The 230,686-nt window shown below is 54.3% G+C and carries 210 protein-coding genes, 3 tRNA genes, 2 pseudogenes and 1 other annotated feature (1 of these 216 cut by a window edge); of the genes and pseudogenes, 84 read left to right on the top strand and 131 right to left on the bottom strand.

Annotation, left to right across the window (positions count from 1 at the left end; all coding sequences use genetic code 11):
• From ACOOFE_RS23630 to ACOOFE_RS23640, 3 genes are all read right to left on the bottom strand, one after another.
• Positions 1–252, bottom strand: partial view of an oligosaccharide flippase family protein gene (locus ACOOFE_RS23630; RefSeq protein WP_420412311.1) — the start only. 1,110 nt of this gene lie to the left of the window's left edge; 252 of the gene's 1,362 nt are visible here — the first part of the coding sequence; it begins with the start codon at positions 250–252; the stop codon falls past the left edge of the window.
• Between the two features lie 14 nt (positions 253–266).
• Positions 267–1,526 carry a GNAT family N-acetyltransferase gene (locus tag ACOOFE_RS23635; RefSeq protein ID WP_420412312.1) on the bottom strand — a complete coding sequence of 420 codons (1,260 nt, stop codon included), beginning with the start codon at positions 1,524–1,526 and terminating at the stop codon, positions 267–269.
• Positions 1,527–1,908: 382 nt separating this feature from the next.
• Positions 1,909–4,335 (bottom strand): hypothetical protein, encoded by a 2,427-nt coding sequence (locus ACOOFE_RS23640; RefSeq protein ID WP_420412313.1) that lies wholly within the window; start codon positions 4,333–4,335, stop codon positions 1,909–1,911.
• Between the two features lie 577 nt (positions 4,336–4,912).
• Between ACOOFE_RS23640 and ACOOFE_RS23645 the strand changes: the two genes are divergently transcribed.
• The gene (locus ACOOFE_RS23645) at positions 4,913–6,205 is read left to right on the top strand and encodes an Hsp70 family protein (RefSeq protein ID WP_420412314.1); all 1,293 of its coding nucleotides are present in this window, start codon (positions 4,913–4,915) and stop codon (positions 6,203–6,205) included.
• A gap of 192 nt (positions 6,206–6,397) precedes the next feature.
• On the opposite strand, the gene ACOOFE_RS23650 is transcribed toward ACOOFE_RS23645, so the two are convergent.
• Positions 6,398–7,804, bottom strand: a complete 1,407-nt coding sequence (locus ACOOFE_RS23650) for a PepSY-associated TM helix domain-containing protein (RefSeq protein WP_420412315.1) — start codon at positions 7,802–7,804, stop codon at positions 6,398–6,400.
• A 76-nt stretch (positions 7,805–7,880) separates the two neighbouring features.
• On the bottom strand, positions 7,881–8,180 hold the full coding sequence (locus tag ACOOFE_RS23655; RefSeq protein WP_420412316.1) for a hypothetical protein: 300 nt from the start codon (positions 8,178–8,180) through the stop codon (positions 7,881–7,883).
• Between the two features lie 478 nt (positions 8,181–8,658).
• Here ACOOFE_RS23655 and ACOOFE_RS23660 point away from each other — a divergent pair, with 478 nt between their 5' ends.
• Genes ACOOFE_RS23660 through cobM form a run of 7 tightly spaced genes read left to right on the top strand, consistent with a single transcriptional unit; the run spans position 8,659 to position 14,328 of the window.
• Positions 8,659–8,901 carry a DUF6732 family protein gene (locus ACOOFE_RS23660; protein ID WP_420412317.1) on the top strand — a complete coding sequence of 81 codons (243 nt, stop codon included), beginning with the start codon at positions 8,659–8,661 and terminating at the stop codon, positions 8,899–8,901.
• 21 nt (positions 8,902–8,922) lie between these two features.
• Entirely contained in the window at positions 8,923–9,579 is a 657-nt protein-coding gene (locus ACOOFE_RS23665; RefSeq protein WP_420412318.1) for a precorrin-8X methylmutase, read from the top strand.
• A gap of 1 nt (position 9,580) precedes the next feature.
• Positions 9,581–9,826 (top strand): hypothetical protein, encoded by a 246-nt coding sequence (locus tag ACOOFE_RS23670; RefSeq protein ID WP_420412319.1) that lies wholly within the window; start codon positions 9,581–9,583, stop codon positions 9,824–9,826.
• Positions 9,823–11,022, top strand: a complete 1,200-nt coding sequence (gene cbiE / locus ACOOFE_RS23675) for a precorrin-6y C5,15-methyltransferase (decarboxylating) subunit CbiE (protein WP_420412320.1) — start codon at positions 9,823–9,825, stop codon at positions 11,020–11,022. The genes ACOOFE_RS23670 and cbiE overlap by 4 nt, the downstream gene beginning before the upstream one ends.
• Positions 11,019–11,744: a precorrin-2 C(20)-methyltransferase gene (gene cobI, locus ACOOFE_RS23680; protein ID WP_420412321.1), complete on the top strand. Its 726-nt coding sequence runs from the start codon at positions 11,019–11,021 to the stop codon at positions 11,742–11,744. Before cbiE ends, cobI begins: the two co-directional genes overlap by 4 nt.
• Positions 11,714–13,558 (top strand): precorrin-3B C(17)-methyltransferase, encoded by a 1,845-nt coding sequence (cobJ, locus tag ACOOFE_RS23685; RefSeq protein ID WP_420412322.1) that lies wholly within the window; start codon positions 11,714–11,716, stop codon positions 13,556–13,558. The genes cobI and cobJ overlap by 31 nt, the downstream gene beginning before the upstream one ends.
• Positions 13,555–14,328, top strand: a complete 774-nt coding sequence (cobM, locus tag ACOOFE_RS23690; protein ID WP_420412323.1) for a precorrin-4 C(11)-methyltransferase — start codon at positions 13,555–13,557, stop codon at positions 14,326–14,328. Before cobJ ends, cobM begins: the two co-directional genes overlap by 4 nt.
• 50 nt (positions 14,329–14,378) lie before the next feature.
• Here the strand turns inward: cobM and ACOOFE_RS23695 are convergent, their stop codons facing one another.
• Positions 14,379–15,707, bottom strand: a complete 1,329-nt coding sequence (locus ACOOFE_RS23695; RefSeq protein ID WP_420412324.1) for a cobyrinate a,c-diamide synthase — start codon at positions 15,705–15,707, stop codon at positions 14,379–14,381.
• 7 nt (positions 15,708–15,714) lie between these two features.
• The gene (gene cobA / locus ACOOFE_RS23700) at positions 15,715–16,581 is read right to left on the bottom strand and encodes a uroporphyrinogen-III C-methyltransferase (RefSeq protein WP_420412325.1); all 867 of its coding nucleotides are present in this window, start codon (positions 16,579–16,581) and stop codon (positions 15,715–15,717) included.
• A 120-nt stretch (positions 16,582–16,701) separates the two neighbouring features.
• On the opposite strand from cobA, the gene ACOOFE_RS23705 reads away from it, so the two are divergent.
• From ACOOFE_RS23705 to ACOOFE_RS23715, 3 genes are all read left to right on the top strand, one after another.
• Positions 16,702–17,796, top strand: coding sequence for a cobalt-precorrin-5B (C(1))-methyltransferase (locus ACOOFE_RS23705; RefSeq protein WP_420412326.1), 1,095 nt, complete (start codon positions 16,702–16,704; stop codon positions 17,794–17,796).
• Entirely contained in the window at positions 17,786–18,541 is a 756-nt protein-coding gene (locus ACOOFE_RS23710; protein WP_420412327.1) for a cobalt-precorrin-6A reductase, read from the top strand. The genes ACOOFE_RS23705 and ACOOFE_RS23710 overlap by 11 nt, the downstream gene beginning before the upstream one ends.
• Positions 18,542–19,036: 495 nt before the next feature.
• Positions 19,037–20,113, top strand: coding sequence for a glycoside hydrolase family 5 protein (locus tag ACOOFE_RS23715; RefSeq protein ID WP_420412328.1), 1,077 nt, complete (start codon positions 19,037–19,039; stop codon positions 20,111–20,113).
• A gap of 134 nt (positions 20,114–20,247) precedes the next feature.
• Here the strand turns inward: ACOOFE_RS23715 and ACOOFE_RS23720 are convergent, their stop codons facing one another.
• The 4 genes from ACOOFE_RS23720 to ACOOFE_RS23735 are packed head-to-tail and all read right to left on the bottom strand — an operon-like array spanning position 20,248 to position 23,581.
• Positions 20,248–21,072, bottom strand: a complete 825-nt coding sequence (locus tag ACOOFE_RS23720) for a class I SAM-dependent methyltransferase (RefSeq protein ID WP_420412329.1) — start codon at positions 21,070–21,072, stop codon at positions 20,248–20,250.
• Entirely contained in the window at positions 21,069–22,127 is a 1,059-nt protein-coding gene (locus ACOOFE_RS23725; protein ID WP_420412330.1) for a glycosyltransferase family 4 protein, read from the bottom strand. Before ACOOFE_RS23725 ends, ACOOFE_RS23720 begins: the two co-directional genes overlap by 4 nt.
• Before the next feature lies 1 nt (position 22,128).
• Positions 22,129–22,527, bottom strand: coding sequence for a 6-pyruvoyl trahydropterin synthase family protein (locus ACOOFE_RS23730; RefSeq protein WP_420412331.1), 399 nt, complete (start codon positions 22,525–22,527; stop codon positions 22,129–22,131).
• A gap of 19 nt (positions 22,528–22,546) precedes the next feature.
• Complete coding sequence (locus ACOOFE_RS23735; protein WP_420412332.1) at positions 22,547–23,581, bottom strand: zinc-dependent alcohol dehydrogenase; 1,035 nt, start codon at positions 23,579–23,581, stop codon at positions 22,547–22,549.
• A gap of 97 nt (positions 23,582–23,678) precedes the next feature.
• On the opposite strand from ACOOFE_RS23735, the gene mdoH reads away from it, so the two are divergent.
• Positions 23,679–25,511, top strand: a complete 1,833-nt coding sequence (mdoH, locus tag ACOOFE_RS23740) for a glucans biosynthesis glucosyltransferase MdoH (RefSeq protein WP_420412333.1) — start codon at positions 23,679–23,681, stop codon at positions 25,509–25,511.
• A gap of 337 nt (positions 25,512–25,848) precedes the next feature.
• On the opposite strand, the gene ptsN is transcribed toward mdoH, so the two are convergent.
• The 9 genes from ptsN to ACOOFE_RS23785 all read right to left on the bottom strand — a co-directional run bounded on the left by ptsN (position 25,849) and on the right by ACOOFE_RS23785 (position 32,751).
• The gene (gene ptsN, locus ACOOFE_RS23745; protein ID WP_420412334.1) at positions 25,849–26,316 is read right to left on the bottom strand and encodes a PTS IIA-like nitrogen regulatory protein PtsN; all 468 of its coding nucleotides are present in this window, start codon (positions 26,314–26,316) and stop codon (positions 25,849–25,851) included.
• Positions 26,317–26,383: 67 nt separating this feature from the next.
• A complete protein-coding gene (gene hpf / locus ACOOFE_RS23750) occupies positions 26,384–26,971 on the bottom strand; it encodes a ribosome hibernation-promoting factor, HPF/YfiA family (protein ID WP_141183725.1) in 588 nt (195 codons plus the stop codon).
• A 300-nt stretch (positions 26,972–27,271) separates the two neighbouring features.
• Positions 27,272–28,834 (bottom strand): RNA polymerase factor sigma-54, encoded by a 1,563-nt coding sequence (rpoN, locus tag ACOOFE_RS23755; protein ID WP_420412335.1) that lies wholly within the window; start codon positions 28,832–28,834, stop codon positions 27,272–27,274.
• 82 nt (positions 28,835–28,916) lie between these two features.
• Positions 28,917–29,699, bottom strand: a complete 783-nt coding sequence (gene lptB, locus ACOOFE_RS23760; RefSeq protein ID WP_141183727.1) for an LPS export ABC transporter ATP-binding protein — start codon at positions 29,697–29,699, stop codon at positions 28,917–28,919.
• 96 nt (positions 29,700–29,795) lie between these two features.
• Entirely contained in the window at positions 29,796–30,386 is a 591-nt protein-coding gene (locus ACOOFE_RS23765) for an LptA/OstA family protein (RefSeq protein ID WP_420412336.1), read from the bottom strand.
• Positions 30,383–31,030 carry an LPS export ABC transporter periplasmic protein LptC gene (gene lptC, locus ACOOFE_RS23770; protein ID WP_420415631.1) on the bottom strand — a complete coding sequence of 216 codons (648 nt, stop codon included), beginning with the start codon at positions 31,028–31,030 and terminating at the stop codon, positions 30,383–30,385. The genes ACOOFE_RS23765 and lptC overlap by 4 nt, the downstream gene beginning before the upstream one ends.
• Positions 31,031–31,095: 65 nt before the next feature.
• A complete protein-coding gene (locus ACOOFE_RS23775; protein ID WP_420412337.1) occupies positions 31,096–31,716 on the bottom strand; it encodes a ribonuclease D in 621 nt (206 codons plus the stop codon).
• A 170-nt stretch (positions 31,717–31,886) separates the two neighbouring features.
• Positions 31,887–32,348 (bottom strand): c-type cytochrome, encoded by a 462-nt coding sequence (locus ACOOFE_RS23780; protein WP_420412338.1) that lies wholly within the window; start codon positions 32,346–32,348, stop codon positions 31,887–31,889.
• A gap of 316 nt (positions 32,349–32,664) precedes the next feature.
• A tRNA-Leu gene (locus tag ACOOFE_RS23785) sits at positions 32,665–32,751 on the bottom strand.
• 178 nt (positions 32,752–32,929) lie between these two features.
• Between ACOOFE_RS23785 and ACOOFE_RS23790 the strand changes: the two genes are divergently transcribed.
• A complete protein-coding gene (locus ACOOFE_RS23790; RefSeq protein ID WP_420415632.1) occupies positions 32,930–33,904 on the top strand; it encodes a complex I NDUFA9 subunit family protein in 975 nt (324 codons plus the stop codon).
• A 104-nt stretch (positions 33,905–34,008) separates the two neighbouring features.
• On the opposite strand, the gene ACOOFE_RS23795 is transcribed toward ACOOFE_RS23790, so the two are convergent.
• Complete coding sequence (locus tag ACOOFE_RS23795) at positions 34,009–34,245, bottom strand: DUF1127 domain-containing protein (protein WP_420412339.1); 237 nt, start codon at positions 34,243–34,245, stop codon at positions 34,009–34,011.
• Positions 34,246–34,393: 148 nt separating this feature from the next.
• Here ACOOFE_RS23795 and ACOOFE_RS23800 point away from each other — a divergent pair, with 148 nt between their 5' ends.
• Positions 34,394–35,422: a helix-turn-helix transcriptional regulator gene (locus tag ACOOFE_RS23800; RefSeq protein WP_420412340.1), complete on the top strand. Its 1,029-nt coding sequence runs from the start codon at positions 34,394–34,396 to the stop codon at positions 35,420–35,422.
• Here ACOOFE_RS23800 and ACOOFE_RS23805 read toward each other — a convergent pair.
• Positions 35,414–36,220 carry an undecaprenyl-diphosphate phosphatase gene (locus ACOOFE_RS23805; protein ID WP_420412341.1) on the bottom strand — a complete coding sequence of 269 codons (807 nt, stop codon included), beginning with the start codon at positions 36,218–36,220 and terminating at the stop codon, positions 35,414–35,416. The two genes, ACOOFE_RS23800 and ACOOFE_RS23805, sit on opposite strands and share 9 nt — an antisense overlap.
• Before the next feature lie 192 nt (positions 36,221–36,412).
• On the opposite strand from ACOOFE_RS23805, the gene ACOOFE_RS23810 reads away from it, so the two are divergent.
• From ACOOFE_RS23810 to ACOOFE_RS23820, 3 genes are all read left to right on the top strand, one after another.
• On the top strand, positions 36,413–37,105 hold the full coding sequence (locus tag ACOOFE_RS23810; protein ID WP_420412342.1) for a glutathione S-transferase family protein: 693 nt from the start codon (positions 36,413–36,415) through the stop codon (positions 37,103–37,105).
• Positions 37,106–37,123: 18 nt separating this feature from the next.
• Complete coding sequence (gene queG / locus ACOOFE_RS23815) at positions 37,124–38,284, top strand: tRNA epoxyqueuosine(34) reductase QueG (protein WP_420412343.1); 1,161 nt, start codon at positions 37,124–37,126, stop codon at positions 38,282–38,284.
• Positions 38,285–38,391: 107 nt separating this feature from the next.
• Positions 38,392–40,569, top strand: a complete 2,178-nt coding sequence (locus ACOOFE_RS23820) for a hypothetical protein (protein WP_420412344.1) — start codon at positions 38,392–38,394, stop codon at positions 40,567–40,569.
• Between the two features lie 66 nt (positions 40,570–40,635).
• Here the strand turns inward: ACOOFE_RS23820 and fdhF are convergent, their stop codons facing one another.
• From fdhF to ACOOFE_RS23915, 19 genes are all read right to left on the bottom strand, one after another.
• Positions 40,636–43,407 carry a formate dehydrogenase subunit alpha gene (fdhF, locus tag ACOOFE_RS23825; protein WP_420412345.1) on the bottom strand — a complete coding sequence of 924 codons (2,772 nt, stop codon included), beginning with the start codon at positions 43,405–43,407 and terminating at the stop codon, positions 40,636–40,638.
• On the bottom strand, positions 43,400–43,879 hold the full coding sequence (locus ACOOFE_RS23830; RefSeq protein WP_420412346.1) for a GNAT family N-acetyltransferase: 480 nt from the start codon (positions 43,877–43,879) through the stop codon (positions 43,400–43,402). The genes fdhF and ACOOFE_RS23830 overlap by 8 nt, the downstream gene beginning before the upstream one ends.
• A gap of 4 nt (positions 43,880–43,883) precedes the next feature.
• Positions 43,884–45,554, bottom strand: coding sequence for an NAD(P)H-dependent oxidoreductase subunit E (locus tag ACOOFE_RS23835; RefSeq protein ID WP_420412347.1), 1,671 nt, complete (start codon positions 45,552–45,554; stop codon positions 43,884–43,886).
• A 407-nt stretch (positions 45,555–45,961) separates the two neighbouring features.
• A complete protein-coding gene (locus ACOOFE_RS23840; protein WP_420412348.1) occupies positions 45,962–46,492 on the bottom strand; it encodes an RNA pyrophosphohydrolase in 531 nt (176 codons plus the stop codon).
• A gap of 27 nt (positions 46,493–46,519) precedes the next feature.
• Entirely contained in the window at positions 46,520–47,674 is a 1,155-nt protein-coding gene (locus ACOOFE_RS23845; protein ID WP_209010864.1) for a divergent polysaccharide deacetylase family protein, read from the bottom strand.
• 102 nt (positions 47,675–47,776) lie between these two features.
• On the bottom strand, positions 47,777–49,105 hold the full coding sequence (locus tag ACOOFE_RS23850) for a S41 family peptidase (protein ID WP_141183738.1): 1,329 nt from the start codon (positions 49,103–49,105) through the stop codon (positions 47,777–47,779).
• On the bottom strand, positions 49,102–50,469 hold the full coding sequence (locus tag ACOOFE_RS23855; protein ID WP_420412349.1) for a murein hydrolase activator EnvC family protein: 1,368 nt from the start codon (positions 50,467–50,469) through the stop codon (positions 49,102–49,104). The genes ACOOFE_RS23850 and ACOOFE_RS23855 overlap by 4 nt, the downstream gene beginning before the upstream one ends.
• Positions 50,470–50,697: 228 nt before the next feature.
• Positions 50,698–51,180: a 23S rRNA (pseudouridine(1915)-N(3))-methyltransferase RlmH gene (gene rlmH / locus ACOOFE_RS23860; RefSeq protein WP_420412350.1), complete on the bottom strand. Its 483-nt coding sequence runs from the start codon at positions 51,178–51,180 to the stop codon at positions 50,698–50,700.
• An 82-nt stretch (positions 51,181–51,262) separates the two neighbouring features.
• A complete protein-coding gene (gene rsfS / locus ACOOFE_RS23865) occupies positions 51,263–51,646 on the bottom strand; it encodes a ribosome silencing factor (RefSeq protein ID WP_141183740.1) in 384 nt (127 codons plus the stop codon).
• A 232-nt stretch (positions 51,647–51,878) separates the two neighbouring features.
• Complete coding sequence (locus tag ACOOFE_RS23870) at positions 51,879–52,514, bottom strand: nicotinate-nucleotide adenylyltransferase (protein ID WP_420412351.1); 636 nt, start codon at positions 52,512–52,514, stop codon at positions 51,879–51,881.
• Positions 52,511–53,791 (bottom strand): glutamate-5-semialdehyde dehydrogenase, encoded by a 1,281-nt coding sequence (locus tag ACOOFE_RS23875; protein ID WP_420412352.1) that lies wholly within the window; start codon positions 53,789–53,791, stop codon positions 52,511–52,513. Before ACOOFE_RS23875 ends, ACOOFE_RS23870 begins: the two co-directional genes overlap by 4 nt.
• 52 nt (positions 53,792–53,843) lie before the next feature.
• Positions 53,844–54,983, bottom strand: a complete 1,140-nt coding sequence (gene proB / locus ACOOFE_RS23880; protein WP_420412353.1) for a glutamate 5-kinase — start codon at positions 54,981–54,983, stop codon at positions 53,844–53,846.
• Complete coding sequence (gene obgE, locus ACOOFE_RS23885; protein ID WP_420412354.1) at positions 54,983–56,029, bottom strand: GTPase ObgE; 1,047 nt, start codon at positions 56,027–56,029, stop codon at positions 54,983–54,985. Before obgE ends, proB begins: the two co-directional genes overlap by 1 nt.
• A 46-nt stretch (positions 56,030–56,075) precedes the next feature.
• Complete coding sequence (locus ACOOFE_RS23890; protein ID WP_420412355.1) at positions 56,076–56,621, bottom strand: GNAT family N-acetyltransferase; 546 nt, start codon at positions 56,619–56,621, stop codon at positions 56,076–56,078.
• Positions 56,618–57,160, bottom strand: coding sequence for a GNAT family N-acetyltransferase (locus ACOOFE_RS23895; protein ID WP_420412356.1), 543 nt, complete (start codon positions 57,158–57,160; stop codon positions 56,618–56,620). Before ACOOFE_RS23895 ends, ACOOFE_RS23890 begins: the two co-directional genes overlap by 4 nt.
• Positions 57,157–57,726: a GNAT family N-acetyltransferase gene (locus tag ACOOFE_RS23900; protein ID WP_420412357.1), complete on the bottom strand. Its 570-nt coding sequence runs from the start codon at positions 57,724–57,726 to the stop codon at positions 57,157–57,159. Before ACOOFE_RS23900 ends, ACOOFE_RS23895 begins: the two co-directional genes overlap by 4 nt.
• The gene (locus ACOOFE_RS23905; RefSeq protein ID WP_420412358.1) at positions 57,723–58,328 is read right to left on the bottom strand and encodes a GNAT family N-acetyltransferase; all 606 of its coding nucleotides are present in this window, start codon (positions 58,326–58,328) and stop codon (positions 57,723–57,725) included. The genes ACOOFE_RS23900 and ACOOFE_RS23905 overlap by 4 nt, the downstream gene beginning before the upstream one ends.
• Before the next feature lie 141 nt (positions 58,329–58,469).
• Positions 58,470–58,739 carry a 50S ribosomal protein L27 gene (gene rpmA / locus ACOOFE_RS23910; protein WP_008192734.1) on the bottom strand — a complete coding sequence of 90 codons (270 nt, stop codon included), beginning with the start codon at positions 58,737–58,739 and terminating at the stop codon, positions 58,470–58,472.
• A gap of 54 nt (positions 58,740–58,793) precedes the next feature.
• A complete protein-coding gene (locus ACOOFE_RS23915; protein ID WP_420412359.1) occupies positions 58,794–59,393 on the bottom strand; it encodes a 50S ribosomal protein L21 in 600 nt (199 codons plus the stop codon).
• 437 nt (positions 59,394–59,830) lie between these two features.
• On the opposite strand from ACOOFE_RS23915, the gene ACOOFE_RS23920 reads away from it, so the two are divergent.
• Positions 59,831–59,920: transfer RNA gene (locus ACOOFE_RS23920), tRNA-Ser, on the top strand.
• Between the two features lie 5 nt (positions 59,921–59,925).
• Here ACOOFE_RS23920 and ACOOFE_RS23925 read toward each other — a convergent pair.
• A complete protein-coding gene (locus tag ACOOFE_RS23925; protein WP_420412360.1) occupies positions 59,926–60,774 on the bottom strand; it encodes an alpha/beta hydrolase in 849 nt (282 codons plus the stop codon).
• A gap of 83 nt (positions 60,775–60,857) precedes the next feature.
• Between ACOOFE_RS23925 and ACOOFE_RS23930 the strand changes: the two genes are divergently transcribed.
• Positions 60,858–61,460 (top strand): TetR/AcrR family transcriptional regulator, encoded by a 603-nt coding sequence (locus tag ACOOFE_RS23930; RefSeq protein ID WP_420412361.1) that lies wholly within the window; start codon positions 60,858–60,860, stop codon positions 61,458–61,460.
• A gap of 138 nt (positions 61,461–61,598) precedes the next feature.
• A complete protein-coding gene (locus tag ACOOFE_RS23935) occupies positions 61,599–62,678 on the top strand; it encodes a LysM peptidoglycan-binding domain-containing protein (protein ID WP_420412362.1) in 1,080 nt (359 codons plus the stop codon).
• 50 nt (positions 62,679–62,728) lie between these two features.
• Here the strand turns inward: ACOOFE_RS23935 and ACOOFE_RS23940 are convergent, their stop codons facing one another.
• The 9 genes from ACOOFE_RS23940 to ACOOFE_RS23980 all read right to left on the bottom strand — a co-directional run bounded on the left by ACOOFE_RS23940 (position 62,729) and on the right by ACOOFE_RS23980 (position 72,601).
• A complete protein-coding gene (locus tag ACOOFE_RS23940) occupies positions 62,729–63,790 on the bottom strand; it encodes a bifunctional transcriptional activator/DNA repair enzyme AdaA (RefSeq protein WP_420412363.1) in 1,062 nt (353 codons plus the stop codon).
• Positions 63,791–63,889: 99 nt separating this feature from the next.
• Positions 63,890–64,645, bottom strand: a complete 756-nt coding sequence (locus ACOOFE_RS23945; protein ID WP_420412364.1) for a substrate-binding periplasmic protein — start codon at positions 64,643–64,645, stop codon at positions 63,890–63,892.
• Between the two features lie 177 nt (positions 64,646–64,822).
• Positions 64,823–65,578 (bottom strand): substrate-binding periplasmic protein, encoded by a 756-nt coding sequence (locus ACOOFE_RS23950; RefSeq protein WP_420412365.1) that lies wholly within the window; start codon positions 65,576–65,578, stop codon positions 64,823–64,825.
• Positions 65,579–65,990: 412 nt separating this feature from the next.
• A complete protein-coding gene (gene panB, locus ACOOFE_RS23955; RefSeq protein ID WP_420412366.1) occupies positions 65,991–66,800 on the bottom strand; it encodes a 3-methyl-2-oxobutanoate hydroxymethyltransferase in 810 nt (269 codons plus the stop codon).
• A 38-nt stretch (positions 66,801–66,838) separates the two neighbouring features.
• Entirely contained in the window at positions 66,839–67,690 is an 852-nt protein-coding gene (gene panC / locus ACOOFE_RS23960) for a pantoate--beta-alanine ligase (protein WP_420412367.1), read from the bottom strand.
• A 113-nt stretch (positions 67,691–67,803) separates the two neighbouring features.
• Complete coding sequence (locus tag ACOOFE_RS23965; RefSeq protein ID WP_420412368.1) at positions 67,804–69,420, bottom strand: thiamine pyrophosphate-binding protein; 1,617 nt, start codon at positions 69,418–69,420, stop codon at positions 67,804–67,806.
• Complete coding sequence (locus tag ACOOFE_RS23970; RefSeq protein WP_420412369.1) at positions 69,417–70,697, bottom strand: CaiB/BaiF CoA transferase family protein; 1,281 nt, start codon at positions 70,695–70,697, stop codon at positions 69,417–69,419. Before ACOOFE_RS23970 ends, ACOOFE_RS23965 begins: the two co-directional genes overlap by 4 nt.
• Before the next feature lie 118 nt (positions 70,698–70,815).
• Entirely contained in the window at positions 70,816–71,652 is an 837-nt protein-coding gene (locus ACOOFE_RS23975; RefSeq protein ID WP_420412370.1) for an alpha/beta hydrolase family esterase, read from the bottom strand.
• 163 nt (positions 71,653–71,815) lie between these two features.
• The gene (locus ACOOFE_RS23980) at positions 71,816–72,601 is read right to left on the bottom strand and encodes an ion transporter (protein ID WP_141183760.1); all 786 of its coding nucleotides are present in this window, start codon (positions 72,599–72,601) and stop codon (positions 71,816–71,818) included.
• Positions 72,602–72,817: 216 nt separating this feature from the next.
• Between ACOOFE_RS23980 and ACOOFE_RS23985 the strand changes: the two genes are divergently transcribed.
• Positions 72,818–73,579: an SDR family oxidoreductase gene (locus tag ACOOFE_RS23985; protein WP_420412371.1), complete on the top strand. Its 762-nt coding sequence runs from the start codon at positions 72,818–72,820 to the stop codon at positions 73,577–73,579.
• 295 nt (positions 73,580–73,874) lie between these two features.
• Here ACOOFE_RS23985 and ACOOFE_RS23990 read toward each other — a convergent pair whose 3' ends face one another.
• Together ACOOFE_RS23990 and ACOOFE_RS23995 are read right to left on the bottom strand one after the other, a co-directional pair.
• Complete coding sequence (locus ACOOFE_RS23990) at positions 73,875–74,258, bottom strand: DUF302 domain-containing protein (protein ID WP_420412372.1); 384 nt, start codon at positions 74,256–74,258, stop codon at positions 73,875–73,877.
• Positions 74,259–74,453: 195 nt separating this feature from the next.
• Entirely contained in the window at positions 74,454–75,605 is a 1,152-nt protein-coding gene (locus ACOOFE_RS23995) for a YeeE/YedE family protein (protein ID WP_420412373.1), read from the bottom strand.
• Positions 75,606–75,846: 241 nt separating this feature from the next.
• Between ACOOFE_RS23995 and ACOOFE_RS24000 the strand changes: the two genes are divergently transcribed.
• Positions 75,847–77,232 carry a tetratricopeptide repeat protein gene (locus ACOOFE_RS24000; RefSeq protein WP_420412374.1) on the top strand — a complete coding sequence of 462 codons (1,386 nt, stop codon included), beginning with the start codon at positions 75,847–75,849 and terminating at the stop codon, positions 77,230–77,232.
• 53 nt (positions 77,233–77,285) lie between these two features.
• On the top strand, positions 77,286–78,560 hold the full coding sequence (locus tag ACOOFE_RS24005) for an OpgC family protein (RefSeq protein WP_420412375.1): 1,275 nt from the start codon (positions 77,286–77,288) through the stop codon (positions 78,558–78,560).
• A gap of 75 nt (positions 78,561–78,635) precedes the next feature.
• On the opposite strand, the gene ACOOFE_RS24010 is transcribed toward ACOOFE_RS24005, so the two are convergent.
• From ACOOFE_RS24010 to ACOOFE_RS24025, 4 genes are all read right to left on the bottom strand, one after another.
• Positions 78,636–78,920 (bottom strand): DUF1150 family protein, encoded by a 285-nt coding sequence (locus ACOOFE_RS24010; RefSeq protein WP_141183766.1) that lies wholly within the window; start codon positions 78,918–78,920, stop codon positions 78,636–78,638.
• A 33-nt stretch (positions 78,921–78,953) separates the two neighbouring features.
• The gene (locus ACOOFE_RS24015) at positions 78,954–79,382 is read right to left on the bottom strand and encodes an Hsp20 family protein (protein ID WP_141183767.1); all 429 of its coding nucleotides are present in this window, start codon (positions 79,380–79,382) and stop codon (positions 78,954–78,956) included.
• A gap of 207 nt (positions 79,383–79,589) precedes the next feature.
• Positions 79,590–79,991: a YybH family protein gene (locus ACOOFE_RS24020; protein WP_420412376.1), complete on the bottom strand. Its 402-nt coding sequence runs from the start codon at positions 79,989–79,991 to the stop codon at positions 79,590–79,592.
• Positions 79,992–80,185: 194 nt separating this feature from the next.
• The gene (locus ACOOFE_RS24025; protein WP_420412377.1) at positions 80,186–81,004 is read right to left on the bottom strand and encodes an RNA polymerase sigma factor; all 819 of its coding nucleotides are present in this window, start codon (positions 81,002–81,004) and stop codon (positions 80,186–80,188) included.
• Positions 81,005–81,169: 165 nt separating this feature from the next.
• Here ACOOFE_RS24025 and ACOOFE_RS24030 point away from each other — a divergent pair, with 165 nt between their 5' ends.
• The 4 genes from ACOOFE_RS24030 (at position 81,170) to ACOOFE_RS24045 (ending at position 84,224) form a co-directional block, all read left to right on the top strand.
• Positions 81,170–81,529, top strand: a complete 360-nt coding sequence (locus ACOOFE_RS24030) for an MmcQ/YjbR family DNA-binding protein (RefSeq protein ID WP_420412378.1) — start codon at positions 81,170–81,172, stop codon at positions 81,527–81,529.
• Positions 81,519–82,703 carry an MFS transporter gene (locus ACOOFE_RS24035; protein WP_420412379.1) on the top strand — a complete coding sequence of 395 codons (1,185 nt, stop codon included), beginning with the start codon at positions 81,519–81,521 and terminating at the stop codon, positions 82,701–82,703. The genes ACOOFE_RS24030 and ACOOFE_RS24035 overlap by 11 nt, the downstream gene beginning before the upstream one ends.
• 91 nt (positions 82,704–82,794) lie before the next feature.
• Positions 82,795–83,478 (top strand): class I SAM-dependent methyltransferase, encoded by a 684-nt coding sequence (locus tag ACOOFE_RS24040; RefSeq protein ID WP_420412380.1) that lies wholly within the window; start codon positions 82,795–82,797, stop codon positions 83,476–83,478.
• Positions 83,479–83,585: 107 nt separating this feature from the next.
• Positions 83,586–84,224: a glycoside hydrolase family 25 protein gene (locus tag ACOOFE_RS24045; RefSeq protein ID WP_420412381.1), complete on the top strand. Its 639-nt coding sequence runs from the start codon at positions 83,586–83,588 to the stop codon at positions 84,222–84,224.
• A 106-nt stretch (positions 84,225–84,330) separates the two neighbouring features.
• Here ACOOFE_RS24045 and ACOOFE_RS24050 read toward each other — a convergent pair whose 3' ends face one another.
• The 3 genes from ACOOFE_RS24050 to ACOOFE_RS24060 all read right to left on the bottom strand — a co-directional run bounded on the left by ACOOFE_RS24050 (position 84,331) and on the right by ACOOFE_RS24060 (position 87,832).
• Complete coding sequence (locus ACOOFE_RS24050) at positions 84,331–86,076, bottom strand: methyl-accepting chemotaxis protein (protein WP_420412382.1); 1,746 nt, start codon at positions 86,074–86,076, stop codon at positions 84,331–84,333.
• Positions 86,077–86,200: 124 nt separating this feature from the next.
• Complete coding sequence (locus tag ACOOFE_RS24055; RefSeq protein WP_420412383.1) at positions 86,201–87,199, bottom strand: DNA alkylation repair protein; 999 nt, start codon at positions 87,197–87,199, stop codon at positions 86,201–86,203.
• A gap of 309 nt (positions 87,200–87,508) precedes the next feature.
• The gene (locus ACOOFE_RS24060) at positions 87,509–87,832 is read right to left on the bottom strand and encodes a hypothetical protein (protein ID WP_141183774.1); all 324 of its coding nucleotides are present in this window, start codon (positions 87,830–87,832) and stop codon (positions 87,509–87,511) included.
• A 71-nt stretch (positions 87,833–87,903) separates the two neighbouring features.
• Between ACOOFE_RS24060 and ACOOFE_RS24065 the strand changes: the two genes are divergently transcribed.
• A complete protein-coding gene (locus tag ACOOFE_RS24065; protein ID WP_420412384.1) occupies positions 87,904–88,641 on the top strand; it encodes a helix-turn-helix transcriptional regulator in 738 nt (245 codons plus the stop codon).
• 422 nt (positions 88,642–89,063) lie between these two features.
• A complete protein-coding gene (locus ACOOFE_RS24070) occupies positions 89,064–89,825 on the top strand; it encodes a hypothetical protein (protein WP_420412385.1) in 762 nt (253 codons plus the stop codon).
• A 190-nt stretch (positions 89,826–90,015) separates the two neighbouring features.
• Here ACOOFE_RS24070 and ACOOFE_RS24075 read toward each other — a convergent pair whose 3' ends face one another.
• From ACOOFE_RS24075 to ACOOFE_RS24100, 6 genes are all read right to left on the bottom strand, one after another.
• On the bottom strand, positions 90,016–91,092 hold the full coding sequence (locus ACOOFE_RS24075; protein WP_420412386.1) for a sn-glycerol-3-phosphate import ATP-binding protein UgpC: 1,077 nt from the start codon (positions 91,090–91,092) through the stop codon (positions 90,016–90,018).
• An 8-nt stretch (positions 91,093–91,100) separates the two neighbouring features.
• Positions 91,101–91,943: a sn-glycerol-3-phosphate ABC transporter permease UgpE gene (ugpE, locus tag ACOOFE_RS24080; RefSeq protein ID WP_141183777.1), complete on the bottom strand. Its 843-nt coding sequence runs from the start codon at positions 91,941–91,943 to the stop codon at positions 91,101–91,103.
• A gap of 10 nt (positions 91,944–91,953) precedes the next feature.
• On the bottom strand, positions 91,954–92,835 hold the full coding sequence (locus ACOOFE_RS24085; protein ID WP_141183778.1) for an ABC transporter permease subunit: 882 nt from the start codon (positions 92,833–92,835) through the stop codon (positions 91,954–91,956).
• 95 nt (positions 92,836–92,930) lie between these two features.
• A complete protein-coding gene (locus ACOOFE_RS24090) occupies positions 92,931–94,241 on the bottom strand; it encodes an extracellular solute-binding protein (protein ID WP_420412387.1) in 1,311 nt (436 codons plus the stop codon).
• The gene (locus ACOOFE_RS24095; protein WP_256370142.1) at positions 94,228–94,356 is read right to left on the bottom strand and encodes a hypothetical protein; all 129 of its coding nucleotides are present in this window, start codon (positions 94,354–94,356) and stop codon (positions 94,228–94,230) included. The genes ACOOFE_RS24090 and ACOOFE_RS24095 overlap by 14 nt, the downstream gene beginning before the upstream one ends.
• Before the next feature lie 388 nt (positions 94,357–94,744).
• The gene (locus ACOOFE_RS24100; RefSeq protein ID WP_420412388.1) at positions 94,745–95,221 is read right to left on the bottom strand and encodes a YqaA family protein; all 477 of its coding nucleotides are present in this window, start codon (positions 95,219–95,221) and stop codon (positions 94,745–94,747) included.
• Between the two features lie 96 nt (positions 95,222–95,317).
• Here ACOOFE_RS24100 and ACOOFE_RS24105 point away from each other — a divergent pair, with 96 nt between their 5' ends.
• The 4 genes from ACOOFE_RS24105 (at position 95,318) to ACOOFE_RS24120 (ending at position 99,022) form a co-directional block, all read left to right on the top strand.
• Positions 95,318–96,283, top strand: a complete 966-nt coding sequence (locus ACOOFE_RS24105; protein ID WP_420412389.1) for an RICIN domain-containing protein — start codon at positions 95,318–95,320, stop codon at positions 96,281–96,283.
• A 578-nt stretch (positions 96,284–96,861) separates the two neighbouring features.
• On the top strand, positions 96,862–97,290 hold the full coding sequence (locus ACOOFE_RS24110) for a hypothetical protein (protein ID WP_420412390.1): 429 nt from the start codon (positions 96,862–96,864) through the stop codon (positions 97,288–97,290).
• Positions 97,287–98,699, top strand: a complete 1,413-nt coding sequence (locus ACOOFE_RS24115) for a relaxase/mobilization nuclease domain-containing protein (protein ID WP_420412391.1) — start codon at positions 97,287–97,289, stop codon at positions 98,697–98,699. Before ACOOFE_RS24110 ends, ACOOFE_RS24115 begins: the two co-directional genes overlap by 4 nt.
• 143 nt (positions 98,700–98,842) lie before the next feature.
• Entirely contained in the window at positions 98,843–99,022 is a 180-nt protein-coding gene (locus ACOOFE_RS24120) for a hypothetical protein (protein WP_420412392.1), read from the top strand.
• A 73-nt stretch (positions 99,023–99,095) separates the two neighbouring features.
• Here the strand turns inward: ACOOFE_RS24120 and ACOOFE_RS24125 are convergent, their stop codons facing one another.
• Entirely contained in the window at positions 99,096–99,299 is a 204-nt protein-coding gene (locus ACOOFE_RS24125) for a hypothetical protein (RefSeq protein WP_420412393.1), read from the bottom strand.
• Between the two features lie 38 nt (positions 99,300–99,337).
• Positions 99,338–99,844 carry an antirestriction protein ArdA gene (locus ACOOFE_RS24130; RefSeq protein WP_420412394.1) on the bottom strand — a complete coding sequence of 169 codons (507 nt, stop codon included), beginning with the start codon at positions 99,842–99,844 and terminating at the stop codon, positions 99,338–99,340.
• A 459-nt stretch (positions 99,845–100,303) separates the two neighbouring features.
• Between ACOOFE_RS24130 and ACOOFE_RS24135 the strand changes: the two genes are divergently transcribed.
• Positions 100,304–100,963 (top strand): hypothetical protein, encoded by a 660-nt coding sequence (locus ACOOFE_RS24135; RefSeq protein ID WP_420412395.1) that lies wholly within the window; start codon positions 100,304–100,306, stop codon positions 100,961–100,963.
• Here ACOOFE_RS24135 and ACOOFE_RS24140 read toward each other — a convergent pair.
• From ACOOFE_RS24140 to ACOOFE_RS24150, 3 genes are all read right to left on the bottom strand, one after another.
• Positions 100,960–102,114, bottom strand: a complete 1,155-nt coding sequence (locus tag ACOOFE_RS24140) for a hypothetical protein (RefSeq protein WP_420412396.1) — start codon at positions 102,112–102,114, stop codon at positions 100,960–100,962. The genes ACOOFE_RS24135 and ACOOFE_RS24140 overlap by 4 nt on opposite strands.
• A 409-nt stretch (positions 102,115–102,523) precedes the next feature.
• A complete protein-coding gene (locus ACOOFE_RS24145) occupies positions 102,524–104,989 on the bottom strand; it encodes an AAA family ATPase (protein ID WP_420412397.1) in 2,466 nt (821 codons plus the stop codon).
• A 292-nt stretch (positions 104,990–105,281) separates the two neighbouring features.
• Complete coding sequence (locus tag ACOOFE_RS24150; protein WP_420412398.1) at positions 105,282–107,561, bottom strand: restriction endonuclease; 2,280 nt, start codon at positions 107,559–107,561, stop codon at positions 105,282–105,284.
• A gap of 1,151 nt (positions 107,562–108,712) precedes the next feature.
• On the opposite strand from ACOOFE_RS24150, the gene ACOOFE_RS24155 reads away from it, so the two are divergent.
• From ACOOFE_RS24155 to ACOOFE_RS24175, 5 genes are read left to right on the top strand one after another with little or no spacing between them, the layout of a single operon-like run.
• Positions 108,713–110,239 (top strand): hypothetical protein, encoded by a 1,527-nt coding sequence (locus tag ACOOFE_RS24155; protein WP_420412399.1) that lies wholly within the window; start codon positions 108,713–108,715, stop codon positions 110,237–110,239.
• Positions 110,190–111,296: a hypothetical protein gene (locus ACOOFE_RS24160; RefSeq protein ID WP_420412400.1), complete on the top strand. Its 1,107-nt coding sequence runs from the start codon at positions 110,190–110,192 to the stop codon at positions 111,294–111,296. The genes ACOOFE_RS24155 and ACOOFE_RS24160 overlap by 50 nt, the downstream gene beginning before the upstream one ends.
• A 12-nt stretch (positions 111,297–111,308) precedes the next feature.
• Positions 111,309–112,271: a glucokinase gene (locus ACOOFE_RS24165; protein ID WP_420412401.1), complete on the top strand. Its 963-nt coding sequence runs from the start codon at positions 111,309–111,311 to the stop codon at positions 112,269–112,271.
• A 24-nt stretch (positions 112,272–112,295) separates the two neighbouring features.
• Positions 112,296–113,759 (top strand): PEP-utilizing enzyme, encoded by a 1,464-nt coding sequence (locus ACOOFE_RS24170; protein ID WP_420412402.1) that lies wholly within the window; start codon positions 112,296–112,298, stop codon positions 113,757–113,759.
• Positions 113,741–114,610, top strand: a complete 870-nt coding sequence (locus tag ACOOFE_RS24175; protein ID WP_420412403.1) for a hypothetical protein — start codon at positions 113,741–113,743, stop codon at positions 114,608–114,610. Before ACOOFE_RS24170 ends, ACOOFE_RS24175 begins: the two co-directional genes overlap by 19 nt.
• A gap of 93 nt (positions 114,611–114,703) precedes the next feature.
• Here the strand turns inward: ACOOFE_RS24175 and ACOOFE_RS24180 are convergent, their stop codons facing one another.
• The 5 genes from ACOOFE_RS24180 to ACOOFE_RS24200 all read right to left on the bottom strand — a co-directional run bounded on the left by ACOOFE_RS24180 (position 114,704) and on the right by ACOOFE_RS24200 (position 119,337).
• A complete protein-coding gene (locus tag ACOOFE_RS24180) occupies positions 114,704–115,945 on the bottom strand; it encodes a hypothetical protein (RefSeq protein ID WP_420412404.1) in 1,242 nt (413 codons plus the stop codon).
• Between the two features lie 76 nt (positions 115,946–116,021).
• Complete coding sequence (locus ACOOFE_RS24185; RefSeq protein WP_420412405.1) at positions 116,022–117,155, bottom strand: hypothetical protein; 1,134 nt, start codon at positions 117,153–117,155, stop codon at positions 116,022–116,024.
• Positions 117,152–117,451, bottom strand: a complete 300-nt coding sequence (locus tag ACOOFE_RS24190) for a Rieske (2Fe-2S) protein (RefSeq protein WP_420412406.1) — start codon at positions 117,449–117,451, stop codon at positions 117,152–117,154. The genes ACOOFE_RS24185 and ACOOFE_RS24190 overlap by 4 nt, the downstream gene beginning before the upstream one ends.
• Positions 117,448–118,671, bottom strand: coding sequence for an iron-containing redox enzyme family protein (locus ACOOFE_RS24195; protein WP_420412407.1), 1,224 nt, complete (start codon positions 118,669–118,671; stop codon positions 117,448–117,450). The genes ACOOFE_RS24190 and ACOOFE_RS24195 overlap by 4 nt, the downstream gene beginning before the upstream one ends.
• Complete coding sequence (locus ACOOFE_RS24200) at positions 118,672–119,337, bottom strand: RibD family protein (RefSeq protein WP_420412408.1); 666 nt, start codon at positions 119,335–119,337, stop codon at positions 118,672–118,674. It lies immediately after the preceding gene.
• A gap of 720 nt (positions 119,338–120,057) precedes the next feature.
• Here ACOOFE_RS24200 and ACOOFE_RS24205 point away from each other — a divergent pair.
• The 10 genes and pseudogenes from ACOOFE_RS24205 to ACOOFE_RS24250 all read left to right on the top strand — a co-directional run bounded on the left by ACOOFE_RS24205 (position 120,058) and on the right by ACOOFE_RS24250 (position 128,519).
• Positions 120,058–121,286, top strand: a pseudogene (locus tag ACOOFE_RS24205) (IS3 family transposase).
• Positions 120,339–120,455, top strand: a sequence feature (AL1L pseudoknot). Its footprint overlaps the pseudogene before it by 117 nt.
• Before the next feature lie 940 nt (positions 121,287–122,226).
• Entirely contained in the window at positions 122,227–124,014 is a 1,788-nt protein-coding gene (locus tag ACOOFE_RS24210) for a type IV secretory system conjugative DNA transfer family protein (protein WP_420412409.1), read from the top strand.
• Between the two features lie 18 nt (positions 124,015–124,032).
• Positions 124,033–125,025 (top strand): AAA family ATPase, encoded by a 993-nt coding sequence (locus ACOOFE_RS24215; RefSeq protein WP_420412410.1) that lies wholly within the window; start codon positions 124,033–124,035, stop codon positions 125,023–125,025.
• 15 nt (positions 125,026–125,040) lie between these two features.
• Entirely contained in the window at positions 125,041–125,664 is a 624-nt protein-coding gene (locus ACOOFE_RS24220; RefSeq protein WP_420412411.1) for a hypothetical protein, read from the top strand.
• Between the two features lie 11 nt (positions 125,665–125,675).
• Complete coding sequence (locus tag ACOOFE_RS24225; protein WP_420412412.1) at positions 125,676–126,203, top strand: hypothetical protein; 528 nt, start codon at positions 125,676–125,678, stop codon at positions 126,201–126,203.
• Positions 126,200–126,535, top strand: coding sequence for a hypothetical protein (locus ACOOFE_RS24230; RefSeq protein WP_420412413.1), 336 nt, complete (start codon positions 126,200–126,202; stop codon positions 126,533–126,535). Before ACOOFE_RS24225 ends, ACOOFE_RS24230 begins: the two co-directional genes overlap by 4 nt.
• A 286-nt stretch (positions 126,536–126,821) precedes the next feature.
• Positions 126,822–127,127: a hypothetical protein gene (locus ACOOFE_RS24235; protein WP_420412414.1), complete on the top strand. Its 306-nt coding sequence runs from the start codon at positions 126,822–126,824 to the stop codon at positions 127,125–127,127.
• 54 nt (positions 127,128–127,181) lie between these two features.
• Positions 127,182–128,045, top strand: coding sequence for a recombinase family protein (locus ACOOFE_RS24240; protein WP_420412415.1), 864 nt, complete (start codon positions 127,182–127,184; stop codon positions 128,043–128,045).
• A gap of 36 nt (positions 128,046–128,081) precedes the next feature.
• Positions 128,082–128,159: pseudogene (locus tag ACOOFE_RS24245) on the top strand (hypothetical protein); the annotation flags it as partial.
• A gap of 123 nt (positions 128,160–128,282) precedes the next feature.
• Positions 128,283–128,519, top strand: a complete 237-nt coding sequence (locus ACOOFE_RS24250; protein ID WP_420415660.1) for a hypothetical protein — start codon at positions 128,283–128,285, stop codon at positions 128,517–128,519.
• Between the two features lie 199 nt (positions 128,520–128,718).
• Here the strand turns inward: ACOOFE_RS24250 and ACOOFE_RS24255 are convergent.
• A tRNA-Ala gene (locus ACOOFE_RS24255) sits at positions 128,719–128,794 on the bottom strand.
• Between the two features lie 148 nt (positions 128,795–128,942).
• Complete coding sequence (locus ACOOFE_RS24260; RefSeq protein ID WP_141183781.1) at positions 128,943–129,329, bottom strand: TIGR02300 family protein; 387 nt, start codon at positions 129,327–129,329, stop codon at positions 128,943–128,945.
• Between the two features lie 537 nt (positions 129,330–129,866).
• Between ACOOFE_RS24260 and aroA the strand changes: the two genes are divergently transcribed.
• From aroA to rpsA, 3 genes are all read left to right on the top strand, one after another.
• Positions 129,867–131,222, top strand: a complete 1,356-nt coding sequence (gene aroA / locus ACOOFE_RS24265) for a 3-phosphoshikimate 1-carboxyvinyltransferase (protein ID WP_420412416.1) — start codon at positions 129,867–129,869, stop codon at positions 131,220–131,222.
• Positions 131,219–131,839 carry a (d)CMP kinase gene (gene cmk / locus ACOOFE_RS24270; RefSeq protein WP_420412417.1) on the top strand — a complete coding sequence of 207 codons (621 nt, stop codon included), beginning with the start codon at positions 131,219–131,221 and terminating at the stop codon, positions 131,837–131,839. The genes aroA and cmk overlap by 4 nt, the downstream gene beginning before the upstream one ends.
• Positions 131,840–132,110: 271 nt before the next feature.
• Positions 132,111–133,808 (top strand): 30S ribosomal protein S1, encoded by a 1,698-nt coding sequence (gene rpsA / locus ACOOFE_RS24275; RefSeq protein WP_141183784.1) that lies wholly within the window; start codon positions 132,111–132,113, stop codon positions 133,806–133,808.
• 106 nt (positions 133,809–133,914) lie between these two features.
• Here the strand turns inward: rpsA and ACOOFE_RS24280 are convergent, their stop codons facing one another.
• Positions 133,915–135,930 (bottom strand): bifunctional metallophosphatase/5'-nucleotidase, encoded by a 2,016-nt coding sequence (locus ACOOFE_RS24280; RefSeq protein WP_420412418.1) that lies wholly within the window; start codon positions 135,928–135,930, stop codon positions 133,915–133,917.
• A gap of 74 nt (positions 135,931–136,004) precedes the next feature.
• Here ACOOFE_RS24280 and ACOOFE_RS24285 point away from each other — a divergent pair, with 74 nt between their 5' ends.
• The 5 genes from ACOOFE_RS24285 (at position 136,005) to ACOOFE_RS24305 (ending at position 139,390) form a co-directional block, all read left to right on the top strand.
• The gene (locus tag ACOOFE_RS24285; RefSeq protein WP_420412419.1) at positions 136,005–136,604 is read left to right on the top strand and encodes an FKBP-type peptidyl-prolyl cis-trans isomerase; all 600 of its coding nucleotides are present in this window, start codon (positions 136,005–136,007) and stop codon (positions 136,602–136,604) included.
• Between the two features lie 127 nt (positions 136,605–136,731).
• Positions 136,732–137,718 carry a signal peptide peptidase SppA gene (gene sppA / locus ACOOFE_RS24290; RefSeq protein ID WP_420412420.1) on the top strand — a complete coding sequence of 329 codons (987 nt, stop codon included), beginning with the start codon at positions 136,732–136,734 and terminating at the stop codon, positions 137,716–137,718.
• Positions 137,719–137,734: 16 nt separating this feature from the next.
• Complete coding sequence (locus ACOOFE_RS24295) at positions 137,735–138,034, top strand: integration host factor subunit beta (RefSeq protein WP_008191762.1); 300 nt, start codon at positions 137,735–137,737, stop codon at positions 138,032–138,034.
• A gap of 64 nt (positions 138,035–138,098) precedes the next feature.
• Entirely contained in the window at positions 138,099–138,464 is a 366-nt protein-coding gene (locus tag ACOOFE_RS24300) for a lipopolysaccharide assembly protein LapA domain-containing protein (protein WP_420412421.1), read from the top strand.
• Between the two features lie 17 nt (positions 138,465–138,481).
• Positions 138,482–139,390, top strand: coding sequence for an ornithine cyclodeaminase (locus ACOOFE_RS24305; protein ID WP_420412422.1), 909 nt, complete (start codon positions 138,482–138,484; stop codon positions 139,388–139,390).
• Between the two features lie 287 nt (positions 139,391–139,677).
• On the opposite strand, the gene ACOOFE_RS24310 is transcribed toward ACOOFE_RS24305, so the two are convergent.
• The 17 genes from ACOOFE_RS24310 to ACOOFE_RS24390 all read right to left on the bottom strand — a co-directional run bounded on the left by ACOOFE_RS24310 (position 139,678) and on the right by ACOOFE_RS24390 (position 160,761).
• Positions 139,678–139,878, bottom strand: a complete 201-nt coding sequence (locus ACOOFE_RS24310) for a hypothetical protein (protein WP_420412423.1) — start codon at positions 139,876–139,878, stop codon at positions 139,678–139,680.
• Positions 139,875–140,015, bottom strand: a complete 141-nt coding sequence (locus ACOOFE_RS24315) for a hypothetical protein (RefSeq protein WP_420412424.1) — start codon at positions 140,013–140,015, stop codon at positions 139,875–139,877. The genes ACOOFE_RS24310 and ACOOFE_RS24315 overlap by 4 nt, the downstream gene beginning before the upstream one ends.
• 123 nt (positions 140,016–140,138) lie before the next feature.
• Positions 140,139–140,747, bottom strand: a complete 609-nt coding sequence (locus ACOOFE_RS24320) for a trimeric intracellular cation channel family protein (protein ID WP_420412425.1) — start codon at positions 140,745–140,747, stop codon at positions 140,139–140,141.
• A 79-nt stretch (positions 140,748–140,826) separates the two neighbouring features.
• Complete coding sequence (grpE, locus tag ACOOFE_RS24325) at positions 140,827–141,462, bottom strand: nucleotide exchange factor GrpE (protein ID WP_420412426.1); 636 nt, start codon at positions 141,460–141,462, stop codon at positions 140,827–140,829.
• A gap of 151 nt (positions 141,463–141,613) precedes the next feature.
• Positions 141,614–141,934 carry a thioredoxin gene (gene trxA, locus ACOOFE_RS24330; RefSeq protein WP_008194002.1) on the bottom strand — a complete coding sequence of 107 codons (321 nt, stop codon included), beginning with the start codon at positions 141,932–141,934 and terminating at the stop codon, positions 141,614–141,616.
• Positions 141,935–142,019: 85 nt separating this feature from the next.
• Positions 142,020–145,535, bottom strand: coding sequence for a double-strand break repair helicase AddA (gene addA, locus ACOOFE_RS24335; RefSeq protein WP_420412427.1), 3,516 nt, complete (start codon positions 145,533–145,535; stop codon positions 142,020–142,022).
• Positions 145,532–148,672: a double-strand break repair protein AddB gene (gene addB / locus ACOOFE_RS24340; protein WP_420412428.1), complete on the bottom strand. Its 3,141-nt coding sequence runs from the start codon at positions 148,670–148,672 to the stop codon at positions 145,532–145,534. Before addB ends, addA begins: the two co-directional genes overlap by 4 nt.
• 2 nt (positions 148,673–148,674) lie before the next feature.
• Entirely contained in the window at positions 148,675–149,409 is a 735-nt protein-coding gene (locus tag ACOOFE_RS24345; RefSeq protein WP_420412429.1) for a nucleotidyltransferase family protein, read from the bottom strand.
• 46 nt (positions 149,410–149,455) lie between these two features.
• On the bottom strand, positions 149,456–150,979 hold the full coding sequence (tsaE, locus tag ACOOFE_RS24350) for a tRNA (adenosine(37)-N6)-threonylcarbamoyltransferase complex ATPase subunit type 1 TsaE (protein WP_420412430.1): 1,524 nt from the start codon (positions 150,977–150,979) through the stop codon (positions 149,456–149,458).
• Positions 150,980–150,991: 12 nt separating this feature from the next.
• Positions 150,992–153,502: an ATP-binding protein gene (locus ACOOFE_RS24355; protein WP_420412431.1), complete on the bottom strand. Its 2,511-nt coding sequence runs from the start codon at positions 153,500–153,502 to the stop codon at positions 150,992–150,994.
• Positions 153,503–153,748: 246 nt separating this feature from the next.
• The gene (ahcY, locus tag ACOOFE_RS24360; protein WP_420412432.1) at positions 153,749–155,137 is read right to left on the bottom strand and encodes an adenosylhomocysteinase; all 1,389 of its coding nucleotides are present in this window, start codon (positions 155,135–155,137) and stop codon (positions 153,749–153,751) included.
• A 368-nt stretch (positions 155,138–155,505) separates the two neighbouring features.
• Entirely contained in the window at positions 155,506–156,819 is a 1,314-nt protein-coding gene (locus ACOOFE_RS24365) for a class I SAM-dependent methyltransferase (RefSeq protein WP_420412433.1), read from the bottom strand.
• A 110-nt stretch (positions 156,820–156,929) separates the two neighbouring features.
• Positions 156,930–157,199 (bottom strand): HPr family phosphocarrier protein, encoded by a 270-nt coding sequence (locus ACOOFE_RS24370; RefSeq protein WP_141183798.1) that lies wholly within the window; start codon positions 157,197–157,199, stop codon positions 156,930–156,932.
• 22 nt (positions 157,200–157,221) lie between these two features.
• Positions 157,222–157,626, bottom strand: coding sequence for a PTS sugar transporter subunit IIA (locus ACOOFE_RS24375; protein ID WP_141183799.1), 405 nt, complete (start codon positions 157,624–157,626; stop codon positions 157,222–157,224).
• A 119-nt stretch (positions 157,627–157,745) separates the two neighbouring features.
• Positions 157,746–158,213, bottom strand: coding sequence for an HPr kinase/phosphorylase (locus ACOOFE_RS24380; protein WP_420412434.1), 468 nt, complete (start codon positions 158,211–158,213; stop codon positions 157,746–157,748).
• Positions 158,210–160,033 (bottom strand): stimulus-sensing domain-containing protein, encoded by a 1,824-nt coding sequence (locus ACOOFE_RS24385; protein ID WP_420412435.1) that lies wholly within the window; start codon positions 160,031–160,033, stop codon positions 158,210–158,212. Before ACOOFE_RS24385 ends, ACOOFE_RS24380 begins: the two co-directional genes overlap by 4 nt.
• Before the next feature lie 29 nt (positions 160,034–160,062).
• The gene (locus ACOOFE_RS24390) at positions 160,063–160,761 is read right to left on the bottom strand and encodes a response regulator transcription factor (protein WP_141183802.1); all 699 of its coding nucleotides are present in this window, start codon (positions 160,759–160,761) and stop codon (positions 160,063–160,065) included.
• Positions 160,762–161,438: 677 nt separating this feature from the next.
• Between ACOOFE_RS24390 and ACOOFE_RS24395 the strand changes: the two genes are divergently transcribed.
• From ACOOFE_RS24395 to ACOOFE_RS24425, 7 genes are all read left to right on the top strand, one after another.
• On the top strand, positions 161,439–163,049 hold the full coding sequence (locus ACOOFE_RS24395) for a phosphoenolpyruvate carboxykinase (protein ID WP_420412436.1): 1,611 nt from the start codon (positions 161,439–161,441) through the stop codon (positions 163,047–163,049).
• 127 nt (positions 163,050–163,176) lie between these two features.
• Positions 163,177–163,512: an XdhC family protein gene (locus ACOOFE_RS24400; RefSeq protein ID WP_420412437.1), complete on the top strand. Its 336-nt coding sequence runs from the start codon at positions 163,177–163,179 to the stop codon at positions 163,510–163,512.
• Between the two features lie 13 nt (positions 163,513–163,525).
• Positions 163,526–164,155 carry a LysE family translocator gene (locus ACOOFE_RS24405; protein ID WP_420412438.1) on the top strand — a complete coding sequence of 210 codons (630 nt, stop codon included), beginning with the start codon at positions 163,526–163,528 and terminating at the stop codon, positions 164,153–164,155.
• Positions 164,156–164,158: 3 nt separating this feature from the next.
• On the top strand, positions 164,159–164,854 hold the full coding sequence (locus tag ACOOFE_RS24410; protein WP_420412439.1) for an XdhC family protein: 696 nt from the start codon (positions 164,159–164,161) through the stop codon (positions 164,852–164,854).
• A complete protein-coding gene (locus ACOOFE_RS24415) occupies positions 164,851–166,470 on the top strand; it encodes an NTP transferase domain-containing protein (protein ID WP_420412440.1) in 1,620 nt (539 codons plus the stop codon). The genes ACOOFE_RS24410 and ACOOFE_RS24415 overlap by 4 nt, the downstream gene beginning before the upstream one ends.
• Before the next feature lie 288 nt (positions 166,471–166,758).
• Positions 166,759–166,965, top strand: coding sequence for a hypothetical protein (locus tag ACOOFE_RS24420; RefSeq protein WP_420412441.1), 207 nt, complete (start codon positions 166,759–166,761; stop codon positions 166,963–166,965).
• 313 nt (positions 166,966–167,278) lie between these two features.
• On the top strand, positions 167,279–170,680 hold the full coding sequence (locus ACOOFE_RS24425; RefSeq protein ID WP_420412442.1) for a PAS-domain containing protein: 3,402 nt from the start codon (positions 167,279–167,281) through the stop codon (positions 170,678–170,680).
• 96 nt (positions 170,681–170,776) lie between these two features.
• Here the strand turns inward: ACOOFE_RS24425 and ACOOFE_RS24430 are convergent, their stop codons facing one another.
• The 8 genes from ACOOFE_RS24430 to ACOOFE_RS24465 form a co-directional block, all read right to left on the bottom strand.
• The gene (locus ACOOFE_RS24430; protein ID WP_420412443.1) at positions 170,777–171,388 is read right to left on the bottom strand and encodes a DMP19 family protein; all 612 of its coding nucleotides are present in this window, start codon (positions 171,386–171,388) and stop codon (positions 170,777–170,779) included.
• Positions 171,389–171,502: 114 nt separating this feature from the next.
• Positions 171,503–171,910, bottom strand: coding sequence for a F0F1 ATP synthase subunit epsilon (locus tag ACOOFE_RS24435; protein WP_420412444.1), 408 nt, complete (start codon positions 171,908–171,910; stop codon positions 171,503–171,505).
• 103 nt (positions 171,911–172,013) lie between these two features.
• On the bottom strand, positions 172,014–173,438 hold the full coding sequence (atpD, locus tag ACOOFE_RS24440) for a F0F1 ATP synthase subunit beta (RefSeq protein WP_141183811.1): 1,425 nt from the start codon (positions 173,436–173,438) through the stop codon (positions 172,014–172,016).
• Between the two features lie 25 nt (positions 173,439–173,463).
• Positions 173,464–174,348 (bottom strand): F0F1 ATP synthase subunit gamma, encoded by an 885-nt coding sequence (locus tag ACOOFE_RS24445; RefSeq protein WP_141183812.1) that lies wholly within the window; start codon positions 174,346–174,348, stop codon positions 173,464–173,466.
• A 33-nt stretch (positions 174,349–174,381) separates the two neighbouring features.
• Complete coding sequence (atpA, locus tag ACOOFE_RS24450) at positions 174,382–175,911, bottom strand: F0F1 ATP synthase subunit alpha (RefSeq protein WP_141183813.1); 1,530 nt, start codon at positions 175,909–175,911, stop codon at positions 174,382–174,384.
• Positions 175,911–176,471, bottom strand: coding sequence for a F0F1 ATP synthase subunit delta (locus tag ACOOFE_RS24455; protein ID WP_420412445.1), 561 nt, complete (start codon positions 176,469–176,471; stop codon positions 175,911–175,913). The genes atpA and ACOOFE_RS24455 overlap by 1 nt, the downstream gene beginning before the upstream one ends.
• A gap of 336 nt (positions 176,472–176,807) precedes the next feature.
• Complete coding sequence (locus ACOOFE_RS24460; RefSeq protein ID WP_420412446.1) at positions 176,808–177,167, bottom strand: DUF1428 domain-containing protein; 360 nt, start codon at positions 177,165–177,167, stop codon at positions 176,808–176,810.
• A gap of 103 nt (positions 177,168–177,270) precedes the next feature.
• The gene (locus tag ACOOFE_RS24465; RefSeq protein ID WP_420412447.1) at positions 177,271–179,466 is read right to left on the bottom strand and encodes a primosomal protein N'; all 2,196 of its coding nucleotides are present in this window, start codon (positions 179,464–179,466) and stop codon (positions 177,271–177,273) included.
• A 286-nt stretch (positions 179,467–179,752) separates the two neighbouring features.
• Here ACOOFE_RS24465 and fsa point away from each other — a divergent pair, with 286 nt between their 5' ends.
• Positions 179,753–180,406, top strand: a complete 654-nt coding sequence (gene fsa / locus ACOOFE_RS24470; protein WP_141183816.1) for a fructose-6-phosphate aldolase — start codon at positions 179,753–179,755, stop codon at positions 180,404–180,406.
• Positions 180,407–180,494: 88 nt separating this feature from the next.
• On the opposite strand, the gene ACOOFE_RS24475 is transcribed toward fsa, so the two are convergent.
• On the bottom strand, positions 180,495–181,064 hold the full coding sequence (locus ACOOFE_RS24475) for an NADPH-dependent FMN reductase (protein WP_420412448.1): 570 nt from the start codon (positions 181,062–181,064) through the stop codon (positions 180,495–180,497).
• 119 nt (positions 181,065–181,183) lie between these two features.
• Between ACOOFE_RS24475 and ACOOFE_RS24480 the strand changes: the two genes are divergently transcribed.
• Both ACOOFE_RS24480 and ACOOFE_RS24485 read left to right on the top strand, forming a co-directional pair.
• Positions 181,184–182,065, top strand: a complete 882-nt coding sequence (locus ACOOFE_RS24480) for a LysR family transcriptional regulator (RefSeq protein ID WP_420412449.1) — start codon at positions 181,184–181,186, stop codon at positions 182,063–182,065.
• A 63-nt stretch (positions 182,066–182,128) separates the two neighbouring features.
• On the top strand, positions 182,129–183,082 hold the full coding sequence (locus ACOOFE_RS24485) for a tyrosine recombinase XerC (protein WP_420412450.1): 954 nt from the start codon (positions 182,129–182,131) through the stop codon (positions 183,080–183,082).
• Between the two features lies 1 nt (position 183,083).
• Here ACOOFE_RS24485 and ACOOFE_RS24490 read toward each other — a convergent pair whose 3' ends face one another.
• On the bottom strand, positions 183,084–183,596 hold the full coding sequence (locus tag ACOOFE_RS24490) for a GNAT family N-acetyltransferase (protein WP_420412451.1): 513 nt from the start codon (positions 183,594–183,596) through the stop codon (positions 183,084–183,086).
• Positions 183,597–183,747: 151 nt separating this feature from the next.
• On the opposite strand from ACOOFE_RS24490, the gene ACOOFE_RS24495 reads away from it, so the two are divergent.
• Positions 183,748–184,179, top strand: a complete 432-nt coding sequence (locus ACOOFE_RS24495; protein WP_420412452.1) for a serine/threonine protein kinase — start codon at positions 183,748–183,750, stop codon at positions 184,177–184,179.
• A 112-nt stretch (positions 184,180–184,291) separates the two neighbouring features.
• Positions 184,292–184,519, top strand: coding sequence for a hypothetical protein (locus ACOOFE_RS24500; RefSeq protein ID WP_420412453.1), 228 nt, complete (start codon positions 184,292–184,294; stop codon positions 184,517–184,519).
• 64 nt (positions 184,520–184,583) lie between these two features.
• Here the strand turns inward: ACOOFE_RS24500 and ACOOFE_RS24505 are convergent, their stop codons facing one another.
• A complete protein-coding gene (locus ACOOFE_RS24505) occupies positions 184,584–185,237 on the bottom strand; it encodes a cation transporter (protein ID WP_420415633.1) in 654 nt (217 codons plus the stop codon).
• Positions 185,238–185,313: 76 nt separating this feature from the next.
• Between ACOOFE_RS24505 and ACOOFE_RS24510 the strand changes: the two genes are divergently transcribed.
• On the top strand, positions 185,314–185,733 hold the full coding sequence (locus ACOOFE_RS24510; protein WP_141183822.1) for a MerR family transcriptional regulator: 420 nt from the start codon (positions 185,314–185,316) through the stop codon (positions 185,731–185,733).
• A 136-nt stretch (positions 185,734–185,869) separates the two neighbouring features.
• Here the strand turns inward: ACOOFE_RS24510 and ACOOFE_RS24515 are convergent, their stop codons facing one another.
• Positions 185,870–186,640, bottom strand: a complete 771-nt coding sequence (locus tag ACOOFE_RS24515; protein ID WP_420412454.1) for a nuclear transport factor 2 family protein — start codon at positions 186,638–186,640, stop codon at positions 185,870–185,872.
• A 178-nt stretch (positions 186,641–186,818) separates the two neighbouring features.
• On the opposite strand from ACOOFE_RS24515, the gene ACOOFE_RS24520 reads away from it, so the two are divergent.
• Positions 186,819–187,196 carry a winged helix-turn-helix transcriptional regulator gene (locus tag ACOOFE_RS24520; protein ID WP_420412455.1) on the top strand — a complete coding sequence of 126 codons (378 nt, stop codon included), beginning with the start codon at positions 186,819–186,821 and terminating at the stop codon, positions 187,194–187,196.
• A 175-nt stretch (positions 187,197–187,371) separates the two neighbouring features.
• Here ACOOFE_RS24520 and lpdA read toward each other — a convergent pair whose 3' ends face one another.
• The 9 genes from lpdA to zapE all read right to left on the bottom strand — a co-directional run bounded on the left by lpdA (position 187,372) and on the right by zapE (position 199,523).
• Positions 187,372–188,775, bottom strand: coding sequence for a dihydrolipoyl dehydrogenase (gene lpdA, locus ACOOFE_RS24525; RefSeq protein ID WP_420412456.1), 1,404 nt, complete (start codon positions 188,773–188,775; stop codon positions 187,372–187,374).
• A 50-nt stretch (positions 188,776–188,825) separates the two neighbouring features.
• Positions 188,826–189,584 (bottom strand): SDR family oxidoreductase, encoded by a 759-nt coding sequence (locus ACOOFE_RS24530; protein ID WP_420412457.1) that lies wholly within the window; start codon positions 189,582–189,584, stop codon positions 188,826–188,828.
• Positions 189,585–189,587: 3 nt separating this feature from the next.
• Positions 189,588–190,202: a LysE family translocator gene (locus ACOOFE_RS24535; RefSeq protein ID WP_420412458.1), complete on the bottom strand. Its 615-nt coding sequence runs from the start codon at positions 190,200–190,202 to the stop codon at positions 189,588–189,590.
• A 40-nt stretch (positions 190,203–190,242) separates the two neighbouring features.
• A complete protein-coding gene (gene odhB / locus ACOOFE_RS24540) occupies positions 190,243–191,757 on the bottom strand; it encodes a 2-oxoglutarate dehydrogenase complex dihydrolipoyllysine-residue succinyltransferase (RefSeq protein ID WP_420412459.1) in 1,515 nt (504 codons plus the stop codon).
• Between the two features lie 64 nt (positions 191,758–191,821).
• Positions 191,822–194,809 carry a 2-oxoglutarate dehydrogenase E1 component gene (locus tag ACOOFE_RS24545; RefSeq protein ID WP_420412460.1) on the bottom strand — a complete coding sequence of 996 codons (2,988 nt, stop codon included), beginning with the start codon at positions 194,807–194,809 and terminating at the stop codon, positions 191,822–191,824.
• A gap of 219 nt (positions 194,810–195,028) precedes the next feature.
• Entirely contained in the window at positions 195,029–195,937 is a 909-nt protein-coding gene (sucD, locus tag ACOOFE_RS24550; protein ID WP_420412461.1) for a succinate--CoA ligase subunit alpha, read from the bottom strand.
• Positions 195,938–197,137: an ADP-forming succinate--CoA ligase subunit beta gene (sucC, locus tag ACOOFE_RS24555; RefSeq protein ID WP_420412462.1), complete on the bottom strand. Its 1,200-nt coding sequence runs from the start codon at positions 197,135–197,137 to the stop codon at positions 195,938–195,940. It lies immediately after the preceding gene.
• Between the two features lie 68 nt (positions 197,138–197,205).
• Positions 197,206–198,168 carry a malate dehydrogenase gene (mdh, locus tag ACOOFE_RS24560; RefSeq protein WP_420412463.1) on the bottom strand — a complete coding sequence of 321 codons (963 nt, stop codon included), beginning with the start codon at positions 198,166–198,168 and terminating at the stop codon, positions 197,206–197,208.
• Positions 198,169–198,341: 173 nt separating this feature from the next.
• A complete protein-coding gene (gene zapE, locus ACOOFE_RS24565; protein ID WP_420412464.1) occupies positions 198,342–199,523 on the bottom strand; it encodes a cell division protein ZapE in 1,182 nt (393 codons plus the stop codon).
• A gap of 349 nt (positions 199,524–199,872) precedes the next feature.
• Here zapE and ACOOFE_RS24570 point away from each other — a divergent pair, with 349 nt between their 5' ends.
• Positions 199,873–200,868 (top strand): ABC transporter substrate-binding protein, encoded by a 996-nt coding sequence (locus ACOOFE_RS24570; RefSeq protein ID WP_420412465.1) that lies wholly within the window; start codon positions 199,873–199,875, stop codon positions 200,866–200,868.
• The gene (locus ACOOFE_RS24575) at positions 200,865–202,892 is read left to right on the top strand and encodes a putative bifunctional diguanylate cyclase/phosphodiesterase (RefSeq protein WP_420412466.1); all 2,028 of its coding nucleotides are present in this window, start codon (positions 200,865–200,867) and stop codon (positions 202,890–202,892) included. Before ACOOFE_RS24570 ends, ACOOFE_RS24575 begins: the two co-directional genes overlap by 4 nt.
• A gap of 196 nt (positions 202,893–203,088) precedes the next feature.
• Here ACOOFE_RS24575 and ACOOFE_RS24580 read toward each other — a convergent pair whose 3' ends face one another.
• The 4 genes from ACOOFE_RS24580 to ACOOFE_RS24595 form a co-directional block, all read right to left on the bottom strand.
• Positions 203,089–203,874 (bottom strand): DUF7662 domain-containing protein, encoded by a 786-nt coding sequence (locus ACOOFE_RS24580; protein WP_420412467.1) that lies wholly within the window; start codon positions 203,872–203,874, stop codon positions 203,089–203,091.
• 73 nt (positions 203,875–203,947) lie between these two features.
• On the bottom strand, positions 203,948–204,481 hold the full coding sequence (locus ACOOFE_RS24585) for a protease inhibitor Inh/omp19 family protein (RefSeq protein ID WP_420412468.1): 534 nt from the start codon (positions 204,479–204,481) through the stop codon (positions 203,948–203,950).
• Between the two features lie 278 nt (positions 204,482–204,759).
• On the bottom strand, positions 204,760–205,200 hold the full coding sequence (locus tag ACOOFE_RS24590; protein ID WP_420412469.1) for a low molecular weight phosphatase family protein: 441 nt from the start codon (positions 205,198–205,200) through the stop codon (positions 204,760–204,762).
• 149 nt (positions 205,201–205,349) lie between these two features.
• Positions 205,350–205,712, bottom strand: coding sequence for a carboxymuconolactone decarboxylase family protein (locus ACOOFE_RS24595; protein ID WP_420412470.1), 363 nt, complete (start codon positions 205,710–205,712; stop codon positions 205,350–205,352).
• Between the two features lie 125 nt (positions 205,713–205,837).
• Here ACOOFE_RS24595 and ACOOFE_RS24600 point away from each other — a divergent pair, with 125 nt between their 5' ends.
• The 3 genes from ACOOFE_RS24600 to recQ all read left to right on the top strand — a co-directional run bounded on the left by ACOOFE_RS24600 (position 205,838) and on the right by recQ (position 209,212).
• Positions 205,838–206,215 (top strand): MAPEG family protein, encoded by a 378-nt coding sequence (locus ACOOFE_RS24600; protein ID WP_420412471.1) that lies wholly within the window; start codon positions 205,838–205,840, stop codon positions 206,213–206,215.
• A 115-nt stretch (positions 206,216–206,330) separates the two neighbouring features.
• Positions 206,331–207,224: a GNAT family N-acetyltransferase gene (locus ACOOFE_RS24605; RefSeq protein WP_420412472.1), complete on the top strand. Its 894-nt coding sequence runs from the start codon at positions 206,331–206,333 to the stop codon at positions 207,222–207,224.
• A gap of 98 nt (positions 207,225–207,322) precedes the next feature.
• Positions 207,323–209,212, top strand: a complete 1,890-nt coding sequence (recQ, locus tag ACOOFE_RS24610; protein WP_420412473.1) for a DNA helicase RecQ — start codon at positions 207,323–207,325, stop codon at positions 209,210–209,212.
• A gap of 23 nt (positions 209,213–209,235) precedes the next feature.
• On the opposite strand, the gene msrA is transcribed toward recQ, so the two are convergent.
• On the bottom strand, positions 209,236–209,880 hold the full coding sequence (msrA, locus tag ACOOFE_RS24615) for a peptide-methionine (S)-S-oxide reductase MsrA (protein ID WP_420412474.1): 645 nt from the start codon (positions 209,878–209,880) through the stop codon (positions 209,236–209,238).
• Between the two features lie 221 nt (positions 209,881–210,101).
• Positions 210,102–211,508 (bottom strand): cell envelope integrity protein CreD, encoded by a 1,407-nt coding sequence (gene creD / locus ACOOFE_RS24620; RefSeq protein ID WP_420412475.1) that lies wholly within the window; start codon positions 211,506–211,508, stop codon positions 210,102–210,104.
• A gap of 534 nt (positions 211,509–212,042) precedes the next feature.
• On the opposite strand from creD, the gene ACOOFE_RS24625 reads away from it, so the two are divergent.
• The 4 genes from ACOOFE_RS24625 to ACOOFE_RS24640 all read left to right on the top strand — a co-directional run bounded on the left by ACOOFE_RS24625 (position 212,043) and on the right by ACOOFE_RS24640 (position 217,072).
• Positions 212,043–213,236, top strand: a complete 1,194-nt coding sequence (locus tag ACOOFE_RS24625; protein ID WP_420412476.1) for an S-adenosylhomocysteine hydrolase — start codon at positions 212,043–212,045, stop codon at positions 213,234–213,236.
• Entirely contained in the window at positions 213,233–214,018 is a 786-nt protein-coding gene (locus ACOOFE_RS24630) for a class I SAM-dependent methyltransferase (RefSeq protein ID WP_420412477.1), read from the top strand. The genes ACOOFE_RS24625 and ACOOFE_RS24630 overlap by 4 nt, the downstream gene beginning before the upstream one ends.
• A 176-nt stretch (positions 214,019–214,194) precedes the next feature.
• Entirely contained in the window at positions 214,195–215,583 is a 1,389-nt protein-coding gene (locus tag ACOOFE_RS24635; protein WP_141183847.1) for a glutamate decarboxylase, read from the top strand.
• 4 nt (positions 215,584–215,587) lie between these two features.
• Positions 215,588–217,072 carry an APC family permease gene (locus tag ACOOFE_RS24640; RefSeq protein ID WP_420412478.1) on the top strand — a complete coding sequence of 495 codons (1,485 nt, stop codon included), beginning with the start codon at positions 215,588–215,590 and terminating at the stop codon, positions 217,070–217,072.
• Positions 217,073–217,250: 178 nt separating this feature from the next.
• Here the strand turns inward: ACOOFE_RS24640 and ACOOFE_RS24645 are convergent, their stop codons facing one another.
• The 6 genes from ACOOFE_RS24645 to ACOOFE_RS24670 all read right to left on the bottom strand — a co-directional run bounded on the left by ACOOFE_RS24645 (position 217,251) and on the right by ACOOFE_RS24670 (position 226,749).
• Positions 217,251–218,564, bottom strand: a complete 1,314-nt coding sequence (locus tag ACOOFE_RS24645; protein WP_420412479.1) for a tetratricopeptide repeat protein — start codon at positions 218,562–218,564, stop codon at positions 217,251–217,253.
• Positions 218,565–218,731: 167 nt separating this feature from the next.
• The gene (locus ACOOFE_RS24650) at positions 218,732–220,486 is read right to left on the bottom strand and encodes a mechanosensitive ion channel family protein (protein ID WP_420412480.1); all 1,755 of its coding nucleotides are present in this window, start codon (positions 220,484–220,486) and stop codon (positions 218,732–218,734) included.
• Positions 220,487–220,565: 79 nt separating this feature from the next.
• Positions 220,566–221,543: a DUF808 domain-containing protein gene (locus ACOOFE_RS24655; RefSeq protein ID WP_420412481.1), complete on the bottom strand. Its 978-nt coding sequence runs from the start codon at positions 221,541–221,543 to the stop codon at positions 220,566–220,568.
• A gap of 136 nt (positions 221,544–221,679) precedes the next feature.
• Entirely contained in the window at positions 221,680–224,811 is a 3,132-nt protein-coding gene (locus tag ACOOFE_RS24660; protein WP_420412482.1) for an efflux RND transporter permease subunit, read from the bottom strand.
• A gap of 2 nt (positions 224,812–224,813) precedes the next feature.
• Positions 224,814–225,944 (bottom strand): efflux RND transporter periplasmic adaptor subunit, encoded by a 1,131-nt coding sequence (locus tag ACOOFE_RS24665; RefSeq protein ID WP_420412483.1) that lies wholly within the window; start codon positions 225,942–225,944, stop codon positions 224,814–224,816.
• 247 nt (positions 225,945–226,191) lie between these two features.
• Complete coding sequence (locus ACOOFE_RS24670) at positions 226,192–226,749, bottom strand: hypothetical protein (RefSeq protein ID WP_420412484.1); 558 nt, start codon at positions 226,747–226,749, stop codon at positions 226,192–226,194.
• Positions 226,750–226,954: 205 nt separating this feature from the next.
• Here ACOOFE_RS24670 and ACOOFE_RS24675 point away from each other — a divergent pair, with 205 nt between their 5' ends.
• The 3 genes from ACOOFE_RS24675 to ACOOFE_RS24685 all read left to right on the top strand — a co-directional run bounded on the left by ACOOFE_RS24675 (position 226,955) and on the right by ACOOFE_RS24685 (position 228,315).
• The gene (locus tag ACOOFE_RS24675; protein WP_420412485.1) at positions 226,955–227,683 is read left to right on the top strand and encodes a DUF1028 domain-containing protein; all 729 of its coding nucleotides are present in this window, start codon (positions 226,955–226,957) and stop codon (positions 227,681–227,683) included.
• A 44-nt stretch (positions 227,684–227,727) separates the two neighbouring features.
• Complete coding sequence (locus ACOOFE_RS24680; RefSeq protein WP_420412486.1) at positions 227,728–227,871, top strand: hypothetical protein; 144 nt, start codon at positions 227,728–227,730, stop codon at positions 227,869–227,871.
• Between the two features lie 258 nt (positions 227,872–228,129).
• Entirely contained in the window at positions 228,130–228,315 is a 186-nt protein-coding gene (locus ACOOFE_RS24685) for a hypothetical protein (protein WP_420412487.1), read from the top strand.
• Between the two features lie 301 nt (positions 228,316–228,616).
• On the opposite strand, the gene ACOOFE_RS24690 is transcribed toward ACOOFE_RS24685, so the two are convergent.
• Entirely contained in the window at positions 228,617–229,441 is an 825-nt protein-coding gene (locus tag ACOOFE_RS24690) for a sulfurtransferase (RefSeq protein WP_420412488.1), read from the bottom strand.
• Between the two features lie 172 nt (positions 229,442–229,613).
• A complete protein-coding gene (locus ACOOFE_RS24695) occupies positions 229,614–230,111 on the bottom strand; it encodes a MarR family winged helix-turn-helix transcriptional regulator (protein ID WP_420412489.1) in 498 nt (165 codons plus the stop codon).
• Between the two features lie 102 nt (positions 230,112–230,213).
• Between ACOOFE_RS24695 and ACOOFE_RS24700 the strand changes: the two genes are divergently transcribed.
• The gene (locus ACOOFE_RS24700; protein ID WP_420412490.1) at positions 230,214–230,639 is read left to right on the top strand and encodes a PACE efflux transporter; all 426 of its coding nucleotides are present in this window, start codon (positions 230,214–230,216) and stop codon (positions 230,637–230,639) included.
• Positions 230,640–230,686 lie beyond the last annotated feature (47 nt).

Raw genomic sequence — 230,686 nt, forward strand, 5'->3', positions numbered from 1 at the left:
CAGACCAAAGCTGGTGACCAGCCCGCCGACCATGATCCAGACCCAAAAATAGGAGTAAAGACCATACTGCTCAGCGCCAAGAAGCTGGGCGAGCAGGATTTGGCTGCCAAAACCAAGCGCTGCGGCGGCGATTTTCACGGCAAGCGCTGTCAGTGCGGCATAATGCAGCTCAACGGATGCTCCGATCAATCCGAACCGCTGTGAAATTAGGTTCTTCAGCTTTCGAAGACGCTTATCTCCGCTCGTCCGCAATTAAGTTACCTTTTTTAGCGTATGCGGCCAATGAGCCCGTTACAGCTGTCCCGGAGGGTTTTCGCTACGCGCCGCGAGTTGATAATACGATCTATCCTCTTAACTCCTGACCGCTGGCTGGCGGTAACATAAACCGCTTCGATTGTCTTACGCTCAAGCCAATACTTGTTCAGCAAGTGATTTCCGTCAGTGCACGAATCCAGCAGCTGATAGTCCCCAGTTTCCAGAAGATTTTCCAGCAACCAGGTGTATGCAAGAATGCCCGGGCTGCATTGCGCCAGAGAAACATCAATTCCAGACCTCACGCCGAACACATGACCTTGCGAAACCAGATTGAACAAGCCGGCTATGATGCGCCCATCCAGCCGGATTACCGTTAAGAGTGCCGCGCTCGGCAAGATCTCCGGATTGAAAGCGTTGAGGGCAAAATCGCGCGAATCTTTCTGGCTGTTGAAAGCAGTTCCCATTTGCCCTTTCCAGCCAGACGCCTCAAGTTTGAGCAACTCCTCCAAAGCATCCGAGAATTCCGGATCTGATTGAGAAATGTTTTCAAACGTTACCGTGCCCTTTTCGGCCAGCTTGCGATGCGCCGCTCTTAAGTTTCTCGAGCGCTTTTTCGACCATTTCTTAGTGTAGTCAGCGTAAGAAGAAACAGGTTTTGCGACAGCACGCTCGTGGCTGTTTTCAACGTTTCGAATGATACCTTTGCCCGAAACGAGATTCTGAAGGGCAAGCCCACTCTGGGTGTCTGCCCCCAATTCACGGCAATGTAGTACATCTGGGAGATTGGGATGGCGTGCCAGAAATTCCAAGAAGCACGACCACACGGTTTCTACAGTTTCGATCGTTTCACCTGAAATTAGCGGCACGGTGTTCCCAGTCACGCAGTCCCGCCATAACTCGCAAACCGGATGAAGATACCCGTACCGGATCCCCTTCACCGAAATTGGAAATAGACCTACCAGCTTCTTGGGTCCGTCGCCTTGCCATACGAGCACAAGCTGGCAAGAGGTTTCGGGACAAAGATGTTTGGCGCTGGCCAGCAAATAAGCCGGACTATAATAGGGGGTGGGATCAACGGCCCGCTCTGCCAATCGCAGCCAATCTCCCATGAAGTGGTTGGCTTCCGACAACGGAACCAGCTCAGCATCAAATTTTTCCGGCTTGTTAAGATGGCGCTCTTCGTTTGTTAATTTTTGGTTTGAATACTCTTTTTCGCCTGCAGGATTGGTAGGTTCAAAACTTCGACGCTTCTGAGTTGCCAACTCACCCATGCGAAATACCCTAAATAAAAACAGTTCTGCCCGATTTGACGTGTCCTTACACGACCGTAGATGTTGTACATCCACTTCTGGAAAAAAGTCTTAATCTGGCAATTTTACGCATGACAGAAATGCTATGGGATGGAGCGGATGACTCCATTCCCGCGCTCGCGTCAGGTTTTCGGAAACAAGCGGCAATTTCGCTTTCCGAAGGTCTCTACTTAGGCACCAATAATCGGCTTTGAGTGTAGCTGGCTGTGTACCGGCATTGTGCTTCTTCCCGCATGCACGCCACAACTGTACGAAAATGCCAGAACTCCCTTTTTGGCTGTCGTCTAGCGGAATTGGGGCGCACGCAGAAAACAATGCCTGGCGTGCGCTCCGAATACAGCCGTTAGAAGGAATCGAACATCAACGAATTCGCCGCGAAATTCGCATAGTCCCCAGCAGACATCTCTATGGAGCCAATGATGTTGACCGTATCAGTGGAATCCAGAAGGTTATTCACGCCAAGATCATCGACATAACCGATGACCGCGCTCCCTGTTTCCAGATCCGTATCAAAATAGGAAACCAATACACTGGTGTCCGCACTCAAAGCTGCCCCATTGTTCACATTGACCGTACCGGTACCAATCGCCTCACTGAAGCTCGTCGCGCTCGTATCTGTGAAATTGATAATCTGGTGCTCTGCAGCGTCAGCGACGGCCCCCGCATCAGCTGCAACCTCCAGCACTGAGACCAATCCGCGATCGACCGCCGCACCGATATCACTGTTCGCCCCATCTCCATGAATGGTTGAGAACGACAGGGAAGCGGTGTCATCGGCATCCACATCGTCAATCGAGAACAGTATTGAATCGCCCGAACTCGCATCGACACCGACAGTAAAGCCACTTATCGCGTCACCGCCAAAGAACAACGTGCCATTTTCGACTTCGAATATACGGAGCACATCGTCGCCACTGCCAAGTGCCGCGGTGTCTGCGCCAGCTCCCAAGGATATGTCATCTCCGAAGTCTGAACCTGTCAGGTTAAGAGTGCCATCAGTTTCATGAATTCCGACGAACATCAGGCCATCGGTAAGAGCAGATGCATCAATGCTGGTGGCAGCTCCTGAAGCTGTTGTCTCATCTGCAATCACAAAGGTTTGGGCACCACCCGCCAACTCGATTGTTTCGAAGTTTCGGACAGCATCAAGATCGTCAAAGCCCTTAAGTGCGTCCGCCATAATGAGCGTGTCCGTGCCATCACCGCCGTCGATCAAACCGTCGTCGGACCTGACGGCGCAGGCGTTGTCCGCATCAAGCTTCAGCGAGTCGTTTCCGGAAGACAAAAGGACACCTCCGGCACCGCCGTTACCCAGATTTGACAGATCCACGTCGTATCTTGAGAAGTCGATGTCCCCGGCGGCCGTCAGGACGAGCGTTTTAGCTGCCCCAGTGTCTTCGAAGTTGGTCTCGTAGATGCTGTTCCACCGGTCTGCGGTACCGTTGACCCAGGTGTCTTGCGGTCCACTTCCATCAAAGACTCCAAGAAACCTGACACCATCAAAGAGATCAACCGTTGTTGTATGAGTATCATCTTCATAAATGTCTAGGTATTCGACCCCGCTGACATTGGTGAAGACATAGTGGGTATCTGCCGTGATATCAGCATCGATGATCAAGGCATCCTCGTTCCCATCACCGCCCAAAATGGTGGCGTTTTCTGCAGCCTCAGCAGTCACGACGATCAAGTCGTCTCCGCCGCCTGCGTCGATGTAAGCATCGCTTGTTTGAAGTTCATCAATCAAGTCGTCGCTGGCACCGAGCGTTACCGACAGGCCAGTGTGATTTGACAGTGTAATTTCCGAATAAAAACTTCCGCTTGTGTTCCCAACAAGCAAAGTCTGGCCATCGGCTTTCGTAACTGCTTCCAAGGCGCCAGAAGCGCCCTGGACTTCTATGTTTTCACCGTTGTGTTTATCCTCGATGTCGACTTCACCAATCGCATCTTCAAAAATAATGTTTTCGACGGACGTCAGATCCATATCAAGCTGGTCGGACACGTCGGATGCGTCGTTCGTCCGGACATCGTCAATTGCGAAAGTATTGAAGCCAGTAATGATGAGTGTATCGTCACCATCTCCGGCGTCGATGACACTCAAGTCTGCGTTGTCGAACGTACTGTAGATAGTGTCACCCAAGTCGGTTGCTGAATTGGTCGCGTTAACAGCAACGCCGCCAACCAAAACCTGTGAGGCTCCAGCTTCCAGCAGAATAGTGTTTCCGGTTGGGCTGGCACCGCCTCCGCCACCACCGCCTCCGCCGGCCCCGGCGTCACCATCATCGCCATCCCCGATGCCGAGTGGCGTATCGGAGTTTCCGCCAGACAAATCTGTACCCGATAGAGTCTGTGCACCTGGACGGTTCTCAAACTGGCCGTGCATAATCCAGTGCTGATATGCGGTCATCTGCCCGGCATCTACAGCGGCCTGCACATCGGGATTGGCGGCAAGATAGGTTGCCGAATCAAAGACATCGTCGCCTTCGCCAATTGCCGGGTGACCGAGTAAAGCGTCGATGGTCGGATTAGGCACACGACCTTCTGCTGCACCATACGTCAAAAAATGATGAAACGGGTTCACGCCGGCAGCGGCAACATCCGGGTTTTCCGAAAGGTAAAAGGAGGTATCAAAGTGTTCGTTTGGATCGCGGCCTTCCGACCATCCAAACAGATTGTAATGTTCTTCTGCCGAGGCAACTGTTCCGGCGGCAACCGCTTCTGCAACATCTGGGTTGTTGGCCAGATAAAAGGTTTCATTGAACGCAAATGACATAATTTCCCTAACAAGGATACAGCTGCTGTGACGGGCAAACCACCATCACGAATTAAGAGAACCGCACTGTTTTTGCGGCGCAATAGACCCGCCAGATATACCTAACGAATTATTAAGATCAACTATTTTTAGATTAAATCAATGTATTGATCAAATTCTTCACCCGTCATTCAAATATTAACCAAAATATTGCCACAATTAACCTTAATTTCAGGAAATATAAATTCATAACAATGAAATTAAACTCAGACTGAAGACTGATTCCACACAATTTCCACTTGATACATCAAATTCTCCCGACTTTTGCACCTCACCACTCCGATGTTTCAGAAGTCCAGTTGGCATCTGCGCATTAATCCAGCGCTTGTTAAATACAAGAACACTTCAATACTTCCGTTACAGAGAAGCCATGAGGCCAATCATCACTGAGATACCGGTATTGCCCCATCTCCAATCCCTTGCTTTTTCTCCAAAACAGGCGTAATCGCCTCGGCTCCTTTCAATGAACCAGACATCGTTTGACTGACCCTGCCATGCGGTGCCGGACGTTGAGCTGTTGCGGAACAAAGGCACCGGCATGAAACACACCATCGGGCTCGACTTTGGAACTTCCAACACCGTTGCGATGGCCGCAACTGGCGCAAGCTCTGCCACGGCTGTCGACTTCTGCCGTGACGAAGACACTGTGGCGTCCCTGCCCTCTGTTCTCAGCTTTTTGGACAAGGGCGCCGCCAAAGCACCGCACCCCGAAGTCGGTCCCTGGGCTATCCGTCAGTTCTTAGAAAGCTTTGGTGATGTCCGCTTTATCCAGTCCCTGAAAACCTTCGCTGCAAGTTCAGCGTTTAAAGGGACCGGATTTTTTGGTGTTCCTTTCGATTTTGAAAGCCTGATGGCAACATTTCTTGCGTCCGCTTTTGAACGCGCCAATCCGCAAATCGATCCCGCCGCAACCAAGCTTGTAGTCGGCCGTCCGGTTGAGTTCGCGGGCCACAACCCCGATGAAGCACTCGCAATGGCCCGTTACCGGACCGCCTTCCGCAAGCTTGGCTATGAAGACGTTTTGTTCGTCATGGAGCCAGTCGGGGCTGCGTTTTCTTATGCTCAATCGCTTAAACAGGACACCACCATTCTGGTGGCAGATCTTGGCGGTGGCACCACCGATTATTCCCTCATGCGGTTTGAAACGGCTGCCGGCCACATGCAGGCACACCCGCTTGGGCGCGGCGGAATTGGCATTGCTGGAGACACGTTCGACTACCGGATCATCGATCAGGTCGTACTGCCGAAACTCGGCAAAGGGTCACAATACAAAAGCATGGGTAAAACCCTCGATATTCCGCCAAACCTTTTTTCAAATTTTGCCCGCTGGCACATGCTGTCGATCTTCAAGACGTCAGACGATTTCAAGGAAATGAAAAAGCTGCTGCGCTGGTGCTTGGAGCCGGAGAAGATCGAGCTCTTCATTGAACTGGTCGAAGAAGACCAGGGGTATCCGCTTTACAAATCCGTTTCCGAGACCAAGGCCCGCCTGTCATCCGAAGACGCGGCCGAATTGGTGTTTGCCCCCCTCGGAGCTAATTTCAAGGCCATAGTTGCCCGCACGGATTTTGAGGACTGGATCGCCTCGGATCTAGCAAAGATGAACCGGGCGCTTGATGACACACTTGAACGCGCCAATCTGGCGGAAACGGAAATCGACCGCGTGTTCATGACGGGCGGAACATCCTTTGTACCAGCCGTCCGCAAGATGTTTGCTGACCGGTTCGGGCAAGACCGGATTTCAGGCGGCAACGAATTAACATCCGTTGCCAACGGTCTCGCTTTGATCGGTGCCCGTGAGGATGCGGCAGAATGGGCGATCGCAGCTTAGATTTCAGCCATACTCTAAAAGGCCGATCTTCGCCATCAGGTCCGGCTACGGTTTCCTGACGCGCATCGTTGGGCTCAACCGGCATCAGACTTACTGGCAAGCCTGTCAAATTTATCGTTGCCCATCTGATGCGAACTGTCCTTGAGAGAGCGCACTCGGCCTCGCAAGAGGCGAGGCCGAGTGCGCTGATCATCAACCGATTGCTTTACGCAAGACCGGGATACGTTTGACCAGCAGATAGTCAAGCGCCAGAACGCTAAGCAATGTGATGCCGACCAGCGGAAATGCCAACGACAAGAACAGCATGAGGATCATGGCTCCACGCCAATGCGGAAGATCCTCCGGCGTTTTCGGTGCAACAATCCGCAAGGCTGCACCTTTGGGTCTGCGGATCCACCACATCACGACGCCACTGATGCACAGGAAAATCACCGACAAGCAGGCAATCGTGTTGAGGATCAGGTTCCACAGTCCAACCAATCCCATATGAAGCGGGATACCGACTGCCATAGCCTTCGCTGCCAGCGAATAATCGGCGAACCCCACCGAAGCCAAAATCTTGCCGGTAAATTGATCCACATGAACCGTTCGATCTGAGAACGGATCTTCGGCGTCGGAACTCATCGTATCCTGGTTGATGGTCCAAACACCTGCCGTGCCTTTGGGATAGGCAATCCGGTAACGGGCATTGAACCCGATGGCTGCTGCTAGGTTCGAAATGCTATCAATGTTGACGGGCGCCTCGTCCACCGTTCCGGTCACACCTTGATTTGAACCAGAGGCCGGCATAGGCGTTTGTTCCAATGCCCAAGGGACATCCGAGGCAGCGTCGTGGTTCATGGATGCGTGGGTGTCATCTGACAGCGGAACATTGTTCCACTTTTCGGCCGGAAACGTGTTCCAGGCTTGCATCAGCTTGCTGCCCCAGATCCCGGTCCAGGCCATCCCTGTGATCAGGAACAACAGTAATATGGCAGACAACCAGATCCCGATGCTGGAGTGAAGCGACCGCCAGAGTGCCCGGCCCTTCTGACGCACATCAGGAAACAGCACTTTGGAAACGCCACCACCACGCGGCCACCAGAGATAAATCCCGGTTACGATCAGAACAATCGACAGGCCAGCTGCAATTTCGAGCAAACGGTCACCCGTGACGCCCAACAACAAATCGCTGTGAATGCTGTCGGCAAAGTCGTACCAGCCTTGCCGGCGCACCCAAGTTTCAACGACGTCTCCGGTGTACGGATTGACTGCTACCATGGTCTGGCCGGTTTCGCCTTGAAGCCTGAAAACCGAAACGCTTTCAGCGCCCCGGCCCTTCAGCCACTCAATAACCTGGCTGCCTGGTATTTGAGCGGCGGCGGCCGACGCCTGGTCCGATACGCTCAGCACCTCGGCGTTTGCTGGGACCGGTACAGTTATCTTTTCTCCGTCGCGGCCATCGAACAGGCCGATATACATCATCATCATGCCGGTAACCGCCAAGATGATCAGGAACGGCACCACAAAGATGCCGGCGTAGAAATGCCAGCGCCAAGCTGCCAAATAGAAATGCGATTGGGATGGCGTGCTGTCCGCCGCCTGTGTGTTTTGTGTCATGAGTGTTCTCGCAAAGGCCGCAGCACAAACCTGTGGTTTGTCGGCCAGTTATTAAGTTCAAAAGGATGGATTGGACTTATGCGAGAAAAGGCGGAGCACGGGCCCCAAGACGGCTTGTGATTTTGCGCCGGATCTGCTGGGCCGTGCTGACCGGCCAGGGGAGAATTGCAGGAACACCGAACTCTCTACCGCTTGCAATATCCGGCGCAACGATATCAGAACCGAAAAAGCTGAAAACACAGTGGTTACTTGTAGACGTGTCTTCGTTTTGATCTGTGGGAACCTCTTGACCGGTCTCATCAAAAACAACGGTCCGAAGTCCGTCCGTGGTACAGATCGTAACGGTAAACCAGCCATCACCGGTCGAAGCCGGCATGACACCTTTTGGTAGAGCCGAGACAAGCAGAAACGGCAGAAGAAGGAACGCTCCTATCCTCTGCCGTAGCTGCTTTTTTGTCCGTCCGATAAATTGCACCGGCCTGAGCCCCTCAACTCTCTACGTACAACCCCCTATATGGTTTGGTCCGCAGTGTAAATTGTTGCTTGGTCGAAGAGTGTTCGCTCTAGAAATCATTGTGGACGGCTGCATGACGCCAGTGGCTCAATTCTTGTCGGATTGATGCTTGATCCGGCAAAGGTGCTCCCCTAAGGTGCCGCCACCTGACGGCGTCCTGACAGGGACTGAAAGCGATTCTGGATGCGGCTGACCCAGTCCGGGGGCCAAGGCCGGAGCTGTTAAAGGCAAGTGACCCGAGCGCGGTTGACAGACCGCGCCGAAGAGATCTGTCTTTCTTTCTCCCTTTCGCAACTTGCCGTATTTGTTCGCCGAAACGGCATTAAGATAAGGGAAGACCATGACCACCAGGATCGTCCTGTCCGGACTGCTCACCATATCCGCACCTACCGCTGCTTTTGCGCATGCAGGCCATATCGGTGAACTTGCGGGTCATGCCCATTGGGTCGGTATTGCAGCTCTTGCTGGCGCCGCCGCGATTGCCGGTGTAGCAGCATGGGCAGGCCGTAAAACCGATCAAGCCGACGGCGAGGAAGAAGCCGCAGATCAGGATCACGGCGAAACAGCTGAAGAAGCTGTCTGACAGAATAACTGAGTAGTTTTCGTGCCGACCACCGAGAAGCCACACTATGCCTATGAGACGGAGCCTGCGGAGATTTACCGCCAGTCCTTCTCCATAGTGCGGCAAGAAGCTGATTTGTCTCATCTGCCGGAGATGCTGCATCCAGTGGCTATCCGCCTGATTCATTCCTGCGGCATGACCGACCTGCCACAGGACCTGGTCTGGTCCGAAGATGTCTTGAGTGCAGCTCAATCCGCCTTCGCAAAAGGGGCGCCGGTTTTCTGCGATGTTGAGATGGTGGCGCACGGCATCATCAAAAACCGGCTGCCTGAAGCCTCCAAGGTTGTTTGCACCTTGAACGATCCATCTGTTCCGGATCTGGCAGCAAACTTCAGCACCACCAGGTCAGCCGCCGCGGTTGAGTTGTGGCGCGATCAGCTGGAAGGCGCCATCGTCGCGATTGGCAATGCGCCAACAGCGCTGTTTCATCTTCTGGAGATGGTTGCTGCAGGAGGACCAAAACCGGCTGTAGTCTTGGGGTTTCCGGTGGGTTTTGTGGGCGCAGCGGAATCCAAGGATGCGCTTGCTGAAAATCCATTCGGCATTCCGTTTTTGGCAATCAAGGGCCGCCGCGGCGGATCAGCCATGGCTGCTGCTGCTGTCAATGCGCTGGCCGCCGGGCTGCCGGAGGAGGCCTGAGATGAAACGCTTGGTTTCGAAAAGGGGGCTGAAATCCGTCCCGGCTGAAAAGCCACTGCGCTCACGCGGCTTTCTATCTCAACCAGGTGGCCAACAACCCGGAGCAGACAACGGCACAGAATGCACGGAAGCCGGCAAACCCAACAAGTCCCGCGGACAACGGCAACCGATTGTGACCGGGACCGGAACACCCGAAACCTTGGCCACCAAAGCATCAATCCGGCGATACAAGCTGGAGGACAAATGACTACCTCCTGGCTGACTTTGATCGGGCTTGGCGAGGATGGATCATTTTCGACAGCCGCCCACACCACACTTGAGACTGCGGACATCATCTATGGTAGCGCGCGGCATTTTGAGCTCGTGCCGGCGCTTTCAGGCGAAAAACGCTTGTGGCCGTCGCCGTTTTCCAAGGTATTTGATGATCTGGCGGAACTGAAAGGCCGGTCCGTCGCCGTACTCGCAACCGGCGATCCGCAGTGGTATGGCATCGGTTCAAGCTTGGCGCGGTATTTTCCTTCAGAAGAAATGGCGGTCTTTCCAGCCCCGTCCGCGTTTCAGCTTGCGGCCGCGCGGCTTGGCTGGGCAGTTCAGGAGACGGAGTGCCTCTCCATCCATGGCCGCCCTGTCGACCTGCTGCGTGCACAGCTTTATCCAGGCGCCCGGTTTCTGGTTCTAACCAGCAACGGCAAAGCACCAACCCAAGTCGCCAAAATCCTCACCGAAGAAGGCTATTCCAAAAGCAGACTGACGGTTCTTGAGCATCTTGGCGGCAACAAAGAACGCACCGCATCCGGAACTGCAGCCGCTTGGACGGGCGACGTTGCTGATTTTCACACGCTTGCTGTTGAAGTGATCGCCGATCCGGGTACCAAGGTCCGTTCCCGTGTCCCTGGTCTTGCCGACGACTTTTTCCGTCATGACGGCAAAATGACAAAACAAGAAGTCCGTGCGGTCACGTTGGCCGCCCTCAAGCCCTATCCCGGTGCCCTTCTTTGGGATGTTGGGGCAGGTTGCGGCTCGGTTGCCATTGAATGGTTGCGCGCGGCAAACCGGACACAGGCGATTGCGCTGGAACCCCATGCCGACCGCCGCCAGATGGCCGCGGAAAATGCGGTAGCCCTCGGCGTCCCGCATCTGGACCTTCGCGATGCAAATGCGCCGGATGGGTTGCGGCAACTTCCAGAACCCGATGCGATTTTTATCGGCGGTGGCCTGACAGCCGATGGCATGATCGAAACGTGCCTTGAAGCTTTAAGGACTGGTGGCACGCTGGTTGCCAATGCTGTGACCCTGGAAAGCGAAGCAGTTCTTTTGGATGCTTACCGGCAGCACGGCGGCGATCTAAAACGTCTGTCCGTCCAGCGCGCGAGCGCGGTTGGCGGCCTCACCGGCTGGCGTCCGGCCATGCCGGTGACTCAATGGAGTATTACAAAAACATGAGCGGCAAGCTCTTTGGCATTGGACTTGGCCCGGGCGATCCGGAGCTGATGACCATGAAGGCGCACCGGTTGATCTCCTCAGCCAAGGTGATCGCCTATCCGGCTCCCGACACAGGCGAGAGTTTTGCCCGGTCGATCGCAGCAGCGGCAATCCCTGAAGGAACTCGGGAAATCCCGATTGTTGTGCCTATGCGCGTGGATCGGTTCCCGGCACAAGAAATCTATGATCGGGCCGCAAAAGAAATTGGCGCAGTCCTTGAGGCCGGCGACGATGTCGTCGTGTTGTGTGAAGGCGACCCGTTTTTCTTCGGCTCCTTCATGTATCTGTTCGAGCGCCTGTCGGGCCGTTTTGACTGCGAAGTGGTGCCCGGCGTTACCTCCATGACAACTTGCGCAGCTCAATTGATGCGGCCGCTAACATCGCGCAACGATGTGCTGACAGTCATTCCGGGCCCGCTACCCGATGTCGATATCCGTGCCAAAATCAACGAAGCGCAGGCGATCGCCATCATGAAAGTTGGCCGGCACTTGGCGCGTTTGAAGGCACTCCTTGACGACATGGGTCTTTTGGAACGAGCCGGGTACGTCGAACGGGCCAGCCTGCCGGAACAAAAGGTTCACCGCCTGATTGACCTCAATGCGGAAACCGCCCCCTATTTCTCTATGATCCTCATTTACAAGGGAGACGAAGCGTGGACGCTTCCCCCATCCTTCTCGTCCTGAACCAGGCTGGTCTCGACACCGCCGAGGACATCGCCAAACGGTTTTCGACCGCACGCATCCACGGACTAGCCGGTCGTGTGCCGACAGCCGATACTCAGTTCAATGAAACCATTGAACACCTTCAGATGCTGTTTAAGGCAGGCCATCCGATCATTGGATTTTGTGCCAGCGGCATTTTGATCCGGGCGCTGGCGCCGGTCTTGTCGGACAAGCGCAACGAGCCGCCTGTGGTCGCTGTGTCCGAAGACGGGTCCAGCATTGTCCCGCTTCTCGGCGGCCATCGCGGCGCTAACGAATTGGCCCGTCTACTCGCAAAAGGCCTTGGCGGGCATGCCGCGATTACAACGGCTGGAGACACCGCACTCGGTATAGCGCTGGATGCTCCGCCAAAAGGCTGGAAACTCGCAAATCCGGACGATGCAAAACCGGTGATGGCCGAACTCCTCTCCGGTGCGGCCGTTCAAATTCTTGGTCAGGCAGACTGGCTGAAACAGGACAAGCTGACGATTTCGGAAGATGCGGATCTCACTTTGCTCGCGACCGATGAGCCGGTAGATGGCTCACCAACACGGCTGGTATATCACCCGCAGCGCTATGTCGTTGGGGTCGGCTGTGCCCGCGGCTGCGCTCCCCAGGAACTGATCGATCTCGTTGATACACATCTGGCGATCCACAGCATTGCCAAGGGCGCAATTGCCTGCGTTGCGACCATTGACTTAAAGGCCGACGAAGCGGCCATGAATGCTCTCGCTGCCCATCTCGGAGCGCCGCTCCGGCTTTTCTCGGCAGAACAGCTGGAACTGGAAACACCGCGGCTGAAAAACCCGTCGGAAGTTGTCTATTCGGAAGTCCGTTGCCACGGAGTTGCTGAAGGCGCCTCCCTTGCTGCCGTTGGCCCTGACGGCCGCCTGGCGGTCGAAAAACAAAAGACCGCCAATGCCACCTGCGCCATCACCCGCGCGCTCGAGCCAATCGACGCGCAAACCGTCGGCCGGCCGCGTGGTCATCTGTCAGTTATTGGCATTGGCCCTGGCAAAGACGACTGGCGAACACCTCAGGCAACCAAGCTTCTGGCTGAGGCAACGGATGTAGTCGGCTATTCGCTCTATCTGGATATAGTGTCCGCCCACATCACCGGCAAAACACACCATAACTTTCCACTTGGTGCGGAAGAAGATCGCGTGCGCTTTGCACTGGAAGAAGCCGGCAAAGGCAAGAACGTTGCGCTGATTTCATCCGGAGATGCCGGCATCTACGCCATGGGTGCGCTTGTCTATGAATTGCTGGATCGAGACACTGATAATGGCGGGGTATCTGATGCGGCCAAACGCGTCAGCGTCACCAACGCGCCGGGAATATCGGCTTTGCAAGCCTGTTCAGCTCAGATCGGAGCGCCGCTTGGCCATGATTTCTGTGCGATTTCCCTTTCTGATCTCCTGACACCGTGGGACTCCATTGAAAAACGGCTGAACGCAGCGGCGGAAGGCGATTTTGTCATCGCCTTTTATAATCCCGTCTCGAAGCGCCGCCGGACGCAGTTGACGGCGGCCAAGGAAATTCTTCTAAAGCACCGTCCGGCCGACACGCCGGTGGTGCTCGGTGTCAATCTTGGCCGCCCGGAAGAGACCTTGCGCGTGCTCACATTGTCAGAGCTTGAGGTTGATGATGTCGACATGCTGACCACCGTTATGGTCGGCTCGTCCAATTCCAAAGCGGTAACACGCGGCGACGGCAAACCTTTTGTCTACACACCGCGCGGCTACGCCAAACGCATCGACGCCCCCAAAGGCCAAAAAACGGAAAACAGCAAATGACCGTACACTTCATTGGCGCCGGTCCCGGCGATCCGGATCTGATCACCGTTCGCGGTTTGAAGCTGATCCAATCCTGTCCGGTCTGCCTTTATGCCGGCTCCCTGGTGCCGGAGCAGATCGTTGCGGCCGCTCCGGAAGACGCGCGAGTGATCGACACCGCCCCGATGACCCTTGATGAGATCATCGCGGAAATCGAGACCGCTCATGCAAACGGCCAAGACGTCGCCCGCGTTCACTCCGGAGATCCGTCGATCTATGGTGCCACCGCCGAACAAATGCGCCGCCTGGATGCGCTCGGTATTGACTATGACATCACGCCCGGTGTTCCGGCGTTTGCTGCCGCAGCTGCTGCTCTAAAAACCGAACTGACAGTTCCGGAAGTTGCACAGACCATCATTGTCACCCGCACGGCCATGCAGTCCTCGGCCATGCCAAACAATGAGGACCTCGATACGCTCGGCAAAAGTGGAGCAACGTTGGCCATTCACTTGTCGATCCGGAACTTGCGTGAAGTCGAACGGCAATTGACTCCACACTACGGTGCTGACTGCCCAGTTATCGTGGCTTACCGTGTCGGCTGGCCGGATGAATCCTTCATTCACGGTACGCTCTCAACCATCGCGGAAAAGGTCCGGGCTTCCAAAATCACCCGCACCGCACTGATCTTTGTTGGTCACGCCTTGAAACCAGGCGAGGACTTCCGCGAGAGCGCCCTTTATGACGCAGATCATGTCCATGTTTTAAGGCCGAAGAAAAAAGCGAAGGGTTAAACCTGAGCGCTTCGAATACAGGCAAGATTGCAGCTGGGAGCCTATTGTTTTCAGCTGCGATCTATCTGGGTCGCCGGGTCGAGGGCAATGATATGCGCGAAAGACCCCATGACATTCCCGGTGCGCAACCCCATGTCGGCTAGGTCCTGGCCTTCAGCATCCTTGGCTGCAAAGAGCCGGTCGGCATCACCTTCGCAGACTATGCTGGCGTAGTGAAATTCATGTGCCGACAACGGCGAATCCCAAGGAACGCCAGCGAACGACTGCAAACAACGGTACCCTAAATGCCGTTTGCGCGTCTGAAAGCTTGTCTCAAGCGGCAACAAGCCCAGCATCTCGTGGCATTGGCCGTTTGCATCGATCAAGCCGTCGCCAAGCACCATATAGCCGCCACATTCCCCATAGATCAGAGCGTTTTTGTCAGCGGCAAACCGTAATCCGGACTTAAACACCTGAGCATTTGCCAACCGGTCCGCATGTAGCTCAGGATACCCACCCGGCAGATAGACGGCGTCAACGCCGGGATCAGGCCCCTCATCTGCCAACGGCGAAAAGAAGGAGATCTCCGCGCCCCTCCGGCGCCAGTGGTCCAGCAAATGCACATAAGAAAACGCAAAGGCAACATCCTTTGCAACGGCGATCCGCTGGCCAAGAGGAGTTGGAAGTTGAACGTTTGATGACTTCTGAGCGGGGACAATGTCCCCGGCCAGACCCATCACTGCAGTCAGATCCACATTCTTGGAACAGATGTCTGCGGCCGTCTCAAGAAACGCTTCCAACCCGGCATGTTCAACCGCCTGGACAAGACCGAGATGGCGTTCGGGCAATACCAGTTCTTCCGTTCGCGGCAATGCCCCAAGGATCTCGATATCGAGACCAGCCAAGGCTTTGCGCAACATCTGTTCGTGCCGCGCACTGCCCACCCGGTTCAAAATGACACCCCTGACCGAGATATCGGACCGGAAGGTTTGAAACCCGCGAACAAGCGCTGCCACCGACTGGGCCTGTTTTGCGCAATCGACCACCAGAATGACAGGCACATTCAGACAATTTGCAAGATCGGCCGCCGATCCCACACTGTTCGCTGCGCCGTCAAAAAGCCCCATCGCTCCTTCGGCAATCAACAAGTCATGACCGCTGGCATGTCCTTTTGCCAAAGCTTGAAGCGATCGGACCTCCATCGCCCAAGCGTCCAGATTGATGCTGGGACGGCCGCTTGCTGCTTCATGGAATTTGGGATCGATATAGTCCGGTCCGGATTTTGCCGAGACCACAGATTGTCCGGCGTTCTTCAAAGCCCGTAGCAGCGCGAGCGTCACTGTCGTTTTACCAGCGCCGGATGACGGTGCCGCGATCAACAGGCCTTTTGTGTTTGGCAAAGGCTGTTCAACCGGCATCGGACTGACGGGACTTGGAGCGCAGTCCGAGCGGATCGGATTGAAGAACCTTGCCAGACATGGCTCCGAGCCAATCGAGACCGGACCTGAGCCGCACCACCTCACCAACACAAACGATAGCCGGGGGGTTTAGTCCTGCTTCGGCGACATCCTGAGCGCATCTGCCCAGCGTTGTTTCAAGAACGTCTTGGGTATCCAAAGATCCGTTGCACACGATACCCACAGGCTCATCCACAGACCGTCCTCCGGCAATCAGTTTGCCGGCAATCGTTTCCAGGTGTTTCATCGCCATATACATGACGATGACTTGCGATCCCTTGGCAATTCCGTCCCAGTTGATTGCATCCGGAGCAAGGCCCAGCTGATCGTGGCCGGTCAGGAAGGTGACCGCCTGATTGCAATCTCTGTGCGTGGCTGGAATACCGGCATAGGCAAGGCCGCCGATCCCCGCCGTTATGCCCGGTATAATCCGGAACGGAACCCCCGCTTCAACCAAACCAAGCGCTTCTTCACCGCCCCGGCCAAACACAAAGGGATCGCCACCTTTCAGGCGCAGAACCCGTTTTCCGGCCCGAGCGTACTCAATGAGTTTGAGGGTAATGTCGCGTTGATTGGGGCTCGGTTTTCCGCCGCGTTTGCCCGCATAATCGAGCACAGCGTCTTGTTTCGCCCATTCGAGGATGCTCTTGTCTACAAGTGCATCATAAACAACCACATCAGCCTGGCGCAGCCCGTTGACCGCATGCAGCGTCAAAAGGCCTGGATCGCCCGGCCCCGCGCCGGCAAGCCAGACCCATCCGGCTTCGAATTTGGGCAAAGACTGAGCGGACAAGGTCATTTGGGGATCATCGTGCATTACTTCTGTTTATCGTTTTGCCCTGCGAGCGCCAAGCCTTTCCCGGTATAAAGCTATGCGAAAGCGACATTTCATTTCTTGCGCTACGCACCTTGTGCAAAGTTCAGGTATAGAACATCCATGAACGAACCTGAGGGAAAAGAACTGCGGCGGGGCTGGACCACAGGCGCCTGTGCTACCGCGGCCGCAAAAGCGGCCTATCAAGCACTTCTGACGGGACGTTTTCCGGAGATCGTCGAGATCACTTTGCCTCGGAGCGGTACTGCCGATTTTGTTCTGACCCACCATGGTCTTTTGCAAGGTGAAGCCTTTGCCACGGTAACAAAGGATGCCGGTGACGATCCCGATGTTACTCACGGCGCGGAGATCACATCGACAGTGCGCCTCATGCCGAAGGGCGCCGGGATCTCTTTCAAGGCCGGACAAGGGGTCGGCACAGTAACCCGCCCCGGTCTGCCGATTCCCCCTGGCGAACCGGCCATCAACCCGGTCCCCCGTCAGATGCTGCAAACCGCGATCAACGAGATCAGCAGTACCTTTGATGGTTCTGGCGACGTCGAAATCAAAGTGTCGATCAAGGGCGGCGAACAGCTTGCACTAAAGACCATGAACCCGCGTCTTGGCATCGTCGGTGGACTGTCCGTTCTCGGAACAACTGGCATCGTACGGCCCTTCTCTTGCGCCGCCTGGATTGCATCGATCCACCGCGGCATTGATGTTGCCCGGGCAACCGGTCTGGACCATGTGGTCGGGGCAACGGGCGCAATGTCCGAAAAAGCTGTTCAAGGCCGCTATCAGCTTGAGGACGGTGCCTATCTGGACATGGGTGATTTTGCCGGTGGACTGTTGAAGTATCTCAGAAGCCATCCGGTTCCAAAGCTGACAATGGCGGGCGGCTTTGCCAAATTCACCAAGCTCGCCCAAGGGGCCCTGGATTTGCACTCCGCCCGCAGTTCGGTCGACTTTGAATTTCTTCAAGGCCTTTTGGCCGAGGCGGGAGCGACTTCCAGCCTGATTGAGCGTACGGACAAAGCAAACACGGCCAAGGAAGTTCTGGATTTTTCAGCAGACAGCGGCATTGACCTGAGCCCTTATCTGGCGCGGCGGGCCAAACAGGCCATCAAGACCATCTTGCGGGACGCCCCCATCTCAGTCGAAGTCTTTATTGTCGACCGGCAGGGCAACGTTCTCGGAGAGTGCGGTTTTGACGACTGACAATCCGCACATCCTCCTGCTTGCCGGAACTCATGAAGCCCGGCTTTTGGCCAAGCAATTGCCGGAACGCTTTCCCGGTGTACGCCTGACCGCTTCTTTTGCAGGTGTTGTCAAAGACTTGCCTGAGCTTGGCATCACAACGCGGGTGGGTGGATTTGGCGGCACCGAAGGGCTGGCGGCCTTTGTTAGAGCTGAAAATGTTTCGGCAATTGTGGATGCCACCCATCCCTTTGCGGCGCAAATGAGCCGGAATGCCTCCGACGTAGCAAACCAGCTTGGCGTGCCCTTGATCCGGCTTGAGCGGCCGGCTTGGTTCGCCGGTCCCGGTGACCAATGGCAAGCCGTTTCAACAATTGAGGAAGCGGCGATAGCACTTCCTGCCGGTGCCCGGGCCTTTCTTGCTGTCGGGCGCAAGGAAGTGTCGGCGTTCTATCATCGCACCGACATTTATGGTTTGGCGCGCATGATTGAACCGCCCGAAAACCCTCTGCCGGATGGCTGGTCCTTACTTTTATCGCGCCCACCACAGGACGCTGACGAGGAGGTTGTGCTCTTCGAACATCATAACATCAGTCATGTGGTGACGAAAAACAGCGGCGGGACACGCGCCTTTGCTAAGATAAAAGCCGCCCGGCGCCTTCAGCTGCCGGTCATCATCATTGAACGGCCCAAGTTACCCAACGCGGAAACGGTAGCAGGTGTTCCGGAGACGCTGGATAGATTGGCGAACTTCGTCGACAACTGATTTCTCAACTACCAAATTTTGGTCGAAGAATTTGATAGAGAAATCTTGGCCCGCCAAGGACATAACGGCCAATAAGGCGCCGCGGTTCCCTCAGTTACCGATAGAGCCATAAAGCTCAGATATCCGCTTTTCATTCAGCGCAGACACCGGTGCTGAGCAAACTAGGCTACTTAAGTTTGCTTGAGCGGATCGTGTATTACTTTACGGATTCTTGCGCCGGATTTAGCTCTGCAAAGTATCCTGGCTTCCGTCTTATCTAGTCTTAAAAGGTAAAGTCATTTTGGTCATATTGCCATGTCACATGAAAGAATTTGCTATCAAAAATTCAGACTTCATACTCGAGTTCCACGCCATCTCATATTAACCTAACTCCTGATTAGGGCTCAGGATTACTCCCTGCGGCAGTTTTCCTCTTGCGCAAGTCCGCTAGTCCTTCTTTTATGATTGTAGCTTCTAATAGGCTCTACTTGTTCAAGTGTCTTTACAGGCCATTGTATGATCAATCGTTTTGCGAACTATCCAAAGACAATTCAAAACATCATCTTTGCAGCATTGTTCTTGGTAATGCCTCTGTTTCTTTCTGATGCTTCGGCTAAAGAGCGTATTTGCCTTAGAGGCGTCAACATCGCAGGCGCCGAATTCGGCGGTTATGAAGGCGAATACGGCAAGGCGTATATCTATCCCTCAGATGCCACGTTGGCATGGGCGGCCTCAAAAAAGATGACGGCTATTCGGCTTCCCTTTCGTTGGGAGCGGCTCCAGCCCGAGCTTTTTGGCCCATTTGATCAAGCGGAATTGTCCCGATTACATGATACCGTCTCACGCGCCACAGAATTAGGATTATCTGTTGTCCTAGACCCGCACAATTTTGCCGAATACCGGGGTGTCAAACTGGGCAGGGGTGACTTCACCACCGGTGCGTTCGCTGATTTCTGGCAGAAACTCGCACCTGAGTTTTCGGACGACACCCATGTCATTTATCTCTTGATGAACGAGCCAGAAGGTGTCACGGCCGCCACCTGGTTTGAAGCGGCTCAGGCGGCGATAAATGCTATAAGGCGTACAGGTGCAGACAATCTAATCCTAGTGCCGGGAACAATCTGGACCGGGGCATCTCACTGGTTCGAGGGTCAACCGGGCGGCTCAAATGCTGAACTGTTCAAAGACATTTCAGATCCGATGGACAATTTCGCCTTCGAAATCCATCAGTATCTCGACGCCGATTTTTCCGGAACAAACGCGACTTGTCCGCGCACCGGTGACGCCATTTCTGCTTTAAAAGCCGTGACCGATTGGATGCGCCTTCATGGATTTCAGGGATATCTTGGTGAATTTGGCGGTACAAGTTTGCCAGATTGCCTAGAAGGGATTTCGGAAGTGGCCGCATTCATCAACGAAGAGGACGATATCTGGCTTGGTTGGGCGGCTTGGGCCGCCGGTGACTGGTGGGGCAATTATCCCTTGTCGCTTCAACCCAACAATGGCGTCGATAAACCACAGATGGACGTGCTTGAAGCCCATATTCCAACAACGAATGGCACGGCACCCGTGTGCGGGACTCCCGCCAACTAAGGTTTGACCCTGCCGGCATCACGGTGCTCAGGCTGATTACCCAAATTCACGGTCGCAGAGGTATCGAAACTCGGTCACCACGATCCCGCGAATAAATACGCATAGCCAGAAACAGGCTATCTGCACGTCTTCCTCTAGAGGTCGTTTTTGTTGTTGCCTTGCAACTTTGGCAGTGCGACAAAGTCCAAATGCCCGACCATCATGGACAGTCTTTTTTCGGCAATTTGCTGGCTCCGGAACTCCAGCCATCTATCCACCTTTGCTGGATCGAGGCCTTGTTTGCAGCCAACACGAGCCCAGCCGGACAGAAACTCTTTCAAGAAATTAGCGGCACCGGGCTCAATCTGCCAATCGGAAGCACCGTCTTGCACAAAATACCCCTTCGCGGTGAAGAGGTCGATTGCGCGCCGAGCTGCCTGCGGGCCGAGCGCCGGACCAAATCCCTTGTCGGTTTGCTGGTCTATGTTCAAGGCTTCCCGCAGTGACACATCCAAGGGGTCAGCTGGTTCAAACGTTGCCCGGCCATCGTAAGTGAGACTGGCTAGAAAGGGCTTTCCAGCGCTGGTCACAGCATCGACCAAACGTTGCAAAAAGTCCTCAGAAGCCAAATCCAAAAAAGCTGATGTGGTTACGGCATCGACTTCGGAAAGCGGAAGGCGATCCAACCCTTCGGCCAAATCTGCCTCCACAGTTGCGAGATTGGCAGGCGTTTTATCATACCTGCGCGAGGCAGCAATGGTCAGAAGTTCAGCGTCATAATCTGCCAAGGTCCAGCTGATGGCCGGAGTATCCGGTCGTGATAAGGCGGCAACCGTGGATCCGGCACCGCTTGCCAAATCGAGGACCTTCAATTCACGATCCGGAAGAGCAGCAAAGAATGCGTCTTCGACCTGTTTGTTGCGAGAGGCAAGATCCAAAGGTTCCCGCAGAGCCAGCCACTCAGCTGAAAACCCACTCATGACCGCACCTTTTCAACGACAGTTTCAAATACGGTCACCGCATCCCCCCAAGTTGGCAAGGACTGGGCCGCAACCTGCGCCTCTTGAGCCAGTTTCTGCCGCGCCCCTGGATCTGTGAGCAGCCGCTCTAAGGCGGCCTTAAGCGCCGGCACATCCTCAACACCACAATAGAGCGCACCGCCGTCGGAAAGTGTGTCTACGACGGCCCCCGCACCACTTCCGATCACAGGCAGGCCATGTGCAATTGCCTCGGTGTACGCCATTCCGTAGCCCTCATAACGGCTGGCGAGCACGAACACATCTGCCGCCTGATAAAAGTCAGACAACCGATCGTAGGGAACAGCTCCATGGAAGGTTAGACGGTCAGCCAGCCGCAGATCATCTGCCTGTGCATTGAGCGCTCGGACACACTCCGGATCAGCTTCGAGGCCACCGATGATATCGAGATGCCAATCATGCTCTTTAAGGCCAGCTAAGGCGGAAAACAGAAGATCGTAGCCCTTACGCTGTGTCACCGTGCCAATGGACAGCAACCGCACCGTTTTAGACGGCGCGCGATCTTTTGCCTTTGGCCGCTCGGTTCCAGGAAGCGCCACGCTGATTTTCTCGGACGGAACGTCAAACAGGTCTTTCAGCTGATCGGCAGTGGCCGGGCTCGTAACGATTATATGCCGGGCTTGGCTCAAGGCAGAGGCTTCACTGGCGTGCAGGTTTTGCACCTCGTCCTCCGACAGGCCATTTTCCTTACACAACGGATGGTGGACCAACGCCAAGATGGTCAATTTTTCTGCGAGCCGTTGCGCAACATCACCCAATACACCAAAGGCAAGTCCGTCGATGATCACCACACTTCTGGTGGGCAACGACGCTAAAGAGCCCTCGGCATACTGGAGCGTTTTTTCGTTCGGGAAAGGAAACCCAGAACCAAGTGAAATGGGATGAACATCCCAGCCATTTGAATTGAGGCCCGCAAGGATTTGGCGGTCATACCCATAACCGCCGGTCAAAGTGTTGAGATCACCAGGATAAGCAAAATAGAACACCGGCAGGACCATTCTAAACCTTGGCCTCGTACCAGGCCCGGGCAACATGGGATTCTGAAATCGTGATGCGGATCGATGTCAGCTCATCGCCTTTACGGCCAAGCCGGCCCTGCCGGGCCGCTTCCGCCAAATGATCATGCACATGTTTGGTCAAAAACTCTGTGGTCGTGTTGATCCCTTTGAATTGAGGCAGATCGTCCAGGTTTTTGTAGTTCAGCGGTTCCAGAACTTCCTTTAGCGCCTCATGAGCCCGGCCAATGTCGATCACCACTCCGTTTTCATCCAGAGCTTCGGCGAGGAATGCCGCATCAACCACAAATGTCGCGCCATGAAGTGCCTGGGCCGGGCCAAACAAGTCTCCCTTGAACGAGTGAGCAATCATCACATGATCGCGAACTTCAACTGCAAACATTCCTGTAATCCTGAATTTATTAAGTCTGGCCAGACGAGGCTGGCGCCTCAGCCGGTTGGTCATAAACGATGAGCGCCGCCAAGACATCTGACGCCTTGTTCAACACTTCGGGAAGTCTTACTGGGGTGTCCTCGAACGGAACCCGGTGGCTGATCAACTGATCTAGCCGGGGATCTTCGAGAAGAGACAAAGCTGTTTGCAACCGCCGACGATACGTCCACCGTGCTTGCCGTTCGGGTGGAATGGTTCCCACTTGACTGGAGATCAGTCTGATCCGGCGGCTGTGAAAGTCTGCCCCGAGCGGCACTTCAACCGCCTGATCGCCATACCAACTCATTTCTACGACGCTGGCGCCATTGCCCGCACAGGACAGCGCAGTGGTTAGACCAGCAGCCGTCGCACTGGTGTGAAACACAATATCTTGATCAAGAGGGACATTGTCTGGATGGCAAAACTGCAATCCCAATTCGCCAGCAATCTGCGCGCGTGCAGGATTTACATCGACCAGTGTCACAGTTGATCCAGGAAGCTGTCCGCATACGTAAGCGGTCAAAAGCCCGACAACGCCGCCGCCAACCACGCAGATGTGATCCCCAGGTGATGGTTTTCCATCCCATAAAGCATTGAGTGCCGTTTCCATATTGGCCGCGAGCACGGCCTTATGAGGCGGAACCGACGCGGGTACGGGAACACAAGCATCGGATGGGAGAGTGAAAAGATTTTGATGCGGATAAAGCGAAAAAACGGTCTGACCAATAAGATCGGCATCGCCGCCGATCACCTCGCCGACGCTGGCGTAACCGTACTTGACGGGGAATGGAAAGTCGCCCTCCTGAAAAGGTGCGCGCATGCGCTGCCATTCGCTTTCCGGAACAGCGCCACGGAAAATAAGCCCTTCAGTACCCCGGCTGACGCAGCTGTAAAACGTTTTGACGAGAACATGGCCCGGCTGCAAATCCGGGATACGTACATCCTTCAAAGCAACAGTTTCAGAGCCCATGTACCAGAGCGCTCGGGCTGCGCATCCGTTTGTAGCCGTCGCGCTACTCACCATTCACCAAGGTCTCCGAATTCTGTCACGTTTTTGCCACGACCCCATCATACCGCTAAGGCCACTATTGCTATGTTTGCGAGGATTGGAAGCCCCAAATATGCTGCAAGCCATTGATAAAATCACTTCATTTCAGGGTAACAAGACATTGACCGTCCGCCGGATCATCTTTTCATTGTTGTTAGCGACAAGCTTCCTTGCTTTGGCCGCGCTGATGTTTGTGACCTTATCGCCGGGTGGTAATTCGGCACTTGATCTGTTCATTTTCGCCTGCTTTTTGATCACACTGCCCTGGACCATCATCGGTTTTTGGAACGCTGTGATCGGGCTCATCATCATGCGGATGGCGAAAGACCCGATAGCTACGGTCTGCCCGATTGCCAAGGCGGACCCAGAAGCTCCGGTCACCACTTCCACAGCCCTGCTGTCCTGTATCCGAGATGAAGACGTCGACGCTTTGGAGACCAATCTCAACGCCATGGCCAGCAATCTTGTTCGGGCCCGGGAAAACCAGAACTTCACGCTCTACGTGCTGAGTGACACATCTCAGGAAGACATTGCACGCCAAGAAAAACACATGGTGGCACGGCTCTCAGACCGGCTCGCCGGTCACATGGACGTTGTCTACCGGCGGAGAGCCGTGAACACTGGCTTCAAAGCCGGTAATATAGAAGACTTCTGCAAGACTTGGGGCAGCCAGCACGATTATGCCATTGTTTTGGATGCAGACAGTTATATGTCCGTTGACGCGCTCACCGGCCTGGTCCGGCGAATGGATGCCAATCCCCAGGTCGGAATCCTGCAAAGCCTCGTAGTCGGTCTTCCAACAGACAGTGCTTTCGCCCGTATCTTTCAGTTTGGTATGCGCCTCGGGATGCGCTCTTACACGATTGGCAGCGCATGGTGGCAAGGGGATTGCGGACCTTATTGGGGGCACAATGCGATCCTGCGCCTAAAGCCTTTCACTGAACATTGCCGGCTGCCGCAACTGCCTGGCAAAGGTCCGCTGAGCGGCCCAATCCTGTCACACGATCAGGTAGAAGCGGTGTTGATGCGCCGGGCGGGATATGAAGTCCGTGTGCTGCCGTTGGAGACAGGCAGCTATGAGGCCAACCCACCCCATCTCCTGGAGTTCATCCGCCGGGATCTACGCTGGTGCCAGGGCAATCTGCAATACCGCCGCTTGCTGGGCCTGAAGGGTTTGAAGCCAGTTAGCCGGGCACAACTGGTGTTGGCGATCTTGATGTTCTTGGGCTCACCTGCCTGGATCGGTTTCATGGTTGGCGCTGCGACACTAGGCATGACCACGGATTATGCACCCTATCGTGCTGATACAGGCGCCGCGTTGTTTTTCAGCGTTCTTACAATGGTTTTTGCACCAAAGCTGGCCACGGTAGCAGATATTCTTGCGCGAGCGGATTTGCGCAAAGCCTTCGGCGGTTCCTTTAGGATCCTGCTCAGTGTCGCGACCGAAATTCTGTACTCAGCCATGCTCGCACCAATAATGGCGGTAGCCCACACCATCTTCATGGGCGGGTTAGCAGTCGGCAAGTCGATTGGCTGGGGAGCCCAAGCAAGAGACGTTGCAAGGTTGCCGGTTGTTCTGGTTCTCCAGAAACTTTGGCCTCAAACACTCTTTGGATTGGCCGGTTTGTTTTGGCTTGCCCATCAGCCTTTAGATCTTGTTTGGCCCGTAATCCCGGTGGCTATCGGTCCGCTGCTGGCAACTGTCCTTGCGGTAGCAACATCCACCGCGACACTGGGGAGCTTGGCTATCCGCTCGACCCTTTGGCGCATTCCGGAAGAAACGGCCCCGCCCGCAGAGTTGCTTGATCTCCACTTGCCTTCTCTTCGAAAAGGCACGATCGCGCCCACTCAGCCGCAAGAGATATCTGCTGGTCAATCAGAACCGGAACCGGCGGAAGCGGGCTGAGGGTCAAAACGCCCTACACCCTCGTCCATATTGCGAGGGTGGTTGTTTTAGAGCCTGTCGCACCTAATTGGATCCATTTGATGCTGAAAAACGGCTCCTTCGGCTAGGCGCGTTCGCGAAACGCGATCTGGTTGATCGGGTGAGCGGCGCAACGCTGCCGATGGGCCGTTTTTCAGCACCCTTCCGTATAAAAAGGCAAAGAATAAGGGCCGGACATATTTGCTCACTTGCGTCGTTGTTTTGCGCTTATGGTGATCACACCATTGCACGCAAACCGCCTAGCCAGAGATCAAATGAAGCCAATTAGGTGCGGCAAGCTCTATTCTACAAAGAGAAGCTAAGCCGCGTTAGAGGATGCAATCGGCTGGATGAGAAGGTCGTAGATGCCGTCGGCATCCGGTGCCGACCGGATTCCTTCTGTTACGACTGAATCGCGCAGCTGGCGTGCAATGCGGGCCAGCGCCTTCAAATGGTCCGCTCCAGCGCCTTCAGGCGCGAGCAGGAGAAAAACAAGATCGACTGGTTCTTCGTCGAGTGCATCAAAGTCGACAGGCCTGTCCAACTTGGCAAAAACACCGACCAAACGTTCCAAACGCGTCAGCTTACCATGCGGAATCGCGATGCCATGACCGACGCCAGTCGACCCTAGGCGCTCCCGCTGCAGCAGCGTATCGAAGATTTCCCGCTCTGAAAGACCAGTCAGTTCCGCGGCTTTGGCCGCCAGTTCTTGAATCGCCTGCTTTTTGCTTTTGGCTTTCAATCTGGCGATAACCGCGTCTTTGCTCAGAAGATCACTAAGATCCATTCCTTCGCCTATTCGTTTTGGGCGCCGGCTTCCCGCTTTCAGGAAGCCGGACCCTTGCGCATGAGTGTTATTCGGCGGCTGCGTTTACCACCAGTGCCGGGTCTATCCACCCTATATTGCCATCTGCGCGGCGGTAGACAACGTTAACACCACCATTTGCCGCATTCTTAAACATGACAACGGGCGCTTCCGTCAAATCAAGTTCCATCACTGCCATACCGACAGTCATGGTTTTCACCTTCGCAGACGTTTCTGCAATGACGAGCGGATTGAAATCCGCCGGTACTTCCTCGTCCTCGTCCGGAGACGCCAGAACAGAGTAAGCCGCTTCGACCGCCTCGCGGCCATTGCCATTGTGGCTATGATGATCCTTCAGTTTGCGTTTGTAACGCCGCAGGCGTTTTTCGATCTTGTCAGCAGCCAGATCAAAACTGTTGCGCGGATCTTGGTCCTGCGCGGACACCTGCAATACGATTCCTGTATTCAGATGCACGGTACACTCGGATTTAAAACCCGTGCCCTCCCTGCTGAGCGTTACGTGGCCAGTGAAACCGCCCGTAAAATACTTCGAAAGGGCGTCTTCGATTCGGTCGGTGATATGGACACGCAGTGCGTCGCCTACATCAACATTTTTACCCGAAATCCGCAAAGCCATGGGGACCTCTTCTTCTTCTCTTGACCGACAGGTCACCGGCGTTTCTGCCGGTGGGGAAACGAGAAACGTTTCACGCCTACACAATGGACCAGTCAGCGCTAAAGTGCCATCCCCTCATTGTCACAAGGGCGGTCCTATAATTGGCGCCTGCATGAGAGTCAATTGTCTCATCAAAAGGGAAACAATCCGATAAATCGGATCGAGCAATCGAACTGAAATTTCAAAAAACGCGCGGAAACTCTACATTTCTTCCGGGTTTCGTTACGAATTCACAAGCAAGCCTCGACAGTTATGCGACGCTTACAGCTTTGCGTTCTTCTCCCGACGCCGCTGAACAGATGAGCCGATTTTCATAGCTTCTCTGTATTTTGCGACCGTTCGCCGCGCAATATCCACTCCCTCTCCCTTCAAAACCTTAACGATGGTGTCATCGGATAAAATGGCTTTGGGGTCTTCGGCGTCAATCATTTGCTTGATTTTGTGGCGCACGGACTCAGCAGAATGTGCGTCTCCACCAACTGTTGCGGCAATTGCAGAGGAGAAGAAATACTTCAGCTCAAATATACCTCTGGGAGTCGCCATATATTTGTTCGACGTCACCCGGCTGACAGTCGATTCGTGCATTTCAATGGCTTCCGCGATGATTTTGAGATTGAGCGGACGCAGATGTTCGATTCCGTGGGTCAGAAATCCGTCCTGCTGGCGGACTATCTCTGTAGAGACTTTCAGTATCGTTTTGGCGCGCTGGTCCAGGCTCTTGGCCAGCCAGTTCGCTGTTTGAAGCGATTCAGTTAAATACTCTTTTTCAGTTTCATCGCGAGCGGTTTTCACCACTCTGGCATAGTAAGTCTGGTTCACCAGCACTTTCGGCAATGTATCTGAGTTGAGCTCGACGTTCCACGTTCCATCGCTGGCAGGCCGAACGAACACATCGGGCACCATCGGCTGAACAAGGGCGCCACCAAACACCGATCCTGGCTTTGGATCGAGCGCCCGGATCTCCTGGACCATTTCCACGAGATCTTCATCATCCACACCGCACAGTTTTTTCAATGCGGCAAGATCCCGTTTGGCAAGCAACTCGATATTCGCGATCAAGGCTTCCATCGCCGGATCGTAGCGGTTCTTCTCAATGAGCTGCAGTTTCAAGCATTCCGCGAGGTTCCGGGCAAATACCCCAGCCGGTTCAAATGTCTGCAAGACAGCTAGCACGCTTTCAACTCGAACCAAATCAACGCCCAACTGCTCAGCTGCCTCGGCAAGATCCAGATACAGATATCCATTTTCATCGAGTGAATTGATCAGATGGCCCGCGATCAGCTTGTCGGCTTCACTGGCAAAGGCCAGATTCATCTGCTCTTCCAGCGAAGTTACGAGAGACTCCTCATCCGCAACAAAGGCTTCCAGATTATAGTCTTCCGAAGCCGCGCTAGAGCTTGCGTTCTTGTAGCTGTCACCGCCTTTCAATTGTGCAGGATCCGGTGATGCTGGAACGCCGGGTTCGTCCGGAAACACATTGCCGAGATCAGTGTCCATCCGCGAGGCAATAGCTTCTGCACCCGTTTCCAGATCGCTCTGCATCCAGTCGCCCGTTCCCGGCTCACCGTCAGCTGTGGCCATGACCTCCTGCGCATCTGCCCGATCACCTGCCGGAGCTTCTGCTTGTGTATTGACATCGGACGGCGAGTTTTCTGCCGGGTCGGCTTCGCCTTTTTCTAGGAGCGGATTGCGCTCAAGTTCGGCCTCCACATAAGACACCAGATCGAGATTGGACATTTGCAGCAGCTTGATCGCCTGCATCAACTGCGGCGTCATGATCAGCGACTGGCTTTGTCGCATCTCCAATTTGGTTGAAATAGCCATTAATGTCCCAGGCGCTCGTCAGATTCTCTTGGTCTGTTTCTTGCTTGTTACCACAAGATACAAACTTGCACGCGCCTTGTCATCAAAGGGTAAACTGCTCACCAAGATAAAGCCGCCGGACGTCCGGGTTGGCCACGATATCTTGTGGCAGCCCTTCGGTCAGCACTTCGCCGGCTGCAATAATATAGGCCCGGTCAATCAACCCAAGGGTTTCTCGGACATTGTGGTCCGTGATCAGAACGCCGATCCCCCGCTTGGTCAGATGGCGCACCAGCTGCTGAATATCGCCAACTGCAATCGGATCAATGCCGGCAAACGGCTCGTCGAGCAGCATAAACGATGGCCTGCTCGCTAGAGCCCGCGCGATCTCTACACGCCGCCGCTCACCACCAGACAACGCAATACTTGGCGACTTACGCAGATGGGTCAGTCCGAATTCGGCAAGCAGAGAATCCAGATCCTCTCGACGCCTTTTCCGGTTCGGTTCGATAACCTCAAGGACCGCGCGGATGTTTTCTTCCACCGTCAGCCCGCGAAAAATGGAGGCTTCCTGGGGCAGGTAACCGATGCCGAGTCGGGCGCGCCGATACATCGGCATGCGCGTGATATCAAACCCTTCCAGATAGATCTTGCCCTGATCAGGCCGGATCAGACCGGTGATCATATAGAAAGTCGTGGTCTTGCCGGCCCCGTTCGGTCCTAGCAAACCAACGGCTTCACCCGGCCGGACCATCAAACCTACATGTTTGACAACCTGACGCCGCCCATAAGTCTTGCCGATCCCTTCGACAACAAGCGCATTCGACAAATCTTCGGCAGGTTGCTCATAGCCTGAGTAACCTTGCTGAAATTCCTGATTGTCCATTGGAGGCCGATTCACTGATGCGCTGTCCGTCAAGTCTGTCGTCGAAACACAGATAATGTATTGATTGTTTGTTTCCTAGCAGAACTTCTGCATAGGCTATTGCTGCGCACTTGGAACGGAATTCGGCAAAATCCGAACCTTCACCCGGCCAGACCCGCCGCCCTGGTTTGCGGTGGCCGGTGCAGGAGCTGCCTTCAGGTTTGCTTGTCCAGTCTTCAGGTTGACCGTCAAACGGTTGCCAACAACCACATTGGCGCCTTGGCTCAAAACAACTTCCCGGCCAGTCATCACCATGACTTCACGCTTCATATCGAAATTCGCGGCATCGCCGGTCGCGGTTTGATCTTTTGAAGAGATATGAACACCGCCAGCTGCTTCCAGCCGGGAAATTTCCTGCTGGGCGGTGGCCGGCTGTGAGCCACTGTTGCCGCCGCCATCGTAAAACACTTTCAGGCGCGCGGTCTCAAGCCGGGTATCGCCCTGGACAACAACAACGTTGCCGATAAAAGTCGCAACCTTGGTTTTGTCTTCCACTTGCAATTCGTTGGATTCGATCTCGATAGGCTCTCCGTTGCTGGAGCCAAATCCGGCAAAAGAGTCGGAAAATGTCTGAGCCAGAGCAGGCGCGCCAACCAACAACAGCGCCGAAAACACGATCAGGCTGCCTTTTAAGACCGGTTTCATCATTGCTTATTGTCCTCGGTCTCCGGATATAGAGTGATTTTTACGCCCTCTTTGAACACTACGATCCCTCTATCCTTGTCGTAATCAATCTTGCCAGCGGCCAACCGGCCTTTGTCAGATGTGATCGTAATGGGTTGATCTGAAGACATGGCCCCCGTCTTCAAATCCACTTCAACCTTGTCGACTTCAACACTATAACCTTGGCTCCATTCCAGCTGCACCCCCTCATAAAGGCGCAAGGATTCAGCAGCATTATTATAAATGCCCTTCAGTGACAGTATCTTGGCGCCTTCATCAGGCCCAAGAACTATATCGGCCTGTATTTGTTCCAAATCTATTATTCGGGGATCAGTCAGCCGTTGCACCGCCTTGCGTGCCGTCACCTGATAGGAGCGGTCACCATCATGGCCGGAAAGCTTTGGATGATCCATTACGATCCCGTCGCTGGTCAGAACAAGGTTAGCGGCACCAAAAGAGCCGAGCACATTAAAAAGAACCACCGCCCCGATCATCCCGACCAGGATTAATAGACCGATCGCCGGAAACAAAAACCGCAACGTCCGCACGAGCACGCTGTGCCGGCGTGCCGAGCGTTGCACACGGCTTTCCATGTCACGAGGAATCAACCCTCCGAACTCTTGGCTCACAGTGCTCAAAAGCAGCTCCGAAAATCCATTTCCTAAGGCCGCCAACCAACGGATGGGTCCCGCGATCAGGAATGGGCAAAAATATCAGTCTCTTCCCAACCCTTCAGGTCGAGTTCGGCACGTGTCGGCAAAAAGTCAAAACACGCATCGGCAATATGTGTCCGCTCCTCACGCGCCAACATCATATCCAGTTTTTGTTTCAGCGCATGCAAATGCAAAACATCTGAAGCTGCATAGGCCAATTGCGCATCTGAAAGCGTTTCTGCGGCCCAATCTGAGCTCTGTTGCTGTTTCGACAATTCGACCCCGAGCAACTCACGGGTGATATCCTTCAATCCGTGCCGGTCGGTGTAGGTCCGCACCAGCTTGGAAGCGATCTTGGTACACCAGACTGGTGCGACTTGGATGTCCAGATAGTGACGCAATATGGCAACGTCAAACCGTGCGAAATGAAAAATTTTCGGTTTCGACGGATCTGTCATGAGCGCAGCCAGATTTGGCGCTTCCTTTTGCCCTTTGGCGATTTTCACAACATCAGCCGACCCATCGCCGGGTGACAATTGAACCACACATAGCCGGTCGCGATGCGGATTAAGGCCAAGGGTTTCTGAATCCACCGCGACCGCGGATGCAGATTTATAGGCACTCAAATCCGGCAAATCGCCTTTGTGGTAGCGGATTGTCATGTTGCCTTGTCCTTCCGGTTTTCTTGCTCAGGGCCGATGCAAAATTCAATGAACGTATTCGCCGAACGGAGTGTCAGGTAGAGCATGACACCGCCTGGCGCAAGGGTTCCTGCCGCGCGTTGGCGGCTTGAAAACAATGCGCACTGAACCCTTAAGAGCGGCTCAACAGTCTATTTTTCGATCCGGAAAGCTTCGTGGCACGCCTTGCAGGTCTGTGCAAGTTTGCCGAAGACCGCCGCGACAGCCCCTTTTTCCGCACCTTCTCCAGCTTTTATTGCCAATTCGCTAGCCGCCGCCTTCATATCGTTAGAAAAGCCAGCAAACTTATCCCAATCCTGCCAGATTTCCGGCCGTGCTTCCGTTGGTGGCATCAAGCTGCCCTCCGGAAACAAGCGCGTAATTTTATCACCGGAATTCTCGGCAATCGCTTGTGCGGCTCGGCTCAACTCAACAGCATCATAGGGTTTCTGGCCACGCAGCATCTGACCGGCGAGTTTCATATTGCCGCCGATAGCTTCCATAGCGTCCATCCGCTCTTTGACGATACCGGTTGCACTGCTATGGGCAAACACGATCGCACTTGCCAGACAAACCGCGAGAGCGGCACCACCCAAAAGTTTTACAAGCCGCATGACGGCAGTCCTCTCAACTGGATAGACGGACGGCGTGTTGCAGAAAGCATCTTAGATGCAACGATCTCAGCGCGACCGCCATTTCCCCCAAGCATCTGGCCCACAATTAATAAGATGTCCATAGGTGCGTAATCCTGCCGCATACCTGTGACAGGACTTTCAAAGATTTGCCTTGCCGGAAAGGGACCAGGAATGGGCTGCATATATGCGGCAATCGTGCACGGGAACGTTATCTCGACAGATACGAAAAAAGCCCCGGAAACCGGAGCTTTTTCGAAGTGTTTCGGATCGAACTGGATGATCTGAAACGTATGTTTGGTGCCCAGGAGAGGACTCGAACCTCCACGCCCATAAGGGCACTAGCACCTGAAGCTAGCGCGTCTACCAGTTCCGCCACCTGGGCTGTGAGGGAGGCTTCTAAGGGGCTGCCCTGTCCTTGTCAATCACTGGCCGATACTTTTTTTGTTCATTCCCGCCCAGCCCTTCACACACTGCGCGCAAAGGTCTAAGAGACGGGGGGAAAATTCCGGCATAATGTTTGCGGGAAACAGCTTTTGGACGCGACAAAAGGCATTTTCAAGATGTCCACACCCCTCAACGGTAAACTCGTCACAGTATTTGGCGGCTCTGGATTTTTGGGCCGGCACATCGTTCAGGCTCTGGCACGGCGCGGTTACCGTGTGCGCGCGGCCGTCCGCCGCCCGGATCTGGCCAGCCATCTTCAACCGCTTGGTGCTCCAGGTCAGATTATGGCCATCCAGGCCAACCTGCGTTACCGCTGGTCTGTCGACCGGGCGCTGCAGGGATCAGATGCGGTCGTCAATGCCGTCGGCATTCTGGCACCAACCGGCAAGCAAAGCTTCGATGCCGTTCAGGCGTTCGGTCCACGCGCCATTGCCGAAGCTGCGCGGGCGGCCGGTATCAACGCGATCACGCATATTTCCGCTATTGGAGCGGACGCGGAAAGCTCTTCAGCCTACGCCCAGACAAAAGCTGCCGGCGAAGCCGGAGTGCTTGAGACGTTGCCGGAGAGTGTCATTCTGCGGCCGTCCATCGTCTTCGGGCCAGAAGACGATTTCTTCAATCAGTTTGCCGGGATGGCCCGGTTTTCGCCTGTGCTGCCACTGATCGGCGGCGGAGCCACCAAATTCCAGCCGGTTTATGTCGGAGATGTTGCCGAAGCGGTCGCCCGCGCTGTCGATGTCGATTTGAAAGCGGGCGCTGTCTATGAACTCGGTGGCCCAGAAGTTAAAAGCTTCAAAGAGTGCCTGGCGGAAATGCTGGACGTTACCCGGCGCTCCCGTGTGCTTTTGCCGATCCCGTTCGAGATTTCCTCTGCCATGGGCAAGGTGATGCAACTCCTGCCGGGTGCACCGCTGACAGCCGATCAGGTGGAACTTTTAAAGACCGACAATGTGGTTTCCGAAACTGCAACTGCCGACAACCGGACACTCGCCGGCATAGGCATCACCCCGGCCACCACCGCAGCGATCCTGCCGTCCTACCTCGACCGGTTCCGTGAACACGGCCAATATGACGCGCATAGAGCCGTCTAGTCTGGACACGTCAGTCACGTGATGATGTTAAAAGGCGGGCAAGGCCCGCCTTTTTCGTTTTCCTGGCCATATCGGTTGGCCGCCAACTGGTTTCGCACAGCCAGTTACACATTCCAGTACCCTGCTCCCAATCGGTCATGATGCAGTTTCCGGTAGCCATCATGTGTCCGCACCAAACCAATGTCCTGGAGCTCCTGCGCGTTCAAATTGGCCAGAGCCCGTTCGGTAGCCCGACGGCGCCGATAAAGCTGGACGCCTGCGGCCAGAGCACGAAAGGCAATGAAGACAAGACTGCGATTGTTGGCACGGCGGCGGAATACAGTATCGATCTCAAGGCTCATCTCACTTCTCCTGAACTTCCTTCACCCCGGTTTCTCCGGGGATGTGGACACCATGACAGGGCAATCCTGACAGCTGTGAGTCATGTTTGATCTCGTTCTGTTCTCGAGCTAAGATTTTTTTCGCCACAACCTAAAAGAGCTTTGTTCCATGAATCCGATTGAGCGTGCGCTCGGCATCTTGCTGCTTCTGACCGGCGGTAAACTCGTCCCTGCGACTGTCCTTGCGGACCGGTTTCAAGTCTCCTTGCGAACCGTTTATCGGGACATCGACCGGCTGATTGCGCTCGGCGTTCCCATCGATGCCGAACGGGGGGCCGAAGGCGGCTACCGGCTGGCACAGGGCTACCTGCAGCCCCCAGTCGCGCTCACTCGCAACGAGACTGCAGCACTTTTGACTGCTATGGCCCTAGTGCGCTCCAGCCGCACCGTCCCGCTCGCCGATGACCTCGGCTCTGCGGAGAAAAAGCTCTTGGCAACCCTGCCAAAGACCGTCCATGGCTTGTTGAAAGACGCAGACCGGATTGTTGGTATCGAACCGATCCCACCAGACATTTTTCACTCCGGAACAAAAGCCGAGCCAAACGATGCCTGGCAAAATGCTCTCGACGGTTTCATGACCGGAATTCTGGAAACACGCCGCGTCCGGTTTGAGCATTTCAATCCGTCCCGGAATGCCCGCAAGGGACATGATGTGGAACCGCTCGGCGTCATGTTCGACCGGGATCTTTGGTATCTTGCCGGCCGCTGCGTCGACACCGATACACTCAAAGTCTACCGCGCTGACCGGGTCCACGACCTTGAAATCAGTGGTTTCCGCTTCCGGCCGCCAAAAGAGTTTTCCATTCAGTCCTTGCTTGGCGGCACCTGGTTATCAGAGGCCATGCGCCGCTGGGAGCGCGAAGAAGACATTGCGAAAATCAGGATCACAGCAGCACAAGCAAAAAAACTCAGCGCGGACTGGTACTACCGCCACGCGGTGTTCACCTCTATGGCGGACGGAGATGTTCTGATCAGCATCCCGAGCACCAACCGCGCCCGGATCCTACCTCTGGTCCGCTGGTTGGGCCCCGGAGCAGAGCTTTTGGAACCGGCTCATTTGAGGCAAGAGCTGGCGGAGGAACTTTCATCGCTCACAGCCTGCTACGCCCCGGCACAAACTTTTGATCGATCAGCCTAGGAAATAAAGGCCCGCAAAGCCCGCCAGGCCGACAATGATCCGCCACCAGGCAAAGGCGGCAAAGCCATGGCGGGAGACAAAGTCCAGGAGGCCTTTGACCACAAAGACACCGGCTATGAAAGAGGCAACAAATCCGATGCCGATCAGCATTACATCATCCATAGAGATGACATTGCGGTTTTTGAAAAGATCATAGGTGAAGGCACCGGCCATAGTGGGCATTGCCAGGAAGAACGAGAATTCAGCCGCTGACCGTTTGTCTGTCCCCATCAAAAGAGACCCGGCGATGGTGGCCCCGGACCGCGAGACACCGGGCACCATGGCAAGACATTGGCAAAACCCGATCTTGAGGCACAGCGACAGTGGGTAATCCATGACATTGGTATAGACCGGCTTTAGCGGCAGCCGGTCGATCCAAAGCAAGATAATGCCGCCAAGCAACAAGGTGGTGCAAACCAAAGCTGGTGTTTCGAACAAGACACCTTTGATGAAACCATGGGCCATCACACCGATCACAGCCGCTGGCAGAAAAGCAATCAAGATCCCCAAAACAAACCGCCGGCTGGCCGGATCGCTTGGCAGCGCAGTCGCCAATGTCCAAAGCCGGGCGGAATACACCGAGAGAATCGCCAGGATAGCCCCCAGCTGAATCAGCACTTCAAAAGTTTTTCCAGTGCTTTCAAATCCAAGAAAGTGGCCGATGAGCAGCAAATGCCCGGTCGAGGATACCGGGATGAACTCGGTCAACCCCTCAACCACTCCCAAAATGAGAGCATTTACAATCGTTTGGCCATCCATTGTGTATCAGGTCTCCAAAAGCCTTGATGGAATGCGGGAAGGTCCGCTAAGTCTCGCGACGAATTTCGACCGCCTATTTGCCGGACCCAAAGACCTCCGTCAAACCCTTGATAACCATATCTGAGGCAAACTGCCCTGCCATGACGGCTTTCCGGCATAGTCTTGCCACAGTTCAGGCTCTTAAACGCTTTCATGCTGACCCTTTATCATCACCCGTTTTCTCCCTCCTCCCGGTTCGTTCGACTGATCTTGAGCGAATATGGCGCTGCGTTTGAAGAACAACATGTCAATCCTTGGGAACGTCCTCAGGATTTGTTGATGCGCAATGCCGCGGGCACGATCCCGGTCATCGTGGAAAACGAAGGGCCGGCCATCTGTGGCCCTGGCCCAATCATGGAATATCTCGATGAAACCCGCGGTTATGCTGTGGGAGAACGGCGTTTGATGCCCGATCATCCCGATGCGCGTGCAGAGACCCGCCGGCTCGTGGAGTGGGCACTTGGCAAATTCGATGTTGAAGTCATTGGCCATTTGGTGCGCGAGCGGATCTACAAGCAAATCATGCCGAAATCGGCTGGCGGCGGTGAGCCGGATTCAGCAGCCCTGCGGGTCGCGAGGGCCAACATCAATCATCACCTGAAGTATTTCGGCTATCTGGTTGCTTCACGCCGCTGGATTGCGGGCGACCGGCTTTCCTTCGCCGATTTTGCATTGGCAGCTGGCCTGTCCTGCGCCGATTATCTCGGCGAAGTGAAGTGGAACACGGAAGAGGATATCAAAAACTGGTATGCGCGGGTAAAATCCCGGCCCAGTATGAGACCGCTCTTGGGCGAAAAGGTTCTGGGCATGCCACCTGCCCCGGCCTACGCGGATCTCGATTTTTGATGTGTGTTGGAAACCCCGTTGGACGCCAAGACCGAAAAACTTCTGACGACCTTTACAGCCAAGGCGACCGCGCTCGGATTTGATAGCCTAAAGATCGCGCCGGCCGACAGCATTCCGGAAGCGAAAGCCCGGCTGCAGAAATTTCTCGCTCAAGATTACCACGGTACCATGGCCTGGATGGCTGAGACTGCCGAACGCAGGTCTTCACCGCAAGCGCTCTGGCCAGAGGTGGCGTCGGTCATCATGCTGGCAATGAACTACGGTCCGGACAATGCACCGGAAAACCACCCGCTCGCGCACCTTAATGACAAAGGAACTGGCGGGATTTCGGTGTATGCCCGCCACCGGGACTATCACGACATCATCAAGGGCCGGCTAAAAGAACTGGCCAGTTTTCTGATTTCCCGGGCGGGCGGCGATGTGAAGGTGTTTGTCGACACGGCTCCAGTGATGGAAAAGCCCCTTGGCCAGGCCGCAGGCCTTGGCTGGCAGGGTAAACACACCAATTTGGTCTCCCGCGAACTCGGGTCCTGGTTTTTTCTTGGATCTATTTTCACGACGCTTGACCTGCCAGCGAGCGGTGCGGAGGCGGACCATTGCGGCTCCTGCAGATCCTGCCTCGACGCCTGTCCGACTGACGCCTTTCCCGCGCCGTATCAGCTCGATGCGCGCCGCTGTATTTCCTATCTGACGATCGAGCATCCGGGACCTATTCCAATGGAATTCCGGAAAGCTATAGGCAACCGGATCTACGGCTGTGACGATTGCCTAGCTGCGTGTCCCTGGAACAAGTTTGCACAGGCGGCCAATGAAGCAAAACTGATCGCCCGAGACGATCTAATATCTCCGCGATTGGCCGATCTCCTAACTCTTGATGATCCCACCTTCCGGAAGCTTTTTTCCGGGTCTCCGGTCAAGCGGATTGGCCGGAACCGGTTTTTGCGCAACGTCTTGATTGCTGCAGGGAATTCTGACGATACCAGCCTACAAGACATGATCACGACACATTTGGAAGATCCAGATGACACGGTCCGCAGCACTGCTGTTTGGGCGCTAAGTCAGCTGGTGGAACCGGATGAATTCAACAAACAGTGCCAACAAGCACTTCAATCAGAAACCAGCGATCTGGTCCGCCGCGAATGGCAGGCCGGTATCCAAAAAAGTGATCTCCAGCTTTAGGCCACCTCATCGTGAGATTGGTCTATAGTCATGACAAGGCCGAAAGCTTCTTCCCATAGACAGTCCCCACCGGCTGGCTTTCCTTCTGTTCCTCAGGAGCCTCAAAAATGTATTTATTTAATGTCCGCTCAAATTGCTCGAACTCCTATAGAACTCCATTGCGCAGTGCCGGATTGCTAACGGTCAGTGCTGCGATCGCGCTTTATGCCGGCAATGCAGCTGCACAATCAAAAGGGCTGGACGCTTTCAACGCCTATGTCAGCGGCTTAAAAAACCTTGGTCTTACAGTTGAAAACGGCGCCATCGATTATGACGGCACAACGGACACGTTGGCGATCTCAGATACCACGCTCGGGTTTCGCGGCACGATAGCCGACATCCCCGCTGACAAAGCTGATATGAGTGGTAACGACACCACTCCGAAGTTGGATCCGCCGAAAAAAACAGACCTGACCTATGAAATGTCTTTTTCGTCGGGGACAATGACCATTGTCGGTTTATCGGAAGACAACAACGTCTTTGCCGCCGAAAGCTGGACATACTCCGATGACAGCAGCCTATCGATTTCTGCAAAGGTCAAAGGTGAAGGCCGGTTCAAAGTAGACGGCCGCCTGGCCGGAACAATGGCAGAAAATTACAGGTTCACGATGCCCGAGCTTCCGGCTGAAGATGCGAAGCGCCCGGCAAGCCGCTGGCTGCCCTTTATGAAAACCACCCTGTTGGCGTCTTACGATGAGGTCCGCGTCGATTCCACTGCGCTCACCCTTGAAGCTTATGCCGAAGAGGGCGATCGTGAACTTCTTGTTGCTTCCGGGACGATGCAGCTGGACGGCTACAAAATGGCTGGTGCGGACAATGGCCGAATTGAACTTTATTCACTCGACAAGCTGTCCCAGACACTACAGACGCTGGATGCGGCCTCCGGCCAGATGCTTGTGCAAACGACCACGCAAGGCAAAACCGTTTATGAGGGCGTGGACGCCAATCCGTTGATCGCGCTGTTTGATCCATCGGTTCCGGAAAAAGATGAAAAACTGACAGTCATTCGCCAAGGGTCCGCGGTTGATTATGTCAGCAGTCAGGAACTTGGTGACGGTATTGCACTGAAGATCACTGTAGACCGCAATTCACTCAGTGATTTCACCATCCAAAAGCGTGAAAGTGATATTCTGGGTCTCCTTGATGGTGTCTTCACCGGCGAAACGCCGGAACCGCAGAAACTGATCACCAGCCTTTTCCAGATCTATCGGTCATTTGGGATTGCCGATGCCCGTGTCTCCGGTATTGGGCTTGAGGTCACCAACCCTGAAGAGGACATGACAGTGAACGCCACGATCAAGGAAGTGGCTGTTACCGATTTCAATTCCAATGGCATTGGTGAAATGATGGTCGTCGGCCTTAGCGCTCCTGACCTTCCCGAAGGCGCCGCTGTATCCCTTGATTGGGCTGCCATTGGAGGCATTGAGTTTGCTGACTTCGATCCGATGGAAGCCATGATTTCCACTTTGATCGAAAATCCGGACTACGGCGACGACAACCCCTTAGAAGTCGTTCGCGCTTTCATGCCTCATTCGTTCGGATATGAGCTTGCAGGACTTAAAGTGGTTGTTCCAGATTACGGACTGTCTCATATCGGGCGCGCCGAAATGAAGGTTTCCACCACGGTTCCGCCGATCCCGACCAGCTATTATGCCAAAAATGAGGGTATCCAGGTTCCGGTCGCTACTCTTGACGACGAGGACATGGAAAAGTTCTTGGAGGCCCTTGGGATCACAGAAATTGTTTGGTCTGATGAGACCCGGCTTTACTGGGATGAAGCCACCAAGGAACTCAATTTGGAGCGTTTGACCTTCGAAATGGAAGGTGTTGGAAGGGCGGAGGCGTCGGTCCGTTTTGCCAATGTACCAAAAGCGTTGTTTGAAGACCCGGAAGGACAAGGCCAAATGGCGCTGGTTGTGGCCCAGTTTGTTGAGGCCAAGATCAGTTTCACCGATGATGGTGTTACTGAAAACGGGTTAGCCCATATTGCTGGACAAGAAAACATCCCGGTCAACGTTTTCCGTGAAGCGCTGGCAGAACAGGCAGCAGAAGCAACAGCGCCAATTCAGAATGCAGCGTTTACGGATATGGTCCGCACGGCCGTCTCTGATTTCTTGAAAAACCCTGGAGAAATCTCGCTCACTCTGACCCCGTCAGCGCCGGTTCCAGTGGCGCAAATCGTGGGCAGCCTGGCAGCTCCACAAACACTTCCGGATCTGTTGAACGTGAAGGTCAAAGCGAACTGAACAAGTGACCAGAGTCTAATAACAAAAAAGGCGGCCACTGGCCGCCTTTTCAGTCTTTGCTCCAGCCTATTCGGCCGCTTGCTGATGTTCTGCCGCGGATATCCGTGCGGCGCAGAACTTGAACTCTGGGATCTTGCCAAAGGGATCCAGCTGCGGATTTGTCAAGAAATTCGCTGGGGCTTCAAAGAAGCAGAACGGAATGAACAGCATGCCCGCCGAAACATCCCGATCAGCCCGGAGCGTGAGTGTGATCGCGCCACGGCGCGTTTCAACCGTCACCTGCTGGCCGATTTCCAGCCCCTGAAGCTTGATGTCACGCGGGTTCATCGAAACAACGGGTTCCGGCTCTATGGCATCCAGGACGGCCGCCCGGCGGGTCATTGCTCCAGTGTGCCAATGTTCCAGCATCCGGCCCGTGGTCAAAACCAGCGGGAAGTCCTCATCCGGAGTTTCATCCGGCGGCACAAGATCCGTCGGGACGATTTTGCCGCGGCCATCGGAAGTCGGGAACGATTGACCAAACAAGATTTCGTTACCTGGCGTGTCCGGACTGTCCGCCGGGTAGGTTACTGTGCCTTCCCGCTCCAGACGCTCCCACGAGATGTTCTGGATCGATGCCATATGGGACCGCATTTCTTCGTAGATTGCCGGAACACCATCGTAGGACCAGTTCAAGCCGAGGCGGTTGGCAATCTCGATGATCAGCTCCCAGTCCGCCCGAACCTCACCTGGCATAGGCACACATGGCTGACCAATCTGAACCTGGCGGTTAGTATTTGTGTAGGTGCCGAGCTTTTCCGCATGAGCGGACGCCGGCAGGATCACATCCGCATGCCAGGCGGTTTCAGTCAGGAAAATATCCTGGACAACCAGATGCTTCAGGCTGGCCAGTGCCTTGCGGGCGTGGTTCTGATCCGGGTCTGACATTGCCGGGTTTTCACCCTGAATGTACATCGCCTCGATGCCGCCGGCCAGAATGTCGTCCATGATCTCAACGACCGTCAGCCCTCGCACTGGATCGAGCGTCCGTCCCCAGGCATCTTCATATTCCGCGCGGATATCGGCGTTCTCAACCGAGCGGTAATCCGGAAACACCATCGGGATCAGGCCGGCATCAGATGCGCCCTGCACGTTGTTTTGACCGCGCAGCGGGTGCAGGCCGGTTCCCGGACGGCCAATCTGACCGGTGGTCAGCGCCATAGCAATCAGACAGCGGACATTGTCCGTGCCGTGCACATGCTGGGAAACACCCATGCCCCAGTAAATGATCGAACGCGGGCTTGTGGCGTAAATCCGGGCCACCTCGCGCAGAGTGCCGGCCTCAATGCCGCAGACCGGCTCCATGGCTTCCGGAGTGAAGTCCTGGATTTTCTCCTTTAGCGCTTCAAAACCATCAACATGAGCCGCGATATACTGCTCGTCATAGAGCTTTTCAGTCACAATCACATTGAGGATGGCGTTGAGCATGGCAACGTCCGTCCCCGGCTTGAAAACCAGGCTGTAATCGGCATGACGCATCAGGCCTTGACCACGCGGATCCATGACAATCAGCTTGGTGCCGTTTTTCGCTGCCTGCTTGATGTAGGTCGCGGCCACCGGATGGTTCTGTTCCGGCCGCGCACCGATCACAATCATGCAATCGGCGTCTTCTGCGGCATTAAATGGTGCTGTCGTTGCCCCAGAACCAATGCCTTCCATCAGCGCAGCCACAGACGAAGCATGGCAAAGCCGCGTGCAGTGATCGACGTTATTGGTTTGGAACCCCTGCCGGATCAGCTTCTGGAAAAGATAAGCCTCTTCGTTTGAGCCCTTGGCAGAGCCAAAACCCGCAATGCCTGCACCACCTTTGGCGTCGAAAGACGTTTTCAGACCATTTGCCGCCCGATCGAGCGCCTCTTCCCAAGTCGCCTCCCGGAAGACGTCCAGGTAGTTGTCGAGGGTCATGGAGATATCGCCGCGTTTGGGCGCATCATCCCGGCGGATGAGTGGTTTGGTCAGCCGCTCCGGACTGGACACATAGTCAAAACCGAAACGGCCCTTCACACAGAGGCGGTTTTCATTTGCCGGGCCATCGCGGCCTTCAACACTGACGATCTTGCCGTCTTTGACCGAGACAGAAGTCAAACAACCGACCCCGCAGAACGGGCAAACGCTGTCGATGGTTTCTTCCGGATAGACTTCTCTGGTCGTCGCGGTAGCGTCCAACAGGCTCTTTTCCATCAGCGCCCCGGTCGGGCAGGCAGAAACGCATTCCCCGCAGGCCACGCAGGTGGAGATCCCCATCGGATCTGCCAGATCGAAGACAGGCGCAACATGCGAACCGCGGTCGGCCATGCCGATGACATCGTTGACCTGGACTTCCCGGCAGGCCCGTTCACACAGATTACAAGCGATACAGGCGTCGAGATTGACCGCGATTGCCGGATGGGAGATGTCCTGCGCTGGCTTTTCACAAGGCGCAAAGCGGCTGGATGTGACACCAACCGCATCAGACCACTTCCAGAAATCACTTTCCGGATCAGGGTGTTGATCGCGGCTCGGCTGATCGGACGCCAGCAATTCGAAGACCATCTCGCGCGCTTTGGACGCCCGCTCAGTGGCGGTTTGAACCACCATGCCTTCCGCGGGTGTCCGGATACAGGAGGCGGCCAAAGTACGCTCGCCCTCAACATCGACCATACAGGCGCGGCAATTGCCGTCAGAACGATAACCCGTTGCATCCTTGTGGCACAGATGCGGAATGGCAACGCCTACGCGTTTGGCCACTTGCCAGATGGTCTCACCATCTTCAGCTGTTACGGTTTTGCCGTCGAGAGAGAAGGTAATCTGCTCAGTCATTCAGGGTCTCTCCTGCCAGCGCATCAAGGGTGTCTTCGCCCCACCTCAAATACCGCTTTTGTGTATCCACCGCACCAAGGCGCTCATAAAGCCGGGCCGCATCCGGGTTGTTCGCATCCACCGTCAAATCCAGTCTCGGTGCACCACGTTTTCTGGCCTCTTTTGCGCAGGCCCTCAACAAGGCTTCGCCAACCCCGCGCCCACGTGCGGCTTCTGTGACGAAAATGTCTTTGATGAAATAGGCCGGATTGGTCTGGCCAGCCGGAAACAACGGCGACATAGTCGCGTGCCCCAAGAGGGCGTCCCCGTCTTCGGCAATCAGAAACACCAGATCCGCATACTCCTGAAATCGTCTGTTCAGGCGCTCGGACACCACCAAGGGGTCAATATCTCCGCCGTAGTGGTGTTCCATCTGGGTAATCAAGCCAGCAAAACGGTCCAAGTCATCGGCAACGACAGGACGAATGATCATTCTGCTAAAACTCCTCGGAAAAGAATTTTAGCACGGAGGCCACTGGGTTGCTCGCCGCTTGTCCCAGACCGCAAATTGAGGCGGACCGCATGACCGCATCCAGGTCGGCGATCTTGTTCTTGTCCCAATCGCCATTCGCCAGAAGCTGTTCCATCTTGTCCGTGCCCGACCGGCATGGCGTGCACTGACCGCAGCTTTCGTGCTTGAAGAAACGCATCAGATTGAGCGCGGCATCGCGCATATCGTCTTGATCGGAAAAAACAACGATCGCGTGGCTCCCAATGAAACAACCGTGTTTGTCGAGCGTACCGAAATCGAGCGGCTCATCAGCGAGGGACGCAGGCAGTATACCGCCAGACGCCCCGCCAGGCAGATAGCCCTTGAAGCTGTGCCCCTCTTCCATGCCGCCGCAGAATTCGTTGAGCAGCTCATTCATGGTGATCCCGGCAGGTGCCAGTTTTACACCCGGTTCCTTGACCCGTCCGGACACCGAAAACGACCGAAAGCCCTTGTGGCCCCGGCGGCCTTGTTCGGCGAACCATTCAGGCCCTTTTTCAACAATGTCTCGGATCCAAAAGAGGGTCTCAACATTGTGATTGAGGGTTGGACGGCCAAAGAGCCCAACCTGGGCAATGAACGGCGGGCGATGGCGCGGCAGGCCACGTTTGCCTTCGATCGATTCGATCATCGCGCTTTCTTCACCGCAGATATAGGCACCAGCGCCACGGCGCAATTCGATATCGATTGAGGTGATGATTCCTGCAGCCCGTAAAGCGGCGATTTCGGTCTTCAGGATTTCAAGAACCGCTGGATATTCATCACGCATATAAAGATAAACGCGATCAGCTGAAATCGCATGGGCCGCAACCAGCGCTCCTTCCAAGAGCCGGTGCGGGTCACTTTCCAGATGATAGCGGTCTTTGAACGTACCCGGCTCGCCCTCATCGCCATTGATGGTCAGATATTTCGGGCCTGGCAAATCATTGACGATTTTCCACTTGGTACCGGTCGGAAAGCCCGCGCCACCCAGGCCGCGCAAACCGGCTGCGAGCGCCATGTCCGCTATATCTGCCGCAGCCAACTCACCGGATCGTATGCGCTCAAGCACATTGTAGCCACCGGCAGACTTGTAAGCATCGAGTTTTGTGTATTCCGGAATGACAGGGTCAACAGAGCCTTCAAACAACGTCGCGCGAACGGACATTTCACTGGCGTTGTCGACAGCCCGTTTGCCAACCTGAACAGCCGGTGCACTGGCACAGCGGCCGATGCACGGCACTTTCTGGATGCGAACGTTTTTGGGGTCAACGCCACTTTCCAACGCTGCAGCCAGTTCATCAGCCCCCTTCAGGGAACAAGCAATGCTGTCGCATACCCGCACGGTCACAGGCGCTGGTTTGGTCTCATCCTCACGAACGATATCGAAATGATGATAGAAGCTCGCGACTTCGTAGATCTCGGCTTGAGACAGACGCATTTCTGCTGCGAGTGCCCGCATGTGCCGGGCCTCCAGACAGCCATAGGCGTCTTGAAATTTATGCAAATGCTCGATCAACAGATCGCGGCGGCGCGGCTCATCCCCCAACAGGTTCCGAACCTCGGCCAAAGCCGCATCTTCTAATTGACGCCCTTTTGGCTGGGACGGCTTGCGTGAAAGCCCCTTGCCGAAAGACATTGGCGTTTACTCCCGGAATGATTTCGTTGGCCGGATGTTATTCGCCGGGACCAGGCCTTTCTGTTTGAAAAACGACAATTGCCGCTCTAAAGCTGACGCTTTAGGGTCTGTTGAGTATCAGGATTTGGAGCATGGTATGAGCGAAAATCGTTCGGATTGAGAAGCAATGCCGCCGGAAAGGCTGCGCCTTTTCAAGGCTTTGCGCCATGGAGCCGGGCGATTTTCGCCATATCCCTTTCAGGACGCAGTGTATTCGGCCACTGAAAGCGTCAGTGGGCCCTTGAGGAGGTTACTCCACAGCGGTCCCTCTTCCTTTTCAGCGGCCGAATACACGTCGCGCCATGCCCGAAACCTGATACTCAACAGACCCTAAGACAAGCTGTTCACATTGCAGATATTTTTTCAGGTCAGATCGTCAAGTGCGCAAAAGCTGCGACGACCTTTTCATAAACTGGCCGTTTGAATGGCACGATAAGATCAGGAACACGGGAGACATCTTCCCAACGCCAGTCATCAAACTCAGCCGAATGGCCATCTGGCGGCGTCAAAATATTGATTTCGTCATCAGACCCATCGAACCGGTAGGCCAGCCACCTTTGGGCTTGTCCACGGTGTTTTCCTTTGCGCGTGTTGCGCAGGATTTCATCCGGATAATCATAGGCAAACCACTCTGGCGCCTCTTCCAAAAGTGTCACCGAATGGATTGATGTTTCTTCATAAAGTTCGCGGCGTGCTGCTTTTTCTGGCGTTTCGCCGGCATCAATGCCGCCTTGCGGCATCTGCCACTTGTAATCGTAACCGTTTTTGTTCGCTTCTTGAGACCGGCTGCCGACCCAGATTTTGCCCTGGCGGTTAATCAGCATAATGCCGACACACGGCCGGTACGGCAGGCCATCCACAGCTTCAGGATACCCTGGTCCAAAATCCAATTTTGTCACGAAAAACCTCGTTCGAAATACCGGATGCTATTTGTTTTCCCGGTCAATCGTTGCACTGACTGGGACAAGCTGCAGGCCACGCTGCTCCAGATCCTGAACCCATTCTTCCAGTTGACGTACTGTGACCGGTAGTGCTGAACCGGCAGCAACCGCAAATCCGCGCGCCCGGGCCACACTCTCCAGCTGAAGCAGCTTTGCATCGATATTGCTCTCACGCGGGACTTCATCAAGCACCACATCAACCCCGCTGAAGGGCATGCGAACGTCAGCGGACACTTCGCCTGCGATGCTGCGCGATGTCGTCCCATTGTCAACGAACATCAACCCGCGGGATTTCAATTTTTCGAGCAGAAACTGCATGGATGGTTTTATCGATGTATACCGTGCGCCCATCTCACCAATGACACCGACATAGTTGGTGACCCGTGTCAGCAAAAACGCCAGTCTGTCGAGAAGTTCTGCCGGCTTTAAACTGACAAGCAGCGTATGTGGCCCTGGATCATTGTCCGGGAAATCAAAGGGTTCCAACGGGATTTGCAACAACAGTTCATGGCCTTTCATCCGGGCCTGCTGCATCCAAAGATCAAGGTCCGAACCATAGGGCGCCAATGCAAATGTCACATCGGGCGGCAAACGGTCGATCGCGTTTTGTGTTCCAGCTTCGCTCAAGCCGAGCCCCGTGATAACGACCGCAATTTTTGGAATGGACGTAAATTCCGTCGCGATTGGCCGCGAATAAGCATCAAGCGGGCGCACACCGGCGTCACTGATCATTGGCAAGAAGCCGTAATCGGACCGTTCACTCACTCTGGTGTCTGGATTGATCGCCAGTCCCGTGATTGGCGCGTCATATTTCAGCCCATCCGGACGGATGATCATTTCATAGCGCGGTCCAAGGAAATCTCCGCCGTTCTGTGGGCGTAAATTCGGGCCAAGTTCCCCTCCGACTGTTGGCCGGATCTCAACAACTTCAATATCTTGCGAGGTGATCCCTTCAACAACTTCGTCCAGAGGCAGAACCGCGACCGGTTCGCCGCCCAGAGGATCGTCAACCACTAGAATCCAAATAAGCGCCGTTGTGAAAACGACACTTATCAAACCCGCACCAATCAAACCAAACGGTAGCCTGACCAGCCGCCGTTTTCCCATTCCTAAGGGAGCTGTGAGATCTTCGCTCGCCATACCGTCCGGAGCCTTTTGGCCGGCGGGTTGCCGGCTCGATCGTTGTTATTTGATACGCAGAACGAATGGAAAAGCGCGCCGTAACCGGCGCGCCTTGAAATTTTAGTTCGGAACCGCTGCCGTGTCCGCAATCGGCGGGAACGCGCTGTTGACCTGAACGCCACGGAGGAGATCCAACGCAAGGTTCAACTGAGTGTCGTCTTTCGGATCCGGCGGGACATAAGCCTGGCTGCCGGATTTTTCTTCGCCGTCAGCTTCCAAGTGGCCACGCAGGCCCGCTTCGCCCTTTGTGTTGACCCGGCCGACGAGTTCTTCAGGCAGTTCCTGCAGCGCTTCAATGTCCGGCACGATGCCCTTAGCCTGAATGGACGTTCCAGCGGGTGTGTAATACCGCGCGGTTGTCAGACGGATCGCGCCATTGGCCCCAAGGGGGATAATCGTCTGGACAGACCCTTTACCGAAGGACCGCGTCCCAAGGATGGTGGCCCGGCGGTGATCCTGCAGAGCACCTGCAACAATTTCAGAAGCAGACGCAGACCCGCCATTGACCAGAACAATCACAGGCTTGCCACCGGTCAAGTCACCAGCGCGGGCATTGTAACGCTGAGTTTCTTCAGCTTCACGGCCACGGGTCGAAACAATCTCACCGCGATCCAAGAACGCATCGGATACCGCGATGGCCTGATCCAGCAATCCACCTGGGTTGTTGCGCAGGTCGATGACAAAGCCCTTCAGCTTGTCCTTACCGATCTTCTCTGCAGTTGTTTCCAAGCCCTTTTTCAGGCCATCGAAGGTCTGTTCGTTGAACTGGGTTACGCGGACATACCCAATATCATCCTCTTCGCGCCAGCGTACCGAACGGATCCGGATAATGTCGCGCGTGATCGTGATTTCAAGCGGTTCAACGCGGCCATCACGGCGGATGCTGACCACGATATCGGTGTTAACCGGACCACGCATTTTTTCCACGGCTTCGTTCAAGGTAAGGCCCTGAACCTGTTCGCCATCGATATGTGTGATCAGATCACCCGCCAGAACACCTGCTTTGGCTGCAGGCGTATCGTCAATCGGCGACACCACCTTCACCAGACCATCTTCCATGGTCACCTCGATGCCGAGACCGCCGAACTCGCCACGGGTTTGAACTTGCATGTCGCGGAAGCTCTTTGGCGACATATAGCTGGAATGCGGATCAAGGGAGGTCAGCATCCCGTTTATGGCGCTCTCAATCAACTGAGCATCATCAGGAACTTCCACATAATCCGACCGTACCCGTTCAAAGACATCTCCAAACAGATTCAATTGCCGGTACGTATCCGTTGCAGCGGCATTGGCCTCCGCCGAAACATGGAACGGCATTTGGGACAAGGTGGTCACAGCTGCTGCCCCCATCAGGGCACCTGCCAGCAGCAAGGAAGCTTTCCGTATCATCCGCGAGCCTTTTCTTCTTCTGTGCGCGCCCACCACGGGGTGGGATCGACCGCACGGCCGTCCTTCCGAAATTCAACATATAATATCGGCTGGGTCGAGCCCAAACCGAATGTGGAGGCGCTAGCCCATTGCGTTGCCCCCATAACGCCAACCGGTTCCCCGGCCAAAACAAATTGCCCCAGCTCTGCATCTATCCGGTCCATGCCGGCCAGGAGAACATGGTATCCGTCTCCGGTGTTCAGGATCAAGAGCTGACCATAAGACCGAAACGGCCCTGAATAAACCACCCAGCCATCCGCTGGCGAGGTCACATTCGACCCCGGACGTGTTGCAATCGACTGGCCTTCCGTTACGCCGCCGAATTCGTCTTCCTGCCCAAAATCCTTGAGCACCGTTCCCGAGACAGGTTGCGGCAATCGGCCGAGGGCGTCTTGAAACGCAATTGCCGGAGCCAAACGGCCTGGATCGGAGAACGGATCAAATTCACGCGATCTTGTCCGGCCAGTTTTCAAGGCCGCCTGTCTGGATTTTTCCGCCGCCTCGCGTGCGCTGTCGATTTCAGCTTCCAAATCTGCAATCAGTTCCTTGAGTGAACCTGCCCTGGCGGCTAATTCTTCAGCCCGGCGTTTCTCATCTGCAAGGACTCGAACTGTTTTAGTATGTTCCAGCCTTTTGGCGCTCAGGAGAAGTTCAAGCCGCGACTTTTCCTCAGCCAATCGCATTGCATCGCCGCGAAGACGGCGTTCTTCCTTAGCAATGACAGCCTTAAGCCGTTGTAATTCTTCAAGATCGGCCGCAAGCGCCTCGGTTTCTACCCTCAGTTCCGGCATCACCGCATTTAACAGAATCGCGCTGCGAACTGCCGACAATGCATCGCTTGGCCGGACAGCGAGCGCTGGCGGCGGCCGACGGCCGATTCTTTGAAGTGCCGCGAGCACTTCAGCGAGGACATCCCGGCGCGCAATCAAGGACAGGCGGACCGCATCTTCATTTTCACCGAGGCTGCGCAGGCGCCGTTCGGTGTCGGTCAACTCCGTTTCCAGCCCGCGGATGGTATCGGCCGTATTGATAATTTTGGCGTTCAGCGTATCCCGATCCCGGTCCAAAGTTTGGATTTCCCGGGCAATTGCGGCCTGCCTGTCGGCTGAAACGGTAATGTCGGACGTGAGGGCTGCAAGTTCCTTTTCCCGCAGATCTCTTTTGGCGATGGCCGCTTCAATTTCAGGTGAATTGGCCTTAACTTCGACCGTTTCCGGATCTGTTTGCTCCGTTGCAACTGCAGTCGACGGGCCTAAAGCTGCGCACATCACGATACCGCCAAGGAACAACTTGGCTCTGCCAAGCTCCTTCAGCGCGAATAGCACACCCCTGCCCGGATCTGTTATCAACGTGCCTCTAACTCCCATTCGGCCTACAATTTGCGATACCGTCATCGTGTTAACGAACCGTTTACCCTGGTATCCAATTCGTTAATGCAGCAATATTTGTCCACCAATTGCAGCCGTTTTTTCTCTACGCTGGGAATGCGGCGATATGCTGGCAAACTTTTGTGTTTGGGAAAACCGTGAGATTCATCCGTTGATAATGCGGTGTCATACTCGATGATATGGATGCCCAGACTGAATAGTGATCGCCCTATAGATCTGTTCGGCCAGCAGTATCCGGGCAATTTGGTGCGGCCAGGTCATCGCGCCCAGAGCGAGCTTTAGATCTGCGCGCGCAAGCATCTCCTGCCCGTGCCCATCGGCTCCACCGATCGCAAAAACGATGTCTGGGATGCCATCATCCTTCCAGGTTTCCAGACGCCCTGAGAACGCTGGACTGGTTAGGTTCTTCCCGTTTTCATCTAATACCACAAGCTTGGCACCTGACGGCACCGCCTGAAGGATCGCCTTTGCCTCTTCGGCTTTGCGGTCTTCTGCCCGCTGGTCACGGCTTTCTGGCAATTCGGTGATCGTAACATCAGTGACGCCGAGCGCGCGTCCAGCCTTACGCGCTCTGTCCAGATAACGGTCGAAAAGATCTTTATCTGCACCCGCTTTCATGCGGCCAATGCAGATGAGTGAGAAGCGCATAAAATCCCCGCCGGATAAATTCCGGTGTTACGGCTGCGTCGACAATGTCACGAGATTCTTGGTTTAGAACCTCGATCCGGGATTAGCCGATGAATTGCGGAGCTTCATCCGTTTCCGGGGCCCACATCTTTTCCAGATTGTAAAAGCCACGAACTTCAGGACGGAAGATGTGAATGATCACATCGCCTGCATCAATCAGTACCCAGTCGCAAGTGGTCTGGCCTTCCACAGTTGGATTGCCGTGCCCTGCAGATTTCAGATCGCGCTGCACATGGTCCGCAATCGCCCCAACATGACGATGGGAGCGTCCGGACACAATCACCATGTGATCTGCCAGGGAACTTTTTCCTGCGATGTCGAGAGTAACGAGGTCCTCGGCTTTGGAATCTTCTAAGCTCGCAAGAACCGTATCGAGGAGGCCTGCCGCAAGGTCTGCGCCTACGGAAGCCTTCAGAGGAGTGGACATATCTGTCCGCCCACTTTCAATGGACATAGTCAGGTGGAGTGCCTTTCACTTTGGTTTCTGTCCTGCGTCCAACGTCGTCACGAACTTGATGGTTCGGCTTTGTACGTCACCCGTTTTGGCGCCAGGACCGGTTCATCGGTACACGATCGCTTCCTCCGGCGATCAATTAACATAATACCGCGTCCCACTGGGCAATTTCAAGACAACAGAGTTTTCACAAGGATGTTTAGCGTTAACGGCTCGAACGTTGCCGCAAATCTGTTGACGAAGATTGGTCGAGCGCCGTGTGCAAAAATGTCCAAACCGGCGGTTCCATTTCTGGCAACAATGCGGCGTCTTCTTCCGGAAGGCGATGCTTTTCAAAGGCTTTTGCCATTGGCGAGGACATGACAGATAAAGATGCGCCGGGCCTGTCGACCACGGCAACTGGCACTGCCCCCAATATCCCCCGCCAATCCTGCCAGCGGTGGAAATCGGCCAAATTGTCAGCACCCATGACCCAAACGAATCGCACAGCCGGGTTCCGGGAGCGCAGCGCCTGAAGCGTTTTGGCCGTATAGGGCGTGCCGAGCACTTTTTCGTGCGCGGTCACCTTCATCCGCGGATGGTTGGCCAGTGACTGTGTCTGTTGCAACCGGTTTTCCAGCGGCGCAAGATCTGAGTGGCTCTTGAGCGGATTGCCAGGAGTGACGAACCACCAGACCTGATCCAGGCCCAACCGTTTCAAAACCGTGTCCGCCACCATCTTGTGACCGGAATGCGGTGGATTGAACGACCCACCGAAAATCCCGATACGATTGCCCGCTTCACAATGTGGCAGTTTCAGCCAGTCCCGACTTCGGGCCTGGCTGGAGGAAGACTTGCTCATGGACGAATTTGGCCCGTCCCATGCACTTTGTATTTGAAGCTGGTGAGCTGTTCGACTCCAACCGGCCCGCGGGCATGCATCCGCCCGGTGGCAATGCCGATTTCTGCGCCCATGCCGAATTCGCCACCATCGGCGAACTGAGTCGAGGCGTTGTGCAATACAATCGCGGAATCAACTTCTGCCTGGAACCGGTCAGCGGCAGCCTGATCTTCAGTGATGATGCAATCGGTGTGATTGGACCCGTATTTAGCGATATGCGCAATCGCTGCATCAAGATCCGGCACGATCATCGCGGAGAGAATCTTGTCCAGATACTCCGTCGACCAATCCTCTTCGCTCGCTTCCAATACGCCTGAGCCAATCTTCTGAACTTCGGCATCGCCGCGGATTTCGCAGTCGCCTTCGTTGAGGGCATTCAGGATGGCCGGCAGATGGCTTTCAACAATATCTTCGTGCACAAGCAGCGTTTCCAGTGCACCACAGATACCCGTCCGGCGGAGCTTGGAATTCTTCACGATTGCGACGGCCTTTTCCAAGTCTGCGGCTTTATCGACAAAGATATGCACCAGACCTTCGAGGTGCGCAAAGACAGGCACACGCGCTTCGGTCTGAACGCGCTCGACAAGACTGCGGCCACCACGCGGAACGATCACATCCAGATTGCCATTCAGCCCGCGCAGCATTTCACCGACGGCTGCTCGATCAGTCACCGGCACGATCTGGATCGCATCTTCCGGCAGGCCTGCCTCCGCAAGGCCCTTTTGCAGCGCTGCGTGGATCACCTTGTTGGAGTGGATGGTGTCGGAACCGCCACGCAAAACAACCGCATTGCCTGCCTTGAGGCACAACGCTCCGGCATCGGCGGTCACATTCGGCCGGCTCTCGTAGATCACCCCGATTACGCCAAGCGGTGTGCGAACCCGTTCGATCTTGAGGCCGTTCGGGCGGTCCCAAGCTGCCATCACGCTGCCGACGGGATCTTCGAGCGCAACAATGTCTTCCAGTGCCTTGGCTATCGCTTCGATGCGCTCTTCATTCAAGGTGCCACGATCCAAGAACGCAGCGGTCTGGCCATTGGCCTTCATCGCCTCAACGTCTTTGGCGTTGCCTTCAAGGATAGCTGGGATCGCTGCCCGAACAGCCTTTGCCATTGAAAGCAAAGCCGTGTTCTTGGCTTCGGTTGGGGCATTGGCAAGCACCCGGCCAGCAGCCCGCGCGCGTGTGCCGATCTCCGCCATCAAAGCTTCCGTCGACAATGCCTCAACCTTATCCAACATTCCTTCAACTCCTGTTTGGCGATTTTCTCATTCACCGCCTTATGTGGTGTTTTTAACTTGTTCCGTTCAAAAAGCCATCTTCCAGGACCAGATCGTCCCGGTGGATCATTTCCGCGCGCCCCGGATAACCGACGATGGCCTCAATTTCCCGGCTGTTGCGCCCGGCAATCAATTGCGCTTCTTCCATGTCATAGGCAATCAATCCACGACCGATCACGGCGCCTTCAGGTCCCAGAACCTTCACCGCATCCCCGCGGCTAAAGGCACCTTTTACAGTCGTCACACCGGCAGGGAGAAGGCTCTTGCCGGATTTCAGTGCTTTCACTGCACCAGCATCCAGACCGATCTGACCGCGCGGCTCCAATGTGCCACCGATCCAGGCCTTTCGGGCACTGGCCGGTGTCGCAAGTGCCGGGAACCAAGTGGCCCGCGCGCCCTCATCCAGGCGTTTGAGCGGATTAAGCTCCTTGCCGGACGTAATCACCATAGAGGTGCCAGCAGCGGTCGCAATCTTGCCGGCGTCGATCTTTGTTTTCATGCCGCCGCGCGACAGTTCTGAGCCGGCACTGCCGGCCATCGCTTCGATTTCGCCCGTAATTCTGGGAACTTCCGGCAGGAAGACCGCGGACGGGTCCTGCTGCGGCGGCGCTGTGTAAAGGCCATCAATATCGGATAAGAGCACCAGGCAATCAGCACTCGCCATGGTCGCCACGCGGGCTGCCAGACGGTCATTGTCGCCGTACCGGATTTCGGAGGTCGCAACGGAATCGTTTTCGTTGATGATCGGCACCGCGCCAAGCTTCAACAACGTGCCGATCGTGGCGCGGGCATTGAGATACCGCCGCCGCTCTTCTGTATCGCCAAGGGTCAACAGAATCTGTCCAGCCTTGCGTCCATGGGCGTCCAGCGCATCCGCATAGGCTTTGGCAAGCGCAATTTGACCAGCAGCCGCTGCTGCCTGGCTCTCTTCCAGTTTCAGCGGTCCCTTGGGCAATCCCAAAACGCCACGACCGAGCGCAATCGAGCCGGAGGACACCAGCAGAACTTCCGCCCCAGCCTCAAGAAGACCGACGACATCTGAAATCAGCGCTTCCAGCCAGTCGCGTTTCAGCGCACCGTCCTCGACAAGCAGCGCCGAGCCGATTTTGACCACAATCCGGCTGTGGGTCTTCAGGGTCCGCAGATCCGACATTACGGATGCCATCCCTCCTGCTCAGGCGCAGGCACCTGATTGGCAGCTTCTTCTTTGTCCCGGTCGATCGCGCGCACGATCATGCGCAGCGCCCGGTCGACATTCAGACCACTCGCCGAAGATAAAATGAGGGGCTTTTGGCCGCAAGCGGCTTCCAGACTGGCTGCTTGATCCGCAATCAGCTCTTCGTTCAAGGCATCACATTTGGACAAGGCGACGATCTCAGGCTTGTCGGTCAGGCCCGCGCCATAGGCTTCCAGCTCACCGCGCACCACCTTGTAAGCTTCGCCGGGATCTTCCTCACCCGAGCCATCTACTAGATGAAGAAGAACACGGGTGCGCTCAACATGACCTAAGAAGCGGTCGCCGAGACCGGTGCCCTCATGGGCACCTTCGATCAAGCCGGGAATATCAGCCATGGCAAAGCTGTTGCCGTCGATCTGGACAATGCCGAGGTTCGGGTGCAGCGTCGTGAAAGGATAGTCGGCAATTTTCGGTTTGGCCGCAGATACGGTCGACAAGAAGGTCGACTTGCCGGCATTGGGCAATCCCACAAGCCCGGCATCAGCAATCAGTTTCAAACGCAGCCAGATCCATTTTTCCTCACCTTCAAGTCCTGGGTTGGCCCGGCGCGGCGCCTGGTTGACCGAAGATTTAAAGTGGGCATTGCCGAAACCACCGTTACCGCCGCGTAGCAGATGCACTTTCTGACCAATCTCTGTCAGGTCGGCGATAATGGTTTCGTTGTCCTCTTCGAGGATCTGGGTTCCCACCGGGACTTTCAAAACGGTATCGTCACCATGCGCGCCCGTCCGGTTCTTACCCATGCCGTGAATACCAGTGCCAGCTTTGAAATGCTGCTTGTAGCGGTAGTCGATGAGCGTATTGAGACCATCGACACATTCCACCACGACGTCACCGCCTTTGCCACCGTCGCCGCCATCGGGGCCACCATACTCAATATACTTCTCTCTTCGGAAAGAGACGCAGCCCGCACCGCCATTGCCGGAACGCACATAGACCTTGGCCTGATCGAGGAATTTCATTGTTTTTCTCTTTTCGTCCTGGTTCAGGCCTTGATCTTATTGCCAATCAATGGCCGGTCATAAACTCGCTACGGTGCAATTCGGCGCGTACGGCAGGAACACTACCCCCGCGGGACACGCTGTTACAGCCCACCTCGCCGACGACACGGAAACCGATATTTTCCAATACTTTCAGGGAAGCCGGATTCTCTTCCATGGCTTCTCCGGCCAGGACCATGTGAGCGGTGTTTTCAAACAACCAGCAGGTTGCTGCATGAACCGCTTCGCTCATGTATCCCTTGCCCCAGAAAGGCTTGCCTAGCCAATAGCCGAATTCCGGGGTCGCCCGCAACTTTTTGAAGGAGACGCAGCCAATCATTTGACCGTCATGGTCAATATGGAAGGCCAACTCATCCGCGTTTTCAGGTTTCTGCCAATTTTCGGCGACCTTCGTGAGATACGCCCTGCCGGACTCAAGCTCATACGGATATGGCACCCGCGAGAGCATCTTGGCGACGTCGTAGTCGCCCAAGAGCTCCGCGCAGGTGTCCAAATCCTTCATTTGCGGAGACCTAAGCACCAGCCGCTGCGTCCGGATTTCCGCCGGCATCATGCCACCTGCCTCCGGGCTTCGAACTCGTTGCGCGTTAGAAAAACGCGGCTTGCTGGCAATTCCACACCACGCGACGGGATATGCAGAAGTCGGAGTTCGTTTTGGCCAAAGCCGGCTTTTTCCAAAATCTTCTGGGAGCCCGTGTTTTCATCCAGTGCGCCCGACACGACAAGTTCCTCATCGGTCGTACTGAAAAACCACTCCAACACAGCTTTCACCGCTTCGCCCATATAACCGTTGCCCCAGTAGGGCTCTCCCAGCCAATATCCAAGCGAAGCTGTTTTTCCCGGCTTGCCAAGCGAGATCGAACCGATCAATCCGGAACCATCGTCAATCGCAAAGGCACGTTCGCCGCCCTCAACAAAGGAAAAGGTCTGCCGGATCCAGTCTTCCGCATCCTTTGCCGAATAAGGATGCGGAACAACTCCAAGCATTTTGGCAACTTCGAAATTACCAGCCAATTCGACAATCCGCGCTACATCGCTCATTGCCAAAGGCCGAAGAACCAGCCGTTGCGCCTGGATCTCCGTCGGCATCATGCCACCTGCCTCCGGGCTTCGAACTCGTTGCGCTCCAAACGCACAACGACATTCGACACTTTCCGGTCCAATGCCTTGGCGTGGCGTTCGGTGAGCGCATACGGCTTGAAGCCGGCTTTGCGCAACAACGCCCGCGACCGTGTATTTTCTTCATATGCGCGCGCGGCCAAGGCATTTGCTCCATAGACCTCGAATGCCCAGGCCAACACCGCTTCCACGGCCTCGCTCGCATAACCATGGCCCTGGAACGCCCGGCCAATCCAATATCCCAAGGTCGGATCGTCCGGCAATTCGGTCAGATCGCCCGGCGCTTCTACCGCCACGATGCCGATGAACACACCACCCAGTGTGATGGCGAAAATGGCTTCGGTTTCCTGCGGATCCGTTCCAATAACCGATCCAAGAAATTCCTCGGCACTGCCGTCTTCGTACGGCCAGGAAAAGGATGTGAGCCAGCGCGCCACGTTGAAATCCTTGCCGGCCAGTTCTTCAATCGCAGAAGCATCGGACAGCTGGACCGGCCGCAGGATCAAACGGCGGGTTTTTAACTCCGGCAACGTGATCATCGGCCCTGCCCCCAACCTTTCAAAGACTTCCAGATAGTCCGCTCAAGCGTATAGCGCTCAATCGGCACCGACCCGCCTGCACCAACAGAGCGGATCATGGACTGGTCGCGGTATTGGAACCCGGACTTCACCAGCACCCGGCGCGATGCCGGATTGGTCACGCGGCAGGAGCCCTGCAGCTCTTCGATGTCGGTGTACATGAAGGCATGATCGACCAGCGCATGCACCGCTTCGGTGGCAAATCCCTGGCCCCAGAACGGCTCGCCCAGCCAGTAGCCGATATGGACCGGACCACCCGGCTCAACATTGGCATAGCGGGTCAAACCGATCAGCCGGCCAGTGCTTTTCAGCCGGATGGCAAAACCCTCTGAGCGATGCAAATTGAGATTCGCCTTGGTGATCAGCGCGCGGCCGTCCTCCGCCGTAAAAGGATGCGGCATAGTGGACAGATTCGCTGCCACTTGTTTGTTGTTCGCCAGGAACACAAGATCCGCCAAATCGTCCATGCGCGGTTTGTCGAGCCGCACATGAACCGCTTCCTGCGGCAACGGGGCCGCGGCCAAACTGCTTTCGTCTAACAGTCCATCACTTTCAACAACCATAACTTCCTCCAGCCAAAACAAATCAAGGGAAAGATGGCGGCCCATCTTCCCCTTGGATCTTTGACTGGTCTTGGTTGCTGACCTGTCTCGAATTGCCGGGGTCTTGATGGGACGCCGGCGCTTCGAAACTTCACGTCGGCTTTACTCCGCAGCTTCCGCCACTGGGACCACATTGATGAAAGTTCGTTTGTTGGCTTTCGCCTGAAACTCAACTTTGCCTTCAACGGTCGCAAAAATTGTGTGGTCTTTACCCATGCCCACACCGGTGCCCGGGTGCCATGTGGTGCCACGTTGACGTGCGATGATGTTGCCTGGAATCACGGCTTCACCACCATATTTTTTGATGCCAAGACGGCGGCCAGCTGAGTCGCGGCCGTTGCGGGATGAACCGCCTGCCTTTTTATGTGCCATCGTTAGAACTCCTCGTTCTTCGAATTCTTACTCGTCAGGTTTCGAAACAGCGGCTTAGTTGCCAGCCAGTTCTTTCGCCTGCTCAACCCAGTTACCGCGCTCGAACTTGCCCTTCAGGCCAGTTTCTTCTTCAACGCGGGCGATGTCGTCAGCGCCCATTGCTGCGATCTGAGCGAACGTGGTGATGCCAGCTTCGTTCAGTTTTTTCACAGCAGCCGGACCGGCGCCATCCAGTTTCTTCAGGTCGTCCGCGCCTGCATCAGCCGCCGGTGCGTCGTCCTTTTTCTCTTCAGCCTTCGGCGCTGCCTTTTTCGGCGCAGCCTTCTTGGCCGGTTTTGCACCACCAGTCAGGATGTCGGTCACCTTAACAAGGGTGAAGGCCTGACGGTGGCCGTTGCGGCGGCGGGAATTCTGACGCCGGCGCTTTTTGAAAATGATAACCTTGCGGTTACGGCCCTGATCGACCACTTCCGCAACAACGCTGGCACCTTCAACGGTCGGCGCACCAACGGTGGTGTCTGTGTCGTTGCCAACCATCAGCACTTCGTCAAAGGTGACGGTGCTGCCAGCTTCGGCATCGAGTTTTTCGACCTTCAGGAGGTCGTCAGCGGCAACTTTATACTGTTTGCCACCAGTTTTGATCACTGCGAACATGTCTCGCACGTCCTTCTTTTCATTTTTGAACATGCCCCGGCAGTAAAGCTGGGACTGTCTTTTAAGGTCGAACTGAGGCGCCTGTCCTGTCAGGTTTTTACCTGGAGGGACAAGGTCTTTTGTGCTGGGTTTGCTTGGATAGCGAACAGCCCGGCAGGCCTTGAACGACAAATCAGCCCGGAAAGCGGACCTTTTCGAGCGAGGCGGAATATACTGAGCTTGGCCTTGGAGTCAACGTTTAATCGCGCAAAAGACGGGCTTTACCCGCCTGCTGGCACAAAACCGCTACGCCAAACGGCCGTGACAACTGGCGTTGTCCCAGATGGGTATCATTCATCTGGGATAAATCAAGCGCCGGACAAACTGGGCCTTGCGAAGGCACAACTGCTTCAGTATGTTCCGCGCCACTTGAACACCCGTTTGTTGTCAAGTCCTGCGGAGAGGTGCCGGAGTGGCTGAACGGGGCGGTCTCGAAAACCGTTGAGCGCGCAAGCGTTCCGGGGGTTCGAATCCCCCTCTCTCCGCCATTTTTCTACCCAACCCTCACGGTTACCGTTTCACGAAATTCAGCTACGGCCTCCAGAACCTCGGGTGCTTTCAGAATGCGGTTGTGGCCGTAACCGCTGGTTTTGAAGATATTCGTGCCTGGCCACAATCTGCCGATCTCATCGGCGTCTGTATGCCGGACCCGCGGGTCTTCCGTATCGTAGATCGCCAGAATTTCTTTGCCTTCTTCCCATGCAAAACTCTCTCCTTTGACCAAAGACGCCCAGCTCATTTGAAACTGGTCGCTGAGCACCGCTTTGACATAGTCCAGGGATTGTTCCGGCGCTCCCTTCCCGCGCATGGTTGCGAGCGGGACATAGGGAAATAGGGGAGCGCTGATCACGGCATATTTCCGCGCGCGAATACCAAAGAGTGCCCGGGCGCGCATGAAGGCCAAGGCTCCGGCCGAATGCCCGATAAGGGCGTGAACCGGTTCGCCGAGATGGGCAATGATATCCCGCGTATCGGTCATGAATGTTGAAAAGCCGATCTTCTCAGTTTCAGACGCACCATGTCCACCTGCGTCAAAGAACACGCACCGGAACCCTTTTTCCGCAAGCGTTCTGGCGAGCGCAGCCATTTGCACGCCCCGCCCGGAATATCCATGAACCAGAATGACGACTGGCCCCGAACCGACCGACCAGGCCAATCTGCTGTTATTTGCCTCAAAACGAAAGGTCTCCAACCCCTCCAGCAGCGCTGCATCCTGTGGCCGCAATGGCAAAACCTTTGCCTTGCCCAGCGCGCCGATCAGCCCTGCTGCCAGCTCCAGGGCCGGATTGGACTGTGTGTCACCGGGCGATCCGATTTCGAGCCGTTTCATTTCGATGTTCATGGCATCCTCCTTTCAAGTGTTGCCTGAATAGGAGATTTGTTTTTAATTAGACCAGTCAATATAGTTTTGAAATCTGGTGACACATGGCGAGGGTTCAAAAACACCGCAAACCAATTATCGACACCGCTGTTACATTGTTCCGGCGGCAGGGTTATGCCAGCACAGGTCTCAATGACATTGTCGACCGGTCAGGTGCGCCGAAAGGATCGCTCTATCACTATTTTCCAGAGGGAAAGGTGTCTATTGCGATCGCCGCTGTTGAAGAAGCAGGGAGACGGGTTGCAGAAACGCTTGAAGATCTTGCCCGAAAAACCGGGACAACCGGCGACCTTTTGAAAGCCCATGCCCGCCTATTGGCCAGCTGGATGAAACAGTCCGGCTTCCGGGACGGCTGCCCGATCACCACTGTTTTGCTGGAGCTGGCACCAAATGAGCGCTTGATTTCCCAGGCCGGCCGCAAAGCTTATTCAGCGCGTATTGGGATCTTGAGGGAGAAGTTGATCGCTGACGGCTATACCCACGACCGCGCGCAGCGCTTGGCACAACTTTGCACTTCGGCGTTGCAAGGTGCCTTGATCCAGGCGCGGATCGAACGGAGCGGCGAACCAATCGAAACAGCGGCCCTTGAGCTGGCCGAAATGCTTGAGAGCGCCAAGCCGAAAACCTCCCCTACGGCACATCGATAATTTTTGTAAGAATTTGAGAGTCCACGGCATTTCTATTCAAAAAATTTAGGCCTTGGGAAAAGCCGCGTATTTATGCCAATCTCTCAAAATACTTAATTTCACTTTGCTCGACGCCAACAACAATTTTGCGGGGAAAGCATGTTTATATTCGCCGGTGTGGATGGCACGGGGCCGGACGACGATACCCAGTATAAAAATGACTTCAAGAACAGTTTCGTCAATCAGATGGGCCGGATCGGGCACTGGCAGGGATATTCTTACTACACGCGGGGCCCCACGATGGCTGGAACCGAAACCGGTGGGCTCGCGATCAATACCTTTGCCGTGACAATGGCCAATTACACCCGCCGCAAGGCGATGTCGCCGAACAAGGTTCCGGCCGTGTTTCTGGCAGGATACAGCCGCGGAGGCGCTGCCATCTTGAAAACCGCGAACATGCTGAACAAGGCCAACGTCCCGGTTGAATGCCTCGTCCTGTTCGATGCTGTCGACCGCACAACAACCATTGGCGATGACGACACCTATGTTCCGCCAAATGTCCGCACCTGCCTCCATGCGCGGCGAGACCCGTCAGCCCGGTCACGGACAAATTTCGGCTATTGCCACGCCACCCCGAAAAGCCCTGCGACCCAATACACTGAGAAGTATTTCTTCTGTACGCACGGCGGTGTTGGCGGGACACCCTGGACGGAAGAAAAATACACCACACTGGGCTATATCGACGAGTATACAGACGCACAGTCCCGGGCCGGACAAGTGTTGAGCCACCTGGTCCCCGGTCTCGGTGGGGTTGTTGTCGGGCAAACGCTCCCCACACAAGTCACCCTGGCCCAGGAACAGATCGGAACCGCCATGACCCTTGGCTGGTTTTGGCCCAGGCTTGTTCAAGCGATCGCAAAGGTGATGCATCGGAATTCAGACCATAGCCCAGCCCCTGCCGGACCTGGTTCATCCGATCCCCACACAGGCCCCGCCAACGGCAACCAGCCCGCCATGATCCGGCGCCACACGGTTGTTTCCGGCGAAAGCCTTTCGATGATTTCCTATCAGTACTACGAGGACTTCCTGCTGTTTCCGCTCATCTACGATGCCAACGCGGATCAAATCGGATCAAACTGGAACATCATTCAGCCGGGTATGACGTTCAAGATTCCAGACAAGAAATCGTTTTCAACCGCTCAACTGAACGCAGCACGGCAAAGGGCTCGCGGCGGTTAAGATCGTTTTGGACACACGAAAACAACCGTTGGACTGGAAGTGTAAGAAATTCAGACGGCCCCGGCCCGGTATCCCCGCTCAAGTTCGATCAGTTTTTGTTTGCGCCACAGGCCGCCGCCGTAGCCGGTCAAAGACCCATCGGCGCCCATGACCCTGTGGCAAGGGATGACAACCGCAATCTGATTGGCGCCGTTGGCGCGGGCTACCGCGCGCACGGCTTCTGGCCGTCCGAGCGCTTTTGCAACATCTGAATAGCTGCGGATGCTGCCGGCCGGAATTTTGATAAGCTCGCGCCAAACGTCACGTGTGAAGGGTGTGCCATGTAGCGCCAAGGGTGTCTCGAAGGCGCCCCGGTTGCCATCAAAAAATCCGGTCAATTCTTCCTGGATTTGATCCGTGATTTCTGTCCGGCCAAAGCCGAGGCTCCCACTGGCATTGCGTTGTAGTTTTTTGACTTCTGTTGGCAACGCTTTGCGGTCCAGGAATTCCAGAAGGTGCAACTGGGACTGATCGGCGATGGCGATCATCGGTCCGAGTGGACTCGACACCCAATCCGCCTTGAGCAGAGGATTGGACGAAAAGGCCCCCGGCGCCTGTCCCAGGATCTTGGCAAAAGCGTCGCGAAATGCGCTTGGAGATTCAAAGCCGGCAGAGATCTGCGCTTCAATCACCTTGCCCCCCTCTGCCAGGGCCGAGAAACCTTCCTGCAGCCGGCGCTGGCGGGCCATTTCCAAAAATGTCATCCCGAAGTGGCGTTTGAACGTCCGGCGCACAGTGGAGGGATCAAAACCCATCCGGCGGAGATCCGGCTCGCCCCAGCGATAACCGGGACGTCTCTCCAGTTCAGCAACCAAGGTCCTGATCACAGGATCTGCACTCGCTTCCGGAGCTGTCGGCTTGCAGCGTTTGCACGGCCGGAATCCAGCGTCAAAACACTCCGATACAGTCTCATAGAAGGTACAGTTCTCGCGTTTGGGCTTGCGCGCCGGACAGGTCAACCGACAGAAGATCCCGGTGGAGGCAACGCCGACAAACGCCCGCCCGTCGTAAGCCGGGTCGCGGTTCAAGAGCGCATCATAGAGCGTGTCGAAATTTGGTCGGATCATAAGCATGCAACAAACATACGCCCGAACCTCGGCAGGTGCAGCCGAAATTCGGGCATGGAATTTTGCAGGTACCCTGCCGCGCCAAAGCGACAACCGCCAGCTGCTCTAGCCGGCGAAGTAGGTGTCGATAATTTTTTGATATTCACCAGATGCAATCATTTCTTGGAGAACACCATCCAGTTGATCCCGAAGACCTGCCAGATTGTTCTTTTTAGAAAAGGCAATGTAGGACGGTATAGATGATATCTCCGGCTGTAGTTCAACCACCTTGTCGAGACCTTTGTGGTTCTTCAGGTGATGCATGGCGCCGTATTTGTTCATAATGATCGCATCAATCCGGCCACCCATCAATTTCTTGATGTTGTTTTCGCTCTGCGGCGCATAGTCAACGGACTTCAATGTACCAACCTTAATTGCCTCATCGACCATTGTGCCGTAACTGATTCCATCAACCAGCCCGATTTTGTGGTCAGCAATACTATCCATGGATCCGTCAAAACCAACATCACTGCCTTTCTGAACCCAGACAGAGAGCACTTGCGGCATCAAAACGGTTTCCGAATAATCAAGAAACTTCACCCGTTCATCGTTCTTGTAAGCTGTAAAAATGGCGTCAGCATCGCCTTCCTTGACCATATGCAACGCACGTTTCCAAGGTAGAACCTCGATCGTTATGTCTTTCCCTAGTTTTCCGAAGGCCGCTTGAAGGATCCGGACAACAATCCCGTCAGCAGAGGAGCCGTCCTTGTATTCATAGGGCGGGTATTCCAATGTCACCAATTTCACGGCTTCTGACTTTGCACTGGTAACGGATAAGGCCAGCACGCTCGCTAATATGACAGTTTTCAGGATTTTAATCATGATCAGCTCCATTAAAAAGAGACAAGCCAACCTATCCTTAATTGGTTTCTTCAAAATAAACTCATTACAATAAACTTCAAAAATACTTACGTTAATACAAATACCAATAGTATTTAGAACATTAATTCATGATTTATCGTTATTTTTTGACCCACACCTCGAATAAAAAACTTATTTTCATTGCCCAAAGTAGGAATCGTAGATTGTTTCGAACTCCCCACCTTTCAACATTGATTGCAATACCGTATCCAGCTGATCTCTGAGGGCAGTCAGCTTGCGTTTTTTTGAGAAGGCAATGTAGCTCGGTACCGAAGAAACTACTGGCTGCAGTTCCCTAACATCCTTCAGGGATCGAAACTTCTTCAGATGATACATGGCACCGTAACGGTTCATCATGATCACCGCCGTCCGCCCGGCAAGTAATTTCATAATATTGTGCTGACTATCTGGCGCATATTCCAAGTGTTTAAGCAATCCGGAGTGAATCACTTCATCGGCAGCGGCGCCGTAACTCACGCCGTCCACGAGACCGATCGAAACATCGCTTAAACTTGCCAGATCACCATTGTAGGGCACTTCAACGTTCGTGAGCGCCCATAAAGATACGACCTGCGGCATGACGATGGTTTTGGAGTAGTCCAGGAAACTCAAACGTTCTTGGGTTTTATAGACCGTGAAAATACCGTCAGCTGCCCCTGTTCGCGCCATCAACAAGGCCCGTTTCCAAGGCAAGACTTCGATTTCGATTTCGTGGCCAAGCTTGGCAAACGCCCGGCGCAACACCCGGACAACAATGCCGTCGACCTGATCTCCTTTTTGATATTCATAAGGCGGATAGTTGAGAGTAACCAGTTTGTAGGTTTCCGCGTGTGTACCCGTGCATAACAGCCAACCGATCCCGGCCCACACGGCCAATTGCTGTATCACCTTCATGTCCAACACCCTCAACGGCACCAAAACTCAGAAGATCAAACTGGCATTTCTCAAAATCTCAGGCCGACAGGATCTCGTCCGCATCACGGCCACAAATATTTTGTCTCGTTTAAACCACGCACTCAGTGAATAAACTCTGCACTTCAGCGTCGAATCTCAACACTTAAACAAACATCGCAATAACAAAATAGAATTCACTCAAATGGTACTTGGCACTTCTGCCTATACAAGAAATACAATAACGATTATTTCTCTATCGCACCCGTCACGACTTAACTCTTAAGCTGAATGTTCGTTCGGGGTATTTTCCATCTCATCTGGAGCTCTGAACGCGGATCGAAATCTAGGTTTCAACACGTTGAGCAGCGAAATGGCCTCAGCGGAGAGCGAAACATTCAAAACGTCAACCGGATCACCGGTAAACCTGATCCTCTGTCGGAAAACTCCGGTCCTTGACCTCATCTGCATAAGATTTCACCGCCGCTTCGATCTGGCCACCGAGGTTTCCATAGACCTTGACGAATTTCGGCGGCGTGGGATTGAGACCGAGCATGTCTTCCAGAACCAGGATCTGGCCATCACATTCTGCCGAGGCGCCAATGCCGATGGTCGGAATGGCAATCTGTTTGGTGATCCTGGCTGCTAGCGGCTCGACCATGCCTTCCAGCACCAGCGCAAAGGCCCCAGCTTCGGCAACGGCTTTGGCGTCTTCTTCGTGAATGGACCAGGTTTCCTCTTCACGCCCTTGCGTCTTGAAACCACCCATCACATTCACCGATTGCGGGGTGAGGCCAATATGCGCCATCACAGGAATGCCGCGCTCGGTCAGGAAGCGGATGGTCTCCGCCATGCGCGCCCCGCCTTCCAGTTTGACCGCACCGCATTGGGTTTCTTTCATCACCCGGGCGGCATTGCGGAACGCTTCCGACGGGCTTTCTTCGTAGGTGCCGAAGGGCATATCGACCACCACAAGCGCGCGCTGGGTTCCGCGCACCACGGCCTTGCCGTGCATGATCATGAGATCAAGCGAAACGCCGACGGTGGATTCCATGCCGTGCATCACCATGCCGAGACTGTCGCCGACCAGAATGAAGTCTGCGTATTTGTCGACAATGGCCGCCGTGTGGGCATGGTAGGACGTCAGCGAGACGATCGGTTCAGCGCCCTTGCGCTTGGCAATTTGCGGCGCGGTGATGCGGCGGACGGGTTTTTGAGCGCTCATATCAGGCCCTTTCAATTTAGATTGTTGGTGGCCAATGCTCAGGCAGCGGGTGACACAACCCGCTGATCGATCAGCAGAACCGTTCCAAACCGGACGGCAAGAAGGATGACAGCTGGCCGGTCAAGTGGACCGCCCAATTCGGCAAGCGTTTCCGCATCGCGAATGTCGACACTTTCCACTTTTCCGGACGACGCTTCACTAAGAATGCCGCGTACAGCAGCTTCCAAGTCATTGATCTGTGGCGCGCCTTTGGCGAGCTGTTCGGCTTCGTTCAAGGATTGGCTCAGTGTGAGCGCCTCTTTGCGCTGTTCAGAACTGAGGCGGACATTGCGCGAGGACATGGCGAGGCCATCGGCTTCGCGCACTGTCGAGTGGCCTATAATTTTCAGTGGCGCATCCAGATCGCGCACCATCTGTTTAATCAGCACCAACTGCTGGTAATCCTTCTCGCCGAAGACAGCGATATCCGGTGTGACGATGTTGAAGAGCTTGGTGACAACCGTCGAAACACCTTGGAAGTGGCCGGGCCGAAGAGCGCCCTGCAGGATTGCCGAGAGGCCCGGCACCTCGACATAGGTATCTCCGCCGGCGCCATACATTTCTTCCACGCTCGGCATGAAGACAGCATCAACCGCCTCTTGCTCTAAGAGCGCCTGATCGCGCGCTTCATCACGCGGGTATGTGTCGAGATCCTCGTTCGGGCCAAATTGGGTGGGATTGACAAAGATGGTGGTCACCACGCGGTCGGCTTCTGCCTTGGCCTTGCGAACCAACGACAGGTGCCCTTCGTGCAGATATCCCATCGTGGGCACGACGGCGACGGTTTCCCCTTCGCGCCGCCAACCGCGCACGATCAACCGCATATCCGCCTTGGTCCGGCAGATCTCCATCAGCTCTCCTCCCAATCCCCTCCCGGGATTTTTCGTTTTCGCAGGTGCAGCATAGCTACCTGAAATTGGAAGGTCCAGTATTCGTTAGTTGTCTAATATCTTTGGCCAAATGGTCAAAAGGCGCCGTCGTAAGATCGTTGCGCAATGCGGCAGGCAAGCAAGGTAAACCCATCCCGGACAAGGGCATCGGCGGCTTCTTTTTTCAACTCCCCGGCGTTGTCTACCCAAACTCCGTGCCCCCCATAAGCTCGGGCGACTGCAGGGAAATCAGTCTCGCCGAAATCAACGCCGACATTCGGACGCTGGCTGTTGCGTTGTTTGAGTTCGATCAGCGCCAGGCTGGTATCCACCAGAACACAAATGATCACCGGGATCTTCAGATCCCGCAACGTGGAGAGTTCACCGAGGCACATTTCAAGCCCAGCATCGCCAACAAAAGCGATCACTGGCGCAGTCTGATCGACAAGCCTGTGCCCCATGGCCAGCGGTACAGCGCAGCCCATCGTGCAGAGCGCGGAGGACTGCAGCATTTGCCTTGGGCCTGAGCAGCGCCAGATCTGGCTGACGAGAATCCGGTGCGCACCACTGTCCGCCGTTGCAACGGTGTCTGCCGGCATGACGTCACGCAGCACATGGAAGACCGTGCCTGGTCCCCAGCCTGCGGGTTCCGGTGCGAAGGCTTTGCTAAGGTTCTTCCGGACAGCCTCCGGTTCGCCGTCCGGCCAGGAAGGGCTTGCCGCATCGCGGGCCTTAGACAAAGCGTCTAACGCTGGGCCAACGATGCTTCGCAAGGTGACCGCAGCTTCATGCATGCCATGGGTCCGAAGCACCGGCGTCACGTCAATCACCGGTGCATCGGCCGGCCATGGATTGCGCCAATTGATACGCATCTCAATCGGATCGTACCCGAGCGACAGGATGCAATCACTTTGATTGATCAGCGGCAGTAGGTGGCCATCAGCTTTTGGCGACAACCCAGCTCCCCCCAGCGCCAGCGGATCATTTTCATCCAGAAGGCCTTTGCCCTTGTAGCTGGTCACCAGCGGGATCCGGAATTTCCGGCAAAACTCTGTGATGGCCTGCGAAGCCTCTTCATTGACTGCATCCACTCCGGCAATCGCGATGGGCCGCTCGGCCTTTTTGAAAAGCTCAAGTGCAGTGTTCAGGTCCGGGCCGGCTAGCGGTGCAGAGGCTCCCGGTTTCGACCGGAAGGATGGTGACCAGGTTTCAGCCGTCTCCGTTTCTGCAACCTTGATCGGCACATCGATGTGCACCGGACCGGGCTGACCGTCGAGGGTGATCGCCAGAGCTTTTTCCATCATCACGTCAAGCGCGCTGAGGCGGGCGGAAAAGCTGGCCTTAACGATCGGGCGCAGCAATTGTTGATGATCAAAGACCTGATGGGTATAGCTTTCCGCTTCCCCGTGATCGACACAGCCGGTCAAGAAAATTAGGGGAACCCGGTCCTGCCAGGCATTGGCGACCACATTGATGGCGTTGGCCGCTCCCGGGCCCAGCGTTGCCAGCAGAACGCCCGGTGCACCATCCGCATGCCAGCCGCCTTCGGCCATGAAGCCGCCGGCATTTTCGTGTTTGACCAGCACGAATTTCAGTCCGGCCTGATCGAGAGCCTGCATGAGCGCCAACACTTCGCCGCCCGGGATCCCGAAGGCATGACGGCAGCCAGCACCATGAAGCTTCTGGGCAATGATATCCGCGCCGGTGGTCATGCTTTTTCTTGTCCTATTTTAGAAACACAGTGCCCAAGATCCAGAACGCCCTTCTCGGCCAGTCCTGCGATTTCATCATCGTTCAATTCCAGATGCCGCTTCAAAACATCGGCCGTATTGGCCCCAAGTGTTGGTGGAGCGGAACGGTAGGCAACTGGTGTCTTATCCATCTTGATCGGCGAGCCGATCAGATCAACAGACCCGCTGACCGGGTGCGGCAAATTGATTTTCATATCCCGAGCCAAGATCTGAGGGTCGGTGAAGACTTGTCCCAAATCGTTGACCGGACCACAGGGCACACCGGCGTCTTCCAAGGTTTTAATCCAGTCCGCAGCGTCCCGTTCAATCGTAATCCGGCGGATTCTGGGGATGAGTGTTTTCCGGTTGCGGACCCGGTCGGCATTCGTCGAAAACAGCGGATCTTCCGCTAACTCCGGAGCGCCTGCAATCATGCAAAACTTCTGAAACTGAGTGTCGTTACCAACCGCCAGAATGAAGGGTCCGTCAGCCGCAGGAAAGGTCTCGTAGGGCACGATGGTCGGGTGCTCATTGCCGAGCCGACCGGGCACGTCTCCGGACACCAGATGGGCAACACCTTGGTTGATCAGCCAGGACACTTGGGCATCGAGCAGGGAGATGTCGATGTGCTGCCCTTCTCCCGAATTGCGCCGGTGATTAACGGCCGCCAGGATCGACACACAGGCGTACATGCCGCACATGACATCGGCAATGCCGACACCGCATTTGGTCTGGGTGCCGCCGTCTTCATCGTCAAAGCCGGTTAGCGACATGATCCCACCCATGCCCTGAATAAGAAAGTCATACCCTGCACGATGAGCATACGGACCTGTCTGGCCAAATCCAGAAATCGAGCAATAGATCAGCTTCGGATTGAGAGTTTTGAGCGTTTCGTAATCAAGCCCGCGCCGGCTCAAGTCTCCCACCTTGAAGTTTTCGACCAGAATGTCGGCCTTGGCTGCAAGATCCCGGACCAATTGCTGCCCGTCTTCGCTCGCCAAATCGATCGCGACAGAGACCTTGTTGCGGTTGGAGGAAAGGTAATAGGCGCTTTCGGCGGTGTCGTTGCCTTCTGCGTCTTTTAAGAATGGAGGTCCCCAGCCTCGGGTGTCATCGCCGCGGCCCGGGCGCTCGATCTTGATCACCTCCGCGCCAAGATCACCCAAGATCTGAGTACAGGTCGGACCTGCCAGAATACGGGAAAGATCAAGTACTAGAAGGCCGGATAAGGCCCCCGGAGAAGTAGCGGTTTGCTGCACGGATCATCCTGTCGCTGATGGTTCGGGAAAAGGACATGAGAGCCGGGTGTCCGTCAACAGTAGTGGCCGCTACATGAGATCGCATTGGCTCACTTTCGTGTCAGCCTTCGGTGATCCGTCAGCCTGTCCAACCTTTTATGTCCGATAACAGTGTCCAGGCGCGGCTGATCCATTCTGCGCGGACACTATGACCGCCGTCGTGCAAACAAAGTTCCAATAGCCCTTGTTCGGGCTGCCAGCGTTCACATGACAACTCACCGTCTGTCAGTGTCTCAGGAGCCGTCTCAGTCAGCCCCGTCTGGCGGCGCCAGATCTCGAAACTCTCAAAAACGTCACCTTGTTTCCATTGCCCGCCACCGAGCCAGCGGCCTTTAAGCGGAACGACCGTGTCACTGGTTCCATGAACGTGGAACAGATAGGGCGGTTCCGTTGGACAGTTTTGTGGCAGCGGTTCCCAAAACGCTCCGGCAATTGGTGCATATCCAGAAAACCGGTCCGATTGTTCGCAGGCCAGGTACCAGGTCATGAATCCACCGGATGAAAACCCTGTCAAAAGGGTGCGGTCCTGATCAACGCCGAAGCGCTTCGCCAAATCCTCAAGCACGCTGTCGAAGAAAACAGGCTCATCCCGCAAGTTCCGGGGTGCGGTGGGGAAAGACCAGGTCCCGTTGACGCCTTGAACCGCAACAAAGGCCACACCCAACTCATCCGCCATGCGCTGAAAGCTTTTGTTCTTCAGCGCATTGATTGCTTTCCCCCGGTGGCCATGAAGATAGAGGACCGCGCCAAGCGGTTGAGACGGATCGTGGCCCGCAGGCAGATGGATGTAATAGGTGCCGCCGGATACTGTGCAGGGCATTTCTTCGCCACATGGCGCTGACTCTGCGTTTGCTGCCATTCCCCCGATCGCCACTGTGGCTACAAGTCCCAGTGCCCAAAGCTGTTTCGGTTTCACACGCCCCTCCCCGATCGCGGTCCAGAAAACCCTTCGCGCTTTTCCAATCTGACAGCCGGCCTTTTGATTGCCAGATGCACTGGAGAGGTTGTCCCAAACCCGGGAAAAATCCAGATGGAGTGAGATCACAAGCCCGCGATCATTGGTTCAAGCACCGCCTTCGTCAGTCCCACGCACCATGGGTTGGGATATTGAGGGTCCGTCCGCAGTGCTTGCAATGAATCGCATCCGGATCATGCCGGTTCAGCCCGCAATCCGGACAGGGCAGATTGACTTTTGCCGGCCTGAATATCGTTTGCACCAACCGTAGGAACAACGCGACCCCAAAAATCATGATCAGGACCGTCAACAACCGTCCGGTCGTATCGGTCATGGTGATGTCGCCGAAGCCAGTTGTCGTCAGCGTGGTCACAGTGAAATAGAGTGCATCCAGGTAATTGTTGATGTTTTCATTGCTGTCATGTTCAACCACAAAAACGATCGCAGTCACGACAAAAATGAAAACAAACAGGTTGACCGCAGAATGAAGAATTTCCTCATTCCGCCGGAACCATTTTGATGTGTCCCTGAGCTCCTTAAGCAGATGATAGGAGCGCAGCAGGCGGAGCATGCGGATCACACGCAAGAATGCGAAGTTCTCCAAAAACGCCGGAATGATGAGCGATATGACGACCACCACATCTGCAAGGGACGTGAAGCTGACAACATATCTCCACCGCGTTCCTGAGGCGATCAGCCGGGCAACATAATCCAGAGCCAAAACAACAGCGATCGCATAATCAAGTTCGTGGTGGTGCCGGTCCGGATCGATGATTGCCGAGACTATGAAATAGCCGATCGTGATCAGATCAAACGCAAGAAGGAGATAACGAAAGGTCCGGGCGCTGGCTGAATGACCGAAGTACAATTGCCGCAAACGCGTTTGCAGATCCGTTTTTTCTGCCGCCATTCATGAAGCCCCGTTGCGTGATCTTTCGCTTCTCCAACCGACAAGAGCGGCACCAAAAAGTCAATCACAAGGCTGCGGCCCACCCTCGCCATGCACAATTCGTGACCGATTTGCACGACAACCGTGAAGTTAGGCTGTTTATTCCAGATGCTGTCCGCATTAGGTTCATCACAAACATGGACCGGCCCTCGCGGGCCAAGACGAAGAGGATCTTGAATGTTTGACCTGAAAGGCCGCGTTGCCCTAGTGACCGGAGCCAGCCGGGGCATCGGTGAAGCTGGTGCGAGAAGCCTTGCCAAATACGGCGCAAAAGTCGTTCTGGCGGCGCGCTCCAGCGGCAACATCACCAAAATCGCGGAAGACATTCGAGCCGAGGGCGGCGAGGCAATCGCGATCACTTGCGATGTGGCCAACTACGAAGCTGTCGCCAAGGCGGTGCAAACTGCGATCGATACATTTGGCGGGATCGATATCCTGGTAAACAACGCCGGTGTCATCGAGCCGATCAGCCGGATCGAAGAGTCTGATCCCGAAGCTTGGGGACAGGTCATCGATATCAATGTGAAGGGTGTTTATCACGGCATCCGGGCGGTTGCCCCGCATATGCTTGAAAAAGGTGCCGGTACTATCGTCAACATCAGCTCGGGCGCAGCCGTTAGCGCCTTGGAAGGCTGGAGCCAATATTGCTCTTCAAAAGCTGCTGCATTGTCCCTGACCCGTTGCAGTGACAAGGAATTCGGCGACAAGGGCATCCGGGTTGTGGGCCTCAGCCCGGGAACAGTGGCCACAAAAATGCAAGTCGACATCAAGGCCTCCGGCATCAATCCGGTCAGCCAGCTTGATCCCTCGGTCCATATTCCAGCCGAATGGGTCGGCGAGACAATTTGCTGGCTGTGTACGGATGCCGGCGACACCTATCGGGGCATTGATTGTTCTTTGCGCGATGAGGACGTGCGCAAATCAGTGGGTCTCATCTGATCCAACATACGAAAAGAGGGCCGCTGAGCGGCCCTCTCATGAGATCGTTTGACCTTTGGTCCGGATCAAATCCCAGTGAAACCGTTCAATACCAGAGGCTGCTCCAGCACCGTTCCATTTCACCCAGACACTGGGCCAAATTCCGATACTCACTAGACATGGGCACCTCCTTTCTCACGTTGAAGACACTACTGAGTGTTGGTGAGAATCAGCTGCAAAACAAGCTCAAAAGCTGGTCTTACCTGCCTTCTAAACAGGCAATTTCTTTAGCTGTTACTTGGAGAGCATGTCGCGCCTAATTAGCAACAGCCTTGGCCGCGATGGTCTGAAACACACCATCGAGTTCTTGTGCCAACTCGGACAGCGCCTCTCCGCCTTCCGCCATATACGGTGCAAACACGAAACTTGGTGTTTTCCAGGACAAGGTCGCCGTTTGATCCGGGTTTTCAGTGACATAGAACCGGATCGGAGCCTCGATCCCAGCGGCAACGGATGCCTCTAACATGCGGATCGCATAGTCGTTCCGGTAGACGCCGATGATCCGATTGCCTGGGATGCTAAGTCCCCGCCCCTTGGCGCCGGCAGACGCACTGGCCTGCGTCACCACCAGCATACCTTCTGCCTTTACCGCCGTTTTCACGCGATCAACCAGATCCGGATAAGCGTACGTGGTCGGCATGACCTGCAATCCTTCGCGCGGTGCCAGACTGTCTGCAAATGCAGATCCCACGCTAAGGAAGCAAGCGAATAGAGAAAGTAAAGCCCAGCGCATCAGGCGCACCTCCAACAAAAAAATAGTTTTTCGGAGGAGCACCGTAGCTTGAGCGATCTCACAACCACGTCACAATCAGGTGTTTGCCGCTGCGGTGTTTCGTTAATCCATGCCGAGTTTCAACCGGAGCCGAACGCCAGCAAGTGATCCGAGAAAGCCGAAGAGCAACCACAGCCAGCCGTGTAACGACCCAGATACAAGGCCGCCAAGATAAGCGCCGATGTTGCAGCCATAGGCGAGCCGCGCGCCGTACCCCATCAAAAGGCCGCCTGCAATCGCGGTCAGAACATCCCGTTGGGTCAGTTTCCAGATTGGGGCATATTTTCCGGCCAGAGCCGCAGCGGCCATGGCACCGAAGATGATGCCGAAGTTCATGACAGAGGTCGTATCGCGCAGGACTGTGTTTTCAAGTGCGCCTTGCTGCCAGCTCCAATAGGGCCAGGTTTCGACCGGGATCCCGAAAAACTGAAACGTCTTAGCGCCCCAAAGCGCAAAGGCTGACGTAATGCCCCACGGGCGGCCGACGACGACAAAAGTTGCGATCCCAACCACGGCCAGCATGACGGCGCCGAACATCGGCGACCATGGACCTTGCAACACAGATTCTGTTTTGCGGGCCGGCGCAAGATCACCGTGAGCGCGGCGCTCGATCCAAACCGTTGCCAGCGCAATGGTACCGAGCACAGCAGCTGTCAGCAAAAAGGCGCCATGGGGACCAAATTCCTTGATCAGCGACACTGGCTGCATCTTTGGCAAACGCCCCCAAAGATGCACATGTGCGGTTGCCAATACTGATCCCAGAATGAAGGCAGCCAGTGTGATCATCATGCGGGTCGAGCCGCCGCCCGCAGTAAACAAAGTACCCGATCCACAGCCGCCGCCAAGCTGCATGCCTGCACCGAACATGAAGGCGCCAAGGGCGGCAGCCACACCAAATGGAAAAACAAAACCGCCAGCCGGCCAGCCAAGACTGGCTCCCCAGGCAATTAGGGGAAATGAAACGGCACTGGTTAGGAGTATCAGGACAAATTGCGCGCGCAGACCTCCGCCGCGTTTTTCCGTGACAATCCGGCGCCACGCCGCCGTGAAGCCAAAGCTTGCATGGTAGAGCGCAATGCCGGCAATCCCACCAATCAGAACAGCCATGCCCTGGCGCGGCCCAACGGCTGCATAGGCGCCGATCGCGATTAGCCCAAGAATGCCGAGCGCGATTGCCGCAATTGCTGTCTGCGGGCTTTTGAGCGGCACAGCCATTGTTCTTAATCCATCCCCATTGTCACTATTCCGGAATCGATAGCGTTCCTTCAGTAGCGATCCTCTGCGCGCAGTCAAAGGAATTTCCAATCAACACGACGCCAACACCAATTTGTGTTTTGCAGTTCATGCGGTAGCTGCGGATTTTGGACTGAATATAGATCCTCCGTTGAGGCTGGCTGCCACCTCGTTCTTACTCCTGGAAGCAGCGCCACCAACCGGACAGCCACAAAGGCTCACCATGCGTCTTAGCGATCAATTCGGATACGATATCACACTCACAAGCCCCGCTGCCGCTGATGACTGGAACAAGACCGTCACAGCGTTTTTGGCGCATGGCAAAACAACGCCCGAACATCTGGAGCGCTGTTTGTCAGATTCGCCGAACTTCGCATTGGGGCATGCGGCGCGCGGTTTGTTTTGTCTTCTGCTGGGCCGCAGGGAATTGGTGACGATCGCACAAGAGTGCCTGTCCATTGCCCGGACATCTGCCGAGAACACACCCGTTACAGAGCGGGAAAGAGCGATTATCGAAGCTTTAGCCGCCTGGTTAAATGGATTTCCAAGCCGCTCGGCCGACCTTCTGGATTCCGCCCTTCAAAAAACCCCCCGCGATGCGTTCCTATTGAAGCTGGTTCACGCAATCCGATTCGTTTTGGGGGATGCAGCCGGAATGCGCACCTCCATCGATGGGGTCTTCGAAGACTATGACGAACATCATCCCGCCTATGGGTATGTGCTTGGGTGCCGCGCCTTTTCGCTTGAGGAGACCAGTGACTACCGGCTTGCCGAAGCTGCCGGACGCAAAGGCCTTGAGTTTGCTCGCGATGATGCCTGGGGGCTTCATGCGGTTGCCCATGTGCATGACATGACGGGCCGCACCGAAGAAGGTGCAGGTTGGTTGGAAAATCACCCGGACGGCTGGGCCCATTGCAACAATTTTGGCTATCACGTCTGGTGGCATCTGGCACTGATGTATCTGGATCAAGGCCAGGCCGACAAAGCCCTGATGCTTTATGACCGGGACATTCGAAAAGACAAGACCGACGACTACCGGGACATTTCCAACGCGGCATCCCTCTTGGTGCGCCTCGAACTGGAAGGCGTCGATATCGGCAGCCGGTGGGACGAACTGGCTCTCCTTTCGGACAAACGCGCCGAAGATGGCTGTAATGTCTTTGCCGACCTTCACTATCTCCTGGCGCTTTTGAATGGCGGCCGGAGGATGGGAGCGGACCGTCTGCTAACCGGCCTCAAAAAACGCGCAGAACTGGAAACCGATATCGGCCATATCTCCGCAGAAGCTGGCCTACCGACCGGATTGGGTCTGGAGCAGTACCGCAAAGGCAATTATGCATCCGCATTCACTCTGTTGACGTCTGCGCGCAGCAATTTGACGATGATCGGCGGATCGCATGCGCAACGCGATGTGTTTGAGCGCATTACCATTGATGCAGCCCTTAGAGCCGGACTGTCGATTGAAGCGGAAACCCTGATCAAGGACCGCTCCCGCAAACGCGGCGCGCTTGACCGTTTCGCGGAACAAAGGCTCGAGACTTGCGAAAAAATGCGCCGTGCGGAACAAGTCATGCAGGACGAACGCTTGAGAGCTGCGGGTTCTGTTTAGAAACCGCCGCTGAATAATCCCGATTTATCGACTACACTTGCCATGTGACGAACGTGAACCACCAGCCTCATATCAAACGCCCTCGTGACCCGCGGCTCGATTTTTTCCGCGGGATCGGCATGTTCATCATCTATATCGCCCATGTTCCTTCGAACTGGTGGACCCTTTGGATCCCGGCCCGTTTCGGCTTTTCCGATGCAACCGAGATCTTTGTATTCTGCTCCGGGATGGCCTCAGCGCTTGCCTTCGGCAAGATCTTTGACCTGCACGGCTGGGGCATGGGTGCCGCCCGTATTCTTCACCGGATGTGGCAGGTCTACTGGGCCCATATCGGACAATTTCTGGTGATCGCTGTTGGTCTCGTTATGGTCCATGAAAGCGGTTATCTGAAAAGCTGCTGCGATCTGACCCAGGACTACGTTGTGTCGTTGAACTTGTGGCACCTCTTCAACAAGACGACCGTTGCCCTTCCTGGCATCATGACCCTGACTTGGGTGCCGAATTATTTCGACATCCTGCCGATGTATATCGTCATTCTGGCGCTGATTCCGGCGATCATGCTGGCAGCCCGCGTGTCTGTCATCGCAGCTTTTGTTCTGTCGATTGCTCTATGGTTGGCCTCGCAATTTGATCTGCTCAGCTTGCCTGCCGAACCTTGGTCGGATCGGGAGTGGTTCTTCAACCCCTTCGCCTGGCAATTGCTGTTTTTCACAGGATTTGCCTTTATGCGCGGCTGGATCCCGGCACCGCCGGTGAATGCAAAGCTGATCGCTGCCTGCGCAGTCATTGTGTTGGCAACCGTTCCTTTCGCTTACTTCCGGGTTTACGGCGAAAACTACCTCGATTGGGCCTGGGCCCGGGACATTCGAACAAGCATAAAGCCGCTGTGGATCAAGACCGAATTCGGTATCCTGCGCTACATCCACTTCCTGGCACTTGCCTATCTTGCTTGGGCTGCGGCCGGTGAACACGGCAAATACCTGCTTGGCCATGGCAAAGTGTGGGGCGGATTTGTCCGGGTCGTTCAGAAGGTTGGCCAGCAGTCACTCGCTGTTTTCATGGCCAGTCTGGTGATCGCTCAAGCGGCTGCCATCTTGCGCGACATGGTCTGGGGCCGCGGCGAATGGATGCCGCAAATCTTGTCCAACCTGCTTGGGTTTGCGGCCTTGATTGCGGTCGCTTACCTGGTGTCCTGGATCAAGAGCGACCCCTGGCGCAAACCACCTGGCAAAGCAACGCTGCAGCCGGAGTTCACACGCCGGCCCAATCCACCGGCCGCAACCGGAGACGTTTCCGGCACCAAGGAAAAAGACAAAGCTCTGACCTAGGTCTTCCAAAACAAGAAAAACCCGGGAGCAAAGTCCCGGGTTTTTCTTGATCAGGACGTGACGTCCACAGATCCCTCAGTTCAGAGAGACCATCTCCAATTCTTGTTCAAATGCATTGGCCACGGCGGCAGCCCGGCTGTCAGCAAGAAGGATCGGTGTGCCATCGGCATTCAGGAGAGCATAAAGGGTCATGTCGTCCTGAAGCGGTGGAACATCTGGAAACATTTCCCGAAGCTCCCAAGCCTTCACCGGTTTGATGTAGGCAACATCTCCAGTGCCGAGTTCACTCAGTTCATCGACTGTCATGACTTCGGCAAGCTCATTGGCGTTTGCCCAGACGGGCGAATTCGTGTTGTGCATCAGTGATTCTCCATTTTGTTTTTGCAGCGAAGGTCATTCACCGCTGGAGATTTCTATTTTTCGAATGACACGTTCCGGTTCGGGACGTGCCAGGTCGATGGACAACAGCCCATCCTTCAAATCCGCACCGAGGATTTCGATCCCCTCGGCGAGGACAAATGCCCGCTGAAATTGGCGGGCAGCAATTCCGCGGTGGAGATACTGGCGGCTCTTGTCGTCCACCTGCCGGCCCCGGATTACGAGCTGGCTTTCTTCCACCGACACATCAAGCTGGTCCCTGGTAAACCCAGCCACAGCCAATGTGATCCGGATAACATCGCCCTGACTGTCGGTTTTCGGCAACCGTTCAATGTTATAGGGCGGGTAGCCATCGTTGGCTGCCTTGGAAACTCGATCGAGCACTCGCTCGATATCATCAAACCCGAGCATAAACGGGCTGGAAAACGCTGACATGCGCGACATCCTCAAAGTCCTTGTCGAAGCGACCTTGCTTCCAGGCCCTTTTTTAAGGCACCCGGACAGGAGCTGCGTGCTCCCGTTCTTATTAAATATGGAGACTTGTTAAAATTGATTCAAGGACGCCCGAAAATTCTTGGATTTTTGCGGCGTTTTCCAACGATAGTCCACAGAATGGCCGCACTGTGAACAATTCGTGCGGCCAACCGGTGATTATTGAGCAGTCTCAGCAAGAAGACGGTTACCATATGGATTGTCGATCACCATTTTCCAGGTCCCATCGGACTGCCTCCTCAAAACCGCGACCGACAGACCGTCAGCCGACATATCTGTCCCATCCGCGCCCTTGGCGGTCATGCGCCACGGCGCAATATGGACGGCCAAATCCCCCTCAACAATGACGTCGTGACCCTGATATGTGAACTCCGGCGCCATCTCAGAAAACTGCTGAAAGGCCTGACGGGCGATGGCTGCATCGGAAACCGGGCTGCCCGGTTCAAACGCAATTGATTGGCTTGCTTCATACGTTTTCATGACCGCATCAATATCCCCGGCTTGAAAAGAACTCGTCATATGCTTGATCACACTGAGAACAGTTTGCTGGTCTTTGGTCATTGTTTGAGCCTCTGCTGATTGAGCGGGAATTGAGATATTTGAAATGAGAACGGCGGCCACGACAGATCCGGCGCGCCAGAATTTTGGAATTCTCACAAGTTCACTCCTGTGGTTTCGGCAGACACAGCGGCGCCAGTCCCGCTTGCTGCCAAGCTGGTTAAATGAGAAAAATGTCTGGCGGTTCTGAAGCCGGTCTAAATGTTCGGCGACAGGATTTCGGTCAGCTGATGCCGAATATCGTCAGGACAGCGGTAATCCGGCACGGCGCTGAACAACTCATAACTCTTCAGCGCATCCACCACGGAACCTATCCTGCGTTTGACAGCCTGAAAGCTGTCTGCACCCTCGCCCGAGTTTGGATAATCGTTCAGCTTAATGCGTCCACTCGCCATAGCTGCCGGCAAACGGCGGGGACACGAACACGGCGCTGATTGATTCACCAAGCCGCAGTTTTGGGCCGTAAACTCATGGACCGCGCTTCTTGCCCGCGAGAGGCGTTTTCGGAATGCAGCCGGTGTGATTTCCAGAATGGTTGCTGCTTCTGAGTGATCCAGTTCGAAAACATCACCGAGCACGTAAGCTAAACGCAGATCCAGTGTCAGACACAACAACATGGCCATGGTGCAGGAGGTTCGCAGTTCGTTCAGCAACAGATCCTGATCCGGCGCTTTTGGTGGATCGGCCACAAGCCCGTTTTCCAGGTCCGCTGCAAACATCTCAAAAGTCAATCCAGGGTCGCGGGCTCGCAGTTTTCTGGCATTGATCAAATATCGTACGGCGATTTGGTATACCCAGGTGGAAAAGGCGCTTTCGCCGCGAAAGGTAGAAAGTTTCGTCAAGACGAGAATCAGGATTTCCTGGGTTGCTTCGCGGACATCTTCCACGTCGACCAAGATGCGCCGCGCCAGCGCATGAACCTGATCCTGAACCCCTGCAAGCACGCTTTCCAGCGCTTGCCGGTCTCCGCCTTGCGCCGCGTCCACTGTCTCTTGCGCAATCCTAATGGCTGCCATGTGCCGGTCTCCCTTAATGGTCACTATAAGGTTAGAGGGCCCGGCTGCCGAATGTGTGACCGCAAATGAGAACTTTTTTCTTGCATCCCCATTTGCGCAGCTTCACGGTGTGGCTTAACTGTTGATGCGCTTATCCTTTTTCAAATCCAAAGACCAATCAAGACTATGACCCGGGACGAATTCGACGCCTATTGTAAAAGCCTGCCGGCCACGACCAATGTCGTTCAATGGGGCAATGCGTCCGTCTGGAAGGTTGGCGGCAAGATCTTTGCCATCTGCTCCGGTTGGGGGGAAGGCTCACACGAGAAATTCAGCTTCAAGTGCTCCGACTTGTCCTATTCCCTTTTGATCCAACAGGACGGTGTCATTCCGGCTCCCTATTTGGCTCGGGCCAAATGGGTTCAACGGGAAGCCGATACCAGCATGTCGGACGATGACCTGAAAGCCTATATCGAAGCCGCACATAAAATCATCGCTGCCAAATTGACCAAAAAACTTCGGAAAGATCTCGGCCTTGCAGATTGATGCCGCCGCCAAATGGCGCTCACTTGGGTTTTTGATGATTGCCGAGATCGCAGGCATGAGCCTGTGGTTCATGTCGGCAGCGATCTTGCCGGATCTGACGCGGGAAATTCAGATTTCAGAGTTTCGTCAAGCTGCGCTGTCGAGCGCCGTGCAAATCGGATTTGTTGCAGGCGCACTCGCCTCGGCCTTGCTTGGATTGGCAGACCGGATCGATCCACGCCGGCTGTTCGCGTTTAGCGCCATTTCCGCTGCACTCTTTAATGCGAGCCTTTTGGTTGTCGAACCGGGAGGAGCTTTCTCCATTTTTGCCCGCTTCGCCACCGGCGCACTACTGGCCGGGGTTTATCCGGTTGGCATGAAAATCGTTGTTGGCTGGGGCCAGAAAGATCGCGGGTTTCTGGTTGGAACACTTGTCGGCGCGCTGACGTTTGGCTCCGCAGCCCCCCATCTGTTGGCGCTGTTGGGCGGAACCGATTGGCGCTGGAGCCTCACCGTCGCGTCTCTTGCTTCAGGGCTCGGCGGGCTCCTGTGCCTGGCAACGAAGTTGGGTCCGTTCCACGGCACAGCCCCCAAGATGGACATCACCGCCATCTTCACCGCCTGGACAAACAAGAAAATCCGCTACGCCTACGTCGGCTATCTTGGGCATATGTGGGAACTCTATGCCATGTGGGCCTGGATCGGGGTTGCTTTGACCGTTTCGTTTACCGCTCATATGCCGGACTCCGATGCCATTCCATTAGCCCGTATTATAGCGTTTCTCGCGATTGCAGCTGGAGGTGTCGCCTGCATCGGTGCCGGACTTCTGGCTGACCGGATCGGCAAGGCCAACATCGCAATTCTGGCGATGGTGATCAGTGGAACTGCCGCGCTCTTGAGTGCGCTGACTTTTGGCGGGCCGGTTTGGCTGACGGTGCTCTGCGTTCTGGTCTGGGGGGCGGCGATCTTGCCGGATTCCGCGCAGTTTTCTGCCCTGGTCGCCGATTATGCGTCCCCAGAACAAGCGGGCAGCCTGATGACCTTTCAGACCGCCCTCGGATTTGCGCTCACCTTCCTGACGGTACAGGTCACGCCCATGCTTGCCGGTCTGATCGGCTGGCCGGGTGTCTTTGTTCTGATGGCCATTGGACCAGCTGCCGGTATCGCCGGCATGCTGCGTTTGAAACAACTTTAGTTTGACACATTCCAGACTCGGTTTACGTCCATAACTCCGCACGCAAAAGCTTCAAGTCAAAAAAACCACCACCAAATGGCAGGAGTGCTTCATGTCACAAATTGCTGAAGAGCATTTTGGCGAAAGGGAAGCGGAGTCGTACGACCGCAAACGCTCCAAACTGAGCGTGATGAAAGACGCGATCTATTTTGTCATGAACGCCGCGCAAGACGTACTGCCAGCCAGTTCTAATATTCTATGCGTTGGCGCTGGCACCGGAACAGAAATCATCAAAATGGCGGCGGCACATCCAAATTGGCGATTTGAAGTTGTTGAACCAGCTTCCGCGATGATGTCACAATGCAAACAGAATATTGATAAGGCAGGTTTTTCTGAGCGCTGTACCTTTCACGAAGGTTACGTTTCCTCTCTACCGGAAGACGCTGTTTTTGATGGTGCGACCAGCATTCTTGTGTCTCATTTCCTGATGGACCGCCAGGAGCGCACCCAATTCTTCCGGGACATTTATCTGCGCCTTGTGCCCGGCGGCCATCTTTTCTCAGTGGACATTGTATCGGATATGTCCGCTCCCGGTTTTGAAACACTTTCTGAGATGTGGTTTTCAGAAACGAAAAAAGCGGGACTGCCCTCCGACCCGGCAGCATTCGGCCGAGATGTTTCGGTACTTCCTGCAGAAGCTGTCAGCGAGCTATTGTCGGAGGCCGGTTTTGACAGACCAACCGTGGTTCTCCAGCTACTTCTGCTGCACGCCTTTGTCTCTCACAAACCGAGTTAACCCGTACCCGGCTGCGACAAGCTTACCGCTGAACCATAACGCCAAATTGTCACGCCCGAACATCCTACGCGTCTTTTTGTTGGCAACACCAAATCAAGGTGAGATCGATGACGGCAATGGGTGACAAGGGGATCGACGTTTCCCACTATCAGGGTGTCGTCAACTGGAACAAGGTTGCAGCGGACGGAACCGCGTTTGCGATGATTAAGGCAAGCGAGGGCGAAAGTTACACCGACCCCATGTTCACAGCGAATTGGGCGGGCTGCAAAAACAACGGCATCTCTTGCGGCGCCTATCATTACTTCCTGCCAACAGATTGTTTTCTCAAACAGTCTGACTTACTCATCAAGCAGTTACAGGCCGTTAGCTTCGATCCTGAAACAGATCTGCCGCCAGCGATCGACTGCGAAGACATGGAACGTGCCTCTGCCTCGGTCTACGTTTATGCGCTCAAAGAACTGCTGGAAACTCTGCAGCGGCAAATCAAGTGCACACCGATGATCTATGTGTCCCCGGCCTTCTGGCAGGGTCTCGGCAATCCCGACTTCACCGAGTATCCTCTTTGGATTGCCAACTACACCTCCGCAAGCGAACCGGAAATTCCCGACCCTTGGAAAGGCTATGCCATCTGGCAGTTTTCAGAAGGTGGCCAGGTCGATGGCATCACAGGCGACGTTGATCTTGACCGGAACAATCCGAGTGTTGACGCCCAAAGCGTCCAAGAGCCGAAACTGAACTGGTTTTAAGAACCGCTTCCCAAGCTAAGAAAAGAGTCTGTGCGGACCACATTGCCGAATGGTAATCGCCAGTCTGTCCGGCATCCCGGCTTCCTGTTCTGATCGTTCGACCGGGTCAAGCTTGCCGAACTTGTTGAATGAAGACTTCCACTTCTTCATTCAGTTGCTCGGCTTGTCCAGCAAGGATCGAGGCAGATGCCATCAAGTTGCCCGATATTTCTCCAACTTGCTGATTGGCATCGGTTACGGAGGCGATGTTTTCGTTCACTTTGCGCGTGCCGTCAGCGGCAGAATGCACACTGCTTGCAATTTCACGCGTCGCGTCTCCTTGTTCAGCCATTACACTGGATATCGCGCTTGAGATTTCATTCACGGTTCTGATCACTTGGCTCAGGTTTTCCAAAGACCCCGATGCCTCTTTCGTGGCCAATTGAATGTCCTCAATCTGCTGAACAATTTCCTCTGCAGCTCGCGTGGTTTGGCCGGCAAGTTCCTTGACCTCACTCGCCACGACAGCAAAGCCTCGACCAGCCTCACCAGCTCGAGCCGATTCGATCGTCGCGTTCAGAGCCAGGAGGTTGGTCTGTTCCGCAATCCCAGAAATCATACCGATGACTTCGCCAATCTTATTCGCGGTATCGGCCAGGACCCCCATTTGCGAGTTTGAGTTCTCCACTTCAGCCACAGCTTTTTCGGACGCCTCTGTCGCATTTGCAACCTGCTGCGTAATTTCATCGATTGTTTTCGACATCTCCTCCGTTGCCGCGGCGACAGTCTGCACATTGTTCAGCGCGTCATCAGAAGCTTCTGAAACGAAAGCCGCTTTTTGAGAGGATTGTTCTGACATTGCCGACATGGAGCGGGCAGTTTCATCTTGCTCCTGAGACGACGACACAAAGGATCTCACGACATCGCGAACCTTACCGGTAAAGGCGCTGATCACTTCGTCCATTTTGCGGCGCTCGGTTTCCTGTTGCGCGTGTTTCGCATCCTTCTCTGCTTCCAGGTCTTTGGCTTGCTGCAAACCATCTCTGAACACGGTCAAGGCACTCGCCATTTGTCCGATCTCGTCAGAGCGCCCGCTTCCGGGGATGTCGGCGGTCAAATCCCCGTCGGCCATTTTCTTCATGCTTTGGGTGATATCGGAGATCGGCAGAGACATTTTTCTGGCGCTGAACAACACGACAGCCAGGATCAAACCACCACCGACTACAAGCCCAACAATGATGCTCATTGTGACCGATTGCGCTTCAGCGAGAGCTTCACCGATATCCGTATCAACCTCTAAGATTCCCCGGACATCGCCGAGTTTCCAATCATTCTTCGGCGTGTCAGGGTGGGCATTGTGGCACCCAACACATCCTTTGGCGCTCATTGTGTCAGCGATTGCAACCCGCATAACCGTTGCGCCATTGCGGACCTCTTCCCGGGCGAATGTCGAATCTGGATTTTTGACCAGATAATCCCAGGCTTCTTTTTGAAATTCGTCGAGCTTCCGGCTCTTCCTATTTGGAAACGGATAGGCGCTGTAAAGAGCAATACTAGTGCTGTTGTTTTCAAGCAGCTTGCTCAGATCGTGAATCATGGTCGCCGGAAGTGGAATTGTATCATCCGAAGCCTTGTGATTGATCGATGGCTTTAAGGCTCCGCTGGCTTTGGCTTTCCGGATGATATTGCTGGTATAATATCCGCGGATTGTCTTGAACTGGTTGGCGGCCTGCACGCCGTTCCGCGTTGCACTTTGGCGCGCATTTTCGATGACAGCGCTTGGTATCAACCACCAAGCAATTGCCAATCCAGCAAGAACGATTATTGGAATAGGGATTACCAGCTTCCAAACCAATGAATTTGACGTTGACATCTCATAGCCCCCTGGGCGAAAATTTCCTCAACGTCATTATTTAAGATAAATCTGAAATTTATTATAACGAACTACTTAGTTACTAAACTCATTAGCAATTATATCAATTAAAACTATTTACAATTTACTTCACCACCATCTGCAATTCAAACTCGCAATACCCAAAATCTTGTCCGTTAATGCGCAGACTGATCGCTTGGGTGCCACCGTAATAGACCCGAGTGGTGATGGGCTTGATGGCATGGGCTCTCTCAAGAGTGAGCGACTCACCAGCCTTAAGGTTCGTTTTTGTCCATTTGAACACTTTAGGAGCAAGAGTGCCGTTGGCCTTTTTGAAATGCACCACATAGTCGATCACCAAGTCCTGTGGTTTCTTGCTCGTTGACTTAAGATCAACCGAGAAAGAAACAGTCTCCCCGTATTGGACATTGCGATTGTCTATGGTTGGACCATCCAACTCAATTTCCGGCGCCCCCAAACCAAACGCATCCAACGTCGCCCTATGCCCCTGTTTGATCAGCGACCGGCAGGCGTGACGCACAAGTTTTTGGCGGTTTTTATCACCGTTTTCGAGCCATCTGGCTGCAATGTCGGCAACAAGATCCGGGTGATCTTTGGCAATGTCATTCAAATGATTGGCAACAGACCGGCGAACATACTCTTCCGGATCATCTTTCAGAGCCTCCAGTAATGGAAGCGCCGGTGCCGGGTCTTCGACGAGACGCTGCAACCGCATGCCCCAAGGAAGACGGGGACGGGTGCCTTCCGACACCAAACGGCGCACATGGACATTTGGATCAGAAGTCCAAGGTGCCATGATGTTAAGCGCTCGCTCCTGATCAGCTGCAAGAAACGGCCGGACGTCAAACTCGGCCGTCGCGCGTTTTGTCATGTCCTTGAGGAGGTCAAATGATTTTTCAAAATCGTCCATACCACAATCTGACACAATCATCGAAAGCGGCATCACACCCCATCCGCAGATGCCTTTGTCATCACTCGACCAATCAAACGATTCTCCGGTGTCGGGATGGAGAACGGCGCGCAGAATTGCGAAACGGGCATCTAAGTCCTCAGGCAAATGGCGAGCGGTCACATCGGCAATCAGGCGTGCTCTTTGCTTCAATTCAAGCGGCTCCAATTCCGCGAGAATTTCAGCTTCATAAGCTTCTTTCGAGAAATCCGTAATCTGCCGGTTTAGATGAAAAGCAAAACACCGGACCAGCTCAGGGGAAAATTTGTTTTTAAACGGTTCCAATACCAACACCTTACTTTCAACAATAACTTGTCAGAATTGCCAGAGAATATGCAAACTTGGCAATGGCTTACGGCAAGCATCCTGACACCATTTGTCAGGAGATTTCAGATATCCGGGGCACGGCCCTACCTCTTATTCGAGGCAGGGCCAGATGTGAGGATTGAGTTGACCGGCAAGTTAACGCTTGTAAGTCGCAAGTGACTGATACAGCGGCATTTCTGCCTCCATATCAACACCGGTCAGATCCATAAGCGAGAAAAACTCCAGACAATCTGGAGAGGTCCGTTCTGCCTCCATGACAGCCTGTGCGTCTTCCGCACTTTTGAACTGGACAATATCGAGGTATTCACCTTCGGACTTACGAATGAGCTCACGGCGCAAGACACCTGGCTGATGGCTGACAAAGTTCTTCTCAAACAAATCTGAAGCCTTGAGCAAGTCTTCTTCGGTTTTCCCAGGTGCCAGTTTAATCGGCGCTAGAACAGTGATCGGCGCAGACATTTTTTTCTCCATGTATTGAGTGATGCTGGCACCATATGGATAAATACGCCATTTTGTGTCCTATTTAACAAATGACCAAAACATCGACCATTGAACGCATGAAGCGGCTGGATTGGATAAGTGCGCGGCTCAAGGCCGACGACGCCTTGACCGTATCAAGTCTGTCCGAAGAACTCGGTATCAGCAGCCGGACATTATCCCGGGATATTCAGCTTCTTCGCGACCAGGGCCTTCCTATTGAAGCCGACCGGGGCCGTGGCGGCGGAATCAGACTGCATCGAACCTGGGGCGTGGGACGAGTCAAGTTCAGCTATTCAGAAGCGATCGACCTGCTGGTGAGCCTGGCGATTGCTGAACAAATGAAATCTCCGTTTTTTATGGCCGAACTCGCCCCCATTCGGCGCAAGCTACTTGCCTCCTTATCGCCTCGCTTAAAGAACGAAATTTCCGATCTGAAATCGAGAATACTGATAGGCGAAACCGCATCCCACTTTGTCTTGTCCGGGTTTAACCCGCCACGGCAGCCGGTGATTGATACGCTGCACCAAGCGTTCGTTTCACGGCAAACTCTGGAGATTTCTTATGAAGCGATATCTGGTGACAGAACAGCGCGGGAGATAGAACCCCACTACCTGCTGCTGCATAGCCCGGTTTGGTACGTGCTCGCGTTCGATCGACTGCGGGACGATATTCGCACTTTTCGGTGTGACCGCATCGCGAACGCAAACATCACCGACGACACATTCAAGTTGCTTGCCAATGAGCGTTTCGATCAAGCGCTTCAGGACCTTGATATTATCGCGCCGTGAAAAGGTTATTCTGGTTTTTAGGGTTGGACATGCTGAACAGAAGCTACTGTGTTTTAAATCCAATTCACTCGGCTCATAAACTGGCCGTCCAAGCCAGTTTTCGTTGAAGTGTAGCGGCTTTGTTTTTTTGCTAGTGACCCTGACAACCGTCTTCAGCAGAGTTTCCTGATTTGACGCAGGCGTTCACACAAGCACGGACATACAGATTGCACCCATAATTTTGAGTTAGGTATATTTATCAATAAATCTGTAGATACAACGACCTCTTGAAACAAATATATTTCGAGCAATTGCTTATTTACACAATAACAACCTCCACGCCCCTTTAATATATTTAGAACTACGGTAGCTACATTCGAAATTGCGCTACAGTCCGTTTCATAAACCGAGATTTAGGGACAGGCTTCGCCTTACGAGAAGATATGCGATCACATGCCCCCAGTTTGGGCTTTAAGGCCCTCCAGTATTTCTTCATGGCGCTTCAGTGCCTCGGACTGGTGTTGCTGATCTCTGGAACCTCAGCGGCCGAGCCCATAAAAATCTACACCACGGAACTGGATGGGCACCACCAGCCGGACCTGCGTGGCAAATACGATCAGATTGTTTTGTCAGCGGCCTCCGGCAAGAAGCTCAATGTCGATTTCCAGTTTCTACCTCCCGCGCGTGCGATCCTTCAGTTCTCGCGCTGCGAAGACTGTTGCGTTAGCCCCTGCAACAGCGCCCCTGATATTACGCACTGCCCTGGAGCGACTTTATCTGATGTCTGGGATCGAGTGGAGCTGCATGCTTTTAATGTCACCCCAGGGGAACTCGATGTGTCGATTGAAAACTTCAAGAACCTCCGGGTGGGGGCCATCCAGGGCATGCCTTTGGGAGCACAGGTTGAAAAGAACCTGACAGAAATCCGACGCCTTGAGACCCCACGCGCCGCTGCCAATATGCTCAATCTTGGCAGACTCGATGTGTTTCTGGGCTGGATTCCGGAAACCCTTGTCTATTTTAGGGCCAACAACATTCCGGTGCCGAAGTACAACGCAAAGGCCCCCGTCAAGAGTGTGCCGATCGGCATTGCCTGCAAGGGACCAAAGTCCTTGCAGCTGATTGACGCCGTCAATGCATATTTGCGGCAGGCTCCAATCACATCGGACGTAAAACCTACCGCCAAACCAAATTCTGACGGTTGAATGATTTGGTCAATATGTTCGTGATCATAAGGGCTTAAATCAGGTTGGGCGGATCGCGGCCAACCCGGCCTAGTGGCTTTCTTTCTAAAGCTATTTTGGAACAAAAAAACCACCCCGGCTCGCCGGGGTGGTTGAAGCGAAACAGGCAGCCCCTCGTTACTGCCACCTGCCTCGAAAGTTCAAATCAGCATCAGTCGATGCGTTTGCCCGTATCAGCATCAAAGAAATGCACATCTTGCGGCAGCGCTTTGAGGTACATTTTTTCGCCCGGCTCATGATGAGCATGACTGGAAACCCGGATGACAATCTCAGGGCCGCCTTCTTCAAAGCTGGCATAGACATAGCTTTCCGCACCAACTGGCTCGAGGACGGTGACGGTCACCTCGAGCGCTAGCCCGTCACCGGAGGCTGGGCTATCGACCACTTCCAGGTGCTCCGGGCGGATCCCAACTTTATATGCATCCTTGCCTTTGGTGTTGGCCCCAGACAGGCCTTTGCCCTTGGCAAGGGCCAAACCGTCCCCAGTCGACTTCAGATCCAGAAGGTTCATTGCCGGTGACCCGATGAAACTAGCCACAAACGTGGACGCCGGCTTGTCATAAACATCGATCGGCGCGCCAATCTGTTCGATGCTGCCGCCGTTCAAAACCACCAGGCGATCTGCCAGGGTCATGGCTTCCAGCTGATCGTGGGTCACATAAACGCTGGTGGTGCCAAGTGACTGCTGCAGACGCTTGATTTCAACGCGCATCTGAACCCGAAGCTTGGCATCCAGATTGGATAGCGGTTCATCGAACAGGAAGGCCGCAGGCTCTCGGACAATCGCCCGGCCCATGGCCACGCGCTGGCGCTGACCGCCGGAAAGTGCCCGTGGTTTGCGGTCGAGATATTCACCGATCTCCAGAATGCGGGCCGCTTCCTTCACCCGGCGGTCGATCTCGGCCTTGTCCATGCCCCGGTTTTTCAGGCCATAGGCAAGGTTGTTGTAAACCGACATATGCGGGTAAAGCGCGTAGTTCTGGAACACCATCGCGATATCACGGTCTGCCGGGTCGACCTTGTTGACCAGCCGGTCGCCAATTTTGATTTCCCCAGTGGTGATATCTTCAAGGCCCGCAATCATGCGCAGCAAAGTGGATTTGCCGCAGCCGGACGGACCAACCAGGACAATGAACTCCCCTTCGTCAATATCGATGGAAACGCCCTTAACTGCTTCCACCGCACCGCCGTATACCTTGCGGACAGTGTCGAGAGTAATTGTTGACATTTAAAACCTCACTTATCGCTCTCGACGAGCCCTTTGACGAACCAGCTTTGGAAGACCACAACGATCAGGACCGGCGGTACGATGGCCAGAATGGCGAGCGCCATAGCCTCATTCAGTGCCGGGATCTGCGCCCCCACCCAGACCTGCATGATCTGCTTGATCCCGCGGACCAAGGTAAACAGGGATTCTTCGGTGGTGATCAGGGTCGGCCAGAGATACTGGTTCCAGCCATAGACGAACATGATGATGAAGATAGCCGCGATCATGGTTTGCGACAGCGGCACGAGGATATCTTTGAAGAATTTCCAGGGGCCGGCTCCATCGATCCGCGCAGCTTCCAGAAGTTCATCTGGAACTGACATGAAGAACTGGCGGAAGAAGAAAGTTCCTGTTGCAGATGCAATCAGGGGAACGATCAGGCCGGAATAGGTGTTCACCATCCCGAGCGACTGGACGATCTCATATGACGGCAGGATGCGGACTTCCAGCGGCAGCAACAGCGTTGCAAAGATCACCCAGAAACACAGGGTTGCCATGGGAAAACGGAAGTAAACGATCGCATAAGCCGCCAGCATAGAGATGATGATCTTGCCGATCGCAAATCCGAACCCGAGGATCATCGAGTTCTTCAGCATGACAAAGCCATCAACTTCCTTGGTGAAGCCACCAGCCCGGAAGAGCACAGTTTCATAGTTTTCCAGGAACTTGCTGCCCGGAACAAACTGGATGCCTTCTTTATAGATCGTAATGGCATCATGCGTGCTGGTCAGGAAGGCCAACGCGACCGGTGTGACCATGAAGAACACACCCAAGAGCAAGACAACGTGGTCCAGAATTTGAAGTTTTCTCATCTCACGCTCCTTATGTGTAATGCACGCGCCGCTCGATCAGCCGGAACTGAACAACGGTTAGGATGAACACCAGAGCCATCAAGATGACCGACTGTGCAGACGACCCACCAAGGTCATTGCCACGGAACCCATCAAGGAAGACCTTGTAGACGAGTGTCACCGGGTTGTTGCCCGGCTCCTGCTTCACAAGAACATCGACGATACCGAACGTGTCGAAGAACGCGTAAGTGATGTTGATGATCAGCAAGAAAAAGCCTGTCGGGGCCAGGAGCGGGAACGTCACAGTCCAGAACCGGCGGAAACCTGAGCGGCAGTCAATGCTGGCCGCTTCCTGGACCGATTTGGAAATTCCCTGAAGGCCAGACAGAAAGAAGATGAAGTTGACCGGGATTTGCTTCCAGACCGCCGTGGTGGTCATGGCAAAGGCCGTGTCGAAGTAACTCACGCCGATCTGCAGGTTCCAGCCGAACAAGGCAAAGAAATCAACGATCGGGCCAACGTGCTGATCGAACAGCATAACGCCGATCAGGCCGGCAACCGGAGGTGCGACCGCATAAACCCACATAAGCAGTGTTTTATAGGACGACGATCCGCGCAAAACCTTGTCCGCCTTGACCGCCAAAAGAAGGGCAATGCCAAGGGACAGGAAGGTCACGAAGAAGGTAAAGACAGCCGTGAAGCGGGCGACGCGGCCATAGTCTGTGGAGGTCACTGTGTCGACGAAGTTGTCCATCCCGACAAATGTCGAACCGAACCCGAACGGGTCCTCGAGATAGAAAGACGACTGAACGGCTTCAGCTGCCGGCCACAAGAAGAAGATCGTCACGATGGCAAGCTGCGGCAAAAGCAGCATGTAGGGCACCCACCGGGACTGGAATTGAACTTTTTTCATCACGTCACCGCAACGGGGAAAGCGGGCCACAAACGGACCCGCCTTCTAGTCAAAGATATGGAAGCGCACCATGGCGCTCCCAAATGGTCAACTTATTAGTTGCCGGTGGTCTTGGAGAACCGCTCCAGAAGCTTGTTGCCATCGGCTTCGATGGTTTTGAAAGCGTCTTCAACAGAGGTCTCGCCGGACAGGATCTTACCGTATTCGCGGTTCATGATGTCGCGGATCTGGACGTAGAAGCCCATGCGGTAACCCTTGGTCCACTCGCCGCCCGGCAGCGTCAGCTGCTTGATGCCGATTTCGGCAGCCGGAGCGCGGTCATAGTGGCCGTCTTTCTTAGCCAGCTCATAAGCAGCATTTGTGATCGGCACATAACCGGTCTCTTTGTGCCACATGTACTGGACTTCCGGAGAGGTCAGGTACTCAAAGAAAGAAGCAACACACTTGTTTTCGCCATCCGGCTTACCAGCCATGGAGAACAGAGCCGCACCGCCGATGAAGGTGCCCGTGCCGGCGCCGTCAACAGCATCCCAGTAAGGTAGGTATGTTGCAGAGAATGGGAACTCAACGGTCTTGGAGATGCCACCGAAGGAACCCGAAGAACCGAGCCACATGGCGACCTTGCCTTCGTTGAACGGGGTCTGGTTGTCGCCCCAGCCGGTGCCATAATAACCGAACAGGCCATCGTCCAGCCAGCCTTTGACGGCGGTGAAGTGGTTCTTGATCGGCTCACCGAAAATCAGTTTGGTGTCCTTCGCACCGTCGTAACCGTTGTTGTTGGTTGCGAACTGCTGGTTATGACGGGACTTGAAGTTCTCTGTGAAGATCCACGGCAGGTGAGACTGAGCGAGTGGCACATAACCAGCTTCTTTCAGCTTCGGCGCGATGGTCTGGAATTCTTCCCAGGTCTTCGGAGCATCAACACCTGCTTTTTTCAGCGCGTCTTCATTGTAGTAGAGAATCGGCGTGGACGAGTTGAACGGCATGCCGATCATCTTGCCTTCGCTGTCCGCATAGAAGTTACGAACACCTTCGATGTAATCATTGATGTCGAAAGCGACGCCAGCGTTTTCAAGAATTTCTTGTGCTGGGATCGTTGCGCCTTTTGCGCCGATGATTGTTGCGGCACCCGCATCAAACACCTGCAGGATGTTCGGCTGTTCGCCAGCGCGGAAAGCTGCGATACCAGCGGTCAATGTTTCTTCATAGGTGCCTTTGTAGACCGGCGTGATCTGACAAGCATCTTGAGATTCATTGTAACCGTTTGCGATGTCGACAACGACTTCACCAAGACGGCCACCCATTGCGTGCCACCAGGAAATGTCGGTCGCCGCGTAGGACGCGGAAGATGTACCCAAAAGGGCCGCTGCAGCTACAAAGCTGGCGACGGTCTTACGGTAAGCCATAGTGTTTGCTCCCATCTAGAAGGGCGGTTGCCCCGATCAGCAGTTGGTTCATCATGACGCTGACGGCTTCTTCAACGCCTGAAACGATAACGCCTGCGTTTCGTATTGTTTTCATATGAACGTTATATGACGCTCATATGAACATTAAACGACGCCTTTCCCGCGGCTGCAAGAGAGAAGTTTTCAAAAATGACTTTTGTTTAGCTAACTGAGTATCTGGTTGCATTTTTTCAGATCTCTACTTTTAGGAATACGAACTCAGTAACCAGATACACTTGTCTTTGCCGTAGCGTAGAAAACTGAGCAATTCAGTCTTGAAAATAAGGAGTTACCAGACCCGTGCAGCGCGGCAGCTAAAGCCAGAAAACCAAAAAGTCGGCCGCAAACAGTCTGCCAATCCACAAGACCATCACCAAACCTCGAAGCACAAAAGTATCTTCTGCGCTCCAGCTTACAAAAACTGCGAAGACATCTGCCACCGGCCTGGCATCACAATGACATGATCACACCATTTGTAGCGCCAGAAGCGCCACCACGATATATCGGACTGTCTTTGCCAGCCCGACCAGCATCAAGAACCGCCACCACGGTTCTTTAAAGACACCGGCCACAAGCGTTACCGGATCGCCGATCAGCGGCATCCAGCTTGCCAGCAAACTCCAGTAACCGTAACGCTCGTACCAGCCCTGAGCCGTTTGATACCATTTGGAAACCTGCCCTGAATTGCCGGCCGGACGGGCAAAGCGGATGGCGCCCAGCCCAATAGCCCAGTTCACCACTGAACCAAGCGTATTCCCGAGGCTGGCAACAGCGATCAGTACGAAGATGTCTTGCGGGTTGGCAGCCACCAGATAAGCAAGGCCCAATTCCGATTGGGCCGGCAGCAACGTCGCAGCAAGAAAGGCGGCAGTGAACAAAGCGATCATGGCGCGCTGCGATATCACAAGGCGCTGGCCGCTGTCATTCTGAAACAGCCGCATTTAAGAGACCCTGGCCCGCTTCATCAACACCTGCAATGCGTTGGACAGGGTGCCGGAATTGGCGTTTACTCGGATGTCATTGATGAAGAGGCCATCATGAAACGCTTTCTGCTCCCGTTCTTCTGCTTGACTGTTTGCATTTCTGGTATGGGCACCGCCAATGCTGCTCAGCAGCTTATCTCCGCAGCCAACGGCAGTTGTCTAGCCAATCCTAAAGGCAGCATGGAACCAGCGACACGTCTTGTTGTTGTGCCATGTAATGGGAATCCCAATCAGCTTTGGGAGTTTTATCCCGATGGCCGGATCGTGAATGCCAAGTCCGGCCTCTGCCTGAGCGTTCCTGCAAAGAAGTTGAAGCAGAGGGCAGGTGTTTATCAGGCAGATTGCAACAACAAAAAACACCGGCTGTGGCAACCAGAGTATGTTGGCGATGCCGTCGTCAAAGTGCGCTCAGGAGGTGGTTTATGCCTGGACATCCAGAACAAAGGCAAAAAAGCTCGGTCCAAAGCCGTCCAAGCCACATGCGCCGAGAGCGCCAGCCAAGTCTGGCAGGTCGCCAACGCACCGGCATCGAAGGCGGCTGCCTCGGCACCTTCGGCAGCATTTGATCCCGAAGACCCTGTCAGAGAAATCATCTCCATAGCCGCAAGCAATTTTTCCGTTCCGTTCCCAGGCGTAATGCTCGATTATTTTGCCGAAGGGCGGTTGGAACGTATCTACAGCAAGGACCTGATCGGTTTTTATAAGCGGGCCATCAAAACCGAGGCGGCTCAGCAAATGGGCGGACGCGCGCCTGATTTTGATATTTTCACGGGCACCCAAGATGCCTGCCCTTTGGAAAACATCTCACTCAAAACGGAAAAGCCGTTTGAGTCGTCCTGGGATATCTCCGTCACCTATCAATATCAGGCGTGTTGGGGGAACCCCGTCTTGTCCAAGACCGACTTCATTATCATTGAAGAAGGCGGACAGCCGGTGATTGACGACATTTTCACATATGATGAAGCGGAAGCCGTCAGCTCACTCAAGGTCGCACTGGATCAGTATGTGCTTGGGCGGTGATCTAGTTTCGATAATGACAAACACAGCACTGTATCAATATTAATAATCAATCATCGACAAAAAGTACGCCATTGCCAGAAACGGGATTGCAGCTTCACCAATTCTTTTTAGTTCAAATGAGGCCTTTTTCTCTGTCTTAACAACCAGATAGGTTGAGTAAAAAATCAAAACATAAAAGCCAAAAAACAATATCCATTCAGCAACTTCAGTAACCATATACCCAGAAAAACTCACTTCAAAATAGGCATAAAAGCAAAAAATAATTATAGAAACCAAATATAGAGAATAATTACTCCCAAATATCAAAAAGTTTCCCAAAAATGACACTATTACATTCAAGGCAAAACCCAAAAATATAATAACCCATTTTTTTATTCTGAAGCCAGTCACTGCAAATATTACCGCAAAAAAAGAATACAAGATTTTTGAGGCTTAACGGAAATAGCCAGATTCAATATGATATCGAAGGAAGAAAATGGTGGACCTAAGGGGAGAAGAATTGAACCGCTTCTTCCAGGTTTTGGAAGAATGGGAATCCCATCTCGCACAACATGATCTTAATGATCTGAGGTGCGGTGATGAGAAGTATAGATAACGATTACAATAAGATATCCAAAAACAAGAAGACAAAGAAGGACCCACCGTTCTCCCTGCGGCTGACGTTTGAAGAGCGCGCAAGGCTTGAAGAGCTGGCAGGCGATGAACCACTCGGTTCATATATCAAGCGAAAAGTGTTCGACGGAAAAGGTACGGGAACGAAAAGGGCGCGTTCACGCACTAGAAGGCCTATCAAAGACGAGAAAAAGCTGGCCTACGTCCTCGGTATGCTTGGTCAGTCCCGTCTTGCAAACAATCTCAATCAGCTCGCAAAAGCCTCTCACATGGGCACTCTACCCGTGTTGCCTGACACCGAACGGGATATCCGCCGTGCCTGCGCGGATATTGCGTTCATGCGGCGCGAATTGATGCGCGCTCTCGGTTATAGAACAGATACGGAGCCGTCATGATTTTAAAGGGCTCCCAGCGCGGTGGCGCAAAACAGCTTGGTCTTCATCTTCTCAAAACCCAGGAAAATGAACATGTCGAAGTTCACGACATCCGAGGCTTCATGTCTGAAGACATCGTCGGCGCGCTTCGTGAAGCCGAGGCGATTTCCAAAGGCACCAAATGTCGTCAGTACCTGTTCTCTGTGTCATTGAACCCACCTGAAAGTGAAACGGTACGGATTGAGACCTTTGAAAAGGCACTTGAGGCGATAGAAGAAATGCACGGGCTCGTTGACCAGCCACGAGTAATCGTCTTCCATGAAAAAGAAGGACGGCGGCATTGTCACGCAGTCTGGAGTCGGGTTGATGCCGAAACCATGACGGCAAAGCCTCTTCCCTTTTTCAAAAACAAGCTACAGGAAGTCTCAAAACAGCTCTATCTCGAGAACGGCTGGCAAATGCCACGCGGCTTGGTTGACAAGCAGAACCGTGATCCTCGGAATTTTACCCTCGCTGAATGGCAACAGGCAAAAAGGGTCGGGCGGCATGCTGGCGAGATAAAAGGGTTGATCCAGGAAGCCTGGGCAATCTCCGACACGCGCCAGACCTTCTCGCACGCGCTGGAGGAGCGGGGTTTTTACCTTGCCCGTGGCAATCGTCGCGGTCACGTCGCCGTAACCTTCGAAGGTGAAGTGATTGCGATTCCCCGTGCCGTCGGCAAGAAAACAAAAGACGTCAAAGAGCGTCTCGGCAAATCTGAGGAATTGTGTAGCGTTGAGGAAACCCGACAACGGATCGCCCAAGAAATCCTGCCACGCGTGAAATCACACCTTGATGAGGCTCGGGGCAAAGCCAGGGTGGAAACTGGCGCTCTGAATGCTCGGCGTTCTTTGATGCTCAATAAGCACGTTGAAGAACGGGCAAGGCTTGATGCGGGTCAGAAACAACGGTTCGAGGATGAGGCACGCCAACGAGCGGATCGCTTGCGCAAAGGCGTTTTAGGACTGTGGGACAAACTGACGGGCAAACACGCCAAGATCCAAAAGCAAAATGAAATAGAAACTATGTGGGCACTCCAACGCGATCGGGAACAACGGCACGCGATCCTTGCGTCCCAGATGCAGGAGAGGCGAGACTTGCAAGCCGAAATCAAGGTCACTCGCAGCAAGCATGCACAGGCTCTGCTCGATCTTCATTCTGACACTGCCAATTACCGTTTGATGAAACGCGGTGAAGAGCCAAGGCCGAAAGCAAAATCCTCCTTCGATCGTTTGGACGACTTGCGCGAAAAAGCCAAGCAGCCAAAGACTCGGCAGACAGCAATCAGACACTCCGAATTTGAACGACAACCCAGATCTCCAGGTGAGCGGCTTAAACGAGCGCGTGAGCGCAAGCAGCGGCAAGATCGCGGACCTGAGCTTGAACCATAGCGCCAATCTGGATTGCTTTTTCCTCTCTCCAGTTTTCAGTAATTCCCTCCAAACCATCAGGCCTTCTCTGAGCTGACGATGATGTGGACGCGGGCCGAAAGGCCCTGAACGGTTCGGGGTCTCCTTGAAAACAGGAGGAAACGATGAAACTCATCACCCGTTTTGAAGCTGCGTCTCGCAGCACACGCGAACTTCATGCATTGCATAGCGAGGCTGTTGTCGCCTTTGCGCATGCAGCACGCGGATCGGAAGCTCGCCGCAATGCTTTGAGCTCGCTTCACAATATCGAAGCTGAATTAGCCATGCGCCCGCACGGGTTTTAAGTTCGTAAAGCGGCCGATTTTTCAGTCGGCCGTTTTTCTTGGGCATGCAGGACTGATCTTGAAAACGCTCGGATTATTCCTCATCGCGATACTCGCGCAACTCGGCTGCGCAGATGCGGTTAGAACCGCATTTGTTGCAGGTATAATGGTCTCGTTGATAGTCGTAATCGAACATCTCAAGGTGACCGCGCGGGTCATCAATCCCTGTTTCTTCCCACATGCCGCATTTCATACATTCAACGGATAGGGCTTCGTAAATTCTCACATAATCGACCATGTCTTTTCCTTTCTTGTTGTTGGTTGGTCAGGTCGCAATCACGCGCAATGAAAAATGAAATGCACACCCGCTATGGTGGCTTCGGAATAATCGACCGACAGATCGCGGGCGATAGCGTCATAATCGATGTAAAATTGCAGGCTTTCGGGGATGTCGCCGTAAAGCCCTTCCTCAACAAATTGCTCTGCCAGCTCCCGCATGGATGATAGCTCATAAAGCGTTAGATCGATGCTGCTCGGATCATCTGCAACTTGTTCATGGGAATACCCGCACTCGCCGACTGCGATAATGTAGCGGTGTTTCTCGTCTTCATCCCAATCTTCAACGGCGTCGAAATAGGCTCTGAAATTCGCTTGATTGATGCCCCAGGCTCGCGCCAATGCGCAGTCAATGTCTTCCCCGTCGATGAATTGGATTTCGTATTCCTCGACGATCTGACCGCAATCATTTTCGTTGTATTTTGCTTTCGCCTCATAGTCCTCGGCACTCTCAAAACAAAAGTCGCAGGCTGAGATATCGTAGGGTTGTGCATGAAGAAGGATCATAGCTGCCTCACTGGTTAGGGTTGGAGCAGCGCGAGAAACCTTTCACCCCGCGCTTGAACCCTTGCCCAGCGGCGAGCGTCCGAATTGAACTAAGAAGAAAAGCCGCCGATCCGTATGCGGGCGGCGACACATAAAAGGACGGGAGTACCGTCAACAAAGCGCCCCAAAGTCCTGTCGCTTGCGACGCCAAAGGCGGTTCCGACAACACGGGAGATGCGGCTCAGCCGTATCGAAGGGAGCGGGCAGTCGGGATCAGGGCTATTGGATCAGGCGGGATGAGACGGTTTAAGCTGAAAACAGGGTTCCAAGAGCGTGTGCAACACGCCCAACAAAGACGGTGCAAAACACCGACCTACCCAAAATCGCGCAAGGGATGAAAGCCGACAGGCCGAGACACCAGGCTCGGTTCACGACAGCCCGGTCCTGTAAGGGATGCGCCATAACAGTTGAATGCAATGAATGAATCCTGATCTACTGAAACTCGGTTTACGAAAGGAAGAAGCACTCAAGATGCCAAACAGCTCCAACGAAAAACCAACAGTCGGTATTTTGGCTTATGGTTCATTGATTTCCGATCCGCGCGCTGAGATTGAGAAACACCGCACCGACACTATCAGAGATGTGATAACGCCTTTCCATATTGAGTTCGCGCGCCAAAGCAGAGGGCGCGGCGGAGCACCGACGCTGGTCCCCGTTACAAACGGCGGCGTTCACGTCACAGGCCAGGTATTCGTGATGGATTTGCCCGAAGCAGAAGCAGCCGACGTGCTCTACCGCAGAGAAATCGATGATGTCGGAGGGCACAAAACCTACAAGCGCCCGGCGACGGTCACAAAAAACAGTGTGCTTGTTGAACGCTTAACTAATTTCGCCGGACTGAACGTTGTTCTCTACACAAAGATAGCGGCCACCATTGAGCCTCTCACGACGGAGAAGCTGGCTGAGCTAGCCATCGCGAGCGTGTCCAAAGCCGATCCCACACGCGATGGCATTAGTTACCTGATGGCAGCAAAAGAGAACGGCATTGTGACATCCCTCTCACCAGCTTACGTAGCGGAAATTCTCCGAAAGATCGGATGCGAGACACTTGAAAAAGCGCTCGCCGAGCTCAAAGACTAGTCGCCATCGCGCCCGCGATAAACAACACCATGCTTAGTATAGGCATCCAACAACAGTTGCACATACTCTCGCGAACTGCCGGTGACATGCCCCAGCGCCGGCCAGGCGAACGGAAAGGTCATGCAGGTTACTGCCAGTTCCAGTTCCACGCCAAGCTTGTCTGCGACTGCAATAGCCTCCTCGGGCTCCTTATCTTCAGGCCATAGGTCTTCATCCAGGGTTATCCAGGCGTCGTTCTCGTCATCGACGTTTATCTCTGCCAACAGCGCACCAAACCTTTCTCCGGGATTAGTCGCATCTTCGAGCAACGCTGTTCGTAACAGCAAAGAAATGCTTTCCTCATCCAGCTTTAGCGTTGGCCGAGAATCTACGACTTCGACCTTGGGCTCCGGCCGCTGCTTTACAGCCGAACAATCAACGAGGTGCGGTTCTTCACTACTGCCTTCCAGCCACCACGGTGAAGCGAAGATGTCTGTCGGCGAAGCGCCGCATCCCGGACAGTGCCAAAGATTGCCGGCAACTTGGGCCCCGGTGATTTCGCCATCACAATGAAGGCAAAACCAAACCTTAGATCGATCGCCTGTCAGGGGGTGCTCCACGGTTCCTTCAGCATCGGGCATGGTTGATCGTCTTGGCCAATCAGATGCGATGCCGGCCCGAACTTTTGCGACCTCTTCATCTGCAATCGCCAGCGCAGCGTCTATGAACTCGCGGCCATTGGCCGGATTATCTTTGCTGTGCGTTGCCTCGATTTCGACAATGGGCTGCGAAAGATCAGCTTCTCCCATCAGAATGCTCCATCCGGTGCCTTCCAACCGAATGTCGCCTAGTGACTCAAAGACATGGTATTCGTGATCTCCGATCTTGCCATGCCTGATCGGCTCATCGGCGGGACGAGTCATCATTTTTTCAATGAACATTTCCTCCTGATCTAGGCTTGGATGAGACCGCCGGACAAAGGCCTTAGCGGTAGCAAGGTCGTCGTTACTAGGTGTCCAACCGTTTTTGGCCTTGGTCGCCAAAGACGTCCAGCTCGGGAATTCCAATTGGGCAGCAACGGCGTTGAGCGCTTCGTATTTGGGGAGTCGGCAGGCGTGCGCGTAACGCTTTGCCAGCAGTTTAAGTTGTTTGATTTGAGTATCTTTTGTCATGATCCACTCCGAAATGGGATCCGACTAGGTGCCCGCTACTAACCAGATCCCGAAATTGGACTGGAGTTTTAAAGTATCGATAAAAGTGCTGCGTAGCTTCGCGTGGCGGACACACAGGCATGCACCAAAGGCCAATTCGACCGTGCCGGATTCATCAAAGCCCGTCAAGTTGTACTCAAAGATGCCGGGGATCGTGGCCGTTGCATCGAGTTCGCCAAGCTGAAATGGGAATGGGTTTTAGCTTTGCTGAAGCCCTGCCCTTTGGCAAGAGTGGAAATGGACGGCAAATAAGGTAAATCAATACCGATTAATTTATTGAAAAGACTAGGAGAAAGTTCTTTCCAAATGAGCCAGTAAGAAAATTTAGCGATTTTTTTATATTCATATTTCTGAAGCTTCGCTAAAAGAGCTAGCTTCCTACCTTTTTCTTTATCAAGTCATAGCGGAGATCGCCGCAGACGCAGTTCAACGATTGAGGTGCTGGGCCTGCATAAGTTAATCGCAGTAAGCTCCCACATGTCTTACACCTGACTTGAGCAAGGACTTCGTCAAACGCATCCACAATTGTCTTAAACTCCTTCGGCTCGAAATTTTCCCAGGCATTGAAATGGACCGCTGGATTGACGCCCCACGCTTCGACATTGCATTGCGCGTGCGCCTTCTCGAATTCAGAAAGCGTCTGCCCAATTGCCTCTTCCAATTCGGCTTTCCCCCAACTGTTTGCTGCAGCTTTTGCCTCCTTCAGCCTTTTTCGAATAGCAGACAAGGCAGGAGGGAGCGTGTCGTTCAAGGTGAACTGACCATCTGCCCGAAAGGGAACCGATGCTCTGAGATTATCGCACAACAGATAGCCGACATGCTCAAGATAGTGACGCAGCCTGCCTGCTGCAGTTTGCACATCCCCTTGTTCCAAAGCTTCACGCACACGCGCCATCATGTCAGCGTCATTGTAAATTAAAGGGCCAGTATCGACGGTCCATCCGCCGAAGGTTACTGCGTTTACGATCAAATTCTCAGACCGCATGAAATTGAGCCAAACGCGGTCATGCGTCGTCATAACAAACTGCGTGTTTGGGAATTCCTTTTGTAGCAGATGACAAACCTGCCGACGGTGGCCTGTATCCACCGACATCAACACATCATCAAGGACGCAAAAACGAAAATCGTCACCCAAAATCTGCCGCATAAGTGCGAGATATAGGCACAAACCCATTCCGTCTTGGTGACCCTCGGAATGGAATGCCCCGGGGGGGAACTTTCCTCTACCGTAAAAGTCGACATCAAGGTTGAGCTTGGCAGGCCCGGGCGTCAACGCACCTTCGAAATTCTCTTCGTCGCCTTTGTTGAGCTGTTTGTAGTAAGAGGCGAAATTGTTTTGCACAGACTCGTAAATACCATTCAGCTCTTTCAAGCTGACTTCATCGAATGTCGCTTTTGCAGCTCCGGCAATGTCGGCGTGGCTTGCGGCATTCCGAGCATCTGTGACGGCTTGAACCCAAAGTTCATAGCGTTCTTGGGCCAGAATAAGTAATTCTTCAGCTTTGTCTGCTTCGGATATGTCAGGCAGTTTTTCGATTGCCTGAACCAAGGTCTCACACGCAGAAATCGCTTCCTCGGAATCCTCTATCCAGCAGTTCTGCAGCACCTCGATTGCAGATATCATTTCCTCATCGGAATTCGTCGCTGTTCCCAGAGTTGTGTTTATCTGTTCTAGACGCTCCACCTCATTGCGAAGCGCATTCTGTATGTCTGTACATTTGAGCTGGCCGGCACGGTCTGCGGCAACGCTCAAAGCTGCGATTTGACTCTGTATTTGCTGGCGGACGATCAGGACTGCTTGCGAAATATTTTTGATTGCTTCGTTTGCGGCTTCAGCCGACTTTAGTTTTGCCTCTAGATGATCGCGCAGCTCTTGTTGGTCCCAATGTTTATCGCACAAGGGGCAACCGTCATCATCAATTAGGGGTAAACCAGTCCTTACCAGAACATCTTGACGAACCGCGCGCCATGCTTCTGCATCCGATTGCAGGTCTTTAAGGGATGTCGCCGCATTGGTGCGAGCCTCTAAGAGAGCACCCAGTTCAGAACGCATCGCGTCGAGCAAGAGCTGCGATTCCTTCAAAGCTAGATCTTTGGGAATAGCGTGCGTTTTAGCCGAGCCTTCCTTCATCCCTTCCTTGAAATTGGTATCACCTTTCAACTCCGCGATTTCTTTCAATTCGAGCGTTTTACGGTGCTTATTCACGGCTGCGAGGATCGTTTTGGCTTTCGTATTTTCAATGCCAAGTCCGCTAGCAAAATGATTGCGGGCATTCTGGGCCTTCGTAGCCGTTGCGTCTTTTTCAGAGTTTGCGCGATTACTAACTGTCGTCAGGGATTTTCGAATTGCATCGAGGCGATCAAGGCGCAGAAGGGTCTTCACGTCTTCATCGCGTTTACCAGCAGGTGTTATGATGTATTTGACAATGTCGCGCCGGGAGAGGGCAAATTCCGGATGCCGCTCAAGTTCCTGAACGGCGGCGCGGGTTTCATCGTTTGCAGGTTCGATTTTCGGTTGGCGCGGCTTTGCAACGCTTCTTTGGATGGTCAGCTTTTGTCCGCTTGCCGTCAGTATACCTTTGATTGTAACGCAGGCTTTGTCCGAGTTCGCACCGGCATCTACGTGGGGACCGTGCTTGCCAACAGTCAGCTCATCGGATCCAGCCCCGGTGAGGCGACTGATGGATCCGGTTAGTGCAAATTCAATGGCATCGACAACGCCGCTCTTACCGGTCCCGTTTGGACCGAATATGCCAAAACGCTTGCCCGCAGGCATAAGCTCTAGCTGTTTGATGCCTCGAAATTGTTCGATATTGATACTTTCGATCTGAATCATAGCTCAGTTTCCTCTTGGGGCGGAGGAAACAACGCGTCGTCAATTCGTTTGGCAGTAGGCGCCGCATCGTCAAGCATGACTGCCATAAGGCGGTCTCTTAGCTCCTCGCTTCCGACGTCTTTTTGAGCAAGCGCATCGGTATACGCGCTTATTACCTGCTCTACGACGGGAGATTGCGACTTTGCTTTTGCCATCTGTGTCTCTGGGTTGTTTTATTTGTATTTACGATTGCGTATGCAGCTAATAATTGCAAATATAACGATACGAACAAATTTTGATGATCGAGCAACGTTTAAGTTCGTAGTAAATTTGAGAACAGGCTTATCAAATCGTCGTCATCAAACTTTTCGTTGCCTTGCCGCCTCGATGGTGAAAATCCGGTGCTGCGTTCCTCGTGATCGGACTCCTCAATTTCCGATATTCGGTCAAACACCACTGATTTCGCCTCTTCAGGATCGCGACCGGTGAGTTTTGCGAGTGAATCCAGATAGTCTAGATGCTCGGTAAGACTGTCTTCGGTATCCAGATGGGATATGGCTTCTCCAGTGTTTGAAAATTCATACTCTATGGCATTTCCAAGGGCGTGTCCGGCAGGCGTAAAAGGCGTAAGAAATGTATCGGACATATACTCCTGAACACTCTCAGTAACGCTGACAAGCTCATCGGGCGGAAGTCCGTCTTCAATCACGTTTGTCAAACGTGCTTCAATAGCTTCCAAAAGCGTCTGTTTTTGTGAAACGTCGTCATCGACAAAATTACTCACCCACCAGTGAAGTTGTGGAAGGTCTCGCCCATCCCGCCACGAATTCAAACGCAATTTACTGGTGGCGAGCATAGATAAAGCCTTTTCGATATACTGCTCTTCACCGCAAGCTTCCCACCATTGAAGCAGCATTTCCGCCCGATCTGCTAGCGAAAGGTCGTCAGCCGAATAGCTTGCATATCCGTACCGCATGGATTTTTTCATTGATGGCGTGGCATCAATCATCTGGGAATATGAGCCAAACGCGCTGGCGAATTTCTTTTGGATTTCAGGGTGAGACTTAAAAACTTCGCAGACGTGCCGCCATAGGTGTTTTGCCCAATCTGCTCTCCTGGCGGTTGCGGGCAAAAGCTCCAGAAATTCTTTCTCGATAAGGTACGACTTCAGGAAATCCCGGACGGAGGGATTAACAAAGCTAACAGTTTGGCCGGAAATAGAGACAAAACCGGATTCCAAAGATTTTAATGCGTCTTCAAAATCCCCTGGCTTTGTCGGCTGTCCATAGTGACCGCAAACAATCCGATGCAGTTTCGAAAAATTTTCACTCAATTCATCGACTTCTTGTCCATATTCCGAGCCAAAGAACAGTGCGACCAGAAGGTTTTGCGACTTCATATCCAATGCGCGATATGGCTTACTCCAAACAAGTTCGGGATTTTCAAGGGCATGATAGATGTAGCCAGGATAATCCGAAGGCTTCATTACATCGATGCTGTCACTCGACACGGACGCGATAATTCGGGGATTGTAGTTTTTATGGTCCACGATCTTTTTCAGCCAATCGCCAACCAACAAAGCCTCAAAATGCTCCTGTTTTAGTTCGGATGCCGATAAGTGATTGAACAAGATTTGCGATCTGATTTTTCTGGTGTAAGCGCCGACATCTAGAATATATTTGGCGAGCTGTAATTTCTTGTCGTCAACGTGATCTGATAATCTTCTGGCTTCTTCGAAAATATGCGCCCTCGTGGTGAGGACGAACCGTGAATTCTTCGAACGTCGAATTCTGTTTACGAATGTCGCAAGTGCGGTATCGCGTTGAAGAAGCGATTGGCGGTCTAATTCAATCCGCCCCAAAAAATCATCGAAGAAGAATACCGTTGGTTTTCCGTCATCGACCTTGGCAAATCCTTCTTCTAGCGAAGTAATGGCATAGAATTTCCACCCTTCTTCAAGATATTGATAGGATATCATTTTTGCTAGGGTCGTTTTGCCGACACCAGGAGGCCCTGAAACGATCAGGATTTTCTGGTCTTCGAGTCGTTTTGTGGCTTCTTCGAAGCTCGGATTTCGGACATACACACGAAGGTCGTCCAGAATCTCTTCTTTCGTTGCCTGCGTGAAAGCCTCAAGACCGGAATTGAGAATGCGCTCCAAGACAGCAGTGCTGGATAGCCAGAGCTTGATGTGGGATTTTTCGATTTCCGGATATCGTGTGAGGGCTCCTTCAATATCTTCTCGCCCCCAGATATCCTCCGGCTGCTGGAGAATGCCGCTGGCGATCTCCGCAAGAGTATTGCTCTTTTTTTGCGTCAGCGACTGTGATGTAAAAAACAGATAACGTTTCGGCTTGAGATCGGAGACCTTCAGAACTTCCTTTTTGAGAGACGATTTCAGCGCCGTAAAAGTCGAGCCAATGTAATGCTTGCATTGCAGGATGGTCGCGTCCGCACCCCTTGAATGACGACCGTCTATTCCACCGTCCGGCCCTGGACCGAACGCTGAAAATCTTTTGCCGGTGTCCGCTTTGGCGATGTCGCGGCAAAGTTCCTCGAAATCGATGTGCGATAAGTTCTCAAGTCTCGACATGGCTTTTGCGTTAATGATTCCAGGAACATATTAAGGATGCGTCACGTTCGTTCCAAGTAATTTCGTACTATCAGGAATTGTGAGGTTGTTCCATTCCTCCAATTACAGCGGTTCGGCACATGTGCAGAGTCACATTTCAAAGCCCTGCGAGTGGTTTCAAGGGGCGCGATAGCCCTTTGATCGGGTTCAGCGTCGATACGCTGACGGCATCCAATCTGCGCAAGGTTGGTCTGGGTTCCAAGGGGCACGAAGGCTCTTGGTCGATGGGATGGTTCCAAGGAAGGGAGGCGCGAAAGCTCCCTTCTTGGTCAGGATTGCACAAGGGCAGGAACGCCCTTTGCTCTCGATGAAATCGTCTCCATGAAATGGTCTGGGGTCATGGGGGCAGGAACGCCGCCCAAGTCGATGGGTGCAGGGAGAGTGAAATCTCCCGCGAGTGGCTCAATCCGGCAATACGGGTTGGATGGCTCTGAAACGGGCTCAATGCCCTGAAAGAGCCAAGGCTAGAGGGTCCACGGGAGAGCGTAGCGTCTCCCTGGCAAGATCAGCGGGGGTACTACCCCGCACATCTTGCGGGTGAGAGAATTCAAAATTAGCAGATGCTAGAAATAGGAGTTTTAAATAGCGTGTCCGCTTGCACGTTCACTTCAGACGTTTTCCGGTTCACGCAACAACTCTGCAAACAAGCTCTGTGGTTGTTGCTTCTCAACACTCCACCCAGCCTTGGCGAACGCGATGAACTATTCCCTGTGTTCCGCGAGGTACGGGAACCTAGTTCTTGGCATGAAAAACACTCTCAATCACTAACCAAAAAGTGCCCATCAAATCGGGGCCCTTTAGTTTTTGACTTGTTCCAAGAAACTTGAATTTGCCAATAGTGGTTGGCTTGAGATCTCTTCTCGTCACTTGAAACGTTACGGTAGCTTTGGGACTAGCACCATCGATTGGCTAGATTTCCGAGTGCTCATTCGTTGAGGCGAAGCAACACAATTATTCAAGTTTGCTACCGTTGGAACAAACAAAGCAAGGAAGTGAAACTGCTAGGTTCAATAGTTGACGTAACAGTTTCCTTGCACCACACTACTATCGCGTGTTTTGAGCGGTAGCAATCTACCAGAAGGACTAATTGAGCACGGAAAGCTGGAGGTATCATGTCAGACAACCCCAAATCGAATGAAACTGAAATCACCCGCGCGGCGAATGAAGACCTATCAAGGGAAGCGGAGATTGTGACAGGGAACGTCAATGCAGCCCTGGCTCAAATCAACGAGGACCTGGGGAAAGAGGGGGCGGTCGGTGCGTTGGCCCGCGGCAAAATCTTCGAACTCACAAAGCATAGCGAGTGGGCAGCCAGATCTTACGAACTTGCTTACAGCCTCGATTCTACGAACCTTGAACCGTTGGCGCGCTTGATTGTCGCTCTCATTCACTGCGGAAAATTTCAAGATGCTCTCAACCACTCATACCAGCTTACCGCAAAGGACCCGGCTTTTGCGGTCGTTTCATTGTGCCAGGGAGAACTGTACAGTTCGCATACACTTCTTGCGGAGTCACTGCTGTTAAACGATATGATCGATGAAGCTCGGGCTTCGTTTAACGAAGCACTGAAAATAAATCCTGAGGATTCCCTATCTGCTGGCAGAATGGCCCAGATTAGCCTCTCGGATGGGGAGATTGAGTCCGCCATCGAACTCGCAGCCAAAACTGGTGATTCTCCTCGGTTTAAGCAGTTGCGAGCAATGGCAACATTGGCTTCGCGAAACAGCTCAACCGTACCGTTCCTAAAGATTGAGACGATCCAAGAACTTGCTGGAACTGCTTCATCCGCCGTTGGTAGGCCCTTGTCGGTGGATGGCTCTCGCGTGAGAGCCACGGTGAATACTGAAACGGATTGGGGTGCATCATCAACTCCCGCTTCAAGTCATGCTTTGCCGCGAGACGTCGCCGAGCACTGGGACGCTATTGCAATGGAGGAGCATTCATCAATCGCCTCGTTTGCACGGCTACTCCTCGAATTCATGCACTTCGGTGTACCAGCCAGCCTGGTGGACGAAACAATTGCCGCAATGGCCGACGAAACCGACCATGCTCGCGATGCGTTAAAGATTTCCAGCCGCCTAAAAGGAGAAAACACAGGAGCGGGCACTCTTGATGTTTCCAATGTGTTGACGCGAAAGCCAGCTCTGCGGACGTCTGTTAGGGAAGCGCTCTTTGAAGGCTGCATTAGCGAAACGATTGGGGCTCTCGCCGCTCGAAAGGCAGCGGAAACATGCAAAGACCCGGAAATAAAGAAGACGATGCAAAAGATTTCAAGCGACGAATTGCGGCATGCGGAAGTAGCTTGGCATTTTATTGAGTGGGGCCTCGAGCTCGAGCCGACGCTAGTCGATGAGTTGACTCGGTTTTTGGAACTTTCGCTGGACGAATTAACGGAAGCGAGCATGTCGAACTGGCCGGCCAGCGCTAAAGAACCAACGCCTGACTATGGCGCGCTTAATCGTGAACAAATGGCAGAAGTGTCACGCGAAACCTTTTCTGAGTTCTTTTTACCGCGAATAAAGAAAATAATCTCCGCTGTTGAGCAAAAGAAACAACACTCACCAAATCTCGCATTAGAGCCGAAAAACAATGCCGCTGAACTTATCTCAATTTCTCCTCAAACGACACTTATCGATTGATGCGATAACGGAGGGGCTTTGTGCTGCTTTGGGCTTTGAATATGGTGATATCCTGATTGCTGTTGGATCGCTCGCAGAAGAACTGGGAAACGAGCGATCCGACTTCGACATCATGCTCGTCACCTCACGCACGAACTTCACATTTACCTATCCAAACGTCATCGTGGCCACAATCGCGGACATCACAGTTGATATCGCTGTTGTTCAAAATAGTTGGGCAACGCAGACGATAAACAAAATAAAGAGCTTTGGAGATAACTACACTGACCCTCGAAACGCAGGTGAATTCTCAAGGCAAGAAATACAGTTCCTTCACCGCGTGTGTAACTGTATGGTACTTGCCGGGCACGATTCCGCGAGCCAGTTGAGGGCTCAAATCGCCTTCTCCCATCTAATTAGACAGCGGTTCTCAAACGCGTTTCACGAACTCAAGTGCTTGGTGGTTGATCTCGTCGGGTTCGAAGAGGAACGGGATTGGCAGAGTTGCATAATGGTCGCTCAGTTAATCTTAGATTACTCCATTGAATGCTTACTTGCATCATTTCAGTTAACTAATCCAAGCGCTAAGTGGCGAGCGAGACTGCTGGGAAAGATCCCGCAAAACTGGGAAGATCGTTTACCTGGAGCGTTCTCAAAAAGGAGCGCTATCACAGTCTATTATGACCTACTGCGTTCACCCACAACCATCGATACAGAGAGTGCACAAATTTATTGTAATAAGATCTGCTCGTTTATGCGGAAAGTTTTAGCTTTAGGCAGTTGGCGCACTTCAAACGATAAAAATGATACTGATCTTCGTTGGTATCGTGGCGAAACAGGTGCATTAGAAACGTTTCCTGTTCTTGATAGTTCGATTTTCTTTTATTATCAGGAAGAAACCTTCATCGGCTTCAATCTAAGACACAAAGAGCCGTATCTCCACAAGCTCTCTCCCAAGGACGTCGGCTTATTGTGCTACTATGACGGTGGGACGCACGCCGTCCGTTCAACACCCGCTGTAGCTGAAATGGCCAAGAAATTGGGGATTTTGCAGCCATTGCGAGACGGTCCATCATGAGAGTGAGGTGACATGGATAACGTAGTGGAGGCATTGCTTATTGAAATTGGGGGAACAAACATACGAGCCAAGCTGCAAGGCAAAGACCTAAAGTCTGAGATGGTTATAGCGAAGACCAATTCTTTCAAATCCCTTTGGCAAGTGATTAACAGATTCAAAAACTTGTTTCGTCTACCAAATAGTCTCAGTAGCGAAATCAATATCAAAGTGGCTGCAGCCGGCTGCCTTCATAATGGGCGTTTCCTTTCTGACGACATTAAGTGGTTGAATCGAAGCCACGAGGAGTTAGCGGACGAAACTCAGAAACTTGGTTTTCGCTTGCTATTCATAATGAACGATATGATTGCTACTTCTAATGGATGGTTAGCTAGGGAAGTAGCTCGAGTTGGTTGTTCAGAAGTATCATGTCCAATAGGTATCGTAGGCATTGGTACCGGATTTGGTGTCTCATCAATTCATCGCATTTCAGAAACCCAGTTTCTTATCCTAAGCTCAGAGTTGGGTTTTCTCCCAGTCAGTCCTAGCAAAACGACTCGCATACGAGACGTAGTTTCTGGACGCGCAATAAATGCGGCATCAGTACTCACTAAATCGAGCATAAATGAGCAAACATGCATTGATGGCAGCATTACAACCGTCGACGACTATTGGCAGGAAAGAAACACTGATCCCGATTTTTTGGATCATTTTCGTTGGTCGGTACTCGCACCTATACTCAGCCAAAATCTCCAGAAAATAGTAATTGTGGGCGGTGCTGCGTCGATTCTTCGATCTCAAGGAATAATTTCGCCTGAGGACTTAAAGCAGAACTTCTCAAACCGCAACATTGGCAGCATACAACCCATGATTAATGACGTAGACGTTTCCTTTGACAGCTCAGAGGACCTTGCTCTGTTTGGTATGACAGAGAGCATTGGCAGAGTTTCACAGGACTTCTTAGCTACTAAAAATCACTCGCTAGTAGTTGGCTACTGATACGAGATGGGTAGCGCAGCAGTAATGACTGTAAATGCCGGCGGTTCGTCGGTTAAAGTCCATCTCTTCGGTCGTGGAAAGCTTCCCGAAGCGAGTGCCTCAATTGCACAGATGGACATTTTGAGTCGAAGAGTAACTATTCGATCTGGAAGCGAAACAATCCGCGAGGAAACGGTTTATGGCACAGAAAGCTGGTCCTGCCACGATCTCGTTTCCGCAGTATGTTCCATCGTCAATTCTCGCCCGGATATTAGGCCAGAAGTTATCGCGCACCGGGTGAAGTTTGCGAGAGAAAGGTCTCCGGTATGCGAATTCGATCGGAGAATCTACAACTCAGTTCTCTTAAATTCAAATTTGGCTCGATTGCACAACCCGATCACGCTGGAATTGTACAACATTACGGAGAGGGCTTTTCCAGATGCGACGCAGCTCGCAATCTTGGACAGCGGTATATTCTTTAATGATGGATTGAGCGATAGTTGCCCCCTCCTACCCCAACGAATAAGAAATAGGTATGAACTGCGTTCAACTGGTCATCATGGACTGGCATTGGAAGACGTAATCAACTCACTCGACCCACCGGTCGGGCTAAAATCTATATGCGTCCATATTGGTTCTGGCGCAAGCGTTTCTGGGTTCGTTGGGAAAGAACCGCAATTCAGCAGTATGGTCCACGCTTCTATCGACGGACCAATAATGAACAGTCGATCCGGATCATACTCAGCTGGCGCCGTGCTTAAAATGATGTCGAAGGGCGCCTCATTACGCACTGTCTCCGATCTTTTACATTCCCATTCAGGTATTTTCGCGCTTGCGAACCAAGAACTAGAAGACAGAACCATGGTGAAAGATACAATAGCGGACATCTATGATTCGCCATTTAATGTATATATAGCTTCCTTTATTCGTGAGATTGTATCAGCATATTCAGAATTAAGCGGTTGTGACGTTATAGTTTTTTCTGGAGGTGTAGCGCGTTCGGGACCAAAAATCGTAAGGATGATTGTAGACTTTCTGAAACACATGGGACTTCGGGTTCCAAACACCGATCCAATTCTTCTTCCCTGCAGACTCGACACCAGAAGTGGATGCGTTATCGCAGTTTGTAAGGAGGCGGAAGAGCGAGTGATAGCTGCCAAAGCCAGAAGCTTCGTTTTTCAAGAGGAAGCAGATTGGTATGAGTGTGATCTAGTTGTGCCCGGGCTGGCACGCGGTCCACTACTAAACTTGAAGACTACTGACAAAAAGCAGGTTAATGCGATTATCCTCACGGAAAAGTTGACTACTGCGGCAGCTCTTTCTGCCCAGCGTTTTGGAGGATTGATTGCCTTAACGGGTGACGCTCTTGGACATGGCGCAGCGATTTGCCGAGAGATTGGCCTACCAACGGTAATTTGCAGTAATGAAAGCGTGTTAGAACACTTAGGAAAAGAAGTGTTTCTTGATGCGACAGAAGGGAGAATAAGACTGTGCTCTCAAAACGAGTAAAAGAGCAAATTCTTTATTGCAACCGTCCGCAATACACTCTTTCAGTTTTGCAATCTGACCTCACCCGGCGATCATTCGACAACGCAGGCGAACAAATTCTTGGGCGGAAAGCGTTTATTCACACAGATGAAACCGGTCTCGTATGGCTACCCAAAGATCTTCTCGCCCCACAGCTGGTCGATTTCTTCATTAAGAATCCATCAAAGTTCTACAGTGCTGTCGAGTCCAGGATGATTGAGTATTGCCGGACGAGTGAATTGGTGCGAGCGGCCGAAATTTCTCGCAATACAAGTGTCACAGCACAAATGAAAGCGCTAAGAGGTCTTGCATACGCATATATTGGTTTGCTCAAGTATGTGATTATTGGAAATCTACTGATCGAAGAAGTGATCGGTCGCTTTCAGCAACTATTAGCGGAGTTCGTTCCGAACGAGCTGGCGGTTCAACACCTTGACTCCCTGTTACGCTGTGACGCGGTAGCAAGAGCTATAGATTTGCAATTTTTTGAAGACATTCGAGGAACAAAGCGTATAGAGGATGTTACCTCTGCTCCAGTTCATATTTTTGGCGATACTCGTATTGTTCACTCTGTTCCTACCGACGACAACGTCAACAGCTTTCTATTGCAAGCTAAAGGCTGTATTTCACGCTACGCACCACTTCGATTTATCGTCCCTGTTGTCTACCAGATGGCAGAGGAATGGAGATACGCGGATTATTCTTTAAGAACGCATTTACGCTATTATCTCGATTCGCTTCAGGCTCAACTTGGAATTCAAAAAAACCTCTACGCCATGACGTTTAGTGAATTAGAGGCGGAGTTCATTACGTATGAATGCAGAGCCAACTAGTGGCGCGAGATGTGGCCAACCACCAGTTTTTCGGAGTGCTCTGAGCCGGAAGTTTCATCGGAGCGGGTCAGCTCCTTTTAGACAAAACTAGTCTTACCAGTTTTCAGCTCGCAAAACGTGAGGTTCAAGCCAACGATCATTTGTGCTGTTCAAATAATAGTCGAGGTCGATATGGTGCGCCTGTAACATGTTGTGTAAAAACATCGTAGGTACCGTAACAGGAAATCTACCATATTTTGAATGCATATATGTTGCAATTCCTTTGACCACTTCAGTCTGTGCTTCACTTAGACCGAAGCCGGACGTAGTGATATTATCGTAGTCTTTTCGGAGATGTCCTTCACGCTGAAGGTGAGCTTCAATGAACGCTTTCTTGTTATTTAAAAGGCTGTCAAACGCACAATCCATTTCCTCGTAGTATGGAGGGCAGTATCCTTCGAGTATGCCATCTAATCCAACAATGTTTGGAGTCGAGTTTCCGGAATGTTTCATCGAACGAAACCCGAGCCCATTCTTTCGACCACGCCGACTTCCGCAAAGCACTCCGGCACTGTCAAAACCGGAGAACATCCAACCGCCAAGCCCCATTGCTTGTAAAACCAACATACCATTGTGGCAGGCGATTGCCATCTCTGAAGCCGCAAGCGTTAGTGCGTTCCTCTCAATCGCGCTAACTGGCATTGCGCGCTGTAGATCCAACTTAACCTCGAGGTCGTGTATGTTTGGCAGCCGCTGCTGTGCAATATCGTCGACGACTGTCCCTCCATTCACAACGAGGAGGGCGATCATTTCTAAAACAATTTGCGACATGTCACAAACTGGAAGTATCAACAAGCTACCTTCCACGTTTGCATATTTCAAATTGTGCGCTGAAATATACTCGGGCGCTATTCGGAGACGATTGCTCGTTAACTTGGTTGTAAATCCAGCGAGATCAATATTTGGCCCATTTACTTCTTCCACAGTATCTGGAAGTGGAGCTTCAACTGACCTCGATAGCACGTGTACCCCGGTGTCGTCGGTGAAGAAGAATGTGGTCGGATACCACCCACCTGCTGAAGGGTAGGTACGACCCATTAAATCTGAAGGTATGTGCTCAGCTTTTAAAGGATAGTCGGGATTCATTTCAACGAAATGAATCCACGAGGTCGATCCAGCAACGCAAGACAAAACGATTTTTGTCTCAAACGCGGTCAAGGCATCGTCGTTCGTTCCTCTTTGATCACCAGACCGTCCTGAGTTGGCCTGAATTCCCCGCGAAACTCTACGAGACCTTCGCCCTGATAAAGCGAGCATCAAAGGGTAACTTAAAAAACTCGAGAACCCTTTCTTCAACACTTAGCTCCTCTTTTTGTACAGATCGTTTATGCATTCACTAAGGCAATTTCGCAGACCTCTTTGATCGCCAAAACTAAACAATGAAAGGGTCTGCTCGCGACTTCGCTAGAAACTCAGTCCGCGACGCGTCGTCAATTCGATCAATCGGTAAAGCAACTCGTTCATCAATCTCAATACCACTATCTAAAACTGACTTTGTCTTACTCGGACTCATTGAATACCACTTTCTAATTTCTTTAACCCCGAGCCAATGAAGGACGTCTATTGCTAAACTGTGTTCTCTGCAATCCGAACAATCTGAAATAGCGCCCGTCCATTCAAAATATCGATCTTCGCTGTCTTTGAGACCAGATGACATGCGTAAGTTGTATACTAAGTACTTTATTACTTCACCGAGAGCCCGCCCCTCGTTTCTGAAATACGCAATGATTCCAATGCCGCCGGACTGAGAAAATTTTATACACTCCTCGACAGAAAACAGAAGATAAGGACGACAAGAACAAAAATCGGACCCAAATACGTCCGAAGAAGTGCACTCATCATGAATACGACAAGCAACTCCGCGATCTATTTTCGATTTAGATTCAATATTTCCGAAAATATATAGACTAATATTACCAACTGGCGGAAGAAAAACATTAACTTCCGGATTATCTTTGAGCGCGGGGGAAAATAATGAAAGTTCTTCTCTGAGCTCCTGCACTTCGAGGCCCAACCGGGCTGCCACTCCAGGTAAGTACCAAACCTGCTCAATCGCTATTTTAGTCACCTTCGCATGACCCGTTTTGCTAAGTATCAATTCGTCTGCACTGAGTAAACCTCGCTCTATCGCTATGCGAACTTCTGGAAACCAAACTACGCCCCGAGTAATAGCAATTGTTGGTCTATGGTAATGGTCTGACGGATAGGTTCTTCCAAATTTGTCTATTGACAAATGGCCCCAGGGATCGAAAGACACGATAGTGTTATTGCGGCACCATTGCGGAAACGGACCAATTTGAACTCGAGGTTCCGTCCCTTGGAAATCTGGACGAAAGCCTAGTTTCTTTGTTTGGCCCCGACGAGCAATTGTCTGAAAAACCGCATGAGGCCCGCCGTATTGCCCAATTGCGTTGTAATCCGTATTAGGGAACAGTATTATCGGTCCCCTTTCAACTGCTGTGGGCGCGTTCCAATTAAGTTCACCCGGGGTTCGACCCTGCCTCAATTTTCAACCTCATTCGATTGATCCTCAGCTTTGTTATCGCAGATAGGCTGCGGAATTAGACGAAGCGTCGTCGGACGGGCGATTAATTGTTCAACATGAAAAATCTTATGATGCATAGGGCATTCAATCCTATCACCGGTTAAATACAACCCGTGCTTAAGCGACCCCGAACGATGGGGGCAAGCATTTTCAACCAAAAATAAATCTCCGTTATAGCACAAAATCACGTATTCAATATCTCCTTGGACTATCCGCGGTAATGAGTTTCCTAACCAATTCGACGAGAGGGTATTCACTGTCTCGTTTCCCGTCCTAAAGTGCCCGGAGGAAACTGACAAAAGTCCGACGGATCTCGGAGAGCTCCAATTCCACCAACTTGCAAACTACAAGCGTTACAAGACTGAATAGTCTGTGCCATCATGCTTGGCGTAAAACAATTTTCACTTGCAGAAATACTTTCATCCAATCCGTAGCTCACTGCTCCACTATCCGCTAATATATTAAAAACCTTACTCACATTGAGCAACTGATTACCAAACTCTTTAAACGTCTGTTGAGTGGCTGATATTCCCGCCATAATGTCTATCTCTGCCTGCCTTCCAAATTTTTCAGCCAGTGGGATTGCCACCTCATCCAAAACCATCGACGAATGATGAATATCGATGTGCGCATGTTCTGCGAAGTAAGTCGAATCAACTTCTGGATGGTGTCTCTTCAAATACAAATAATTCTGTTTCGTAGACTTCTGATAGGAACTTTCTGCATAAATTAAGAAGCCAAGCTGAAGAAAAAAGTTTCGCGGGTTCTGGAATAAGTGGTGAATAAAATTATGCAATTTAAAGGTGTTAATATCGAATAAATACCAATAATGATTGTAATTCGTACTCAAGTGGAATCCCTCGAGCGTTGAACGGAAGAGCGAGCTGTGTTTCTTTTCAAAGGAGCCGTACCCGAATTCGTCGATTAACACGCGAAAAAGAACTGATTGGGCTGGGCCATAGTCGCCCACAACTCCCAAGGCCGAAGCCGATGCTTCAGCAAGCAGATCGCTTGATGATTGGAGCAGAAAATTACGATAGTAATCCTTGCGTCTTTCATTATTTTCAAGAAATGTAATGAATTCATTCTCTGCGTTCATATCGAGTTCCGAACTCACATCCGACAAGAACTCCAAAAAACTCAACCGCTCAACGAGCTCGTAAGCAGTTCCGATTTCAGGTGTTATCAGTTTCTTCTCTATTGATGACTGCAAGTTAGAAAAGCCGCATCGTTCCCTCAGATCGTGATAGGCGTTAAATTCTTCCATACTTGTTTCCTGCACCTTTGGAAGTAAGACGTAGCGTCCTTGGTAACATCGAAAAAGTACTTGATGCAGAACAAGGTGATAAAGCTCTATATTGTCGGATTGCTCTGACGGAATTGAATCAATTCGTAAGTCATATTCAGGCAAAACGGTTTGACCGGAGTGTCGAGAAATCAGTTTACTGATCGTGTCAATTTCTTTTTTGAACTTCATTTAGGATGACCGCTCATAAACAGTAATAGGCACGCCAGAAACCTGGTAGAGTTCGGTAAGGGTCCACTTAGATACTCCGCAGTCCTCCGAATATACATTCGGGCCAAAATACGTTGGTGCATCAGTGTTTCCGCAGACAACTGGAATATGTTTTATTATTACCCTTCTCAATAGTTTAGAAGAGAATACTGTGTTCAAAACTCTGGATCCTCCCTCAACAAGAATCTTGAAAACATCGAATCTCCGTAATTGCTCAGCTAACTCGCCAAAATTGACTGTATCGCCTCCGGCAACAAGGACTGTAACCGCCGGGTTCGATTGAAGAACTTCGATCTGGTTCGCTGATGCTTTCCGAGAAGTTGCAACTATTGTCGGAAGTCCGTCGGTCAGGACATTGCACTGTCTCGGCAAATTGCCGTCAGAAGATAGGATTACTCTAACTGGGCTCTTGCCCTCAAAGTGACGGGTGGTCAGAAGCGGGTTATCAGACCTTATCGTTCCAGCGCCAACCAAGATTGCATCATGTTCCGCTCTCACTTTGTGGAACCAAGACTTTAGATCCGATCCATAGAATTCGAAGAGCTGTTTGCTGTTGAACCCTGGACCGAGCGATATACGTCCATCAATGGTCAACTCGGTCAGTGTTGTCACTTCTGTTGAACGCATTTCTTTTTTCAATCGAACTCGACGCATTAAACTAGGCTTCTCAGCTATTGAGCGGCCTGCTGCGGCGTCGAGCTCCCTCGCTTCCCAGCAATGTAAAGTTGAACCTTCTGCGCACTAATTCAGAACGTGTGTCAGGGACTTGTCAAGCATTTCTTATGTGGTTGGGTCAGGCTGAGGCTTTGACAAACTTCAACTGTAGCGCAAGTGCGAACGATTTTTTCGCATACTAGAGGCATCTGTCACTTTGGTTTCGGCGGGTGACCAATCGTAAATAGCTTTGCGAGTTTGCTAAGGCTTCGTGCAGTCGCTGCAATCAGGAAGTAATCGTTTGCTCAATTTGGCCCTCGTATCTGAATTTATTCGATTGGGCAGACAGGTAGGTACTAAAAGGCTTTTTGAGCTTTCAGCATCACAGTCGTCGAATACCTATCCGCATCGAATAGGCAACAGATCGAAAGTATGAATCACTATTGTTTGCAGGTTGAAAGATAATCCTATCCGTGAACAAAAAGAAGCCCATCATGATTGCAGCAACCTTTAGCTTTCCGGATATGATAATGGCTGTTCTTAGGATCCAGCCCGTTCTGGAACGGATCGATGCTGAAGCATAGTAACCCTATGTGGTCTTAGCACTGGTTGTGATCGGGTCGGGGTTGATAGTCTACGCTGAACCGCCGCGGGTTTGCCGGAGGCTCCAACTTCTGAGAAAGTGGAGCCGATATGAACAAGACAACAAACAAGTTTTCAGCTGAAATCCGTGAACGTGCCATCCGCATGGTGATCGACCATGAAGGCGAATATCCGTCCCGGTGGGCCGCAGTATCTTCTATCGCAGCCAAGATCGGCTGCGCACCAGCGACGTTGCATGAGTGGGTCAAGAAAGCAGAGGTCGACAGCGGCAAACGAGCCGGCCTGCCGAGCGATGTGACCGAGAAGATGAAGGCCTTGGAGCGGGAGAACCGTGAGCTTCGTTAGGCTAACGAGATCCTGCGCAAGGCGTCTGCATATTTTGCGCAGGCGGAGCTCAACCGCCCACTGAAGCGATGATTCCTTTCATCGATGAGCTTCGTCCGGTGTTCGGGGTCGAGCCGATTTGCAGAGTTTTGCCTATTGCCCCGTCGACTTTTTACGAGAGTATTGCCAAACGGGTGGGCATGGATCGCCTGTCGGTCCGCGCTCGCCGCGATATCGCCCTGAAGATCGAGATACGTCGTGTGTTCGAGGAGAACTTCCGGGTCTATGGCATGTGCAAGATCTGGCGGCAATTGCAGCGAGAGGGTTTTGATGTTGCTCGTTGCACCGTGTCCCGGCTCATGAGGTCCATAGGGCTTCAGGGGTTCATCCGTGGCAAGCCGGTGAAGACGACGTTTCCGGACAAGTCGGCACCCAGTCCAATCGACCGTGTGAACCGCCAGTTCAGGGCACCAGCGCCGAACACGCTCTGGGTTTCGGATTTCACCTATGTCGCCACCTGGCAGGGTTTCGTCTATGTCGCCTTCGTGATCGACGCGTTTGTGCGGCGCATTGTCGGATGGCGCGTCAGCCGGACGGCGCATGCGGCCGTTGTCCTCGACGCCCCGGAACAGGCGCTTCATGATCGGCGGCCCGCTCGGGGTGGCGGCCTGGTGCATCACTCCGACAGGGGTGTTCAATACGTGTCGATCAGGTATTCGGAGCGACTGGCCGAGGCGGGAATTGAACCCTCAGTCGGGAGTGTCGGAGACAGCTACGACAATGCTCTCGCAGAAACGATCAACGGTCTTTACAAGATCGAGGTCATTCATCGGCGTGGGCCGTGGCGCAGCTTCGAAGCCATTGAGTTTGCTACCCTGGAATGGGTCGACTGGTTCAACCACCGCCGTCTTCTGGAGCCAATAGGAAACATCCCTCCGGCTGAAGCAGAGGGACAATACTACGCCACGCTGGATCAAACGGCCGTGGCTGCATAACTTAAACCAAATGGCCTCCGGCAAACCTGCTGCGGTTCAACGCAGCTTTTTGGTCATATTGCGGGAGTTGAATATGGGTGTTTTGAGAGCTTTACGAAACGATAGATAAGGGAAACGCTTACTGTCGAATTTTGTTTCGGAGGCAAAGTTCAAATTATGACTATTTTCAACCATTGCCTGAGGCGGATCCTTAAATATTTTAAGTATAACACTATGAAATACATTTTATATTTTGTAAATATCAATATCGTAAATTTAAATAGAATATCAATTATAGGAATAAAAGCATAAAAGTAAAACAATTCATACCTAGATCTTACTTCGGTGTTTGACGGTGGCCTAGATCGCGCTGCAATGGCGCGAGCCATGTGGGCTGCGATGAAAGAAAAGAAACTCTAATTCAGAAAAGTAGCGACGGCCGCGGGGGTCGATCAAAGCGACATTCAACGGATCACAAATCAAAAAGCAAATTTAGATAGCCCATTGAAAATATTGTGTAAACTTGGCTGTAAAGCACACCTTGAAGTTAACCTTTAAGGGCTGTCACAAAAAATATGTTTGACAAACGTGAGACTTTTCTCTCACGCTTATAGTTAATGGGATCATCCAACTAGCTCTCCCAAGAGCAAGATTCCAATACTTGGCATTCGTCATAGAAAGCTAAGTAAAAGCCATAAGGACAGGTATGCTGTCCATTCTTGGAGGTGAAAGACCTCTGCACCGCACGCGCGGTGCGATGCGCTGAATGGCGGCGCGGGCAAAAATCAACAGAGCCGGGGCATGAGCCAGGGTTCACCGAGTGTTTGAACGACCAACGTTCAAACACCCGGAGGCTAAAGCTGTTTTCAATTTGGTTTCCCGATGTTGGGAAGAACACGGTCAGGGAAGAAGGAATTTCAGCGGAAGGGTCAAGGAGCGAAAAGGAAAGGGAGCAACAGAAATGATCCTGTTGGTTGTCTCGGAAGTTTGTCAGTTCGCGGTGACACTCATCGTCTTCAACTTCGTTGCGAGGACGCTCACCTTCTCGACCCTAAAATTCTTCGGGGCGTATGACCCTCGGTGGGATCTCAAATGGCCCCGTTTCCCGTGGCGCTGGGTCTGGCTCAATGTCTGGATCAGGTTCGGGGAATGGATCGAGGAGAATTTCAAAAGCGGCAAAGCCACGGGTGGACTGACGGGGTCTGTCACGCAAATAGCGCTTACGTTTGAACCAAACCAAAGCCTCATCGGGCAAGCGCGGCTTCCTCTCGGTATCAGGCACTACAGTCTGGTAGGTGAGAAGTCCGAGCGCCACAAAGTCTTTGTTGCAAGCGCTCGTTCTGGGAAAAGCCTTCAGCTGCAAACCGAACTTGCTTTGATGCCTGACGATGCCAGGGCACTGGTCATCGACCCAAAAGGCGACCACACGCGCGACATCCTTTTTAAAGCTGAAGAAAACGGTCACGAGCTCTGTGTGCTCGATCCCCTTCGGATTACGGAACGCAGGAACAAGATCTGCCTGTTGATGCAGATCCAGCTCGTCAATAAACGTCTGGGCGAGGATCGCACAACGATGATGTGCGATCGGATCGCCAGCCTGTTTTTCCCGCACAATCCGCAAGCCAAGAACCCATACTTTGACGACACCGGGCGTGAGGGCTGGGCGCGCATGATGTGCTTTGTCTTGCACAAATACCCCACTGGAACGTTGCTGGATGTGCGCCGTCTGTTCGCCCGCGGTTATAATGAGGATGCCCCTGATGATCCCGAATTGGCCTTTGGGATGCTTTGGGAGGAAATGCTCGATTGCAATATCTACGATGGCTATGTGTCTTCGTTTGCGGCTGACCTCCTCAGTATGGATGAGCGCACACGCGCCAACGTTCTTTCAACTATCCGAAGCAAAACCGCTTTTCTTGACCACCAGCAGGTCAAAGACGTTTCTTGTGGCAATGACGTCAATCTTTGCGATCTGAAGAACCCGGATAGCAACCTCATTATCTCCATCCCCGTGACGGTCGGCGACATGAAGACGACCTTACGCCCCTGGGTGAGTGCCATTGTCTCGCTGTCCTTGGCAATCATGGAGTGGATACCCGGAGACCTGAAGACCAAAACCCGGTTCGTCATCGAAGAAGCTCAGGCAATTGGTCAAACAGCGCTGCCTGGAATGGGTGACAAGGCTGCTCTTATGGCGGGGATGGGCGTGTCCCTTATCGTCGTCACCCAGGATTGTGCTGGTTTCAAAAAGAGCTTCCCACAAGACTGGCTTTCCATCATTGGCAATGCCCAGCACGTCATCTTTATGGCCTGCAATGATCATGAGACCTACGAGTATGTTTCTGACAAATCGCTCGGAATGAAGACGGTCAAACGAAAGAAATGGCACATCCCTTTTCTTTGGACGGTCTCAAGTTTTGAAAAGCCCGTCATGACACCTGACCAGGTGCGCCGTTTCCTTGAGGCCAAGAAGGGCTCAGCGATAGTGATGCGCAATGGCAAGCGCTCGATGTTCGTGAAGATCGCCAAGAGTTATCAGGTGCTGCCTGTTTGGCTGATCAACCCATCCAAAGACCACGGCGAGACAAGAGCCCGCGCGTGGTTCCGCTCTGTTTGGGAAGACTGGACATCCCGAAGGAACGAACAGGGCAAACTGGTTGCCACCTCTACTCCCCGACTGCTGCCGAGTGATGAAAGCAAGCTGGACGCACTGCATTTGTCCACCCGGCCATCATCCTCCAAACACTGAAACCAAGGAGATCAGTCTATGAAGGTCCAATCTAGTCGCTACATCCCTCCGGAGTTCATTCGAGAGGTGACATGTCACCTGATGTTGAACAGGGCGAAGGCTGAGAATCCAGCCATTCGATCCCTTACTATGCTGATCGTCCAAGGTCCTGCTGGTTCAGGAAAAACGACATCCATTCGTCATATCTGCAATGTGATTTCTGCGCCGTTGTATGAAGTCCATGGCAAGGAACTTGTCTCTGAATGGGAAGGACAGGCAACAGCACCACTAGAAAAACAGGTTTTGGACGCCGCCAATGATCCAAGCCCATTCCAGCCCGTCGTTCTGGTTGATGACATCGAAATGAGCGGCTTCTCCGTCGATGCCAATTTTACGGGAACGGTCAACAGTAAGGCGTGTTCCGCATGGCTGATGAGCTACGCTGACAATCCTCACAAGCTGAACATAAGGCCGGAAAAAGCACCACCGCGAACGCTTCACCTCAAGCGCCCGCCTGCTTTGATCCTTACGGTCAACAACATCTCTGCCCTACACAGCCCTATGGTGCGGGAAGGTCGCGCTTCTATTTGCACCCTCGATCCAAGAGGTATCGATCTACAAAGAGTGCTCGCTGGGATGTATCCCAAATTGTCTGTTCGCCAAGCCGGACAGCTGATCAAAAGACACCCGGGCAGATCAGTCGCCTTATTCTCCGATATCGGTGCCTACATCACCAAAAAATCCGCCCTTAGGTTCGCACAACGAGCCGGTTTGAACTTCAAGTCCATGGACTGGGCTGCCATGGCAGCGAGCATCGAAACGTCGTCAAACGGCGCGACCTATCACCAATTGGCAGACGCCGCTGAAGTCTTGGCCGCGCAATCAAGAAGCTCAAACTTTGTAGCAGCTCCAGACGATCCGGCTCCGCAACAACACCAACCTCATAATCCAATGGAACACAGCCAGAAAAATGGAGCCTGGTTTCCGCGTTTCCTGCCCGGATCACAAGATATCCCGGCATCAAAGCCCTAACAAAGGAGGTTAGACATGGCGACAGCAAAAACGAAGCTCAAGACCAGCGTCGGTGTTGGTGCAATGACGCGAGTGGAATTGATGCAGGACTCGGCTGAGAGATTTATTCAGCTCGCAGACCGCAATCCATTCGGAATGCGCTACCAGCTTGAGAAGCTGGATGTCCTGTTTGGAATGAAGCTTATCAGAGAAGTTTGGCTCTCAGTTTATGCGGATGACGAACGAATAGCCGGACTTCGGATGAAGTTTGATTGGAACACCAATCGAGCCATGCTGGAAAAGCATGGTGAGGACGTTTCGGAAGATAAGATCGACCAATACGGCACCTTGGAATCGACCACCGACACAATGGTCGTCTTGCGGAAGTACATTGACGAGTTGTTCGACCGATGTGGGGCAAGCCACATCTCATGCAATTGCTTTGTGCGTCCAGAAAGAGTGAAGGAGTTGGGTGAGGATCGATACTACGAGATCATGGGCTACAAAAAGCCCGGCGAACCCGCCCGTAAACCCACACAGGCAGAAATCGAAAAACACCGCAAAGATCGTGCGGCTGAGGAAGCTGCACGTAAAGCGAAAGGCACCAAGCGGGTCATGATCTTGCCTGAGTTGCCGGAAGTATCGATTGAGGCATGGTGAGGAGAACAATCATGAAAGACGTTCTATATGCCGTTTTTGACCGGCTCAGCGAAGATCTGAGCAAAGTTGAAAACAAGCACAATGTTGGTGAAGCCAGCGCTGACGCAATCCCTGAACATGAGATCGTGGCAGATCTGGATTACGACGAAAAAGTCAAAAGAAACGATCAAACAGGCGATGTATCCGGCAAGATCGCAAGCCTGAATGACCGTTTCCATCAGAACCAAACAACCGCTGATGACGAAATCAAAGGTCGATGGATCTTAGGGGATGATATAGAGGAACTTCCTGGCCCGACCAAGGCAGCGATCAAGAAAAAGGTCCAGGCTTATTCGGGATTTGAAGAGTTCCCACTCCATGATCACGGCGCTTTCCATTACCGGAGCAAGGACAGGATCCTCCCTGTTATTTGGAAGATCGGCGTCTACCAGGACGACAGTCTCACCAAAGAGGCCGATCACCCTGAAGATCCTGCGCAAAGCTATCGGCTTTTGCTGCTCGACCTTTCCGACACCCCTGTTAAGGAGAACGCATCATGACCAATGATCCTATCGCAAGGTTCCACGAGTATCCCGCAGAGATCTCACTCTTTGAGCAAGAGGGTGAAAACGGCTCCTGGCTGAATGCAAAGGTCAGCAAGATCTACAAGGATGGGGAAGACTACAAGCGGACCAACAACTTCAGCCGCAATGATCTTGTCAAACTCAACAGCCTTGTCCCACAGGCGATCGAGCGGATGCAATCCTGGGAGCAAGAGCAAAGGCAAGCTCCCCAGCAATCTGAAAGCGAGCAACCGGACAAGTACAAAGAGCGGGCGCAAACGCGGCGCGCGCGGCGTGCTCAGTCACAAGATCGGGGGATGGCACCGTGAAGACAAGTGTATTCACCGATCCCAACTCAACCTTGTAGCCTTTAGTAAAGAAACTGGAGTTGATCGGGAATTTGCGTTCCCGATCAAATTCCAGGTACAATATACTTATGGTTGCTATTATTTTGGATACCAACCAGATCTTCGAGACATCTTTATGTCCAAGGTCAGGCCATAACCAGAAAATTAGATCAAACGCTCGGGGCGGGTGACCGTCATGACGCAGGTGGAGTCTGTCCAAAGCAGACCAAGAGAAACTTTTTGATCTCGTCGCAAAGGAGAAAGGTCAATGAACGATATGAGCCGCTCAGGTTTTCCAGATGTCTCTGCTGCGTTTGAGAAAGAGCGCCAGGCTCCGCGGTCCAGCTCCGTTGGCATCGATTATGACCGCTATCAAGAAATCCTGGATGATCCAAATATATCATCGGATCAGCAGCAGCAAATCATTATGGCCCTCTGGTCAATCCTGACCGCCTTTGTTCACCTAGGGTATGAAGTTCATCCAATTCAGCAGGCATGTGGACAATCGGACTCTAAACTTGATTTAGAAAGAAAAACAGATTCGACTGAGGTAGAATTACAACTAGATAACTAGATCAGAAGGCGAAATTTGCCTTCAGCTTAACGATACTCACAAGGAATTTGATAAATGAACACAAACACAAAGAAGGAAAGCGAGGTTCAATCGGCGTTAATTTACTGCCGCGTATCTTCAACAAAGCAGAAAACAAGCGGCTCAGGCCTGGAAAGCCAGGAACACCGCTGCCGTCAATATGCGCAAGAAAAGAACTATCATGTCGAAATGGTGTTTCCAGACGACGTAAGCGGTGGTGGAGACTTTATGCAACGCCCGGGAATGCGGGCAATGCTGGCCTATCTCGATGCGCAAAAAGACAAGTCCTATGTCGTCATCTTCGATGATCTAAAGAGGTTTGCCCGCGATACGGAGTTCCACATAAGGCTTCGACGGGAGTTTGATGCACGCGGGGCGTCTATTGAGTGTTTGAACTTCAATTTTGAAGACACACCCGAGGGTCGCTTTATCGAGACCGTTATCGCGGCACAAGGGCAGTTGGAACGCGAACAAAACCGCCGCCAGGTTATTCAAAAAATGAAAGCACGCCTTGAGAAGGGCTACTACGTCTTTTGTCCGCCAGTTGGCTACAAGTACGGCAAAGACCGGCTTCACGGTAAAATTCTGATCCGCGACGAGCCGGCTGCAACTTACGTGACTGAAGTCCTGGAAGGGTACGCCAACGGCCTCTTTAGTTCTCAGACTGAGATTGGCCGTTATCTGGAATCAAAGCCGGACTTTCCGACTGGAACCGCTAACGGCAAGATGCGGATCACAAAAGTCACTGAGATGCTGGAGTGGCCCACTTACGCAGGCTATGTCGAGGCTGCCAAGTGGGAAGTCTCGCTTCGAAAGGGCCACCATGAGCCGTTGATCAGCTTCGATACCCATGAACGCATTCAAAAGCGACTTAAAGGCGTGACAACCGCACCTGCGTGAAAGGACATTAATCAGGACTTTCCACTGCGCGGCTTTGTGCTGTGTGATGATTGCGGCGAGCCACTGACGTCCTGTTGGAGTAAGGGACGCAACAAGCGCTATCCCTATTATCTGTGCGACACGCCTAACTGCCCTTCAAAACGCAAATCGGTTCCACGTGCCAAGATCGAGCAAGGGGCTGAAGATATTCTGAAAGGCCTTCAACCAGGCAAAAAGCTGTTTGAGCTGGCGAGAACCATGTTTATCGACATATGGGAAATGCGCCATGTCGAGGCTGAAAACGCTCAGAAGGCCCTGAAAAAACAAGCAAATGACGCCCAGAAGGAAATCGACAAGCTGCTTGGGCGCATTTTGGACGCTACAAGCTCCACATTAATCAACACGTATGAAGCCAAGATCGAAAAGCTGGAACGAGACAAGATTCGCCTCACAGAACAAGCCGATCGCTGTATCCCTCCCAGAGGACACCTGTAGGAATTTATCGAACACGCTCTAATGTTCCTGGCAAGTCCTTGGGATTTATACAAAAAAGGCAGTTTTGCACTCAAGATAACGGTGTTGAAATTGGCCTTTGCAGAGCCTCTAAGATATAGCCGGGAAAACGGTTATCGAACCGCTAAAACAGCCTTTCCATTCAAGGTGTTAGCGGATTTTAACTTGCTAAAGTGCGGTATGGTGGAGCCTAGGGGAATCGAACCCCTGACCTCTTCGCTGCCAGCGAAGCGCTCTCCCAGCTGAGCTAAGGCCCCATTTAATTTCCAACGGCTGGGTCACCGTCGGCTGATGGAGGCGGAACATAGTCACACCTCCGAACAAGATCAAGCAGAAATTTACAGGAATTTCTGCAAGCCTTGTGGAAAAGGAGAAACAGGTAAAAACACCTGTTTCTCCAACGCCTTACTGATCGCCGTCGTCGTCGACCGCGACCCGGATGCCCGGAACGGCATCGTCGTCTTCGTCGTCTTCATCGATAAAGACGTCATCATCGGAACTGTCATCGTCGATCTCAACGTCATCACCGTCGAGGTCCGGCACATCATCGCCGCCTTCAGCTTCCGCATCCGCTTCTTCCAGCGTTACGATTTCCGGCGCCGCTGCGTCGTCCTCTTCGTCATCGTCTTCCGGTTTTTCTGCCGCCTTAGCCGCTTTCGCCGCGCGGGAGGTCATCACCGCTTCAAAGATGGTACCGCATTTCGGGCAGGTAATCGGGTCGCGGTTGAGATCGTAATATTTGGCGCCGCAGCCCGGGCACAGCCGCTTTGTGCCAAGTTCAGGTTTTGCCACTGTGCTCACCCTTCATAGCTTGCATGGTCGATTTGAAAATTTGAGTTCGCCGCCCTTAGCCCTAAGAGCGGTGCGCTGTCAAAGGCAAATCACCGTTTTTTCTGTGTCGCCCCACTTTTCTGCACGATGTGTCGCAAATTTCAAGCAGGCTCAAGGTCTTCATTCACATAAAGCATGTTTGAGACACCTATCCCTTAATGGATGACGCCGCCGCCCTTGCATGATAGGACGTGTCACCTTTTGACAATCAAGGGTCGGGATCTATTAAATTTGATGAACTGGCGGAACAACGGCAATGAGCTGTAAGGAAAGGCGCGAAAAGCGGGCTGATTGCCCGGTCGGGCGGTTTGACGCAGCAGATTGTAGCCGTTTTTGCGCCCCTTTGGGATAGGGTGCATTTGCTCGGCAACATCGTTGCAAATCTTTGAAAACCTGACGGTTTCCCGCAGATTTGCGCCTCGTATCCGAACAAGTTCATCCCTACCATTTCATCAAATCTAATAGATCCTGACCCTAACAAGCTTGCGGACATAAAAAATGTCACATTCTTCCGCGCCTGTTCCGCTCACTTCAGCGGCCGGCAGCCCGCTGAAAGGCACCATTCGTGTGCCGGGCGACAAATCCATCTCTCACCGGTCCTTAATGTTCGGTGCCCTCGCCGTCGGCCAAACAACGGTCAAAGGTCTTCTAGAATCTGAAGACGTATTGGCAACCGGCGATGCCATGCGCGCCGTTGGTGCAAAAATCGAAAAACTGGACGATGGCTCCTATACCGTCGACGGCATTGGCCTCGGCAGTCTTTTGGAACCAGAAGGTGTGATTGATTTTGGCAATGCCGGAACCGGTGTGCGCCTGACCATGGGCATTTTCGGTAGCCACAACATTGCAGCTACCTTTGTCGGCGATGCCTCGCTGTCCAAACGGCCGATGGGCCGGGTTCTCGATCCCTTGCGCGAGATGGGCACCAACGTGATTGCTCGGGACGGCGACCGTTTGCCCGCCTCCATCCGCGGCGCGGAACAGGCTCTTCCGATCACCTACCGGGTGCCGATGCCGTCGGCACAGGTCAAGTCCGCCGTTCTGCTCGCCGGCCTGAATGCACCGGGCATCACCACCGTGATTGAACCAATCGCAACGCGCGATCATACCGAAAAGATGCTGAAGGGCTTTGGCGCAGATATTTCAGTTTCGCTGAACGAAGCAGGAGAGCGGGTGATCAAGCTCACCGGCCAGCCGGAACTGAAACCTCAGGATATTGACGTTCCAGGTGACCCGTCCTCTGCCGGTTTCCCGCTCGTTGCGGCCCTGATTGTTCCAGGGTCCGATCTGACGATTGAGAATGTTCTTTTGAATGAACACCGTACCGGCCTGATCAGCACGTTGATCGAAATGGGCGGCGACATTGAGATCGTCAACCGCCGCGAAACCGGCGGCGAGGAAGTCGGCGATCTGCGTGTGAAGGCCAGCAAGCTCAAAGGCATTACCGTCCCTGCGAAACGTGCACCGTCTATGATCGACGAATACCCAGTGCTGGCAATCGCGGCCGCCTTTGCTGAAGGCGACACTTATATGCCTGGCTTGGACGAGCTGCGCGTCAAAGAATCTGACCGTCTCGCAGCTGTTGCCCGCGGACTGGAAGCCAATGGCATTCCATGTGTTGAGACAGAAGACACACTGACCGTGACTGGCGGTGCATCCAACATAGGCGGAGGCACTGTCGTGACGCATCTGGATCACCGGATTGCCATGTCGTTCCTCATCCTAGGCATGGCGGCCCATAATCCTGTGACGGTAGACGATGGTGCGGTTATTGCGACCAGCTTCCCGACGTTCACCTCTTTGTTTGAGGGGCTCGGCGCCAAGATCACCGCAAACTCCAGCGAGGCCGCATGATTATCGCCATTGACGGTCCGGCTGCTTCGGGAAAAGGCACACTTGCTCGCAGGCTGGCTGACCATTTCGGCCTGCGCCATCTGGACACCGGTCTCACATACCGCGCCGTCGCCGCCGCCCTTCTTGCCAAGGGCCTGCCGCTCGGTGATGAAGGCGTTGCCATTGAGATCGCCCAGCACTTGGATCTGGCCCAGATGGACAAGTCGGTTCTGTCGGCCCACGAAATCGGTGAAGCGGCATCTCGGATCGCGATTTTGGGCGGCTTGCGGGAAGAGCTGGTAAACCTGCAGCGCAAGTTTGCAGAAACACCACCAGGTGCTGTTCTCGACGGCCGTGACATCGGCACAGTTGTTTGCCCGAACGCGACGGTCAAATTGTTCGTCACCGCCAGTCCGGAAGCCCGGGCAAAGCGGCGTACAGACGAAATGATCTCCAAGGGCAACGAGGCGACTTATGCCTCCGTTTTGGATGATCTGAAACGCCGGGACGAGCGCGACAGCCAAAGAACCGTGGCTCCGATGAAACAAGCGGACGATGCGGTCTTGCTTGATACGACAGAAATGGATATAGAAGCAGCGTTCCAAGCAGCTGTAGACATCGTTTCCAAGGCTGCATAGGCATCAGATGACCCGGGGCTCACTCCAGAGTGCGCCCCTTTTCGTGCATCTGACAGGGAACCCGCCCTCAGGGCCTTTTGTTCAGAAATGGACATTATTTTTTCGGCAGGACACGTTTTGTGGCCTGTGACGAGACCGGATTTTCTGTTTCTCGCCCCGCCGGCCCGCTTTTAAGCGGCAGAACCAGACGAAACGTCGGTTCCGGGAGGTAGGACATCCGGAGTGCAACACCAACCCGCCGGCGGCGCGCCAAAAGGCGCTAGGAGTATCTATGACTGATTTTAATCCCTCCATGGAAGACTTTGCGGCTCTTCTTGAAGAGTCCTTCGTCCAAAACGACCTCTACGAAGGTGCTGTTGTCAAAGGCACCGTCGTCGCCATCGAAAAAGACCTGGCTGTTATCGACGTTGGTCTGAAAGTTGAAGGTCGCGTGCCGCTGAAGGAATTCGGCGCAAAAGGCCGCGACGGCGAAATGGGTGTCGGCGACGAAGTCGAAGTTTACCTGGAGCGTGTCGAAAACGCCCTCGGCGAAGCCGTTCTGTCGCGCGAAAAAGCACGCCGCGAAGAGAGCTGGGTTCGTCTGGAAGTGGCTTTCGAAGCCAACGAAAAAGTCAACGGCCAGATCTTCAACCAGGTCAAGGGCGGCTTCACCGTCGATCTGGATGGCGCTGTTGCCTTCCTGCCGCGCTCTCAAGTGGACATCCGTCCGGTGCGCGACGTCACTCCGCTGATGCACACACCGCAGCCGTTCCAGATCCTGAAAATGGACAAGCGCCGCGGCAACATCGTTGTGTCCCGCCGTGTTGTTCTGGAAGAAACCCGTGCCGAGCAGCGTTCGGAACTGGTCCAGAGCCTGGAAGAGGGTCACACTGTCGAGGGTGTCGTCAAGAACATCACCGACTACGGTGCATTCGTCGATCTCGGCGGCATCGATGGCCTGCTGCACGTCACCGACATCGCGTGGCGCCGCATCAACCATCCGTCCGAAGTTCTCACGATCGGTCAGACCGTCAAGGTTCAGATCATCCGCGTCAACCAGGACACACATCGCATCAGCCTTGGCATGAAGCAGCTTGAAGCTGATCCGTGGGATGGCATCGAAGCCAAGTACCCGATCGAAGCCAAGTTCAACGGCCGCGTGACCAACATCACCGACTACGGTGCTTTCGTCGAACTGGAGCCGGGCATCGAAGGCCTGATCCACGTTTCCGAAATGTCCTGGACCAAGAAGAACGTCCATCCGGGCAAGATCGTTTCCACTTCTCAGGAAGTCGAAGTGATGATCCTGGAAGTCGACCCGGTCAAGCGCCGCATTTCTCTGGGCCTCAAGCAGACCCTGCAGAACCCGTGGGATGCGTTTGCTGAGCAGTTCCCGATCAACACCGAAGTTGAAGGTGAAGTGAAGAACAAGACCGAATTCGGTCTCTTCATCGGCCTCGACGGCGACGTTGACGGCATGGTTCACCTGTCTGACCTCGACTGGAACCGTCCGGGCGAGCAGGTCATCGAAGAGTATCAGAAGGGCAACATGGTCAAGGCCATCGTCCTGGATGTTGACGTTGAGAAAGAGCGCATCTCTCTCGGCATCAAGCAGCTCTCCGGCGATCCGATGGAAACCGGTGCTGCTGGCGAGATCCGCAAGAACTCTGTTGTGACCTGTGAAGTCATCGAAATCAAAGACGGTGGTCTGGACGTCAAGATCGCAGACAGCGATCTGACTGCCTTCATCCGCCGCGCTGACCTGTCCCGTGACCGGGATGAGCAGCGTCCGGAGAAGTTCTCCGTCGGCGACAAGTTCGATGCCCGCATCACTCAGTTCGACAAGAAGACCCGCCGCGTTTCTGCCTCCATCAAGGCGCTGGAAATCGCAGAAGAGAAGGAAGCTGTCGCACAGTACGGTTCTTCCGACTCCGGCGCGTCCCTCGGCGACATCCTGGGTGCTGCGCTGAAGCAGCAGAACGACGACTAAGTTTCAGCTTCTTATTCGAAGCTATGAGACGCGAAAGCCCGGCAGCAATGCCGGGCTTTTTGTTTAGGCCGTGTGGCCAGACGTTTTAACACCTGACCAGCTCGGACTACTGAACGATCGTCAGACGGCCATCTTTTTTGGCACCTGTTTCCGGACCAACGGTTCCGGTCGCACGAATATGGGAAATCACTTCGTTGCGGTAAACGAGGCCGGTGTGCTCAAACGGCAACTGGCGCACGTCATAGCTGGCAATGTTACCTGGGACGTCCGCACCGATCGGCTTGCCGTTCCAGGTTTCCCCGAACGCTCCCAGCGCGATGTAGGTGTTGAAGGCAACGCGGAAGGTTTTGTCCAGTTGCTCGTCAAGCGGCTTTCCCTTGAGCATGATTTCAATCGCTTTGGCGTCCGAAGCTGCGGCACCCAATGCGATTTTGTAACGCAGCTCCTTGGAAAAATGAAGGAAACCGCGTGAGACAAAACCTTTCATGTCAACGCTTTCCGCTTCTTCTGGGCGCAGAAGACGCTTGGCGTTGTTGTCGAGCATTTCCTTCAGCTCAGCCCCGGTCATGGTCGCAACATGAACCGCATCGGCATAAGGCATGACGTCATACCAGCCGCGGAAAGTCAGATCACCTTTCGCAATGCCGGCTGACAAACCGGTCGCATTGAAGATCGCGAGATCCACCGGACCACCGGGGAAGGCCTTAGACGCCTCAACCAGCGCATCATTCATGTAGTTTGCAAGCGCGACTTCACCGACATAGCGATCGGCAAAGGTCTCTTCCGAGGTTAGCCCCTTATCGCCGGAAACCTGCCCTATCACTTCTGCGAGCTTGGTATCGAGCGCCTTGATCATCGGCGCGATATGCGCTTCCTCGAAAGCTTGATCGTAGTCTTCCGGCTGTTCGAGAGAGGCGAACTTTGGATCGTCGGAGGCTACGCGTTTGTCGCGTTTTTTGGTGGCATGCAGACCAACGGACGTGAACCAGCCTTTGCGGCCCTTGTCGGCGGCAATCGACATGGCAACATCACCCAGGAACTTGCCGTGGGCATTCGCCTGAGTGATCAGCACACCGCTGACAACGTTGTCCATGTTGATGCCGTTTTCGTTCAGCGTCGTGTGGGAATGGCCGCCGATCAGAACCACCGGTTTGTCGGTCAACGGGCCAACGGCATCCGCGATTGCAAAGTCACCTTCGCCGATGGTGCGGGACGTTGCCGCCTTGCCACTCTTGTGCTGGTCGCCGCCATAACCACAGTGTGACAGGACAACAATGACATCACAGACTTCGGACAGTGCCGGGGTCAGGTTGCGGGCGGCTTCAACAGGGCTGGCAACAGCAAGAGACGGATCGTCCGACTGACCAACGCGGGTATCAACAGCGGTCGTCAGACCAATGAAACCGATCCGGAGACCCTTCACTTCGGCAATAGCCGCTGCGACATAGTCTTCATTGCGCGCCAGGTGTTTTGACCCATGAACGTTGGCGGACAGGACTGGGAAGTCAGCGTCCCTGTCGATGCCCATTTTCAGGAGTTCCGCGCCCCGATCAAATTCGTGGTTGCCAAGAACGGCAATGTCAACACCAGCTGCGGAGTTCGCCCGGTAGCCTGCGTCAGCCACAAACTCTTCCGGCGCCCAGCCCATCAATTCATCAAAGATGGAACCGGTGTGATCGTCGCCGGCAGATACGAAAAGAACGATCTCGTCGTCCTTTGCAGCACCGCGGATGTCTTTGACCATTTTCACGATTTGTGAGAACCGGTGCGTGTCGCCCCGTTTGCCATGCATTTCTGTCAAGTGGTTGTGCATGTCATTGAAATGCAGAACCCGAAGCACGCGACGCTCACCATCGTCAAGCGTTGGCATCGGAACAGGGTTGCCTTCTTCGGTTACGATCGTCTGGATCGGACCGGAGAGCGGATCACCCTTTAGTAGGAAAAGCCGTCCAAAGACACCATTTGCATTCGGCTGCGCCGGAACCATTGCCAGCTCGCCAAGGCCAGCTGTTGCGTGGGCTCGGAAAGAAATAATTGATGGTACAATTGTGGCTCCAGCAACGAGTGCACCTGTTTTCAAAAACGAACGGCGCGAAAGCCCAGTATTAGCTGGGTTCGACATCATAACCTCCTTGGCGCTCGGCCGACTGACAGGAAAAGAACGGATGTCGTCTTTCACGGACGGGTGACAGCAAAATGAATAGCCTGATAAACAACGCGTTTCAGGAGATCTCTCTGGTCTTCGACATAGGTAGAGATGCCGGGTTTCGCTTTCCGGCACCGTCCTATAAGCTTCTAACACATTTGAATGCCTGCAGATTTCTGCAGCCGCGCACCGCTCCTCCAGACAGAATTGCGACAACCATTATGACCGAAGCCAAGCAGGGTGACACGGTACGCCTCCATTACAAAGGTACGCTGGATGACGGGTCTGTCTTTGACAGTTCCGAAGGCCGGGACCCTCTGGAATTTACCGTTGGCTCGGGTCAGATCATCGTCGGCCTCGATCGCGCCATTCCGGGCATGAAGGTCGGAGACGAGAAAACCGTTAAAATTGCTGCCGAGGACGCCTACGGACCGCATGATCCGGATGCGCAGCAGACTGTTCCGCGAACTCAAATCCCTGACAGTGTTCCGCTGGAAGTTGGCATGCAGTTGCAGGGCCAGACCGCCGACGGTCAGGTGATGAGTGTGGTTGTGGTGTCTTTCAGCGACGAAGACGTTGTTCTGGACGCAAATCATCCGCTTGCCGGAAAAGACCTCACCTTCGAGATTCAAATCACCGGCATCAACTGATCTCTTTGGCAAAGGGGCTTGGTTTTAAAACCGCCCTATTCCATCTGTAGATTCCAAACCAGGATTTGCAATTTTCAATTGCCAAGCCTAATCAATGGCAGATGGCAAACTTGGAGTTTCATACGCGATGGCGATGGATGTTGACGCAATGATTGACCGCCGGCGGTTGCGGCGGAAACTCACCTTTTGGCGGGTTGCAACGTTTATCGTGATCGCGGCGGCGCTCATTGGCGGGATCGCTTATTTCGCCGGAGCGTCCAACCTATCAAAACGTAAGGCCCATATTGCAAGGATCCCTATTGAGGGCATGATCCTTGAGAATCGCAAAACTCTGGAAATGCTCGAAAAGATTGGCAAATCCGATGCCGTTAAGGGTGTGATCGTATCAATCAACTCCCCTGGCGGCAGCACAACCGGCGGAGAAGCCATCTACGGCGCCCTGCGCAAACTTTCCGAAAAGAAACCTTTGGTCACCGAGATGCGGACAATCGGCACATCCGCCGGTTATCTGATCGCCATGTCAGCGGATCATATTGTCGCACGCTACAATACGATCACCGGTTCGATTGGGGTACTCTTCCAATTCGGCAACATCGAAAGGCTGCTCGACACTGTTGGTGTCTCTATGGAGGCCGTCAAAAGTGCTCCGCTAAAGGCTGAGCCCGATTTTTATTCACCGACCACGCCAGAAGCCCGGGCCATGCTGCAGGCGATGGTGACGGACTCTTATGACTGGTTCGTCGAAATCCTTGCAGACCGCCGGAATCTGGCGCCAAACAAGGCCCGCGAGCTCGCAGATGGGCGGGTACTTTTGGGAAATCGGGCGCTTCAGGAGAAACTGGTGGACGCGATCGGCGGTGAAGAAAAAGCCGTGGAATGGCTGGAAACCGAAAAAGGCGTTGCCAAGGATCTTCCCGTTGTGACGTGGACCTCAAAAGAGAGCATTGAGGAACTGCCATTCGCTGCCCGTGTCTCCCGAGAAGTCGGAAAAGGGCTCGGTACAGCTATAGTAGAACCACTAAATGACGCTAAAGGGCTGATTTCTCGAGGTCTTATGCTTGACGGGCTCGTGTCGGTTTGGCAGGCTCCTGTGGCGGCAGATAACAAACCGTAAGTCGAGGGGGCTCTTCATGATCAAATCAGAGCTTGTTCAGCATATTGCCGAACAAAATCCACATCTCTATCAGCGGGATGTCGAAAATATCGTCAATGCAATTCTTGATGAGATCACTGAAGCGCTCATGCGCGGCGACCGGGTCGAACTCCGAGGCTTTGGAGCCTTTTCGGTTAAGAACCGCCCAGCCCGGATCGGCCGCAATCCACGCACTGGACAAAAAGTGGAAGTGGACGAAAAACATGTCCCGTTCTTTAAAACGGGTAAGGAAATGCGTATACGGTTGAACGATGGTGTTGACCACGGGGATGATTGATTCCCATAAGGTCTGTCCGATCAACTGACTTTGCATTTTTGCAGATAACTCCTGGGAGACTGCCGTGACCCGCTTTATCAAGAACTTGATCTTGCTTGCCATCGCGGTTGTCCTCGTACCATTGTCGGTCGCGAACCGGCATACGGTGTCGTTGTCGCTCAATCCGTTCGACCCGCAGGATCCACGCCTGACAGTCCCCGATATTCCGCTTTTCTGGATCATTTTCGCCAGCCTCGGCTGCGGTATTATTGTCGGTGGCATCGGCGCCTGGGCCAAACAGGGGCGCTGGCGCAAGGAAGCCCGGTCCAAACGCCGGGAAGCCGACAAATGGCACAAGGAAGCAGACCAGCTTCGGGAAATGAATACAGCTGGACAATCCGCCTCGACCGCCAAGGGATTACCTGGACCGAGCAACCGCAACGCTGCGTGATCTAAGGTCACGGCTTTATGCGGATAATTTCCAGCGGTGACATAGATACCAGCCTGACCGACCGGGACGCGGTCGAAATCCTGCGGCAGGCCTATCGGTCACCGGTGAAGGCTCCAGACCCCATAAACTTAAACATTCCCCGGCCGCAGAACCTAGCGGGCCGGTTTCTCGTGCAGCCGGCTTGGTCCGATTTTGCCGGTCAAGGACACACCGACCGCGGGTATATCGGTTGTTCCCTGTCGCTTGCCCTTCCCGAACAAGAAGGCGGCTCGTCAAATCTCTATGTTCTGTTTTCCGGCAAGGGCGGACAGCCGATTGCGCTGCTGGACGGCGTCCGGCTCGCCGCTTGGCGCGATGCCGGCCTTCATGCGCTTGCGGCTGCCTATCTGTCGCGGGAGGATGCGCAGCGCCTTTTGATTGTTGGCAGCGATCCCCGCCTCCCCCGGCTTCTGGCCGCCTACTCTGCCGTCCGCAATATCACGTCGGTCCTGTTTGCCGGGACAGACAAAGAAATTCGCCGGCGGATTGCTGGCATGCCGGACCTTGCGCAGATCACGGCCCGCACAACAGACGATGTTGACAGTGCTCTTGAAGGAGCGGACATCGTTTGCCTTGCGGGAAAAAATGCAGGTACGAACGAATGGGCGGACCTTTCGAGATTTGATCCACCAGCGGGCTGTCATATCGACACCCTTTTCGCTGACCCTCCGCTGCCCGAGATGATTTGGCAGGATGCACGGCTGTTTACGACCAACCTGGGGAGTGTTCCCCGTGAAGACTGCGAATGGACGGCAGGGTTAACCGAGCTTGCAATGGGGGAGCGGGCGGGACGCCGTTATTACGGTCAAAGAACGCTCTATGTTCCAGGCAATGAGACCGGACTCGCCGACTTCGCGCTTGCTGCACACGTTTTCTTGAAAAGCTGACATCTGGACTTCGAAGAGCCGATTACCCACCTAAAGTCGTACCCGGGAGCGTTTTAATAAAACCGCCGCCCAGGTGCTTACACATGCGCATTTGGGCTGATGCTGCAGCAAATTGTCGTTTCGCAAAGGAGCAGGACATGCTGACGACACTTGCCTATTCAGCAAGCCTTCCAGCGATCGCAATCAGCTTGATTGTTTTCGTGTCTTTGACATACGGGCTTGTTTTTTAAGTGTTTCAAAAGCCGGTTCTTAAGGAACCGGCTTTTTCGTTACCCAGAACCAATTTCTTAAGCTGGTGTCATCCAGCCCTGTGCAGCGCCGCTGGAATCCTTTAACAAGGCGATCCGGCCAATACCTGGGACATCAAACGGCGGACGGACAATTTCGGCGCCATTTTCCTTTGCCAGAGCAAGACGGCCGTCAATGTTGTCGACGGCAATATAAGAAAACCAATGGTCGGGAAGACCTTCGTAATCCGGCCCATTCATCTCAAAAATCCACACGCCGGTTTTTCACCTGGTTTGGCGATAAAATATGTCCCGCCGCTGTCCATCGGCATTTCGGCAAAAGTCCAACCGAGCGACTTGCCATAAAATTCCTTGGCCTTTTCGACGTCCCGGGTCATCAATTCATTCCACCAAAAATACCCATGTTTCCACATAACATTCCCTTCCACAAACGCTTATGCTTTAAACACCACAACCTTAGCATCTTTTGAGTGTGTTTACATGTGCAGCACACGCAGTTACTAAGCTTTGCCCTGCCCATAACCGGGCAACGTCCAGCCATAATGGATCGCACCACCTCTCAGGATAAATGCTATGCCTCCGGCGAGGACTGCGGCCGCCCAGGGCGCAATTCCAAACTGCGTAAAAAGGACATAACTCCCGGCGCCAGCAAACGCTGCGCTGACATAAATCTCCGATTTGACGATCGAAGACGGCTCTCTGGCGATAGTATCCCGCAACACGCCGCCAAATGTGGCTGTCGCCACGCCCATTAAGACCGCAACCAGCACCGCATCACCCACACTGATCGCCTTGGCCGCCCCCATTACAGAATAGGCTGAAATCCCGACTGCATCTGCCCAGCGCAGTGGTTTGCTGAGTTTTTCGATCTTGTTGGCGAAGAACCAGACCAGCACGCTGACGATCAGACAGACAACGAGGTATGTTTCGTTGACCACCCAAAAAACTGGCACGCCCAGAAGCAAATCACGAAGGGTGCCCCCGCCAATCCCGGTCAACGTTGCAAAAAACAAAAAAGCAATAATATCCAGCTGCTTGCGGGATGCCATGATTCCGCCGGTCACCGCAAAAACAGCAACACCGAGATAGTCCAGCAGCTGCAGCAACATGGATAGAGCCTTTTCCAAAACAAAGAACCGCCCCTCATTTCCGGAAGGGCGGCTCAATTCAATCTAGTACAAGACGCTATTAAGCGCTCTTGTCGACCGTCTGGCCCGCATCTGCCGGAGCATCGGGTTTTGGAGCTTCCTTCGGCCCGCCCTTGGAGACGCCGACCATGGCCGGACGCAAAACCCGCTCGCCAATGACGTAGCCAGCTTGTACGACCTGAACGACTGTGTTGTTCGGAACCTCAGTGTTCGGCACTTCAAACATGGCCTGGTGGAAGTTCGGGTCGAACTTGCTGCCTTCCGGGTCCAGCTTGCTGACGCCGTTCTTCTCAAGCTGTTTCAAGAGATCTCGTTCGATCATCTCAACGCCATCGATCAATGCGGCAATCCCCGCATCGGCGTTCTTCCGATCGTCTTCCGGAAGGGCTTCCAGAGCCCGGCGGAGATTGTCGGAAACGGTCAGCATGTCCCGCGCAAAGCTGGAGACAGCATATTGGCGTGCATCTTTGACTTCTTTTTCTGTCCGGCGGCGCAGGTTTTCCATTTCCGCCATGGTACGCAGCGCCCGGTCCTTCAAGTCTGCGTTTTCGGCCATCAGGGCCTCTACCGGATCAGCCGCATTTTCTTCTGGAGCCGCGCCAGCGTCATTGGCGCCTTCCGGTTCCGCGGTCTGTGCTTCCGGCTGTTCTTCCGGGGATTTGTTTTCGTCGCTCATAGGTGTTCCGTCTGACTGAGACACTTCTTGCGGATGCTTATACGTGCGCGCCCGGCGAATTCAAAGAGGAACCGGCGGATCGCATCACGCAAATCCGCCGGTTCCGCATTTTCTTCACCTACTGCGCTCAGCGGCAATCGCGTCTTCGGCCTTAAAGGGCGCTTTTGATCCAATCAGAGAGCTTGCCTTTCGGCGCGGCACCAACCTGGGTTGCCATCGGCTCGCCACCTTTAAAGAGGATCAGCATCGGAATGGACCGAACGCCATATTTCATGGCCATGTCCTGGTTCTCATCAATGTTCAACTTGGTGATTTTCACCTGGCCGTTCATCTCTTCGGAGATTTCTTCCAGAGCCGGGGCGATCATTTTACATGGACCGCACCACTCAGCCCAGAAGTCGACAACAACAGGCTCATCGGAGTTCAGAACATCAGCTTCGAAGGAAGCATCGGTGACTTGGGTGGTAGCCATTACAACATCTCGTGGTTGGTTGCTTCACACATACCCAATGAAGGTATGCCAGTTGGGAGGAACGTAGGTAGCCGGAGCGCCTGCGTCAAGCGGATCGGCCATCAGGTGACAAACCTGCGAATGTTTCCTCAAGCAAATTTTCCGGAATCTCCATCAAGCTCGGAGCTGAGGTCCAAAGCAGATACGCGCTGATGCGCTTTTCAGGATAAATCTGTTTCAGCAACTGCCTGTAAACACAGAGCTGCGCCCGGTACTCCAAAGGGATTTCAGCTGCAGTCTCCGGCGGACGGAGGTTGGTCTTGTAATCCACAATCACAACTTCGTTTTCATCCACAATCAGCCGGTCGATTTGTCCAGAAACTTCGACTTCTGTGCCGTCATGCGCGCGAATCGTTCCCGTCAATGACACTTCGGCGCGCGCGTTTTGTGAAAACACAGACACGAAGGACGGATTTTCCAGAACCTCCTTCAGCTCCGTCAGCAACGGCTCCTTGAAGGAGATAAATTCTGGTTTGAGGGACTGATCGAGGAACTGTCTGGCGGCTGTCATGCGCTCACCATCCGGCAGATTTGGCAACAGCTCCAAGAGACGGTGCACCAAACGGCCACGCTCCAGCGGCCAGGAGTCTGGCTGACGGCCTGCGGAAAGCCGAGCAAGTGCAGATACAGGTTCAACACCTTCTTTGTCTTCCATCGTCTCAAAGGCGCGGGACGGCTGGAGACGGGTCTTCTTTGGCACAGGTTTGACCGGTTGATGCGCCCAATCCGGCAAGTTCAGATCCTCGTCTGAACCGTCATTATTTTCAGTGCCGTGTGCTCCGCGCCCTTGGGGTGCACCGGCGCTGTCAGGATCCTTTTGCCAGCGCCATCCGGTGACTTCGCCTGCTGCATTCGTCAATTCACGGGCCTGCGGTTTCAAAGCACTGGAAACAAGAGAATACCAGCAGTCGTCATGGGCCCCGCGTTTCGGTTCCCAGCCGCAGACGACCAGCCGGTCCTCAGCCCGAGTCAGGGCGACATAAAGGAGGCGCCGGTATTCTTCTTCCTGCCCTTGCCGGAGCGTATCGACCGCTTCATCGTGCCAGGCGATCCGCCCGGTTTTTGGCGGCAGCCAGACAAGCGCTGGCGGCAGCAGATCATTTTGAAGACGCGCTCGCGGTAAAAACGCTGGATCGTGGATTGCACTGACTGGCGCTGCCCCAGGGTCCACCAATATAACAATCCGCGCCTCCAGGCCTTTTGACCCATGCACGGTCATGATCCGGACCATGCCCTTGGTGTTGGTCAGCTCGCGCTTGATCTCCGTTGGCGCTGCCGCCATCCAGGCTAGGAACCCTTCCAGTCCTGGTGTCCCGGCTTGTTCGTAGGCAATGGTCAGCGCAAGAAATTCATCCAGCACGTCGTCGACTTCGACGCCAAGTCTGCGCCGAAACGCCTGGCGTCCATCATCTGCGCCCAGTAGCCGGGCATAAAACTCATAAGGCGGCACAAAGTCGGCCCGGGCGCGCCAGTCTTCCAACTGACCGCGCACGGTTTGCCACTTCAGTGACGTCTCGGACCGTTTGACCAGCATCTGCCACAGCGTGCCCAGCCGGATTTTCTCGTCTGTCTCGCGGGCAACTTCCAGAAGATCGGTATCGTTGAGGTCAAACAGAGGGCTTTTCAGAACCGCAGCAAGGGACAGATCGTCCTCCGGCAGCAATAAAAACCGGCCGAGTGCGGCAAGATCCTGAACTGCGATGTGATCGGTCAAGATGAGACGGTCAGAGCCTGCCGCCGGAATGTTGAGGTTTTTCAGCTCCCGGTTCAGCGCTTCGACAAAAGGGCCCCGCTTGCGCACCAGGATCATTACATCGCCGGGATCTGCGGTTCCCTCCCGCATCCATCCGGCGATGGTTGACGCGATCCGCTTGGCAACCTTCAACATCGGACTGCCGGAGCCGACATGATCCACCGGTAACCGCCAATCGTCCGGCTCGGTTATCTCGGCTTCAGCTTCCAGTGGCCAAATGTCGACAATGCCAGGATCCCGGCGGATAGCCTCGTGCACCGGCGCCACGCCCTCCTGAGACAGCCCTTGATAGGCGTTCGCGTCTTTGAAGACCTCATCAACCGCGCCAAGAACATCCGGCGTGGAGCGAAAAGAAAGCTGCAGGTTGACCGAATGGAATTCCTGTTCCGCCCGTTCTGCCTGCCCGGAAAACGCCCGCCGCATGGCATCGAAATAGGCCGGAACTGCGCCCTGGAATGAATAGATCGACTGTTTTTCGTCGCCGACGGCAAAGAGAGTGCGCACTTTCTCCCGTCCGCTGTCGCCGACGAAGAACTCGGAGGCCAGCGCGTTGACCACCTCCCATTGGCGTGGGCTGGTGTCCTGCGCCTCATCAACAAGAATATGATCAAGCCCCTGATCAAGCTTGTACTGCACCCATTGCGCGGCATCGGACTTGGCCAGCAGTGTTGCCGTCTTGACCACCAAGTCTTCAAAATCAAGATAACCCTTGGCTGTCTTTGCTCGCTCGTAATCGGTGATGACGGCGTCGGCGAGCCTTAGTAGCGAAGCCGTTCCTTCATAAGTCAGCACCTTGCGGCGGCCGTCCAGAAGATCGAGCAGACGGCCCTGTTCGGCAATCAACGCCTCCACCATCTCAGGGAAGGCTTCAGCCACTTTCTTGGTCGCCAGCGATTTGCGCGGCTCCAATTTTCCGGTCAGGAACACCGGTAGCCAGGCCTCCCGGAAAACATCTGGATCAGTTTGCCGGTTTGCGGCCACCAACGCATCCGCTCTGCCCTGATCGGTCTTGGTGCCGGTGTTCAACGCTTCGGCGTAACTCAGGCAGATGTTCAGATCGAACGGGCATTCGGCCCGGAACCGGTGATCAAAATCAGAGAGCTGCAGTTTGGGATCAACGTTGAGATCCTCCGCGAGCTCGGCAAGGGCTGGCTCCAAACCTCCGGCATCCACCGTCCAGCGGCGGAACGCATCCCGGTTTTGAATGAGTTCATCAAGAGCCTTCTGCGCCCCGCCATCACTCATCAGATCAATGACAGCAGCAAGCGCCGCGCCGAAGAGGCTATCCGGCTCCATTTCGGCCTTATGCAAGACGCTGGCGCGCGCTTCGGCCATTAGCTCGGCAGCAATGCGGTCATCGAGCACATTGAAGTGGCCGGCGACATTAGCCTCCAGCGGAAACTGATGCAGCAGCGCTTCACAAAAACCGTGGATGGTCTGGATTTTAAGGCCGCCAGGTGTTTCGAGCGCCCGGGCAAACAGGCGCCGGGTCATTGCGATCCGGGCGGTGTCCGGTTGCCGGCCTTCGATCTCGAAAAGCTCCTTGGCAAGATCCACGTCGTCCATGGTCACCCAGGTACCGAGGATCTTGAAGACACGGGTCGCCATTTCAGCGGCCGCCGCCTTGGTGAAGGTCAGGGCCAGAATGCGCGAGGGATCTGTGCCATCCAGCAACAATCGCACTACCCGGCGCGACAGAACGAAGGTTTTGCCGGAACCCGCATTTGCGCTCACCCAGGCCGAGGCGCGCGGGCGGGAGGCGAGGTCTTGCCGCTGGCGCGTCAAATCCGGGATCTGAAATCCGCTCATGCCGGATCCTCCCCGCCAAGCGCCCATTCCTGGGCACGTGCTAAGTGATCATAGGGCCCGTCCATTTGCCGGCCCTGCATCACCCGGGCGCGGGAGAGATACCCAGTTTCTTCCTTGGCATAATGGGCGATGAGCTGCTCCAGACGCTGCCAGGCATCCTCTATGAGATCTTCGAGGGAGGTATCCTTCGGGTTCCGGCCGACTTCCAGAAGCGGCTCCGTTCCACCTTTGAGCTGCAGATAGAGAAGATCGCCTATTGGCTCTCCAGCAGGAACATCCTTGAAACCTCCGCGCTGGATCATGGCAGCTTCCAGCGGCAGCTGGGGCGATAGCAGAGCATCCACTTGCTTCTGCGACGGCACCTGCCCGGTCTTGTAGTCAATCACGGCCAAAGACCCGGAGGTCATCAGATCGATCCGGTCAGCCCGCCCGCGCAGACGGAAATCAAGCCCCGGAAGCTTCAATTCGACCCCTCCGCCGATTTCCAGAAAGCGCTTGTCGATCTGTGGCGCCCTGTTTGCCTCATAGGCGACAAACCCAGCTGCAATCCGCTGGAAACGCGGCCACCAAAGAGCCCTAATCGCAGGAAAAGCGTCCAGCGGCTTAAACAGTTCCTCGCCAATTTCCAACAGAGCCTGCACCGCCGTATCGTCAAACGGCCCTGTCCAAGTGGACAAGAACTCGGCCAGCGCATCATGAATGAGATTGCCCTTATCGGCCGCGCCCGGCTCACCTCCAACCGGGTCGACTGGCTGAAGTTCAAGCGAATGGCGGGCAAAAATGGCGTAGGGATCGCGCACAAGGCGTTCGATTTCCGTAATAGAAAGCGACTTTGGCCGCGCTGCTAACGGTGGTTTGGGAGAAGGCCGTACTGCCGGGCGGACCTCCCCTGCTTGCCGGTCCAAAAGGGCCGCAAGTTTTGTGTACCGGTTGCCCCGCCCTTCCATGTCAGATGTTGTTTCCGGGCCTGCCAGTGTCGTCAGCCGTTGCAACCAGCGAGAGGCAACCGTTGGCGCCCCATCGGCCCGTGCCGCCCGCGATAACAGAACACGCTTGGCGCCCATCCCTTGGGCAAAGTCGTGCGCGGCAGATCCAAGCCGGCGTTCAGGCGGTTCCAGCCCCATATCGCGCTTCATCGGCCGGTTCAGCCAGGGATCGTTGCGGGTGCGCTGTGGCCAAGTGCCCTCGTTGAGGCTACCGAGAATGACAAAGTCAAAAGACTGCAGTCGCGCTTCCATCGGCCCGAGGATCTGCACGCGCGGATCTCCCGGAAGTCGGCGCCGGACAGCTTCCCCGGACATCAACGCAGACAGGACAGCCGGCCACTCATGCGGCGGTAGAGCCAGACCACTGGCCTCGGCTTCCAAAAGTCCCGCCCAAAAACTGGCTAACGCCTCTCCCGCTTCCGCGGCATAAAGTTCATCTGCCGACCCTGTTTCATCGGCAGAAACCGCCTGCATCACATCGACATGCGCCTGGACAAGAACCTCGACGGGCACCGGTTCCTTTGTGCCAGCCATATCCTCAAGCGGAGCAAGTGCCTGCTTCAGCCGGTCCACCAGGTCTGCAATGACGTCCCAATCGCCTTCGTGAATTTTCTTCCAGCGCGGCGTATGAGCATCTTCAGCAGCTGCACGGCAAACCTCAACCGCATGAATCAAACCATCCGTGCCCGGTCTTGGCCGCTCCCCACGGATGACACCACGTTCTAGTGCACGGGCAGCCGAGCGGATGTCCTTCACCGGTAGACCAAGCCGCGCCAGTGGATGTTTCAGAAGGGCCAAAAGATCAATCGGCTCACAGCCGTTGAGCGCCAGTTTGGCAGCCAAAATGGCCAAGATCGCCGGGGCTGTCTGATCAAGCGGCCGGCCGGCACTGTCGTCGGCCACGATATTCCAGCGTGCAAGTTCGGCTGCAACGCGGCGGGTCAGCATCCTGTCAGGTGAGATCAGCGCTGCCGTTTCTCCAAGCTCAATGGCTTCGCGCAAAGCAATGGCAAGACTCAAGGCTTCGTCTGCTTCATTGCGGGCCGTCATCAGCGCGACCTTCGCAAGCGCCGTTTCCCTGGTCTCGACCGCTGTCTCTTCAAGGTAAGATGTCCAGCCGTCTGACGTATCCGCCGGGCGCAGCGCCTCGGACACCAGCTTTTGCCGATGCGCCAGGGTTGGATCTGATTGACCGAGCGGATTAACAGCATCCCTTGTGACACCAAGCCGCTCCAGAAGCTGCTTCAAAGAGTATTGCGGATGCGCGGACAGTGGCGGATAATTTTTGCCGGCTGCAAGGGACACGCGGCCGGGTAGCGGCCGCTGGCCAAGTGCCTGCCAGGACAAGTCGTCCAGATCAAGATCCAAACCGGGCAAAACAATCATGCCCTGGTCCAGTCCGGCAACGGCCTTCAAGAGCTCTGCAGTTGCCGGCACCGAACCGGTGACACCGGCGACAATCACCGGGCCTTTCGGAGGATTGGCGGCAAGGCGCTGTGCTTCCCGGCGGATCAGGGCCGATCGGCGGGCTTTTGGGTCCATTTTGCCAAGTTCCGCCAAATACGCTGGCCAAGCTTCTTGGACAATTTTCAGGAAGTCCAGCGTGATTTGCCAATAGCGGGCATGGTCGTCGGGTACGAGACCCGCCAATTCACTCCAATCGGCCTCTTCCGTTTCCACCTCGTCCATCAAGGTCAGCAGATCGCCCGCCAACCAAGCGGCATCGGCTGTCGAAGCTGGCAAACCCAACGGCTCATCTGAACGCAGACTTAATGCTTCGCGGCGCAGCGCGCCCTTCCAAGCCATCACCAGCCGGGTCATGGCCAGATGCCGATCGATCAACGGCATGGCCTGGGGCAAGGGTTCCAGGCCCGGGGCAGCGCTTAGAGATTGCGCGTCTTCGTCGGCGTCGCCGACCGGCCGGATAACAGGTAAAAGAACCGGTTTACCGCCAAACTTTTTCTGAAACAGATCGGGCAACAGACGAGCCGCCCGGCGGGTTGGCAGATAGAGCGTTGCCGATGACAACAACAGCGGGTCGTTCAGTGGCCGGAACCCAGGCACCAGATGTCCCTCAACGAGACTGTCGACAAAGGTTTCAAGAAAGGAAACGGACGGCGGGATCGTGAAAAGACGGGGCTGATCCGGCATTTTTAGGCGGCACTCTCGCGCACCGCGTATTCTGCCGCTCGGATTGCTTCCGGCGTGCCGATATGCAGCCAGACCCCTTCCATCTGAACACCGAACAGGCGGCCGGCTTCAATCGCCTTGTCGAACAGAACATTCATGGAAAACGGTCCGTTCGGTGCCCCTTCAAAAAGGCGCGGATGCAAGATTGCTGCCCCCGCATAGGCAAAAGGTGTCACGCCTTTTTCCGGACGGCGGCTCAACGCACCATCGCGCGCCATGTCAAAGTCACCACGGCCATTGTAGGCGACCGCCTTAACTGTTTCAGCAACCAGAAGCAGTGCATCCATGCGGTCGTCGTCCCAGGCTTCGACCATATGCTCCAGGTTCGGCTTGACCCCCTCCACCCAGTAACAGGTGTCGGAGTTCAGCTGAAAGAACGGATCCGGGCCAAGAAGCGGCAGTGCGTTTTTGATGCCGCCGCCAGTTTCCAGAAGCAGGTCACGCTCATCGGAGATCGTGATGTCCATGTCCTGCCGCCGGCGCACATGCACCTCAACGAGATCGGCCAGATAATGCACATTGACAACGCAGTTCTTCACGCCCGCAGCGGATAGCCGGTCCATGCCGTGATCAATCAGCGCCTGACCATTCACCTCAATCAACGGTTTGGGCGTCGTCGCCGTCAACGGCCGCATGCGCTTGCCGAGACCGGCGGCAAGAATCATGGCATTGGTGGGACGAAACCGCGCTTGTGTCATCGTTTTTCTCAGTTGTGGCAGGAGCTCTCTGGCACGAAAATCGCCGTCAAACCCGATACTGCTGATACCATTTTTTTAGTTCCGACAACACTGGCGACGCCAATACCCGGTCCAGATATGCCTCCATTCGGGGCAGATGACCAAGGTACGCCGATTTGCCATCGCGCCGGGCCAACCGCACAAAAATCCCCAATATCTTGGTAATCCGTTGCGCGGCCATGATTGAATAAGCATTTGAAAACGCTTGACTGTCAAAGCTGTCTGATTGCTCAGTCCGCGCCTTGACATAAGCATCATACAACGCGTTTTCCGAACTGGCATCTATATCTGTGCGTGCATCCAAAAGAAGCGATGCCACATCATAGGCCACCGGACCAATGACCGTATCTTGAAAATCGATGATCCCGATCCGGTCCGTGCCGTCCGCCTGCTCTTGCCACAACAGATTTGGCGAATGAAAATCCCGCAAAACCCAGCCAGTTTGTGCCGTTGAGCAAGCGTCCAGCGCTTGACGCCACAGGGCTTCGAATTCAGCCTTGCTGTGCTCACTTGCCGGTTCACCGTTCATTTCCGGGACATACCACTCCAGAAACAGCGACGCCTCGGCGATCAGTGCGTCGATGGAATAGAGCGGGACTTGATAGGTGTCACCGGTATCAAGCTGCACAGTTTCTGGAAAATCATGCGCGTGCATAGCTGCCAGAACATCAACAGCCGCGAAATACCGCTCCGGGACCGCCTTGCCATCAATAACAATGGTCTCGCTGCCCAGATATTCCGACAGTACCAGACCTTTTTCATAATCTGCCGCCCGGACGGCCGGGGCATGAATTCCGATCTTGCGGAGCTCTTGCCCGACCGCCGCAACCGAGCGGCAATCCTTGGCCAAATGCACTTTGTCCATATAGGCCCTGACAAGCTCCGGCAGCGCAGAACCGGAAAATGGCCAGCGCATCAATACCAGAGATTCGCCGCCCTTTTCGATCCTCTCGAACGTGCGCAAAGACGCATCGCCTGCCAGATGATAGCGCTCCCAGGCCGTGCCGAGCGCTCCCTCTAGAAAAGCGCGAATTTCAAGGGTTGCTTCCAACCGCTCCTGCCACACAGGGTCTTCCGAAAAGAATACAGCCTGGCGGGTATCTTCATCGTCACCATGCTGGAACTGCAGCCACAGCGCCGTGTCAGGAAGCAGCTCTTCCGCTTTTTCCGGCCACTCGATCAGAGCCGCACCGTCGTCCAGCAGCTCTTCAAGCCCGAGCTCTTCCAGCTCTTCTGGCTCTTCGAGCCGGTAGAGGTCAAAATGGGAGAGATTGAGCCGGGCAAGGTCGTACGACTGAACGAGTGTAAAGGTCGGACTGGGCACTTCCAGATCATAATCAGCGGCAACATTGCGGATCAACGCGCGACTGAAAGTGGATTTGCCAGCGCCGAGATCACCGGACAGGCACAGCACATCGCCCGGCTTCAGGATCAATGCGATGTCTTCTGCCAGCTGGCGCGTTTCGGCTTCAGAGGAAAGTGTGAGAGTCAGGAAGGAAGTGGAAAGTTCGCGGAGCTGATGGGACGCCATGGTGTCCGGGCCTTATTCGGCCGCGGCCTGGTCTGCCAGTTCCGGATGCGCCGGGAAGACACATGTCACGGTCGTGCCTTTGCCTTCGGCGCTGTCAATATCAACCGTTCCACCGTGCAACTCGACAAAACTCTTCACAATCGCCAGGCCAAGTCCGGCGCCCTGGCGGCGTGCGCCCGTGTCATGACCGACAAAACGGTTGAACACTTGCGTCAGGATTTCCGCAGGTATGCCGAGGCCGTGATCCTTGACCACAAAGGTTACTTTGTCATCATCGCGGTCGCAGCTGATGTCGACAACACCATCGGGCTCAGAATAACGCACGGCGTTTGAAATCAAATTGAACAGCACCTGGCGCAGTCGTTTTTCATCGGCAACCATATTGCCAATGTCATCTGGAACTTGAGTTCTGAGGTTGATCCGGGCTTCCGCAATTCTGTCCTTAAGGCCCTCGACCGCCGCTTCAACCGTGGAGGCGACATCAACTTCGCCAAGATCCAATTCCATGATGCCGGCGTCAAGCGTGGCCAGGTCCAGGATATCATTGATAATGGCAAGCAGTGCAGAAGAGGACGACTGAATGTAGTCCGCGTATTCGCCCTGTTTTTCGCTCAAATCGCCAAACTTCGGATCGGCAAGCAATTGAGCAAAGCCGATGATATTGGTCAGCGGCGACCGCAGCTCGTAGGACACGTGCTGAATGAACGCGTTCTTGATCTGGTCGGCCTGTTGAAGTGCGTCGTTCTTTTCCAGAAGTGCCCGCTCTACATTCACGCTGTCAGTGACATCAACAAAGGTGACCAGCGTGCCACCATCCGGCAGCGGCACCGTGGCATAGTCGAGCACTTCACCGTTGTGACGCTCCAAGCGGCTGATATTCTGAGTGCGATTGTCGACCAATCCGGTGACACTTCCAGCCAGCTGTTCCCAAGCCTGCTGCTCGGTCTCGTTCAAGGCGCAGGACGTGACCACTTCATTGACATGCGGCAGCGTTGCAAGCTGCTCTTCTTCTAGATTCCAGATCCGGCCGAATGCCGGGTTCCAGAGCCGCAGCTTGCCATCAGAACCGAACACAGCAACGGCTTCTGACAAGTTGTCGAGCGTTTCACCCTGAACCCGAGACAGTGCGTTGTAGCGGCTTTCCAGATCGAGCTGCTCGGTGACGTTCTCATAAATGTACGTGACGCCGCCCTGCGGATGCGGATTGGCGATTACACGCACCGTGCGGCCATCTGGCAGGTGCCACCAGTTTTCCTTGGCTTCCAAGGACTGGTAGCTCTCCAGCATCTTGTTGCGCCAGCCACGGTAGTCTGCCTGTTCCGGAATTTTCCGGCCCGCGCGTAGGGTATCGAGAACAACGCCGTCCTCCGGGCGGCTCTCCAAGAAAGCCGGATCCAGGTCCCACATTTGACGGAATGCGGCATTGTAGAACTGAAGCTTCTTATCGCCGCTGTAGATCGCCACAGCTGCTGCGAGCTGATCCAGGGTCCGGCCATGGAACTCTTCCGCACGGCCCAGTTCTTTTTGCGCCTGTTCCAATTCGCTGATGTCCACGGCAATGCCGGCCCCACCGACATTCGCGTTGACATCGGTGATTTCGAACACCCGGCGCTGACCGGAAGCGACAATCGGAATCCGGGCGCTGAAACAGCCGTCTTCATTGCGCTGAACGGCCATTGCCGTTCGGGCAGCCGCATCGAGGAAGGTAGCGCCTTCTTTCACTGCTGCTTCTGCATCTGGCATTTCGACCGCTTCGGCATAAGCATCATTGGCCCAGATGACATTGCCTTCCGCATCCCGCTGCCAGGCAGGCGCGGGCATGGCGTCGAGCAGCGCATGCAGCATGTGAAGTTCGCCGGAAATTTTGGCGTTGCGGGCCTGAAGTTCGGCCTGCATCTGTCGTTCACCAGTCAAATCGCGCAGGCGCAGCACCACAGCACCACCGGTCGTGCGCCCGAGCGCTTCGACATAACTGCCCGTCCGGGTTTTTAAAGTGGTGGTGAATGTTTCTCCTGTGCGGAACAACAGATCCAGATACCGTTCAAGATCGCCGGCGCATTTTGCCGACAGCCAGCTGCCGAAGGCCAAAAGCTGTGCCGGAGGTCGCGGAACGCCGGATTTTTCCGGCAAGATGCCCCAAATCTGCGGCATGGCTCCATTACCGGTCCAGACTATGACCCGCTGCTCATCGGTGTTGAGCATGGCTTCCAGACGGTCGACACGGAACTTCAGATCCCGCTTTTCCTTTTCAAGGGAATCGGTTAGCTGTCCAGATTGACGTCGGTGATGAACAAGGGCGATCGCGGCGGTCACGGCAAAAGCGCACATGCCGCCAAGAGCGCCAAACAGAACCATGTTGTCGGGGTTTATCGCAGCCATTGTGCCAGACAACAGATCAGCGGCCGCAGACCCTGCTGACAGGGACAGCGCCACACCCGACATGCAGCCGAGTTTGACCGTCTTCAGACTCCAATCCTGCCACGCCGCGCGGCCTCGCACGCCGTTTCTGCTGCCTTCCGGCATTCCATGATCCCCTTACGCCGCCTTCACCCGCATTTTGCGGGCTGCAGCTCCCGGTTATTGGGAGCAAATCAAAGACATCCGCCTTCTGGCCTCTGATTCGTTAAACAATAACCTTTTTGAGAATCGCGCAGAAGAGTCCCTTGCTGAAAAGTTAACAGGACCCTTTAAATTGAAGGGTCCTGCATTTTTTTGTTCACAGAGCCGAATCACGGCACTCACTACATGTAGTGGCGAGAGCCAAGTGAATCAGTATTTGTAGTGTTCAGCCTTGAACGGGCCGGCCTTGTTAATCCCCAGATAATCGGCTTGTCCGTCAGTTAATTCGGTTAACGTGACACCGAGCTTGGCCAGATGCAGCCGAGCCACCTTCTCATCCAGGTGCTTCGGAAGCACATAGACTTCGTTTTTATACTGATCGCCTTTGGTGAAGAGTTCGATCTGCGCCAGTACCTGGTTGGTGAAGCTGGCCGACATTACAAAGCTCGGATGACCGGTCGCATTGCCGAGGTTTACCAGACGGCCCTGAGACAGCAGGATCATACGCTTGCCATCCGGGAACTCATACATGTCGACCTGATCTTTGACCGGGCGCAGTTTGGTGTTCTTCAGAGCTGCAACCTGGATCTCATTGTCAAAGTGGCCGATGTTACAGACGATCGCCATGTCTTTCATGCCACGCATGTGGTCGAAGGTGATGATGTCCTTGTTACCGGTCGCGGTGACATAGATATCGCCTTCCGGCAGCGCCTGTTCCATGGTCTTGACTTCAAAGCCATCCATAGACGCCTGCAGCGCACAGATCGGATCGATCTCGGTGACGATCACGCGGGCACCTGCACCAGCCAGAGACTGTGCGGAGCCTTTGCCCACATCGCCGTAACCACAGACAACGGCGACCTTACCAGACATCATGACGTCTGTACCGCGGCGAATGCCGTCGACGAGAGATTCGCGGCAGCCATACCGATTGTCGAACTTGGACTTGGTGACACTGTCGTTGACGTTGATCGCCGGGAACGGCAGCTTGCCGTTTTTCTGCATTTCATAAAGACGCAGAACACCGGTGGTGGTCTCTTCAGTGACGCCCTGAAGCATGTCGCGCTGTTTGGTGAACCAGCCTGGGTTGGCCGCTGCACGCTTCTTGATCTGAGCGAAAAGAGCTTCTTCTTCTTCAGAACCTGGGTTTTCGATCAGAGATGTTTCACCGGCTTCAACGCGCGCGCCCATAAGGATGTAAAGGGTCGCATCGCCGCCATCATCGAGAATCATGTTCGCACCATCTTCGAAATCGAAGATCTTGTCGGCGTAATCCCAGTACTCTTCCAGCGTCTCACCCTTGATGGCAAAGACCGGAACACCAGATGCAGCAATCGCGGCAGCTGCCTGATCCTGCGTGGAATAGATGTTGCACGATGCCCAGCGAACTTCCGCGCCGAGCGCGACAAGTGTTTCAATCAGAACAGCGGTCTGAATGGTCATGTGCAAGGAGCCGGCAATGCGGGCGCCTTTGAGTGGTTTGCTCTCGCCAAACTCTTCACGGCAAGCCATCAGGCCCGGCATTTCGTGTTCTGCGATTTCAATTTCGGTCCGGCCCCACTCTGCGAGCCCGATGTCTTTGACGATATAATCAGCCATGAAATGTTCCTGCTGTTGATCCCGGCCCCTGTTGCTGGGCCGGCTCTATGAAACCGCCGTCTGCTTTTCGATTGGCCGGAGCCAATTGGGTGATCGCGCGCGGCAACCGGCCGGACTGATGGCAAATCCATCATCCGTTGCCGGGGTTATACCCTTCCAGGCTGCACCATGCAATAAAGATATAAAGACTTCTTTATATGATTAAGTCATCGTTAGGATGCCGGTATAAGATGGGATTCCATCATTGGCCAACGTCGAGCTTGTCCCAAGGCGATCGCACCAACCCCGCCCCCTACATAAGATGGCTGATTGTAAAAATCTCCGGGTCGCCAGATCATGCGGCAGCCTTTTTAAAAATCGCCGCGCTTCTATCGTGCTTTGTAAAGATCTTCGCGACTCGGCGGCATGTTGGACGGGCCTTTGGTCCGTTTGGTTGCGACGGTCTGGAAGATGTTGATTGTGCCACGCTCAAAGCCCAGCGAAACGCCCGTGAGATACGCGAGCCAGAGCCGGTATTTCTCTTCTCCAACTTCGGCGATAGCCTCGTCTTTGGCATTCATTAGATTGTTCGCCCAGAGCCGGGTGGTGCGGGCATAGTGCTCCCGCCAGCCCTCGACGTCGTGCACCTCAAAGCCATGCGCTTCCAGATTGGTCAATGTCCAACCGATGTGGTCGACCTCGCCGCCTGGGAAGATATATCGGACAAGTGCTTTATATTCCGCCCGCTTGCGGCGGAAAGTTTTGAGATCCTTCTTGCCGCGCCGAGTGATGGCGTGATGCAGATAAATCCCGCGTGGACGCAACAGCCGGCGAACGGCCTCGAAATAATTATCATAATTATCAAGGCCGACTGCCTCGAACATGCCAATCGAAGAGATTTTGTCGAACTGCCCAGCCGGCAAGTCCCGGTAGTCAACAAGTTGAACGGAAACTTTGTCGCCCAAGCCCCGTTCTGCAATGCGCTCTTCAGCCAGTTTCAACTGTTCTTCGGCCAGTGTGACACCGAGTGCCGTGACACCATAATGCTCTGCGGCATGGCAGATCAACGCCCCCCAGCCACAGCCGATGTCCAGCAATCTATCTCCAGGCTGAAGCCTAAGTTTCCGGCAGATCATGTCCAGCTTATCTTTTTGGGCGGTCGCCAAATCATTCGACCAGTCTTTGAAATAGGCGCATGTATAAACCATTTCCGGATCCAGAAAGAGCCGGTAGAAGTCATTGGACACATCGTAGTGAAACGCAATATCGTCTTTACGGCTCCCGGAACTGCGATCAGCAGTTCGGCCAGCATCGTTTCCATTGGCTTCGGTCATCCCTGGACCGGCAGGGCCCATGGCAAGTGACAATGCACTCCGCGCCAGCAACGCTTTGTTCAAACGTTTACGGACTTCCCGGCCTTTGATATTTGGGCGTTTCTCGGCAAAGTCAAAAATGGAACCACCCCGCGGATCAATTTGTCCTTGCGAATAAAGGTCTACAACTGTCTTCAGGTTCGGTTTGCGCAGCAGGCGTGTTAAAGCTGTTTCAGACAAGGCAATTCGCATTGCATTTGCTGGGGCATCTGCAGGAACTGTCGATCCGTCCCATAGCTCAAAACCGAACTGCAATTCTAAGGCCCGGTAAATGTGCTCCAATGCCTTGCGTGCAGTATCCAATAGTTTGTCTTGAGATGGTCTGATCATTACGCGCCCCCTTTGGCCGGAGCAAAAGGTCGCGGATACCTTTGTGGAAGGCAAGCTCAATTTGCGGCGGAATGTTATTGATTTAGCGATTCCGGAATCGCAGAGCGAGGTCAGTCTTCTTCGCCGAAACCGCTTTCAACCAGATCGGTGATCGCCTCCAGCGCCGGTTCTGCTTGTTCACCGCTAATGCGAACCCGGATGCTGCTGCCCGTGCTCGCTGCAAGCATCATCAGTCCCATAATCGACGTTCCGCCCACGGTTTGGCCGTCTCTGGAAACTTCGACATCGGCGTCGAAAGTTTCAACCAGCTTCACCAGTTTCGCAGATGCCCGGGCATGCAGTCCGCGCCGGTTCACAATCGTCAGGTCTTTTTCCAACACGCTTTTTTGCGTCCTGTTCTTCTTAGTTCTGTCCCGACAGCACCTGGCTTGCGACGGAAATGTACTTTTGTCCGGCCTGACGTGCCTCGTCAACGGCCTGCGCCAGGTCACGGTCAGCGCGGACACTGGCAAGTTTAATCAGCATCGGCAGATTGACCCCGGCCACAACCTCCACGGATTTGCTGTCCATAACGGAAATCGCCAAATTGGAAGGGGTCCCGCCAAACATATCGGTTAGAAGAACCACCCCTTTGCCGGAGTTTGCTGCATCTACAGCCGCAAGAATGTCCTGCCGGCGTTGTTCCATGTCATCGTCTGGGCCGATGGAGATTGTCTCCACCTGCTCCTGCGGTCCAACGACATGTTCAAGGGCAGCCTTGAATTCCTCTGCGAGACGTCCGTGAGTGACAAGGACTAGTCCGATCATATGTATAAAAACCCGATTATCGAGGTCCGCTTGGCTCATTTTGGAGCCGGGCGTTTATCAGTCTGCTGCACTCTCGACAACCGGTTCGCCAGTTGCAAGTAAAAAAGAAGCAGTGCGCCCTAAAAATAGTCAGGACTTCCCGGAAAAAGGTGCCTGAACGCCCAACGGATCAGTCGAAGTGCGGATTGTGGTGCTACAGCGGGGCATTTGATGCCAGAAAGTTGGGCACCTTCCAACATCACATTTGCCACAGCATGCTCGGGGATCCGCTCCATTTCCTCCAAGCCGATTAGATCAACAATCAAATGCACTTGCGCCTTTGGCAAATGACGGACTTGAACAATTCCGAACCCGCGTATTTCCATCAGACCTTGGAGGGTGGATGGCGGTTCGGCGGTCAGTCGGCCCGAATCCACTCTCAATTGCACCCGATCATCGGATACGAGCGCAGCGAATTGGCCCCGCACTTGAGCAGATTCGATGAGCGCTTCAGAAAGACTGGACTTGCCGCTTCCAGATTGGCCCCGGATCAAAATACCCTTTGTCCCGACGACCAAACAGTTTGCATGGATCGTTGGCCTGTTCACTTGGTGCGGCCTGCGGGCAACAAGATGGTGAACCGCGCTCCGGCAACCGCATCGTCGCCATCTTCATCTGCTTCAATCCGGTTTGTCGCCGAAATCGACCCGCCGTGTGCATCAATGATCTGGCGGGAGATTGACAGGCCGAGACCGGAATTATTACCGAAGCCTTCGCCGTCCGGCCGGTCGGTGTAAAACCGCTCGAAAATCCGCTCGGTGTTTTCCGCCCGGATCCCCGGACCGTCATCATCAACCGTAATCTTGATCTGGTGGCTGTCACGGCTGAGATCGACGCGGACAATCCCGTTTTCAGGCGAGAACGACCGCGCATTGTCGAGAAGATTGCTGATTACCTGGCCCAGGCGGATATCATGGCCTTGAACATCATAAGGTTTCGCGCCCGGTGCATCAGCAACCGTCAGCTTAACCCGTGCTGCGCCGTCATCGGCTCGCTCATTGGCGGCATCGGCCATGTTGCGCAATAGTTCAGCCATGTTGATCGTCTCTGACTGCGTTCGGGCCAATTCGGCATCCAGTCGGGATGCATCGGAAATATCGCTGATCAAACGGTCGAGGCGGCGCACATCATGCTGGATGACATCCATCAACCGGTTGCGAGAGTCTTCATTGCGGGCAAGCGGCAGGGTTTCGACGGCACTACGCAAGGAAGTCAATGGGTTTTTAAGTTCATGAGCCACATCTGCCGCGAACCGCTCGATGGCATCGATCTTATCGTAGAGCGCATTGGTCATCTCGCGGAATGAGCGCGCCAGATGGCCAATCTCATCCTGCCGGTCGGAAAATTCCGGAATTTCCTCGCGAGATGTCGTTGACCCTTTGCGCACCCGATCGGCGGCTGCGGCCAAGCGGCGGACAGGACCTGCGATAGTCCCCGCCAACAGGATCGACAACAAAATTGTGACGGTCGCGGCAAACATGAAGACGCGGATAATGGCGATGCGTTCTGCCCGCACGATGGCATCAATATCGCCGCCTTGGGTGGAAAGCAGAAGTGTGCCCAAAACAGCCCGGAACCGTTGGATCGGAACCGCAACTGAGACGATCAGTTCGCCACGTTGCGAGATCCGGGTCACACTGGCCGGTGACCCGGCGAGGGCTGCCTCCACTTCCGGATAGGCCCGTCCGTCCCCGGCACCGACCTCCTGATACAGCGGCAGATCGCCCTGACGGAACCACCGTTTGGTCCACTGCCAAAGCGTGTCCCAAAAACCGTCTTCTTCCGCATTTGGTGGCGGCAGATCAAATCGCAGAATTTGCGCGCCGGAATAAAGGTGGCGCGAATCCAAAATGAGGATCCCTTCCGGGTCGTAAATCCGGGCGCGGGTCTTAGTTGGCGATATCAGGCGCCGCAACACGGGCCCGACCCGCTCCGGATTGATCGGAAAGTCGAGGCTTTCCAAATCATCGCCTGTTGTGGGTGTGATGCTTTCGCCGGCTTGCAGCTGTAGCAGTCGCTCCGGATCTACCGTGATAGCCCCGGTGTCGACCGTCGCGGAGGCCGCAATTGCGCCTGCAATGATTTCGCCTTGGGTCAAAAGGCTTTGTACCCGTGCATCGATCAGACCGGCCCGGAACTGATTGAGGTACAAGATCCCGATCACCAGAGCGATCAGGCCAACCAAGTTGATGGCGATGATCCGCCGGGTCAGCGAAGAGAGAACGTAAGTGCCAAAAATCTGGCCGAACCGGCTAAGGATGCGACGGCGAAGCCGTTTTTTGCCAAGACGGCGCAAGCGCGAGCGCTCCGAACCGGTTTCCGGTTCAGAGGACGGATCAACGTCCAGATGCTCGCTTTCAACCGCCATTCAGGCCTGCCTTTAGGGGCTTTTCCGGCTCAGACCTCTCTGAACCGGTAACCGACACCATAAAGGGTTTCGATCATGTCGAAATCATCGTCAACCACTTTAAACTTCTTACGCAGACGTTTGATGTGGCTGTCGATGGTGCGGTCATCAACATAGACCTGATCGTCATAAGCCGCGTCCATCAAAGCGTTCCGGCTTTTGACCACGCCTGGCCGCTGAGCAAGGGCCGACAAGATCAGAAATTCGGTGACCGTCAGGGTAACCGGCTTGTTGTTCCAGGTGCACGTGTGCCGCTCCTGATCCATCAAAAGCTGTCCACGCTCGAGCAGCTTATCCGCATCGTCCCGCGGCGCTGAGGCGTCCCGTGGCTGTGCCCGCCGCAATACCGCGCGGACCCGCTCGACCAGCAAACGCTGTGAGAAGGGTTTACGGATAAAGTCATCGGCGCCCATTTTCAAGCCAAACAGCTCGTCGATTTCATCGTCCTTGGAGGTCAGGAAAATCACCGGAATATCTGACGTCTGACGCAAACGGCGCAGGAGCTCCATGCCATCCATGCGCGGCATCTTGATGTCGAAGATCGCGAGTTCCGGCGGATCGCTCTGCAGTCCATCCAGTGCGGAGGTTCCATCCGTATAGGTCTGAACCCGGTAGCCTTCCGCCTCTAGCGCAATCGAAACTGAGGTCAAAATGTTGCGGTCGTCATCAACCAGGGCAATTGTCGGCATTTTTGTCTATTTCCATTTCCGGCAACGCACCGATGGCACGCATCGGCAAAACAGTAACACATTGCCTTTGGCCTGCTAAATGCGCAAAAATTAAGGCGAACATCGCGATTACCCTGCGCAAGCATGCCTCTGTTGGGAATTGGGTGCCTTGCGCGCGGAGCCGTGATCTTCGTCCAGATGGCTGGTCCGCGGCCTGGTTTCAAGCCCAGCTGGCCCCTTTCGAAAGACTGACCCAACCAAAGTGGCTTTCAAGCCAGTTGACACATTTCAATATAGGACGCATGCAGGATCTGTCTCTTGGAGCATTCCTCTGGGGCCGTCGACAGTCGCCGATTGGTGGTTATCACTTACTCTGGCATTCAGCTTCCGGTCACGTGGCTTTCTAGCCAATTGCTGACTGCTTGCGGCCCGGCAATGGCGCGATTTAAACGCAAATACTTTCATCTCAACAAGCAAATCGAAGAATTCGAAAGTTTCGTTTTTTAGTTTGCCAACCAAATTAATTAACTGTCATTTATTCCCTTTTTTTAATCGATTAAACAAACACATAGCCCTTTGGCTGTCTTGCTGCACAACTGCGCATCCACTAGGTTCGCACCCCTCACGACCGGGTTCAGTATTTGTTAACACTCGCCCGGTGGCGACTGAATAGCTCCCATCACAAGGATCTCGGGATCATGCAGGAAGTAGGCGACAGGAATTCAGCCATTGGCAGCGAGACTTTCGGTTTCAAAGGCCTGAAAGCGCTCTATTGGAACCAGAACGAGCCTGCGCTTTATGAGTATTCACTGTCCCGCGGCGAGAGCCGGATGGCAGCAGGCGGCGCGCTGGTCGCCGAAACCGGCGTCCACACTGGCCGCTCCCCCAAAGACAAATTTGTTGTTCTTGACGACCAGACCAAAGATTCTGTGTGGTGGGACAACAATGCGCAGATGAGCCAGGCGCAATTTGATGTGCTCCTAGGGGATTTCCTCGCACATGCAGATGGCATGGAACTGTTTGCGCAAGACCTTTACGGCGGAGCAGACGCCGAAAACCGGCTGCCGGTGCGTGTTTACACCGAATATGCTTGGCATTCGCTCTTCATCCGCAATCTGCTCCTTCGCCCCAAGCGCAGCGAGCTGGCGGCTTTTGCTCCAGAAATGACCATTGTCGATCTGCCGAGTTTTAAGGCCGATCCCGCCCGGCACGGTTGCCGCACAGAGACCGTGATTGCAGTTGATCTGACCCGCAAGATCGTCCTGATCGGCGGCACGTCATACGCCGGCGAAATGAAGAAATCGGTCTTCACCGTTCTCAATCACCTGCTGCCGGAAAAAGGCATCATGCCGATGCACTGCTCGGCCAATGTCGGTGAAGACGGTGACACCGCAGTGTTCTTTGGCCTGTCTGGCACCGGAAAGACCACTCTCTCCGCTGACCCGTCCCGCACGTTGATCGGCGATGACGAGCACGGCTGGAGCGAGAACGGTGTCTTCAATTTCGAAGGCGGCTGCTACGCCAAGACAATCAAATTGTCCGCCGATGCAGAACCAGAAATCTATTCGACCACACAGCGGTTCGGAACGGTTCTGGAAAATGTGGTTCTGGATGAAAACCGGGTTCCGGATTTCGACGACGGCTCGAAAACAGAAAACACCCGTGCCGCCTACCCGATCCACTTCATTTCCAACGCCAGCGACACGGGCTGTGCACCGGTTCCAAAAACCATCATCATGCTGACCGCTGATGCTTTTGGCGTCATGCCGCCAATTGCCCGCCTCACTCCGGCACAGGCAATGTACCACTTCCTGTCAGGTTACACTGCGAAAGTGGCTGGTACCGAAAAAGGCGTTACTGAGCCGCAGGCGACTTTCTCGACTTGCTTCGGCGCCCCATTCCTGCCGCGGCATCCATCTGAATACGGCAATTTGCTGAAAGATCTGATCGCCAAGCACAATGTCGACTGCTGGCTGGTGAACACTGGCTGGACCGGTGGCGCCCACGGTGTTGGCCACCGCATGCCGATCAAGGCGACCCGGACATTGCTGCAAGCGGCTCTTTCCGGTAGCCTGGCAAATGCTGAATTCCGCACGGACGCGAATTTCGGCTTTGAGGTTCCGGTTGCCGTTGAAGGCGTTGACAGCACAATCCTGACCCCGCGCGCAACTTGGACGGACAAGGATGCCTACGATGCGCAAGCTGCCAAATTGGTGGATATGTTCGTAGGCAACTTCGAAACCTTCGAGCCGCATGTCGACAGCACTGTGCGCAGCGCTGCCCCAGCGGTTCGGCTTGCGGCGGAATAAATTCCGTCTGACAAGTGGACTAATTGAGGAGCACCTGCCAGCCGGCAGGTGCTTTTTCTATTGCAACTCCTCCTTTCATCCTTTTGCGGACCCGCTATATTCAAAATGGATGTGAGGAGATTGAACCATGCAGGATGGCGACAGCCGCTCCGCCCCCGATATTCTGGCGACCACAGAAGCCTGGAAACAGGCTGGACGATCTGTGGCGCTGGCGACTGTAATCGAAACCTGGGGCTCCGCGCCGCGCCCGGTAGGCTCCCATCTCGTCATCGATTCTGACGGCAATTTTGAAGGATCCGTGTCAGGCGGCTGCGTCGAAGGCGCTGTTGTCGCCGAGGCTGTCGATGTGATCGACACCGGCACCCCCACGACGCTAGAATTTGGTGTTGCCGATGAAACCGCCTGGCGCGTTGGCCTCTCCTGCGGCGGCCGCATTCGTGTTTATGTTGAACCTGTTACCTGATTGAGCTTCCCATATGGCTTCATTTGAAACGCTTTTGGCCTTTGCAGCGGCGGCTGCTCTCTTTGCCTATATGCCCGGACCCGCTTTGCTCTACACAGCTGCGCAAACAATATCGCGGGGCAGAAAGGCCGGTCTTCTTGCAGCACTTGGCATTCACATCGGGTGTTATGCCCATGTTGCCGCGGCAGCTTTTGGCCTGTCAGCCATTTTCGCTGCTGTGCCAACGCTCTATTTCGCCCTAAAATTGATCGGTGGTGCGTATTTGGTGTTTCTCGGCATCCAAATGATCCGTACCCCCGCTGAAACCGGACCAATCCTGTCACTGTCACAGAAGACCAGCCGGCGGGCTTTCGTCGACAGTGTTCTGGTTGAGGTGCTCAACCCCAAAGTGGCTGTCTTTTTCATTGCCTTCCTGCCACAGTTCGTCAGCCCGGAAGCAGCTTTGCCAATTTGGGCTCAATTCCTGATCCTGGGTACCGTGGTCAATTTCTTCTTCACTTCTGCGGATTTGGTCACGGTCTTCTTTGCATCTGAAGTCACGAAACGGCTTGGCCGCTCTTCCAAATTCCAAACCCTGACCCGTTGGGCCGGCGGATCCGTGCTCGCGGGCCTTGGGCTCAAGCTTGCAACGGACCGCGGGTAAAACATGGATTTTTCTCTCCTCTGCCAGCTGAACGCCGAGAGGGCAGCACGGCGTGCGGCGATCCTAGTCACCGAGATGGCCGATGGCCGACAACGGCTGGTACAAAAGGACACGCCCTATAGCGATGACCCTCTGGCTGAAGAATTCAGCAAACGTTTCCGATCTGGGAAGTCCGGAATTGTTGAAACAGACTTAGGCGAAGCGTTTCTCACAGTCTCCGTGCCGGCTCCCCGCCTGGTGATCATCGGAGCAGTTCATATCAGCCAGGCTTTGGTTCCCATGGCTGAGATCGCCGGTTTTGATGTGACGGTGATCGATCCGCGCACAGCTTTTGCAACAGAAGACAGGTTCCCCGGCAGCAGTTTGATCGCTGATTGGCCGGAAGACGTTTTGAAAGACAGGCCGCTCGATCCCTACACGGCCGTAGCGGCTGTCACACACGATCCAAAAATCGATGACTTTCCACTGAGGGAAGCGCTCAAGACAGGGTGCTTCTACGTTGGCGCGCTCGGCAGCCGGAAGACCCACGGCAAACGTCTCGACCGCTTTCGTGAGGCCGGAATTTCCAAGGATCTCTTGAACCGGATCGAAGCGCCAATTGGCCTTGATATTGGTTCTGCCTCCCCAGAAGAAATTGCCGTTGCTGTCTTGGGCTCGATCATCAAGACACTCCGGAAACCGCTGGATAAAGCAGCATGAAATTCGGTCCAGTCGCACCAGACAATGCGGAAGGCAGTGTCCTTGCGCATTCGACAAAGCTTGCGGACAGGACACTTAAAAAAGGCCACAAGCTAACGACGGACGATTGTAGGGCCCTTGCCGAGAGCAGCCTGAAGTCGGTTGTCGTTGCCTCCTTCGAAGATGGCGACCTGAATGAAGACACCGCTGCCGCCCGGCTCGGCAAAGCCGCCATGGGTGGGGACCTCTATCAAGACGCCCCGTTTACAGGCCGAATGAACCTTTTTGCCGAAACCAACGGCGTCCTGGTCGTCGACACGGCCTCCGTCACAGCAGCCAACCGGATAGATCCAGCAATCACATTTGCGACCCTCGCCAATTACACGCGGGTAACCCCTGGCCGGATGGTCGCGACATCTAAGATTATTCCCTTTGCCGTACCAGAGACCCTGATCGAACGGGCCGAAACGGCGATCAAAGGGGCCGTTCGCATCGCCAGTTTTTCGCCCAAGAAGATTGGCTTGGTCGCAACCAAACTGCCTCATCTAAAAACGGCAACCATGGATAAGACCCGCCGTGTTCTGGAGGATCGCCTGCGTCCAAGCGGAAGCATAATCTTGAGAGAACTGCGCATCGATCATACGGAAACCGCCGTTTCGGACGCGATCAGCACATTGTCGGCAGACGGCGCGGAGTTTCTGATCTTGTTTGGGGCATCTGCTGTCGTCGATCGCGCGGATGTTCTACCCGCGGCCTTAGAAATGGCTGGTGGAACTGTTCGCCATCTTGGTATGCCCGTTGATCCAGGCAATTTGCTGATGCTTGGAGAGCTTGATGGCAAACCGGTGCTGGGCGCACCAGGTTGTGCCCGAAGCCCCAAGGAAAACGGCTTCGACTGGATCTTAGACCGGCTGCTAGCCGGGCTGGATGTTTCTGGAAACGACATCACTGCTATGGGGGTCGGCGGCCTGCTCATGGAAATTGGAACACGGCCGCAGCCGCGCGCGCCCAAACACACAAGGCCTTCGCCCAAAATTGCGGCCATTATCCTTGGCGCTGGCAAATCCTCGCGTATGGGTGGCCCAAACAAGCTTCTTGCAAAACTCGACGGCAAAACCCTAATCCGCCATGCGGCGGAAGCTGCCTGTGGGACTAACCTCACACAGACCATTCTGGTAACGGGACATCTGGCCGACAAAATCCAGGACGAAATATCCGATCTTAACCTGACCAACGTGCACAACCCTGATTACGCCGATGGCATGTCCGGTTCTATCCGGACCGGTATGAATGCTTTGAGGTCCGACATTGACGCCGTCTTGATCCTTCTAGGCGATATGCCCCGGATCACTTCAGATGTTCTGGGACAAATGATTACCGCTTATAGCCAAAACACCAATGACTTGATCGTCACAGCCACAGCCGGCGGAAAACGCGGCAATCCGGTTCTTTGGGATCGACGTTTTTTCGAAGCACTGAAGTCCTTGAGCGGCGATGTTGGCGCGCGGCATGTCATCGCCGACAATCCCGGATTTGTTGCCGAAGTGGACATCGGCGAAGCTGCCAGGCTAGATCTCGATACTCCCGAAGCCCTTCAAGCAGCCGGCGGGCACCTGCCAGATAAACACACCAAATGATTGTTTTTGCTTCTAAAGTATTTCCAAAATAGATAATTGGTAAAGAAGCTTTAACCGGCTATGCAACAAATGCAAAGCGGTCATGCTGGCTATTCTATTGCAATTTTGTGACATTGGCCTTATGTAAGCGCTGCGTTTGCTGAAGAGCGCCCTGCTTGCAGGGGGGACTATGAAAAATGTCCTGAACGCTGATTACATCCGATTTCTTTCGAAGGCTGTTCGGATCCTCACATGGGGAGGATGCTCGAGCGCCTTTGTTGTGTGCGTGACCAAATAAAGGAAACTGTCATGGCTGACTTGTCTCTTCCGCGTCCAGGCTGCTGCAAATGGGCAGAAGGTGATGCTGGTAACTACACCTTCCCGTGCAACAACCGCGTCGAGCCAGGCGTTTCTTATTGTGACGAGCACCGCTCCATCGTCTACATTCCGCCGGAAGAGCGCCGCCGCAACCGTTCTGGTGGTGGCATGAGCCTGTCCTTCCGCCGCGCGGCTTAAAAACAGCTGCCTGATCCAAAAGGCACATATTCCCGTGGAACTCCACGAGACTTTAGAACCCGGTCTTTTGACCGGGTTTTTTGTTTTTTAGCATTCTGATCGCCCTTAAGGTCTATTACACACCGAAATATCGCAAGTTACCCTAGGTAATCTTAATACTTTTAACAATGTCGTAAATTGTATTTACAATATGCTAATCTTCTCACTGAAGTTACTGCGTATAGATACATACAATTTAATTCTTTATTTTTATTCTGGCGATAGATTTTGTAAAAAACTATGACACTGTGCAACGAAAGCGCTGGAATCAAAAATGATCGTCCAGTCGGAAAATGAAACCGAGCGTCTGAAGGCCCTTCGAACGCTGCAGCTTATAAACTCCGGACGCCTTCCGGAGTATGATGCTATCGTTGAGCTCGCGGCAGCTGTGTTCGATTGCCCATTTTCCCTGATTTCCTTCATCGAAGAAAAGGACCAGTGGTTCAAAGCTTGCTGCGGCATGGAATTGGTGAGCAGTCCCCGTGAGATCTCCTTCTGCCAGCATGCAATCTTGTCTCCCGATCTCTTCGTCGTCCCCAATGCTCTCGAGGATGATCGATTTAAAGACAATCCCTTGGTTGTTGGCGATCCAAAGATCCGGTTTTATGCTGGCTGCCCAATCTCACTTGACGGGAAACACCGGCTTGGCACTCTTTGTGTTATCGATACCAGACCGCACACGCCAACCGCATCACAGCTCAAACAGCTACGCCACCTTGGCACCGTCGTCGAAGGTTTGATCAAAACCCACCAGGCAACGGTCGAAACAGAACAAGCTGTTAAGCAGGCGGATGCCGAGCGGAATTCTGCGCTGCTCAAAGGCGAACTCCTTGAAGAAGTGGCCAGTGTTTCAGGTGTGGGCGCTTGGGAATTATGCCTCAAGTCCAACAACCTGACCTGGACCAAAAAAACGCGCGAAATCCACGAAGTTCCCGAAGATTTCCAGCCGACTGTTGAACTCGCGCTTGCCTTCTATCCTCCCGATAGCCGCAGCAAAATCTCCCTCGCCATAGAGCAAGCAATTGAACAAAAAATTGGGTGGGACGTAGACGTTCCGTTCACAACAGCAACCGGCCGGAATATCTGGGTCCGGGCGGTCGGGCGGCCGATATTTGAAGATGGCGAAGTCACGCGGCTGATTGGCGGCTTTCAGGACATCACAGACCAAAAGAAGACGGAAACATCGATCCGGGCGGCAGAAGCGATACAGCGGACGACATTAGAGAGCCTGAGCGAAGGTATTTTACTCATTAGCAGATCCGGAAACATCCAGTCGATCAATGCTGCCGGTGCCGATTTTCTTGGCTATTCTCCCGAAGACCTTACCGGATCTCGGATCCAGGACCTCGATATTGAGTTGCGTTTCGAAGGCAACGATAAAACCAAGTCGGCGGCGATCCTACGAACGATTTCATCCCATCCGGAACGGGTAAACGACATCGTCGCGTGTGTTGCTCGTAAAGGAACATCTGATTCCTATTGGCTACGCGTCAACGCGTCTCCGGTTGAAGCAGAAAACGAGTTTGGATTGGATGGTGTCGTCGTATCTCTAAAAGACATCACCGAGCAACGGTGGCAAGAGGAAACACTCAAGGCTGTATTTGATAATGTTGCCGCCGGCATTGCTTGCTTTGACAAGGATATGCACTTTTCAGCGTGCAACAACTCCTTCCAACAGATGTTGAGTTTTCCTGAAGAACTGATCGAGCGAAAAGCTCACAAACTGGACTTTATGCGATATCAGGCGACTCGAGGAGATTACGGTCAAGGCGACCCCGAGCAGCTTGCTCAAGAAAGGTACAATAACTGGGATCTTTCTGTTCCAACCCATGAAGAGCGAATGCAAGCCAATGGACAGGTTCTTGATATCCACTCAACCGCACTCCCTGACGGCGGCGTCGTATTTAACGTATTTGACATTACAGAGCGGAAGCAAACTGAGCAGAAAATCCTGCAGGCAGAAGCGATCCAAAGAACAACACTGGAAGCGCTGAGCGAAGGTGTCCTGCTGATTGACCGTAACGGGAATATCCAGTCCGCGAACCCCGCGGTCGTCGATCTCCTAAAATACCCCTTGGAAGAATTGATAGGCCGCAACGTTGATCAGCTTGATCTCGACATGACCTGCGACATTGACGGGATAGGGCATAGCAGCGAACCATTGTCGATGTCTGTCCGCGATCCGCATGTCATGACAGACATCCTGGTAGAGTTTACGCCAGCTTTCGGTTATTCGACGAGTTGGCTGAGACTCAATGCACGTTCGATCGAAGATGATTCTCGATCTGGTTTTGATGGTGTGGTTGTGTCACTGACCAACATAACCGAAACCAAGGTGCAGGCTGATACGCTTCAAGTCATCTTTGACAACTTTCCCGGCGGTGTCGTCCATTATGACGAACACTTCCAATTGGCATCCTGCAACTCCGCCTATGGCGAGTTGCTTGGATATCCGCAGGAGCTTGTCGATCGCAAACTCCATATTTTGGATTATCTGAAATTCACTGCGGAAAAAGGGAATTTTGGACCGGGTGACCCCGAACAGCTTGCCTTAGAGAAATTTGGTCAATTGAAATCTCCGGAACCGTACAATTTTGATCGGAGCACAGCGGACGGCAAGTTTTTGGAAGTGCGCGGGACACCGCTACCGGCTGGCGGAGCCATCTTAAATTTCTTTGACGTCACAGACCGAAAAAATATGGAGAAAGAACTCGCTGAAAGCGAGCAGCTGGCCCGGCACCGCTTTGAAGAATTGGAAACCGTCCTTGCCAACATGCGCCAGGGCGTCAGCGTCTTTGATGAACGTGGCCGGATCACCCTTTGGAATCGGCAATACATCGACATCTTCGGCAAGCCTGACGGTGAAGTCGTCAAGGGCAAGACATTGAGGGAATTGATCGATGCTGAAAAAGCCCGTGGCGATTTTGAGGGGGATGTACAAGAACACATCCATGATTTGATGATGCGAATGAGCGCCGGTGAAGTCGTTCGATCAAAGTTCGCCCACAAGAATGGCAAAATCGTTTCCGTCATTCACGCCCCTCTGCCCGGGGGCGGTTGGATCGGCACGCATGAAGACATCACGCTTCGTGAACAAGCTGCTGCTAAAATCACCTATGCGGCCCACCACGACAGCTTAACCGGTTTGGCAAACAGAACGCTCTTTAACGCGACGTTAAACGATACATTGGCGAACGCACGAATTCAGGGGACCACTGGCAACCTTCTGCTCATGGACTTGGACAAGTTCAAACCAGTCAACGACACCTATGGGCATGACGTCGGCGACGAACTTCTAAAACAGGTTGCGATCCGTTTTAGGGACTGTGTCCGCTCGTCCGATCTGGTTGCGCGACTGGGCGGTGATGAGTTTGCCATCATTTTACCCGGGACTGGCCCCAACTCCGCGGGAACAGCAGAGATCGCCTCAAGGATAGTCGAAAGCATCCGCCGTCCGTTTAAGATCTATGCTGAGAAAATCGAAATCGGGATTAGCGTCGGAATAGCGCCGATTCGCGTTGGTGATGCAGATACAAGTACGATCATCAAGAAAGCCGACATCGCCCTATATGAAGTCAAAAATCAGGGCCGCAATAATTTCCGTTTTTATGATGAGAACAGCACGTTGCGGCCGATCAAGACACTGCATAAAGCTGGGAAAAGCTCGGTTGACTAATAACAAATCAAATCAAGCGGATCGAAAATCAAAATTCTATAACTTTTACTTAAATTCTTTTCGGGTAATATATTTTATATTTTCCTAATTCCTATATTATTTATATAAATTCATTCTTCGATCATATTCTTCTTCGGATAGAATATCCACATCTTGCCAACCCAAAATCCAATTACAGTTGGTGACTAAAGAATCTTTTTCCTTTGACTGGGAAAAATATCTGTCGTCAAGAATATCCAAGAAAGGCGACCTTCCTCCCTGGAAGCCAGTTTGGATATCCACTTCACTGGGATTCTCTTTTATCCAGCCGATTAGTTCTTCTAGTATTTCATAGTGCTGCAATTCACTAAATGATTTAGTCGCTTCCATCGCGTCTTCTAAGAACAACAATCGGCGTGGACCTGAGTTGGCAATGAACTGCGAGTGACCACCGTTTTTTACTTGAGTGTCATAAAAGCTAAAATAGTACGCCGCCCGAAATTTTGCTGGTACTTCTTCTCTACTAAATTTCGCATCGTGAAATAGAACATTTACCCAATCAACTAACTGCTGATCTATTTCCACTAAATCGAGGTAACCAGAATCTTGGAGTTGTAGTTTTTTGCCCACATGTAGCTTTGCGTTATTCCATACAATTTCTAAGATTGGCAAATTAGATGGCTTCTTGCCAAATCTCTTAACAATACGATTTCTTGCAGCACCAAACATCATTGCTCCCTAAAAGCACCTCTGATGCTTTTAGCATTTTTGGGTTGCTCAACTACAAAAAAACGCGGCCCGTTAGGACCGCGTTTCTAAAATCATCAGCAAATTGAAGCCGGATTAGGCAGCTTTCAACGCTTCTGCGACGTCCTTCAGCTGAGACAAAGTCATCTCGGCCTTTTGTTTGGTGTCGTCATCCTTGGCGTCAGCAACATCTTCCTCAGCGTTTTTGATCGCCTGAGCCAGTTGGTCAGCGCTGATTTCGGACACCGGGATTGCCTGTTCTGCCAGAACAGTCAGGCCGCCTGGCGCCACATCAGCAAAACCGCCGCGGACGAAGTATTCGTCCCACGCGCCACCGCCATTGCGGACTTTCAAGATGCCCGGCTTGATGGTGGACATGAATGGGCTGTGGTTCTTCAGAACGCCAAACTCGCCTTCAGTGCCAGGGATCACAACCTCGGCAACTTCATCGGACAGGAGCTGGCGCTCCGGCGAGACCAACTCAAACTGGAAAAGTTCAGCCATTTGGCGTCTTCCTTGTCAGTCTTCGGTTTAGATGACCCAGCAAGTGCTCCGGTCATCAAACATTGAGAAAACCGGACGCCAGAAAGGCGTCCGGAAATTCTTATTAAGCAGCTTCTGCAGCCAGCTTCTGAGCTTTCTCGATGGCTTCGTCAATGGAGCCAACCATGTAGAAAGCTGCTTCCGGCAGGTGGTCGTATTCACCTTCAACAAGGCCTTTGAAGCCCTTGATGGTGTCTTCCAGAGCAACGAGCTTGCCTGGAGAACCGGTGAAGACCTCAGCCACGAAGAACGGCTGGGACAGGAAGCGCTCGATCTTACGAGCACGTGCCACAGTGAGTTTGTCTTCTTCAGACAGTTCGTCCATGCCGAGGATGGCGATGATATCCTGAAGAGCCTTGTAGCGCTGCAGAGTACCCTGAACAGCACGGGCTGTTTCGTAGTGCTCTTCACCGATGATACGGGCATCCAGCATCCGGGATGAGGAATCCAGCGGATCCACAGCCGGGTAGATGCCTTTTTCAGCGATGGCGCGGTTCAGAACCGTGGTCGCATCCAAGTGAGCAAAGGTCGAAGCCGGTGCCGGGTCGGTCAAGTCATCGGCAGGAACGTAAACGGCCTGAACCGAGGTGATCGAACCCTTGTTCGTGGTGGTGATCCGCTCCTGCATGCCGCCCATGTCGGTGGCAAGTGTCGGCTGGTAACCCACAGCAGACGGGATACGGCCGAGAAGCGCGGACACCTCAGAACCAGCCTGGGTGAAGCGGAAGATGTTGTCCACGAAGAACAGAACGTCCTGGCCTTCATCACGGAAATGTTCCGCAACGGTCAGACCGGTCAAAGCAACACGTGCACGGGCTCCGGGAGGCTCGTTCATCTGACCGTAAACGAGAGCCGCTTTGGAGCCTTCTCCGCCGCCTTCCTTGTTCACGTTGGATTCGATCATTTCCCAGTAAAGGTCGTTGCCTTCACGGGTCCGCTCACCAACACCGGCGAAAACGGAGTAACCACCGTGCGCCTTAGCGATGTTGTTGATCAGTTCCATGATGAGAACGGTTTTACCAACGCCGGCGCCGCCGAACAGACCGATCTTACCGCCCTTTGCGTACGGTGCGAGAAGGTCAACGACCTTGATGCCCGTTACAAGGATTTCAGCTTCGGTGGACTGCTCGATGAATTCCGGAGCTTCCTGGTGAATGCCGCGCTTGGCTTCGTGCTTGATTTCGCCAGCATCATCAACCGGCTCACCAATCACGTTCATGATGCGGCCGAGTGTGCCGTCACCAACCGGAACCATGATGGCAGAACCGGTATCGACAACTTCTTGACCGCGAACCAGACCCTCTGTGGAGTCCATCGCGATGGTACGTACTGTGTTTTCGCCTAAGTGCTGAGCAACTTCGAGCACCAAGCGGTTGCCCTGGTTGTCTGCTTCAAGAGCGTTCAGGATCAACGGCAGATGGTCATCGAACTTGACGTCGACAACGGCGCCGATGACCTGGGTGACCCGTCCGACTTTTTTGTCAGCCATTTCCCTAATCCTCGTCTCGATCCCGTTACAGCGCTTCCGCGCCTGAGATAATTTCAATCAATTCGGTCGTAATCTGAGCCTGACGCTGGCGGTTGTAGTTGATCGTCAGCTTGTCGATCATGTCGCCTGCGTTGCGCGTCGCGTTGTCCATTGCGGACATACGGGCGCCTTGCTCAGATGCAGCGTTTTCCAGAAGAGCCCGGAAAACCTGAATGGAGATGTTCCGCGGCAGGAGATCTGCGAGGATCTCGGCCTCATCCGGCTCATACTCGTAGACCGCGCTGGCGCCTTCTTCGTCGTTGCCTTCACTTGCTTCGAAGTGAGCAGGAATCAACTGCTGTGCAGTTGGGATCTGGGCAATGACAGATTGGAAGGTCGCGTAGAACAGCGTGCAGACGTCAAACTCACCATTGTCGTACATGGAGAGGATTTTCCGGCCGATTTCATCCGCGTTGGAGAAACCGACGTTCTTGACGCCGCGCAGCTCGATAGTTTCGATCACGTGCTGGCCGAGGTCACGCTTGATTGCGTCAAACCCTTTCTTGCCCACACAGAGGATCTTAACCGTCTTGCCCTGCCCGATCAGGCTTTTGGCCTTTTCGCGTGCCAGCTTGGCGATGTTTGTGTTGAAGCCGCCGCAAAGACCGCGTTCGGCGGTAGCAACGACCAGGAGATGAACCTGGTCATTGCCCGTACCGGACATCAGCTTCGGAGCGTCGTCGCGACCTTCAAAAGCCACGGCGAGGTTGGCCAGCACGCTTTCCATGCGTTCCGCATAGGGACGCGCGGCCTCCGCAGCTTCCTGTGCACGACGCAGTTTCGCCGCGGCCACCATTTGCATGGCCTTGGTGATTTTCTGCGTCGCCTTAACAGAAGCGATGCGGTTTCGTAAGTCCTTCAGGCTCGGCATGGCCGCCCCTGCTCCTTATCCCAGCGTGTGGTCTTAAGCGAAGTTCTTGGCGAACGTGTCGAGCGCAGCTTTCAGCTTGCCCGTCAGATCGTCGTCAAGTGCCTTCTTCTCCCAAATGGCGTCGAGCAGCTCTTTGTGCTCACCGCGCAAGAACAGAAGAAGACCTTCTTCAAATTCCTTCACACGGTCGACCGGATGGTTGTCGAGGTAGCCGTTCACACCAGCGTAGATCACGGCGACCTGCTCTTCGGTTTTCAGCGGCGAGAACTGCGGTTGTTTCAGAAGTTCGGTCAGGCGTGCACCGCGGTTCAGCAGGCGCTGGGTGGTGGCATCCAGGTCAGAACCGAACTGCGCGAACGCAGCCATTTCACGGTACTGAGCCAGTTCACCCTTAATCGGGCCAGCAACCTGTTTCATCGCCTTGATCTGAGCGGAAGAGCCCACGCGGGACACCGACAGACCGACGTTCACAGCTGGGCGGATACCCTGGTAGAACAGGTCGGTTTCCAGGAAGATCTGACCGTCGGTGATCGAGATCACGTTGGTCGGAATAAACGCGGAAACGTCGTTGCCCTGGGTTTCAATGACCGGTAGAGCGGTCAGGGAGCCCTTGCCATGGTCTTCGTTCAGCTTCGCAGCACGTTCCAGCAGACGGGAGTGCAGGTAGAAAACGTCGCCCGGGAAAGCTTCACGTCCCGGCGGGCGGCGAAGAAGCAGAGACATCTGACGGTAAGCAACAGCCTGTTTGGTCAGATCGTCGTAACCGATCACGGCGTGCATGCCGTTGTCACGGAAGAACTCGCCCATTGCGCAGCCAGCGAATGGTGCCAGGAACTGCAGCGGAGCAGCTTCGGACGCGGTCGCAGCGATAACGATGGAGTATTCCAGAGCGCCGTTGTCTTCCAGTGTCTTAACGAACTGGGCAACGGTGGAGCGCTTCTGACCAACCGCAACGTAGATGCAGTAGAGTTTTGCATCTTCGTCGTCGCCAGCATGCAGCGGCTTCTGGTTGAGGAAGGTGTCGAGGATGATCGCAGTCTTACCAGTCTGACGGTCACCAATGACAAGCTCGCGCTGACCACGGCCAACCGGGATCAGGGCGTCAATAGACTTGAGGCCGGTAGACATCGGCTCATGCACGGACTTACGCGGCAGGATGCCCGGCGCTTTAACGTCCACACGGCGTTTTTCAGTTGCCTCGATCGGGCCTTTGCCGTCGATCGGGTTGCCGAGCGGATCGACAACGCGGCCCAGAAGACCTTTACCAACCGGGACTTCAACGATGGCGCCGGTCCGCTTAACGGTGTCGCCTTCTTTAATGTCACGGTCAGAACCGAAGATAACGACACCGACGTTGTCGGATTCCAGGTTCAGGGCCATGCCCTTGATACCACCTGGGAATTCGACCATTTCACCAGCCTGGACTTTGTCCAGACCATAAACACGGGCGATACCGTCACCGACGGAGAGCACCTGACCAACTTCAGAAACTTCGGCTTCCTGGCCAAAGCTCTTGATCTGGTCCTTGAGGATTGCGGAAATTTCCGCGGCCCGAATATCCATCAGCCGACCTCTTTCATCGCGAACTTGAGTGAATTGAGCTTAGTACGCAGTGACGTGTCGATCATGCGGGATCCGACCTTGACCACCAGGCCACCGATCAGAGCAGGATCAACTTTCGCTGCGATGTTTACGGATTTGCCCGTGGAAGCAGAAAGCGCTTCTTTCAGGGCAGCGACATGTTCGTCAGACAGCTCAGCTGCGGATGTTACCTCAGCTGTTTCCTCGCCACGCTTTTCTGCAAGCAGAGCGCGGAACGCCTTGATCATGCCGGGAAGAACGAAGAGGCGCCGGTTACGGGCTGCCAGCTTCACAAAGTTTGCGGCCAGGCCTTTGATGCCAGCCTTGTCCAGAAGTGCGGTGAGCGCTGCAAGCTGCTCCTCAGCACTGAATGCCGGGCTTTTCACAAGACGGTCGAGATCGTCGCTTTCGGCAAGCATGCCTTCAAAAGCTGTCAGATCCCGTTCCACGTCCGCCGTTACGCCGTCACCCTCTGCGAGATCGAGAAGGGCGGACGCATAACGCTGTGCCACGCCGGATACGAGAGATACGTTGTCAGTCACCAGGTCCGTGCTCTCTGACGTTTTTCATGCCCGCAAAACGGCTAGCGTCCGCAAGACATTGAAAAAATGAATGATTTCAAGGTCAGAAGGTATGACGGTTAAACCGTTCCCCCAAAGCCGCGCCTCAATTAGCACAGGGTTTCCCAGTGTGCAACGCCGCCGAAAGGCTGTATTTGCTGATTCAGAGCTGTTTTTTGCCCTATCGTCATAAAAAACGGCGAGGACCAATACCTCGCGCACCCTATAAACCTTTAGACGACTGCCGGAATCCGCCGCGCAAACAGGCAACTCTATTTACGGTGTCTGTGCCACCAAAGAATAATAATGCAATTACCGTTAGACCTCTAACAGCGGCTCAAACCCGCCGAAGATCGTCCGCTTCAAATTAAAAACCTCACCGGCACTCGGCATGAACTCGCCCCAGCGTGGATCCTGCTCCATCTTCCCCATCGCGGTATCGGCCGTTTCTTTGTCGGGCCAGGTGACCCAGGCAAAGACGACTGTTTCGTCGTCTTCCTTTTTCACCGCCATGGGCATTGAGGTGACTTCTCCGTCCGGAACATCCATGCCCCAGGCTTCACAGCAACCGACCGCACCATATTCCTTTAACAGCATCCAGGATTTTTCTGCGATCTCTTTGTACTCTTGCTGTTTGGCCGATTTAACAGGAGCCAGAAATCCTTGAACATATGTCATTTCCAAAACCTCCCTAATTGAAACGGTTGAGTTTCTCATGATGCCGAATGATTTCAAACGGCGGGAGGTAGATTTGCGGGCAAATGCAGGACGAAATCTGCCGTCAAAGGAAGTGTTGAGGATCAATGTCGACCTGCACCCGAAGGCCCTTGCTCGGCTTGTGTCCGGCCGCGAGCCAGCCCCTAAGATAGGACTGCAGGTCATATTGGCGCGGCGCCATGGCGAGCAGGCGGAACCGGTAACGGCCGCGGACCATGGCAAGAGCCGCCTCGGCAGGCCCAAGCAGGGTAACTGCGGAATCCTGCGGCGCAGCGCGGACAAGCTGCCGGGCGTAACCTTCGGCAAATACCTTGTCCGGCCCCGATATCACCACGGCAGCAAGGCGGCCAAACGGAGGCAATCCGGCTGCACGGCGGGCTTCGATCTCTGCTTGGTAGAAGGCATGTTTGTCATTGGACAAAAGCGCTCTGATCACAGGGTGGTCCGCGCTGTAGGTCTGGAGAAAACCCCGACCTCCGCCAGTGACCCGGCCAGCGCGGCCGGTCACCTGCGCCAGCAACTGGAAGGTTTTTTCCGCAGCGCGCGGATCTCCATGCGCCAGGCCGAGATCCGCATCGACCACTCCAACCAGCTTCAGTTTCGGGAAGTTGTGGCCTTTGGCGACCAGCTGCGTACCGATAATGATATCGGCGCCGCCTTCTTCGACGATCTTCATTTCCCGCTTCAGGCGTTCTGGCCCGCCGGGCAGATCGGACGACAACACCAACGTTCGTGCTTGGGGAAACAGGTCGCTCACTTCTTCTGCAATCCGTTCAACGCCTGGACCACACGCAACGAGCGTATTGGTGCTTTGGCACGATGGGCAGCTTTCAGGGACACGCTCATTATGCCCGCAGTGGTGACACACCAGTTTCTTCTGAAACCTGTGCTCGACCAGCCAGGTGCTGCAGTGCGGACATTGGAACCGATGGCCACAGGTGCGACATAATGTCAGGGGCGCATATCCGCGGCGGTTTAGGAACAAAAGCGACTGATCGCCATTGGCATATGATTCTTTGATTGCGCCCACCAAACTCGGCGCCAGCCAGCGCCCCTGCTCCGGTCCATCCAGACGCATGTCGATGGCGGCCAGGTCCGGCAACGCCGCGCCCGAGGCTCGATCGGGCAGTTCTACGAGACCATACCGTCCTTGTTCAGCGTTCACCCGGCTTTCGATCGACGGCGTGGCGGACGCCAGCACAACAGGAAATCTTGAGATATGACCCCGCACCACTGCCATGTCCCGGGCGCTGTAGGGCACACGGTCATCCTGTTTGAAGGCGGCATCGTGCTCTTCGTCAACAATGATCAGCCCGAGTTCCTTGAACGGCAGAAACAAAGACGAGCGCGCGCCGATTACCACCCGGACATCGCCAGAGGCGACCCCACGCCAGACCCGGGCCCGGTTCTTTGGCGTGATTTCGGAGTGCCATTCAGCAGGATAAACGCCGAATCTTTGTTCGAACCGGCGCAGAAATTGTTCGGTCAGCGCGATTTCCGGCAAGAGAACCAGCGCCTGTTTATTCCGTTTGAGTGCTTCAGCAATCGCCTCGAAATAGACTTCGGTCTTTCCTGATCCCGTGACGCCGTCGATCAGAGTGACTGCAGCGCCCTTGTCGAAACTGTCTTGCAGAGTTTCTGCAGCGGCTTGCTGAGCTGGCGTCAGTTCCTTTTGCGCATAGTCTAACTGGGGTTTCGGCGGAGGCGGTGCAGCCGGCATGAAAACAACTTCCAGAACTTCCTGATGGATCAGCCCGTCGATCACCGACGCGCTGACACCAGCCGCATGAGCCAGCCCGCTCTTGGTCCAGACGAAGCCATCTTCCATTGTTTCCAGAACCCGGCGCCGAGCCGGGGTCATGCGCTCTGGTTCAGCGCCTTCGATGCGCCTGACGCCAGGCACCGGCGCTTCCGGCTCCAACGCCTCTTCTGATCTGAGCACCATGCGCACCACCATGCCCGGTGCGCCCAGGGTCCAGCTGGCCACCCAATCGACAAACCGGCGCAGATCTTTATCCAGCGGCGGTGTGGTCTCATAGATATGGGAAATGGATTTTAGTTTTTTCGGGTTGATCGCTGCATCCGGCTCCCCATCCCAGACAGCGCCAATCACTTCGCGGGGTCCAAGTGGAACCTTGACGATGGTGCCAGGAACGACCGTCTGGCCGGTCGCCACTTTATATGTATAGGCCACCGGCACCGCGACCGGCACCAGAACGCTCGCGATCGTCTCTTTTGGTTCCAAATCGTCAAACAGCACGGCGCTTCGCAGTCTTTCCCATGTGATCAGACACAAGTTTTCAAACGGCCAGCCGTTTCAAACGACGAACCAATGTTGTGCCCGGAGATCGCCCGGATCTGGCTCCAGCGCAAGCCAACAGAATTTTGAGGTACGTACCACAAAAATTCTATCACTAGAGAATCAGGGCTTCAGTTGCGTCTCATCCTAGGCTAAAGAAAGCGCAGCTGACCATTCATTCGTTCGCCCGCCAGTCTGCGCGGGCCATCTGGCGCAGACACTCAGCGCCTACTGGGAGACATCATCCATGAAGTTTTTCGTCGACACCGCGGATACCGCGGAAATCCAAGAGCTGGAAGCAACCGGCCTTCTCGACGGCGTCACCACCAATCCGTCCCTGATCGCAAAGTCCGGCAAGGATTTCAAAGAGGTGATCGCCGAGATCTGCAAGATCACCAACGGCGATGTTTCTGCCGAAGTTGCCGCAACCGACTTTGACACCATGATCAAGGAAGCGCATGTCCTGCGCGCTATTGCCGACAATGTCGTTATCAAACTGCCGCTGACCTTCGACGGACTGAAAGCCTGTAAGCAGCTGACCAACGAAGGCACCAAAACGAACGTGACGCTGTGCTTTTCTGCCAATCAGGCTCTGCTCGCTGCAAAAGCCGGCGCAACTTACATTTCACCGTTCATCGGCCGTTTGGACGACATCCACATGGATGGCCTTGAGCTGATCCGCGAAATCCGGGTGATCTACGACAACTACGGCTTTGAGACAGAAATCTTGGCCGCGTCCATCCGCACCGCAAACCACGTGAAAGACTGTGCGATCATCGGCGCAGACGTGGCAACGGTTCCGCCGTCAACGCTCAAATCCCTGGTCAAGCACCCGCTGACCGACAAGGGTCTGGACGCATTCATGAATGACTGGGCCAAAACTGGCCAGAGCATTCTCTAAGAGATTTCAATCTCGAAACAGAAAAAGCCCCGCAGAAAACTGCGGGGCTTTTTTGCTGGAAATCCCACCAATATGAAGCCCGCGATGATCAGGCTGCTTTTTCTGAACTTGTCCGGTCTTCGACCAGCGCGGCCAGAGCTTCGCGAAGGGACTGGTTCAAGGTCTCGTCTACTAGCTTGCCTGCTTCGGTATCGAATTTTTCACCAAAGGGACCAACCGACAGACTGCCGCGGATGTCGGCGCCAAAGAAACCGGCGGATCCTGTTGCGGAATTCAGAACGCTCGCAGCGCCACCAGGCCCCATGGACGCGGATAGTGCGACCTGTGGCTTATCCTGGAAAACCTTCATATTGATGCGCGAAGCCCAATCGAACACGTTTTTGAAGGCGGCGGTATAGGTACCATTATGCTCGGCATAGGAGACGATCACGGCGTCGGCGGACCCGATCTTGTCGAAGAACCGCTTGGCTTCCTCCGGAATACCACCCTCATTCTCCCGATCGATGCTGTAGATCGGCATCTCATAATCATTGAGATCGATCACCTCTATGTCCGCTGACGGATCCAGATCGGACTTAATGATGTCGCCGGCAGCTTGTACCAGCTGCTTGTTGATGGACTGGCGGCTGTTTGTGGCGGCAAATGCGAGAACTTTCATGGCTCAACCTCATTGGTGAATTCGAACTGTCATCGTGTTGAACCAGATTTAGTATGCTGCATATTTGTTTTAAAGTGATCGAATTTGACATCATATGCGCGAAAATGTGACATATCGATATGGAACATTGGACAGAAATCAGAACCGCCGCGCGTGTCGCCCGCCTCGGAACGGTCACCGCAGCTGCAGATGCGCTTGGCGTTCACCGGGCAACCATCAACCGGCACATCGATACGCTGGAAGCCGCTTTGGGCGGCAAGTTGTTTCAACGTCATGCAAAAGGATTCACGCCAACCGATCTCGGCCGCGAGCTTCTGCGGATCGCCGATACGGCCGACGATCAGTTTGAAGAACTCCACCGCAAAGCCAAAGGCGGTTCGGATACGTTGCAAGGCGATTTCATCGTCACATCAATAGCGACCTACGCTTCGGCCTTAATGCCGATCCTGAAAACTTTTGGAGACAAACACCCCGACCTGATCATCCGCTATCTGGTGAGCGACAGTTTATTGCGCCTGGAATACGGCGAAGCGCATGTCGCCTTTCGCGCTGGGAGCAAACCGGATAATCCAGACAATGTTGTGCGCGAAATAGAACACATCGAGATGGGGCTTTTTGCCCACGCCAGCTATGTCAGCCGCTATGGTCTGCCAGCAGGACTGGAAGATCTGAAAAACCACCGGTTTGTGGGTTCAGATAGCGGCACCCATCGTGCGCCCTTTTTGGTGTGGCTTCACAAAACCATTGCAGCAGAAAACTTTGTTTGCCGGGCCAACACTATTCAAGCCATGGCAGAAGCCATTCAATGTGGAATCGGCATCGGGTTTCTGCCGCGCCATTCTGCGAACAATCAACCTGATCTCAGTGAGGTCATTCCTCCTCAGCCAGAATGGGTTTCCCATATGTGGATGGTCACACATATGGATTTGCATCGAACAGCAAAAGTTCAGGCCTTCATCAAGGAACTCGGTCAATTAAAACGGTTCGGGGACTGGCTATGACCGCTCTGGAAAAGGCTCCGTGAATTAACGAAACGCTTGGGAGTTCTTCGTAAATTTGTCCTTATGTCTTCTGCTGATCCCAATACCCTGCTGGTGACCGCCAAACCGGACCTCAACGACCGGATTACAAAATGGCTAGATCACCTTGCGGATGAACGGCGTCTTTCTGACAAAACGCTGATCGCCTATGAACGGGATCTGCGTCAGTTCCTGCGGTTCTTGACCAATCATCTGGGCGGAGCCCCAGGCCTCAAAGACATCGCAACACTCCGTCCCGCAGATTTTCGCGGGTTTCTGGCTCAAAGGCGGCGGCAAAAAGTTCAAAGCCGGTCGCTGGCCCGTGGCCTTGCGGGGATCCGGTCCTTTCTAAAATTTCTGGAACGCAGAGGCGAAATCAATGCAGCCGCCTCCGATGCCGTGCGCCCGCCGCGGCAAGCGCGGTCGTTGCCCAAACCGGTCTCAGCCAAGGATGCTATCGACATCACAAGCGGCGATCTGGCAATGGAGGCGGAAGCCTGGATCGAAGCGCGCAACGCAGCCGTTCTGACGCTTTTATATGGCTGCGGTCTTCGAATATCAGAGGCCCTGTCCCTCACCGGCAAAATGGCGCCGAAGCCAGGCACCAAAACCATGCGCATTGTCGGCAAGGGCCGCAAGGAACGGATTGTGCCGATCCTGCCAGCCGTCTGCGAAGCCGTCGCGCAATATTTGAAACTCTGTCCCTATGCGATTTCCGCCGACGGTCCGCTGTTTCTGGGCGCGCGCGGCGGGCCGCTCAATCCACGGATGGTTCAACTCGCAATGGCCAAGCTGCGAAGTGCCTTGGGCCTGCCCGACACCGCCACGCCGCATGCGCTACGCCATTCCTTTGCAACCCATTTGCTTGCAGGCGGCGGCGACCTTCGCACCATTCAGGAGTTGCTGGGTCACGCGAGCCTGGCATCGACACAAATATATACAGAGATCGACAGCGCCCATTTGTTGGCGGCCTATGACAAGGCTCATCCCCGGCGTTAGATCAGCTGGTATTGCCAGGATGCGGCAGTCTATAAACAGATCGCATCTTGCCATCCGGAAAATCTTCCCGGGCGATCTGTTCGCCGCCCAGTTTCAAAACCAGTTTTTGGGCCGCTATATTGGCGTCGTCCATATGGGTTTCGACCATGGGCCAGCCATAGCTGTCATAAGCGTGCCGGATCGCGGCTTGCGAGGCTTCAACGGCAACGCCATTGCCGCGCGCCTCCGGCAAAAGCCACCAGGTCAGCTCCCGCCGGGGCCAGCCTTCCGGCCACACGAGACCACAGCCGCCGAGAGGAGCGCCACCTTCTTTCGGCACGATCATCCACATCCCGTATCCGCGCAGTTGCCAATGTCCCAGGTGACCTGCCAATGTCCGCCAGGCCTGATCTTCCCGCAAGGGGCCGCCATAAAAATGGGATGCCTCGCCGTCTGAGAAAAACTGTCTGTAGATTGTGAAATCATCAGCAGACGGTGGCCGCAGCAAAAAGTGCGGGCTGTCCAAACTATGCATGGCAATACTCTTGATTGATGGCCCAGAACAGGCATCATGCAGGCAAAAAAGGTGAACCCTTCGACTGGAACGCTTCACACAAGGCACCTGTGGTATAGGGCGTTCTACTTTGAAGCAAGCAGATAGAAAGAAACAACCGCGGAGGACGGGGATGCGTATTGCGCCTATTACAGTTGGCCTCCTGGCCTCACTGGCGATCTTTCAAGACCCGTCGCAAGCTCAATCTCAACCGCAATCAGATCGCATCTATTGCCCCATTCCAGAAGACGGCATCTGGGTCAATCCAGATGCTAAACCGAAAGAAATCACACGGGTTGAGGTGGAAAGCCGTTGCGAGGACGAACAGGTTTTCGTGCGCGCCCGCGCCTTTACCTCCTGCATTCCGCGCGACTGCAAATGGGGCTGGACCAAAGCTGAAATGCGGTCAGATGGGGTGGTGAAGGTTCTGCTGATCGGTTTTCTGCGCAGCAAGCAGATCACATTGAAAGCTTTTGGCGATCTGCTGGATGTCCGAGTTATCAACATTATCAACGACCTGTCCGAACCGAATGTCACGAAGGTCTACAACCTTCAACGAAAGTAACCCTATCGTTCACAATGTGCCCTGTTTTTCCGGTTTTCCTTGGCCAATTGGGAGATCTGGATTACCTTAGGGAACGTAAAGCGTTCGCAAGTGCAATGAGAGGGATGAGAATATGCGTCTATTGACCAGTGGTCTTGCCGCCCTTGCGGTGTGCGCCTTTGCCGTTGCCCCGGCCCATGCGTGCTCCTGGGGCAAAACTGCCAGCTCTGGAAAAATGACGGTTGCCGAAACAAGCACCGTTCCAGAAACGGATGTTTCTATCGCGACAAACGACCTCAGCGAAGAAACGCTCAAGGAAGTGATCGTCCCGACAGAAACTCCGGAAACACCGGCGGACTAATCGACCACTCTTTGTTGCTCCAATCCAAACCCGCTGCCCCGGCAGCGGGCTTTTTTATTCTCACTCAGTGAGGATGGCTGTGTTGTGGGTCGCTCGGGTCCACCTCGTCGGTGTGCCGGTACTCCTCAAGCGCCTGGCGTAGGATTTGGACCGCAGAGTTGATGAAGAGCGTTGCCATCAAGCCGGCAACGATCAAATCAGGCCAGGCAGTTGCGGTGCCCCAGACCCCAAGGGCGGCCAGCATCACAGCAACATTGCCGATGGCATCATTGCGCGAACACAGCCAAACAGAGCGGACATTGGCGTCGCCATCCTTGTAGCGCACCAGCAGCATCACGCTGGCCAGATTGACAGCCAGTGCCAGAAACCCGATGGACCCCATGATTTCGGCTTTCGGAACCCCTAAAACAAGGAACTGGTAAGCCGTTGAGCCGCCCACCCACAGGCCCATCAGCAACAGGCTCGCTCCCTTAAAGAGCGCTGCAACCGCACGGGTTTTGAGCGACGCGCCAATAACCGCCAGCGAAATGCCGTAGGTAACCGCATCGCCAAAAAAATCCAGGGCGTCGGCTTGCAAGGCCTGCGAGCGCGCCGCATGGCCGGCTGCCATCTCGACCACAAACATTGTGGCATTCAACGCGATCACCAGCCACAGCCGGCGTTTGTAATCCTTTGATACACCGTCGAATTTGGTGTTTGACCCGCAACAGGCGCCCATCGCGCTTTGCTCCTTGATTTTTGTCTCTAGCATCTGTGTAATCCCTATAGCGACTAGAGGTTCAAGAGGTATTTTGATGGATTTTTCAATCGGCGAGCTGTCCAAGGCAACCAGCGTGAAAGTGCCGACGATCCGCTACTATGAAAAAGAAGGGCTTTTGGATGCCCCAATCCGGACTGAAGGCAATCAACGGCGTTACCGCAAGACCGATCTGGAGCGGTTGCGATTCTTAAAACACTGCCGGGATCTTGGCCTGCCCATGGAGGCGATCCGGGAACTGATTGACCTCAGCCAGCACCCGGAAAAACCATGCAGCAACGCCAATCGTATTGCAGCGGAACAGCTGGCCGCCGTCCGCGCACGGATCAAACACTTGAAAAAACTGGAAAAAGAACTCGCCCGCATTTCTGCCAGCTGCACTGGTGAACACCCAGCCGCCGATTGCAATATCTTGAAAGCCTTCGGCGATCATGAGCTTTGTTTGGGAGAGCATTAGCGGATGATTCTTCTAAACTCACTTCTTCAAACAATGATTTCGGGCAGTTAAAATAAATACCCGGGTGGCAAACCCGGGTATAATCAGATGTTGTTCAAGCTGAACCTTTCTCAGGTGGCCAGCCTCCCAACCATTTCTAGAATTTGCCGTTGTTGTGGGCCATTTCGGCGGGTATGGGAGAAACCACGTCCCAATGTTCGACGATCTTGCCATCTTCAACACGCCAGAGATCAAAAAATGCCCAAGGCTTTCCGCCCATGATGGCGTCTGAGGCAACAAAGACAAAATTGCCTTCCGCAACGACAATTTGCGGTTCGAATTTGGTGATGACCTGCCCCTGCTCGGCAAAGGATTTAATCGCGGCCATCAAACCGTCCAGGCCGTCATCAATCATCGGGTTGTGCTGCATGTAGACGGCCGGATCCATGTAGTTGGTCACCTTCTCCGGCGCAGCGCCGCCAAGCACATCGCGGACAAATCCAACAACCAGCTCTTTGTTTTCCTGGGTCTTGCCGAGGTCGGTGATTTCCGCCGGACCGTCCGTCATGGATCGCCCGGAAACAGTCGTTTCGGGCTTGGGCTGAAGGTTGTCCCAATGTTCTGCAACCACTCCGTCCTCAACCCGGAACACATCGAAGGCAATCAGGCTTGGCGCACCAAACGCGTCCGCGTTGTCGTAAGTGTTGTGCAGGACAACGTAGTTCCCCTCGGAAATAATCCGGTGGGTCGTTGTGGTCATACCGGAGGCCTTAATCGCCGGGATAACCGACAGCAGCCCGTCCGCACCGGTCGCAATTGCCGGATTGTGTTGAATGTAATCTGGGGCCAACAGGGGCTTGGCTGCCTCGGGGTCATGATCTGCAAAGGCAGCGGTCAAAAGCGCAACAACCAGTTCTTTCGGCGACATGGGAACATCCTTTCGTTTGTCATTGCACTAGTAAGTATTCAAAACGCACTAGATTGCAATTACGCACTTTAAAGGTATGTGGTATGCCCTAGGATACCGCCTTTATTCCAGGACCTTGCAGGAACCCATTTTAGTATGATATTCAGCTTTGGTATCCATTCCGCACCACGGAAGACCAATGTTACCGATTGGCGTTGCAAACAAAGCGGAAGCGTCGAACTGTTCCATCCGCTCCGTCCTGTCAAATGTCACCGGCAAATGGCGGATGATCATCATTCTCGCGCTTGAAGACGGCCCGAAACGCTTCGGCGCGATCAAACGCTGCATCGGAGATGTTACTCAGCGCGTCTTAACGGAAAACCTGCGTGGCCTTCAGCGCGACGGTTATCTTACCCGCACGGTCGACCCGGGCCCGCCAGTGGCCGTTTCTTATGAATTGACACCGTTGGGCCATGAATTGCTGGCGAACCTGAAACCGCTGGTCTTCTGGTCTGCCGAACAAATGAACCAGGTCAAAACCGCCCGAATGGAATACGACAAGGCGCATCCTGACTGATTTTTGACCCTTCCCAACCCTAATCCGAGACGATTTCGTTCAGGTCAGCGTTTCAGTTTGAGGAGCGCCCCTGGTTCTCCTCCGCAGTGACAACAGTAACTGGCGTTGGCTCCCAAAACAAAAAAGCCCGGGCAAGACCCCGGGCTTTTCCAATTCTTTAGCTGCCAAAAAATTCTTATGAATGGATCGGCTTGGCGAAGGCGCCCATGGCGGCTTCCTTGACGGCTTCCGACATGGTCGGGTGGGCGTGGCAGGTGCGGCCGAGGTCTTCGGCTGAGCCGCCGAATTCCATCAGGACAGCGGCTTCGTGGATCATTTCGCCCGCGCCGAACCCGACGATGTGAACGCCCAGCACCTGATCGGTCTTGGCATCAGACAGAACTTTGGCAAAACCATCGGTGTGGTTCATCGCACGTGCCCGGCCGTTGGCTGAGAAGTTGAATTTGCCAGTCTTGTACTCAATGCCGGCAGCTTTCAGCTCTTCTTCGGTCTTGCCGACGGAGGCGACTTCCGGCTGGGTGTAAACAACGCCCGGAATGACATCGTAATTCACGTGACCAGCCTGACCTGCCAGGATCTCGGCAACCGCAACCCCTTCATCTTCCGCCTTGTGAGCCAGCATCGGACCAACAACCACATCGCCGATGGCATAAATGCCGTCGACGTTTGTCTTGTAATGGGTGTCGATGGCAACCCGGCCGCGGTCATCGAGCGCAACACCAGCGGTCTCCAGGCCGAGGCCTTCGGTGTAGGGGCGCCGCCCGATGGCCACCAGAACGATGTCGGCCTCAAGAACTTCCGCATCGCCGCCTGCTGCCGGTTCAATCGAAACCGCCAAGCCCTTGCCCTTTTTCTCAACGCCAGTGACTTTGGAGGAGAGCTTGAACTTCATACCCTGCTTCTTCAGCATCCGATTGAAGTTCTTCGAGACATCGCCGTCCATCGGGCCAAGAATCTTCGGCAAGAATTCAACAACGGTGACTTCCGAGCCAAGGCGGTTCCATACGGAGCCAAGCTCCAGGCCGATAACACCGCCGCCAACAACGATCAGTTTGCCAGGAACCTTGTCCAGTTCCAGCGCGCCGGTGGACGACACGACCTGCTTTTCGTCGATTTCAACACCCGGCAGCGGCATAACATCGGAGCCGGTGGCAATGACGATGTTCTTGGTGTCCAGTACGGTGGCCTTGCCATCGTCGGCGATGACTTCAACCTTGCCTTGTCCCAGGATCTTGCCAGTGCCGGTATGAACGTCAATCTTGTTTTTCTTCATCAGGAAGGAGATGCCACTGACATTGGCATCCACCACATCCTGGCGGTGTTTCATCATTTCCGGCAAGTCGAGCTTCGGCTTGGAGACCTTGATGCCCAGCTTTTCAAAACCATGACCGGCTTCTTCGAACATTTCAGAGGCATGCAACAGCGCCTTCGACGGAATACAGCCGATGTTCAGGCAGGTGCCGCCAAGGGTCGCGCGTTTTTCGACAACCGCGGTCTTCAGACCGAGCTGAGCCGCCTTGATCGCACAGACATAGCCGCCAGGGCCGGTTCCGATGACGACAAGATCATATTGGGACATTGTGGGTCGCCTTTGCCTTCTTCAGTTCTTTTTCCGCTATATAATGCGGATCAGGGTAGTATCGCGCGGCCGCCGGAAACATCCAGGATCGCGCCGGTTGTGTAACTTGCTTCGTCAGACAGCAGCCACTTGATGGCCTTGGCCACTTCTTCGGCGCTGCCTGCGCGTTTCATGGGAAGCTTGGATTCCAGTTGCGCCACCCGGTCGGGCAGGCCGCCGGAGGCATGAATTTCCGTGTCAATGATGCCGGGCCGCACCGCATTCACACGAATGCCCTCGTCGGCAACTTCCAGAGCCAATCCAACGGTCATCGTGTCGATCGCTCCCTTGGAGGCAGCATAGTCGACATATTGGTTCGGCGAACCGAGCTTGGAGCCGGCAGAGCCCAGGTTGACGATTGCCCCGCCTGTGCCGCCATGTTTGGTGGACATGCGTTTGACCGCTTCGCGGGCACACAGGAACGATCCGATCAAGTTGATCGAGAACATCCGAATTAGCCGGTCGAGCGACATTTCATCAACCCGCTGTGGGTTGTCGACCACTCCAGCGTTGTTGACGAGGCCAACAAGCGTGCCCTGGTCATCGCAGGCGGAAAAAATCGCCAGAACGTCAGCTTCCGATTGCACATCGCCTTGGATCGCAAAGGCCGACCCGCCACGCGCTTCAATATCAGCGACGACCGCATCGGCTGCCGTCTTGTTGTGCACGTAGTTGACCGCGACCGTGTGGCCAAGATCTGCTGCGGCAAGACAGGCCGCAGCGCCAATGCCGCGGCTGCCGCCAGTGACCAGAACAATGCCCGCCGCCATCCGTTACTGCTCCGCCAACGCGAGGCGCAGGCCAAAGCCGGCAAAGGTGGCCGCAATGGTCCGGCGCATCCACAACATCACCTTATCGCTCTTCAGCACTTTCTCACCGACCAACGCGGCAAAAAGACCGTAGATGATGAAGACGGCAAAGGTCATGGCCATAAAGACACCACCGAGCAGCAGCATATCCAACGTTGGATTGGCGGCGACCGGATCAACAAATTGCGGCAGAAACGCCAAGAAGAACACCGTCAATTTCGGGTTCAAGATGTTGATTAGGAATGCGGTGCGCGCTGTTGCCAGAAGGCTCTTGCGGCTGGATTTATCCGCCTTCAATTCCAGCGGCCCACTATCTTTCAACGTCTGCCACGCCAGATAGAGCAGATAGGCAACACCAGCGTATTTCACCAATTGGAAGATCAGCGCGCTGGTGTGCATCAGCGCGGCCAGTCCAACAACGGAGGCGAGAATCGCCGGAATTATTCCAAGAGTGCAGCCGAAGGCAGCAGCGATTGCTGCCTGCCGACCTTTTCCAAGTCCAACCGCCACGGTGTAGACCACACCAGTACCGGGGACCAACACCACGATCAGGGCGGTGATCAAAAACTCCAGACTCATATTCCGGCTCCTCTGAGCGTCGGAGGGGGAAAGGCCTGGATCAGAGATCCAGAACCAAACGCTGCGGGTCTTCCAGGCTTTCCTTGACGCGGACCAGGAAGGTCACGGCTTCCTTGCCGTCAACGATGCGGTGATCGTAGCTGAGCGCCAAATACATCATCGGGCGGATGACGACCTGACCGTTCACGGCCATCGGGCGTTCCTGGATCTTGTGCATGCCCAGAATGCCGGACTGCGGCGCGTTCAGGATCGGAGAGGACATCAGCGAGCCGTAAACACCACCATTGGAGATGGTGAAGGTGCCGCCGGTCATGTCGGCCATGCCGAGTTTGCCGTCGCGCGCCTTGCGGCCGAGATTACCGATCTCCTGCTCGATTTCCGCAATCGACATCTGGTCAGCGTCGCGGACAACCGGAACCACCAGACCCTTGTCGGTGCCAACAGCAACGCCGACGTGGCAGAAGTTTTTGTAGATGATGTCAGTGCCATCGATCTCGGCGTTTACGGCCGGGATTTCTTTCAGCGCGTGGGTCACGGCTTTGGTGAAGAAACCCATGAAGCCGAGCTTGACGCCATGTTTCTTCTCAAACAGGTCCTTGTACTGCTTACGCAGCTCCATGACCGGACCCATGTCCACTTCGTTGTAAGTGGTCAGCATGGCCGCTGTGTTCTGAGCATCTTTCAGGCGGCGCGCGATGGTCTGACGCAGCTTGGTCATGCGCACGCGCTCTTCACGCACTTCATCTTCCGCTGCGACCGGGCCACGGGCAACTGGCGTCGAAGCCGGAGCAGCCGTTGCTGTTGCACCAGACGCAATAGCGTTGATGACATCGCCCTTCAGAACCTGGCCGCGTTTGCCGGAGCCAGCAACCTGATCGGCAGAAATATTCTTTTCAGCCATCATCTTGGCCGCAGACGGTGCCGGCGGCATGGATGTGCCTGCACTCGCCGCCGGAGCAGCGGTAGGAGCGGGAGCACTTGCAGCCGGAGCAGCTGCGGCACCTGCACCAGACGGATCGATCTGGCAGAGCAGAACACCCGGCTCCACAGTTGCACCGGTTTCAGCGGCAATCGCGACAACAGTGCCACCGACTGGGGCCGGAACTTCCTGAGCGGCCTTATCGGTTTCCAGTTCGACCAGCGTGTCATCCGCCTTGACGACATCACCAACTTTGACGCTCCACTCGCCGACCTCAGCTTCGGTGACGCTCTCACCTGCACTCGGCGTCACGACATCGACCAGCTCAGCCTTAGCCGCAGCCGGTGCTTCTTCTTTTTTGGCCGGAGCGGCCGCTGCAGGAGCAGCAGTAGCGCCAGCCCCTTCTGCGATCTGACCAAGCAGGGCGCCGACTTCAACAGTGTCGCCTTCCTTGACCACGATGGATTCCAATGTTCCGGATGCCGGTGCCGGAACTTCAACGGTCACCTTGTCGGTTTCCAGTTCGACCAGCGGTTCATCCTGGTTGATGGCATCGCCTGGTTTCTTGAACCACTGAGCAATGGTTGCCTCGGATACAGATTCACCTAGCGTCGGGACGCGAATTTCGGTTGCCATGGTTGCCTTCTCTTAAATTTCCCAGGCCAATTTCGATGGAGGGGGCCCCTGCCCCCTTCCGTGATCAGTTTCCGAGTGCCTCTTCGAGGAACGCCTGCATCTGAGCCAAATGCGCAGACATCAAGCCTGTTGCAGTCGATGCCATGGCAGCCCGTCCGGCGTAGCGCGGACGCTTGTGCTTGGCGTCGATCTGTCCCAGGACCCACTCAATATACGGTTCGACAAAGAACCAGCTGCCCATGTTCTTCGGCTCTTCCTGGCACCAGACCATCTCCGCATGCGGGAAACGGGCCAGCTCCATCATCAGAGCCTTTTTCGGGAATGGGTACAGCTGCTCAACACGCATCAGGTAGATGTCGTTGAGGCCGCGCTTCTCGCGCTCTTCGTAAAGGTCATAGTAGACCTTGCCGGAGCACATGACGACGCGCTTAATCTTGTCGTCGGAAACCAGCTTTGTTTCAGCCGCCGGATTAGATTCCGCATCATCCCACAGCAGACGGTGGAACGTGCTGTCCGGGCCGAGTTCCTCGATCTTCGACACTGCCTTCTTGTGACGCAAGAGCGATTTCGGCGTCATCAGAATGAGTGGCTTACGAATATCGCGGCGCAACTGACGGCGCAGGATGTGGAAGTAGTTGGCCGGAGTCGAACAGTTCGCGACCTGCATGTTGTCTTCCGCACAGAGCTGAAGATACCGCTCCAGGCGGGCAGACGAGTGTTCGGGTCCCTGACCTTCATAGCCATGCGGCAGAAGACAGACCAGACCAGACATGCGTAACCATTTCCGCTCACCGGAGGAAATGAACTGGTCGAACAGGACCTGCGCCCCGTTGGCAAAATCACCGAATTGGGCTTCCCACATGGTTAGGGCCGTCGGCTCGGCCAGCGAATAGCCATACTCAAAACCAAGCACCGCTTCTTCTGAGAGCATCGAGTTGATGACCTCATAGCGCTGCTGGTTTTCGTCCACGTGGTTCAGCGGAATGTAGCGGCTTTCATTTTCCTGATCGTAGAGCACAGAGTGGCGCTGGGAGAACGTGCCACGCTCACAGTCCTGACCGGAGAGGCGCACCGGATGGCCTTCCTTCAAAAGCGAACCAAAGGCAAGAGCCTCGGCAGTCGCCCAGTCAATGCCTTCCCCAGTTTCGATCATGCGTTCACGGTTGTTCATGAAACGCGCAATCGTGCGGTGCGCATTGAAGTCGTCCGGGATCCGAGTGAGCCCCCGCCCGAGTTCTTTCAGCTCATCAAGCGGCAAGCCGGTTTCCCCACGGCGCGGATCTTCTTCGTCATCCGCGCGTTTCAAACCAGCCCATTTGCCGTCAAGCCAATCAGCCTTGTTCGGCTTAAACGCCTGGCCGGAATCAAACTCCGTATCCAGATGTTTGCGCCAATCGGCCTTCATCCGGTCGACGTCTTCCTGCTTCATCACACCTTCATTGATCAGCCGGTCGGAATAGAGCTGCAAAGTGGTCTGATGCTTGCGGATCTTGCGGTACATGATCGGCTGGGTGAATGCCGGCTCGTCACCTTCGTTGTGGCCAAAGCGGCGGTAGCAGATCATGTCAATGACCACCGGACGGCCGAACGTCTGGCGGTATTCGATCGCGATCTTTGCGGCAAAAGTGACGGCTTCCGGATCATCCGCATTGACGTGGAAGATTGGAGATTCGATCACCTTTGCCATATCCGACGGATAGGGCGAGGACCGCGAGAAACGCGGGTTGGTGGTGAAGCCGATCTGGTTGTTGATGATCACATGGATCGAACCGCCGGTCCGGTGGCCGCGCAGTGCGGACAGGCCGAAACACTCAGCGACAACACCCTGACCAGCAAAAGCTGCATCGCCATGCAGAAGCAGCGGCAGCACAGTGGTGCGGTCAACTTCGGTCGTCGTGATAAATGTGCCGTTATCAGCAGCAGCAAGTTGGTCCTGCTTGGCGCGCGCCTTGCCGAGGACGACTGGATTGACGATTTCCAGATGCGACGGGTTCGCCGTCAGCGATAGGTGGACGTCGTTGCCGTCAAAGGAGCGGTCGGAGGATGCACCAAGGTGATATTTCACGTCACCGGAGCCTTCAACATCGTCCGGCGCGTAAGACCCGCCCTTGAATTCGTGGAAGACAGCGCGATGTGGTTTGCCCATCACCTGGGTCAGCACGTTCAAGCGGCCTCGGTGGGCCATGCCAAGCACGATGTCCTTAAGGCCCATCTGGCCGCCGCGCTTGATGATCTGTTCAAGCGCCGGGATCAAGGCTTCACCGCCATCCAGGCCGAAGCGCTTGGTGCCGGTGTATTTCACATCAAGGAATTTTTCGAAGCCTTCAGCCTCAACCAGCTTGTTGAGGATTGCTTTCTTACCTTCAGAGGTAAAGGCAACCTGCTTGTCCGGACCTTCGATGCGCTCCTGAAGCCAGGCTTTTGCCGCCGGGTCGGAGATGTGCATGAATTCAACGCCGAGCGTCGAGCAATAGGTCCGCTTCAGGATATCCAACATCTCACGGATGGTGGCGTATTCCAGTCCGAGAACATGATCGATGAAGATCTTGCGGTCCCAATCAGCTTCGACGAAGCCATAGGACGACGGGTGCAATTCTTCATGATCGCCCTTGCCGGCCAGCCCCAGCGGGTCGAGATCTGCGTGAAGGTGACCACGCATGCGATACGCGCGGATCATCATCAGGGCGCGGACAGAATCGCGTGTCGCCTGATGAACCTCGGCGTCCGATATCGGCGCACCTTTTGTTTCCGCTTTTTTCTTTAGCTTGTCTTCAAGCTTTTTCTCAATCGGCGCCCAATTGCCGTCAAAGGCATTGACGAGATCGCCGCTGGCCTCAACCGGCCAATCCTTGCGCTTCCAGGGCGCGCCGCGGGCTTCTTTTAGGACCGCTTCTTTTTCATCCTGGAAAGCCGCGAAGAAATCTTGCCACTCCGGATCAACCGAATGGGGATCAGTCTTGTAGCTTGCGTAGAGGTCTTCGATATAGGCTGCGTTGGCGCCGTAAAGCAACGACGTCAGTGCGAATACGTTGTTCGCTTCCTGCCGTGCCATGTTCACTCAGCGGAGGGCTTCTCCGCCCTTATTCTTTGGCGGGCCAAAAACTGGCCCGCGGCCGGTTCCCTACAAAGACCGGCGCACATCACCGGTCCCTCGAAAAGTTGGAGCAAAGCCCCAGATTGCGGCACGTTGCCGCGCCGTAACCTATCCTTTGGACCATGCAGCAGGAAACGTAAACAGTTTCCGCTACCTGCTGCAGTTTTTTTGCAAGAATTAGCCCTTCAACACTTCGAGAAGTGTTTCGCCGAGCTTCGCCGGGGACGGTGACACTTTGATGCCAGCTGCTTCCATGGCTGCAATCTTGTCTTCCGCGCCGCCTTTGCCGCCGGAAATCACAGCGCCCGCGTGACCCATGGTGCGGCCCGGAGGGGCTGTGCGGCCAGCAATGAAACCAGCCATCGGCTTGGAGCGACCCTTCTTGGCTTCGTCCTTGATGAACTGAGCGGCTTCTTCTTCAGCAGACCCGCCGATTTCACCGATCATGATGATGGATTCTGTTTCATCATCGGCCAGGAACATTTCCAACACGTCGATGAACTCAGTGCCCTTGACCGGGTCACCGCCGATGCCGACAGCCGTTGTCTGGCCGAGACCAGCGTTGGATGTCTGGAACACAGCTTCGTAGGTCAGCGTGCCGGAACGGGAAACCACACCAACGGAGCCCTTCTTGAAGATGGAGCCCGGCATGATGCCGATCTTGCACTCTTCAGGGGTCAGGATGCCCGGGCAGTTCGGTCCAAGCAGACGGGAGTTGGATTTTTCCAACCGGCGCTTGACCTTGACCATGTCGGCCACCGGGATGCCCTCGGTGATGCAGACGATGAACGGGACTTCCGCATCGATCGCTTCGATGATCGCTGCGCCCGCGCCTGCCGGCGGGACGTAGATCACGGAGGCGTCTGCGCCGGTTGCTTCCTTGGCTTCACCAACAGTGGCAAAAATCGGCAGCTCAGCAGCGCTTTCCAGACCGGAAGACCAGCTCTCGCCGCCTTTTTTCGGGTGCACACCAGCGACCATCTTGGTGCCGTAATATTCCAGTGCCTGTTCCGTGTGGAAGGTGCCGGTTTTACCGGTCAGGCCCTGAACGATGACTTTCGTGTCTTTATTGACGAGGATCGACATTTACGCGCCCCCCTTAACGGCTTTCACGATTTTCTGGGCGGCGTCGTCGAGATCGTCAGCGGCGATCACATTCATTCCGCTGTCGGAAATGATCTTCTTGCCGAGCTCAACGTTGGTACCTTCGAGGCGCACAACAAGCGGAACCTTCAGACCAACTTCGGTCACAGCGGCCAGAACGCCTTCTGCGATGATGTCGCAGCGCATGATGCCGCCGAAAATGTTGACCAGGATGCCTTTGACGTTCGGATCAGAGGTGATGATCTTGAACGCAGCCGTCACCTTCTCCTTGGTCGCACCGCCACCAACGTCGAGGAAGTTGGCTGGTTCAGCACCGTAGAGCTTGATGATGTCCATGGTTGCCATGGCAAGGCCGGCGCCATTGACCATGCAGCCGATGTCGCCATCCAGCGCAACGTAAGCGAGATCGTATTTGGACGCTTCGATTTCCTTGGCGTCTTCTTCGGTCTCATCACGCAGAGCCATGATGTCGTCGTGGCGGAACAGGGCGTTGCCGTCAAAGGACACTTTGGCATCGAGGACACGCAGGTGGCCGTCTTTCATGACGATCAGCGGGTTCACTTCCAGAAGCGCCATGTCTTTTTCAACGAAGGCTTTGTGGAGGATCGGGAACAGCTTGAAGCCATCTTCACGTGCCGCACCGGTCAGCTCCAGAGCGTCGCACAGCTTGGCAGCGTCCGCTTCGGTTACGCCAGTGTCCGGATCGATCGGCAGCGTGATGATTTTTTCCGGTGTCTCTTCGGCGACAGCTTCAATGTCCATGCCGCCTTCAGTCGAGACAACAAATGCCGGACGGCCAACGGTGCGGTCTACCAGGATCGAGAGGTAAAGCTCGCGCTCGATGTCGGCACCGTCTTCAATGTAGAGACGATTGACGACTTTGCCTGCGTCACCGGTCTGGGCGGTCACCAGCGTGTTGCCGAGCATTTCTGCCGCATGCGCTTTGACTTCGTCCAGAGAGAAGGCGAGGCGGACACCACCCTTGGCGTCGGCATTAAGTTCTTTGAACTTGCCCTTGCCGCGGCCACCAGCGTGGATCTGCGATTTCACAACCCAAAGCGGGCCCGGCAGGCTTTTGGCGGCGGCTTCTGCTTCATCGGCAGAAAAGATCGCAACGCCCTCGGCCACTGGAGCACCGAATTCCTTCAGCACGGCCTTGGCCTGGTATTCATGAATGTTCATGTGTTTCCCCCGTTGTCGGAGGACCGCCCCAACACAGGGCGGCCGCTAAAACTTTTGGCAGGCACTTATTAAGCCAGCGCCGGCTGGATCTTCTTGCAGGCGTCAACCAGACCATCGACGGACGCGACCGACTTTTCAAAGCCAGCTTTTTCGTCGCCTTGCAGGTCGATCTCGATGATGCGCTCGACACCTTCGGAACCAATCACGACCGGAACCCCGACGTAGGTGTCTTTCAGGCCGTACTGACCGTCGAGTGCTGCCGCACACGGCAGGACGCGTTTTTTGTCTTTCAGGTAGCTTTCAGCCATCTGGATCGCGGAAGCCGCCGGTGCGTAGAAGGCAGAACCGGTTTTCAGGAGGCCAACGATCTCCGCGCCGCCATCACGGGTGCGCTGAACGATTTCTTCCAGACGCTCGGCTGTGCACCAGCCCATCTTGACCAGATCCGGCAGAGGGATACCGGCAACGGTGGAGTAGCGTGTCAGCGGCACCATGGTGTCGCCATGGCCGCCCAGAACGAACGCGGTGACGTCTTCAACGGAAACATTGAATTCGTCTGCCAGGAAGTAGCGGAAGCGCGCACTGTCGAGAACGCCAGCCATACCGACGACTTTGTTCTTCGGCAGACCAGAAAACTTCTGCAGCGCCCAGACCATGGCGTCGAGCGGGTTAGTGATGCAGATGACAAAAGCGTTCGGTGCGTATTTGGCAATGCCTGCACCGACCTGCTCCATGACCTTCAGGTTGATTTCCAGAAGATCGTCGCGGCTCATGCCCGGTTTGCGCGGAACGCCGGCGGTGACGATGACAACGTCAGAGCCTTCGATCGCTTCGTAGCTGTTTGCGCCAGCGAGTTTGGCATCAAATCCGTCGACCGGGGACGATTCTGCAAGATCAAGTGCCTTGCCTTGTGGCATCCCTTCGCTGATGTCGAAGAGGACGATGTCTCCCAGTTCCTTCAAACCTGCTAGATGAGCGAGTGTGCCGCCAATCTGACCTGAGCCGATCAAGGCAATCTTGTTCCGCGCCATATCGAAAGTTTCCCTTTACGTAAGATGGAACTCTATGCCATCCGCCGATGACTGACGATGGCACTACTCCCTTTGCTTCGCCTGCGCAACCTCGCCAAAAGAATATTGCGCTGGCGAAATCAAATTTTTTCATTTCTTCCCGCACACATTCCTAACCTATAGGGAATGCGTACCTATGCGTGCGCCTCGCGCCGATCACCCGCCAGATAGGCTTCAGAACGCATTTCGATCAAACGCGACGCCGTGCGGTCAAATTCAAACGCTTCCGTCCCGTCTGCGGCAACATAAAGGTCGGTCGGTTCGGCCTCAGCGGAGATGATCAGTTTGATACCGTTGTCGTACAACGTGTCGATGAGCGTGATAAATCGCTTGGCTTCATTGCGCCGGGCTTTCGACATCACGGGAACGTCTTCAAGGAACACCGTGCCATAGGCATGGGCAATGCGCAGATAATCACTTGCGCCAAGTGGCTGCATGCAAAGTTCCGTAAACGTAAAGCGCGCCGCGCCTGCGGCCGTACAGCGGATCGGGATTTTCCGGCCCTTGTTTTCCAGCTCCTCGGCATGCGGTTTCATACCATGCGTCAGCTTCTGCCAAAGACGGTCCATTTGTGCGTTTGCATCATCGCCGAGCGGCGTCAGATAAATCGGTGCACCTGCCAGTTTTTCCAGACGGTAATCCGTTGGCGAATCCAGATGCAGCACACTGACTTTGGATTTTAGAAGGCCGATAAAGGGTTCAAACAACTGCCGGTTCAAACCGTCCTTATAGAGAAGATCTGGATCGACATTCGAGGTGGCGACCACGATCACACCAAGCTCAAACAATTGGGTAAAGAGCCGTCCAAGGATCATCGCATCGGCAATGTCGGTAACGGAAAACTCATCGAACAGAAGGAGCCGGGTTTCTTCGGCAATTTGAGCCGCCACTGGCGGGATAGGATCATCACCCTTCACTTCACCGCGTTTGTGCGCTTGCCGGTGTGCGTGAATACGCTCATGTACATCCGCCATGAACTCATGGAAGTGAACGCGGCGTTTGCGCTGGATGACCGTGACCTCATAAAAGAGGTCCATCAACATGGTTTTCCCACGGCCAACGCCGCCCCACATGTAAAGCCCCTCAACCGAGGCCCACAGCTGGTTCTTCTTTTTGGCAAACAACCAACCCAAAGAACTCTTTTTGGACGCCAGACGGGTCTCACCCAAACGTGTGTTGAGCACATCAAGATGCCGGACGGCTTCGCGCTGAACAGGGTCTTCAGAAATCTCGCCGGATGCGACAAGTGCATCATAACGGGCGCCCAAGGCGCGGTTGACCGGCAATTCCAGCTTCAAGGGCAGCGCTCCATTCATGACTGGTCATGGAGAATTAGACGGAACCTATTGCCCGGCGAAATAAAGTCAATCGGCCGTTGATGCAAGCCACCAAAAGGCGAACATCATATGCCCTGCCGTCTGGCGACCTCGTGACTACTGGCTGGTAGGTTCAATATAAACTGCTGTTTTTGATGAATATTTTGAATTTCATTTTCCCCAAAAACCTCTAGCAACCTCCGCATTTTTTGCAGTGTTGAAACCCATCCGCAATACACCTTATGATATATGCTTCACTAGCATGCACGGAGTGGTTATAATGCCTAGTCTCTTCCGCCGGTGCACCGACTACTCGAATTTTTTTATATCCCGATCTGCAAGATTTCTCTTGCGCGATTTGCTTTGCGGGATCCCGGTTCTTTTAATCTTATCGTTTTTGCCGCTATCCGCGTTGGCCCAAGACGCAGGTCTTAAAAAAATTCGCCTCGGCGTCGCATCCGTCGTCGGTGACGCCACAACAATTTACGCGTGGCATCAAGGCTGGTTTGCCGAAGAAGGGCTGGATGTCGAGTTGGTTCAAAACTCCGCAGGTGCGATCAATTTGCGGCAAGTTCTAAAAGGCGATCTGGATATTGGAACGGTAGCACCGACACCGATTGTCTATACCGCCATGGGCCGGAGTGGCTTGGACCCGAATTTCAGAATATTCGGCAGTATTATGCGCTCTACGCGGATGAGCAATCTGGTTGTGCTCGATTCCCGGAAAATCCAGGATGTTAAATCCCTAAAGGGCAACCGCATTGCCCTTCAACAAGGAACTGCATCCGAATTCTTCTGGCATCAAATGGCAATCGCGCACCATCTGGATCCAGACACGGTCGAAATCGTGAATATGCGCACGCCTGAAATTCCGCAAAATGTGGGCAAAGACCAATTTGACGCTGCCATTGTCTGGATCCCCTATGAGCAAGAGCTGGCCCAGAAGGCCCGAACACCTGCAAAAATCTACAACGGCGATCAGTTTTTCACCACGAGCTGGCTGACTGTGGCTCAACCACAGTTCATCGCGGACAATCCTGAAATTATTGAAGGATTTCTCCGTGTACTGTTGCGCGCTCAAAATCTGATGATCGAAGATCCAATGACGATCGCCTTGGTTCAGAGCCAATATGTGGATGCCAGTCCGGAAGAGCTTTTAAGGTTTTATACGAGAGCGACCTACCACCTTGGCCTAACGGAGTCCCTACTAATTAACCTCACACGGCAAGGCGACTGGGCCATCAGAAAGGGGTATGTCAACCAAACCATTCCAGATTTTAGCGTTTATATGGATGCCGAGCCGCTCAAAAAGATCACACCGGAAAGTGTGATGCTACTGCAATGACCCTCTCAGCAACCACAATAGGCCGAACCGTCTTCGTACTTGTTGCAACCAGTTTCATTTGCCTGACTGTCACACTTTACCTAATGGTAACAGTCTATTGGACCTACAACCAAGACCGCAGTATCCTCCAGGAAATCAGCGAAACCATTGGCAGGACAAGCACATCACTTGGACTCTCTCCTTCCATGCCGCTCATCTACCGGCAGCAGCTGATCAGCAAAATCGTTCCGGCTTTGCAGGAACGAAGCGACAGCATTCCTCTAGACAAGTGGCAACAGCTGCAGAACCGCTTTGCCAATGCCCTCAGCGGCATCGAGAGCTACAATCAGGCCGTCAAAACCAATCATTCAGAAGAATATCTCGACCACTTGCATGTTCAGTCGATGATGCATCTCAGTTTGATCCTGGAAGAAAATGGCAAGCTTTCGCGCATTCTTTATGAACAGCAGGCCAACAGAACCCTGTTTTTCATGACGTTGACCGGCATTCTTTGTGTGATTCTAATGGCAGTCCTCACTGGGAGCCATGTACTCTTTCACAAGGTCTTGTTCCGGCCGATCATTCAGTCCGCAAAACATATCCGCGCCAATCAAGTCGCTCAGCTGCAAACGGGCAGCAGGCTGGCCGTCACCGAACTCTCCTGGCTGCTGATGTCCTTGAAAGAATCGTGGCATCAGCTCGAGGTCGACGCGACCCACGATCACCTGACCCGTTTACCGAACCGTTTGTTTTTTTCGCGCCGGCTGAACTTGTCGACCAATCAACTGGAGGAGAACAATCGCCATATCGCGATTTTGATGCTGGACCTGGATGATTTCAAATTGATCAATGACACACTCGGTCATCCGGCGGGCGATGAATTGTTAAAAGTACTGGCCAACCGGCTGTCTCGGGTGGTGCGGGGGACAGATTGCCTCGCACGCCTCGGCGGCGATGAGTTCGCCATAGTTCTTGAAGGGTTAGACCCAATTAGAGCGGAAGCTCAGACTGCAAGTGTCGCCGAAAAAATTTTAACGGCTGTCGAACAGCCCTTCGAAATTGCCGGACACTCGCTGTTGGTCCACCTGAGCATTGGAATAGCCCTCGGCCCCAAGGACGGCGGAGACCCCTCCTTGCTGATGCGCAATGCTGATGCTGCGCTCTACCGGGCGAAGGCTCAAGGAAAGGGCAAAAAAGCTTATTACTCTGAGGATTTGACCACCTCGATGGAGCAGAATCTCAGTCTAGAACGGGAAATAAAAGAAGGGCTGACCAGCGAACAATTTTATCTCGCCTTTCAGCCGAAAGTTGATACGCGTACCAACCGGGTTATCGGCCTGGAAGCTTTGCTGCGCTGGTCCCACCCCGAACGCGGCACCTTAAACCCAGCTGCTTTTTTACCCTTCGCTGAAAAAAACAGCCTCATGCACATGATCAACGATTATGTGCTCACCCGCGTTTTCCGCCAATGTGCGGACTGGCGGGCCATGGGCCGGACGGTGCCGGTGATATCGATCAACCTGGATGCGAATTACTTACGCATGGGGAATTTGTGCAAGAAAATCGAAGGCCTATGCAAAAACAATCACGTGAGCGCCGATTATTTCTGTTTTGAGATTACAGAGGGAACGTTCTTGAACTATTCCCAGGACACGAAGTTCACCCTCGACCTCCTGCGCCAGATGGGGATCAAAATCGCAATTGACGATTTCGGCACAGGTTTTTCCTGCCTCAGTTACATTCAGGATCTGCCTGTAGATGAGCTTAAGATCGACAAGAGTTTTATCAACAATGTAGACGGTCCCGACTATGAGTCACCCGTTCTTGAAGCCATCATGGCGCTCGGCAATGGCTACCATATTGGTTTGATTGCCGAAGGTGTTGAGACGGAACACCAACTGGAATACCTGCAGAGCCGCGGTTGCTTCACAATGCAGGGATACTTCACCGGTAAGCCAGTCCCCTCCGAATCCCTACCATGGAGCGACATGCAAGCCCCATCTGGCATGCGGTCGAGCCGGCCGGCGACCCTTTATTTGCAATAATGGCAACTTGCCTCGCATGCCGCTCCAGTCCGTCCACACAGCCCAGACCCAAAGGCGCTGTGTTAGCTGAAACCATCTTTGGCTCTGCCGCAAGAGCTTTCAACTTTGACATTACATGCAAAAAACCTCTCCGGCTAATGCCGGAGAGGGGGCCTCATCGGTCGATGGAGGAACACAGACTGATGAGCATGGTCCGTCAAAGCTGTAGAAGCTTTGATTTCCGTCCGGATTGAAGCTCTTGCACATAGAGCAGCTGCGCGACCAAGTGACATTCAGTCTTGTCATCTAGGTTTGCTTTCCGGCCACGGCCATCGGTTAAAAGCCAGGCGTTTCCGGGTTTTACCACATCACATTCGATTGGTTTATCTGGATCAAAACCGGATTTCTTGATCAAGAGATGGCCAGAGCGGCTTTCTGCGCCGACTTCCATGCCCTTCATTTCCATACGTAGGGCCCGGTACAATTGCTGCACAGAATGAGTTGCGACCATCACCGTCTTCACGTCGTCGCCATCCATGGCGGCAAACCGGAGAACACCTGCCTCTGCCGGAATTGTCGAATGCGAACAGGGTGTTTTCTGCACATCACCAAGCGTTGTCCACTCCGCGCGAAGGGTAACAGTTGCTGGTTGCCGTAAAGACACCATTTCCCGGCCAAGCCGCTTCTCGGCCGCCTTTTGCGGATTGCGGTCTGCCCGGCTTGATCGTTGGCTTTGGTTTGCAATAGATGTGCCGCCAATCCGCAAGCGGCGGAAAACAATTACATCTCGATTGAGGTCTGTGCGCTCAACCCGCCAGCCGGCATCAAGCCAGGAATTTTGATGGACGAGGCTACCGCCCGAATTTGCCCACCAGGTACGGTGCTCGCGGGCACTGCGGGGTAAGTTCGACCCGATAATGCTTTCGACTTCATCCAGCTTCGCTGCCCAGACAACATCATCCATCCGAGCGAGATGTTCTCGCAGAGGTTCATATTTTGACATTTGCACAGTCCTTAGTTGACTACGCAAATATACACGTTTTACGAGCGCTGTCTAGATAAAATACCGAGGGTTGTTAACGGTAAAGAGAAACCGGCGCCCCGGTCGCTGTCTGGCCGTCGAAACGCCCGGATTCACTGGAATAAAGCTGCGCAACGGTCTGCCCGCTTCCGTCTTTCAAGACCACTTGGTTGCCGTTTAAATCCCAGGCTGAGATTCCCGATAGGACCGGCTCGTTACAACCTCTGGTATTTGCTCTATAGCCGCCAGACCAGGTCGTCAAAGTCATGAATGCCATACAATTATCAGCGCCAGAAGCCAGTTTCCAGCCGCCCAACAGGTCTGTCCGGCCCACTTGTTGTGCATTGGCCGGTGCCGTGAGAGTACCAGCGGCACCGTTCGTTCCGGCGCCATCACCATCTATGGCAGCAACAGTGGTTCCTGCGCCGGGGGCATTGGGATCCAGTGGCTGCAACGCACCAGAATCAACCGGAGTGGTTGGCGTCGCAGGAAGCGGCTCAGCATATTTCGGACCGCTGGATAGCCGTTGACAACCGGCAGCCAGTATTACCAGTCCTACAACCAAGCCCATTTTTGCCGCACGTTTCATACCGAATCAGTCCCTTGATGGCGTCCCCACTGTGCCGCCACTCTTAGCCTACAATTTGTCGAAAATCCAAAGGCAGCACAGAAACTCTACAAATTTCCGTTAGGCGAGCTTATTCCCGGTGGATAGGTCTGAGGCCATCAGCGAAAACCTGCAGGCTTTTCACCTGTTACATTTAATGGCTCACAGTGTGAGATACGCGTAGTGAGGCTGGCGATAAAAAGAACTGTACAACCAAAGCCAGCAGGCAAAACGCGTGGCCAGTTAGAGCCTTCCACAGTTCACGCTCGAGCCTCAAACGGAACAGATGGATCTATCAGACCGTCGATCGCCAAGCAGATGCGCCGCAGATATTCAGAACACGCAGAGAAATCGTCTTTCGGTGCACCACTTTCCGCAACACTCCACCAATGGCTGGATGTGGTTCCTTTCCAAGCTGGTGGCTGGCAAATCGCTTTCATATCGGAAAGGTAGATGATGCGGTCCGGCACCTCCGCATGCGGCATAAGGAATACATCAAGCGGTTTGGGGGCCAAACCCTTTGCGCTGATACCATGGGCTGTTAACAGGCGGGTTGCATGTTTGCTGATCTGAGCGGCAGGCTGAAGGCCTGCAGAAAACGCCCGAATTAGCCCGCCGCTCCTTGCATTGAGACATGCCTCGGCCATTGGACCAAGCAAACTGTTATCGGGACATACAAACAACACAGTGGTTTTTGCCACGGGGCCATCCTCTAGCGACATCGTGCCGGGGTTTCCCCGACGTCGCGCATCCCATATCCAATGGTCTGGACTCTATTGTGACACCTCTAGGTTTTGCCCAGCTTTCAGCACCACCTGGTCTAAGCCGCCCCAAAACACATCCAAGCTGGTTACGTTTCCTCCTGGCGCTTTTCGGAGAAGGTATCATAGGCCGCCAAAGCTTCGGCACCGTAGATCATGGAGGGACCACCGCCCATATAGACCGCAACACCAATGGTCTCCATAATTTCCTCCCGGCTCGCACCGTATTTGGCAGCGGCCTTGGAGTGATAAGCCAGGCAGCCATCGCATCGGGCTGCAATGCCGATAGCCAATGCAATCAGCTCCTTAGTTTTTGAATCGAGCACCCCCGGTTTGATCGCGGATCTGGCAACCTCATGAAAGCCTTTGGTTACACCCGGTATTCCCGTTCTCAGATCCGCCATTCTCTTGTCGGTCTGGGAAATAAACGCTTGCCAATCGCTGACGGACATTTTTGTCTCCTGATTGCCGGTAAATTAGGCAATCACTTAAGACCGCTGCACGGCGGTTGGCGTTGATATCACTCAATTTGCGTGCCAATGACCTACGGTACGGACACACATATTTGGAGGCGTTCATGCCCATTTCCATCTGGTGCATTCTTGTTGCGGCGATCCTTCCCATTCTGTCGGCCTACCCTGCCAAGCTCAGTAAGGAGTTTGACAATTCCAACCCACGCGATCCCAACTACTGGCGCGAGGGGTTTCGGAGACGGGCACAAGCAGCCCAGGCCAATGGATTTGAAGCCTTTCCGCTGTTTGCTGTTTCAATAATCATCGCCATCGGTCAGGGCGGTGCGCCGCACTGGATCGACCAATTGGCTGTGCTTTTTATCCTTCTGCGGCTTATCTACGTTTTTTGTTATTGGACCAATCGTGCCACGCCACGGTCGATCGCCTGGGGCGCCGCCTTCCTGAGCTGCGTCGGAATTTTCACCAGTCCGCTATGGAGCTAATCGGCAACAGCGAGGAATTTTAAAACTTTGTTTTACCCGTAACATTTGCATGGCGGGCCAGCATTGGTTAACGATGCTCGTGTGGATCGAGCAGCGCAACCGTCAGGGGTATAGAGTGCGGACGACAGACCAGACGACCACAACACTGCCCACTCGCAATGATTCGGTGGCTTCCCGCCCTCCGGCCGATGAACACATCGTGGATGTTCTTATTGCCGAGCGCGGCAAGAAGGTCATGGCCAGCCCTTGGTGGCCTTTCATCCGGCCCTTTGCACTCAAAATATTGCGGTACCGCTCTGCCGTGGACATGGCCAACACCATTGACCAGATGAGCGCACTCGATGTGTTCCGCCATTTGAGCAATCTGCTAGAACTCAGAGTAAACACCCTTGGCCTGGAGCGCGTGCCGACGGACGGGCCCGTCGTTCTTGTTTCCAACCACCCAACAGGCATTGCCGATGGTGTCGTATTGTTCGACGCCATCAAAGAACGCCGTTCAGACCTGGCGATCTTCGCAAACCGCGATGCCATCCGCATCAATCCACAGCTTGCCGATATGATCATCCCCGTTGAATGGCGCGCCGATTTCAAAAGCCGGGAGAAGTCGAAAGAAACGCTAAAACTCGCGTCTTCGGCCTTTTCTCAAGAACGGGTCGTAGTGCTGTTTCCATCCGGCCGGCTGGCGTATTGGCACCAGGGCAAATTGACCGAACGCCCGTGGATGACGTCCGCCTTGGCTCTTGCCCGCAAAAACAAGGCCCCGATCATTCCGATGCACATGGGCGGACGGAATTCCGGCCTATTTTATTTTCTTGCCCGCGTTTCCACTGAGCTGCGGGACATGACCGTGTTCAACGAACTGCTCAACAAAAAGAATGCCGAGTTCCGTGTGCATTTCGGCAAACCGATCCGGCCGGACCGGCTTGCGGGCGACCTGAGTGAACTGACCGACCAGATGCGGGTCCACTGTGCTGAGACGCTGGCGAGCGATCCGGATGCGGAATTTTAAATAAAAGCGCCGCAAAGCACAGTCATCCACAGGCCGTGCAATTGCCCAAAGACTGCGAATAAGACATTGTGCGCTGAGTTCAGGAGAAACAATCGCACATGTCCGCTTCACCTGCGCAGGCCGCAGAGGAAATTCCTCCGATTCAAGTTTCAACAGCACCGCCGGTCACCGGCGAGGCCAAGCCTTTGGCTGTGCTTCAGAAAATCTTCGGCTTCAGCGAATTCCGCGGCAAACAGCAGGCAGTCATCCAAACCCTGGTCGATGGCCACGATGCAGTTGTGCTGTTCCCGACCGGCGCAGGAAAATCGCTTTGCTACCAGATTCCTGCCCTGTGCCGACGCGGCATCGGTATTGTTGTTTCGCCGCTGATCGCCTTGATGAAGGACCAGGTGGGCGCGCTAACGGCCGCCGGGGTTAAGGCAGCCGCATTCAATTCCACACTCAGCCCAGAGGAGCAGGCGGACCTGAGAGCACAGCTGCAACGCGGCGAACTCGATCTGCTCTATGTGACGCCAGAACGCCTCAGCAACGAAAACTTCCGGCGGCTTCTGGATACGCTGGAAATTGCGCTCTTTGCGATTGATGAGGCCCACTGCGTCAGCCAATGGGGGCACGATTTCCGCCCAGAGTATCTCAGCCTGTCCGCTCTTGCTGAACGCTATCCAGGTGTTCCAAGGGTAGCTCTGACGGCTACGGCCGATGCGCACACACAACAGGACATCCAGGCCCGGCTGAAACTGGATGACGCGGAGGTTTTTTCTACCAGCTTCGACCGGCCGAACATCCGCTACGAAATTGTCGAGCGTACCAACCAGCGCCAGCAGCTTCTCGATTTTCTGAAGAAACATAAAGGCGAATGCGGCATCGTCTATTGCCTCTCCCGCGCCAAGGTTGAGGACATTGCCGAGTGGTTGTGTTCCAAAGGGATTCGTGCGCTGCCTTATCACGCAGGACTTCCGGCCGAGCAACGCGCAGCAAATCAGGATGCTTTTTTGCTGGAAGAAGACCTGTGCCTTGTCGCGACCGTCGCATTCGGCATGGGGATCGACAAACCGGATGTGCGGTATGTGGCGCATCTCGATCTGCCCTCTTCCGTCGAAGCCTATTATCAGGAAACCGGTCGTGCTGGACGGGATGGTGCGCCCTCAGAGGCCTTCATGGCTTACGGCATGGCCGACCTGGTGCAGCGCCGGCGCATGATTGCTGAAGGTGATGCGCCCGATGAGGTCAAACGGGCGGAAAACGCCAAGCTGAATGCGCTTTTGGGTATTTGCGAAACGGCAGGATGCCGCCGCCAAGCGCTCCTGGCCCATTTCGGCGAGACTTATCCGAAGCCTTGCGGCAATTGCGACACGTGTCTCTCCCCGGTGGAAACCTGGGATGGCACCGAAGTTGCCCAAAAACTGATGTCGGCGATTTATCGCACTGGCCAGCGGTTCGGTACCGGCCATGTCATCGATGTCCTGCTTGGAAAGTCGAGCGAAAAAACAGCCCGGTTTGGCCATGACGGCCTATCCGTCTTTGGCATTGGCCAGGATCAGTCGCAGAAAACCTGGCAATCAACGGCCCGCCAGCTGGTGGCCGCCGGTTTTATCGACGTTGACCATGCGCAATACGGCGCGCTTGTGCTGACCGAAAAGGCAAGGCCGGTTTTGCGCGGCGAAGAAACAATCGATCTGCGCAAGGACCGCAACGCTGCCGGGCTAAAAAACACACGGACGTCTCGCGCGGCTTCCCTTGCCGACGAACTCGACCAGGAAGACCGGCTGCTGTTCGACCGATTGCGCCGCTTGCGGACTCAGATCGCCCGGGACCAGAACGTCCCACCCTATGTTGTCTTTCCAGATGCAACGCTTGCCGGTATCGCCGCCGCCCGCCCAGTAACCCCGGACGCGCTCCTGGCCGTTTCCGGCATAGGTCAGTCAAAACTTGAGAAATACGGCGACGCCGTCCTTGATCTTGTTGAGGCCTTTGAAGCCGGTGTCTAGAGCAGCAGCCGAAAACTGGGCCCTTAAGACCCAGCTTTCGGCAGACCTTTGAAGGCTTCTTTGCCCCAAACGGCTTTGACACGGGCATCCCGGCCACAGGCTTTGCGATACCCCTTGTAGGCATCGGCTCGTGTGACATAGCCAAAACGGGTCAGCGTTCGTTTCTGGCTCTTATAATAAGCCTGGTGATACTCTTCTGCCGGCCAGAAAACAGCAGCGCCCTCAATCGGTGTGACCACCTTTTGGCCCAGCACTTTCTCGGCTTTGGCAATTTCCTGTTTGGCTGCTTTTGCTTGTGCATCCGTTAGGGGATGAATGGCGGTCGAATAGCCAAAACCGCGGTCGCAGAACTGGCCCCCGCTGTCGGTCACATCAACCGTGCGCAGGAAAATCCCAAGCAATTCACCGTAGCTTATTTTGCTTTCATCAAAATCGACCTTCACGACTTCTCGATGGCCGCCGCGCTCATAGGTCTTGTAGGTGGGGTTTTCAGACGTTCCGCCGCCATATCCGGATACGACGTCGCGAACACCAGGCAGCTTTTCAAGATCCGATTCCACACACCAGAAACACCCACCGGCAAAGACGGCTGTTTCGGCAAGGGCGGGGGCTGTTGATGCAGCTCCGCTTATAAGGGCCGCAAGTGCAAACGGGACTAAGCGTTTCATAGAAATCCTCCATCAGTTGCCACCAGAGCTAACGCATCTGTTGATGAAGGCAACTCAACTCCGATGGCATTCCCGCACAAGCGTGTGAGGCCGATGTGACCGCTTCATCAAGCCAAGGGTTTCAGCCCCCTTGCAGGCAAGTCCCATCTAGTGCGCGTGCAGGTATGAACTTGGCCTAAGGCCCATCCTTCCTGCACGAACAATCCTTTGCTTTAAGCTTTCTAGCTGCTGGTTGAGGGCTGAAGCGGCCTCGCCCCGGACCAGTCGATCCTTTGTGTTGCGAACATCGTAACGGCAAGCGCCGCGAAGGCGATTATGGCGCCGATCAAGAGCGCATAGTCCTGTTCGCGCATAAGGGCATAGAGCGCTCCGAATACCCCGCCAAGCACTAAGGCCATAATCACACCGGCACTCCGGCTTTTTAAAGACGTGCCGACGTAGACCGTATTCAGAACCGTTGCTGCAGAGGCCGCTACTAAATAGGCCGGCCCGTATCCGATATGTTCCGAAAGGGCCAACAGCATCAGATAAAAGATGATCAGGGCAATGCCGACCAGCCCATACTGAATCCAATGAAATTGCCAGGTCGACCGCATCTCCAAAACAAAGACCGCCAAAAACGTCAGGCTGATAAAGCCGATGGCGTATTTCAGCGATCTGGAAATTGTTTGGTAGAAATTCACTGGTTCGACGAATTTAACTCCCATCAATTTGTCAGACAGCGGCAGCGTGCTGGTTTCCAGCATTTTAGGAATTCCGCGCGCCAGATAGGGGATCGTCCAGGCCGCTTTGAAACCCGTTTCGGTGATTTCCCGGTTTTCCGGAAGGAAAGCGCCGGTAAAGCCGGGGTGCGGCCAATCCGACTGCAGCTTAACTAATGTAGTTTGCCCGGCTGGCGCCACATAGATGGACCTGGAGCCATTCAGTTGCAGGGTCATGTCAAAAGAAAAACCCTTCTGCCAGACCGCAGGCAAGATAGCAGCATTGATGCCGGAACCGCCGTGTTTGGCAAGCGGTCCAAGCCCCGGTTCAAATTGGACAGTGGCCGATTTACTGACACTGAGAGCTACTTCACTGCGTAAGGCCCGAACATCCGATATGCCCAACACAACAGCCGCCTTACCGGCGGCAATGGCTATGGTTCCTCCATGTACGGGTTCAAACATACCGGGCGGTGGTGCCGTAAACCGGCCGGTGAGAGCAAATTTCCCTTGATAGACTGGCAATTTGTAGATGGATTTCCGGCGCTCTTCCACATCGACGTCTCCGGTCACCTCAAGGCGCTCCGGGAACAAAACCGCGGTCCGATGCCGAACCTCTTTTTTACGTTTTTCGCCCTCTCCGACGTGCACGGTCTCGGTGAACGGGATGACCAAGTAAGGGCCATTGACGGTCTGCGTTCCTCCCCAGGAGCGGGCGATATCTGTGGCCACATCGCGGGCGCGGTCAGATCGCTCTTCTACCAGTATCCAGACAAGCGTACTTGGTATGAGAAGAACGATGGTCAAAAGCCCAATCAAAACACATTTCACAGCCGGTGATTTCAGAACAGCCGGCAATCTTGGCGATAATTCTGTTTCCGATGAGCCGTTTCGCGGCCTTGGCGAACCTGCCGAAGGGTTTGTCATGTTGCGCAATCCTCTGCCTATAGGGCGCCCACAAGCATCATCAAAACGATACAATCAGAGGATAATTCGAAGCCTTGAAGGATTTTCCGAGGTGAAACTGTGGTGTTTGTTTGCCCGCAGACTTGTCAATTTAGGCAGGCAGCGGCTGCATTAACGTTACTTCTAGCAATGGAAATATTCGATCTCTGGTTCGCCAAATTCGACAATAAGCGGTAAATTTAACCTTGTGATAATTATATAGATTCTTAATATAATTCCAGTGTCTTTTACTCAAAAGGCCTCCAATCAACGTGAAAACCTGACGGAATCTGTTGTGAACAAAATACGGAAGAATCCTTGGCGCTGGCTGAAACTCAACTCGATTCAACTTTTGATCTCAACAACCTAACCTGCAACTCAAACTGTTTTCGCCGCAGCACGCCAAACGGCCGTTAACTGTGAAATGGGTTTATACCGAGTTTTTCGACAACCGTGACTTGTCATCACTCGGGTGGCTGGTTCTTAATATTTCGTAAATAGAAGGACACTGTGTGGATGACCCCGTTGAACACCATGGCTCTTCGAGCCAATGCTGATTTTGTGCGCCGCGCCAATTATCTTCCGGCTCTGGTCGAGCGGTTGGATCTGTTCAAGGCCGAAGCGCATCGCTTCATGCTTGTGGCGCATTTGTTTGACGACACTATGCGCATGATCGATGCCCTTTCTGGCATCATGGATTTCGACTCCATCGTCGGTATTCCATATTCATCGGGAAGTGACGCGATTCGCATCAAGTGGCAGTCCCGCTACGGCACCATTGTTCATTGTCCGAAGAGCGAAGACGAATTCAAAGACACGCTGGCCGCAGCCATTCAGAAGAGTTTTCTGCTGTGCCGGTCTTCCGGCCAGAAACTGGTCATTCAGGAAGTCGGTGGCTACGTGGTTGAGCTTCTGCATGAACGTTTCGCCGACCAGCTCGATCTTGTCGAAGGTGTCGTTGAAATCACCAAACAAGGCGTGTGGCGCGCCCAGCAGCTGGATCTGCAGGTGCCTGTTCTGCATTGCGCCGACAGCGAGCTGAAACGGCTGGAAGCCAAGCGGTGCGGCGAGACCATCGTGCGCTGCCTGGATGGCCTGTCACGCGACCTCGGCAACTCCCTGGCCGGCCGGCATGCGGCTGTGTTTGGCGCGGGCTGGATCGGTTCCGGTGTTGCCCAGGCTTTCCGGCGGCTCGACGTTATTCCGATGGTGATCGATACCGATCCGCTGAAGATTGCGGAAGCCCGCCTCTCCGGTCTGCACGCTGTTTTATCACCAAAAGATCTCGACAAATGCGACCTGGTGGTCGGAGCGACCGGCCGCCTGTCGATCACCGAACCAGTGCTGCGCCAACTGCGCGACGGCTGCATTGTCGCCAGCGCCAGCTCAAGGAGAATCGAGATCGACGTCGACTATCTGGAAACGATGCCGAGCGCAGACGTCCACCCGTCGATCAAAGCTTTTCATTTTCCTAAAGACGATGGTCACGGAGACCGCCAGATTTGCCTGGTGAACGATGGCTATCCCGCCAATTTTATTCCCGGATCGGGCAGTGTCGCCGATGAGATCGTGGAACTTATCCTCGGCGAACTGATCGTGCTGATGTCTGACATCACGCTCTACCCCTTCGAACCGGGCATTCATCGGATTGCGCCTGCCAGCGAGGCGCTTTGTACGCAGCTGTGGATTGAGCAAAGGGACCAACTATGACAGACGTGACCAACGAGTTGACGGTTCACTCACAGTACCTCGTGAAGAAACTGTCCAACTCCAAGCAGAACCTATACGGCACCGTCAAATTCGACGTCGTTTCCCGGAAAATCCGGTCCTGGGCAAAAGGGCGCACTGACGTTCCAAAAATCCTCGATATCGGCTGTTCCACATCGATTTCAAAAGAATACCTGGCTGCAACCGGCCTCAATTTTGAATATTGCGGCGCCGACTATGAAGCTGCTTTCCAGCCGGATATCGTGCTTGATGCTACGAAGCTGAGCGAGCACCGTGAGGATCTGCCTTGGCGTCCGGACGTCATTACCCTGCTCGATGTTCTGGAACATCTGCCCGGAAAGGCCAATGACATAGAATCCACCATGCGCCAGTGCTGCGAAGTGGTGAAGCCGGGTGGGCTGGTTCTGGCTGTCGTGCCGCAACTTTACCGGTTGGACCGGTTGAAGTTTGACCATCTGCACTATCCTGAACACCAAGTCCGTTTTACCTTGAAGGAATGGATGGACATCGTTGACCGGGCAGCCCACATCGAAGAAGTGCACGGTATTGGTTATTTGAGCGTCCTGCCCTACACGCCGATGTTCAGCCCCTGGTACAAAGAGCACAACCGGCACGGCAAACTGTTCCATCACCTGAGGTCGAAAACCTTTGAATGGGGCCCTCTGAAACCAGCTGAAATCGGCCTCACCCGGGCTCTCGGCCGTCTGCCAGGACTGCGTGGCTGGTGCAACAGCACACTGCTGGTGTGTCGAGCCAAGACATAAATCCTCTAAATGACTAGACGCTCCGGCACTTTTTGGAAGCCGGGGCGTTATTATTAAAAAGTGACCTGAAACACAGGTTTTCAAGTTTCATCGCCTTCTCAATTGCGCTCCCCGAATCCGCTTCCTAAGGTGTCGCTGTCTTTCAGCAAAAACCTGTGGTCACAGGGAGCTCTTCAATGTCATTGCATAAATCGAATTCAAGCCGCCGCGATGAGGTCTTCGACATCTATTCTCGCGATTTGGCCGAACAATCCTTGCCGAAGTTCAAGATGCCGGACAGAGCATCCCTTCCAGACACCGTATACAATCTGATCCACGACGAGTTGCTGCTTGACGGCAACTCCCGGCAAAACCTTGCCACCTTCTGCACCACCTTTGTCTCTCCCCAGGCGCAGCAGTTGATGCAAGACTGTGTCGATAAGAACATGATCGACCAGGATGAATATCCGCAAACCGCGGAGATTGAACACCGCTGCGTTCATATTCTCGCCGACCTTTGGAACGCTCCAGAAGCCCAATCAACGCTCGGATGTTCAACAACCGGCTCCTCCGAGGCGGCCATGCTCGGCGGGTTGGCACTCAAATGGAAATGGCGCAAACGCCAGGAGGCAGCCGGTAAACCGACGGACAAACCCAATCTCATCTGCGGCCCTGTACAGATCTGCTGGCATAAATTCGCCCGCTATTTTGATGTTGAATTGCGCGAGCTGCCGATCCTTGAAGGCGAACTTGGTATGACGCCTGCTCAGCTCTCCGAAGCTGTCGACGAAAACACCATTGGGGTGGTGCCAACACTCGGTGTGACCTTCACCTGCGTCTACGAACCGGTCGAAGAGATTTCTAAGGCCCTCGACAAGATCCAAGCCGAGCGCGGGCTGGATATCCCCATTCATGTCGACGCCGCTTCTGGTGGGTTCATTGCCCCCTTCCTTCATCCGGATGTTGTTTGGGATTTCCGGTTGCCGCGGGTGAAGTCCATCAACGCATCTGGTCATAAATACGGGCTTTCGCCGCTTGGGGTGGGCTGGGCGATTTGGCGCGAGCCGGAAGATTTGCCGGAAGAACTGATCTTCAACGTCGATTACCTCGGCGGTGAAGTGCCAACCTTTGCGCTTAACTTTTCGCGCCCAGCTGGCGAAATCGTAGCGCAGTATTACCAGTTCCTCCGCCTTGGCCGGGAGGGTTACACAAATGTGCAAGGAGCCTGCGCCGAAACCGCCCAGTACCTTGGCCGCGAGTTGGAGAAGACCGGCCATTTCAACATGCTTTACGACGGGGACGGCGGTCTTCCTGCAGTCTGTTACACATTAAAAAACAGCTCTGATCGGAGCTATACACTTTATGATGTGTCGGAGCGCCTTCGCATGCGCGGCTGGCAGATTGCATCCTATCCATTGCCGTCGAACCGGCATGATACCATCGTCCAGCGGGTCATGGTCCGCCATGGCATGGGCCGGGATCTGATGGCCCTCCTGGTTGAGGACATAAAGCGGACAATCGCCTTCCTCGACCGCAATCCAATGACCAACTCGGAAGCCAAGGCTTCCTTCCATCACGGGAAGTAAGCCGATGACTGACGCCTCTTCTGTAGCCACAGAGCGTAAACCTCAAAAGTCAGCCGCAGCTGGCCAAATCTCAGTACTCGGGCTCGCGATGATGACGGTCGCTGCTGTGGTCAGCCTGCGCGGTTTGCCCCTCATGGCGGTAGAGGGCACGACTTTGTTGTTTTACATCGGTTTTGCAGCCTTCATCTTCCTGATCCCAGCTGCTCTCGTGGCGGCCGAGCTTGGTGGTATGTTCGCCCATTCCACAGGCGGTATCTATGACTGGGTCAAGGCACCTTTTGGGGCGAGGGCTGGCTTCGTTGCCATCTGGCTGCAGTGGATCCAGAATGTTGTCTGGTATCCGACGGTCCTTGCGTTCGCAGCCGCTTCATTGGCGTATGTCATTGGAAGGCCGTCACTCGCTGACAATGGCATTTACACCGGAACAGTGATAATCGCAGCTTACTGGTTTGCCACTGCAATTGCGCTGACCGGCACCAGTGCCGCAGCCCGCTTTACTTCGGCCGGCTTCCTTCTGGGAACAGTTGTTCCGGGCTTGTTAATCATAGCTCTTGGAGCTGCCTGGATTGCTGACGGCCATACAATGGCATTCCTGACTGGAGCTGACGGATCAACAACAAGCGCATCGCATTTGCGGTTTTTTCCTCACATCACGGGGCTTTCTTCTCTGGCCTTTTTGGGCGGCATTGTTCTGCTTTTTGCCGGAGTGGAAGTTCATGCCGTCCACGCCAATGAACTGAAAAACCCTTCCCGTGATTTTCCAAAAGCCATTCTCCTGTCGGTGCTGATCATTGTGGCCCTTTTCCTGCTTGGATCACTGGCACTGGCATCAATCGTACCGGCGGACAAAATCGCCCTTGATCAAGGCCCAATGCAAGCTTTCGACATTGCCTTGACGGATTATGGCCTTGGCTGGCTGGTGCCGGTTCTGGCACTGCTGATCGCTCTTGGTGCACTTGCAGGCGTCATGTCCTGGATCACCGGCCCTAGCCGCGGTCTTTTGAGAACCGCGAAAGACGGCGAGCTGCCTCCGATCCTGGCGCGAACCAACAAAAACGGTGTGCAAGTCATGATCCTGCTCATTCAGGGCACCATCGTCACTTTGCTGGCGTTGCTCTATTTCGTCTTGAAAAACGTTTCGGTTGCCTTCTTCCTGCTCTCGGCCATGACCATCACGCTATACCTGGTTATGTACATGATGATGTATGCCGCTGCCGTGCGGCTGCGCATCACACGGCCAGATGCTGAGCGCAGCTACCAGGTCCCGGGCGGGTTACCCGGCATGCTGGCAATTTCTGGTCTTGGATTTGGCGGTGTGGCCTTTGCGTTCGTCACGTCCTTCTTCCCTCCCAGCCAGCTGCCGGTCGGCAGTCCAGCAACTTATGTTGGCGTGGTTGCCGCCGGATTTGTTGTCTTTATCGGCCTGCCAATCTTGATCCACGCGCTGAAAAAGCCGGGCTGGGTTAAAATAGAAGAAAACAGAGATTGAGCTGTTGGCCAGAGAGCAACCAAAAGCTCTCTAGCCGGAAACAAAGTGTCTTAGCGCCGCATTCTATTGTGCGGCGCTCTCCTGAAACGCCCGATACCAGCAGCGGTCGGGGGGCATTTGATCAGTCTTCTGGGTGAGTTCGAGACACTCGCTGGTGAGCTTGAACTGACGAACGGACTCAGCTAACGCCGAGATTAGCCGGTTTTTGAACCTGAAAGATCAATCCCATGACGTCCTTGCCGAGCTCTTTGCGCAGCATAACGCTCTCTTCAGGCCCGTAATTCAGTCCAGCAGCTTCGGCAGTCTTCCGCAGGTATAAGGGCGCATGGCTGTAGCGGCCGGCATCATGCAGGTGATACGTCCCGTCCGGCTGATCCAACGTTTCAACACTTGCCAGAAGCACCCCGCACGGTTTCAGCGCTTTTTCGATGCCTTCAAAAAAGGGTTTTAGATCGCCGAGATAAACAAGCGTGTCGGCACAAACGCAGATGTCGAACTGGGTCGGCAAATCGGCGTTCAAAAAGGCGACAAGCTCACCTTCAATCAGAAAATCATAGACATTGCGGCTGGCCGCCTTCTTGAGCATGCCGGCTGACAAATCGATCCCGGACAGCTTTCCACTAACCTCCCTGATCAAGGGCCCGCACAAACCGCTGCCACAGCCAAGATCGACAACATCTTCAAATGGATGTCCCGTTTTTGCGGCCAACGCCTTGACCTTATCAGCAATCAACCGCGGTGTTTCGTAGTTGAGTGCGGTCAAAACCTCATCGAACGTCGGCGCAAAACTGTCGAAATGGGCTTTGACGTAATCTTCTGGAGCTTGTGACGGTTGCTCCCCTTTGGCCGCCGCCAAATAAAACTGCGCGTCGGCATCTTCCGGGTATTTTTCGACCAGCCGTTCCAATTGAGCAATTGCTCTGTCTTCCTGGCCGAGTTGAGCCAGAAAACGAGCACAACGGACCGCGACACCAGAAGGCTCAATTCCCAATTCCAGCGCGGTTTCCAATGCCTCGACCGCCTCTTGGGGGCGCTCGGCCCGCCGGAGTGCCTGTCCGTAACTGCACCAGGCTTCCGGGTGTTTCGGAAATTTTTCAGTGATCGCACCCAGCACGGACAGAACATCACCCGCATTCGCCGAATCGCCTGCAAGCATTGACAAGTTGCGCCAGGCTTCTTCATGGCCGGCATCGGCATCAACCGCCCGGATATACCCTTTCAAGGCGTCCTCGCGCCGTCCGAGCAGCTTGAAAATATTGGCGAGATTGTTGTGCGCGGCGGCATTCATCGGATTGAGCTCAAGCGCATGTTCGATCAAGGCGATCGCATTATCCGGATCGTCTTTGTTGAAGATCAGCAACCCGAGGTAATGCAACCCATCCGGATGCTCCGGGTTCTCTGCCAGCACAGCTTTGTAAGCTTCCAGCGCTGTCTCGCCATCTCCGGACTGATGCGCCTTGATACCCGCGGCCAGACGGTCGTCAATATCCATGCCCAAGCTCCCTCAGGGTGATCAGGACGATCCATACCCATCTGACCCTAGGGCAGTTTTTCTGTTTCGGCTAGTGAGCGCCGACCGCTCACTATCGGCCGATCATCCTTCATGAGGAGCTTTTGTGGGTAGGAACAAACGGCTATCATTTGACTTGAGGTTCGGCCTTACTGGACTTGAGAAGGCGCCACCAAAGGTGAGTTGACCGTCTCCAAGGATCCCGCCGGACGCGTTTCGAGCGTTTGCGTCGGGGCGATTTCAACACCCAGCTCTTCCGCAAGGGTCATGATGTCCATGAGAACCTTTTCCTGCCCTTCCAAGAAGTCCGCCCAGCCGGTTACGCTCAAATAGTAATAGAGGAAAATCTCCAGATACCCTGGGCCGAGCTTTTGTAAGTAAACATGCCAGCCTTCCTGCCTAACTTGAGGATTGCCGGTCAAGATTTCTCTGGTCCGCGCGACAAATTCCGACACCTTTGCCGGTGATGTCAGGTCACTGATCCGCAGCGTGTTGTTGCTCAGCCGATACCGCCGATAGCCGTAGTTGACGATACGGCCACCGGAAAGTTTGGAATTTGGGATGGACACAACCAACTCGGATAAGGTCCGAATTTTGGTGCTCCGGATACCGATTTCCTCGACTGTTCCGGCATCAGATCCGATCTCAATGTAATCGCCAATCTGATAGGGCCGCTCAATCAGAACAACAAAAGAGCCGAGAATATCCGAAAGCGTTTCCCTGGCTGCGAGGGAAACCGCCAGGCCTCCAACACCAAGACCCGTCACAATTGAAAGGGCAGGAAGGCCAAACTCTTCGGCCAGTTTGACTGCAACGAAGATGACGATGAAGGCGCCGACAAAATATCCGATCAACCGGATCAGCTGCGTTCTTGCGGATTTGGCATCTGCCCCGATACGCAGAGCAATCACCTCTGCCAGCTGGGACACAATGACAAAACCGAACCAGGCTTGAAAAACATGACTGATGAGCGAAAACAATCCGGCAGTCCAAAGGAGTGCTGTCCCGGTGAGATTGAAATAATCCTCAATCAGGACTTCGGCGTAACTGGCGACGGCGATTGATAGGCCCAGCGCAAGCAATAACCCGGGCCGCCACGGCCGCTCCGTTTTCTCTTCCAGCCGGTCATCCAGACGGAAACCCGCCGTTATGAAGATCCTGACTGTCGCGCCGAAGAGAAGAAACGTTCCGATCGCCGCGACCCATTGCCAAATGGTTTGCCCGAAAAACTGAAACTGCATCCATTCTGGCATCCGCTCACTGCGGGCCACATGAATTCCGCGCCCCGGCGTCAAAGCATAGGCATCGAAAATACCCGGAGTGGCATTTTCTGAATACGGCAAATGTTTTGTGCGGTTGTACCAGTGTTCGGCGCGGGTGACCGTTTCCGGAGTAAACAGGTACTCCCCTTCCCGCGCCCCTTCCGATATCCGATGTATGCGGATATTCGTTCCTGGAATTTGCCAGATCGTGATCGGATTGCCAGCCTCGGTCTCACCGCCTTGCAGGATTCCGGTGTCACTTGATTGACCCGTGGCCAATTCCCGGCCTGGAACCGCGTTGCGATCGGGGAGGTTCATGCGGTCAAGAACCTCTTTCAGATAAAGCGCAGCTTCCGGGGCTAGGTAGTCTTGTGAGCGCTTGGACATTTCTGACAAGTCCAAATGCCTGACCGCCGCATTGACCAAGACAACCGACCGTTCGGGATTGTCGCTCTGCCCAATCCGATAGGCCCGGTTCAATGTGCTGATAAAAGAAAACAGCGTCGCGCGCGGACTTGTGGTCTGTGCAGATCTCACCACGTCGCTTTCGTCCTGAGCCAAGACAGGCGGCGGCGCGATGGCTAGAGCCAACCAAATATAAAGACCTACCAGAAAAGTCTTAGAAAGCCGAAGTGCACTCAAGGGCAAGTCCTGGATGGTTCAATATTCACTTATTTGGAGGAACATTTTGCCCCCAATAACCATCAACTACAATGCCCCCTCAATGCCCCTTGGCTTCTTGCCCTTTACCTTTGATCATATGCCAGATCGGCTCAATCACCTTGGCAACGATCGGGATCAGAATGAGGCCCAGGATCAGTCCAAAGACACCATCCATCGACGCCGTGGCGAACCAGGCCAGAAACCCTTCGGCAGTGCCGATGGTGTGGGCAAAGCCGTGGGCGATGTCGTGGATGGTGGTGTAAAGCCCTTTCAGGCCCAATTCTTTCATCCCATGAATGACGATTGAACCGCCAACCCAAAGCATGGCAGCCGTGCCGACGGTCATCAGGATTTTCATGACGCCCGGCATTGCCTTGACGATGCCCCGGCCAAATGCGCGGGTGATACCAAAGCTGCCTTCACGCGACAGATGCAGACCAATGTCGTCGGCCTTAACGATCAGCGCCACCGAGCCATAAACCATCACTGTGATGCCGATGGCAACGACGGCCAGGGTGGAGGCTTCCATCCAGATATTGCTGTCCGGAATTTCGGCCAGCGCAATGGTCATGATTTCCGCCGATAGGATGAAGTCGGTCTTGATCGCCCCGGAAACCTTTTGTTCCTCCAAATGGGTCGGATCCTGAACCATATCCTTTGGCTGGTCAGCGTCGATATGGTGCGGCGAGTAGATGTGCACCACCTTTTCTGCGCCCTCAAAACAAAGATAAGCGCCCCCAAGCATCAGAAGCGGTGTGATGATGCCCGGTAAAAAGGTGTTGAGCAAAAGGCCGACAGGCAGCAGGAAGATCAGCTTGTTTTTGAGCGATCCCTTGGCTATCCGCCAGACAATGGGCAATTCGCGGGCAGGAGAAAATCCGGCAACGTATTTCGGGGTCACCGCTGCATCGTCGATCACCGCACCGGCGGCCTTGGAGCCCGCCTTTGCAGCTTGGGCCACAACGTCATCGACGGAGGCTGCCGCCACTTTGGCAATGGCTGCCACATCATCAAGTAGGGCAAGAAGACCGCTCATGGCCGCTCCAGAATCACTGTTAATCTCAGGGCGCAGACCTTACTGCTTTTTTGTGGCAGACCCAATGCAGTGATGAGACTGAAAAGCCCCGCCAAGTCAAAGCATCCGGCAGCAGCAAAAACTGACCCTTACATCTTTATGCAGTTGAAGCGTCTTCCAGCGGTGGAGAGGCCTCCCGGTTGTCATCGCCGCCCGGCACCTTGATCCCATGAAGCGTTGCATAAAAGACCGGCACCATGACCATGGTGAGAATGGTGCCAACCGTCAGCCCGCCCATGAGGGTGATCGCCAATCCGATCCAGAACACATCCGGCAACAGAGGAATGACGCCCAGCACGGTTGTTGCCGCTGCCAAGGCCACCGGCCGTAAGCGCGAGGCACCCGCATTCAAAACCGCATCATAAGCAGGTTGCCCCCGCCCCAGATTGTCATTGATCTCATCAATCAAAACGATGGAGTTCTTGATCATCATGCCGGAGAGACTCATCGCGCCGAGCAATGCCACAAACCCGAAGGGCGTCCCGGTGAACAACAAGCTGGGTGTGATCCCGATGATCGCAAAGGGGATCACCAGAAAGATAACCAGCGGCACCCGGTAAGCATTAAAGAGCGCAACCACGATCAGCGCCATGACTGCCACAGCTGGCAACATCCCTGGAATGAGCGATGCTTGAGCATCCACCGTGCCTTCGTGTTCACCGCCCCATTCCATTACATAGCCTGGCGGCAGGTCGTCCGCCAAAGCTTCGAAATCGGCCAGCACTGCGGCCCGGTAAGTGGCGAATGTAACAGCATCGATCTGATTGGCCTGAACCATCAAGGTGCGCCGGCGATCCCGCCGGTTGACCATGGGATTTTCGCTTCTTGTTTCGACACCACTGACCACTTGCGCCAAAGGCACGGGCTTGGTTGAGATCTGCGATTGGATCTGCAGAAACTCGAAGTTATCGACAGCTGCCGTGTCTTCTTCGATATGCCTCAACATGATCGGGATGAGCTCGTCGCCTTCGCGGTACAAACCGATCTGGCGGCCGTCATAGGCCCGCTTGGTGGTACGGGCGAGGTCCTCGGGCACGATGCCGGTCCAGCGGGCACGGTCCTGATCATATTCCGGTACGGCTTTCCAGACCTTTTCCCGCCAATCGGTGTAGGCGACCTTCGTCCAGGGATGATTGTCGAGGATTGCAACCGCCCGATCGCCGATCGCCCGCAATTCGGTCGGATTTGCATCCGCCGGGCCGATAAACCGAACTTCGAACGGCCACGAATAACTTGGTCCCACACCGAACTGGCGCACAAAGGCTTTTGCTTCCGGATGGTTTTCCCGCATCCAGACTTGCAAAGCTTTGGCGATATCCGGGATTTCGCGATAATCCTCCACATTGACGATCAACTGTGCATAGGCCGGATTGGTTGGCTCCGGATCAACCGGCAGATAAAAGCGCGGCGGCCCGGCTCCAATGAAGCTGGCGATCCCGGTGATCCGCTCATCGGTTTCCAGTTTCGCTTCAATGTTGCCAACGGCGGCCGAAACCGCCTCGATCCGGGTGCCTTCCGGGGCATAATAATCGACCATGAATTTCGTCATGGCCGAGGTTGGGAAGAAGAGCTGCTGTACGGAGCCAAACGAAATGCCTGCTGCAACCAGTGCTGCAACGGCAACACCGATCGTCAGATACCGCGCGCGGATCGCCATCCGGAGAACCCGCCGGTAGACGGCAAAAAGTCCTGTATCGAACGCAGCTCCCCCAGCGCCTTCTTTCGGCTCGGGAAGCATGGCAACACATTGCAGCGGCGTCACGGTCATGGAGATGACCCAGCTGGCAATCAAAGCGATGCCGACAACAGAAAACAGCGTCCGGCAATACTCACCGGCACTCTCAAGCGAGGCAAAGATGGGGTAAAATGCCATGACAGCGATGATGGTCGCCCCAAGCAGCGAAATGGATGGCCGGCTGGCCGACTCGATCGCGGCTTGTTTCCGGTTCATCCCTTGCGCCATGCGCACGGTCGCGCCATCGGCAACCACAATCGAATTGTCCACCATCATGCCAAGCGCGATGATGAGCGCCCCAAGTGACATGCGCTGCAGGTCGATTTCAAGCATCGCCAGAACGATGAAAGTGGCAAGGATCGTTAGCAAAAGACCGGTGCCGATAATGATCCCCATGCGCAAGCCCATGGTCAGCGTCAGAACCACCAGAACAATCACGACGGCCTGAGCCAAGCTGATTAGAAAACTCTTGACGGCGAGATCCACGTCATCCGACTGCCAATGAACCTTGTCGACCTCAATACCAATTGGCAGCCGCGGTATCAGTTCGGCAATTCGGGCATCAACGGTTTGGCCAACCTTGACCACATTCACACCCGGCTGGAAGGAGATCGCCAGGCCAATTGCTTGTTTGCCATCGTAACGCATGAGCGCTTGCGGCGGTTCCGCATACCCTTCACGGATCGTGCCGATCTGACCAAGCCTGATGGAATTCTGCCGATCGCTGCGACCAGCCTGGGCTGCATCTGTTGCCGTCGGCCGGATGACCAGATCTTCAATGTCGCGCGGTGAGAGAAACGCTCCGGTCGGCGCGATCCGCATCCGGTACTCATTGATGTTGACCGAACCGGAATCGACCACCGCATTCTGGTTCTGGATGGTTTGTTCCAGGGTGACTTCAGAAATTCCAAGTTCGACGAGATTTTCCTCGCGCACATCAAAATAGAGAACCCTGTCACGGTCTCCCCAAAGATCAACCCTGCCAACTCCATCAACGAGAGACAATTCCCGCTGCAGGAAATCGGAGTAGTCTTTCAAGTCCCGATAGGAAAACCCGTCAGATGTCACGGCCATCAATAAGCCAAAGACATCTCCAAAGTCATCATTGACCGCTGGCCGGCCGGCACCCGGCGGCAAGGAGCTCTCCACATCGCGGATCTTGCGGCGGAGCGTATCCCAGATTTGAGGCAGTTCATCGGACCAAAACCTGGGCTGGATCTCGACCTTGATGCTCGAAATTCCAGGCCGGCTTGTGCTCTCGATGTATTTGATTTCCTTAATTTCCTGAAGCTTGAGTTCAATCCGTTCGGTAACTTCTTGCTCCACTTCTTCCGCACTGGCACCGGGATATGGCGTTGCGATTACAGCGGTTTTGATCGTGAATTCAGGATCTTCCAACTGGCCGAGCTGGGTGTAAGCGCCGATCCCACCCAACACCAGCATGACGACGGCAAACCAGACGAACTTGGCGTTTTCTACTGCAAAACGAGCCATGATCAGTTGCCACCGTTGTCGTTCATCAGGGCAACTTTTTGGCCCTCGCGCAGCGAATTCGCTCCGGCAGTGACTATGATCTCACCTGGTTCAAGACCCTCGTTGATGGCCAGGCCTTGAGTTCGCGGCGCTCCGACTTCAACCGCCCTTGCGGTGACAACATTTGACCCTGAATCAACAATCCAGACATGTGGTTCAGTTTTTCCTTCCGGCGTAAACACAGCCGCTGGCGGAACCACGATGTTGCTGAAGGGCATATATTCTTCCGCAACCTGACCCTTGGCGCGCCCAGTCATGCCTGGAAGAACCTGAACGTTTTTGGGTTGATCCATCAACAATGTGACCGGGAACGTGCGCGTTGTCGCCGACGCTTCAGTCCCGATTTCAGTGACTTTGGCCGGGATTTCGTCATTACCGACCGCATCGAAGGTCACTTTGACATCCGAAACGTATTTCGTCAGCCCAATGTAGCGCTCCGGGATGTCGATCACCATTTCGATGTGCTCGCTGTCCAGCACACGAAGCACCTGGGTTTGTGCCCGGATTTCCTCGAAATCCTCGACATATTTGGCAACCACCATCCCGTCAAAAGGAGCACCAAGCTCGGTGTAGGACAGGTTCAGCATGGCCTTGTCTAATGCCCCTTGCACGGAAGCAATCGACGCTTTGGTCGAGCGTTCGGTTGCTGTGGCCCGGTCTAACAAGGATTGGGAGACATGGCCCTTTTCAAAGAGCTGCCGCTGTCGTTCGGTCTGTTCTCTGGCGTTTTCATAAGTTGCGATCGCGCTTTCCAGATCCGCAGACAAGCGATCCACTTCTGCCTGGTAGGGAGCCGGATCGAGAGTGGCGACAACCTGATCCTTTTCCACCTGATCGCCAACTGCGACAGAAATAGTGGTCAGTGTTCCAGAAACCGGAAACGCCAAAGAAACTTCCCGAGCCGCCCGCGCTGTCCCTATGAAGTACCGGCCGTGAAGGTCACTGGCATCTGACACCAACATTGTCCGGACAGGGCGCACTATTTCAGCCACCTCCGGCGCACCGCTGTCATCCTGACAACCGGTAACAAAAGCCGCGCCACCAAGGGCAAGAACGGCGCTGAGCCGTTTCCCGTTTTCTTTCAAGAAAGACATGATCAGCCACCCAGTCCGTCAATTTCGCATTGAGACAATCTCGATACTACGAAACTCAAACAGGGTATCGTCAAGCGAATTTCCGCAACGTCCATCTTGTTTTGGTTGCAGCAATCGATAACTGAAGCGATTCCGGTGTGTTCTACAGGCGGGATATTTTTGTATTAGAAAACAAGAAGCGACGCGGGACGGCAGCTCTGTTGACTTACATCTGCCGTGCGTCCGAAACCGGACTTCTCCACGGCGGTTACATCATTGCTCCGGGCGACCTTTCTGTGAAGACGCGGATGTAATCCCCGGGTGAAGAGCCTGCCCAAAAGACCCAAAGGCGGAAGGGGTCTTTCGGATCAACCCAGACATAATCTCCTGGCTCCAGCCCCCGGAGGTCTGTGCTGATGTAATTCACAGAAGTGTTGGCGAGAAAGTCTGTAGCGTCCAGTGTCGCGGGCAGCGCTGCGATCCCGAGGATCGGTGCATCAAAATCGACATACCCTTCGTGAATACCCGCCAAACTGTCGAAAAAGACGTAGTGGCTTGCAACGACTTTGCCTTGCGGAATGATGCCCCGATCACCGCCGATGTCGACCCTGAGCGGTTCGCTCAAGAGAATATTCTGATCCTCGTCAAATGCATAAAGATGATCCGTGTTGAAATTGTCATGGCCAACCGAAAAAGGCTTGGATGTATCGAGCAGTTTAAACTCGCCATTGCCATTCTGGCGGAGTACTTCGCCATTTATCACCGTCGCGGCCGCAGGCACGATGCTAAGAAACAGCACTGAAAAGATTGTAATCACCCGAACCATTGCCGCCCCCTTACGTTTGTGGGTCTCACTATGTCGCGGACCTTCATCAACTGACATTGACGGATGCGTGAACAAGAGCGGCTGAGTGCCTTTTCTATTGGAGTGCGGTGCGTGGTTCGAGGCCGTTGATCAATGGCCTTATTTGAGAATGCACGAAAACTGATTCCGAACTACACTCTATACGTGCAACAGAAGGGTGGGGTTCATGCGGCGGTGTTGTTTCGGTGTTGTTGTTCTTGCGATGATCAGCTGGTCCGGCACAGCGTCGGCAACGTGGTCTGTCGTGGCGGTGGATCCGGTAACTGGCGAAGCAGGCGGTGCTGCGGCCACCTGCACACCCTGGGCGGCGGCAATCATCGGCGTCGTGCCCGGAAAAGGTGTGATCGTCACCCAAGCGCAGTCGAACAAGACAGCCCGGCGTCTTGGTGAAAAACTGCTCCAGGAGGACATGCCGCCGAGCGCCATCATTGCCGCAATCACCCACCCGGAGTTTGACCCGAATTACAATCGCCAACAACATGGCATCGCATCCCTAGTTGCAGGCGGTAGAACAGCCGGGTTCACTGGACGGCGGACGGCTGCTTATACGGGCGACCTCCAGGGAACACATGTCTCCGTCCAAGGCAATATTCTCACTGGCCTGGATGTATTGACGGCCGGGCTTGAGGCATTTGAAGCCGCCGAAAATGATCCTGAAAATACTTTTGCAGACAGATTGCTGAAAGCCTTGGAAGCTGGCGCCGAGAAGGGCGGCGACCGCCGGTGTGGAGACCAAACGGCGCTTTCAGCGTATCTCGTCGTCTATGAAAAGGACGATCCGCCCGGGCAGCCGTCGTTAGAGTTTTCTGCGTCCCAGCTCATTCGCGGCGGCGAGAGTGCTGTCAAACTGCTGCGGGAAAAATACGACTGTTTCCGCCAAGAAAAAACCGAATAGCTCTTGGTCTCAAAAGGCCTCCAAGCAACAGGATAGTTGACACAATGCGGCATCTGATCACCGGCAACCGCTCAATCGTCGATAGCGATGACCGGTTAGGCTCCAACCACGCCCTGCTGGAATTTGCCGACGTCCAGCAAGAGGTTCTCAAGTTTTTAAAGGAGACTTTGGAGACATCAGCGCGATAGCGCTCACACGATGAACGGAATGGTGCGCAAACTCGACAGCTATGCGCGCAAGCTCCGCAATCGCAGTCTTTGAACAATGACTGTGCTTCAGCCAGACACAACGCTGCGGTTTGCGGCCCATCTTTGAAACGTTAACAAAATGCCCGAAAACCGGAAACAATTTGCTGAAAAGCCTTAGCGCCGTTTTTGCACCTCTTCCCTATGGTGGCTTTTAAGCGCTCCACTTGGAGCCAAAAAGAACATTTGGGGACAGGGACCATGCTCACGACCGGATCAGACTTCGCAACCACGGACGCGGACTTCAGCGAAAGCACTGGCCTGGAGGCCGGATCAAAATTCTACCCGATCATGGGCGAAAACATCTCCATACAAGCGATCGTCGAAGGTTCCCTTCTGGCCGAAATCGAACTTGATCCGATTCCCGAATACGGCATCCATCTGTGATGCGGTCTGCAAGCTAGAGCCTGTCGCACATAATTGGTTCCATTTGACCGGGGCACATTTGCTCTCTGGCTAGGCGGTTTGCGTGCGATGGTGTGATCACCATAAGCGCAAAACAACGACGCGAGTGAGCAAAGGTTTCCTGCCCTATTTCTCCTGTCTTTTCATATAGAAGGGTGCTGAAAAACGATCCATCGGCAGCGTTGCGCCGCTCACACGATCAACCAGATCGCGTATCGCGATCGCGCCTAGCCGAAGAAGCCGTTTTTCAGCATCAAATGGATCCAATTAGGTGCGACAGGCTCTAGCGCTCAATTGGCATGCCAACCATGCTCCCCCATTCGGTCCATGACCCGTCATAGACCCGCACGTTTTCAAATTCCAAAAGTTCCGTCATGGCAAAACTTGCAAGCGTGGCCCGGTGGGCCAGGCGGCAATAGGATATGACCGGAGCACTCGGCCGATCTACATATTGGCCAATGATTTTTAGAAGCTCAGCCTTGTTTTTGAACGTTGTATCCTCATTCAACAGGCTGTCGAACGGCACATGTTTGGCACCAGGAATCCGGCCATAACGTTCCGCTCCAACATCGGGCTTGCCGGGTAGGCCAACCCGTTGCCCGGAGTATTCTTCGGAAGATCTGTGATCAAGAATGACGGTATCTGGCCGGTCAATAGCGTCCAAGACCTGGTCTCTACCCGCCCGTATGTTTTGCGCCATAAGAGCCGTGTTGTAGTCAGTTGATGCCACGACAGGAACGTCTCCAACCAAGGACCGCCCATCGCGTTGCCATTTCACCTTGCCGCCATCCAGGATGCGGACATCCTTGTGGCCGAACAGTTTGAACACCCACCACGCGTAGGTGCCAAACTGAACCGGTGCCCCATAAAACACCACAATTGTGTCTGGTGAAATTCCCGCTGCTCCCAAGCGGGCCGCAAACTCTTCTTTTGTCGGAAACTCGCGCACAAACGGGTCCCAAAGTGCCGCTTTCCAGTTCCAGCCGATCGCCCCGGGAATATGACCCGCCTCGTAATCGGTTAGACCATCCCAATCGATCTCAATAAGGCGAACCTTTGAATTATTGATGTTTTCCGCAATCCAATCTGTATCGACCAGAGATGTCATCGCAATTGGCTCCATAAAAACTAGCTAAAAGAACGAGCCGGCAAACTATGACATAGCTTTTGACACTTTTGTACGATCCCGCACCTGCCCCTCACACTTGGTATAAGCTGATGCCGTACTCGCCCAACTGGGCTCCTGTATCGAACCGGTGAACAGGAAGAAACTGAAATAACTACACCCCGAGCTTCACCACCACATTGAGAAGCGTGTCGCGGAGGGATTGGACTTCCTCTTTGGTAAGGTTCTGGTAGATAACACGGCGATCACCGGCCATGACACTTTCCATGGCTCTTTCGACAATCGATGTGCCGGCCTCAGTCAATCGCACGATCTTGCTGCGTTTGTCTGTGTCGTGATCTATCCGGGTCACAAGGCCATCTGTTTCCAATTGTTTGAGAATTTTGGTCATGCCGCCGGATGTCATCAGCAGAGCACGATACAGATCGCTCGGAGACATTTCCCTCGGCTCAGGACAGCCGCGCAGAGCAACCAGGACCTCAAAGGCGCCATTGGTCAGGCCGTAAGCTTCCAATTCTTTGGTGCAACTCTGGTCGAGGACTTCGCTGAACCGGCTCATGCTGAGAAACAGCTCGGTTTCAACAGAAACAGCTTCCGGCCAGTTCTGGCGCATCTGCTCAAGGGCTTTGTCCAAGGGATAGGCTTTCGTCATGAGATCCTCGTAAAATGCCTACCCGTTTTCTAAATTATACCTTGCTAGAAAGATAGTTTGAATATATCTATCTGGAAAGCTTTTTGGATAGTTAGGTGTGTTATGAGAAGTTTCTGGGATCGGGTTCGGCACTCCGTGCTGTTTGAGGGGATCGCCCTTTCAATCGTCGCAGTGTTCGGAAGCTGGATTACCGGTCATTCCATTTCAGAGATTGGTGTTCTCGGGCTGATCATGTCGTTGATCGCCATGGGCTGGAACTTTGTTTACAACTGGCTGTTCGACAAATGGTATGTGGCCAACCGTGGCACCAAGCCAAGAACCGTCCCCTTGCGTGTTGTCCACGCGATCCTGTTTGAGACGTGCCTGCTGGCGATCGGCATCATCGCGATCATGTGGTGGTTGCAGCTGGATTTCGTTCAGGCCTTGCTGCTTGATATCGGCTTTGCAGTGTTCTTTCTGGTTTACGCTTTCGTCTACAACTGGGTCTACGATTTGGTGTTCCCGGTTCCAGCGACCGAGGCCGCCTGAAGCGCTCCTGGCAGAAAGAAAACTTATCCACGCCATGGTTCGGTAAA

The sequence above is a fragment of the Roseibium sp. genome (genome assembly GCF_965216085.1).
Lineage (GTDB): Bacteria > Pseudomonadota > Alphaproteobacteria > Rhizobiales > Stappiaceae > Roseibium.

Coding starts and splice junctions, on each gene's coding strand:
- ACOOFE_RS23830 (WP_420412346.1), bottom strand. CDS start 43,879: ATGATCATTCGTCCTGTCGTTGCCGATGACTTGGACCGTTTTGCTGGC.
- ACOOFE_RS24100 (WP_420412388.1), bottom strand. CDS start 95,221: ATGCGGCTGTTTCAGAATGACAGCGGCCAGCGCCTTGTGATATCGCAG.
- ACOOFE_RS24315 (WP_420412424.1), bottom strand. CDS start 140,015: ATGACCCGGGACGTCGAAAAGGCCAAGGAATTTTATGGCAAGTCGCTC.
- ACOOFE_RS24490 (WP_420412451.1), bottom strand. CDS start 183,596: ATGCATAGTTTGGACAGCCCGCACTTTTTGCTGCGGCCACCGTCTGCT.
- ACOOFE_RS23850 (WP_141183738.1), bottom strand. CDS start 49,105: ATGATACGGAAAGCTTCCTTGCTGCTGGCAGGTGCCCTGATGGGGGCA.
- ACOOFE_RS24410 (WP_420412439.1), top strand. CDS start 164,159: ATGGATTTTTCTCTCCTCTGCCAGCTGAACGCCGAGAGGGCAGCACGG.
- ACOOFE_RS24600 (WP_420412471.1), top strand. CDS start 205,838: ATGCCCATTTCCATCTGGTGCATTCTTGTTGCGGCGATCCTTCCCATT.
- ACOOFE_RS23985 (WP_420412371.1), top strand. CDS start 72,818: ATGTTTGACCTGAAAGGCCGCGTTGCCCTAGTGACCGGAGCCAGCCGG.
- recQ (WP_420412473.1), top strand. CDS start 207,323: ATGTCCGCTTCACCTGCGCAGGCCGCAGAGGAAATTCCTCCGATTCAA.
- ACOOFE_RS24060 (WP_141183774.1), bottom strand. CDS start 87,832: ATGTCTGCGCCGATCACTGTTCTAGCGCCGATTAAACTGGCACCTGGG.
- fdhF (WP_420412345.1), bottom strand. CDS start 43,407: ATGACTGAGCAGATTACCTTCTCTCTCGACGGCAAAACCGTAACAGCT.
- ahcY (WP_420412432.1), bottom strand. CDS start 155,137: ATGGCTGATTATATCGTCAAAGACATCGGGCTCGCAGAGTGGGGCCGG.
- ACOOFE_RS23895 (WP_420412356.1), bottom strand. CDS start 57,160: ATGATGCCGACGGAGATCCAGGCGCAACGGCTGGTTCTTCGGCCTTTG.
- ACOOFE_RS23995 (WP_420412373.1), bottom strand. CDS start 75,605: ATGGCTGTGCCGCTCAAAAGCCCGCAGACAGCAATTGCGGCAATCGCG.
- ACOOFE_RS24215 (WP_420412410.1), top strand. CDS start 124,033: ATGAAGGTCCAATCTAGTCGCTACATCCCTCCGGAGTTCATTCGAGAG.
- ACOOFE_RS24025 (WP_420412377.1), bottom strand. CDS start 81,004: ATGGCAGCCATTAGGATTGCGCAAGAGACAGTGGACGCGGCGCAAGGC.
- ACOOFE_RS24125 (WP_420412393.1), bottom strand. CDS start 99,299: ATGGTCGATTATGTGAGAATTTACGAAGCCCTATCCGTTGAATGTATG.
- ACOOFE_RS24665 (WP_420412483.1), bottom strand. CDS start 225,944: ATGTCTTTCTTGAAAGAAAACGGGAAACGGCTCAGCGCCGTTCTTGCC.
- ACOOFE_RS24480 (WP_420412449.1), top strand. CDS start 181,184: ATGGAACATTGGACAGAAATCAGAACCGCCGCGCGTGTCGCCCGCCTC.
- ACOOFE_RS24695 (WP_420412489.1), bottom strand. CDS start 230,111: ATGACGAAAGCCTATCCCTTGGACAAAGCCCTTGAGCAGATGCGCCAG.
- ACOOFE_RS24365 (WP_420412433.1), bottom strand. CDS start 156,819: ATGATCAGACCATCTCAAGACAAACTATTGGATACTGCACGCAAGGCA.
- ACOOFE_RS24700 (WP_420412490.1), top strand. CDS start 230,214: ATGAGAAGTTTCTGGGATCGGGTTCGGCACTCCGTGCTGTTTGAGGGG.
- ACOOFE_RS23875 (WP_420412352.1), bottom strand. CDS start 53,791: ATGTTGGATAAGGTTGAGGCATTGTCGACGGAAGCTTTGATGGCGGAG.
- ACOOFE_RS23800 (WP_420412340.1), top strand. CDS start 34,394: ATGAATCCGATTGAGCGTGCGCTCGGCATCTTGCTGCTTCTGACCGGC.
- ACOOFE_RS23660 (WP_420412317.1), top strand. CDS start 8,659: ATGACCACCAGGATCGTCCTGTCCGGACTGCTCACCATATCCGCACCT.
- ACOOFE_RS24425 (WP_420412442.1), top strand. CDS start 167,279: ATGATCGTCCAGTCGGAAAATGAAACCGAGCGTCTGAAGGCCCTTCGA.
- ACOOFE_RS23780 (WP_420412338.1), bottom strand. CDS start 32,348: ATGCGGCTTGTAAAACTTTTGGGTGGTGCCGCTCTCGCGGTTTGTCTG.
- ACOOFE_RS24295 (WP_008191762.1), top strand. CDS start 137,735: ATGATCAAATCAGAGCTTGTTCAGCATATTGCCGAACAAAATCCACAT.
- ACOOFE_RS24630 (WP_420412477.1), top strand. CDS start 213,233: ATGACAGACGTGACCAACGAGTTGACGGTTCACTCACAGTACCTCGTG.
- ACOOFE_RS23635 (WP_420412312.1), bottom strand. CDS start 1,526: ATGGGTGAGTTGGCAACTCAGAAGCGTCGAAGTTTTGAACCTACCAAT.
- ACOOFE_RS23870 (WP_420412351.1), bottom strand. CDS start 52,514: ATGAGCAAGTCTTCCTCCAGCCAGGCCCGAAGTCGGGACTGGCTGAAA.
- ACOOFE_RS24660 (WP_420412482.1), bottom strand. CDS start 224,811: ATGGCTCGTTTTGCAGTAGAAAACGCCAAGTTCGTCTGGTTTGCCGTC.
- ACOOFE_RS24165 (WP_420412401.1), top strand. CDS start 111,309: ATGGATAACGTAGTGGAGGCATTGCTTATTGAAATTGGGGGAACAAAC.
- ACOOFE_RS24090 (WP_420412387.1), bottom strand. CDS start 94,241: ATGGCTTACCGTAAGACCGTCGCCAGCTTTGTAGCTGCAGCGGCCCTT.
- ACOOFE_RS24240 (WP_420412415.1), top strand. CDS start 127,182: ATGAACACAAACACAAAGAAGGAAAGCGAGGTTCAATCGGCGTTAATT.
- ACOOFE_RS23765 (WP_420412336.1), bottom strand. CDS start 30,386: ATGATGAAACCGGTCTTAAAAGGCAGCCTGATCGTGTTTTCGGCGCTG.
- ACOOFE_RS24075 (WP_420412386.1), bottom strand. CDS start 91,092: ATGTCAACAATTACTCTCGACACTGTCCGCAAGGTATACGGCGGTGCG.
- ACOOFE_RS23720 (WP_420412329.1), bottom strand. CDS start 21,072: ATGAGTGGGTTTTCAGCTGAGTGGCTGGCTCTGCGGGAACCTTTGGAT.
- ACOOFE_RS23845 (WP_209010864.1), bottom strand. CDS start 47,674: ATGGCGAGCGAAGATCTCACAGCTCCCTTAGGAATGGGAAAACGGCGG.
- proB (WP_420412353.1), bottom strand. CDS start 54,983: ATGTCGGATCTGCGGACCCTGAAGACCCACAGCCGGATTGTGGTCAAA.
- lptB (WP_141183727.1), bottom strand. CDS start 29,699: ATGGACAATCAGGAATTTCAGCAAGGTTACTCAGGCTATGAGCAACCT.
- ACOOFE_RS24160 (WP_420412400.1), top strand. CDS start 110,190: ATGCCGCTGAACTTATCTCAATTTCTCCTCAAACGACACTTATCGATT.
- ACOOFE_RS24210 (WP_420412409.1), top strand. CDS start 122,227: ATGATCCTGTTGGTTGTCTCGGAAGTTTGTCAGTTCGCGGTGACACTC.
- ACOOFE_RS23935 (WP_420412362.1), top strand. CDS start 61,599: ATGTTTATATTCGCCGGTGTGGATGGCACGGGGCCGGACGACGATACC.
- ACOOFE_RS24220 (WP_420412411.1), top strand. CDS start 125,041: ATGGCGACAGCAAAAACGAAGCTCAAGACCAGCGTCGGTGTTGGTGCA.
- ACOOFE_RS24595 (WP_420412470.1), bottom strand. CDS start 205,712: ATGTCCGTCAGCGATTGGCAAGCGTTTATTTCCCAGACCGACAAGAGA.
- trxA (WP_008194002.1), bottom strand. CDS start 141,934: ATGGCTACCACCCAAGTCACCGATGCTTCCTTCGAAGCTGATGTTCTG.
- ACOOFE_RS24395 (WP_420412436.1), top strand. CDS start 161,439: ATGCAGGAAGTAGGCGACAGGAATTCAGCCATTGGCAGCGAGACTTTC.
- ACOOFE_RS24690 (WP_420412488.1), bottom strand. CDS start 229,441: ATGACATCTCTGGTCGATACAGATTGGATTGCGGAAAACATCAATAAT.
- ACOOFE_RS24685 (WP_420412487.1), top strand. CDS start 228,130: ATGCTCACGACCGGATCAGACTTCGCAACCACGGACGCGGACTTCAGC.
- panC (WP_420412367.1), bottom strand. CDS start 67,690: ATGGAGATCTGCCGGACCAAGGCGGATATGCGGTTGATCGTGCGCGGT.
- ACOOFE_RS24030 (WP_420412378.1), top strand. CDS start 81,170: ATGACCCGGGACGAATTCGACGCCTATTGTAAAAGCCTGCCGGCCACG.
- sucD (WP_420412461.1), bottom strand. CDS start 195,937: ATGTCGATCCTCGTCAATAAAGACACGAAAGTCATCGTTCAGGGCCTG.
- ACOOFE_RS24000 (WP_420412374.1), top strand. CDS start 75,847: ATGCGTCTTAGCGATCAATTCGGATACGATATCACACTCACAAGCCCC.
- ACOOFE_RS24485 (WP_420412450.1), top strand. CDS start 182,129: ATGTCTTCTGCTGATCCCAATACCCTGCTGGTGACCGCCAAACCGGAC.
- cmk (WP_420412417.1), top strand. CDS start 131,219: ATGATTATCGCCATTGACGGTCCGGCTGCTTCGGGAAAAGGCACACTT.
- ACOOFE_RS24225 (WP_420412412.1), top strand. CDS start 125,676: ATGAAAGACGTTCTATATGCCGTTTTTGACCGGCTCAGCGAAGATCTG.
- addA (WP_420412427.1), bottom strand. CDS start 145,535: ATGAGCGGATTTCAGATCCCGGATTTGACGCGCCAGCGGCAAGACCTC.
- mdh (WP_420412463.1), bottom strand. CDS start 198,168: ATGGCGCGGAACAAGATTGCCTTGATCGGCTCAGGTCAGATTGGCGGC.
- ACOOFE_RS24310 (WP_420412423.1), bottom strand. CDS start 139,878: ATGAATGGGCCGGATTACGAAGGTCTTCCCGACCATTGGTTTTCTTAT.
- ACOOFE_RS24535 (WP_420412458.1), bottom strand. CDS start 190,202: ATGAGTCTGGAGTTTTTGATCACCGCCCTGATCGTGGTGTTGGTCCCC.
- ACOOFE_RS23655 (WP_420412316.1), bottom strand. CDS start 8,180: ATGCCGGCTTCGACCGGTGATGGCTGGTTTACCGTTACGATCTGTACC.
- odhB (WP_420412459.1), bottom strand. CDS start 191,757: ATGGCAACCGAAATTCGCGTCCCGACGCTAGGTGAATCTGTATCCGAG.
- ACOOFE_RS24120 (WP_420412392.1), top strand. CDS start 98,843: ATGAAACTCATCACCCGTTTTGAAGCTGCGTCTCGCAGCACACGCGAA.
- ACOOFE_RS23930 (WP_420412361.1), top strand. CDS start 60,858: ATGGCGAGGGTTCAAAAACACCGCAAACCAATTATCGACACCGCTGTT.
- rpoN (WP_420412335.1), bottom strand. CDS start 28,834: ATGGCTATTTCAACCAAATTGGAGATGCGACAAAGCCAGTCGCTGATC.
- ACOOFE_RS24050 (WP_420412382.1), bottom strand. CDS start 86,076: ATGTCAACGTCAAATTCATTGGTTTGGAAGCTGGTAATCCCTATTCCA.
- ACOOFE_RS24065 (WP_420412384.1), top strand. CDS start 87,904: ATGACCAAAACATCGACCATTGAACGCATGAAGCGGCTGGATTGGATA.
- ACOOFE_RS24140 (WP_420412396.1), bottom strand. CDS start 102,114: ATGACAAAAGATACTCAAATCAAACAACTTAAACTGCTGGCAAAGCGT.
- ACOOFE_RS24200 (WP_420412408.1), bottom strand. CDS start 119,337: ATGCGTTCAACAGAAGTGACAACACTGACCGAGTTGACCATTGATGGA.
- ACOOFE_RS24110 (WP_420412390.1), top strand. CDS start 96,862: ATGAGAAGTATAGATAACGATTACAATAAGATATCCAAAAACAAGAAG.
- ACOOFE_RS24235 (WP_420412414.1), top strand. CDS start 126,822: ATGAACGATATGAGCCGCTCAGGTTTTCCAGATGTCTCTGCTGCGTTT.
- ACOOFE_RS24150 (WP_420412398.1), bottom strand. CDS start 107,561: ATGTCGAGACTTGAGAACTTATCGCACATCGATTTCGAGGAACTTTGC.
- ACOOFE_RS23640 (WP_420412313.1), bottom strand. CDS start 4,335: ATGTCATTTGCGTTCAATGAAACCTTTTATCTGGCCAACAACCCAGAT.
- ACOOFE_RS23790 (WP_420415632.1), top strand. CDS start 32,930: ATGTCCACACCCCTCAACGGTAAACTCGTCACAGTATTTGGCGGCTCT.
- ACOOFE_RS24285 (WP_420412419.1), top strand. CDS start 136,005: ATGAATAGCCTGATAAACAACGCGTTTCAGGAGATCTCTCTGGTCTTC.
- ACOOFE_RS23835 (WP_420412347.1), bottom strand. CDS start 45,554: ATGTCTTTCGGCAAGGGGCTTTCACGCAAGCCGTCCCAGCCAAAAGGG.
- ACOOFE_RS23805 (WP_420412341.1), bottom strand. CDS start 36,220: ATGGATGGCCAAACGATTGTAAATGCTCTCATTTTGGGAGTGGTTGAG.
- hpf (WP_141183725.1), bottom strand. CDS start 26,971: ATGGCTTTGCGGATTTCGGGTAAAAATGTTGATGTAGGCGACGCACTG.
- ACOOFE_RS24170 (WP_420412402.1), top strand. CDS start 112,296: ATGACTGTAAATGCCGGCGGTTCGTCGGTTAAAGTCCATCTCTTCGGT.
- ACOOFE_RS24420 (WP_420412441.1), top strand. CDS start 166,759: ATGGCTGACTTGTCTCTTCCGCGTCCAGGCTGCTGCAAATGGGCAGAA.
- ACOOFE_RS24375 (WP_141183799.1), bottom strand. CDS start 157,626: ATGATCGGACTAGTCCTTGTCACTCACGGACGTCTCGCAGAGGAATTC.
- ACOOFE_RS24145 (WP_420412397.1), bottom strand. CDS start 104,989: ATGATTCAGATCGAAAGTATCAATATCGAACAATTTCGAGGCATCAAA.
- ACOOFE_RS23725 (WP_420412330.1), bottom strand. CDS start 22,127: ATGGTCCTGCCGGTGTTCTATTTTGCTTATCCTGGTGATCTCAACACT.
- ACOOFE_RS24515 (WP_420412454.1), bottom strand. CDS start 186,640: ATGTCGCCGAAAGAACTGGTTGTTGCGCTTTTGACCGCTGCCTTTGCA.
- ACOOFE_RS24520 (WP_420412455.1), top strand. CDS start 186,819: ATGTTACCGATTGGCGTTGCAAACAAAGCGGAAGCGTCGAACTGTTCC.
- ACOOFE_RS23900 (WP_420412357.1), bottom strand. CDS start 57,726: ATGATCACGTTGCCGGAGTTAAAAACCCGCCGTTTGATCCTGCGGCCG.
- ACOOFE_RS24040 (WP_420412380.1), top strand. CDS start 82,795: ATGTCACAAATTGCTGAAGAGCATTTTGGCGAAAGGGAAGCGGAGTCG.
- ACOOFE_RS24435 (WP_420412444.1), bottom strand. CDS start 171,910: ATGGCTGAACTTTTCCAGTTTGAGTTGGTCTCGCCGGAGCGCCAGCTC.
- ACOOFE_RS23945 (WP_420412364.1), bottom strand. CDS start 64,645: ATGATTAAAATCCTGAAAACTGTCATATTAGCGAGCGTGCTGGCCTTA.
- ACOOFE_RS24400 (WP_420412437.1), top strand. CDS start 163,177: ATGCAGGATGGCGACAGCCGCTCCGCCCCCGATATTCTGGCGACCACA.
- ACOOFE_RS23715 (WP_420412328.1), top strand. CDS start 19,037: ATGATCAATCGTTTTGCGAACTATCCAAAGACAATTCAAAACATCATC.
- ACOOFE_RS24430 (WP_420412443.1), bottom strand. CDS start 171,388: ATGTTTGGTGCTGCAAGAAATCGTATTGTTAAGAGATTTGGCAAGAAG.
- ACOOFE_RS23905 (WP_420412358.1), bottom strand. CDS start 58,328: ATGGTTGTTGAAAGTGATGGACTGTTAGACGAAAGCAGTTTGGCCGCG.
- ACOOFE_RS23670 (WP_420412319.1), top strand. CDS start 9,581: ATGAAACGCTTGGTTTCGAAAAGGGGGCTGAAATCCGTCCCGGCTGAA.
- grpE (WP_420412426.1), bottom strand. CDS start 141,462: ATGAGCGACGAAAACAAATCCCCGGAAGAACAGCCGGAAGCACAGACC.
- ACOOFE_RS23940 (WP_420412363.1), bottom strand. CDS start 63,790: ATGCTTATGATCCGACCAAATTTCGACACGCTCTATGATGCGCTCTTG.
- ACOOFE_RS24415 (WP_420412440.1), top strand. CDS start 164,851: ATGAAATTCGGTCCAGTCGCACCAGACAATGCGGAAGGCAGTGTCCTT.
- ACOOFE_RS23990 (WP_420412372.1), bottom strand. CDS start 74,258: ATGCCGACCACGTACGCTTATCCGGATCTGGTTGATCGCGTGAAAACG.
- ACOOFE_RS24680 (WP_420412486.1), top strand. CDS start 227,728: ATGCGGCATCTGATCACCGGCAACCGCTCAATCGTCGATAGCGATGAC.
- ACOOFE_RS24085 (WP_141183778.1), bottom strand. CDS start 92,835: ATGAAAAAAGTTCAATTCCAGTCCCGGTGGGTGCCCTACATGCTGCTT.
- cbiE (WP_420412320.1), top strand. CDS start 9,823: ATGACTACCTCCTGGCTGACTTTGATCGGGCTTGGCGAGGATGGATCA.
- ACOOFE_RS24510 (WP_141183822.1), top strand. CDS start 185,314: ATGGATTTTTCAATCGGCGAGCTGTCCAAGGCAACCAGCGTGAAAGTG.
- ACOOFE_RS24155 (WP_420412399.1), top strand. CDS start 108,713: ATGTCAGACAACCCCAAATCGAATGAAACTGAAATCACCCGCGCGGCG.
- ACOOFE_RS23915 (WP_420412359.1), bottom strand. CDS start 59,393: ATGTTCGCAGTGATCAAAACTGGTGGCAAACAGTATAAAGTTGCCGCT.
- tsaE (WP_420412430.1), bottom strand. CDS start 150,979: ATGGCGTCCCATCAGCTCCGCGAACTTTCCACTTCCTTCCTGACTCTC.
- ACOOFE_RS24635 (WP_141183847.1), top strand. CDS start 214,195: ATGTCATTGCATAAATCGAATTCAAGCCGCCGCGATGAGGTCTTCGAC.
- ACOOFE_RS24585 (WP_420412468.1), bottom strand. CDS start 204,481: ATGAAACGTGCGGCAAAAATGGGCTTGGTTGTAGGACTGGTAATACTG.
- sucC (WP_420412462.1), bottom strand. CDS start 197,137: ATGAACATTCATGAATACCAGGCCAAGGCCGTGCTGAAGGAATTCGGT.
- ACOOFE_RS24670 (WP_420412484.1), bottom strand. CDS start 226,749: ATGGTTCGGGTGATTACAATCTTTTCAGTGCTGTTTCTTAGCATCGTG.
- ACOOFE_RS24020 (WP_420412376.1), bottom strand. CDS start 79,991: ATGACCAAAGACCAGCAAACTGTTCTCAGTGTGATCAAGCATATGACG.
- ACOOFE_RS24135 (WP_420412395.1), top strand. CDS start 100,304: ATGAATCCTGATCTACTGAAACTCGGTTTACGAAAGGAAGAAGCACTC.
- ACOOFE_RS24445 (WP_141183812.1), bottom strand. CDS start 174,348: ATGCCGAGCCTGAAGGACTTACGAAACCGCATCGCTTCTGTTAAGGCG.
- cobA (WP_420412325.1), bottom strand. CDS start 16,581: ATGCACGATGATCCCCAAATGACCTTGTCCGCTCAGTCTTTGCCCAAA.
- rpmA (WP_008192734.1), bottom strand. CDS start 58,739: ATGGCACATAAAAAGGCAGGCGGTTCATCCCGCAACGGCCGCGACTCA.
- atpD (WP_141183811.1), bottom strand. CDS start 173,438: ATGGCTGACAAAAAAGTCGGACGGGTCACCCAGGTCATCGGCGCCGTT.
- rlmH (WP_420412350.1), bottom strand. CDS start 51,180: ATGCGCTTCTCACTCATCTGCATTGGCCGCATGAAAGCGGGTGCAGAT.
- ACOOFE_RS23735 (WP_420412332.1), bottom strand. CDS start 23,581: ATGGTGAGTAGCGCGACGGCTACAAACGGATGCGCAGCCCGAGCGCTC.
- ACOOFE_RS24475 (WP_420412448.1), bottom strand. CDS start 181,064: ATGAAAGTTCTCGCATTTGCCGCCACAAACAGCCGCCAGTCCATCAAC.
- ugpE (WP_141183777.1), bottom strand. CDS start 91,943: ATGAGAAAACTTCAAATTCTGGACCACGTTGTCTTGCTCTTGGGTGTG.
- ACOOFE_RS24320 (WP_420412425.1), bottom strand. CDS start 140,747: ATGTTGCTGCAGCTGCTGGACTATCTCGGTGTTGCTGTTTTTGCGGTG.
- ACOOFE_RS24505 (WP_420415633.1), bottom strand. CDS start 185,237: ATGGGCGCCTGTTGCGGGTCAAACACCAAATTCGACGGTGTATCAAAG.
- ACOOFE_RS23810 (WP_420412342.1), top strand. CDS start 36,413: ATGCTGACCCTTTATCATCACCCGTTTTCTCCCTCCTCCCGGTTCGTT.
- fsa (WP_141183816.1), top strand. CDS start 179,753: ATGAAGTTTTTCGTCGACACCGCGGATACCGCGGAAATCCAAGAGCTG.
- sppA (WP_420412420.1), top strand. CDS start 136,732: ATGGCGATGGATGTTGACGCAATGATTGACCGCCGGCGGTTGCGGCGG.
- rsfS (WP_141183740.1), bottom strand. CDS start 51,646: ATGTCCACTCCTCTGAAGGCTTCCGTAGGCGCAGACCTTGCGGCAGGC.
- ACOOFE_RS23950 (WP_420412365.1), bottom strand. CDS start 65,578: ATGAAGGTGATACAGCAATTGGCCGTGTGGGCCGGGATCGGTTGGCTG.
- ACOOFE_RS24645 (WP_420412479.1), bottom strand. CDS start 218,564: ATGGATATTGACGACCGTCTGGCCGCGGGTATCAAGGCGCATCAGTCC.
- ACOOFE_RS23645 (WP_420412314.1), top strand. CDS start 4,913: ATGAAACACACCATCGGGCTCGACTTTGGAACTTCCAACACCGTTGCG.
- msrA (WP_420412474.1), bottom strand. CDS start 209,880: ATGAAACGCTTAGTCCCGTTTGCACTTGCGGCCCTTATAAGCGGAGCT.
- ACOOFE_RS23775 (WP_420412337.1), bottom strand. CDS start 31,716: ATGACAATCCGCTACCACAAAGGCGATTTGCCGGATTTGAGTGCCTAT.
- aroA (WP_420412416.1), top strand. CDS start 129,867: ATGTCACATTCTTCCGCGCCTGTTCCGCTCACTTCAGCGGCCGGCAGC.
- ACOOFE_RS24070 (WP_420412385.1), top strand. CDS start 89,064: ATGCGATCACATGCCCCCAGTTTGGGCTTTAAGGCCCTCCAGTATTTC.
- ACOOFE_RS24250 (WP_420415660.1), top strand. CDS start 128,283: ATGTTTATCGACATATGGGAAATGCGCCATGTCGAGGCTGAAAACGCT.
- ACOOFE_RS24500 (WP_420412453.1), top strand. CDS start 184,292: ATGCGTCTATTGACCAGTGGTCTTGCCGCCCTTGCGGTGTGCGCCTTT.
- ACOOFE_RS24045 (WP_420412381.1), top strand. CDS start 83,586: ATGACGGCAATGGGTGACAAGGGGATCGACGTTTCCCACTATCAGGGT.
- ACOOFE_RS23965 (WP_420412368.1), bottom strand. CDS start 69,420: ATGACCACCGGCGCGGATATCATTGCCCAGAAGCTTCATGGTGCTGGC.
- zapE (WP_420412464.1), bottom strand. CDS start 199,523: ATGAATGGAGCGCTGCCCTTGAAGCTGGAATTGCCGGTCAACCGCGCC.
- panB (WP_420412366.1), bottom strand. CDS start 66,800: ATGAGCGCTCAAAAACCCGTCCGCCGCATCACCGCGCCGCAAATTGCC.
- ACOOFE_RS24230 (WP_420412413.1), top strand. CDS start 126,200: ATGACCAATGATCCTATCGCAAGGTTCCACGAGTATCCCGCAGAGATC.
- ACOOFE_RS24355 (WP_420412431.1), bottom strand. CDS start 153,502: ATGCCGGAAGGCAGCAGAAACGGCGTGCGAGGCCGCGCGGCGTGGCAG.
- ACOOFE_RS24655 (WP_420412481.1), bottom strand. CDS start 221,543: ATGAGCGGTCTTCTTGCCCTACTTGATGATGTGGCAGCCATTGCCAAA.
- ACOOFE_RS24575 (WP_420412466.1), top strand. CDS start 200,865: ATGACCCTCTCAGCAACCACAATAGGCCGAACCGTCTTCGTACTTGTT.
- rpsA (WP_141183784.1), top strand. CDS start 132,111: ATGACTGATTTTAATCCCTCCATGGAAGACTTTGCGGCTCTTCTTGAA.
- cobI (WP_420412321.1), top strand. CDS start 11,019: ATGAGCGGCAAGCTCTTTGGCATTGGACTTGGCCCGGGCGATCCGGAG.
- ACOOFE_RS24305 (WP_420412422.1), top strand. CDS start 138,482: ATGCGGATAATTTCCAGCGGTGACATAGATACCAGCCTGACCGACCGG.
- addB (WP_420412428.1), bottom strand. CDS start 148,672: ATGCCGGATCAGCCCCGTCTTTTCACGATCCCGCCGTCCGTTTCCTTT.
- ACOOFE_RS23890 (WP_420412355.1), bottom strand. CDS start 56,621: ATGATGCCGGCGGAAATCCGGACGCAGCGGCTGGTGCTTAGGTCTCCG.
- mdoH (WP_420412333.1), top strand. CDS start 23,679: ATGCTGCAAGCCATTGATAAAATCACTTCATTTCAGGGTAACAAGACA.
- cobM (WP_420412323.1), top strand. CDS start 13,555: ATGACCGTACACTTCATTGGCGCCGGTCCCGGCGATCCGGATCTGATC.
- creD (WP_420412475.1), bottom strand. CDS start 211,508: ATGACAAACCCTTCGGCAGGTTCGCCAAGGCCGCGAAACGGCTCATCG.
- ACOOFE_RS24385 (WP_420412435.1), bottom strand. CDS start 160,033: ATGGCGGTTGAAAGCGAGCATCTGGACGTTGATCCGTCCTCTGAACCG.
- ACOOFE_RS24105 (WP_420412389.1), top strand. CDS start 95,318: ATGAAACGCTTTCTGCTCCCGTTCTTCTGCTTGACTGTTTGCATTTCT.
- ACOOFE_RS24545 (WP_420412460.1), bottom strand. CDS start 194,809: ATGGCACGGCAGGAAGCGAACAACGTATTCGCACTGACGTCGTTGCTT.
- ACOOFE_RS24625 (WP_420412476.1), top strand. CDS start 212,043: ATGACCCCGTTGAACACCATGGCTCTTCGAGCCAATGCTGATTTTGTG.
- ACOOFE_RS23980 (WP_141183760.1), bottom strand. CDS start 72,601: ATGGCGGCAGAAAAAACGGATCTGCAAACGCGTTTGCGGCAATTGTAC.
- ACOOFE_RS24345 (WP_420412429.1), bottom strand. CDS start 149,409: ATGACACAAGCGCGGTTTCGTCCCACCAATGCCATGATTCTTGCCGCC.
- ACOOFE_RS24095 (WP_256370142.1), bottom strand. CDS start 94,356: ATGAAAACAATACGAAACGCAGGCGTTATCGTTTCAGGCGTTGAAGAA.
- obgE (WP_420412354.1), bottom strand. CDS start 56,029: ATGAAATTCCTCGATCAGGCCAAGGTCTATGTGCGTTCCGGCAATGGC.
- ACOOFE_RS24640 (WP_420412478.1), top strand. CDS start 215,588: ATGACTGACGCCTCTTCTGTAGCCACAGAGCGTAAACCTCAAAAGTCA.
- ACOOFE_RS23650 (WP_420412315.1), bottom strand. CDS start 7,804: ATGACACAAAACACACAGGCGGCGGACAGCACGCCATCCCAATCGCAT.
- ACOOFE_RS24390 (WP_141183802.1), bottom strand. CDS start 160,761: ATGCCGACAATTGCCCTGGTTGATGACGACCGCAACATTTTGACCTCA.
- ptsN (WP_420412334.1), bottom strand. CDS start 26,316: ATGGATCTTAGTGATCTTCTGAGCAAAGACGCGGTTATCGCCAGATTG.
- ACOOFE_RS24495 (WP_420412452.1), top strand. CDS start 183,748: ATGCGTATTGCGCCTATTACAGTTGGCCTCCTGGCCTCACTGGCGATC.
- ACOOFE_RS24530 (WP_420412457.1), bottom strand. CDS start 189,584: ATGGCGGCGGGCATTGTTCTGGTCACTGGCGGCAGCCGCGGCATTGGC.
- ACOOFE_RS24130 (WP_420412394.1), bottom strand. CDS start 99,844: ATGATCCTTCTTCATGCACAACCCTACGATATCTCAGCCTGCGACTTT.
- lpdA (WP_420412456.1), bottom strand. CDS start 188,775: ATGTCCCAATATGATCTTGTCGTCATCGGAACCGGCCCTGGCGGCTAT.
- ACOOFE_RS24195 (WP_420412407.1), bottom strand. CDS start 118,671: ATGAAGTTCAAAAAAGAAATTGACACGATCAGTAAACTGATTTCTCGA.
- ACOOFE_RS24010 (WP_141183766.1), bottom strand. CDS start 78,920: ATGCACAACACGAATTCGCCCGTCTGGGCAAACGCCAATGAGCTTGCC.
- ACOOFE_RS23795 (WP_420412339.1), bottom strand. CDS start 34,245: ATGAGCCTTGAGATCGATACTGTATTCCGCCGCCGTGCCAACAATCGC.
- ACOOFE_RS23705 (WP_420412326.1), top strand. CDS start 16,702: ATGAACGAACCTGAGGGAAAAGAACTGCGGCGGGGCTGGACCACAGGC.
- ACOOFE_RS23820 (WP_420412344.1), top strand. CDS start 38,392: ATGTATTTATTTAATGTCCGCTCAAATTGCTCGAACTCCTATAGAACT.
- ACOOFE_RS24580 (WP_420412467.1), bottom strand. CDS start 203,874: ATGTCAAAATATGAACCTCTGCGAGAACATCTCGCTCGGATGGATGAT.
- ACOOFE_RS24460 (WP_420412446.1), bottom strand. CDS start 177,167: ATGACATATGTTCAAGGATTTCTGGCTCCTGTTAAATCGGCCAAACAG.
- ACOOFE_RS24015 (WP_141183767.1), bottom strand. CDS start 79,382: ATGTCGCGCATGTCAGCGTTTTCCAGCCCGTTTATGCTCGGGTTTGAT.
- ACOOFE_RS23925 (WP_420412360.1), bottom strand. CDS start 60,774: ATGAACATCGAAATGAAACGGCTCGAAATCGGATCGCCCGGTGACACA.
- atpA (WP_141183813.1), bottom strand. CDS start 175,911: ATGGATATTCGGGCCGCGGAAATTTCCGCAATCCTCAAGGACCAGATC.
- ACOOFE_RS24675 (WP_420412485.1), top strand. CDS start 226,955: ATGCGGCGGTGTTGTTTCGGTGTTGTTGTTCTTGCGATGATCAGCTGG.
- ACOOFE_RS23730 (WP_420412331.1), bottom strand. CDS start 22,527: ATGTTTGCAGTTGAAGTTCGCGATCATGTGATGATTGCTCACTCGTTC.
- ACOOFE_RS24405 (WP_420412438.1), top strand. CDS start 163,526: ATGGCTTCATTTGAAACGCTTTTGGCCTTTGCAGCGGCGGCTGCTCTC.
- ACOOFE_RS24280 (WP_420412418.1), bottom strand. CDS start 135,930: ATGTCGAACCCAGCTAATACTGGGCTTTCGCGCCGTTCGTTTTTGAAA.
- ACOOFE_RS24115 (WP_420412391.1), top strand. CDS start 97,287: ATGATTTTAAAGGGCTCCCAGCGCGGTGGCGCAAAACAGCTTGGTCTT.